Annotated in this window: 186 protein-coding genes and 1 tRNA gene (1 of these 187 only partly in view); 55 read left to right on the forward strand and 132 right to left on the reverse strand. The window is 51.6% G+C overall.

The genetic code is table 11. The annotated features are described in order from the left end of the window. Positions 1 to 1,278, reverse strand: partial view of a carboxypeptidase-like regulatory domain-containing protein gene (locus tag AC6I7T_RS07595; RefSeq protein WP_497792749.1) — the beginning only. Its footprint begins 2,469 nt before the window's first position; the window shows 1,278 of its 3,747 coding nt (coding positions 1-1,278); the start codon lies at positions 1,276 to 1,278; its stop codon lies beyond the left edge, outside the window. Between the two features lie 1,016 nt (positions 1,279 to 2,294). On the opposite strand from AC6I7T_RS07595, the gene AC6I7T_RS07600 reads away from it, so the two are divergent. Further along, positions 2,295 to 2,570 (forward strand): hypothetical protein, encoded by a 276-nt coding sequence (locus tag AC6I7T_RS07600; protein WP_497792750.1) that lies wholly within the window; start codon positions 2,295 to 2,297, stop codon positions 2,568 to 2,570. 119 nt (positions 2,571 to 2,689) lie between these two features. Here the strand turns inward: AC6I7T_RS07600 and pnp are convergent, their stop codons facing one another. The 16 genes from pnp to AC6I7T_RS07680 form a co-directional block, all read right to left on the reverse strand. Next, complete coding sequence (gene pnp, locus AC6I7T_RS07605; RefSeq protein ID WP_497792751.1) at positions 2,690 to 5,086, reverse strand: polyribonucleotide nucleotidyltransferase; 2,397 nt, start codon at positions 5,084 to 5,086, stop codon at positions 2,690 to 2,692. Positions 5,087 to 5,375: 289 nt separating this feature from the next. After that, positions 5,376 to 5,642, reverse strand: a complete 267-nt coding sequence (rpsO, locus tag AC6I7T_RS07610; protein ID WP_497792752.1) for a 30S ribosomal protein S15 — start codon at positions 5,640 to 5,642, stop codon at positions 5,376 to 5,378. A 116-nt stretch (positions 5,643 to 5,758) separates the two neighbouring features. Beyond that, positions 5,759 to 7,075, reverse strand: coding sequence for an MFS transporter (locus AC6I7T_RS07615; RefSeq protein ID WP_497792753.1), 1,317 nt, complete (start codon positions 7,073 to 7,075; stop codon positions 5,759 to 5,761). 18 nt (positions 7,076 to 7,093) lie between these two features. Continuing rightward, positions 7,094 to 8,704, reverse strand: coding sequence for a DHA2 family efflux MFS transporter permease subunit (locus AC6I7T_RS07620; protein WP_497792754.1), 1,611 nt, complete (start codon positions 8,702 to 8,704; stop codon positions 7,094 to 7,096). Positions 8,705 to 9,297: 593 nt separating this feature from the next. Beyond that, positions 9,298 to 10,197, reverse strand: coding sequence for a flagellar hook-associated protein FlgL (flgL, locus tag AC6I7T_RS07625; protein ID WP_497792755.1), 900 nt, complete (start codon positions 10,195 to 10,197; stop codon positions 9,298 to 9,300). Between the two features lie 35 nt (positions 10,198 to 10,232). Beyond that, on the reverse strand, positions 10,233 to 11,675 hold the full coding sequence (gene flgK / locus AC6I7T_RS07630) for a flagellar hook-associated protein FlgK (RefSeq protein ID WP_497792756.1): 1,443 nt from the start codon (positions 11,673 to 11,675) through the stop codon (positions 10,233 to 10,235). Positions 11,676 to 11,690: 15 nt separating this feature from the next. Further along, the gene (locus AC6I7T_RS07635) at positions 11,691 to 11,981 is read right to left on the reverse strand and encodes a hypothetical protein (RefSeq protein WP_497792757.1); all 291 of its coding nucleotides are present in this window, start codon (positions 11,979 to 11,981) and stop codon (positions 11,691 to 11,693) included. 13 nt (positions 11,982 to 11,994) lie between these two features. Next, complete coding sequence (gene flgM / locus AC6I7T_RS07640; protein ID WP_497792758.1) at positions 11,995 to 12,288, reverse strand: flagellar biosynthesis anti-sigma factor FlgM; 294 nt, start codon at positions 12,286 to 12,288, stop codon at positions 11,995 to 11,997. A 44-nt stretch (positions 12,289 to 12,332) separates the two neighbouring features. Beyond that, the gene (locus AC6I7T_RS07645; RefSeq protein ID WP_497792759.1) at positions 12,333 to 12,683 is read right to left on the reverse strand and encodes a hypothetical protein; all 351 of its coding nucleotides are present in this window, start codon (positions 12,681 to 12,683) and stop codon (positions 12,333 to 12,335) included. Continuing rightward, positions 12,683 to 13,912: a flagellar basal body P-ring protein FlgI gene (locus AC6I7T_RS07650; protein ID WP_497792760.1), complete on the reverse strand. Its 1,230-nt coding sequence runs from the start codon at positions 13,910 to 13,912 to the stop codon at positions 12,683 to 12,685. Before AC6I7T_RS07650 ends, AC6I7T_RS07645 begins: the two co-directional genes overlap by 1 nt. Positions 13,913 to 13,927: 15 nt before the next feature. Next, positions 13,928 to 14,665 carry a flagellar basal body L-ring protein FlgH gene (locus AC6I7T_RS07655; RefSeq protein ID WP_497792761.1) on the reverse strand — a complete coding sequence of 246 codons (738 nt, stop codon included), beginning with the start codon at positions 14,663 to 14,665 and terminating at the stop codon, positions 13,928 to 13,930. Then, positions 14,662 to 15,096 (reverse strand): flagella basal body P-ring formation protein FlgA, encoded by a 435-nt coding sequence (locus tag AC6I7T_RS07660; protein ID WP_497792763.1) that lies wholly within the window; start codon positions 15,094 to 15,096, stop codon positions 14,662 to 14,664. The genes AC6I7T_RS07655 and AC6I7T_RS07660 overlap by 4 nt, the downstream gene beginning before the upstream one ends. Positions 15,097 to 15,116: 20 nt before the next feature. After that, positions 15,117 to 15,911, reverse strand: a complete 795-nt coding sequence (flgG, locus tag AC6I7T_RS07665; RefSeq protein WP_497792764.1) for a flagellar basal-body rod protein FlgG — start codon at positions 15,909 to 15,911, stop codon at positions 15,117 to 15,119. A 29-nt stretch (positions 15,912 to 15,940) separates the two neighbouring features. Further along, positions 15,941 to 16,681 carry a flagellar hook-basal body protein gene (locus AC6I7T_RS07670; protein ID WP_497792765.1) on the reverse strand — a complete coding sequence of 247 codons (741 nt, stop codon included), beginning with the start codon at positions 16,679 to 16,681 and terminating at the stop codon, positions 15,941 to 15,943. Positions 16,682 to 17,058: 377 nt separating this feature from the next. Then, positions 17,059 to 17,547, reverse strand: a complete 489-nt coding sequence (locus AC6I7T_RS07675) for a chemotaxis protein CheX (protein ID WP_497792766.1) — start codon at positions 17,545 to 17,547, stop codon at positions 17,059 to 17,061. A gap of 73 nt (positions 17,548 to 17,620) precedes the next feature. After that, on the reverse strand, positions 17,621 to 18,004 hold the full coding sequence (locus tag AC6I7T_RS07680) for a response regulator (RefSeq protein ID WP_497792767.1): 384 nt from the start codon (positions 18,002 to 18,004) through the stop codon (positions 17,621 to 17,623). Between the two features lie 362 nt (positions 18,005 to 18,366). On the opposite strand from AC6I7T_RS07680, the gene AC6I7T_RS07685 reads away from it, so the two are divergent. Both AC6I7T_RS07685 and AC6I7T_RS07690 read left to right on the forward strand, forming a co-directional pair. Next, complete coding sequence (locus tag AC6I7T_RS07685) at positions 18,367 to 18,813, forward strand: helix-turn-helix domain-containing protein (protein ID WP_497794660.1); 447 nt, start codon at positions 18,367 to 18,369, stop codon at positions 18,811 to 18,813. Beyond that, on the forward strand, positions 18,702 to 19,316 hold the full coding sequence (locus tag AC6I7T_RS07690) for an IS630 family transposase (RefSeq protein ID WP_497794570.1): 615 nt from the start codon (positions 18,702 to 18,704) through the stop codon (positions 19,314 to 19,316). The genes AC6I7T_RS07685 and AC6I7T_RS07690 overlap by 112 nt, the downstream gene beginning before the upstream one ends. A 196-nt stretch (positions 19,317 to 19,512) precedes the next feature. Here AC6I7T_RS07690 and AC6I7T_RS07695 read toward each other — a convergent pair whose 3' ends face one another. The 11 genes from AC6I7T_RS07695 to AC6I7T_RS07745 are packed head-to-tail and all read right to left on the reverse strand — an operon-like array spanning position 19,513 to position 29,243. After that, complete coding sequence (locus AC6I7T_RS07695) at positions 19,513 to 20,424, reverse strand: cyclic di-GMP-binding domain-containing protein, MshE-related (protein ID WP_497792768.1); 912 nt, start codon at positions 20,422 to 20,424, stop codon at positions 19,513 to 19,515. Then, complete coding sequence (locus tag AC6I7T_RS07700; RefSeq protein ID WP_497792769.1) at positions 20,412 to 21,266, reverse strand: FliM/FliN family flagellar motor switch protein; 855 nt, start codon at positions 21,264 to 21,266, stop codon at positions 20,412 to 20,414. Before AC6I7T_RS07700 ends, AC6I7T_RS07695 begins: the two co-directional genes overlap by 13 nt. 54 nt (positions 21,267 to 21,320) lie before the next feature. Then, positions 21,321 to 22,304 (reverse strand): flagellar motor switch protein FliM, encoded by a 984-nt coding sequence (locus tag AC6I7T_RS07705; RefSeq protein ID WP_497792770.1) that lies wholly within the window; start codon positions 22,302 to 22,304, stop codon positions 21,321 to 21,323. A gap of 44 nt (positions 22,305 to 22,348) precedes the next feature. Further along, on the reverse strand, positions 22,349 to 23,317 hold the full coding sequence (locus AC6I7T_RS07710) for a FliA/WhiG family RNA polymerase sigma factor (protein WP_497792771.1): 969 nt from the start codon (positions 23,315 to 23,317) through the stop codon (positions 22,349 to 22,351). A gap of 24 nt (positions 23,318 to 23,341) precedes the next feature. Next, complete coding sequence (gene flhA, locus AC6I7T_RS07715) at positions 23,342 to 25,462, reverse strand: flagellar biosynthesis protein FlhA (RefSeq protein ID WP_497792772.1); 2,121 nt, start codon at positions 25,460 to 25,462, stop codon at positions 23,342 to 23,344. Then, positions 25,459 to 26,652: an EscU/YscU/HrcU family type III secretion system export apparatus switch protein gene (locus AC6I7T_RS07720; protein ID WP_497792773.1), complete on the reverse strand. Its 1,194-nt coding sequence runs from the start codon at positions 26,650 to 26,652 to the stop codon at positions 25,459 to 25,461. Before AC6I7T_RS07720 ends, flhA begins: the two co-directional genes overlap by 4 nt. Before the next feature lie 18 nt (positions 26,653 to 26,670). Then, a complete protein-coding gene (locus AC6I7T_RS07725) occupies positions 26,671 to 27,456 on the reverse strand; it encodes a flagellar biosynthetic protein FliR (RefSeq protein ID WP_497792774.1) in 786 nt (261 codons plus the stop codon). Between the two features lie 57 nt (positions 27,457 to 27,513). After that, entirely contained in the window at positions 27,514 to 27,783 is a 270-nt protein-coding gene (locus tag AC6I7T_RS07730; protein WP_497792775.1) for a flagellar biosynthetic protein FliQ, read from the reverse strand. 12 nt (positions 27,784 to 27,795) lie between these two features. Then, positions 27,796 to 28,497, reverse strand: coding sequence for a flagellar type III secretion system pore protein FliP (gene fliP / locus AC6I7T_RS07735; RefSeq protein WP_497792776.1), 702 nt, complete (start codon positions 28,495 to 28,497; stop codon positions 27,796 to 27,798). Then, entirely contained in the window at positions 28,491 to 28,841 is a 351-nt protein-coding gene (locus tag AC6I7T_RS07740; protein ID WP_497792777.1) for a flagellar biosynthetic protein FliO, read from the reverse strand. Before AC6I7T_RS07740 ends, fliP begins: the two co-directional genes overlap by 7 nt. Before the next feature lie 18 nt (positions 28,842 to 28,859). Next, the gene (locus AC6I7T_RS07745) at positions 28,860 to 29,243 is read right to left on the reverse strand and encodes a FliM/FliN family flagellar motor switch protein (RefSeq protein WP_497794571.1); all 384 of its coding nucleotides are present in this window, start codon (positions 29,241 to 29,243) and stop codon (positions 28,860 to 28,862) included. Between the two features lie 421 nt (positions 29,244 to 29,664). On the opposite strand from AC6I7T_RS07745, the gene AC6I7T_RS07750 reads away from it, so the two are divergent. Beyond that, the gene (locus tag AC6I7T_RS07750; RefSeq protein ID WP_497792778.1) at positions 29,665 to 30,153 is read left to right on the forward strand and encodes a flagellar protein FlhE; all 489 of its coding nucleotides are present in this window, start codon (positions 29,665 to 29,667) and stop codon (positions 30,151 to 30,153) included. A gap of 105 nt (positions 30,154 to 30,258) precedes the next feature. Here AC6I7T_RS07750 and AC6I7T_RS07755 read toward each other — a convergent pair whose 3' ends face one another. The 13 genes from AC6I7T_RS07755 to AC6I7T_RS07815 all read right to left on the reverse strand — a co-directional run bounded on the left by AC6I7T_RS07755 (position 30,259) and on the right by AC6I7T_RS07815 (position 42,826). After that, the gene (locus AC6I7T_RS07755; protein WP_497792779.1) at positions 30,259 to 31,602 is read right to left on the reverse strand and encodes a flagellar hook protein FlgE; all 1,344 of its coding nucleotides are present in this window, start codon (positions 31,600 to 31,602) and stop codon (positions 30,259 to 30,261) included. 71 nt (positions 31,603 to 31,673) lie between these two features. Then, a complete protein-coding gene (locus tag AC6I7T_RS07760; protein WP_497792780.1) occupies positions 31,674 to 32,090 on the reverse strand; it encodes a flagellar hook capping FlgD N-terminal domain-containing protein in 417 nt (138 codons plus the stop codon). A 38-nt stretch (positions 32,091 to 32,128) separates the two neighbouring features. Beyond that, positions 32,129 to 33,880: a hypothetical protein gene (locus tag AC6I7T_RS07765; RefSeq protein ID WP_497792781.1), complete on the reverse strand. Its 1,752-nt coding sequence runs from the start codon at positions 33,878 to 33,880 to the stop codon at positions 32,129 to 32,131. Between the two features lie 87 nt (positions 33,881 to 33,967). Next, on the reverse strand, positions 33,968 to 34,462 hold the full coding sequence (locus tag AC6I7T_RS07770; RefSeq protein WP_497792782.1) for a hypothetical protein: 495 nt from the start codon (positions 34,460 to 34,462) through the stop codon (positions 33,968 to 33,970). Between the two features lie 19 nt (positions 34,463 to 34,481). Continuing rightward, the gene (locus AC6I7T_RS07775; RefSeq protein WP_497792783.1) at positions 34,482 to 35,792 is read right to left on the reverse strand and encodes a FliI/YscN family ATPase; all 1,311 of its coding nucleotides are present in this window, start codon (positions 35,790 to 35,792) and stop codon (positions 34,482 to 34,484) included. Between the two features lie 11 nt (positions 35,793 to 35,803). Beyond that, positions 35,804 to 36,595 carry a FliH/SctL family protein gene (locus AC6I7T_RS07780; RefSeq protein ID WP_497792784.1) on the reverse strand — a complete coding sequence of 264 codons (792 nt, stop codon included), beginning with the start codon at positions 36,593 to 36,595 and terminating at the stop codon, positions 35,804 to 35,806. 37 nt (positions 36,596 to 36,632) lie between these two features. Continuing rightward, entirely contained in the window at positions 36,633 to 37,718 is a 1,086-nt protein-coding gene (gene fliG / locus AC6I7T_RS07785) for a flagellar motor switch protein FliG (RefSeq protein WP_497792785.1), read from the reverse strand. A 13-nt stretch (positions 37,719 to 37,731) separates the two neighbouring features. After that, positions 37,732 to 39,387, reverse strand: coding sequence for a flagellar basal-body MS-ring/collar protein FliF (fliF, locus tag AC6I7T_RS07790; RefSeq protein WP_497792786.1), 1,656 nt, complete (start codon positions 39,385 to 39,387; stop codon positions 37,732 to 37,734). Between the two features lie 60 nt (positions 39,388 to 39,447). After that, positions 39,448 to 39,783, reverse strand: a complete 336-nt coding sequence (fliE, locus tag AC6I7T_RS07795; RefSeq protein ID WP_497792787.1) for a flagellar hook-basal body complex protein FliE — start codon at positions 39,781 to 39,783, stop codon at positions 39,448 to 39,450. 13 nt (positions 39,784 to 39,796) lie between these two features. After that, entirely contained in the window at positions 39,797 to 40,264 is a 468-nt protein-coding gene (gene flgC / locus AC6I7T_RS07800) for a flagellar basal body rod protein FlgC (protein WP_497792788.1), read from the reverse strand. Positions 40,265 to 40,304: 40 nt separating this feature from the next. Next, complete coding sequence (gene flgB, locus AC6I7T_RS07805; protein WP_497792789.1) at positions 40,305 to 40,679, reverse strand: flagellar basal body rod protein FlgB; 375 nt, start codon at positions 40,677 to 40,679, stop codon at positions 40,305 to 40,307. A 122-nt stretch (positions 40,680 to 40,801) separates the two neighbouring features. After that, a complete protein-coding gene (locus tag AC6I7T_RS07810; RefSeq protein WP_497792790.1) occupies positions 40,802 to 42,067 on the reverse strand; it encodes a sigma-54-dependent transcriptional regulator in 1,266 nt (421 codons plus the stop codon). A 57-nt stretch (positions 42,068 to 42,124) separates the two neighbouring features. Continuing rightward, entirely contained in the window at positions 42,125 to 42,826 is a 702-nt protein-coding gene (locus AC6I7T_RS07815; protein WP_497792791.1) for a response regulator transcription factor, read from the reverse strand. A gap of 240 nt (positions 42,827 to 43,066) precedes the next feature. Between AC6I7T_RS07815 and lexA the strand changes: the two genes are divergently transcribed. Further along, the gene (gene lexA, locus AC6I7T_RS07820) at positions 43,067 to 43,729 is read left to right on the forward strand and encodes a transcriptional repressor LexA (protein WP_497792792.1); all 663 of its coding nucleotides are present in this window, start codon (positions 43,067 to 43,069) and stop codon (positions 43,727 to 43,729) included. Between the two features lie 260 nt (positions 43,730 to 43,989). Here lexA and trxA read toward each other — a convergent pair whose 3' ends face one another. The 3 genes from trxA to thrC all read right to left on the reverse strand — a co-directional run bounded on the left by trxA (position 43,990) and on the right by thrC (position 46,958). Further along, on the reverse strand, positions 43,990 to 44,322 hold the full coding sequence (gene trxA, locus AC6I7T_RS07825) for a thioredoxin (RefSeq protein ID WP_497792793.1): 333 nt from the start codon (positions 44,320 to 44,322) through the stop codon (positions 43,990 to 43,992). Between the two features lie 357 nt (positions 44,323 to 44,679). Next, on the reverse strand, positions 44,680 to 45,597 hold the full coding sequence (thrB, locus tag AC6I7T_RS07830) for a homoserine kinase (protein ID WP_497792794.1): 918 nt from the start codon (positions 45,595 to 45,597) through the stop codon (positions 44,680 to 44,682). Continuing rightward, entirely contained in the window at positions 45,594 to 46,958 is a 1,365-nt protein-coding gene (gene thrC / locus AC6I7T_RS07835; protein ID WP_497792795.1) for a threonine synthase, read from the reverse strand. Before thrC ends, thrB begins: the two co-directional genes overlap by 4 nt. Before the next feature lie 60 nt (positions 46,959 to 47,018). Between thrC and modA the strand changes: the two genes are divergently transcribed. Genes modA through AC6I7T_RS07850 form a run of 3 tightly spaced genes read left to right on the forward strand, consistent with a single transcriptional unit; the run spans position 47,019 to position 49,214 of the window. Next, positions 47,019 to 47,780: a molybdate ABC transporter substrate-binding protein gene (gene modA / locus AC6I7T_RS07840; RefSeq protein ID WP_497792796.1), complete on the forward strand. Its 762-nt coding sequence runs from the start codon at positions 47,019 to 47,021 to the stop codon at positions 47,778 to 47,780. Between the two features lie 47 nt (positions 47,781 to 47,827). Beyond that, positions 47,828 to 48,490 carry a molybdate ABC transporter permease subunit gene (gene modB / locus AC6I7T_RS07845; RefSeq protein ID WP_497792798.1) on the forward strand — a complete coding sequence of 221 codons (663 nt, stop codon included), beginning with the start codon at positions 47,828 to 47,830 and terminating at the stop codon, positions 48,488 to 48,490. After that, positions 48,483 to 49,214 (forward strand): ATP-binding cassette domain-containing protein, encoded by a 732-nt coding sequence (locus AC6I7T_RS07850; RefSeq protein WP_497792799.1) that lies wholly within the window; start codon positions 48,483 to 48,485, stop codon positions 49,212 to 49,214. The genes modB and AC6I7T_RS07850 overlap by 8 nt, the downstream gene beginning before the upstream one ends. Here the strand turns inward: AC6I7T_RS07850 and AC6I7T_RS07855 are convergent. Beyond that, entirely contained in the window at positions 49,180 to 50,211 is a 1,032-nt protein-coding gene (locus AC6I7T_RS07855) for a UDP-N-acetylmuramate dehydrogenase (RefSeq protein ID WP_497792800.1), read from the reverse strand. The genes AC6I7T_RS07850 and AC6I7T_RS07855 overlap by 35 nt on opposite strands. 166 nt (positions 50,212 to 50,377) lie before the next feature. Here AC6I7T_RS07855 and AC6I7T_RS07860 point away from each other — a divergent pair, with 166 nt between their 5' ends. From AC6I7T_RS07860 to AC6I7T_RS07870, 3 genes are all read left to right on the forward strand, one after another. Next, complete coding sequence (locus tag AC6I7T_RS07860; protein WP_497792801.1) at positions 50,378 to 50,803, forward strand: BrxA/BrxB family bacilliredoxin; 426 nt, start codon at positions 50,378 to 50,380, stop codon at positions 50,801 to 50,803. Between the two features lie 163 nt (positions 50,804 to 50,966). Further along, on the forward strand, positions 50,967 to 52,028 hold the full coding sequence (locus tag AC6I7T_RS07865) for an SPL family radical SAM protein (protein WP_497792802.1): 1,062 nt from the start codon (positions 50,967 to 50,969) through the stop codon (positions 52,026 to 52,028). Positions 52,029 to 52,180: 152 nt separating this feature from the next. Next, positions 52,181 to 52,651 carry a hypothetical protein gene (locus tag AC6I7T_RS07870; RefSeq protein ID WP_497792803.1) on the forward strand — a complete coding sequence of 157 codons (471 nt, stop codon included), beginning with the start codon at positions 52,181 to 52,183 and terminating at the stop codon, positions 52,649 to 52,651. Between the two features lie 97 nt (positions 52,652 to 52,748). Here AC6I7T_RS07870 and AC6I7T_RS07875 read toward each other — a convergent pair whose 3' ends face one another. Next, positions 52,749 to 53,801: an L-threonylcarbamoyladenylate synthase gene (locus tag AC6I7T_RS07875; RefSeq protein WP_497792804.1), complete on the reverse strand. Its 1,053-nt coding sequence runs from the start codon at positions 53,799 to 53,801 to the stop codon at positions 52,749 to 52,751. Positions 53,802 to 53,865: 64 nt separating this feature from the next. On the opposite strand from AC6I7T_RS07875, the gene cyaB reads away from it, so the two are divergent. The 5 genes from cyaB to metH all read left to right on the forward strand — a co-directional run bounded on the left by cyaB (position 53,866) and on the right by metH (position 61,284). Beyond that, positions 53,866 to 54,435, forward strand: coding sequence for a class IV adenylate cyclase (cyaB, locus tag AC6I7T_RS07880; RefSeq protein ID WP_497792805.1), 570 nt, complete (start codon positions 53,866 to 53,868; stop codon positions 54,433 to 54,435). A gap of 104 nt (positions 54,436 to 54,539) precedes the next feature. Then, positions 54,540 to 54,923, forward strand: coding sequence for an energy transducer TonB (locus tag AC6I7T_RS07885; RefSeq protein ID WP_497792806.1), 384 nt, complete (start codon positions 54,540 to 54,542; stop codon positions 54,921 to 54,923). Between the two features lie 33 nt (positions 54,924 to 54,956). Then, the gene (locus AC6I7T_RS07890; protein ID WP_497792807.1) at positions 54,957 to 56,702 is read left to right on the forward strand and encodes a methyl-accepting chemotaxis protein; all 1,746 of its coding nucleotides are present in this window, start codon (positions 54,957 to 54,959) and stop codon (positions 56,700 to 56,702) included. 118 nt (positions 56,703 to 56,820) lie between these two features. Then, positions 56,821 to 57,186 carry a hypothetical protein gene (locus AC6I7T_RS07895; RefSeq protein ID WP_497792808.1) on the forward strand — a complete coding sequence of 122 codons (366 nt, stop codon included), beginning with the start codon at positions 56,821 to 56,823 and terminating at the stop codon, positions 57,184 to 57,186. A 258-nt stretch (positions 57,187 to 57,444) separates the two neighbouring features. Further along, on the forward strand, positions 57,445 to 61,284 hold the full coding sequence (metH, locus tag AC6I7T_RS07900; RefSeq protein ID WP_497792809.1) for a methionine synthase: 3,840 nt from the start codon (positions 57,445 to 57,447) through the stop codon (positions 61,282 to 61,284). Positions 61,285 to 61,599: 315 nt separating this feature from the next. On the opposite strand, the gene AC6I7T_RS07905 is transcribed toward metH, so the two are convergent. Genes AC6I7T_RS07905 through AC6I7T_RS07915 form a run of 3 tightly spaced genes read right to left on the reverse strand, consistent with a single transcriptional unit; the run spans position 61,600 to position 64,895 of the window. After that, positions 61,600 to 62,967 carry a GntT/GntP/DsdX family permease gene (locus AC6I7T_RS07905; protein ID WP_497792810.1) on the reverse strand — a complete coding sequence of 456 codons (1,368 nt, stop codon included), beginning with the start codon at positions 62,965 to 62,967 and terminating at the stop codon, positions 61,600 to 61,602. A gap of 40 nt (positions 62,968 to 63,007) precedes the next feature. After that, entirely contained in the window at positions 63,008 to 63,400 is a 393-nt protein-coding gene (locus AC6I7T_RS07910) for a RidA family protein (protein WP_497792811.1), read from the reverse strand. 55 nt (positions 63,401 to 63,455) lie between these two features. Next, on the reverse strand, positions 63,456 to 64,895 hold the full coding sequence (locus AC6I7T_RS07915) for an N-acyl-D-amino-acid deacylase family protein (protein WP_497792812.1): 1,440 nt from the start codon (positions 64,893 to 64,895) through the stop codon (positions 63,456 to 63,458). Positions 64,896 to 65,193: 298 nt separating this feature from the next. Here AC6I7T_RS07915 and AC6I7T_RS07920 point away from each other — a divergent pair, with 298 nt between their 5' ends. Further along, a complete protein-coding gene (locus tag AC6I7T_RS07920; protein WP_497794572.1) occupies positions 65,194 to 66,477 on the forward strand; it encodes an amino acid deaminase in 1,284 nt (427 codons plus the stop codon). Between the two features lie 118 nt (positions 66,478 to 66,595). Here AC6I7T_RS07920 and secA read toward each other — a convergent pair whose 3' ends face one another. Continuing rightward, positions 66,596 to 69,562, reverse strand: coding sequence for a preprotein translocase subunit SecA (gene secA, locus AC6I7T_RS07925; RefSeq protein WP_497792813.1), 2,967 nt, complete (start codon positions 69,560 to 69,562; stop codon positions 66,596 to 66,598). A 569-nt stretch (positions 69,563 to 70,131) separates the two neighbouring features. On the opposite strand from secA, the gene AC6I7T_RS07930 reads away from it, so the two are divergent. Together AC6I7T_RS07930 and AC6I7T_RS07935 are read left to right on the forward strand one after the other, a co-directional pair. Continuing rightward, positions 70,132 to 70,962 (forward strand): tetratricopeptide repeat protein, encoded by an 831-nt coding sequence (locus AC6I7T_RS07930; RefSeq protein WP_497792814.1) that lies wholly within the window; start codon positions 70,132 to 70,134, stop codon positions 70,960 to 70,962. Between the two features lie 171 nt (positions 70,963 to 71,133). Beyond that, positions 71,134 to 72,363 carry a VIT1/CCC1 transporter family protein gene (locus AC6I7T_RS07935; RefSeq protein WP_497792815.1) on the forward strand — a complete coding sequence of 410 codons (1,230 nt, stop codon included), beginning with the start codon at positions 71,134 to 71,136 and terminating at the stop codon, positions 72,361 to 72,363. A gap of 124 nt (positions 72,364 to 72,487) precedes the next feature. Here AC6I7T_RS07935 and AC6I7T_RS07940 read toward each other — a convergent pair whose 3' ends face one another. From AC6I7T_RS07940 to AC6I7T_RS07955, 4 genes are all read right to left on the reverse strand, one after another. After that, the gene (locus tag AC6I7T_RS07940; protein ID WP_497792816.1) at positions 72,488 to 73,396 is read right to left on the reverse strand and encodes an alpha/beta fold hydrolase; all 909 of its coding nucleotides are present in this window, start codon (positions 73,394 to 73,396) and stop codon (positions 72,488 to 72,490) included. 185 nt (positions 73,397 to 73,581) lie between these two features. Continuing rightward, positions 73,582 to 74,121 carry a DUF2087 domain-containing protein gene (locus tag AC6I7T_RS07945; RefSeq protein WP_497792817.1) on the reverse strand — a complete coding sequence of 180 codons (540 nt, stop codon included), beginning with the start codon at positions 74,119 to 74,121 and terminating at the stop codon, positions 73,582 to 73,584. 214 nt (positions 74,122 to 74,335) lie between these two features. Next, positions 74,336 to 75,265 carry a tyrosine recombinase XerC gene (locus tag AC6I7T_RS07950; RefSeq protein WP_497792818.1) on the reverse strand — a complete coding sequence of 310 codons (930 nt, stop codon included), beginning with the start codon at positions 75,263 to 75,265 and terminating at the stop codon, positions 74,336 to 74,338. Beyond that, on the reverse strand, positions 75,262 to 76,191 hold the full coding sequence (locus tag AC6I7T_RS07955; protein ID WP_497792819.1) for a site-specific tyrosine recombinase: 930 nt from the start codon (positions 76,189 to 76,191) through the stop codon (positions 75,262 to 75,264). The genes AC6I7T_RS07950 and AC6I7T_RS07955 overlap by 4 nt, the downstream gene beginning before the upstream one ends. Before the next feature lie 187 nt (positions 76,192 to 76,378). Between AC6I7T_RS07955 and AC6I7T_RS07960 the strand changes: the two genes are divergently transcribed. Together AC6I7T_RS07960 and mutT are read left to right on the forward strand one after the other, a co-directional pair. Further along, positions 76,379 to 77,104 carry an HAD family hydrolase gene (locus tag AC6I7T_RS07960; RefSeq protein ID WP_497792820.1) on the forward strand — a complete coding sequence of 242 codons (726 nt, stop codon included), beginning with the start codon at positions 76,379 to 76,381 and terminating at the stop codon, positions 77,102 to 77,104. 108 nt (positions 77,105 to 77,212) lie between these two features. Further along, on the forward strand, positions 77,213 to 77,653 hold the full coding sequence (gene mutT, locus AC6I7T_RS07965; protein WP_497792821.1) for an 8-oxo-dGTP diphosphatase MutT: 441 nt from the start codon (positions 77,213 to 77,215) through the stop codon (positions 77,651 to 77,653). A 13-nt stretch (positions 77,654 to 77,666) separates the two neighbouring features. Here mutT and AC6I7T_RS07970 read toward each other — a convergent pair whose 3' ends face one another. Together AC6I7T_RS07970 and AC6I7T_RS07975 are read right to left on the reverse strand one after the other, a co-directional pair. Continuing rightward, complete coding sequence (locus AC6I7T_RS07970; protein WP_497792822.1) at positions 77,667 to 78,905, reverse strand: Nramp family divalent metal transporter; 1,239 nt, start codon at positions 78,903 to 78,905, stop codon at positions 77,667 to 77,669. A 149-nt stretch (positions 78,906 to 79,054) separates the two neighbouring features. After that, positions 79,055 to 80,347: a magnesium transporter MgtE N-terminal domain-containing protein gene (locus AC6I7T_RS07975; protein WP_497792823.1), complete on the reverse strand. Its 1,293-nt coding sequence runs from the start codon at positions 80,345 to 80,347 to the stop codon at positions 79,055 to 79,057. A 363-nt stretch (positions 80,348 to 80,710) separates the two neighbouring features. Between AC6I7T_RS07975 and AC6I7T_RS07980 the strand changes: the two genes are divergently transcribed. Both AC6I7T_RS07980 and AC6I7T_RS07985 read left to right on the forward strand, forming a co-directional pair. Next, positions 80,711 to 81,151, forward strand: coding sequence for an ATP-binding protein (locus AC6I7T_RS07980; RefSeq protein WP_497792824.1), 441 nt, complete (start codon positions 80,711 to 80,713; stop codon positions 81,149 to 81,151). 14 nt (positions 81,152 to 81,165) lie between these two features. After that, positions 81,166 to 81,513 carry an STAS domain-containing protein gene (locus tag AC6I7T_RS07985; RefSeq protein ID WP_497792825.1) on the forward strand — a complete coding sequence of 116 codons (348 nt, stop codon included), beginning with the start codon at positions 81,166 to 81,168 and terminating at the stop codon, positions 81,511 to 81,513. 73 nt (positions 81,514 to 81,586) lie between these two features. Here AC6I7T_RS07985 and AC6I7T_RS07990 read toward each other — a convergent pair whose 3' ends face one another. From AC6I7T_RS07990 to AC6I7T_RS08000, 3 genes are all read right to left on the reverse strand, one after another. Next, positions 81,587 to 82,165 carry a LemA family protein gene (locus tag AC6I7T_RS07990; RefSeq protein ID WP_497792826.1) on the reverse strand — a complete coding sequence of 193 codons (579 nt, stop codon included), beginning with the start codon at positions 82,163 to 82,165 and terminating at the stop codon, positions 81,587 to 81,589. 123 nt (positions 82,166 to 82,288) lie between these two features. After that, positions 82,289 to 83,041, reverse strand: coding sequence for a TPM domain-containing protein (locus AC6I7T_RS07995; RefSeq protein WP_497792827.1), 753 nt, complete (start codon positions 83,039 to 83,041; stop codon positions 82,289 to 82,291). A 139-nt stretch (positions 83,042 to 83,180) separates the two neighbouring features. After that, positions 83,181 to 83,804 (reverse strand): DUF4142 domain-containing protein, encoded by a 624-nt coding sequence (locus tag AC6I7T_RS08000; RefSeq protein ID WP_497792828.1) that lies wholly within the window; start codon positions 83,802 to 83,804, stop codon positions 83,181 to 83,183. 120 nt (positions 83,805 to 83,924) lie between these two features. On the opposite strand from AC6I7T_RS08000, the gene AC6I7T_RS08005 reads away from it, so the two are divergent. The 3 genes from AC6I7T_RS08005 to AC6I7T_RS08015 are packed head-to-tail and all read left to right on the forward strand — an operon-like array spanning position 83,925 to position 87,494. Continuing rightward, positions 83,925 to 84,617 (forward strand): ABC transporter ATP-binding protein, encoded by a 693-nt coding sequence (locus tag AC6I7T_RS08005; protein ID WP_497792830.1) that lies wholly within the window; start codon positions 83,925 to 83,927, stop codon positions 84,615 to 84,617. Next, positions 84,610 to 85,392: an ABC transporter permease gene (locus AC6I7T_RS08010; protein WP_497792831.1), complete on the forward strand. Its 783-nt coding sequence runs from the start codon at positions 84,610 to 84,612 to the stop codon at positions 85,390 to 85,392. Before AC6I7T_RS08005 ends, AC6I7T_RS08010 begins: the two co-directional genes overlap by 8 nt. A gap of 44 nt (positions 85,393 to 85,436) precedes the next feature. Next, positions 85,437 to 87,494 carry a S9 family peptidase gene (locus tag AC6I7T_RS08015; RefSeq protein ID WP_497792832.1) on the forward strand — a complete coding sequence of 686 codons (2,058 nt, stop codon included), beginning with the start codon at positions 85,437 to 85,439 and terminating at the stop codon, positions 87,492 to 87,494. 199 nt (positions 87,495 to 87,693) lie between these two features. Here AC6I7T_RS08015 and AC6I7T_RS08020 read toward each other — a convergent pair whose 3' ends face one another. From AC6I7T_RS08020 to AC6I7T_RS08055, 8 genes are all read right to left on the reverse strand, one after another. Then, positions 87,694 to 88,317: a hypothetical protein gene (locus AC6I7T_RS08020; RefSeq protein ID WP_497792833.1), complete on the reverse strand. Its 624-nt coding sequence runs from the start codon at positions 88,315 to 88,317 to the stop codon at positions 87,694 to 87,696. A 16-nt stretch (positions 88,318 to 88,333) separates the two neighbouring features. Then, a complete protein-coding gene (locus tag AC6I7T_RS08025) occupies positions 88,334 to 92,677 on the reverse strand; it encodes an Ig-like domain repeat protein (protein ID WP_497792834.1) in 4,344 nt (1,447 codons plus the stop codon). A 790-nt stretch (positions 92,678 to 93,467) separates the two neighbouring features. Further along, on the reverse strand, positions 93,468 to 97,217 hold the full coding sequence (locus AC6I7T_RS08030) for a carboxypeptidase-like regulatory domain-containing protein (protein ID WP_497792835.1): 3,750 nt from the start codon (positions 97,215 to 97,217) through the stop codon (positions 93,468 to 93,470). A gap of 569 nt (positions 97,218 to 97,786) precedes the next feature. Beyond that, positions 97,787 to 98,341: a hypothetical protein gene (locus tag AC6I7T_RS08035; RefSeq protein ID WP_497792836.1), complete on the reverse strand. Its 555-nt coding sequence runs from the start codon at positions 98,339 to 98,341 to the stop codon at positions 97,787 to 97,789. Between the two features lie 58 nt (positions 98,342 to 98,399). Further along, complete coding sequence (locus tag AC6I7T_RS08040) at positions 98,400 to 100,280, reverse strand: ABC transporter ATP-binding protein (protein ID WP_497794573.1); 1,881 nt, start codon at positions 100,278 to 100,280, stop codon at positions 98,400 to 98,402. Positions 100,281 to 100,299: 19 nt separating this feature from the next. Beyond that, the gene (locus tag AC6I7T_RS08045) at positions 100,300 to 100,674 is read right to left on the reverse strand and encodes a hypothetical protein (protein ID WP_497792837.1); all 375 of its coding nucleotides are present in this window, start codon (positions 100,672 to 100,674) and stop codon (positions 100,300 to 100,302) included. Positions 100,675 to 100,745: 71 nt separating this feature from the next. Further along, positions 100,746 to 101,231 carry a gluconokinase gene (locus tag AC6I7T_RS08050; protein WP_497792838.1) on the reverse strand — a complete coding sequence of 162 codons (486 nt, stop codon included), beginning with the start codon at positions 101,229 to 101,231 and terminating at the stop codon, positions 100,746 to 100,748. Further along, on the reverse strand, positions 101,228 to 102,205 hold the full coding sequence (locus AC6I7T_RS08055; RefSeq protein WP_497792839.1) for an SCO family protein: 978 nt from the start codon (positions 102,203 to 102,205) through the stop codon (positions 101,228 to 101,230). Before AC6I7T_RS08055 ends, AC6I7T_RS08050 begins: the two co-directional genes overlap by 4 nt. Here AC6I7T_RS08055 and AC6I7T_RS08060 point away from each other — a divergent pair. Both AC6I7T_RS08060 and AC6I7T_RS08065 read left to right on the forward strand, forming a co-directional pair. Then, positions 102,204 to 104,927: a PD-(D/E)XK nuclease family protein gene (locus AC6I7T_RS08060; RefSeq protein WP_497792840.1), complete on the forward strand. Its 2,724-nt coding sequence runs from the start codon at positions 102,204 to 102,206 to the stop codon at positions 104,925 to 104,927. The two genes, AC6I7T_RS08055 and AC6I7T_RS08060, sit on opposite strands and share 2 nt — an antisense overlap. After that, the gene (locus tag AC6I7T_RS08065) at positions 104,908 to 108,453 is read left to right on the forward strand and encodes a UvrD-helicase domain-containing protein (protein ID WP_497792841.1); all 3,546 of its coding nucleotides are present in this window, start codon (positions 104,908 to 104,910) and stop codon (positions 108,451 to 108,453) included. Before AC6I7T_RS08060 ends, AC6I7T_RS08065 begins: the two co-directional genes overlap by 20 nt. A gap of 126 nt (positions 108,454 to 108,579) precedes the next feature. Here the strand turns inward: AC6I7T_RS08065 and AC6I7T_RS08070 are convergent, their stop codons facing one another. From AC6I7T_RS08070 to AC6I7T_RS08115, 10 genes are all read right to left on the reverse strand, one after another. After that, entirely contained in the window at positions 108,580 to 108,711 is a 132-nt protein-coding gene (locus AC6I7T_RS08070) for a hypothetical protein (protein WP_497792842.1), read from the reverse strand. Positions 108,712 to 108,869: 158 nt separating this feature from the next. Beyond that, positions 108,870 to 109,565, reverse strand: coding sequence for a phosphate signaling complex protein PhoU (gene phoU, locus AC6I7T_RS08075; RefSeq protein ID WP_497792843.1), 696 nt, complete (start codon positions 109,563 to 109,565; stop codon positions 108,870 to 108,872). Next, positions 109,562 to 110,320 carry a phosphate ABC transporter ATP-binding protein PstB gene (pstB, locus tag AC6I7T_RS08080; protein ID WP_497792844.1) on the reverse strand — a complete coding sequence of 253 codons (759 nt, stop codon included), beginning with the start codon at positions 110,318 to 110,320 and terminating at the stop codon, positions 109,562 to 109,564. The genes phoU and pstB overlap by 4 nt, the downstream gene beginning before the upstream one ends. After that, entirely contained in the window at positions 110,321 to 111,199 is an 879-nt protein-coding gene (gene pstA, locus AC6I7T_RS08085) for a phosphate ABC transporter permease PstA (RefSeq protein WP_497792845.1), read from the reverse strand. Positions 111,200 to 111,228: 29 nt separating this feature from the next. Then, positions 111,229 to 112,281: a phosphate ABC transporter permease subunit PstC gene (gene pstC, locus AC6I7T_RS08090; RefSeq protein WP_497792846.1), complete on the reverse strand. Its 1,053-nt coding sequence runs from the start codon at positions 112,279 to 112,281 to the stop codon at positions 111,229 to 111,231. A 134-nt stretch (positions 112,282 to 112,415) separates the two neighbouring features. After that, a complete protein-coding gene (pstS, locus tag AC6I7T_RS08095) occupies positions 112,416 to 113,423 on the reverse strand; it encodes a phosphate ABC transporter substrate-binding protein PstS (RefSeq protein WP_497792847.1) in 1,008 nt (335 codons plus the stop codon). Positions 113,424 to 113,623: 200 nt separating this feature from the next. Further along, entirely contained in the window at positions 113,624 to 115,060 is a 1,437-nt protein-coding gene (locus tag AC6I7T_RS08100; protein WP_497792848.1) for a HAMP domain-containing sensor histidine kinase, read from the reverse strand. Positions 115,061 to 115,083: 23 nt separating this feature from the next. Further along, entirely contained in the window at positions 115,084 to 115,797 is a 714-nt protein-coding gene (locus AC6I7T_RS08105) for a winged helix-turn-helix domain-containing protein (protein WP_497792849.1), read from the reverse strand. 176 nt (positions 115,798 to 115,973) lie between these two features. Next, entirely contained in the window at positions 115,974 to 116,696 is a 723-nt protein-coding gene (gene bshB1 / locus AC6I7T_RS08110) for a bacillithiol biosynthesis deacetylase BshB1 (RefSeq protein WP_497792850.1), read from the reverse strand. Positions 116,697 to 116,713: 17 nt separating this feature from the next. Beyond that, on the reverse strand, positions 116,714 to 118,168 hold the full coding sequence (locus tag AC6I7T_RS08115) for a hypothetical protein (protein WP_497792851.1): 1,455 nt from the start codon (positions 118,166 to 118,168) through the stop codon (positions 116,714 to 116,716). Between the two features lie 111 nt (positions 118,169 to 118,279). Here AC6I7T_RS08115 and AC6I7T_RS08120 point away from each other — a divergent pair, with 111 nt between their 5' ends. Both AC6I7T_RS08120 and AC6I7T_RS08125 read left to right on the forward strand, forming a co-directional pair. Further along, on the forward strand, positions 118,280 to 118,450 hold the full coding sequence (locus AC6I7T_RS08120) for a hypothetical protein (RefSeq protein WP_497792852.1): 171 nt from the start codon (positions 118,280 to 118,282) through the stop codon (positions 118,448 to 118,450). 12 nt (positions 118,451 to 118,462) lie between these two features. Continuing rightward, positions 118,463 to 118,684, forward strand: coding sequence for an exodeoxyribonuclease VII small subunit (locus AC6I7T_RS08125; protein ID WP_497792853.1), 222 nt, complete (start codon positions 118,463 to 118,465; stop codon positions 118,682 to 118,684). A 24-nt stretch (positions 118,685 to 118,708) separates the two neighbouring features. Here the strand turns inward: AC6I7T_RS08125 and AC6I7T_RS08130 are convergent, their stop codons facing one another. The 6 genes from AC6I7T_RS08130 to dcd form a co-directional block, all read right to left on the reverse strand. Continuing rightward, positions 118,709 to 119,323, reverse strand: coding sequence for a hypothetical protein (locus tag AC6I7T_RS08130; protein WP_497792854.1), 615 nt, complete (start codon positions 119,321 to 119,323; stop codon positions 118,709 to 118,711). A gap of 110 nt (positions 119,324 to 119,433) precedes the next feature. Further along, on the reverse strand, positions 119,434 to 120,426 hold the full coding sequence (gene lpxD, locus AC6I7T_RS08135; protein ID WP_497792855.1) for a UDP-3-O-(3-hydroxymyristoyl)glucosamine N-acyltransferase: 993 nt from the start codon (positions 120,424 to 120,426) through the stop codon (positions 119,434 to 119,436). Positions 120,427 to 120,545: 119 nt separating this feature from the next. Then, entirely contained in the window at positions 120,546 to 121,445 is a 900-nt protein-coding gene (locus tag AC6I7T_RS08140; protein ID WP_497792856.1) for a lysophospholipid acyltransferase family protein, read from the reverse strand. Between the two features lie 221 nt (positions 121,446 to 121,666). Further along, positions 121,667 to 122,353: a lipid-binding SYLF domain-containing protein gene (locus AC6I7T_RS08145; protein ID WP_497792857.1), complete on the reverse strand. Its 687-nt coding sequence runs from the start codon at positions 122,351 to 122,353 to the stop codon at positions 121,667 to 121,669. A 307-nt stretch (positions 122,354 to 122,660) separates the two neighbouring features. Continuing rightward, the gene (locus tag AC6I7T_RS08150) at positions 122,661 to 123,398 is read right to left on the reverse strand and encodes a LuxR C-terminal-related transcriptional regulator (RefSeq protein WP_497792858.1); all 738 of its coding nucleotides are present in this window, start codon (positions 123,396 to 123,398) and stop codon (positions 122,661 to 122,663) included. Positions 123,399 to 123,406: 8 nt separating this feature from the next. Further along, positions 123,407 to 123,961 carry a dCTP deaminase gene (gene dcd, locus AC6I7T_RS08155; RefSeq protein WP_497792860.1) on the reverse strand — a complete coding sequence of 185 codons (555 nt, stop codon included), beginning with the start codon at positions 123,959 to 123,961 and terminating at the stop codon, positions 123,407 to 123,409. 201 nt (positions 123,962 to 124,162) lie between these two features. Here dcd and AC6I7T_RS08160 point away from each other — a divergent pair, with 201 nt between their 5' ends. Continuing rightward, the gene (locus tag AC6I7T_RS08160) at positions 124,163 to 124,432 is read left to right on the forward strand and encodes an HU family DNA-binding protein (protein ID WP_497792861.1); all 270 of its coding nucleotides are present in this window, start codon (positions 124,163 to 124,165) and stop codon (positions 124,430 to 124,432) included. Positions 124,433 to 124,556: 124 nt separating this feature from the next. Here AC6I7T_RS08160 and AC6I7T_RS08165 read toward each other — a convergent pair whose 3' ends face one another. Beyond that, positions 124,557 to 125,111, reverse strand: a complete 555-nt coding sequence (locus tag AC6I7T_RS08165) for a TetR/AcrR family transcriptional regulator (protein ID WP_497792862.1) — start codon at positions 125,109 to 125,111, stop codon at positions 124,557 to 124,559. A 128-nt stretch (positions 125,112 to 125,239) separates the two neighbouring features. Between AC6I7T_RS08165 and AC6I7T_RS08170 the strand changes: the two genes are divergently transcribed. Then, positions 125,240 to 126,010 (forward strand): SDR family oxidoreductase, encoded by a 771-nt coding sequence (locus AC6I7T_RS08170; RefSeq protein ID WP_497792863.1) that lies wholly within the window; start codon positions 125,240 to 125,242, stop codon positions 126,008 to 126,010. A 17-nt stretch (positions 126,011 to 126,027) separates the two neighbouring features. Here the strand turns inward: AC6I7T_RS08170 and priA are convergent, their stop codons facing one another. From priA to AC6I7T_RS08300, 26 genes are all read right to left on the reverse strand, one after another. Further along, the gene (gene priA, locus AC6I7T_RS08175; RefSeq protein ID WP_497792864.1) at positions 126,028 to 128,514 is read right to left on the reverse strand and encodes a replication restart helicase PriA; all 2,487 of its coding nucleotides are present in this window, start codon (positions 128,512 to 128,514) and stop codon (positions 126,028 to 126,030) included. Between the two features lie 20 nt (positions 128,515 to 128,534). Beyond that, positions 128,535 to 129,425 carry a uracil-DNA glycosylase gene (locus tag AC6I7T_RS08180; RefSeq protein ID WP_497792865.1) on the reverse strand — a complete coding sequence of 297 codons (891 nt, stop codon included), beginning with the start codon at positions 129,423 to 129,425 and terminating at the stop codon, positions 128,535 to 128,537. Between the two features lie 3 nt (positions 129,426 to 129,428). Continuing rightward, complete coding sequence (gene coaBC / locus AC6I7T_RS08185) at positions 129,429 to 130,685, reverse strand: bifunctional phosphopantothenoylcysteine decarboxylase/phosphopantothenate--cysteine ligase CoaBC (RefSeq protein WP_497792866.1); 1,257 nt, start codon at positions 130,683 to 130,685, stop codon at positions 129,429 to 129,431. 274 nt (positions 130,686 to 130,959) lie between these two features. After that, entirely contained in the window at positions 130,960 to 131,190 is a 231-nt protein-coding gene (gene rpoZ, locus AC6I7T_RS08190) for a DNA-directed RNA polymerase subunit omega (RefSeq protein ID WP_497792867.1), read from the reverse strand. Between the two features lie 50 nt (positions 131,191 to 131,240). Beyond that, complete coding sequence (gene gmk / locus AC6I7T_RS08195) at positions 131,241 to 131,933, reverse strand: guanylate kinase (RefSeq protein WP_497792868.1); 693 nt, start codon at positions 131,931 to 131,933, stop codon at positions 131,241 to 131,243. A gap of 36 nt (positions 131,934 to 131,969) precedes the next feature. Next, positions 131,970 to 132,890: a YicC/YloC family endoribonuclease gene (locus AC6I7T_RS08200; RefSeq protein ID WP_497792870.1), complete on the reverse strand. Its 921-nt coding sequence runs from the start codon at positions 132,888 to 132,890 to the stop codon at positions 131,970 to 131,972. Then, the gene (locus AC6I7T_RS08205; protein ID WP_497792871.1) at positions 132,887 to 134,749 is read right to left on the reverse strand and encodes an ABC transporter ATP-binding protein; all 1,863 of its coding nucleotides are present in this window, start codon (positions 134,747 to 134,749) and stop codon (positions 132,887 to 132,889) included. The genes AC6I7T_RS08200 and AC6I7T_RS08205 overlap by 4 nt, the downstream gene beginning before the upstream one ends. 133 nt (positions 134,750 to 134,882) lie before the next feature. Beyond that, the gene (gene rapZ, locus AC6I7T_RS08210) at positions 134,883 to 135,806 is read right to left on the reverse strand and encodes an RNase adapter RapZ (RefSeq protein WP_497792872.1); all 924 of its coding nucleotides are present in this window, start codon (positions 135,804 to 135,806) and stop codon (positions 134,883 to 134,885) included. 155 nt (positions 135,807 to 135,961) lie between these two features. Continuing rightward, positions 135,962 to 138,013 (reverse strand): EAL domain-containing protein, encoded by a 2,052-nt coding sequence (locus tag AC6I7T_RS08215; RefSeq protein WP_497792873.1) that lies wholly within the window; start codon positions 138,011 to 138,013, stop codon positions 135,962 to 135,964. Between the two features lie 115 nt (positions 138,014 to 138,128). Further along, positions 138,129 to 138,797: a ribosome hibernation-promoting factor, HPF/YfiA family gene (gene hpf / locus AC6I7T_RS08220; RefSeq protein ID WP_497792874.1), complete on the reverse strand. Its 669-nt coding sequence runs from the start codon at positions 138,795 to 138,797 to the stop codon at positions 138,129 to 138,131. 50 nt (positions 138,798 to 138,847) lie between these two features. Continuing rightward, complete coding sequence (rpoN, locus tag AC6I7T_RS08225; RefSeq protein WP_497792875.1) at positions 138,848 to 140,518, reverse strand: RNA polymerase factor sigma-54; 1,671 nt, start codon at positions 140,516 to 140,518, stop codon at positions 138,848 to 138,850. A gap of 102 nt (positions 140,519 to 140,620) precedes the next feature. Further along, positions 140,621 to 141,349: an LPS export ABC transporter ATP-binding protein gene (gene lptB, locus AC6I7T_RS08230; protein ID WP_497792876.1), complete on the reverse strand. Its 729-nt coding sequence runs from the start codon at positions 141,347 to 141,349 to the stop codon at positions 140,621 to 140,623. Then, entirely contained in the window at positions 141,349 to 143,796 is a 2,448-nt protein-coding gene (locus AC6I7T_RS08235) for an LptA/OstA family protein (protein ID WP_497792877.1), read from the reverse strand. The genes lptB and AC6I7T_RS08235 overlap by 1 nt, the downstream gene beginning before the upstream one ends. Positions 143,797 to 143,971: 175 nt before the next feature. Further along, positions 143,972 to 144,583 carry a hypothetical protein gene (locus AC6I7T_RS08240; protein ID WP_497792878.1) on the reverse strand — a complete coding sequence of 204 codons (612 nt, stop codon included), beginning with the start codon at positions 144,581 to 144,583 and terminating at the stop codon, positions 143,972 to 143,974. A 166-nt stretch (positions 144,584 to 144,749) separates the two neighbouring features. Then, positions 144,750 to 146,840: a glycine--tRNA ligase subunit beta gene (gene glyS / locus AC6I7T_RS08245; protein WP_497792879.1), complete on the reverse strand. Its 2,091-nt coding sequence runs from the start codon at positions 146,838 to 146,840 to the stop codon at positions 144,750 to 144,752. A 13-nt stretch (positions 146,841 to 146,853) separates the two neighbouring features. After that, the gene (locus AC6I7T_RS08250; protein ID WP_497792880.1) at positions 146,854 to 147,810 is read right to left on the reverse strand and encodes a glycine--tRNA ligase subunit alpha; all 957 of its coding nucleotides are present in this window, start codon (positions 147,808 to 147,810) and stop codon (positions 146,854 to 146,856) included. Positions 147,811 to 148,261: 451 nt separating this feature from the next. Then, positions 148,262 to 149,005: a DNA repair protein RecO gene (recO, locus tag AC6I7T_RS08255; RefSeq protein ID WP_497792881.1), complete on the reverse strand. Its 744-nt coding sequence runs from the start codon at positions 149,003 to 149,005 to the stop codon at positions 148,262 to 148,264. A 148-nt stretch (positions 149,006 to 149,153) separates the two neighbouring features. Further along, complete coding sequence (locus tag AC6I7T_RS08260) at positions 149,154 to 150,770, reverse strand: formate--tetrahydrofolate ligase (RefSeq protein ID WP_497792882.1); 1,617 nt, start codon at positions 150,768 to 150,770, stop codon at positions 149,154 to 149,156. A 303-nt stretch (positions 150,771 to 151,073) separates the two neighbouring features. After that, positions 151,074 to 151,334 carry a 4Fe-4S dicluster domain-containing protein gene (locus AC6I7T_RS08265; RefSeq protein ID WP_497792883.1) on the reverse strand — a complete coding sequence of 87 codons (261 nt, stop codon included), beginning with the start codon at positions 151,332 to 151,334 and terminating at the stop codon, positions 151,074 to 151,076. Positions 151,335 to 151,545: 211 nt separating this feature from the next. After that, positions 151,546 to 152,451 carry an inositol monophosphatase family protein gene (locus tag AC6I7T_RS08270; RefSeq protein ID WP_497794574.1) on the reverse strand — a complete coding sequence of 302 codons (906 nt, stop codon included), beginning with the start codon at positions 152,449 to 152,451 and terminating at the stop codon, positions 151,546 to 151,548. Beyond that, a complete protein-coding gene (locus AC6I7T_RS08275) occupies positions 152,448 to 152,738 on the reverse strand; it encodes an RNA chaperone Hfq (RefSeq protein ID WP_497792884.1) in 291 nt (96 codons plus the stop codon). Before AC6I7T_RS08275 ends, AC6I7T_RS08270 begins: the two co-directional genes overlap by 4 nt. A 246-nt stretch (positions 152,739 to 152,984) precedes the next feature. Continuing rightward, positions 152,985 to 153,902 (reverse strand): VWA domain-containing protein, encoded by a 918-nt coding sequence (locus AC6I7T_RS08280; protein ID WP_497792885.1) that lies wholly within the window; start codon positions 153,900 to 153,902, stop codon positions 152,985 to 152,987. Positions 153,903 to 153,910: 8 nt separating this feature from the next. Further along, complete coding sequence (gene moaD / locus AC6I7T_RS08285) at positions 153,911 to 154,609, reverse strand: molybdopterin converting factor subunit 1 (RefSeq protein ID WP_497792886.1); 699 nt, start codon at positions 154,607 to 154,609, stop codon at positions 153,911 to 153,913. 243 nt (positions 154,610 to 154,852) lie between these two features. Beyond that, positions 154,853 to 156,061: a YXWGXW repeat-containing protein gene (locus tag AC6I7T_RS08290; protein WP_497792887.1), complete on the reverse strand. Its 1,209-nt coding sequence runs from the start codon at positions 156,059 to 156,061 to the stop codon at positions 154,853 to 154,855. A 276-nt stretch (positions 156,062 to 156,337) separates the two neighbouring features. Further along, positions 156,338 to 158,782, reverse strand: a complete 2,445-nt coding sequence (gene lon, locus AC6I7T_RS08295) for an endopeptidase La (protein ID WP_497792888.1) — start codon at positions 158,780 to 158,782, stop codon at positions 156,338 to 156,340. Between the two features lie 581 nt (positions 158,783 to 159,363). Continuing rightward, on the reverse strand, positions 159,364 to 161,838 hold the full coding sequence (locus AC6I7T_RS08300) for a protein kinase domain-containing protein (RefSeq protein ID WP_497792889.1): 2,475 nt from the start codon (positions 161,836 to 161,838) through the stop codon (positions 159,364 to 159,366). A gap of 633 nt (positions 161,839 to 162,471) precedes the next feature. Here AC6I7T_RS08300 and AC6I7T_RS08305 point away from each other — a divergent pair. Together AC6I7T_RS08305 and AC6I7T_RS08310 are read left to right on the forward strand one after the other, a co-directional pair. Beyond that, positions 162,472 to 163,668 (forward strand): trans-sulfuration enzyme family protein, encoded by a 1,197-nt coding sequence (locus AC6I7T_RS08305; protein WP_497792890.1) that lies wholly within the window; start codon positions 162,472 to 162,474, stop codon positions 163,666 to 163,668. After that, positions 163,665 to 164,834 (forward strand): trans-sulfuration enzyme family protein, encoded by a 1,170-nt coding sequence (locus tag AC6I7T_RS08310; RefSeq protein ID WP_497792891.1) that lies wholly within the window; start codon positions 163,665 to 163,667, stop codon positions 164,832 to 164,834. Before AC6I7T_RS08305 ends, AC6I7T_RS08310 begins: the two co-directional genes overlap by 4 nt. A 280-nt stretch (positions 164,835 to 165,114) precedes the next feature. Here the strand turns inward: AC6I7T_RS08310 and AC6I7T_RS08315 are convergent, their stop codons facing one another. Further along, a complete protein-coding gene (locus AC6I7T_RS08315) occupies positions 165,115 to 165,564 on the reverse strand; it encodes a MarR family winged helix-turn-helix transcriptional regulator (RefSeq protein WP_497792892.1) in 450 nt (149 codons plus the stop codon). A gap of 104 nt (positions 165,565 to 165,668) precedes the next feature. Between AC6I7T_RS08315 and AC6I7T_RS08320 the strand changes: the two genes are divergently transcribed. Both AC6I7T_RS08320 and AC6I7T_RS08325 read left to right on the forward strand, forming a co-directional pair. Beyond that, a complete protein-coding gene (locus tag AC6I7T_RS08320) occupies positions 165,669 to 167,477 on the forward strand; it encodes a TonB-dependent receptor plug domain-containing protein (RefSeq protein ID WP_497792893.1) in 1,809 nt (602 codons plus the stop codon). A gap of 254 nt (positions 167,478 to 167,731) precedes the next feature. Beyond that, the gene (locus AC6I7T_RS08325) at positions 167,732 to 168,808 is read left to right on the forward strand and encodes an acyltransferase family protein (protein WP_497792894.1); all 1,077 of its coding nucleotides are present in this window, start codon (positions 167,732 to 167,734) and stop codon (positions 168,806 to 168,808) included. A gap of 45 nt (positions 168,809 to 168,853) precedes the next feature. Here AC6I7T_RS08325 and AC6I7T_RS08330 read toward each other — a convergent pair whose 3' ends face one another. Both AC6I7T_RS08330 and AC6I7T_RS08335 read right to left on the reverse strand, forming a co-directional pair. Then, on the reverse strand, positions 168,854 to 169,561 hold the full coding sequence (locus AC6I7T_RS08330; RefSeq protein WP_497792895.1) for a metallophosphoesterase family protein: 708 nt from the start codon (positions 169,559 to 169,561) through the stop codon (positions 168,854 to 168,856). After that, a complete protein-coding gene (locus tag AC6I7T_RS08335) occupies positions 169,558 to 170,430 on the reverse strand; it encodes a nucleotidyltransferase (RefSeq protein ID WP_497792896.1) in 873 nt (290 codons plus the stop codon). Before AC6I7T_RS08335 ends, AC6I7T_RS08330 begins: the two co-directional genes overlap by 4 nt. 191 nt (positions 170,431 to 170,621) lie before the next feature. Here AC6I7T_RS08335 and AC6I7T_RS08340 point away from each other — a divergent pair, with 191 nt between their 5' ends. Beyond that, complete coding sequence (locus AC6I7T_RS08340; protein ID WP_497792897.1) at positions 170,622 to 171,707, forward strand: hypothetical protein; 1,086 nt, start codon at positions 170,622 to 170,624, stop codon at positions 171,705 to 171,707. A gap of 53 nt (positions 171,708 to 171,760) precedes the next feature. Here the strand turns inward: AC6I7T_RS08340 and AC6I7T_RS08345 are convergent, their stop codons facing one another. Beyond that, positions 171,761 to 175,462, reverse strand: a complete 3,702-nt coding sequence (locus AC6I7T_RS08345) for a carboxypeptidase-like regulatory domain-containing protein (protein ID WP_497792898.1) — start codon at positions 175,460 to 175,462, stop codon at positions 171,761 to 171,763. A gap of 513 nt (positions 175,463 to 175,975) precedes the next feature. Between AC6I7T_RS08345 and AC6I7T_RS08350 the strand changes: the two genes are divergently transcribed. Beyond that, positions 175,976 to 176,854 carry a MurR/RpiR family transcriptional regulator gene (locus tag AC6I7T_RS08350; RefSeq protein ID WP_497792899.1) on the forward strand — a complete coding sequence of 293 codons (879 nt, stop codon included), beginning with the start codon at positions 175,976 to 175,978 and terminating at the stop codon, positions 176,852 to 176,854. Between the two features lie 56 nt (positions 176,855 to 176,910). On the opposite strand, the gene AC6I7T_RS08355 is transcribed toward AC6I7T_RS08350, so the two are convergent. Both AC6I7T_RS08355 and AC6I7T_RS08360 read right to left on the reverse strand, forming a co-directional pair. Then, entirely contained in the window at positions 176,911 to 177,696 is a 786-nt protein-coding gene (locus tag AC6I7T_RS08355; protein WP_497792900.1) for an SDR family NAD(P)-dependent oxidoreductase, read from the reverse strand. A gap of 537 nt (positions 177,697 to 178,233) precedes the next feature. Then, positions 178,234 to 181,800, reverse strand: a complete 3,567-nt coding sequence (locus tag AC6I7T_RS08360; RefSeq protein ID WP_497792901.1) for an outer membrane beta-barrel protein — start codon at positions 181,798 to 181,800, stop codon at positions 178,234 to 178,236. Between the two features lie 729 nt (positions 181,801 to 182,529). Here AC6I7T_RS08360 and AC6I7T_RS08365 point away from each other — a divergent pair. The 5 genes from AC6I7T_RS08365 to AC6I7T_RS08385 all read left to right on the forward strand — a co-directional run bounded on the left by AC6I7T_RS08365 (position 182,530) and on the right by AC6I7T_RS08385 (position 189,851). Then, positions 182,530 to 183,777 (forward strand): SGNH/GDSL hydrolase family protein, encoded by a 1,248-nt coding sequence (locus AC6I7T_RS08365; RefSeq protein ID WP_497792902.1) that lies wholly within the window; start codon positions 182,530 to 182,532, stop codon positions 183,775 to 183,777. 663 nt (positions 183,778 to 184,440) lie between these two features. Continuing rightward, on the forward strand, positions 184,441 to 186,915 hold the full coding sequence (locus tag AC6I7T_RS08370) for a glycogen/starch/alpha-glucan phosphorylase (protein WP_497792903.1): 2,475 nt from the start codon (positions 184,441 to 184,443) through the stop codon (positions 186,913 to 186,915). Between the two features lie 25 nt (positions 186,916 to 186,940). Continuing rightward, on the forward strand, positions 186,941 to 188,218 hold the full coding sequence (locus AC6I7T_RS08375; protein WP_497792904.1) for a SpoIIE family protein phosphatase: 1,278 nt from the start codon (positions 186,941 to 186,943) through the stop codon (positions 188,216 to 188,218). A 20-nt stretch (positions 188,219 to 188,238) separates the two neighbouring features. Then, positions 188,239 to 188,583, forward strand: a complete 345-nt coding sequence (locus tag AC6I7T_RS08380) for an STAS domain-containing protein (RefSeq protein ID WP_497792905.1) — start codon at positions 188,239 to 188,241, stop codon at positions 188,581 to 188,583. Positions 188,584 to 188,981: 398 nt separating this feature from the next. After that, positions 188,982 to 189,851 (forward strand): sugar phosphate isomerase/epimerase family protein, encoded by an 870-nt coding sequence (locus AC6I7T_RS08385; protein WP_497792906.1) that lies wholly within the window; start codon positions 188,982 to 188,984, stop codon positions 189,849 to 189,851. A gap of 85 nt (positions 189,852 to 189,936) precedes the next feature. Here the strand turns inward: AC6I7T_RS08385 and AC6I7T_RS08390 are convergent, their stop codons facing one another. Continuing rightward, a complete protein-coding gene (locus AC6I7T_RS08390; RefSeq protein WP_497792907.1) occupies positions 189,937 to 190,791 on the reverse strand; it encodes an inositol oxygenase family protein in 855 nt (284 codons plus the stop codon). Positions 190,792 to 191,221: 430 nt separating this feature from the next. Between AC6I7T_RS08390 and AC6I7T_RS08395 the strand changes: the two genes are divergently transcribed. Both AC6I7T_RS08395 and AC6I7T_RS08400 read left to right on the forward strand, forming a co-directional pair. Further along, positions 191,222 to 192,517 (forward strand): GRP family sugar transporter, encoded by a 1,296-nt coding sequence (locus AC6I7T_RS08395; protein ID WP_497792908.1) that lies wholly within the window; start codon positions 191,222 to 191,224, stop codon positions 192,515 to 192,517. Positions 192,518 to 192,758: 241 nt separating this feature from the next. Beyond that, positions 192,759 to 193,664, forward strand: a complete 906-nt coding sequence (locus AC6I7T_RS08400) for an ROK family protein (RefSeq protein WP_497792909.1) — start codon at positions 192,759 to 192,761, stop codon at positions 193,662 to 193,664. A gap of 1,050 nt (positions 193,665 to 194,714) precedes the next feature. On the opposite strand, the gene AC6I7T_RS08405 is transcribed toward AC6I7T_RS08400, so the two are convergent. The 7 genes from AC6I7T_RS08405 to AC6I7T_RS08435 are packed head-to-tail and all read right to left on the reverse strand — an operon-like array spanning position 194,715 to position 201,983. Further along, the gene (locus tag AC6I7T_RS08405) at positions 194,715 to 195,848 is read right to left on the reverse strand and encodes an ABC transporter permease (protein WP_497792910.1); all 1,134 of its coding nucleotides are present in this window, start codon (positions 195,846 to 195,848) and stop codon (positions 194,715 to 194,717) included. Positions 195,849 to 195,858: 10 nt separating this feature from the next. Continuing rightward, a complete protein-coding gene (locus AC6I7T_RS08410; protein ID WP_497792911.1) occupies positions 195,859 to 196,992 on the reverse strand; it encodes an ABC transporter permease in 1,134 nt (377 codons plus the stop codon). Further along, a complete protein-coding gene (locus AC6I7T_RS08415; protein ID WP_497792912.1) occupies positions 196,989 to 197,930 on the reverse strand; it encodes an ABC transporter ATP-binding protein in 942 nt (313 codons plus the stop codon). The genes AC6I7T_RS08410 and AC6I7T_RS08415 overlap by 4 nt, the downstream gene beginning before the upstream one ends. Further along, positions 197,923 to 198,879: an ABC transporter ATP-binding protein gene (locus AC6I7T_RS08420; protein ID WP_497792913.1), complete on the reverse strand. Its 957-nt coding sequence runs from the start codon at positions 198,877 to 198,879 to the stop codon at positions 197,923 to 197,925. Before AC6I7T_RS08420 ends, AC6I7T_RS08415 begins: the two co-directional genes overlap by 8 nt. Further along, the gene (locus AC6I7T_RS08425; protein WP_497792914.1) at positions 198,879 to 199,913 is read right to left on the reverse strand and encodes an HlyD family secretion protein; all 1,035 of its coding nucleotides are present in this window, start codon (positions 199,911 to 199,913) and stop codon (positions 198,879 to 198,881) included. The genes AC6I7T_RS08420 and AC6I7T_RS08425 overlap by 1 nt, the downstream gene beginning before the upstream one ends. Before the next feature lie 52 nt (positions 199,914 to 199,965). Next, the gene (locus AC6I7T_RS08430; protein ID WP_497792915.1) at positions 199,966 to 201,303 is read right to left on the reverse strand and encodes a TolC family protein; all 1,338 of its coding nucleotides are present in this window, start codon (positions 201,301 to 201,303) and stop codon (positions 199,966 to 199,968) included. Positions 201,304 to 201,308: 5 nt separating this feature from the next. After that, entirely contained in the window at positions 201,309 to 201,983 is a 675-nt protein-coding gene (locus AC6I7T_RS08435) for a TetR/AcrR family transcriptional regulator (protein WP_497792916.1), read from the reverse strand. 438 nt (positions 201,984 to 202,421) lie between these two features. Here AC6I7T_RS08435 and AC6I7T_RS08440 point away from each other — a divergent pair, with 438 nt between their 5' ends. From AC6I7T_RS08440 to AC6I7T_RS08455, 4 genes are read left to right on the forward strand one after another with little or no spacing between them, the layout of a single operon-like run. Next, positions 202,422 to 203,108, forward strand: a complete 687-nt coding sequence (locus tag AC6I7T_RS08440) for a (2Fe-2S)-binding protein (protein WP_497792917.1) — start codon at positions 202,422 to 202,424, stop codon at positions 203,106 to 203,108. A gap of 11 nt (positions 203,109 to 203,119) precedes the next feature. Further along, positions 203,120 to 205,528, forward strand: coding sequence for a xanthine dehydrogenase family protein molybdopterin-binding subunit (locus AC6I7T_RS08445; protein WP_497792918.1), 2,409 nt, complete (start codon positions 203,120 to 203,122; stop codon positions 205,526 to 205,528). Continuing rightward, positions 205,525 to 206,526 carry an FAD binding domain-containing protein gene (locus tag AC6I7T_RS08450; protein WP_497792919.1) on the forward strand — a complete coding sequence of 334 codons (1,002 nt, stop codon included), beginning with the start codon at positions 205,525 to 205,527 and terminating at the stop codon, positions 206,524 to 206,526. The genes AC6I7T_RS08445 and AC6I7T_RS08450 overlap by 4 nt, the downstream gene beginning before the upstream one ends. Positions 206,527 to 206,537: 11 nt before the next feature. Next, complete coding sequence (locus AC6I7T_RS08455) at positions 206,538 to 206,759, forward strand: hypothetical protein (protein WP_497792920.1); 222 nt, start codon at positions 206,538 to 206,540, stop codon at positions 206,757 to 206,759. 62 nt (positions 206,760 to 206,821) lie between these two features. Here AC6I7T_RS08455 and AC6I7T_RS08460 read toward each other — a convergent pair whose 3' ends face one another. Both AC6I7T_RS08460 and AC6I7T_RS08465 read right to left on the reverse strand, forming a co-directional pair. Continuing rightward, positions 206,822 to 207,679, reverse strand: a complete 858-nt coding sequence (locus AC6I7T_RS08460; protein WP_497792921.1) for an ROK family protein — start codon at positions 207,677 to 207,679, stop codon at positions 206,822 to 206,824. A 159-nt stretch (positions 207,680 to 207,838) separates the two neighbouring features. Next, positions 207,839 to 210,433: a beta-glucosidase gene (locus AC6I7T_RS08465; RefSeq protein ID WP_497792922.1), complete on the reverse strand. Its 2,595-nt coding sequence runs from the start codon at positions 210,431 to 210,433 to the stop codon at positions 207,839 to 207,841. Between the two features lie 316 nt (positions 210,434 to 210,749). Here AC6I7T_RS08465 and AC6I7T_RS08470 point away from each other — a divergent pair, with 316 nt between their 5' ends. From AC6I7T_RS08470 to AC6I7T_RS08495, 6 genes are all read left to right on the forward strand, one after another. Continuing rightward, the gene (locus AC6I7T_RS08470) at positions 210,750 to 212,870 is read left to right on the forward strand and encodes a beta-N-acetylhexosaminidase (RefSeq protein WP_497792923.1); all 2,121 of its coding nucleotides are present in this window, start codon (positions 210,750 to 210,752) and stop codon (positions 212,868 to 212,870) included. 222 nt (positions 212,871 to 213,092) lie between these two features. Continuing rightward, a complete protein-coding gene (locus tag AC6I7T_RS08475; RefSeq protein ID WP_497792925.1) occupies positions 213,093 to 213,572 on the forward strand; it encodes a helix-turn-helix domain-containing protein in 480 nt (159 codons plus the stop codon). A gap of 16 nt (positions 213,573 to 213,588) precedes the next feature. Next, entirely contained in the window at positions 213,589 to 214,224 is a 636-nt protein-coding gene (locus AC6I7T_RS08480; protein WP_497792926.1) for an IS630 family transposase, read from the forward strand. Positions 214,225 to 215,049: 825 nt separating this feature from the next. Continuing rightward, positions 215,050 to 215,367 carry a hypothetical protein gene (locus AC6I7T_RS08485; RefSeq protein ID WP_497792927.1) on the forward strand — a complete coding sequence of 106 codons (318 nt, stop codon included), beginning with the start codon at positions 215,050 to 215,052 and terminating at the stop codon, positions 215,365 to 215,367. A gap of 649 nt (positions 215,368 to 216,016) precedes the next feature. Further along, positions 216,017 to 218,053, forward strand: coding sequence for a beta-L-arabinofuranosidase domain-containing protein (locus AC6I7T_RS08490; protein WP_497792928.1), 2,037 nt, complete (start codon positions 216,017 to 216,019; stop codon positions 218,051 to 218,053). 314 nt (positions 218,054 to 218,367) lie between these two features. Then, positions 218,368 to 219,201, forward strand: a complete 834-nt coding sequence (locus AC6I7T_RS08495) for a TIGR03435 family protein (protein ID WP_497794575.1) — start codon at positions 218,368 to 218,370, stop codon at positions 219,199 to 219,201. Between the two features lie 82 nt (positions 219,202 to 219,283). Here AC6I7T_RS08495 and AC6I7T_RS08500 read toward each other — a convergent pair whose 3' ends face one another. The 6 genes from AC6I7T_RS08500 to AC6I7T_RS08525 form a co-directional block, all read right to left on the reverse strand. Further along, complete coding sequence (locus AC6I7T_RS08500; protein WP_497792930.1) at positions 219,284 to 220,378, reverse strand: threonine aldolase family protein; 1,095 nt, start codon at positions 220,376 to 220,378, stop codon at positions 219,284 to 219,286. Positions 220,379 to 220,421: 43 nt separating this feature from the next. Next, positions 220,422 to 222,842: a GH92 family glycosyl hydrolase gene (locus tag AC6I7T_RS08505; protein ID WP_497792931.1), complete on the reverse strand. Its 2,421-nt coding sequence runs from the start codon at positions 222,840 to 222,842 to the stop codon at positions 220,422 to 220,424. Between the two features lie 78 nt (positions 222,843 to 222,920). Next, positions 222,921 to 225,191 carry a GH92 family glycosyl hydrolase gene (locus tag AC6I7T_RS08510; protein ID WP_497792932.1) on the reverse strand — a complete coding sequence of 757 codons (2,271 nt, stop codon included), beginning with the start codon at positions 225,189 to 225,191 and terminating at the stop codon, positions 222,921 to 222,923. Between the two features lie 357 nt (positions 225,192 to 225,548). Beyond that, a complete protein-coding gene (locus AC6I7T_RS08515) occupies positions 225,549 to 229,190 on the reverse strand; it encodes a carboxypeptidase-like regulatory domain-containing protein (protein WP_497792933.1) in 3,642 nt (1,213 codons plus the stop codon). 412 nt (positions 229,191 to 229,602) lie between these two features. After that, a tRNA-Leu gene (locus AC6I7T_RS08520) sits at positions 229,603 to 229,689 on the reverse strand. Between the two features lie 225 nt (positions 229,690 to 229,914). Beyond that, positions 229,915 to 230,181, reverse strand: coding sequence for a hypothetical protein (locus tag AC6I7T_RS08525; protein ID WP_497792934.1), 267 nt, complete (start codon positions 230,179 to 230,181; stop codon positions 229,915 to 229,917). Positions 230,182 to 230,686: the final 505 nt, after the last annotated feature.

Here is a 230,686-nt window from a genome sequence, read left to right on the forward strand (position 1 = left end):
TCCGGAAGCATTTTGCGAAAGATAGTTATTGGCTAGTTGTGTATTTGTAAGCGCTGGAAGCCACTGCTGCATCCTAAGCGCAACAGGCGATAACAATCCCTTAGGGATCACATTGCCTGTGAACTGAGTACGACACGCAGTCTTGCTCCCGCAGTTCGCTACTTGAGTTGTGGGGTCGTAGATCGTAACACCACTTGTATTAAAGTTACCTCCCTGCTGATCGACAGTCGGGAAAGTAATGTACGTAGGCGATATACGAGAATACCGATAGCCGTTATAGTTACCGAAAAAGAAAAGTCTATCTTTCAGCGTGGGCCAGAGAGGACCACTAAGATTGATACCATACTCATTCTGGTGCTCGACCGGCTTGGTAAGTTTTCCGGTAAGCGGATTCTTGGCCTTAAAGAAGCCCCAAGTATCTAGGGCTGTGTTTCGAAAATATTCGTATGCAGCTCCGTGGTATTTATTCCCACCCTGTTTGATAGCGTAGTTCTGAACGCCCATGCCCTCGTAAGCGGCGGGATAGCCATTCGTCTGAACTTGAAATTGACTTACAGCATCTACAGAAATCGCAGTCCATACAAAACGCGGATCGCCTTCACCAGATGCCATCGTGAAGGGCAAACCTTCAATATAGACGCCGCTGGCCGCACCACGGGGTCCGGAACCATTGACGGCACCGGTATTGGTCGTAAGATTGCCATTCGTCAGAACTGTAGAGACACCAGGCATTAGTGCCGCAAAGTCAGTGGCTCGACGTTGGTCGGGTTGACCGCCAGCGCCCATCTGCAACGGAAGAGCCGAGTACATCTCGTTCTCCATCGTTGAGCCAAGAATAGCGTTGCTTGTTTCAAGAACCGGAGGTGCCGAGGTAACCACGATGCTCTCTGCCGAGGAACCTACCGTCATCTTCGGATTGAAGGTCTGACTTTCAAGAGCATTTACTGTTACATTTTCCTGCGTTAACTTCTGAAAGCCCTGGGCAATCACAGTAATGGTATAGGTGCCAGGGTTGAGAGCCGAAAAGTTATATTCACCTGTCGAGGTGCTGGTTGTCGCCGTGGAAACACCGTTTTCGGTGTTCACGATAGTAATTTCTGCATTGGGAATAACGGCACCACTCTGATCCGTAACTGTTCCCCGGACCTCACCTTTTCCCATAAGTTGTGCCGAAGCGCTGCCGCACAGTGTCAGAATCAGGACAGCTAGCGAAAGCACTACCTTAAATATATGCGGGCTTTTCTGAGAATTACCCATAACTCTCGATGAGTTTTTCATTCTGCTACCGTGCCTCCTCCCCAGATCTATTGCAGACGTATTCTGTTTTTATCTCGATCGCCGGATACCTGTTATCTGCTGCAGCGGTATTCGACGCCCCACACGTAGCAGCAAAGCCAACTTTGCTGATTCCTACTCGGGCTGCTATTTGATCAGCCCTTCTCTTTAACTGCATCTCTGCCTCCCTACCCAAGTCAGAAAACTAAACTGCAAGTTCTTTCCTTTCTTTGGGCGGCTCCATCTGGTCTCCCCTTCTACAACTTTTGTGTGAAAGAGGTCGTACCATGTCCTGGACGAGCGTCAGTGTGCTCGACCGCAGAGACGATTGTCAAGGCGATTACGCCATAAGCTCCAAATTGTGAAACGATTCCGGGAAATATAAAGGAGATAGAAAAGAAATTTCGAGAGTATTAGTGATAATTACATCGATAATAGACAATTAATGCGAAAAATATATGCTATTTTGGAAATTATTTAAAACTTGCAGTTACGATAAAACGTCTTAAGTTATCGATAACTTTCTTCCAAAAGCTGCATTTCGCGGGATACTTTACGACCACTTTCTAAAATCTTCCTGAAAAGGCTGAAGAGTCGTCCTACCAATCGCACAGGATAGATAAATTTTTGATGGAGAGGCGAAACTCGTCGGACCTCTAAGGGAAACTAGGGACTCTCCCGGATCGTGGTAGCGCATCCATTGACCTAAAGCACTTGAGGCGATTTCGGTTTATGGCAGGACTCAGAACAAAGGGAGTAACTAAGTAAACTGGGATTTAACTTATTTGGAGATGCACTGCCCTCTGGTATCCCTCTTCCTAAAAAATGCGACTTGAGACTTACCCTACTCCTTACACATGTTGAAAGCTTTGCATGATTCCAAGCCATCGGTTTTCCGCATTGTCCTAGATTTCACATCGATGCCGAGAGTGGGAGAAGCATTCAGACATGCTCAATTAATACGATTCAAGCCATAACTTTAAATTGGAGAGGGAGTTATGATGGCTAAATCCGCATAAATGGAATTGTATTGGTTACTAAAATTATTCCAAGATGTCAGGTATCACAGAGAATCCCCAGAGCAGTGGAAGAACCTGCTCATCAGTGAGTACCGCTTTTCTTCGGAGAAAAGCGGTTTCGGCCTTGATGCTGCTCGTGGCCACAGTTACCCCGGTAGAAGTAAACCTTTAGCGTTGGGGGAAAAGCGCACAGCAGTTGAATTGGCTAACCCTGGTAGAAAAGAGAAGAAAGAATGGCAAAACAATGACTTTGATCAGCAGAAAACAACAAGATGATGCAATTGGAATCAGTATGACGTGATGATGGCTAATTAAACAGCCATAAACAGATTGACGTGGCCGCCCAAACAGAACGGCCACGCCCTTTATAGAACTACATTATCAATACTGCGAATCTAGCGACTTCCGCCGCCGCTGCCAGGACCACGGCCGCGATTGTTACGTCCACGGCTGCGACGACGACGAGGCCCCCCGGGGCCACGTTCCTGAGTTGCTTGTGGAGCGCCCTCGGCACGATTAAAGTTGGGCTCACTGTCTTCGTCGAAGCTTTCCTCATCGTCAAAATCCTCTCCGCCTTCGATCATGATCGTGCTGGCGTTAGAAGATGGCTGACGCTCGGACTCATCCTTACGCGCCGGACGTTCTGCAGCTTCAGGAGCATCTTCGGCAACGGGAGCCGGAGTTGCATCCTGGCCAAGCTTTGCGCGTTGCTCCTTCAGCAGAGCCTTGCGGGAAAGCTTAATACGATTGCCTTCAATGCCCAGGACCTTAACTAGAACCTGATCGCCTTCACGAAGTTCGTCTTTGACATCCTTGACGCGGTGCTCTGCAATCTCGGAAATGTGCAAGAGACCATCCGTTCCGGGGAACAGCTCAACAAAAGCTCCAAACTCAGCCAAGCGGACAACTTTACCAAGGTAAGTCTTCCCTACTTCTGGCACCGCTGTCAGGTCATTGATCATGGCCAGAGCCTTGCTCAAGCCTGCTTCGTCGTTCGAGGCCACATTAACTCGCCCGGTATCATCTACGTCAATCTTTACAGCGGTAGCTTCGATGATGCCGCGGATGGTTTTGCCTCCGGGTCCAATCAGATCGCGAATCTTGTCGGTCGGAATCTGCAGTGTGTGGATACGCGGAGCAAACTTCGAACGCTCCTTGCGCGGACCACTCACAACAGCATCCATGGTGTCCAAGAGGAACATACGGCCACGTCGTGCCTGCTCCATGGCTTCCCGCATGATCTGTCCGGTTACGCCACTGATCTTGATATCCATCTGCAGGGCGGTAATTCCCTTGCGAGTTCCAGCAACCTTAAAGTCCATATCGCCGTAGTGATCTTCGGCACCGGCAATGTCGGTCAAGATAGCGTAATCATCGCCTTCCTTTACCAATCCCATCGCTACACCGGCAACAGCAGCCTTAAGATCAACACCTGCATCCATCAATGCCAAGCTGGCGCCGCAAACGGTTGCCATCGAAGAAGAACCGTTTGACTCCAGGATGTCCGATACGACGCGCATCGTATAAGGGCTGTCCTCAGGGCTGGGCAGGACTGCAGAAATTGCCCTCTCCGCCAGAGCACCATGTCCGATCTCACGACGTCCGGTACCGGTCATACGACCGACTTCACCCACCGAGAACGGGGGGAAGTTGTAGTGCAACATGAAGCTCTTCTTCTGTTCACCTTCGAAGCTCTCCAACCGCTGTGCATCGTCACTGGTGCCCAGAGTCGCAGTAACTAAGGCCTGTGTTTCGCCACGAGTGAACAGTGCAGAACCGTGAGTCCTAGGCAGAACTCCAGCCTCGATGGTGATCGGGCGGATCTGATCAAAGGCACGACGGTCGGGACGAGTTCTTTCCTTCGTGACCTGCTCGCGGAAAATGCGCTCGCGCAGCAACTCGTAGTAGCTGGCCAACTTCTTCTTGGCGTCATCTTCATCCGCGGGCAATTCGGCGGCCAGTTCGTCCTTAATCTGTTTTACAAGTGCATAGCTCTCTGTCTTCGGATGAGCCTCTGTATTGAGGGCATCCTTGAGGCGCTCCCCGACTTTTGCCTTAAGAGCTTCGTAGTACTCGCTATCGAAAACAGGAGCTTCAAACAGACGCTTGACCTTACCAGCCTTGGCTACAAGCTCGTTGATGGCTGCGCAGATCTTCTTGATCTCACCATGAGCAAACTCGATGGCGTCAACAATAACGTCCTCGGTCTCTTCTTTGGCGCCACTCTCGATCATCACGATGCCGTCCTTAGTACCGACAACCATGATGTTCAATGTGCTCTCTCGCATTTCTACATACGAGGGGTTAATGACGAATTCACCATTTACGCGACCAACACGAACAGCGCCAACCGGTCCGCCGAAAGGAATATCCGACAAAGACAGAGCAGCACTTGCTGCATTAATAGCTACTACATCTGGATCGTTTTCTTTGTCTGCGGAGAATACAAGAGCAATGACTTGAGTCTCATTGCGAAACCCCTCAGGGAAGAGAGGGCGGATAGGACGATCGATCTGGCGGCTGATAAGAATTTCACGCTCGCTCGGACGACCTTCTCTCTTAATAAAGCCCCCGGGAATCCGACCGCCGGCATAGGCGTATTCACGGTAATCCACGGTAAGAGGAAAGAAATCAATTCCCTCTTTTTTCTCGGGTGCGGCCACAGCGGTCGCCAAAATTACGTTGTCCCCTTGGGACACAAGAGCAGCGCCAGAGGCCTGCTTGGCCATGCGGCCGGTCTCAAAATTCAGCCGCTTTCCACCGGCTAGTTCGACGGACACGTCGTGCTTCATAGTTTCCTCATTTCTCGATTGAAACTGTCAGGAATGCGCGCGAGGCAGGAGAAGTGCGGCGCTTAGCAGGAGGGGTGCAGCCCTGCACAAAAACGGCAGGGCTACCTTTCAAATCAGTGAGAGACCACAATCTGCCCCTCTCTAGGCCGTCACCAGAGGCACAAAAATCCTGTAGGCGGCACCAACTGCCACTTACACGCCGGCCCCTGGCTTTTTGTCCTGCGGGGGCCAGGCATACCACCCGGTCTCTTCGCGTCAGGTTAAGGAACAAAGTGTATCGCTTAGGTTTTTACTTGCGGATACCCAGCTTACCGATCACGTCACGGTAGCGATCTGAATCGTTTGTCTTTAGGTAATCCAGCAAACGGCGGCGTTTGCTAACCAGCATCAACAGTCCACGACGGGAAGCGTGATCCTTTTTATGCGTCTTAAAATGCTCTGTCAGCTCGCCAATGCGCTCGCTCAGAATAGCAATCTGAACCTCAGGACTCCCTGTATCGGAATCGTGAGTACGGAAGCGGGCGATGATATCGTTCTTTTTCGCAGGTGCTAGCACGGAAGTGCGTTACTCCTCTTTGTTTTCTCTAGTCCACTCTCTAAGTGTCTGTACAAGGGTAACATAAAAGGTACATGCGAGACACGTTGAGGGCTTCGATTTATTCCCCTTTAGAATCAGCGGGTCACGCTATTGACAACCTCTTCCGGCTGCACAATTCCAAGTTCAACATAAATCGGCCGCATAGCTCGGCGTACCTCCTGACTCTTCAGCCAAAACCACAGGCCTCCGAGCAGGACAAATGTCCCGGTGAGGATAACGGTGCGAGGCGCCCCCAGAACATGGGCTAGAGAGCCCGCCAGGAGACTACCGAAAGGAGCCATTCCCACGAAGGCAATCGTGTAGTAGCTCATCACTCTTCCACGTTTGTCCTCTGCAGTAATGGTCTGAATGATGGTATTGCTGACGGCCATACCCTGCATCATTCCAAACCCCGTCACCAGCATAAGAAGCAGAGAGAGCCACAAAGAATGCGACAATCCGAAGCCAATCAGGCCCGCGCCGAAAAGAAATGCTGAGAGAGGAATCATTTTCAGCAGGCCTCTCACCGTCTTACGCAGTGCCAAGGAGACCGCAGAGATTACCGCTCCCACCCCCATAGTCCCCATCAGAAAGCCCAGTGTATGTGGACCTCCATGCAAGACTTGAGAAGCAAATATCGGCATCAGTACGGTGTAGGGCATGCCCATCAAACTGACCAGGGCAAACAACAGCAGAATCGCTCGAAGGGGTTTCGAACCAGAGACATACTCCCACCCTTCCCGCAACTGGTCGAAAGTTGAAGAACTAGAACGTCCCTCAATCACGGGCCCTGCCACACTCATCATCAATAAAGAGATCAAAACTGCGATATAGCTAACGCCATCGACCAGGAAACATAAGCCTTCGTTCGTGGCTGCAATAACCATTCCTGCCAATGAAGGGCCGACGAGTCGAGCCACATTCACCATGGAGGAATTCAAGGCAATGGCATTGCTCAGGTCCGCTCGATCCTCCACCATTTTGACCAGAAAAGACTGTCTGCCCGGCATATCAAAGGCATTGATCGCCCCTTGAAGTGCGCTCAGCCAGAGAATTTCGTGAATAGTGATCCGATGTGTGAGCGTTAACAGAGCAAGGGCCAACGACTGCAACATCGCCAGCGCTTGCGTCCAAAGGAGCACATTCCGGCGATTTAACCGGTCAATCCAAACACCCGCAAAAGGAGCTAACAAAAAGGTAGGAATCTGTCCCGCGAAACCGACAGTCCCAAGAAGGACGGCGGAATGGGTTAGCCGATACACCAACCATCCAGTAGCTACCCGGGTCATCCATGTTCCGATGACCGAGATCCCCTGCCCGGCGAAATACAACCGAAAATTCCGATGCCGAAGAGCCCGCCATGCATGAGAGATTCCACTATTCGATTTTGTTTCCGATGGCCTCCGTGACATAGCTGTAGCGAAATCTCCCTAATGAACAGAGATCTCGCCACCACCTCCTCCAGGCTGGTTTTTCCGTAGCAGGAAGGCTAGTGGGATCATGCACAAAGTGGCATAAGCCAAGATAAAGTACACGTCAACGTATGCCTGTGTCTGGGTTTGCTGTGCCAATTGACGGTAGATCTGGCCCTGGGCCAAAGCTGCTGCATTTCCCGGTCCGGCGACATCGGTGAAACGTCCCGTCAAAGCCTGTACGCGCTGTTGAAAGATCGGATCTGCAGGATTGAGAGTTCTGATTGCATGGGCAGCATGGAATTGTCCCATTTCTGTAACGCCGGCATTTGTAAGCGCAATCAGAATACTTCCGCCAATATTCCGGACAAAATTAATCAACCCGGCGATCTGGTTACTCTTTTCACGAGGCAGTCCGAAATAGGCCGCTGTCGTCACAGATATAAAGATGAATGGAATGGGAGCGATTTGAATAATACGCAGCCACGAGGCAAACCCAAAGCTGATATCCAAGCTCAAATGCGTGGCCACATAAAAATAGGCGATCGAAAAGCAGGTAAATCCGAAAGCAATAAGGTTGCGTGCTGGGAAGACGCCGACCGCCTTCCCAGCAAAAGGCATCACTAAAATCAACACCAGACCGCCACCGGAGAGGGCCATTCCGGCAATCGTCGCCGTGTATCCAAGATTAGCTTGCATGAACTGCGGCTGAAGAACCGTACCAGCATTCAAAACCCCGCCAACGAGAAGCATCAGGAAACAACACGTTGCGAAATTCGTGTGCTTAAACAGACGAAGTTCGATGAGAGGAGCTTTCTGCTTCCACTCCCACCATATCAATCCGACAAAGGAAACCACGCATATGACAGCAAAGGTGGTAATGAAGCTGGAACCGAACCAATCCTTCTCCTCTCCTTTATCCAACATGATCTGCAAGGTCCCCATGGAAATAACAAGGAGACTCAAGCCCACATAATCCAGCTTGAAGAGATTCTTGCGATCGGACTTCACAAAAGGAGGATCTTCGACCAGACGCTGGGTAAGGATAAACGTCAGAATTCCGACAGGAATATTGATATAGAAGATCCAGTGCCAGCTGTAGTTGTCAGTAATCCAGCCACCCAATGTCGGGCCGATGGAAGGCGCCAACACCGCCACCAATCCATAAAGCGAAAAAGCTAGACCGCGTTTTGAAGGTTCAAAAGAATCGGCCATGATGGCCTGAGCCATGGGCTGTAGCCCACCACCTCCTAATCCCTGGAAGACACGAAAGAGCAAAAGGAAGGGCAGCGTCGGAGCCAACCCACACAACAGTGAACTGACGGTAAAAATGACAATACAAAGGAGAAAGAAATTTTTGCGCCCCACTACGCTCGCGGCCCAGCCGCCCATGGGCAGCACAATGGCATTCGCCACCAAATAAGCTGTCAGAACCCAGGTGCTCTCATCTGTGCTGGCACCAAGATTTCCCGCAATGTGAGGTAAAGCCACATTGGCAATTGAGGTATCGAGGACCTCCATAAACGCAGCCAAGGCCACAGTTGCAGCAATAAGCCAGGGATTCACCCGTGGCTTCCAGGCTACTTTCGCGTTCAGTTCGTCATTGGTGTTAGCTGCGGATGCCGCCATCCTCTCGGTCGTCTCCCCTGCGGCTCCGCTTCTCCGGTACCGCCTACATAATGCAATAGATGCACGAGCAGCAGCTCCGGACGCGCGAAGAACGAAACAAGTGCAGCTTAGTTTTTATAGATTGATCAATAGATGGTACGAGCCCAGCTTTCAGAGAAGCTTTATGCCTGCGAAGCTGTGGCCACTACACGTAACAATTGATTCTGGTCGAAGGATCTATCTTGATGAGTGCTTAAGACCCCGCGTCTCGCGGAAAAGTCGATCCACCCAGAAGAGGTAGTGAATCATCTCCCATTTCTGTTGCCACAGAAATCTGAAAATGTCCGGTGCACGAAGAGTTTCAGCTTTCAACCCCGAATAGGTTTCTACTCGCCACTTCAGGTAGTCACTACGCCAAGGTGTTAAGCGATTCCCTCGTGTCGAATTCCACAGAAACCTTATTCCCGCCAGCATTCGTACCCTTTCCTGGTTTCCAGTATAACCGGATGGAGATTGCACACTGGAATCCATCCAAGAAATTGGTCACGAACCGATCACTAAAGAAAAGGCTTCTGCTGGTTGGCAGAAGCCCAAATGCGTTAGTTTGTTTTGGTTTATTTGAGATAATCGAACAGATTATGCTGCGACAGCGTGGAGAACACGTTTGACTCGGCCGATTGTTGGGATTCAACAAGCTTCAGTTCTGAGGCAAGACTGCCAAAATCGGCCTGCATCAGATCAGTTTGTGCCGAGGTAAGCTGCGTTGACTCTGTGCTCGCATAGGATGCCGCAGCCTGGATTCGGGTAATGGAGTTGTCCAGCGTTACACGTTGGGCCGACACATTATTGAGGCCCGTCGTTAAAGCAGTAATATTAGACCCGATTGTAGCTGTACTCGCTGTACCACTATTGAATTCGCTGATCAACGTATTGAGCGTATACAGAACACCCGATGTGGTATTGCCGAATATCTGATCCCCGGGGATGTTAATGTCGATACTCTGCCCGGTGGGAGTCTGAACCGCAGTCTTATTTTCATTGCCTGTATAAGTAACAGTGTCCGGAGTTCCAGAGGTCAGAGTGAACGGTTGACTTGATGTCTTGGTCCCGCCGAAGATATATTGACCGGAATAATTGGTATTCGCTATAGAGAGTATTTCATCCCGTATACCAGTCAGTTCTTCTGCAACTGCTTGCTTGTTAGTGCCATTTAGAGTACCGTTATTTCCCTCAGTAGCGATACTGATAGCTCTTGTCAGCTGACTAACAACGCTGCTCAAAGCAGAATCGCCGACCTGCAACATCCCTTGTGTCAAGCTGGATGTCTGAGAAAAGGTAACATCTTTGCTCAGCTGTGCAAGAATCTGTTCATTCTGTGCTGCAGCCGAAGGATCATCCGACAGCGAATTCACCCGCACACCGGAAGATAATTGATTTGTTATACTCTGCAACCGGGTATCGGTATTGCTCAGTGCAGTAGTTAGCCCCGACAGGTAATAAGGATTTGCCCGCATTTTCGTTCTCCTACAATGATCCGATCAAAGTTCTACTACACCGAAGTATTGTTACCCAGATTGATCGCTGAAGACATAACGGTATTTAGAATCGAAAAGAGCCTTGAAGCTGACTGATAGGCCTTTTCGTAGTTCGATAAATTAGCCGCCTCTTCGTTCAGACTTACTGCTGAGAGCTCATCCCTCTGACTCTGAAGTTGCGTCAAAGAGGCCTGCTGAGCAGTATCGTTAATATTTACTTCTTTTACCAAGCTCCCCAAGTTCGACACAAATGCCGAATAGTAGTTGGTTGCGGTATCGCTACCCACGGCTGATTTCGAGGACAACATTGCAAGCTGGTTTTGCAGATTTGATGTATCGCCACCAGCTGTTGCAGTGGGCGCCACCGACGACAAGGCCAGATCAGAACCAGTAATTGTCGACGAAACAGTTATCGCTGATGCATAACCAGCATGACTCGCCAGGGTATTAGTGCCCACATTAAAGATATTAGGACCATGCGTAGCAGTAGCAGTATTGTCTGTATAACCAGTATTGTTAGCCTTATTAGCCATATCAGCAACGCCAAAAGCTAAGTCGTCTAGTTTAGTCTGATATGTTGGAATATCCACATCACGCGCTGTAAGAAGGCCACCCATCTCACCGCCACCAGCGGTTAAATGAGAGGTAACATTCTGTCCACCGAGATAGAACTGGGTCACTCCACCCGATAACGACGTGCTCATCGTCGCGGAATCTCCGTCATTTACCAGGACATCTCCAGACGTTGTCGTTACCGTAATTGTATTGTGATTCCCCTTAATCTCCTGAATACCCACTAACTGCGAGAGCTGATTCAAATCACTCTGGCGTTCATCCTGAAGGGCGTTTGTATCCGAACCGCCTGAATTTGCGATCTGCGTATTTAGTTTCGCAATCGCAGAGCTCAAAGCATTAACTTGATCCACAAGAGAGGAAGCCTGACCATCTACTGAAGACTTCTCCTGTGCAAGACTACTTGAAAGGCTTTGGAACTCCTGAGCCAGCGACTTTGCAGACGATATTACATCTCCGCGTAATGAAGTACTGCTGGTAGAACTCTCCAACTTCGTAAATGTATTAAAGAAGTTTGAGATGGATGTGCTTAAATCACCTGTCGACGAAGTCGAAGTAGAGGTACTAGTTGCTACATTGAAAATAGACTGGACATTCTGAAGAGCCGATAGACGCGAGCTCGTGGCGTATGCGTTCGAAGCCTGTTGATTCAGCCTCTTTTCCAGAACGCTGTCGCGCTGGGCCGCAATTCCAGTTACAGAAGCCCCCGTTCCGTAAACGATACCATTCGCTTCATAAGTGCTGTTCTGCTGCCAGGTGGGCACTTGGCGAGTGTATGTCTTATTGTCGGCATTCGAAACATTGTTTGATACGACATTAAGTGCAGCCTGATCTGACTGCAACGTGCTGGTTGCAATATTCCAAGCTGTGGTAAGCGTAGCCATCGGCCTTCTCCTGGTTTAACGTGATGCTGGAATCCCCGCGTAACCTTGCGCGTCTTCCTGTTGGTACTTACGGGCTTCCAGTAACTTGAAGACATGCAGATTCCTGCGAGTTTCTTCAAGTAACTGCCCTAAAACGTTGATATTTGTAACAGTATCAGTTACGTTTTCGACCGGAGGATTTCCCGGTAGAACCGCTGCCGATCGCTCTATCGCCTCTAGACGATCGGCATCCCAATGGGTTAATGCATCTATTGCCTCGGTCACAAGACTTTGCACCGAGCAGGAAGACGCCTGCTCCTGGCTCATGTCAGCTCCTGTTCTACGCTGACTTGCCGAGCATGTGGTCAATCACTTTGGTGGCAACAGCAGCCGGATCGATATTGTATGTACCAGCATCCAAAGCATTTTTGATACTCTGAACCTTGTCCATGCGCACGTCGGACGCCGAAGCAGCCAAAGTAATCATATTGGCGGCGGAACTGACCTGAGCCTCATCACCTTCCAGGTTGGAGGAAGACGGTTTTGCTCCTGTACGACCGGAGGTTGTTGTTCCAGCGGTACTTTGGGTTCCAATAATCTGCTTCAGGTTGTCGTAGCTGTTGCGAATATCCATTTGTGTTGCTCCCACCAACATTATCGGCAAGCCCCGTTATAACTTTAGTAATTTGCACCCGTCAACGACGAAGTATTTCCGTTAGAAGTTGTTGATTTTACAGCTTCTTTGCTCTCGAAGTGATCCAGAATACGCTTCGCGATCCCAAAGCCGCCATGTTCGGAAAGAGCCCGACCTAAAGACTCGGCAGAAAAGCCCGAAAGAGCATTTCCACTGCCAGAACTGCTGTCGCTGTCGTCTTCGCTGAAGAGAGGGTCGTTCTGAAGAGGTTTCATCAGTTCGCTCATCATCGAAGCTTCAAAATCATGGGTTGCACGAACCAGTCGCGGCTGCAAATTGCTGTAAGCTGCAGGTTTGACGGTATTTGCGACCGAGTTCGATATAGAAGAATCCACTAGAGAACCTCCAATTCCGCGTCTAACGATCCTGCTTCCTTCATCGCCTGGAGGATAGAAATTACATCGCGAGCAGAAGCCCCGATCTGTTGCAAGTTCTGCACCAGGTCATCCACTGTCGCGCCCTCCTTCAATTCGATGCGGTTCACAGGCCGATCTTGTGCCTGAACTGTTGTCTGTTGAACAACTTCCGTTGTTCCCTGCCCGAAGGCATTCGGCTGGGAAACCTGATATTGGCTGACTACGTTAACAGCCAATCCACCATGAAGGATCGAAACCGGCTGCAGGCGGACATCGCCTCCGATGACGACCGTTCCGGTACGCTCGTTTACAACCACCTTTGCCCTTGGAAAGACTGACATTTGAACAGCTTCTACCCGAGCCAGCAAATTGGGGATATCCTCACCTTGCTGCAGAACAAGGTCAACCCGACGACTGTCGATCGCATGAGCGATTGGGCGACGGAGCTCGTTGTTGATCGCATTTGCCATTCCTTCAGCCGTACGAAAATCTGCCTGATTCAGCAAAACCGTCAAAGAATGCATTTGCTTCCAATCAAAGGGAACTGCACGCTCTACCATTCCCCCAGAAGGAATTCTTGCTGTTGTAGGGTGGTTCAGTTGCTTGAGATTTCCATTAGTGCCTACCGAATAGCCACCCAAAACTAGCGGGCCCTGTGCCTGCGCATAGATCTGACCGTCTGGGCCATAAAGCGGAGACATTAGGAGCAGTCCACCCTCCAGGCTCTTTGCATCACCGGCAGACGAAACAGTTACATCGACTTTCGTTCCAGGCTGACTGAACGGAGGCAAAGTGGCAGCAAGAAAAACAGCTGCCATATTTTGTGTACGCAAGGTCGAGGCATCAGCTTGTGGTAGAGTTACCCCCATCTTCTGCAACGTAGAGATCAAGGTCTGCATTGGAAAGATGGTTTGTGTGCTATCGCCCGTTCTGTTCAATCCAACGACAATTCCGTACCCAATGAGTTGGTTATCCCGAATGCCTTCAATCGTTGCGACATCCTTCACCCGGGTCAGCTTTGTCATCTCTACCTTAGCGGCTGCATGACAAACTGGAGACAGGACCAAACTCGTCAGAGCCACGAAAGCCGCTCCGCGAACCCCTGCAAATAGCGTCGAAACGCGGCTCTGCCGCACGGAAAGACCGCATTTGACTAGAAGCTTCGAAAAGTTCCCGAAGGAGAATTGCCCCAAAACTAACGCTCTCATGAGAATCGTCTGCTCCTAGAAGATCAGTAACCGCTGTAGCCAACGTACAAGTGGATTCTGGCGGTAGGTGTAGTCGTTGATAATACCTTTTCCGACAACTTCCAATTCCATATCAGTGATCGCAGTGGAAGGCACTTGATTTTCTGCGTTTACGTCCTCAGGACGGATCATGCCGCGCATGCGAATCAGCTGAGTCTGCTGACTAAAGGTCAATTGCCGGGTGGCTTGGATAATCATCATGCCGTTGGGAAGAACATCAACCACTTCCCCACCCAAGATTGTCGATAAGCTGGAATTGGTTACACTCTGCCCCTGCGCATTTAGCGCAGAAGAGGATGATTGACCGACCAGGTTATTCATACTGTTAGCTGTACTTAACTTGCCGAACAGAGAGGAGACTGACGAATTCGCGCTGCTGGAGCGGGAATTTTTCACCGATCCATCGGTCGAAGCAGCCAAGCTCTCAGAGACTACGATTGAAACAACATCGTGCAAATGAACAGCCTTCACATCGGCACCCAGACGGGTCAAACTTCCCGTGGGGCTCCAGAGAGAACCTGTAGATTTAACCTCTGATGCACTCTGCGCACGAACTCTCTCGACATACGCCTGCAAAGCAGAAGCCGGTGGTGTCGGCTTTGGATTGGAAGACTTTTTGCCGACGCCCAACAATCCAGCTGCATACAGACTAGAGGAGAAGCAGATCGGCAGAAGGGCTATCAGGCATATGGTTCTTATAATTTGCCGTCTCATGGCTCTCTCCTTGCAAAGAAGTGTGGAACTAAATCAACGCGTCCGGGAGCGGTTGCCACCGCGTCTACCACGGCTCCGGTCTTCAAGCGAATGCGCAATCTTTCACCCTTTGTAGCGGTTCCCAAAGCTTTTGCTTCCAATTGCAGCCTTGAGGTCTCTGTTTCGTGCAAAACGGTAACAGCATCTCCGGAGTGAATCAGAACTTCGGGCTTTACGGGCTCCTTGGCTTTTGCCTGCTCTTTTACAGCAGGTGCTGGAGGCACCGCCCCAGAAGGCACCCAATGAGCTGGACCAGCGGGGTGCTCCAGATTTGGAATCAATACCCAACGAATATTGAGGGCCGTGTCGTCGATAATCCGCGACTGTTGCGCCTCTGCGCCAACACCCAACATTGCCGAGATAAGAGCACCCGCTAAAAACCACCGGTTCATCTTCATCACCAGAACTTAACTTAGCTATTCCGCGGCAGGTTATTTGCCTGGCTGTACATGTCGTCAGCAGCCTTAATTACCTTGGAGTTGCTCTCGTAAGCGCGCTGAGCAAGAACCATCTGCACAAACTCGGTAACAACATCTACGTTTGAGTTCTCCAGATATCCTTGTTGCAGAGTGCCAAGGCCCTGAGTATCGCCCGGATTCGCCAGAATCGGATCACCGGAGGACAGTGTCGAAGTGAGCATGTTACCGCCAATACTGTTCAACCCTCCGGGATTTGGGAAAGTTGCCAATTGGATCTGTCCCAACTGTGTTGGATTTTGCTGTCCAGGAATAGTGGCATTTACATTGCCATACTTCGTGATGGTGACCGAAGTCGCATTATTCGGGACGGTGATATTAGGAAGAAGCGGATCGCCATCGGCCGTTACAATCTGACCCTGATTATTTAAATGGAAGCTGCCCGACCGAGTATAGCCAATCGTTCCATCTGTACGCTGGATCTGGAAAAATCCCGATCCCTGGATCATAATGTCGTACTGATTCCCAGTCTGATTTGGATCACCCTGGGTCTGAATAACTTCGCTGGCCACCGATTTCGTTCCAAGTCCAATTTGCAGACCGGCCGAAACGGTCGACTGGCTCTGTCCTGCGCCAGGGGTGACCACATTTTGGTAAATCATGTCCTGGAACTGAATACGACGTTCACGGAAGCCCGCGGTCGACGAGTTAGCCAGGTTATTGGCAATCGTATCCAGATTCGCTTGCTGTGCGCTCATGCCACTGGCTGCTGTATATAGCGCTCGTATCATTGATTTTTTGCTCCTTTAGATTTTGAGCGCTAGACCTTGGCCAAATCCTGGCTAGCGATCTTATTAAACTCAGAATGAAAAATAGAGAGAGCTTTCTGCATCATCTCTGCCTGACGCTGAACAAGGACCAACTGCAGGGTCCCCTGAACAATGTCCTGATTGGAAGATTCCAATGCTCCCTGGTGCACACTTGCATCCCGCGCCTGCTGCGGCTTCACGCCTTTGGGTGGGACCAAACGATTCACACCCTCAGGAATCATTTCCGTTCCCTTTGGAAAGGTGAAAACCCCAAGAGTTGCGACAACGCCACCCGCAACGGAGATCGAACCGTCTTTGCCAATCGTGACCGTTCCTGGAGGCACGGAGATCGGCTTCCCCTGCGCATTGAGCACAAGTTCACCAGTCGAAGTAATCAGCTTGCCATCGACCGCGCGCCGGAAAGAACCATCTCTCGTATAGCGAATGGCATTGTTGGCTGACTGAACGGCAAAAAAGCCTGAGCCTTCGATGGCAACGTCGAGAGGATTGCCAGTTTGCGATAACGCTCCCTGGCCAAGATCGATAGAGTTGCCACCCAAAACCCCGAAATCATTCACAGTACGATTCAACTGAGACTCAAGAGCATGAGGCCCAAAGACCGCATTCCGGAAATAATCGCGCTCAGCGCGAAAACCGGTAGTACTGGAATTGGAGAGGTTGCTGGCCGCTGTATCAAGCGCCTGTGAGCGTGCTACCAGACCTGAAAAGGCCGCATAATACCCGCTATCCACTTCGCTCCTCCTTGCGAGGAGAAAGCTTGCAGGTAAAGTACCAAAGGACAAAAAACGAGATTAGAGCAACCTAAGAGACAACCGACCCAAGTTAGAGACAGGAATCCTGTGAAGTTTCTAATAATCCAAGAGCTGAAGCAGCAACCAGGAAAGGCCGCTTGAAGGATGCAATAAGAAGAGATGGCTCACACCGTAAGAAAAAATTGCCGAAAAATGTGAGAACTCAATGGAATTGGGGGAGGAGACAGTACTCTACAGCAAACCAATTCGCTTTAGAGCCAAGTGAAACTTTGGAGGAAACGGAGTCCCAGCGCATAAGCCTTTATACGCTGGGCTAAGCCATACCTCACCTATCTGGGTTTGCTGGAAATTCCGCTTTACTTGAGCCCGTCACAGATAATCGTGACTTCAAATGCCTGCTTCTGTTCGAAACGATAGATGTGATCCAAACGAAACTCTGGACTCTGTACGTGGATGTTGTAATCGCGCCCTGTCACAACCGCAGGAACAGACAGCATACAATTTGCTGAAAGATCCGGCATTCTGCCCTTCCAGGCACCGGCTAGCATATTGCATATCTCTCCGATTGCGTCCTTGACAGTATCATCGAGGGTAGATTGCTCAACTCCTGTTAGGAGTGTGGCCATTCTGCGAGCTACAGACTCTCCAGCACGAAAGACGCAAGCTCCACTTAGGACGCCACCAAACCCGACTACGGCAGTGATGGTATCCAATTCCTTCTCGATGGGACCTTTAATATGTTCACAGTTAACTCCCAGCATCAGCCGGAAGACCTCTTCGACACTCGCGTCGAGATGACCCGGGTCGGTAACGACGTGTAGCGAATCACGAAACGATAGGGGCATGGTTAATCTCCGTGTTTTACCTTGACTGTAATAAGCCAAGGGCCGGAGATTTCCGACTCCGGCATCGTACGTCCTAGGCTGGCACGAGCAACGGCAGGACGCGATCTTTAACCTGCTCCGGGGTAAATGGCTTGCGAATATAACCCTGGGCACCTGCGACGATTGCTTGTTTTACGTGCTCTTCGCTGCTTTCCGTCGTAATCATGACTACAGGTACATCTGGGGCTAAATTCTGTTCTCTAAGCTGGCGCAGAAACTCCAGCCCATCCATCGATGGCATGTTGATATCGGACAAGATCAAATCGACGGTATTTGCTCGCAGAACTTCGAGGGCTTCAGTGCCACTCGAAGCCTCATGAACTGCGCTCAGCTCGAGCCCGGCCTGACGCAGGGCCCGTTCAACAATCTTACGCATCACCGACGAGTCGTCGACGATTAAGGTGCGAACTTCGCTCATTCCTCACTCCTTGCGGTAATGACTTTATCGGCAGGTCGTCCAAGAACTAGAGGGGGGTCTTCACTTTGCGACACAGACAGAGTAGGAGGAATCCTCTTGTTTCCTACAACTTATGTGTCATGCGACAACGGGCGAAAGCGTTAATCACACGCTTTCGCCCGTAAATTCAAGACTTTAGAATATCGAAAGAAACAGTCACTGAAGCATTTCCAGCCAGAGCATTTCCTGCAAAGACGTACAGCAACGCACAGAAGCTTACGCGTCTTTTCGCCAAAGCCCAAGCGTCCCAACCTGTATTTTTAGAGCATTTCCCTTTTAGGTGTACACTGATTTTAGGCGATACTCTGCGTAGCAAATATTTGATGGCGAAGGCATATTCCGATGACCTGCGGCGGAGGTTTTTGTCCGCTTATGAGCAGGATGAGGGAACGCTGGAGGAATTAGCCGAGCGTTTCATGGTCAGTGTGGACTATGGAAAGAAGCTGCGACGTCAGTTTCTTCGCACGGGTCAGATGGAGCGTGTAGAGCAGCAGCGCGGCATCCCACGCAAGCTATTCGATGGGCCACGAGAGCAGCTGCGTGCTTGGCTGAAGAAAGAGCCGGATTTGACGCTGGAGCAATTGCAAGACAAGTTGCGCACCGATTGCGGCGTAACAATCGGCCACTCCCAAGTAGCCCGTGCGCTGCAGCAGATGGGATTGAAGTTGAAAAAAAGTCACTCCACGCCAGCGAGCGAGATAGCGAAGAAAATCGTCGGCGACGAAAGGAATTCGTCGAACGTCTCGGTACGATCGCGCCAGAAAAGCTGATCTTCCTGGACGAAAGCGGTGTGACCACACGTATGACCCGTTTGTACGGACGTGCGCCAAGTGGGCAACGAATCCACGAGAGCACTCCGGAAGGCAATTGGCAGATCCTCACCATTCTGGGCGCCATGAGCACCCGCGGCATCCTTGCTGCCATGAGCATCGAAGCGGCTACGGATCGGGAAATATTCCTCGCCTTTCTCGACAAAGTCCTCTGCCCAGCCTTGCAAGCCGGCGATGTAGTGGTCATGGATAATCTCAGCTCGCATAAGGTCGATGGAGTCCGTCAGCGCATTGAGGCATGCCAGGCCGAGTTGCTTTACCTGCCGCCCTACTCCCCCGACTTGAATCCCATTGAAAAAGCTTGGGCCAAGCTCAAGCAGATCCTTCGTCAACTCAAGGCTCGAACCACCGATGCTCTGGATCAGGCGATCTCTCAAGCCCTTGGCGAAATCTCACCGGCCAACGCTCAGGCATGGTTTCGTCTTTGTTTTCACGGTGTATAGCTGAAGGGGAAATGCTCTAGTTTGCTGGAATGGAAAGAAAGCCGCTCTTCGCTCTCTTCAGCGTGTCTATACCTATGGGGGAAATGCTTCCAGGCATAGACTCCCCGACAATACACAAATGCAGCTTTCTCCAACAGAAAGCTGCATGAGCTTTTAGTAGCTTTGTCTACAACGTTGCGGACATTGTTCTTAATACCTAATTTGCTCTGCCAAATGAGCAAACCACATCTTCGACGCCATCGCGGCGAGGAATCGGTCCCATACCGTTTCTCTTCCACATGCGGAGCCAGACACAGTCATGGATACGAACAATGCGCGATTGTACAGGCTTCTCGGATTCAATAATCCGGCTCAGAACACCGGTCAATGCTGCGTTATTCGCAACTTCAATGAGCCGGACCTTCGGATAAGCAGCATTCAGCATGCGATGGTAGATCCTTTGGAAATCCGATCCCTGCAAGAGACCCGGCTCTACACGAAGCTTCGTCATACGCTCCAATGCCAGAGTCACACAGGCATCGATACGATCCTCGAACGCTACGTACAGGATTTGCCCTGCAGCTACACGCAGAGGAAGCACACCGAAAGCTTCAACCAGCAAACGAGGCATTAAGGGAGCAATCAATTCTGCCTGATGGCCTTCTACCGAAAAGACAGGGCAGCCCCATTGAATTCCAAGTGCACGAGTAATGTGCTTCTCCTGGACACCATGCTGACGCATCAACCAGGTTCCCAGCTTTCCGCTTCCAGCAGCCTTCTGTGCATCGAGAGAGGCCTTGAGCTGCTCCTGCGTAATCACGCCTTGAGAGAGCAATAGGAGTCCTAACGGCAGACGATGGCGATGCTGCTCCGGCGCAGGCTGGCCGCCATCGAATTCGCGTACCAGAGCGGAAGTCATCATGGAGATCATGCAGTCTTCAGAGCAAGCCCAGCGCCCTTCAAATACCGGTACGGCACGATTCCGCCACAAATGCAGTCTGCCACTTTCGCAGAGCGGATTCCCGCATTCCGGGAATAGAGACGTGCTAATCTTCTTCGTCCTTACGGCACGTAAGGGCTGCCGTAAAACTAATTCAGTGCCGATCATGTCGGTATTTAGAAGAGGCATCGAATACTCTCCAGTCGCTTCTGCGGTTCAGCAACTTCTGTTACCCGCAAACCAAAATTTCCGTTTACCAAAACAACTTCGCCACGAGCGACAATCTTGTCGCCGATCAGCAGATCGACCGGATCTGCGATATGACGATCCAGATGGACAACGTCGCCAGGTCCAAGCTCGAGAATTTCACTGAGCGGCAATTCACGTGAACCAAAGCGAAGAGATGCCTCCAACTCAACATCCAGCAAGAGCTCCATACCACGATTGGTAAGGGCCGTATCTGCTACGGGATTCGAAGGAGAGGAGCTTTGTGCCGGAGCGGAAGCTGCAACTGCCGGCTGAGCAGCAGGAGCTGCGGGTGCAGCAGCTGATGCCGATACTGCAGGTGCAGGAGCCGCGGGCTTAGCCTGTGCGGCGTCCGCAGCAGGCGCTTCTGCCACTTGATCGCGAACGAGGATAGTCCAAGCCTTCGATCCAAGTCGAAGTTCATAGGCCCCGTTTGCAGAAGACTGAGCATCGATGATCTGGAAGCTCTTAACCTGCGCTGTCTTCTTCGTACGCTGATAGAGCTCTCCGGAGGCAGCATCACAGATCTCTTTCAGCAGCTCTTTCCAACCGGCCTCCTGATCGGAACCTTCGCCAAATAACGGCTCGGAAAGGACGTTCCGATCGAGCATGATCGTGAACTTACCTGTAAAATCCTGACCAAACTCGGCAACAAAGACCAAGGCTCCGCCAAGCAGCGGCTTTGGCAGCCCTTCGGACAATTTGGGTTCCCCAGCTAACGCCTGCCCAAACAGGGTTGAAGCAATCGGATACCAATATTCGAGGAATGAAATTTTCGAGCCCATCTTAGTTGTCACCCTCCACCATATGCACCTCAGTCAACTCTTTTGCGTATGCCGTCACTGTCCGGTCCCTTCGAAAGTCTCGGTACTCGCTACGTATTTCATTGTTTCTTTTAAATGAGCCGCGCGATGTTCTCCATGCTTTACAGGGAGAGCATGGAATACCGGAACTCCGGATACCCTCAGCTCAGATGTTTCTCCAGCAGATAAGTTCAACCGCAAAATCTTTCCTGGCTTCAGACCCTCGAGATCACGTCCCTGCACTTTGATAGGAGGCAACTGCAAGGAAGAACCAAACCGCAGATCCGCAACGCGCTGCCACATGCGCTGACGCGTCTCCGGTGGATGGCGACGGCGTCCGCGGTCACCAACCAGCCTGCGCAAAATGGTATTGGATACAACCGCAGGAAATGCCAGATTCAACAAACCGCTGGAACCGGGCATTCTTATTTCAAAGCTCAGACAAAGTGTCTTTTCTGTTACAGGCATCAGACGGGCAATCTGTGTCTGCATCTGGCGGCGTTCAAAGTTGAAGTTCAATCCAACAGACTGCCACGCAGAACTAAGTTCACGGCAGATCACTTCAACAACACTGGCCAGGATGGATTCTTCAATATCTGTTACTTCACGCAAGGCTCCAGGCTTGCCTTCTCCACCCAGGAGAAGATCGACCATCGGCGGAGCCAAGGCCAGATCCAGCTGAAGAACAGATAGTGCGCCAAGAGGCTCCAGGCGAACAGATCCGACATACGAGAGCTCAGGAATGCGCAGCATGAACTCGTTAAAAGGCATCTGTTCAGCGGAAACCAGATTGACCTGAAACTTACACCGCAACCATGCACCGAGATTATGGGTCAAGTTACGAGCGAACAAATCGTTCAACAAGCTGATGGCACGCATCTGTTCGTTGTTGATCTGCCCAGAGGCGTTGAAATTGTATGGATAAACCTTGATCTTGTTGTCGACCTGCGTCTGCGTCGTACGCGAACGAGCCGCCTGGAAGAGAGCGTCTATTTCGTCTTGCTTGAGTACCTTCTCCATAATCCTCATCCTTCCGACGCTTGCTCAGCGTACGGATGCGACAATTAACGACTCGCTTTAGAACCTTTCGCCGATTTCCCCTTCGTCTTCTGCAGGGTTCCAGCCGAAGCCAGATCTGCCAGCATGGCACGAAGATGTAAAACCGCCGAAGCATGAATCTGCGAAACCCGGGACTCAACAACTCCGAGAGTCAAACCAATCTCTTTCATGGTCATTTCTTCGTAGTAGTAAAGCGTCATCACCAGGCGTTCACGTTCGGGGAGATTGGCAATGCCTTCCGTTAACCGATCCTGCAGTTCTCCACGAAGACAACGAAAGAGAGGGTCGTCTTCAGGCCGGTTTGGAATATATGCCAACTCTTCTTCACCGGAATCTTCGGAATGTTCCGTGTGAAGCGTTCCGATCTCAAGCCCCTTGATCTCGCCGAGCAATTGCTGGTAATCGCCCAGATCCATCTGCATCTCGGTAGCGATTTCTGCCTCGACAGGAGGCCGTCCCAGGCGAGCAGTAAGAGTGCGAATAGCCTCTTCAATAGCGCGGCCCTTACGACGAAGGTCTCGAGGACTCCAGTCCAGGGTTCTCAAGCTATCAAGGATGGCTCCACGAATTCGAAATTGAGCATAGCTGCGAAACTGCACTTTCTTAGCCGGATCGAATTTAGAAAACGCATCCATCAGACCTAAAACGCCCGCGGATACAAGATCTTCCATATCGACATGCTGCGGCAGTCTTTCATGTACCCGTCTCGCGAGGAATCGTACGATCGGCAGGTGCTCCAACAAGACCCGCTCCTGCTCGGGGGTCAACTCCGCGGGTGTGGATCCTCCAGCGGAACGATAGCTTTCCACTTGGGGCAATGCCACATGCTCCCCGTCTAGCCCTGAATCAAAGCCCAGGGAAACTGCTGGGTGGGGTGTACTAGGGGAACCACCCATCCCAGATTTGGCCGATACTGATTCTCTGCCCATATTCTGCATTTTTTCCTGCCCAACCTCCGGACGCTGTCTGCTCATCTTTGCCGCCTGCTTCTCGACCCCTTACTTGATCGTACCTACTGGCCGTAGCTTAGTCTCCGCCGGCACTTCGGAGGGCGACAATACCGTAATCCTCGGAAGCAGCGGTTCGAGCCAACGCCTCAGGTGATATCGTGCCGGACTTGGACATAGGAGCACGGGAAGGGCCGCAGAAGATTGACCGCCGATTAAGTGTTTCAAAGAATCGATGACCCTCTTTAAAACCGGCGTTGTGCGGATTTGTCCATCGGAAAGCATACGAATAGTTTGCTCACTTGAGAAACTACTCATCAATTCCTCTTCGAGAGACGGATCGAAGAGAAGCACAGGCAATACACCCTCGTTATCCAGCAACGGGCGTACTAGTCTACGAGACAAGGCCTGACGAACAGACTCAACCAGAAATGGAAGGCTACGATTGACTGGAGCGGCTTCTACCATAGCTTCAAGAATAGTCCCAAGATCGCGTATGGAAACACGTTCCCGCAAGAGCTGCTGTAATACCTTTTGAACTTCGCCTAGAGACAGAAGCTTGGGAACCAGCTCCTCGACAAGCTTTGGATGAGTGTCGTTAATACTGTCGAGCAGACGTTTTGTCTCAGCTCTGCTCAGCAATTCGTGAGCATTCTGACGAATCATCTCACCAAGGTGGGTACTAAGAACTGTAACAGGATCGACTACAGAGTATCCGGCAGCCATGGCTTGATCCTCCAGATTCGACTGAATCCAGATTGCAGGCACACCAAAGGCAGGTTCTCGGGTCTCCTTGCCAGGCAACGGACGACGATTAGGATCGGCAGAAACAGCCAGCATGTGATTGGCTTCTGTCTGCCAACGGCCGATCTCAATCCCGCGCAAGGAGCAGACATACTCACGAGGACGCAGGCGCAAATTATCAGAGATGTGTACCGGCGGAACCAGAAATCCAAGATCGGAGGCAAGGTGACGGCGCAAAGTGCGGACACGGTTCAACAGCTGTCCGCCCTGCTTTTCGTCAACCAAAGGTATCAGCTGATACCCAATCTCCAACGTCAGATCGTCAAGATGCAAGAGCCCGGCAAGATTCTCAGGTTGGGTCTTGTCTGCCTTGGCTTTCTTGTCAGCCGCCGTTTCAGAACCGGTTGCCGCTTGTTCTTTGCCCAAGGTCCGACCCGCATAGGCCAAGGAGCCTGCAACCAGGAGAAATGGGATCTTGGGCAAACCAGGAATCAGGCACATTCCAGCGATCACGCCGCTGGCAATGTAAAGCGTGGATGGACGCTTGAAGATTTGAGAGCCTAATTCTCCGCCCAATGTTCCGGAAGTAGAAGTACGTGTTAACACGATGCCACCGGCTACCGAGACAAACAAGGACGGAATCAAAGTTACCAGTCCATCGCCCACGGTTAGAATCGTGTAAGTTTTGAGGGCTTCAGTCACATCAATGCCCTGCTGCAGAGTTCCGATTAATAATCCAGCGATGATGTTAATCGCAGTAATCAGGATTGTTGCCAGAGCATCACGCTGATTGAATCGAGAGGCACCGTCCATGGCGCCATAAAACTCAGCTTCCTTAGCGATTGACTCGCGCCGTTTTCTTGCTCCAGCCTCATCGATCATGCCGGCATTCAAATCGGCGTCAATCGCCATCTGCTTACCTGGCAGAGCATCCAAGGTAAAACGTGCAGTAACTTCTGCCGTACGTACAGCGCCATGGCTAACCACCAAGAACTGGATCGCAGTCAAGGCCAGGAAGATTACGAAACCTACAACATAATTACCGCCTACGACGAATTGCCCAAAGGCCTCAATGACATTTCCGGCGGCCGCTGTACCTTCGTGTCCGTGCAGCAAAATCCTTCGACTGGAGGCAATATTCAGTGAAAGGCGGAAGAGCGTGAGCAACAGTAACAAGGTCGGAAAGACCGACATGTCAACAGCCTTGCGGACCTGAACTGCCGTCAAAAAGACCATGACGGACGCAGCCATCGACAGCGCCAGAAGCAAATCCAACATGACCGCAGGTAGCGGCACCAGCATGACAAAAACCACGCTGATGGCCCCGATCGGCAGCATGAATTCTCTGGCGATTTTCGAAATCTTTCCCAATAGCCCTTGCGATCCTGGCTGAACGGCTCCCGAAGGAGCAATTGCTGTCGTGCTCATAATCCGGTCCTTGTCGTCATGTCAGGCTGCGAGGTTCCCATAAGGAGCGAGGTAGCGAGACTAGACGTCTTCTGGTTATTTGCTTTTGACTGTGCTTGTGCCTGTGCTCGCGCAGCTTGTTGAGCCTTGTCTCGCCGCATCTTCTCTTCCACCTGCTGACGGAAGAGATATGCCAAAATTGCCGCTACAGCAGCGTACAGGTCTGCAGGAATCGGCTGACCAGGCTCTACCGTGCGATAAAGGGAGCGGGCCAAAGGCGGGTTCTCTACAATCGGAACTCCTGCCCACCGTGCTTCCTCTTTAATCTTCTGTGCGAGAAGATTGCGGCCCTTCGTCAGCACCTTAGGGGCTTCCATGGTCTCGAAATCGAAGCTTAGTGCTACGGCAAAGTGTGTCGGATTCGTGATGACGACGGTCGCACGGGCAACATCCGCTTTCAGCTGACGCATGCGCATTTGCCGCTGCAGACCACGAATTCGACCCTTGATCTCGGGGCTTCCTTCGGACTCCTTCATTTCATCACGCATGTCCTGCTTCGACATCTTCATCTTCTTTTCCCAGCTAAACCATTCGGTCGCATAATCAATTGCAGACCAACCAAAGATGATCCATGCCGTACTCTTCAACAGGAAGTAGCCATCCTCGGCCAATTCCGTCAGATGAGAGATACTCATTGGCGCCAGTTGCGCCTGGTGTTCAATTCTCTTGACCGCCAGCATCAGCAGGATCGCCGCGGGAATCATGACCTTAGCAAGCTTGGTAATCGACCGTATCGAAAATAGCTGCTGAAGATTGCTAACCGGATTCAACCTGTCAAATTTCGGCTGAAGGCTCTCAGCATAGAATCCCAATCCCCGATTTTGAGCAACACCAATCAGCAGTGCCGCACCCACGCTGGCAACGAGGACCCAGGCCAAAGGCGATAACGCGGTCAGCGCAATATTGCGCATCTTGAAAATGGTCGCCAATTGTTGGCTTCCATCAAAGCTTCCAGTAACACCGATATGGAGAAAGTCACTATATGCAGCTGCCCATCCGCTCACAAACCGTGGAGCCACATACCCCAAAGTCATAACACCGGCCAGCATGGACGCACCGGAAAGCAGTTCCCGGCTTCGGACAAAATCGCCTTTTTCCCGAGCTTTCTGCCTTTTTCGTGATGACGCTTTTTCTGTGCGCTCGCCTGCCATGCTTTCTTTCTCGAACCCTTAGCTCTTCACAACACACTGCTGAAGAAGCATCGTCGCTTGATTCAGAAGGCCATTGAAGTGGGTCTCGATATACCGGGGCCACAAGGCCAGAGATCCAATCAACAGCACGTATCCGATGATGGCCTTTGCCGGCACCGTGAATGAGAGCACCGGAATCTGAGGAGACATTCTTCCCAGAAGGCCAATAGCCAATTCCACCAACACAGTTGCGGCAATTACAGGAGCCGCAAGCTGTAGGGCACAGAGGAAGACACCGCCGAACATCGCAGCTATTGCTGCCCCCGTCTTGGCACTCATTGCAACAGCTCCAACCGGAGCAATTACAAAACTGCGCATGATTGCCGCCAACATCGTCCGATGAAGTCCAGCTGCCACCATCATGAAGACCCCGTAGGTGGAAAAGAGCTCGCCCAATATGGCTGTCTGCACCTGCGTTGTAGGGTCCATCAAATTGACCAGTGAAAAGCTGAACTGGACTCCCATCACTTGCCCTGCAAAAATCATGACCTCATTCAGCATCATCAGCACGAGCCCGTAGATTAATCCGACAGACAATTCTCCCAATATGGCACTGAAACTAATTTCGGAATGGGCCATCGGCAAACCGGTAACTATGGGGCATAGCGCCCAGGCTATTGTGATAGCCAGCATGGCTTTAACTCTGCGAGGAAAAACCTGAGATGAAAAGAAAGGGGCAAATACCATCAGGCCGCTTACGCGCAAAAGCACCAAGACCATGGCACTTGCCATTGCAGGCCAATTCACTGACGATGCCGATGTCACCGGATCCCCCCCTAAACCTTTTGAATTCGCATTGGGACTGGCAGTTCGAACATCCCGTTATCCGAGAAAACGATGGAAATCGGAATACAGCCTTATCGTGTATTCGAGAAGCCGACGGAGATACCAGGGCATGCCCACCATCATCACCACGGCGACGAGCAGTAGCTTGGGAACCACCGTAAAAGTCTGCTCCTGAAGCGAGGTCAGGGTCTGAAACAAACTCAGAAGGAAACCCGCCCCCATTGAGGTGATGAGGATAGGAATGGAAAGAATCAGGCACTCCAAGAGGAGGTGCCGCATCAATTCTGCAACTTGATCTGGACCCATCTCATCACTCCTCTAAAAACTCTTCAGCAGAGAACTTGTCAAAAGATTCCAACCATCTACCATGACAAACAGCAAAATCTTCAACGGGGTGGAAACGACCACAGGTGGTAACTGGAACATACCAATTGCTGTGGTAACGGATGCTGTCACCATGTCGATAAGTAGAAAGGGTAAAAAGAGAATTGCCCCAATCTGAAAGCCAGCTTTCAACTCCGAAATCATGTAGGCAGGAACAACAACCTGCATCGGCAGGTCTTCTGGAGTATGTGGGCGGCCTACTTTAGCAGCGGAGGCAAATAAGGCCAGATCCTTTTCCCGCGCATAGTGCAACATAAACTTCTTGACTGGTTCCGATCCCTTATCAATTGCCTGCCAACCCGTAATCTGACCCTGGCGATAAGGCTCGACTGCCTGCTGATCCACAGATACAAGGACCGGCTGCATCAGGAACCAAGTCATCATTAGCCCCAATCCCATCAAGACCTGATTGCTTGGAGCCGTATTCGTCCCGAGCGCCTGGCGAAGAAAATGGAAAACCACCAGCAGACGCACTAGAGGCGTCATTGATAGCAAAATGGCTGGCAGCAAGGTGATCAGCGTCAGGGCAAAAACAATAACCCAAGGCGTTGAGTTTCCTGGGGCCATGCGAGCATCCAGGTTGGGAAGAAGAGGAGCAGCCGTTGCAGCTGCCAAAGAAAATACAGAACCTAACAACTCGTCCGTCCTTTCCGAACTGTTGGCCGCTTCTTCGGCTCTGCCTGATCGATCTGTGAAGCATCCGATATTGCCATCAAAGCAGGGGTCGAATCACCCGACATCGCAACCAAAATGGATTGACCATGAACCTCAACCAAGACCAGGCTCTTTTTAGGACCAAGAGAGACGCGCCCCGAAATGGTCAAGGCAGCCTTTTGCTCTCCCGACATAGGAGCAACCAGCTTCTTCACCCTAGAAAGAAGGTTCTTGATCTTTTCCACAATAGGGGGCATTGGAGGTTGCTGCTTAGCAATCGCCGGAGTCTGTCCGGCAGGCCCCAATACCATCTCGGCTATCTGCATGAATTCATACCTCTTTGTTTATGCCAGGCGGGTAACACGAACAGCCAATCGCTGATCTACTACTTCAAATTCGGTCCAAACCAACTGGATATCGCCGCAGGAAAGTGGGAGATCTTCGCCATTAGCCCAATCGCTGGAGAGAACACGGCCCTTTTCGATCGTGACCAGATCTCGAACCCGGAAGGCAGGAATAGGAATAGCCACTTTTAATTCAACAGGAAGTGCGCCCAACGCGGACTCAGCCGCAAGAATCTCTCCAAGACGAATCTTGGCTTTCTCTTCAGCCGGGAGATCAGTCATAACTAGCGCATTTTCAGTGGATTCCTGTGCTTCCTCAGGCGCATCAGGGACGGCCTCGGACTTTATAACCGGATTCTCATTTTCATTGGGACTAGGGGTCATCACCTACACCTCAACCTTTCGCGAAAGGGATGTGCAGTCGATGGACCGGAATGAAGGCAGGAAAATTAGAGAACTCTAATCAAGAAATTGATGTGCTTGAGCACCACACGGCACAACGCCACGGATGCCTCTGGGAATAGTTACCAGACTCCTTAAAACAATTGCCATAGCCACTAAACCACAACTACGACACACTAACGGTATCCCCTGCGCACTCCATCTGGCAGCACTATTCCGAGGCAAAACGTGGAATTGATATAGTCAGGTCTATAGCACAAGCACTAGTTAATAACTAGACTAAAGTAACCTACTCAGATTCGGCCTGCAGGTCTAACATTGCTGCCAGTCTATATAACATAGATTGTTTCGTTTTATGCTTCCTCGCGTTATTTCTATGTTACGACTTGAGGAGATCTAAATAATGATGCGCTTCTTCAACAAAGCTTTTATCACTCTGATCGGAATATTGTCCTTCTCACCAGCCCTTTTCGCTGATCAAGCTGGCACAGTGACAGCAAATTGGGTCAAAAATGAGCAATGGCCTACAGTGAGTCAAAAAGGTGTTGAATATAGAGTACCAGCCTACGGGAATTTATTATTCCCCAACAAAAATAACCTCCCGAGCTCTGCACTGATCACAGTTGTAGCTTGGACCTGGGGCTTTGATCCAGCCCACAGTGCCTACGCGAAACTATGCGGTGTCGACAGCAGCGTCACGCCTTCGAGGGAATTTTGCGATGACATAAGTAATACACCTCACGGAACATCCGATACGTGGAGAGGAATACCTGTCGCAAATATCGAGTTTTACTTAAAATTTAAAGTTCCCGGAACAGGTCGACTCTCTCCTGAATACAGGTGGAACACCGACTCCCAAGTTATCCTGAACTGGTATGCAAAAATCCCCTAAAAGCGACATCAAAAACTAAGTATGCATACACCCTACTTGACCGCTAAGGCGATTAGCCCCTAGCGGCCAAGTAAGTCCTATGCATTGATGAAGTCAACAACCTCACTACGAACGGATCAAATTAATAGTATCCTGGCTGATAGTGTCGAAGGTTGTGACGGATTTGGCATTTGCCTCATACGCACGTTCTGCAACGATCAGATTTGCGAACTCTGTCGAAATATCGACGTTAGAGTTCTCAAGATAAGTATCCTTAACCTTGCCACGTCCGCCAGTACCGGCTACACCAATGGCGGCATCGCCGGATGAACTTGTTGTAGCGTAGAGGTTGTTTCCCATCGCTTTCAGACCCTGCTCATTCGTTACAGAGCCAATAGCTACTTGCCCCAAAACGGACGTATCGCCATTTTCATATTTAGCCCTTACAGTACCGTCGGAATCGACAGTAAATCCACTGTACTTCGAACTTGTATTGCCATCTGTTAGTGCGTTCTTAATGGAAGAATTGTTTCCTGAAGTCCCATTACCAGAACTTGCAACCTGATTCATTTCTCCCACGCCATTGGCATCAAATAGCGTCCAGGTAAAGGACGAGAGACTTGCTCCATCAGCAAAGGAATGGGTTGCAGTTGAAATGGTCAGCCCAGGCGTGGCAGCATTCGCTGTTCCAGTTGGAGAATTACCTCCGGCAGTGTTAGTAGCATTAACACCTGTCATATTACCATTGGCGTCAAACGTCATTGTTCCCGAAGAAAGCGTCACAGCTCCGGCGCCGCCTGATGTGAAATCTGAGCCCGGCATTGTGACACTGTAATCCCAAACACCCGCAGTACCGCTAGGGTCCTTCTTGAAAGTAACTGTAGCTGTATGAGCTACACCCAAGGAATCATAAATGATAAGCGAAGCCGGAGAAACAGTACTTGCTGTTGTCGCATTGGGATCAAGGGTTCCCTGAACAACTGCATTTTTGGTCGCGTGCGGGGTCTCAACCGAATTGACAGGCAGAGTAATCGCAGTCAAGGCAGCGCTGGTATCCACCACTCCAGAGGAGTTAACGGGATATCCCATGACATATTCACCGTTCTGAGTGGTTAATTGCCCGGTGTCGCTGGTCCTAAAATTACCGTTACGGGTATAGTACTTGGCACCGCTGCTATCTGTTACGACAAAGAAGCCATCCCCATCGATTGCCATGTCGGTGGCAAGAGAGGTCCCTGTGGAAGATGTGCTCGAAAAATTCGTGGAGATTGCGCTGATCTTTACACCTGAACCGACACTCTGAGGATCGCCTGCACCATTTGATCCCATGGATTGGTAAAGCATATCGCTGAATTGAGTCTTCTGGGACTTGTAGGCGCTCGTATTCAGGTTCGACAAGTTATTGGAAATGGTATTCAGCGCTGTTGAGGTAGCCGACAGGCCGCTCAGCGGAATGGAAAATGATGGCATTTAGATATTCCTCCGTTAGTTACTCGTGTTATTTCGGCCATTATGGCCATGCTGGCTACAAAACCTATGCATTACTTCGTCAAGGCATTTGCAACTGCAGCTGCCTTGTCCGTGGAATTCGAGGAGGCATTTGCGTACGGGTTATTCGTTGCCGCCTGCGCACCACCTGAAATCGCTGAAGATTGGCTTGACGCGGTGACATGGAGAGCGTTGTCAAGCTTAGTAACCCCACTATTGATACCAATCAATTGTTGCAGTGAATTGATCTGCACTAGCTGGTTCACATACTGATTGGGATCGGTGGTGTTTGTTGGATCCTGATTTTTCAACTCCGTGACCAACAAAGTTAGGAAGTCGTTAGCCGTAATACTGATGCCACCCGTTGAGCTGCTGCTTGAGGTCGAGCTGCTGGTAGACGCAGCCGCCTTCGCATTAACACCTAGAGCCGATGCGCCCTGAGTTGCACCTTGTAAAGCGGAAACATTCATGCCCACTCCTTCATTCACTCTCTATGAGTTACAAATTCTTAAGCCAGTACAGAGATCCGTGATGCGGTTTCCGGCATCCAAGCGGTTTCTGTAGTTGTTGTCGCGGGAATTGAGGAGGAAGCCGATCCTCGCCACACTTCCCCTACTGAAGCTTGACTGAAAGACTGATTCTGGTCTCCAGCTCCTTGCCCAGATTGCTGATTAAACGTGCCTGAACCGTTATCGGTTCCCGTGGATACCGATATGTTCGACAGATCCAGATCTCGGGATGCTACGAAGTGCTGCATCGCCGGTAACTCCTGTTGGAGTGCATGTTGCGCTTCTACCGAACCAACCGATAAAGAAGCTGACACCTGACCGGCATTCATCTGAGTCTTAACTTCGACCCATCCATATCTCGAATCCTGCACACCAACTTCCACTTCCTTATGCGTTGCACGCAAAATCTGAGCGGATTGGTTGTGCGCCGGAGCACTGTCAAGAGCACTAAAGGGATTCGTTCCGTTTTGCGCTCCCAGGTCTTGAGCTATGGCCTTTTCACTCGACCCGATAGTTGAAGTATGTGCTTCGGATCTTGCCACCGACGCCAAGCCTGCTAAGTCAGTTTCCGAAGTATCTTTACTCTGAGTTCCGGACTTCTTGGTACTCACTGCTCTTATAGCTGAAAGCTCCTCGGCCGTTAGCGACTCCCCGCGATCCGTACTTGTAGAATTTAAAACCTCACTAATCTTGGCCTCTGCCCCCTGCAGAACTTGCGCACCAGGAATAAACTTTTCCTCCTCTGCCTTTTGCACGTCAGTTGCCGTATCAGGAGAAGAAACTTTTAGATTTTTCTCGGCAGACGTAGTTACATCAGCTGAAGTAACTTGCTTTTTTGTCGACTCAGAGGAAATAGACGAAAGATTACTCGACTGTTCCTGTAGTTGAGAAGAGAAGGTTTGTTTTGCCGGCATGGAATCCGCCAGCTCTTGTGTTTCCTTGCCCCTAACTCCTGCTGCCTTGTCAGTTCCTTTTACCGCTATTCCGGCTGTCTTCTCAGTTCCCCCTATTTGCAGGAGAGACTCAGTTGCAGTCTTTTGCCCAGGCTGTGTGTTCTGAATAATTCCTAAAGATTCTGTAGCGGACTGAGAATTATCAATCCCTGGAATTACCGCAGAAGTATTCTGAGCAGTCGTGAAAGCCCCCGAAGCGAGCTGATCACCGGAACTCTGAATAACTTTATTCTTATCATCTGCAGATGTGGCACTTTGCGCTTGCAGAGCTTCTGCTGCCGCAGCTGCAATTGCCGCAAGGTCCAGCCCGGATTGTTCGCCATCCTTCTGCTGTTGCGATGCTTGACCAATCTGCTCCGTCGCATCCTTGGACGTGGACGAATCGGACGTCTTCGGCGAAGCCACCTTACCGAGCTCTTCTGTTACAGCCGTAAGCAATGCTGTAGGATCCGAAGCGCCCATAAGAGAACTTCCATTAGGAAGTTTTGAGAATTGCCCCGCTACTTGCTTAGAATTCTTTGAGGTTTGCTGTAGATTAGCAGCATCTTCCGTCTGAGCGAGAAGTGTCGACTGAGCGGGCAATGCTTCATTACCGAGGACAGTTGATTGTCCTGGAGTTGCCACGGTATTGCCCGATAACCCCTGCGCCTCAGCGGCCAAAGCTGCCATCTGCTCAAAAATGCCTTCAAATGCACCAAGAACAGAGTTTGCCTGCTGTGCACCCGCGGAAGAGGCCGTACCACCGGCTCCTCCTATACCTACCGAGCTATTCGAAGATACTGAACTAATATTCTGCACGCTTGAGTTACATGCAGGAGAGATGCCATTTACTGGAGAGGTGCCGTTAGAGGAATCTAGGAATAAACCCTATATCCTTATACAGGACTAAGCAGATGTTGCCGATGAAGGATCAGAAGTGTTTTCTTTTTGCGAACGGCGTTCCTCGTCCGCCTGAATACGAAGCCGTTCCGTCTGATACCACTCATCCAGGGCTTGCTGAGCCTTTTTGAGACGTTCAGCCTCAGCTTCCGCCTCAATCTTGCCTAATAGACTTGAGGTTTGCATCGTCAACTTACGATGCTCAAAGAAAGCTTCCCGGCACTCTATTACTCTTTCCAGCCGGGTTTCACGAATAGGCTTGAGGTGTTCCACCCGCCACTTCGACAATTCTTGTTCTACTTCAGCAGCTAAGCGGTTTTCGATATCTTGATTGATTATTGCTGCACGCGCAAGCTCGCGGCTGGCTCCGCCGCGACGTTCCCAACAGTCGATCCCCTGCTCAACCTCGGCCAGATCACGCACCGCTACCTCCAGTTGCGCTCTGCTCTGGTCCTCGACCAATTGCCGGACTTTGAGAATGCGTTTGAGGGATCGAGACATAAATCCAGCTTAATCAGGCCTAGATATTTTCAACAAGGTTTTCTAGTTGCTCGGTTGCCATTTCGAAATTGACTGATTCAGAAGAATCCTGCTCCAGAAAAGTACGAATCGATGCCCGGGCACGAAGCGCACGATCCAGCTCAGGATCCGTGCCTGGCTTATAGGCTCCGATTCTGACCAAATCTTCAGATTTGGCATAAACAGACATTAATTTACGAACCAACGAAGCTTGCTTCTTATGCTCAGGACTAATAACCGCTGGCATAAGACGACTAATTGAATCAAGCAAATTGATCGGAGGATACCAACCCTCAGAAGCCATCGCACGGGACAGAACCACGTGTCCATCCAGAAGAGAACGCACCGCGTCCACGATAGGATCCTGCTGGTCGTCTCCCTCCATTAACACAGTGTAAAAAGCGGTGATGCTACCCGTTTGAAACTGACCTGTACGCTCAACTAACTTTGCAAGGCGGCTGAAAACAGATGGTGTATAGCCTTTGGCCGTAGGGGGTTCTCCGGCAGCCAAGCCTATCTCACGAGCAGCCATGGCAAAACGAGTTAGAGAATCCAGAACTAAAAGAACATGCTTGCCCTGTGCTGCAAAGGATTCTGCAATAGTCGTTGCAGCCAGAGCTGCACGCATACGCAAGAGCGGCGATTCATCGGAAGTCGAAACAACGACTACAGATCGTTTCCGTCCTTCCACTCCCAAGCTGTCTTCGAGAAACTCTCCGACCTCACGGCCACGCTCGCCGACCAGCCCGACTACAGTCACGTCCGCAGCAGTATTTCGGGTCATCATACCGATGAGGGTGCTTTTGCCAACACCAGACCCGCCAAAGATACCTACACGCTGGCCCCGACCAACAGTTAACAGTCCATCGAGTGCCCTGATACCTGTTCCCAGTGCAGTTTTGATGGGAACACGGTCCAACGGCTTGCGCACGTCAGCATCCAGAGGCATTAAGTCTTCAGCTACGGGTTGGCGCCCACCATCGATCGGGTTACCAAGAGCATTCAGCACTCGGCCTTGAAGTGCCGAACCAACTTCCAGCTGTGGCAACACGCCTAATGCAGATACGGAATCGCCAAAGCGAATTCCTTCCGATGTCTGAACAGGCATGGAGAGAACATTAGAACCACGGAATCCGATCACCTCCGCCAAGTGCCGGCGGCCGAATTGATCAAGAATCTCGCAGCACTCGCCAACAGAGCAGAGGGGGCCCACAGACTCGATGGTCTGGCCAACAGCCTCTAGGACCTGGCCGCGCCAGAACCATGACTGGCGATGCTTAAGACGGGTAAAATAGCGTTCCAAAAGCGCCATTCGTACTCCCGTCAATTCCGTGATGTTGGGATTACTGTATCGGAAGAAGATGCTCCCGGCCGCTGCTCGAGTAAATCAAAAAACCCTCGTTCAATTTCGGCCAACTGGGCACGAACGCCTAAATCCACGGTTCCGACTTCAGTCTCGATGACACAGTCCCCATCGATAAAATTCTCTTCGCCGATGACCTTAGGCCGCAAAGGCAGATTGGGCATCAGATGGAACATCTCTTCCCAAAGCGAGAGCTCGTTTGAAGGCACGCGGAGACGCACTTGAGTCGTCTCGGAAAGCTGTCCGAGTGCAACTCGAACCGCACCGGAAAGAAGTAGCGGATCCATCTGAGCTTCGCGATGGAGAATTTTCGCCGCGATGGCAAGAGACAGTTGTACCACCTGTTGCTCTACATCGTGGAAATACTTGTCCCTCTCCTCGCCAAAATGCTGTAGAGCTTCGTTGACAGCTTTCCGAGCCCCATTCAGCTTCGACTCAGCTACCACCTCGGCATCCATTTTCCCACGATTGTAGGCCTCGGCAACGCGAGCTTCCGTCTCTGCGCGGGCCTGGCTCAACCGGGTATGCAACTCTGTTTCGAGTGCAGCAATGCGGGGGTCCTCAAGAACAACTTCCTTCTCAGGCGCAGGGGTAGAGGCAGACTCTTCAGCCTTTTTCTCTTCCGGTTTGACGAATCCCGAGAAGATCGAATTTACCCGCACGCTGTTTATGCTGCCTTCGTAAGGCGCGTATTCCATCGGCTTGATCTGCAATTCGCCGTCTCCGACTATCTCCCAGCCTTGTGTACCCATTTCGTCACCACACTCTTCTTCCATGATAAGAGAACAACTAGACCATCAGGTCGTCGCCCTGCTCCAGTTTCAGAATGACCTTGCCATCTGCTTCCAGTTTGCGAGCCAGATTGAGGATTTCCTGCTGAGCGGCAGCAACCTCGCGGCTGCGGACAGGTCCGAGAACTTCCATATCTTCCTGCAACATTTCGACTGCACGAGAAGACATAGCTTTGAAGATGTGAGCCCGCAGATCTTCTCTGGCTCCACGTAAAGCCAAAGCCAGCTGCCTCTTGTCCACACCAGCGATAATCTCGCGGACACTTGCCGTCGGAACAGTAACCAGATCTTCGAAGGTGAACATCAGATTGCGAATGCTGATGGCCATCTCCGGCTCGGTCTCTTCCACGTGTTCCAAAATCTTCTTCGCTGCTTCTGCATTCAAGCGGTTCAACAGATCGGCAACAGCCTTAAATCCAGAGTAGGCCTTGCGTCCGGTATCTGCCACCGATTCCAGCTTGCGATGCAGAATGGTTGCAACCTTCTGAGCCATTTCCGGCGAGAACTGACGCATTTGCGCCAAACGAAATACCGCAGCAACCTTCTGCTCTTCACTCAGGCTATCGAGCACCTGAGAGGCACGCTTGGGATCCAAGTGAGCCAGCACGAGCGCGATCGTCTGCGGATGTTCCCCATCCAGGAACTTGCCCAGCTGTTGAGGATCCACCTTCTGCAGCATGGAGAGGTTGCCATGGCTCGCCTCTTGTGCACGGCGAACCAACATCAGCAAATCTTCTGCACGCTGTTTCCCGAAGGCATCGACCAGCAGTCTCGTGGCGTAGTCCAAACCGCCATGGATCATGAACTGCTGGGTCTCGATCATCTCATAGAATTCTTCGAGAACCTGGAGGCTGAGGTCTGGCGAGATCGTACGCAGATCCGCCAGTTCCTCCGTCAATCTTTGAACATCATTCTCCGGCAGGTTCTGGAGGATCTTCTTGGCGATTTCGTCGCCAACCGCCACCAACAAGATTGCGGCCTTGCGAAGTCCCGGCATCTGCTTCCACTGCACTCTACGCGCCGGTGGAATTCCCGTTGGGGAGACGCCGTCGGTCACCCCTGCTGCTTGAGGTAATGCTTCCATCTTTCAGTTCCCCTCACTCACTATGGATCCAGCTCTGCAATAGACGCGAGGTTTGTGCCGGTTCGCGTTTCAGCTGCTCGGTAACCTGATCAAAGACAGTCTGTGCGTGAATCTTCTGCTGTTCAACAATCGGATCAATCGGCTCGGGCAAAGGCTCGGGTGCTGCAGCTGCAGCGGCAACCTGCTCCTGCGCCTTCGCAGGTGACTTCGGTAATGCAGGTGTCTTGGGCTGATACGAAGGCGACATCCGCTTTATAGCTGGCCGTGCGACAAAGATGATGACCAGCAGAATACCGATAAGAATCGTTGCGTATTTCATCAATTCCTGGGGCGATCCAATCTGCTTGCTCAGTCGGTCAATCAGGCTCGGAGGACCGATCTGATTGTTCTCCTGGAACGAGATATTTTCAACCGATACCTGATCTCCACGCTGGAGGTCATAGCCAACTGCGGCCTGTGCCAGCTCAGTCAGATTCTTGACTTCTTCCGGTGAGCGAGACTGCCACACTGGACCCTTATTTCTGGTCGGTCCGGCAACCATCTTGTCGTTCACCAGGACAGCCACGGTTATGCGACGAATTTTTCCAGGAACCTCGATGCTATGACGAACTTTCTTGGAGGCACCATAGGTTCCACTTTCCTGCTTCAAACTCTGAGGAGGAGTGGTTTGTCCGGGATACAAGGGTAGCGAAGAAGTCTGCGCATTGGGGGCGTTACTTACCGTTCCCGGGACTCCACCCTGTACAGCTTGCGGCCCTGAGACCTGTTCGCTCCGTTGCATCGAGAGAGTAACAGAAGCGTTGGGATCATAGGTTTCTGCAACCTCATCGGCGCTATCAGGGTTATATTCCACATTCACCGAGGCACGAACATTTCCGGGACCGGTTACCGGCTCCAGAGTCTCAACAAGCTTTTCAGTTAAAGCTTGCTCTCTTGCCAGGGTCTGAGCTTGTTCGGTCTTGGGTCCAAGAGGAAGATGTCCGTCAGAGTCCACCATCACCACATTCTCAGGACGAAGGCCATCGACGGCTGCAGAAACAAGATTGCGAATCGAGTCTGCCTGCTCCGAACTCAAATTCCGGTGTTTCAGCTTCAGCACCACTGAGGCCTTAGCAGCACGTTGCTGTTCAGAGAATAAGGAATCGTGCGGCAAGACAAGATGAACACGAGCAGTCTGCACGTCACCTAACGTGGCGATGGTATGCTCCAGCTCACCCTCAAGTGCACGCTGATAATTTACTTTTTCGTCGAACTCCGATCCCATCCAATTGGGCTTGTCGAAGAGCTCGAAACCCATGCGGCCACTCTTTGGGCCGCCTTTGGCCGTAGTGGCCAATCTGGCCTTGTCCAAACTCCCAGCGGCAACACGTAATGTAGTGCCGTCGGGAGAGACATCGTAAGGAATTTGTGCTGCTGTTAGTTGAGCCGCCATTTGGCGGGCATCTTCCGGATCCAGTCCGGCATAAAGAGTGCGCCAATCCGTGCGTGTCGCATACCAAAGGAGCCCTATCAACAAGGCCACAGTGGTGGCTGCGGCAACCATGCCCCAGCTCCGCTGTTTCGGATTCAGTCGCCCATAAGCTGCCGTCGCATTGCCCAGCAACGTCTTCGCTCGTGCTCCCAGCGGGACTGCTGCCGGTGATTTATCTAGCTGCTGTGTTTCTGCCATTGCTTATCGATCCGCCGCCTATACTTTCGTCCACTCGAACCTACGCTGAAACTTATGCAGCTAGAACTGCATATTCATCATTTGCTGGTAAGCCGCTACTGCTTTGTTGCGCACAGAGAGTGCCAGCTCAAAAGCGATATCGGCTTTTTGCGTTGCAATCATGGCCTGATGCACATCGACCCCAGTCCCCTGCATCAAACCTTCCACCGTCTCATGAGCTTCTGTCTGTAACTTCTGAACGTTACTAACAGCCTCACGAATCAAATTTGAGAAAGGTACAGCGTTCTCAGAGGAAGAGATATCGCCCGTCGAAATGGCAGGAGAAACGATATTCGAAAGCGTCTGCCCTGCTCCCGCCACCTGAGCCGCGTTTATCGCGCTAGCTGCAATCACCATCACCAATCTCCCTTTACGCCTTCAAGATATCCAGCGAAGTAGTCAACATGCCCTTTGTCGCCTGTACCGCGGAATCGTTGAGCTCATAAGCCCGCGTGGCGCTCATCAAGTCCACCATCTCGGTAAGTGGATTGATATCCGGATATGTGACATATCCGTCCTTATCAGCATCCGGATGATTTGGATCGAAGCGCTTCAACCCAGGAGCCTGATCGCGAATGACTGCTGAAACCTGAACACCACCAGGTACCGCCTGGGCATCACTTAAGCTGCTGCCCATTCCAGCTGCCATCGAAAACTGTGCACCGAAGGTCTGAGGCTGATCGACCGATTGGAAGACGACATGTTGCCGCTGGTAAGGGCCGCCGGTTGTCGTCCGAGTAGTTTCCGCATTCGCCATATTGGCGGCTACAACTTCAGCCCGAACTCTCTCAGCCTTTAGCGCCGAACCACTGACTTCCAATAATCCGAATAGGTTCATCTCTTTCTACCTTTTCTCCGTATTACCAATTGCTTGCAGGTTAGCTGCCGCTGCTTTCTTTAATGGCACTCATCAGATTTTTAAACTGATCTTTTAGCAGCGCCTCTCCAACCTTGAACTCCAACTGGGCTTCCGCCAACGTGAGACCTTCGTGATCCATCGAGACGTTATTACCATCTGGCCGCTCTAGCAGCCCGCCAACTTGTACCACATCAACGGAATGATCATCTCCCGAACCTCCCTGCTTAATTTCGTTCAGAGAGCGCTGCATCTCCGCGTAGAAGTTAATCCCCTTGGCGTGATATCCAGGCGTATCAACGTTAGCCATATTGCTGGCCGACAGCTTCAGCTGCGTGCTGGCTACATCCAGATAACGACCGAGTTCTTCACTTAGCTGCGTTGTTATATGCATCATCAACTCCGCTCAAAAACCTAGAACACTCTGATTGCTGGTTGCTATCTCCTGGAATAAGCACGAGATATGCCCACTTCTACGGTCCTTTCTAAGAATTCCCTAAGCAGAAAGGGCCCGTAAAATCAGAGAGTTACAACATCTCCAAATTCGATTTCAGATGCAGTAATCACAGGGTCTTCCCCAGCTAAAATCGTTGCCCGCTCTAGAACGTGTTCTAGTTCGCGTACATTTCCCGGCCACTTATGCATCATGAGTTTTTCCGAAGCAGTCGGATCCAGCCGCTTTGACGGAGCTTCCTTACCTAGCTGCGCCAGCAGATGATCGACTAACTGAGGCAGATCCTCCGCGTGATCACGAAGTGCAGGAGTCCGAATTAAGAAAACTGCCAGACGATAGTAGAGATCGGGACGGAAGCTTCCCTCCGAGGAACGCTTCGCCAAAGGCTGGTGTGTTGCAGCGATTACGCGAACATCCACCCGCACCGGCTCGTTCTCACCGACTCTCTGCAATTCACCACTCTCGACAAAGCGCAACAACTTCGCCTGCAATCCAAGCGGCATTTCGCCAATTTCATCAAGGAAGAGGGTTCCGCCATTTGCGGCTTCGATTCTTCCGACACGACCTTGCACCGCACCCGTAAAAGCGCCGCGGGTATGACCAAACAGCTCAGCCTCAAGCAACGATTCAGGAATGGCTGCGCAATTCAGCGCAACAAACGGACGATTTGCTCGCGGGCTTAAACGATGCAGAGCACGAGCGACGAGCTCTTTGCCTGAACCAGTCGGACCTTCGACCAGAACCGGAGTTGAGCGAGGAGCCACCAAACGGATACGGCGGCTAACTTCGAGCATCGAAGTACTGGTGCCGATAAATTCAGGCAGACGAAGCTGCGCATTGCTCACCGGCTGAGGTACGGGACGAATAACTGGCATCGCTTTGCAGGAAGACTCTGAGACCAAATTTTCTACCGTGCGTCGCACGACGGCTGGAGCAGAAGGCTTCTCCATCACCGGCGCGCTATTCCAAATTGCCCCATCAGAGTCCTGCCCGCGCCGCAATGCATAAAGCAATTCATTGCGCCTTGGACTGCGAGAATCTCCCTCTATCTCACCATCCACAGTAATCAGGTCCACATCGGGATATCTCTGACGAAATTCATTGACGAATTCCAATACTTCAAGATCCGGCAGCCATGTATCGACAATCATGGCCTCGATGGGTCCCTCTTCCAACTTGGCAAATGCGTCCGCGCCACCTTCGGCCTCTCTGACCTGCCAACGCAAACCAGATAAAGTTTCACGGACCCGTTGCCGAAAAGAACGATCAGAACTGGCGAGAATCGCCGTCTTTGAAGATCGAGCTTGTTGTATTTGAACTGCTGTGGACATAATTCAAGATCTCCTCAAGGCTCAATGTCAGAAATCGAACAAAAATAGCTGATCAGGTTACTCAGCTGAATCAGAAACTCTAGGACTCTTCTCCGGATCGACAATCATGTATCCTTGCCCACGAACTGTACGGATCAAACCACCCGAAGACTCATCATGTAATTTCCGGCGCAAATAGTTGATATAGACGTCGACTACGTTGGTCGCTTGTGCGCCTTCCATCTTCCAAACCTCTTCCAACAGGGCGGTCCGGCTCACACACTGTCCACGCTGTAACATCAGGCGCTCCAACAGGCCGAATTCCTTGTTAGTTAGAGAGATCACTTCTCCGGCACGCTTTACCGTGTGATCGACACGATCAAGCTCAACGTCCGCGCAGCGAAGGATCAAGCGGACTTCTCTACGCCTGCGCAACAAGGCGCGGCAACGGGCTCGGAGTTCCTGAAGAGAAAATGGCTTAATCATGCAATCGTCTGCACCGCGATCGAGACAACGAACGCGTGTATCGACTTCTTGCCGTGCTGTCAGGATCAGCACCGGGAGTTCGGAGTTTGCCGCTCTCAACTCTTGAAGAACCTGCTCGCCGTCCATACGGGGCAGATTAAGATCCAAGATCGTGAGATCGGGAAGGTCCTCAAGAAAAGCATCCAGTGCGGCTTGCCCATCTCCCGCCCAACGAACATGATGCCCTTCCGCTTCCAAACCTCGGCTTAGGAAGTGTCCTAATGCCTTATCGTCCTCTGCAATTAGTAACCTCATGCTTCACTTTCCCCCTGGCTCCCTCAGGGTTAACAAGTCCTTAGACATCTTGCTGCATCACCAAGATCTCCTGTCTGGTTGCCTGACTCAAGGAAAAGAGAATCAAAATCATCCCCCTCATTCCCGTGGTGGAGATCGGGAAGAACCAGATCGGAAATGGGAATTCCCAGGCAACCAACAAGGAATCGTCTTGACCCCTGTTCGAAGGAACAAGGGAACAAAGTAAGGAAACAGGCGTTTTTGCAACTATTTGAGAACAAAAAGCTATTCGATTCGCTTTTTGTTCTCTATAATTCGCACATGGCCGTCACGCGTAGGCAAAAAGAAGTCCTGGATTTCATCGGAAATTTCGTCGAGCGCAATGGGTACTCACCATCGTTCGAGGAAATTGCCCGCGGTATGAATCTGAAGTCTTTAGCCACTGTGCATAAGCACATTACAAATTTGCAAAACAAGGGCTTGCTAGAACGGGCTCATAATCGCAGTCGCTCGATCGATTTGCTCCCACAGAGGCCGAAAGGGCGCGGAACAGAGCGCCTGCCGCTGATGGGCAGAATTGCTGCAGGGCGGCCTGTTGAATCCGCAGAAACAAATGAAAGCATCTCTCTTAACGATATCTTAGGAAACCGCGAGGTCTTCGCTCTCCAGGTACGTGGAGACTCAATGCGCGATGAACATATCGTGGATGGGGATTACGTGCTGGTAGAACACGTTAGAACCGCGCGCCAGGGGGAAATCATAGTAGCACTTGTCCGCGGAGCAGAGACGACCCTCAAACGCTATTATCTGGAGGGGTCTGTCGTACGCTTACAACCTTCCAATATCGAAATGGAGCCTATCTATGTTCCGGCTGCGCAGGTAAGCATCCAAGGCCGCGTGCTAGGCGTACTGAGAAAGTATTAAGACTACGGTTGTAACCGAATCGAAAGGGCACGGCTTCGGCCGTGCCTTTCTCTATTACAACTGGAGAGTTAAAGCAATTTAAGTCTTTTGAATGGTCCAACAGAAAACCGATATTTATATGGTCATTTCCTAGCGGAATAGACATATAAATATCAGTTCTTGTCCAAAGCTTTTATGCTTCAACTTCCAGCTGAACAAAAGCTCTTAATGAAAAGCCCGGTCAAATGGCCGGGCTTTTCATTGAAATCATTGCATCGCAGCTACTCAATCAGCTTATTGATGCTGCGTTCGATATTCTCACGCGGAACATATCCGACGATCTGGTCAGCTACCTTACCGTTCTTGAAGAACAGAAGTGCTGGAATTCCACGGATTCCGTAACGCATTGGGGTTGATCCATTACGGTCTACATCCATTTTCGCTACTTTCAGCTTTCCTGCATACGAGGAAGCTACCTCATCAACGATAGGAGCCAGGGCTTTACAAGGTCCGCACCAACCAGCCCAAAAATCCACCAGGACAGGCTGCTCCGATTGCAGCACCTCCTGCTCAAATGTTGCATCATTCACTTCAAAGACTGCCTGTCCAGCCATCTATTCCTCCAATTCCAGAGTTCCAGCTTAGTCTACCGGATCTCCAGCATTCCTTTAGCATGGGATGCCAGAAAAGACATTTCGTCGCAAAACGGTATCCGCCGGCAAATGGAAAGGATTAACAAATCCTTTGACTCAAATATTAAAGCGCCCGGACTCGAATCGAGTCACGGGCGCTAGAGCAGCCCTCCCCCAGAACTGCCCACATTGCGAAAATAGGGGGAAGAAGGAGAAAAGTAAATCGAACTTAGGTAACACATTTTAGGTAGCGAGAGTGTAAGTTACTGGTTTGGGCAGCAATAGAGCACATCTCGCTTAACTCTTTAATAAACAAGAAATTGCGGCAAGAATCCGCCGTCAGTAGGCGGCTATTCTCTGATGTCTGGCACCATTTCCCGTAAAAGTACTCAGAATAAATTGCACACACATACTCCCGTGTACCGCCTGTTGAACCGCAGCTTGCGCTTCAGGAAGATGTTCTTCCGATTCCACTACGAGTAAAACAGCAGGTCCCGCACCACTCAAGGCAACCCCGAGGATACCTTTCGTACCAGATAATGGCAGCAAGATCGGCAGCAGCGGACAGATCTCCGCCCGGTACGGCTGGTGAATATGGTCGCGCATGGCCACACGAAGCAGACCGCCTTCTCCCGTGCTCCAGGCCAAGCCCAGCAGAGATGCAGACTGCAGATTGGCAACAACATCCTTCCTGCTATATTGCTGAGGTAAAACCGAACGCGCCTTAACAGTTGGTAAAGGAGAGTCGGGCAGAACCAGCATTGCTCGCCAAGCACTGGGAGACTGCACGCGAAGAGTACGAATCGAACCGTCCTCGTCCGCAGCAGCAATCGTCAATCCACCAAGCCAACAAGCAGCAACGTTATCCGGATGGCCCTCAATCTGGCATGCTTCATCGAGGATTCGATCGTCATCCCAACCCAATTCCCCAAAGTGAGACGCAAAGGAAACCGCCGCCAATAAAACAGCAGCCGAAGAGCCACACCCCATTCCGAGAGGAATCTCATTCCGCATGGTAATGGCGAGTGGAATTAGGGGTTTGCCGTACTTGCCAAGAACCTGTTGGTACGTTTTGATCAGCAGATTATCTTCGACTACCGCACAGATATCGGCATTCCGACCCGTTGCCGTAATGGAGAAGGCAGAGGCCGGAACGGCCTCCACCTCAAGAAATTGCGCGATAGCAACCGCCGCGGTATCAAAGCATGGCCCTAGATTGGCGGACGTAGCCGGCAATCGCAGCGATAAGCGCTTCATGGCCGTCCCCATTGATCAAGGGCCTTGAGAACTGCATCGGCGGAGGCATCCAGTTGAACCGGCGCATGCTGCATTTTCTGGATTTCCGCTTCATGGCCGGTTTTCTCTTCAGGTCTCAACAATTCACCACGGAAGAAGTCGATGGTGAAGTTGGCGTCCTTCAGGGTATGTCCAGTAAGGAGCAGAACCACTGTCTCTGAAGGAGCTACCTTGCCCTGCGCAACCAACTTTTTCAAGCCGGCAAGCGTAACAGCAGAGGCAGGCTCACAACCAATGCCCTCACGGCCGATTTCAGCCTTGGCAATGGCAATCTCAGCCTCATTAACCTGCTCACAACATCCGCCTGTCTCCAGGATGATCCGTGCTGCCTTTCTCCAAGAGGCGGGATTACCAATGCGAATAGCGGTTGCGCGTGTCTCCGCCTTTACCGGGGTGATACTTTGGCCACCGTTATTGGTCATGCTGAGATAGAGAGGATTCGCGCCTTCGGCCTGTATGACCGAAATACGAGGTAGCCTGTCGATCAGCCCTAGACGCAGCATCTCCTTGAAGCCCTTTCCCAGAGCTGAGCTGTTGGCCAGATTGCCTCCCGGTACGATGACGTGATCCGGAACCTGCCAGTCCAAAGCTTCGACCATTTCCAGCGCCGGAGTTTTCTGACCTTCGAGGCGATAGGGATTGACGGAGTTCAGCAAATAGATCGGGGCCTTTTGAATGACTTCGGCAAGAACCTTCACGCAGCCATCGAAATCGGTCTTTACCTGGCAGGTCAGGGCTCCGTAATCCAACGATTGAGCGAGCTTACCCCACGCGATCTTTCCTTCCGGAATCAGGACAAGGCTCTTCATTCCAGCTACAGCGGCATAAGCGGCCATCGCAGCAGAGGTATTTCCGGTCGAGGCACAGGCTACCCAATCATAGCCTCTCTCTTTCGCGACGGAAAGAGCCGCGGTCATCCCTGTGTCCTTAAAAGAACCGGTAGGATTCATTCCCTGATGCTTAGCTAAAAGTCGATGCAATCCGAGGCTCTTAGCACAGCGCGGTAAGGAATACAGAGGAGTATTTCCCTCACGCAATGTCACCGCATTCGAAGGCTGGTCCAAAATAGGCAGCAATTCGCGGAAACGCCAGACACCACTCTGATCCAGGGGCTCAGAGGAGTGCCGTCTTTCGCGCCATAGCCATTTCAGCGCCGAAGGATTGGGCTTCCATTCGCCGGGCTCGCCATGGTGACTCCACTGTGGGTACTGCACTTCAAAAAGTTCGCCACAGTTCTCGCACCGGAAGTTTTTGGGTGCCTGCTCGCCGTTGAGCACGCGACCGCAGCCGATGCAGTGCAACTGATGAAGACTTTCTCTCATGGATAGGTTTAGCCTAGCAGTTTCCGGGTACAAATGTGCTCGTAAAAAAGGAGATCGTGCATGCGGCGTGTTTTCTCACTGATTCTTCTTGCCATCACCACAGCCAGTGCACTACTTGCACAGCAAGCCCCATTGCGGCTGGCAGCAGCGGCAGATTTACAGCCGGTACTTCCAGGTATCCTTACCGCATTCCGGCAACAGTACGGAAGAGAGGTCGTGGCCTCCTACCAATCCTCCGCGACCTTGACGGCACAAATCGAGAATGGAGCGCCATTCGATCTCTTTCTCTCGGCTGACATGTCATTCCCGCAAAGACTGGTTAGCGAAGGACTGACAGACGGAGCAGCACCCGTCCTCTACGCTCGGGGCACTCTCGTTCTGTGGGCCCGAAAAAATTCTCGTTTCTCCGTACCATCACTCGACACCCTAAAAGATCCACAGCTGAAAACTCTGGCCATTGCAAATCCGGCGCATGCCCCCTACGGACGAGCAGCACTGGCCTTGCTTACGAGACTCGGCTTGGCAGACACGCTTCGCCCCAAAATGGTTACGGCAGAGAATATCTCCCAAACTGCACAATTCGTTGATTCCGGGAATGCAGATATAGGACTCATTTCGTTGACCTCGGCCCTTACTCCGCGTTTGCGCGAAAACGGAAACTATTTTTCCATTCCCCGGAATCTCTATCCCCCTATTGAACAAGGGGCAGTGATATTGAAACGAAGCACTGATCAGCGCGCCGCCCGCCAATTTCTGAGTTATCTCCTGAGTGGGGTAGTCCAGGAGCACTTCTCGGCGGGAGGATTAACGCCTGCAAAGTAATGTATTCGTGACATTGGAATGTTTACGTGGCAATCTAGAGCAAAAGTATGGACAGCACAGCCCTCATACTGACGCTAAAGCTCGCCACGATTACGTCGGCGATACTCCTCGCAATCACCATCCCGGTTGCTGCTTGGATTGCTCTCAGCAAGAGTCGCTTGCGCTCCATTGTTGAGTCGCTCGTAAACCTGCCACTTCTGCTCCCTCCAACGGTTCTGGGCTTTTATTTACTGGTGTTACTAGGACCTCGAACAGCTTTTGGGCGGATGTGGATAGGCATTCTAGGACACCCGTTAGCCTTCTCGTTTGCCGGACTGGTGTTCGGCTCTGTGCTTTACAGTCTTCCCTTCGCAATCCAGCCGCTGGTATCGGGTTTTCTCGCCATCGATCCCGAGATCCTGAATGCGGCCCGCCTCCTGGGAAGTGGAAATATAACTATTCTGAGAAAGATTCTTTTGCCTCTTTCCGGCCCTTCCTTGCTTGCAGCTACGGTTCTGTCCTTTGCACACACAGTAGGCGAATTCGGAGTCGTTCTGATGATCGGTGGAGATATCCCAGGTGCCACAAGGACGCTCTCAATCTCCATCTTCGATCAGGTGCAGGAGGCCCGCTATGCAGAGGCCAACCAAACAGCAGCTCTGTTACTAGGAATATCCTTTATCGCTCTCCTCCTGGTTTACGGAAGAAGGCAATGGTCGCGTCATGCTTGAAGTCCAGGTGAAATACCGTCGCGAAAGTTTCCAGTTGGATATGGCCTTTCAGCTGGATTCCCCTTGGACTGTCATCTTTGGGCCCTCCGGAAGCGGAAAAACAACTTTACTAAGAATTCTTGCAGGGCTACTCGAGTTGGATTCCGGCTATATTCGCCTAAACGGTCATCTCCTCGCCGACGCTGCTACAGGAGTGCACATTCGAGCTGGGCACAGAAATATCGGCTTGGTCACGCAACAGCCAGCACTCTTCCCGCACATGAGCGTTCAAGAGAATGTGGCCTTCGGACTGAGAGCTCTAGACCGAGGAGAGAGAGAAGCACAAGTGGCACTGATGCTGGAATTAGTCGAAGCGGGAAATCTTGCCCAGAGGTCGGTCAAACAACTTTCGGGTGGCGAGGCGCAACGCGTGGCCCTCGCTCGGGCTCTCGCACCAAAACCACATTTGGTGTTATTGGATGAGCCCTTTTCGGCACTCGATGGAAAACTCCGGCAGACGATTATCTCTAACCTGACTGCATGGCTGATGGAACACAGCATTCCGGCTATTTCTGTAACTCATGCAATTGCAGAAGCCTTTCAGACGAGGGCTGAAGTCCTCGTCTGCCAGGAAGGGCAGATTGTTGCCCAAGGGCCATCGGATCAGGTTCTCGCCGCTGAACGGGAGCGGTTACTGACAATTCTCTTGTCTAGCCAACAACGACTGGCTCTGGCTCCAGAATGATACCGAAGCGAGAACGAACTTCAGCTATGACGCGATCGCGCAACGCAAAGATATCGGCAGCGGTTGCTCCTCCACGGTTGATCAACGCTAGCGTGTGGCGGCTCGAAACTCCCGCATTTCCCATTGCATATCCTTTGATAAAGCCAGCATGCTCCATCAACCAGGCTGCAGGAACCTTTACTTTTCCCGGTCCGGCAGAATAGTGAGGCACCTTCACGCCCTCCTTCGCTTGGAGCTCAGCAAAGTGCGTATCGGGAATTACAGGATTCTTGAAAAAGCTGCCTGCACTGCGACAATCAGCTTCTCCCTCGACAAACAGCATGCCCTTTCCTCTTCGAATCTCACGAACAACTTCCGCTACTTCGTTAAGAGAGGGTGCACTTCCTGATACGAAGCGTTTCTGAAGATCCGCATAAGCAATACGCGCCGGAGATCCCGGCTGAAGTGTGTAATCAACCCGGCTGACGATATAGCGGTTTCGAGCCGTGGTGTTGAACATGCTACGACGGTAGGAAAAGGAACAATCCTCTTTGGAAAGCTCTACAAACCGCTCCGTTGTTCTGTCGTAGGCACGGACGCCAACAATCGTATCCGCAACTTCCTGTCCATAAGCCCCAACATTCTGAATGGGGGTACCACCAACCGTGCCGGGAATTCCAGCCAAACACTCTACTCCCGCACAGTCTTGCTTTACAGCCAGACTCACGAAGGTATCCCAATCCTCCCCTGCTCCTACATGAAAAACCGTCTTTTGTCCCAAATTCTCGATTTCGATACCCTTCCGCAAAATATGCAGGACTAATCCGGGAAATCCGGCATCGGAAACAAGAAGATTGCTACCGCCCCCCAAAATAAACAGCGGTAAATGATGTTCAGCCGCAAAGCTAATAGCTTCAACGATATCGCTCTCTTCGGTGGCTTGTGCAAACCATCGGGCTGGCCCCCCGATACCGAATGTCGTTAACGGCGCAAGCGCAACATGCTCTTGAAATTGCATTTTGCCTAGCTTATATGAGGGAAAAGTGGAAGAAAGGTGATTTAGCTCACTAGAATAGAGAAGCAGAACCCTATGACGTTTCTCTCGTGATCAATGTCAACTTGGTCGATCAGGAGAAAGATGTTGTAAAGAAGCGAGTTGAAAGTTAGAAAGCCGGAGGAATGAAATGTACCCAGAGATCATGGTGATTCCCATGCGCGAAGAGCTCACACGCGCAGGGGTCAAAGAAACAAAAACCGCCGCCGAAGTCGATGCAGCCCTAGCCAAGCCGGGAACGACGTTGGTAATCGTAAATTCAATCTGTGGTTGCGCGGCCGGAAAGATGCGGCCAGGAGTACGCATGGCATTGCAACACAGCAACTTGCCAGACCAGGCAATCACCGTCTTCGCGGGTCAGGACCGGGAAGCAACCGAACAAGCGCGCTCGTACTTTGAGGGAAATCTTCCCTCATCCCCTGCTATCGCCATTCTCCGCGACGGAAAGCTTGTATACCTGATGCAACGGTCGCTCATCGAGGTCAATACAGCTCAGGCTATTGCTGCGGAGCTGACTCGTGCCTTCGATGAATTCTGCGCAAAGGCCACTGTTTAAGGCTATATCGCGAAACGAAGCCGGACTTTCCCCTCCGGCTTCGCTGCTTCCCTTCAACACTTCTCCAGCCGCAACCAAAAGCCTACATATCCCCGAAACCTACTCGCCTTCCACATTGACTCTTCTCTCAAACCTCGCTACGCTTTCTGCTAGAGGCGAACAAATGGCGAAACAAGGTCTACTGCTTCAGGACAACTTGTTCCCTATTCTGACCGATTCTCGGAATTTGCAAGGGAAAGGCATTGCTCAACTGGCAGCTCAGGGTTCGGTTCTCGACAACGGTCACTTTGTGGAATATCGAAGCCTGGAGATCCGCTCTATTTTGAGTGATTGTTCCTCGAAGCGGGTGATGTTTGCCAAAGGCCTCAATCCTTATCGGGGCTGCGAGTTCGGCTGCCGGTATTGCTATGCTCGCTATACCCACGAGTTCATGGAATTCCGAAATCCGGAAGACTTCGAAAAGCTTATCTTCATCAAGCAAAACGCAGCCTGGATACTGCAGCAAGATCTGCGCAAGATACGGCCTGGCGAAGAAATAGCCATCGGAACAGCAACCGATCCCTACCAGCCCATAGAGAGACGAGCCGGAATCACACGCAGCCTGCTGGAAGTTCTTTCAGAAAGATCTGGATTGTATATCGGAATTGTCACCAAATCAACCTTGATCGAAAGAGATATCGATCTACTAACTCGGATTGCAGGCAAGAATAAGCTCACACTGCATCTCACAATCACCACAGCGGACCAGCAACTCGCCAGGATTCTGGAACCAAGGGCTCCGAGACCAGACCTACGCTTCAGAACAGTGCAACGTTTACGAAGTAAGGGTTTGCGTACCGGCATTCTCTGCTCTCCGATCTTCCCTGGAATAACTGATAACTTCACGGCATTCGACACTATGGCATACAAATCACGCCAAGCTGATGCATCCTTTTTCTATGCCCAGCCACTATTTCTAAAATCCTGCTCCCGCGGAATCTTTCTTGATTTTCTTCGTCAGCACTTTCCAAAGCTGGTTCCGAGCTATGAGCAACGCTTCCAGGAAAGGGCCTTCGTTTCCAAGGCATATAGCCAACGAATCCAGTCCCTAGTTCAAGCTATTTGTAAAGCGCACGGACTAAACCGGCATCGCTGGGAAGCAGTAGCGAACCAAAATCGGGAGGAGGCTTCTTCGTCCCAACAACCTAGCCAACCCTGGCTATGGCCGGAATTACAAGAAGGATAAAAGGAGTTATTGGAGTAATCAGAAACTAGGATTAGGATACGCATTAAGCTAACCGTTTGCCGAAACAAAGAATAAAAGACCACTAGCGCGGGATCTTTTTCCGGCGTGGAACGGCGAGCTGTGAAACAGCATCTTAATCATTACTGAAATTTATGCCTAATCCTGCAGCAATTCCCCAAGGCGCTCCGAAACCGGTGGCAGCCAAGCCAGTTCCGGAGCAGCGCAGCTTAAGCTTTCAGCCAGCCTCTTCCTCGACGAAGGGATCTGAAAATCCGGTGGTCCCACCTGTAATCGGGCCAAGGAAACTTATTCGCCCCTCTTTACCAGGTATCACAGGCACACGTAATGTACGGAGGCGAGAGCCTTCACCCATGCTCGTCCACCAAATCGCACTCGAAAATAGTTCTGCACATACGGAAAGCAGTCATGCAGAGGCTTTCTATTTCCAGAAGCAGATGCAGATGCAGACCCCGCTCGTCTTCGTTCTGGAAGGCGACGAGAGAATTGAAGGTCAAATCGAGTGGTATGACCGGAATGCGATTAAGGTAAGAAACAGCCGCCGTGTTCTTATTTACAAATCCAGCATTAAGTATCTGTACAAAGCCAACGATCCCGAAAGTTAAGCTTCTATAAGAATCGTCTTCACTGAAATAAAACGGAATACTTAGTAAAGTTATGAGTCTCTCTCGCTCTGAAGAAAGACTCACCGGATAGTCTGTTCTATTTTTCGCGGGCTGCCTTGCGTAACCTGTCTCGAAGCGCGAGGCCAATCCCTTGCTCAGAGGGCAAAGGACACAAAATTACTTTCACGCCTGCAGAGTCCAGCTCGCGCAAGCCGGCAAAAAGCCTTTGAGCGAGTTCTTCCTGACTAGACCAACGGCCCCACTGAAACACTGTGGCAGAGGTCTCCGCAAGAGGGGTGAATCCTTCGGGAAGCATCAACCCCAGACGTTCATCCTTCCATTCTTCCTGCAAAGCCGAAAACTGCTCTCGCTGCTGATCGATATTGCCCTCGATCAAAATCAGACGAGCTCGTGGTGCATAGTGGCGGATACCCACTCCGGGAGACGGGAGAGCTTCAGGGGCAGAAGCTGAGGCCTGGGAGTGCTCCACAAACATACAAACTGCGCCGCAAACTGAGCGCAACTGTTCCAAAGTGACTATCCCCGGACGATACACCACGGGTGGGCTCAGTGTGGGATCCATCACCGTGGATTCCAGGCCGTGGGTAGTCTCTCCCGAATCCAGAACAGCATCGATGCGTCCGTCCAGATCCTCCAAGACATGCTCGGCACGTGTCGGACTGGTCCGACCAAATGAATTTGCACTGGGCGCCGCAATTGGTATACCGGCATGCCGGATCAGTGCCCGGGCAACGGGATGGGAGGGCATACGAACCCCCACTTTTTCTCGTCCGGCGGTTACGATCGGAGGAACCGTCTCCGAACGCGGCAACAGCAACGTTAGGGGGCCGGGCCAAAAGGAACGCATCAACAATCTTGCTGTTTCCGGTATCTCTGTCGTAATTGGTTGAACCGATTCCTCATCGGCAACATGTACGATGAGCGGATCCCAAGACGGGCGGCGCTTGGCGGCAAAAATCTTTTCTACAGCCTTTGAATCAAGGGCGTTTGCCCCCAAGCCGTATACCGTTTCGGTTGGCAAGGCCACCAAACCGCCGCTAAGCAGAATGCGGGAGGCAGTCTCCAACGCCCGCAAAGATTCGGGAGCGTCCAAATGGGCGGCGTCAATCTTGAGACGCAGAGTCTTCATAGTATTAAGAACATTATCGCCCCTGATCCTGTATGGAACCCGAAAGTGTCTTATACTCCGGCCTATGACTGTGATTGAAACTGAGATCAAATTCCGCGTAAACGATGCTGTTGACCTTGAAAGACGATTGCAGAATGCGGGATTTCATCAAGTCACACCTCGTACCTTCGAGAGCAACACGCTTTTCGATACTCCCGACAGAAAACTTCGCAAGGAACAACAGATTCTGCGTATTCGCCAGTATGGCGAGAGCTGGGTGCTTACTTATAAGCGTTTACCCAAAGATCCCGGAGCGACGGAACACCATAAACATCGCGAAGAAACAGAGACTCGCCTCGAAGACGGCGACGCATTAGCCCATATCTTCAAACAACTCGGATACCAGGCTTGCTTCCGGTATGAAAAATGGCGTACCGAATGGGCGGACTCCACCGGCCACTGTGTCCTGGACGAAACCCCAATCGGCCTCTTCGCGGAACTCGAAGGTCCCCCTGAGTGGATAGACCACATTGCAGAAAAATTGGGTATCGGTCGTCAGGAATTTATGACGGAAAGCTACGGAAGGCTCTTCGAAACCTGGAGAAACGAGACGGGAAGTACCGCCGAACATCTGACCTTCGATTTAATTCGTTAATTCAGTCTAAAGTTTGTCCTATTTCGATACACGCACCTTCAAGTAACCAAAACTTATGACGATAAGTTGTATGAGCGAACTCTCGCTTCGTGAGGTGCGAAACCATGTCTTTTTTGAATCAATTTCTGCCTAAACTCAAAACCCGAACCCAGCTATCCCGTCATTTGAGCCTCGTTGCCGCAGTAGCAATGGTTTTCTCGATGGGCGCAGCTGTGGTCATTCCTGCCTCGGCGCTTGCAGAAGATCGCAAGGTTGAGCATCGTGTTCCCCCTGTTTACCCCGAACTCGCAAAGCGCATGAAGATCTCTGGAGTCGTAAAAGTCTCCGTTACAGTATCAGCCGATGGCAGCGTTGTGAAGGCCCAGGCTCTGGGTGGTAACCGGATGCTTGCTCCAGCTGCGGAAGATGCCGTGCGCCGCTGGAAGTTTGCTTCAGGATCGGGACAGTCCACTGTAGAAGTCGATGTGAATTTCCAGATGGCAGACTAGCCCAAACTGAAAGCGGGGTAAGGATCAAGGATCATGGCACAGAGTCTGAATCAGACCAAACTACAGACCAAATTCAGTATCAGCACAGGAGTGCTGATCGCTTCAATGCTACTGAGTTCTTTAGTGGCATTTGTAATCATGCAAAGGGTTAGTCGTCTTTCGACAAGCGTCGCTGAAGAGCGGGTGCCGTTGTTAAGCGGCATCCGCGATTTACGCGCCGAAGTCGATCTTTCCACTTCGTCCCTGAAGTCATATCTGTTATTCGGCATTGATCCATCTCTCGCTGGTCGATACAAAGACGAGCGCGCAAAGAACTGGGCGAAGGTTGAACAGGAAGCCAAGCATCTGGAAGAGATGAATGCAAAGTACGACCTCGGCCCGGATAAAGCCCGTATTGAAGCCATCGTAAAAGAGACCCGAACCTTAGGAGAGTCCGAAGGAAAGGTCGAACAGATGGCAATCGGAGCGGGAAGCGATGCTGCAGGACAAGCTTACGACCTGCTTCGCGTCGATGTCGCCGATCATGAATCGAAACTGAACAATCTCCTTAACGAAACAATCCAATCCCAGACAGCTGAAACTGCAAACACTACGCAAGCAGTGGCGTCCTCTGCCCGTGCAGTCATCCTTGTCATGTGGATCGTAACTATCCTGGGCGCAATAATCGGCGGCTTCATCTCCAGCAAGCTGGCACGGCGCATTGTCAAATCCATTCAGTTGGTTGCAGAGCGCGCAGAAGCTATTGCCGACGGTGATATCACCGGTGAATCTCTGCAGATCGAATCCAACGATGAAGTCACGGCTTTGGCAACTTCGGTCAACCGTATGCAGCAAAATCTGCGCGAGATGATCCGCACCATGAATGAGATCTCCGGAACCATCCACACTGAGGCTGAAGCACTTTCAACCTCGATGTCGGACAGCTTCCAGAGAACCGAAGAGCAAAGTCAGCAGACCCATCAGGCGGCAGCTACGATGCAAGAGATGTCCATCAGCATCGCAGAAGTTAGCCGTCACTCTCAAACCGCTGCAGTCGCAGCTAAGGATGCCTCCAAGACCGCCCGTGAAGGTGGCGCCATCGTTGAGCAGATGCTTAACAGCATGCAGGGCATCTCCACTTCAGTACGTGGTACCGCTGAGACCGTTCAACGTCTGGGCAAGGAATCCGACCAGATTATCCGCATTGTCAACGTAATCGAAGAGATTGCACAAAAGACCAACCTTCTTGCCTTGAACGCTGCAATTGAAGCAGCTCGTGCCGGAGAACAGGGACGCGGCTTCGCAGTTGTGGCTGGTGAAGTACGGCGCCTGGCAGAAAGCACCCGCGATGCTACAAGCGAAATCGCCCAGATGATTGGCACGATTCGTACGCACACGCTGGAAGCTGTCGGAGCCATGGAAACCGGAACCCAAACGGTGGAAGAAGGCATGGTCACCACAACCCGTGCAGGCGAGTCGCTGCAGCGCATCATCGGCATGGCCGATCAGGTCGATCAAATGATTGCTCAGATTGCCACCGCCTCTTCGCAGCAGACTTCCGCAGCACAGCAGTCCAGCGAAAACCTGGATGTTATCAGCAAACTTGGAACCGACGGCGCAGCAGCCATTCCGGAAACGCAGCGCATGATCGAATCCCTTGAAACCGGCGCCCGGCGCCTTCGCGAGTACATCAGCCAGTTCCGCGTGGACGACTCCACTTACTCGTCTCACCAACGTCCTGGCCTTACACCTTCAGTACCACGCCTTCAAACGAGCATGGTGCACAGCTACGGAGACTAACTATTAAGCACCAGAAAGCGAACTAACTCGCACTCACGAAAGAGGCAGAGAACATTTATCTGCCTCTTCTTTTTTTGTCACTGCAAGCCCCTGCCCCCAGATCTACATTATTCATGTCATGATCGACTCCCATTTCTGGCACCAACTCAGAGGCTTTCTTGAATCCCATGAAATTGTGATTGACCGCCCAAAGGGGACTACTCACCCAAGATTCCCGGATTTTTACTACCCCTTCGACTACGGATACCTCAAGGGAACATGCGGCGGAGACGGTCAAGAAATCGACGTCTGGGTTGGCAGCGGAGACCGCTTCTCCCTTACCGGCATTGTCTGTACAGTCGACGGGTATAAGCAGGACACCGAAATAAAACTTCTGGCCGGATGTACAGCTTGTGAAGCAAAGAAAATCCTGGCAGTGCACAACTCAGGACCTCAATCCGCCATTCTCATCATGAACCCAGGTTTTCAAACTCTTGAAGGATAGGGCTCAGAATTACCCGGGGAAAACATCTCGATATCAAAATGCCTGAAAAGTAAAAGGATGTCCTTCAGTACGAACTAAATACCGGGCTATACACCGGCAACCAAGATCAAAAATCGAATGAGATAATCAAATAGGCATGGTCTGATGTCATTTGAGTAAATAGTGAGTATCTATTTCTTCAATGCCGCCATTGAGTGTGCCTGTCGGGACATCTCTCGATATCAACAACTTAGCCGCAAGCAAGGCCTTTAGGGAGTCATGACTACAATCAGCAAACATCCTCTTCAGAAGATCCTCGAAAACCGAATTGCCATTATCGACGGTGCGATGGGCACAACAATCCGCACCTATGGCATGAAGGAAGCCGATATGCGGGGAGAGCGTTTCAAGGACTCAAAGAAAGACTTGCTCAACAACGGCGACCTCTTCTCGCTCACGCAGCCGAAGATGATCTGTGATATCCACCGGCGCTTTCTTGAAGCAGGTGCCGACATCATTGAGACCAATACCTTCGGGGCTACCAGCATCTCCCAGAGCGAGTTCTTCGTAGACGATCCCCGCGAGCAGGGTGGACGTAAGGACCCCGACTTTTACCAGAACATCATCGAGGATCAATTCCTCAACAATCTGGCTTGGGAGATCAACGAAAAGTCGGCTCAGCAGTGCCGGGAATGGGCTGACCGGGTCGCCAATGCGACCTCGCGCCAGAGGTTTGTCGCCGGCTCGATTGGGCCTTTGACTGTTTCCCTCTCGAACTCTCCGGATGCCGATGATCCAGGCTTCCGTGTCGTCACCTTCGATCAGGTCAGAAACGCCTACAAACACCAGATCCGGGCTTTGATTTCCGGAGGAGTGGACCTGCTCCTGGTTGAAACCATCTTCGACTCGCTGAATGCCAAGGCCGCATTAGTCGCTCTTCGCGAAGTCTTTGATGAAGACGGTAAAGAGCTACCCATCATGATCTCGGCCGCAGTTGGACGGGGTGGCGAGACCATGATCTCCGCCCAGACAATCGAAGCATTCTGGAACGCGGTAAAGCATGTGAAGCCACTTTCGATTGGGCTCAACTGCTCCCTTGGACCGGACTTGATGTATCCCTTTCTTGCAGAGCTCTCACAGAAAGCGGATGCAGCAATCTCCTGCTATCCAAATGCAGGACTGCCAAATCCTCTATCTCCGACAGGTTTTGACCTGCAACCTCAGGATATGGGCCGGTTCCTGGGTGATTTCGCTCAAAGGGGTGCGATCAACATTGCCGGAGGCTGCTGCGGCAACACACCGGAGCATATCGCGGCAATTGCAAAGGCTCTCGAAAGCATTCCGCCGCGCGAACAAAAAGCCATGTCGATCGGAAGCGCCGGCAAGAATGCCGAACCGGCTGAGATTAAGCCGCTTCGCTTATCCGGTTCACAGCCATTCACCCAGCAACAGGGCGCCTTCATCATGATCGGAGAGCGAACCAACGTAGCCGGTTCGCCCAAGTTCGCCAAACTGATCAAGGAAGGCAAATATGAGGAAGCGGTCAGCGTAGCTCGGCAGCAGATCGAAAATGGAGCAAACGTCATCGACATCTGCATGGATGAAGGAATGATTGATGGGGTCCCGGCCATGACTCGATTCCTGCAACTTTTAGCCGGTGAGCCTGAGGTTGCAAAGGTCCCCTTCATGGTGGACTCCTCGAAATGGGAGGTCATCGAAGCTGGTCTTAAGTGCCTGCAGGGCAAAGGCATTGTGAACTCAATCTCTTTGAAGGAAGGCGAAGAAAAGTTCCGCGAGCATGCCGCCAAAATCCTGAAGTACGGTGCAGCCGTCGTAGTGATGGCCTTCGATGAACGAGGTCAGGCCGCAACTTATGAGGACAAGATTCGCATTTGCGAACGCGCCTACCGGATTCTGGTCGATGAAGTCGGCTTCCAGCCCGAGGACATCATCTTCGACCCGAATATCCTCACCGTCGCCACAGGCATCGAGGAGCACAACAACTACGCTGTAGATTTCATCAACGCTACGCGATGGATCAAGGCAAACCTTCCGCACGCGAAAGTTAGCGGTGGTGTATCCAATATCTCGTTCAGCTTCCGCGGGAACAATAAGGTCCGCGAAGCGATGCATGCCGTCTTTCTCTATCACGCCATCGCCGCAGGTATGGACATGGGCATCGTGAACCCGGGCATGCTTGAGGTTTACGAGGAGATCGATCCAAAGCTGAAGGAGCTGGTTGAAGATGTTTTGCTGAATCGCCGTCCCGATGCGACCGAGCATCTGGTGGACTTAGGCGAAGCGCTAAAGTCTGCAGGTACTGATACTGTTACGACGGAGAAGAAGACGGAAGAGTGGCGTAAGGGCACAGTCGAAGAGCGACTTACTCACGCACTCGTCAAAGGCATCGACGAATATATCGAGGCCGATACCGAAGAAGCTCGCGCCAAGTTAGGACGTCCTCTTGCCGTTATCGAAGGCCCCTTGATGGACGGAATGGGTGTCGTTGGCGATCTATTTGGTGCTGGCAAGATGTTTCTTCCTCAGGTGGTCAAATCTGCTCGCGTCATGAAGAAATCAGTAGCCTATCTGACTCCCTTCATGGAAGAGGAAAAAGCATCGATGGTTGCTGCAGGCCAGGAAGTCAAGACACAAGGAAAGATTGTTCTGGCCACAGTAAAGGGCGACGTTCACGATATCGGTAAAAATATCGTGGGTGTAGTTCTTGCCTGCAACAACTACGAAGTAATCGACATGGGAGTCATGGTGCCATCCGAAAAAATTCTCGAACGTGCAAAGGCCGAGAAGGCTGATGTAATCGGACTCAGCGGTCTGATCACACCATCGCTCGACGAGATGGTGCATGTGGCGCGAGAGATGGAACGCCAAGGATTCAATCTTCCACTGCTAATTGGTGGAGCAACCACAAGCCGTGCACACACTGCTGTCAAGATTGCTCCAAACTATAGCGGACCCGTGGTTCATGTTCTAGATGCCAGCCGCGCCGTTCCCGTGACAACCAGCTTGCTGAGCGATGACGAGAGCAAAGAGGCATTCATTACTCAAAATCGTGCCGAGTACGATGCGCTTCGCAGGGCACATGCAGCTCCACGGCAATCAATCATCCCGATTGCAACAGCTCGAGCGCGGCGCACTTCTATTCAGTGGAGAATTGAAGATCTTGCTGTACCTGAATTCAACGGCGTTCGAGTGCTGGAAAGCTTCCCTCTCGCAACACTGCGTAGATTTATCGACTGGAGCCCTTTCTTCCATACCTGGGAACTAAAGGGGGTTTATCCACGCATCCTGGATCATGAGGTTCATGGAGCACAGGCACGGCAAATCTTTGAAGAAGCCAATGCCTTATTGGACACAATTATTGAGAAGAATCTGCTTACCGCTCGCGCAGTCTATGGATTCTTCCCCGCAAATGCGATAGGCGATGATATTGAACTGTACACAGATAATACGCGTACGGCAGTACTCGATCGCTTCCACTTCCTACGTCAGCAAGCAAACAGAGAAGGCAGCGAACCATGCCGGGCACTCTCTGACTTTGTTGCACCGAAGGAAACCGGGCTTCCCGACTATATTGGAGCTTTTGCAGTAACCAGTGGAATAGGCCTAAAGGAACTCTGTGATCGCTTCAGAGCAGACCATGACGACTACAACGCAATCATGGCAGAAGCAATTGCAGATCGTTTGGCCGAAGCCTTCGCTGAATGTCTACACAAGCGAGTCCGAGAGGAATGGGGCTACGGACGGGAAGAAAATCTGAGCAGCGAAGAGCTTATTAAAGAAAAATATCGTGGCATCAGACCTGCTCCCGGATACCCCGCCTTCCCTGATCACACGGAGAAAGGAACAATCTGGCAGCTACTCGACGTACAGGCAAAAATCGGCATGCAGCTGACTGAATCCTTTGCGATGTGGCCAGGATCAAGCGTAAGTGGTCTCTACTTTGGACATCCGGAGTCGCGCTACTTTAGCCTTGGCAAGATTGACCGTGATCAAGTCGAAGACTATCAAAAACGCAAAGGAATAAGCCTGGAAGAGATAGAAAGATGGCTAGGCCCAAATTTGAACTATGACCCGGTGGAGACGCTTGTAGCTAAATAACATCCAGCCGGAGTGAGGCCATCAAGTCTCAAATAAATGCCCAGCAGACCAACATGGTTGCTGGGCGTTTGTTTTCAACGATATTAATGCTCTAGCTTTTGGCTTCTTGCAACGTGGCATCCGGAGCGGCAAACAACATGGATATAACAGATCAGCTGGTAAAAGACTTTGATGAGAAAAATCGCACCTCGGCACCAAAGCCCTGAACTGGAGCATTTCAGGCTTGTTCCGCCCAGAAAGGAATGCTTGCGGTAGTCACTCCTCCGGCACAATCGTCGCTTGTGTTAATCCATATCGAGCACAAAGACGAACGGCCTAGAGTACAGCGGAGATCCCCAAAGCCAACACCAAAGACGTAATCGAAATAATCGTCTCGCAGATGGACCATGTCTTGATCGTTTGCTCCACGCTCATATGAAAGTATTCCTTCACAAGCCAGAAGCCTCCATCATTTACGTGAGAAAAGATCAGGGAACCTCCGCCTGTAGCAATGGCTAACAATTCCGGATGAACACCAGGTGTATGTTGAGCCAGGGGAGCAATGATGCCTGCAGCCGTACTTAGTGCGACGGTGGCTGACCCAGTAGCCAGACGGATCAATGCCGCTATCAGCCATCCTAAAAGCAGAATCGAGATGTGGATATGCATCGCGGCTTGAATCATTGCCTGCGATACGCCGCTGTCCTGCAGTATCCGTCCAAAGCCACCGCCTGCCCCCACCAGTAATGTCACCACTGCCGTAGGAGCCAGACATTCATTCGTAAACTTCAGAACCGTTTCTCGGGTGAACCCACGCAGTTTTCCAAGAGTCCAAAAGCTCACCATGACGCCCAGGAACAGTGCCATATCAGGATCACCCAAGAAGTGCAATCCGCGATTTGCAAAGGCCCCACGTACGGCGATTTTGTCGGCCCAGCTACCGACGAGCATCAATACGACAGGAAGCAGTATGGTTGCTATCGTTAAGCCAAAGCTGGGCAGATTCTGTTTATCGCCATGATCGGTAAACTGCTCGGCAATCGGATTACGGTCCTCAAGAGGAACACGCTTCGAAATAAACTTTGCGTAAACCGGTCCTGCGAGAGCAGCGGTAGGGATGCCTACCAATAAGGCGTAGAAAACAGTTCGGCCAATATCGGCATTGTAGATAGTTACGGCTAACAGTGCCGCAGGATGCGGAGGAACCAATCCGTGAACCACGGAAATTCCTGCCAGCATAGGTAATCCAACAAGCACTAGAGACTTGCCCGTTCGACGGACCACGGTAAAAACAATTGGAATCAGGAGAACAAAGGCCACTTCAAAGAAGACCGGCAGTCCGACAACCAGTCCAATCACCATCATGGCCCAATGCACATTCTTCTCTCCAAAAACATCGATGAGAGTGTGCGCAATACGATCTGCGCCACCAGACTCGGCCATCATCTTGCCGAGCATTGTGCCGAGTGCCACAACTACAGCGATATGACCAAGGGTATTGCCCAGGCCCGTTTCGAACGATTTGACAATCGTCTGGAACGGCATCCCGGCGGCAACACCCAAGCCAAGCGAGGTAACCAGAATAGAGAGGAAAGGATTGAGTTTGCCGAGCACGATCAGAAGAATCAGTGCCAGAATCGCGCTCAGTGCCATGCTGAGCAGGAAGATGCTATGACCGTCGATCACAGGAGCATGCACATCCATTCACTCTCCGGGAGAATAGAAACGATTGAAGCAATAATACTCAACGAGCAGGTGCCTTATAGGCAACACAATCGATTTCCACCTTGCAATCGACCACCATGCTTGAAACTACACACGAACGCGCCGGTGGATTTTCGCCAAAGTACTGTCTAAAGACACCATTGAAGGATTGGAAATCCCTCGGGTCGTCCAACCACACGCCGCATCGCACCACATGCTCTGGCCCGTATCCCGCTTCCTGCAGAATGGCTAGGAGATTCTTGATTGCCTGGTGCGATTGGGCAATGATATTCCCCGATACCAGCTCACCATTCACCATCGGGACCTGCCCCGATACAAATAGCCAGCCATCTGCTTCAACCGCGCGAGCAAAGGGTAGATGCTGCCCCCCTGTTCCCTTTCCGCCCTCTACGCCGTAACGCTTAATGCTCATGCAACACTCCTTTCTCGTCTGGAATCATGCTAAAACCCAACATACTCCAGCTATGTCACTGATGTGCCAAAAACCGGCCGGCACGTTTTCCTCTGGTCATGCGATCCGAGTAGGCTAACGAACCATTTACCCAAACAGCTTTGATACCGTCTGCAGGCTGAGCAGGATGGGTAAATGTAGCTGTATCACGCACTTTTTCAGGATCAAAAAGCACGAGATCCGCCATATAATCCTCACTCACCAGACCGCGCTTCAGCAAACCAAATCGTTTAGCAGGCATTCCTGTCATCTTGTGAACGGCGATCGAGAGAGGAAAGAGCTTGAGCTCGCGGCTATAGTGACCCAATACTCGAGGGAAAGTTCCCCACAATCGCGGATGAGGCATCGGATCATTCGGCAAACCATCCGAGCCGATCATCGTCTTGGGATGAGCTAATACCCGATTCACATCTTCTTCCGACATGCAATGATAGATGGCCCCGGCAGGCTGCAACTGCTTCGCGGCTTCGCGCTGATCCACCGCCCAACTACCCGCAATTTGCGCCAAGGTCTTCCCTGCCATCTCCGGATGCGGTTCCGACCACGTGATCATGATCTCTACGCGCTCATCGACCTGACGTATATCCAAGGTGCTGGCACTAGCGGTGTACGGATAACAATCCCACCACACAGGGGGCTCGCCGCCGATCCCGTCCAGCATTCCCAAAACCTCGCCAGTACGGCCCCAGTTGTCAATCCCGGCACACTTCAGATGAGAGATGACGACAGGAACTTTGCTTTGCTGCCCAATCTCCAAAGCCTCATCAATCGCCTTCAGAATTGCTTCCGTCTCGCTCCGCAGATGCGTCGTGTAGATTCCATGGCGATCGGCCAAGACCTTTACGAGCGAGAGGACCTCCTCAGTCGAAGATGAATATGCGGAAAGATACGCGAGTCCGGAGCTCAACCCTAAGGCACCGTTATCCATTGCTTCACGCAATTGTTCCTGCATGCCCTCAAGCTCGGCAGGATTAGCTGCCCGATCAAGCCGGTCCATATGGTTGTTACGCAAGGAAGTATGCCCAATCAGAGCCGCGACATTGATTGAGGGTTGAGCTTTACGAACAGCCTCTACATAAGAAGCAAAGGTCGGATAGCAAAACACATCTGCGTTTCCCAACAAATGCATAGGATCCGGGAGATCTCCATGCAGACGGACCGGCGAAGCACTGATGCCGCAGTTGCCCACAATAACCGTCGTAACACCTTGAGAGAGTTTGGGAAGCATCTCCGGCATACGAATCACATTTGTATCGTCATGAGTGTGAACATCGATAAAACCAGGAGCCAGAACATGCCCAAGGCCATCGACCTCTTGTTCCGCACGGCTGCCCTTCAGGTTTCCGATTGCAGAGATACGATCTCCTTCAATCGCCACATCTGCGAAATACGGCTCAGAACCGCTTCCATCGATGACACTAGCGTTTCGAATCAAAACATCGCAATGAGGAACCATAAGCCTGTTTTACAACAAACATCCCGCTGCAACCTACGGCATTTGAACTATGCAGCCTATCCGCCAGCCGCAGGGCATCTTAAGCAGAGCACAACTGGCTACCTGGCATTCACTCGAAAAGCCAACCATACCTGCGATTTATCAGGGTATTTCCCGCAAAGGTGTAAACGAAATCACAGAGGCATACGCAGCCTTCCGTCAAAGAAGAGCCACTCCGGGGCTCTCGTTTGTCCGGACACGGTATTTATCAAAACGGTATAGCATGCGGAAATAACCCAGGAGGTCTTCGTTGGCAGACATGACAGCTTCTCTATTGCACAACCCCGATGTCGATTCATTCATAGATCCCTTCAACAAGGGATTGGGATCTATGGAGCGGCCAATGAGGGCCGCCGAGATCGCTCAACTGAACTGGAACCTGCTCCATGAGGACTTGAGCCTGCCAACAGCCGTTCTCTATGAAGAGAAACTGATGCACAACTTGCGGTGGATGCAGAAGTTCATCTCTACCTATGGAATGAAATTGGCTCCGCATGGAAAAACCACGATGTCCCCAAAGCTCTTTTCCCTCCAACTGCAGACGGGAGCATGGGGCATTACGCTGGCAACCGCTCATCAGACTCAAGTCGCCTATCGGCATGGAGTCCGCCGCGTTCTCATGGCGAACCAACTGATCGGCCTCCAGAACCTCCGTGTTATTGCACAACTATTGCACGATCCAGATTTTGAGTATTTTTGTCTGGTGGACTCCGCTCAACAGGTTGGACAGCTCGGAGAGTTTTTTCGAAAGGAGGGAAAACGGATATCGGTCCTGCTCGAAGTTGGGGTAGAAGGAGGACGTACCGGCATCCGCAATCCTCAGCAGTTACAGGACCTGCTCGCGGCGCTGAAGAACTATCGTGAACACATCGCTCTCTGCGGAGTTGAAATCTATGAAGGCATCCTGGACAACGAAGATGCAGTTAGTAGCCTCGTCCACCAGATGGTCGGGACGACGCGTCTCCTGGCTGAAGGCAAGTGGTTCGACCGAAGTCCAATCATCCTGTCCGGAGCAGGCTCCGCCTGGTATGACGTAGTGGCAGAAGAGCTGGCGAAAGCAAAATTGAAAGAGTCTGTCGAGCTGATTCTCCGTCCGGGCTGCTATCTGACGCACGATGTCGGAGTCTATCGCACGATGCAGGAGAGAATTCTGGAGCGAAACCCCATAGCCCAGAGCATGCCTCCCGGATTGCTCCCAGCCATGCACGTGTGGGCCTCTGTCCTGTCAATTCCTGAAAAGTGCAAAGCTATTATCGGCCTCGGAAAGCGAGACGCAGCCTTCGATGCGGGATTGCCCTCTCCAGCTCTACACCATCGCCCTGACAGCAGCGCAAAGCCCTCTGCAGCCCCCAGGCACTGGAAGTTGACCAAGATGATGGATCAGCATGCTTTTATGGAAATTACGGAAAGCGACGATCTCAGGGTAGGAGACATGATTGCCTTCGACATCTCGCATCCATGTCTTACGTTTGACAAGTGGCGCACCATCCCAATCGTGGATAGTGAATACCGTGTGGTGGATGTAGTGCAGACGTTCTTCTAGATCAAAACAGGTGTTGCTCAAAACCCAGATGCCCCATTCTTCCGATCAAAAAGACCGAAAGAACGGGGCATCTGGGTTTCCTGGCGTAATCAGCCGCTAAAAGGCCAATCGAGCGGAGTTACGACTCTACACCGTGACACTTCTTGTACTTCTTGCCTGAGCCGCAAGGACAAGGATCATTGCGGCCGACCTTATCCCCGCTACGGCGCTGAGCCACCGGAGAAGCGGAAGAGGCACCGGCCATACGTGCAGCCTCAAGGTCCTTCTGCTTCTTGCGATGGAACTCCTGCTCTAGCTCGTCAATCGTTGTGGAAGGCTGACGAACAGGAATCGCAATTTCTTGCGAAGCCGATGTCCCGTTCCCTTCAGGTCCAGACTCGAGAACCGGCGTTGGAGAAGGTCTCTGGATCTGCGGAATCTCGTTAATCGGCTGACCGTCGGGTCCTACGATCTGCATAAGGAAGAGATACCGAACGGTATCCTCCTGGAAGCGCTCCATCATGCCTTCAAACATGTCGAACGACTCACGCTTGTAGGCAACCAGGGGATCCTGCTGGCCGTAACCACGAAGGCCAATTCCTTCCTTGAGGTGATCCATGTTCAGGAGGTGATCTTTCCAAAGACCATCCATAACGCTCAACATGATCATCCGCTCGTGAAAACGCATGGCTTGGGAGCCGATAATCTGCTCCTTTACCTCGTATTTCTTCTTCAAACTTTCGAAGATCTGTTCCCCTAGCTCGTGACGGCTAAGCTCAGCAGGATTGACTCCAGCGGCGGCCATATCAAGACCAAACTGCTCGATCAACTTCTTTTTCAGGCCATCAACATTCCACTGATCAGGATGAACATTCTCCCCGGCAAATTGATCCAAAGTCCCGCTCAGGATTCCTGCTGCGTAATCTTCGAGGATCAGTTCCTTCTGATCGATATTCTCCAGGAGCTGGCGGCGCAGACCATAGACGGCCTCACGCTGCTTGTTCATCACGTCGTCGTATTCGAGCAAATGCTTACGGGATTCGAAGTTCTGAGCTTCGACCGCCTTCTGCGCAGCCTCGATTCGACGACTAATAAGGCCGGATTCAATGGGAACTCCCTCTTCCATGCCCAACCGCTGCAGAAGAGTTGAAACCCATTCCTTCGCGAAGATGCGCATCAGATCGTCTTCGAGCGAAAGATAGAAACGCGAAGCACCTGGATCGCCTTGACGTCCGGCACGACCACGCAGCTGATTGTCGATACGACGGGACTCATGCCGCTCGGTTCCGATAATGTGCAAACCGCCAGCTTGGACAACCGCCTCATGCTCGTGAACTGCAGCTTCGGCATGGACCGAATAAACTTGGTTCCAAACCTCTTGAGAGGCTTCGAATTCCTGTCCCTGGTAGTAGAAGCGCAGCATTCCGGGAGCAGCAATCGGATTAATCGCTCCCTCGGAAGCACTGATGGCCCGAGCCTGATTCTTCCGAATCAGTTCCTGCTTCGCCACGAAGTCAGGATTACCGCCAAGCAGAATATCGGTACCACGGCCAGCCATGTTCGTGGCGATGGTGACCATTCCCAAACGGCCCGCCTGTGCCACAATCTCGGCTTCGCGCTCGTGATACTTCGCATTCAGCACAACGTGCTTAATGCCCTTACGCTGCAAAATCTGCGACAGGACCTCGGACTTCTCAATCGACGTCGTACCGACAAGAACCGGCTGTTGCTTCTTATGCAACTCCGCGATGTCGTCGGCAACGGCAAAGTACTTTTCCTTAGCAGTGCGATAGACGACGTCAGGTTTCTCGATACGCTGCATCGGACGATTTGTCGGAATGACGACGATTTCGAGCTTGTAGATCTTGTCGAATTCGGCTGCTTCCGTCTCTGCGGTACCGGTCATACCAGAGAGCTTCTGGTAAAGGCGGAAGTAGTTCTGGAAGGTAATCGTCGCCAAGGTCTGGTCTTCGCGGCGGATATTTACACCTTCCTTTGCCTCGATGGCCTGATGCAGACCGTCGGACCAGCGGCGTCCCGGCATTAAGCGGCCGGTAAACTCGTCGACGATAATGACCTCGCCGTCCTTCACGACATATTGGACATCCTTCTTATAGAGGGAATGCGCCTTGATAGCCGTCTCGACGTGATGCTTGAGCTCCCAGTTTTCAACGTCGGCAATATTGCCGATCCCCAGGAGACCTTCGATCTTTACCCAGCCCTCGTCGGTTACTCCGATGGTCTTGTGCTTTTCATCAACAACGAAGTCACCGGTAAGGATTTTGGGTTCTCCCGGCCCCTGCTCGATCTCCTCACCCTTTTCCAGAGATGGAATGATGCGATTTACCCGGACGTATTTATCCGTAGTCTGGTCAGTCGGGCCACTGATAATGAGCGGAGTTCTAGCTTCATCGATCAGGATCGAGTCGACTTCGTCGACGATCGAGTAGTAGTGACCACGCTGCACGCATTCTGACAATTCAAACTTCATGTTGTCGCGCAGGTAGTCAAAACCAAACTCGTTATTAGTTCCGTAGGTAATGTCGGCACCGTAGGCTTCGCGACGCTGGCTGTCGTCCAGGTCATGCACAATCACGCCCACCGTTAAGCCCAGGAACTGGTAAATCTTGCCCATCCACTCAGCATCGCGCTTGGCCAAATAATCGTTAACCGTAACGACGTGAACGCCGTGGCCGGCCAGAGCATTCAGATAGCAAGGAAGAGTGGCAACCAGCGTTTTACCTTCGCCGGTCTTCATTTCAGAGATTTTGCCCTGGTGAAGCACTATGCCACCGATTAACTGGACATCGAAATGACGCATGTTCAGTACACGTCGGCCAGCTTCGCGAACCACAGCGAAGGCCTCGGGCAAAATCTCATCTAAAATCTGTTTTTCCGCCGCTTTACGGCTCTCCGCGTCTTCAATACCGGCCAAACGCTCGGCAATCCGGGCGCGAAATTCTGCGGTCTTGGCGCATAGCTGATCATCGGACAACTGCTGCGTAGCAGGTTCCAGTTCCCCGACTGCCTGAACAGTCGGCATCAGCCGCTTTACGACACGTTCGTTGCTGGTGCCAAAAATTTTTGTAAGAGCACTACCGATCAAGGCCTAGTTTCCTCATATAACAGTGTAACCGCTTGTAAGGAACCCCGCTTCCGCATCTCCCAGAAGTTCCTGCCACGTATCAGAAAGTACAAAATTTTGTAGATTATCCAGCCAAACAGAGGATAAATCTTCAAATATCTTTAAAATCTGTCTCTACTCCAAAGTAACAGCCCGGACGAAGAAGTGCCCCGCCAAGAGATTTCCCGCCGCGCCCCTAATCGTGATCTAAATCACTAACTCTAGGTAAGCACATCACAGGAAAAAATCGAGATATCGAAGTACCTTTCCAAAAGCAATTCCGAGTTCTCACAATGTTTTGGGTTATACGCGTTTTTTCCACTGTAGGAATGAGGGAAGAGATCCCACATTTTCGCTATTTCTTGTGTCCTGGAAACAGGAGTAAGATTCAGCCTTAATTTAGGGATTGATCCTGATATCCCTTTCCAGCGGAGCCTGCTTCCTACGAAGCAGGCAGAATCGTCCGAGGGAATGGGCGTCTCAAGACATTCCTTAGGTTGATTCAATTGAACCGACGCGTTACCTGACTGCATTCAGGTCAGGAGGCGATTATGATTAGGCTCCGCCACGTGCTGACTACCACATTATGTAGTTGGCTCTCGCTCATCGGCCCCCTCTGCCCGCTTGTTTCTACAAGAGTTCTCGGACAGACCGCGGGGCAGCTCATCAGCAGTGTCAGATCCACTGATGAAACTACTGTTCCCAAAGCGCAGCCTTCGCTCACACCCCAGATCACACAAGAGATGCAAGGCGACATCTTCATGGCCAACAGAAAGTACGTTGAAGCCATAAACGCCTACATGCTTGGCCCCTCCGACTCAGCAGTGATCTGGAATAAGTTGGGGGTAGCTTACCATCACCTCTTCGCCTTTCAAGAGGCCAAGAAGCATTACGAGCGTGCACTCAAGATGAATCCTAGATACCCGGAGGCCTTGAACAATCTAGGCTCCGTCTTCTACGAGGAAAAGAACTATCACCGCGCGGAAAAGCTCTATCGCAAGGCCCTGAAGTATGCCCCGGATTCAGCTGTAACCTACAGCAATCTGGGCACCGCATATTTTGCAGACAAGAGATTCACTGATGGTTCTGAAGCGTATCAACGGGCGCTGACTCTCGATCCGGAAATCTTCGAGAGGAATTCCTTAGGCAAAATCGAGCATCAAGGACCTCCAGGACAGCGCGCAACAGTGAGTTATTACCTCGCCAAAACGTATGCCCAGGCTGGAAATACCGACAAGGCAATCGAATATTTACGTAAGGCGTTTAACTTCGGGTTTAAGGATCGCAAGAAATTGATGGAAGATCAGGAATTCGCAGAACTGCGGAAGACGCCCCAGTTCCAAAAGCTCCTGAATGACGAAAATATTCACTGGCAATCGTAAGAACGGTTTATTCCTAATCATGCTCGGGGAAGGAGTGAGTCATACTCCTTCCCCTTTTTCTTGACCCAATGGAGATCGCCCTGATCTTGTTCTCTTTCCATAGAATCTATTTCCGTCTTCGAGGAAACTTGCATTATTCTGAACCTTCCCACAAAAGAGAAGGAGAAGGCATTGGCTAGCGATTCCACGCAACAATCCAGTGGTGTGCAGCTTGGCACAGCCAAAGCTCGAAAGGTTCTTTTCGCTCTAGAACAGAACTGGCAAGCCGAGATGCGCGGTTATCACACTTACCTGGCGCTCTCGGAACGTGACCATGATCCGGTGCGCAAGCAAATTCTCAAGGAACTTGCGCAGGAGGAAGAATCCCACGCAGCGCTTTGGGAGAAGAGAATTCTTGAACTCGGTGCTTCAAAACCTGTCTATAGCGGCCCTGCTCATGGAGATGCCGACTCTCTCGCAAATCGCGTAGGTGGGCCACAACTCGCTCTTCGTCGGTTGGAGATCGATGAAAGCAGAGATATCGCTCGCTATGGACAACAGCTGCGCGAGCTTGAGGATGAGCCCAGCATTGAGATTCTGAAGCAAGTCATCGCAGACGAGGAGATTCATTATCGCGAACTCAGTAGCCTGATTCGCGACCGCTATCCTCAGCGCAAAGAAAAGCCGCACATCGATCCGAAGTCACTGCTGGAAGAACTCCTGGCCAAGCGCAATGCCGGACGCTCCCAAGCAGGAGGATGGATTGGAGACGCAATCTACGGGGTAAACGACGGGCTGGGAGCGATCTTTGGCATCGTCTCAGGTGTATCTGGAGCAACCCTCGGAGATAGCAAATTTGTGCTGCTGGCAGGCATTGCAGGTATGGTAGCCAGTGCCCTTTCCATGGGGTCGGGAGCCTATCTCGCGGCCAAGAGTGAAAGAGAAATCTACGAAGCCGAGCTACAGAGGGAACGTGAAGCCATCGAGATGAACGGAGCAGAGGCTCGGGAGCTGCTCTCCCTCTACTATCAGGTAAAGGGGCTTCCGCAAGAAGATGCCGATCAAGTCGTTGAACATATCGCCAAGCGGCCCGATCAGATGCTCCGTGCACTTGCCGCTGAACGGCTGAATTCGACAGAAGACGCGCTGAGCAATCCCATCACCTCGGCAACTTCCGGCGCCATTTCAACCGCCGTTGGAGCGTTCATTCCGATCATTCCTTTCTTCTTCATCAGCGGATATCCTGCGGTCATTGCTGCTGCCATCATCTCGCTGATAGCGCACTTCGCTGTCGGCGCGGCAAAGTCGTTGATCACGGTGCGCTCCTGGTGGGCAAGCGGCATGGAGATGACGCTGGTAGGAGCCCTGGAAGGCATCGTCACCTATGTCATTGGACTTGGCTTAGGACACCTCGGCGCTTAAGTAGCAAGAGACGCAACTTGGTGTGCGTCTCTCACAATCATTGCTAACCGCTGCAACGCGTTTACCGGCTTGGACGCGTTGCAGCGACTGCCTTCTCCCAACCCCCTCATACTTCACGAAGGGATCACGAACGGACCTTTAAATGATCCTGAAGGAACCGCTCGACACGTTTCTGGATCTCGTCCCTATGGGAAAAGATACAGGCATGTTCACCGCCCTCAATTGCGAGAGATTCGATTCTAGGAACACGCTTCTGAAAGCCCTTCCCATGCGGCACAAAAGGTACAACAGGATCTGCGGTACCATGCACGCTCAAAACAGGCATTGAGATCTGCTCAAGAGGATAATCGACGCTCTTACGCGTTACAGCAATGTCGTTTTCCGTCCCCGGCAAACGAAGCCGGACTCGGTCAGAGGTAATGGCCATAACGGACATGAACAATGGACCGGCTTCCGGATCCTTTAACGTTCGCTCCAACAACACTGGATCGGTGATTGATCGTCGAGCCGCCGTCTCAGGATTCCTTCTTGCGCTTTTGCCAATCAACTTGATCAGAAAAGGATAGCGAGCCGTCCATTTTAGGAGGTGAAAGGCAAAAGGAATTGGGGTGTCCATTTTGCGGCTGCAAGTTGAAAACAATAGCAGGCACCGGCATCTCTCAGGATGGCGTAAAGCAAATTGAATTGCGGCGGGGCCACCTCCGGAGATCGCCATTACCGCAGCATCGTGAATTTGTAACTGATTCAGTAGCTCAGCACAAAGATCGGCTTGATCCTCAGCGCTACGTCCCGAGCTTAGCGGAGTGCCAAGATAGCCAGGCCGAGAAACGGCGATATATCGATAACCGGAAGCTCCCACAGTTCGAGCGAGAATGAGACTCTGGTCATAACCGCCCATGGCACCGTGCAAAGCTAATATCGCCGGGCCCTCTCCAAATGAGGCATATTCCACCGGACCACGTGAAGTATTGATGATTACGGGGCACACGCTATCCGTTAGCGTCCCCGGCAGCTTTCCCTGCAAAGATTCCATAACCTGTCCTTTTTCGAGTGTTCATTGAGGAGGGGAGCCTAAGGCATTTCTCGCAAAGGTGTAGAACAGAGGCACGGAAGTTAAGCACCTCGTCAAAAGTTCACAGTATTGCGAAAGACGCGTTAGGTATGGGCGGAAATCTCCGCTCATTACCTCGCTCCTGGGTGTCCCTGCGCAGAATTGCGCTAGGACCGTTTGCTCATCAGTCGAATAAGTTCGCGTGCTTCCAGCGGCGGTTGCTGCTCGATTCGCCGATACTCACGGCAATCGGGAGTTCTTGCCACCATGCGCCGGTCAATCAGCTCGCGCCGCAACAATGCGGAATCGCCAAACAGATGACTGGACTGGAGCAGGCTGCTTATCTCGTACTCCGTATAGACCTGCTTGGGAGCAAGTCTGGACCAAAAGACCCAGAGACATAGCTCCTGATCGCTGAATTTCGACGGCCAGCTCACCAATCGTGAACTCTCATCGAAATAACGGGATATACGGCGTAGATGGATATAGTCGACAGGCGCAACCGGAGGCTGTGGGCTATTCAGCCGTTCACAAGCCACTACTTGCGAACGAAAATGCTGAAAATTGCGATGCCCGGTAGCGCGAGCAAGCATATTCAACAGCTCGACGTGGCTAGGAGAATGATCACAACTGGCAAGCTGATGATTCAGCGAGCGGACTAAAGCAGAAATATCTTCTGCATAAAAAGGCAGTATCGATCGTGACATCCGAATCCTCTCACTCGTGCCGATCCAGATTAGATTGTCGGTGGTCGCCATCTTCCGACTTGGCACGGGGATAGGGTGTCAGTCGATATACGGGGTTTGGCAGGTTTAGCTCCCTTGCGGGGTTGGCGACGCCTAGGTGAACTGCCGACCAGGAGCAATTATACGATCGGAGTGCGGGATCGCAAAATACTCCTGCGGTCAATACAGGCTTCCCTTATTTGGCTCTAGGGTGGGTACGATCATAGACCTGAGTAATCTGGCTGGAGGTCAATTGCGTATAGCGTTGTGTCGTACTCAATCTTTCATGTCCGAGTAGTTCCTGAATAGCCCGCAGATCGGCTCCCTCCTCCAACATATGAGTGCCGAAGGCATGCCGCAGTGTATGCGGATGCACATCGGCAGAGAGTCCTCGGCTGACAGCAACACGCTTCACAATACGTCCAACGCTGCGAGTGGTAAGGCGGCCATCTCCACGTAATTTCAGATTCAATAAAAGCGCCTGGCTCTCCCGTTGCGCGGCAGAAAGCCGTGCTTCTCTCTCTTTCAAGTAAGTGCGTAAAGCCTCGGCAGCGGCATCTCCAAGAGGCACATAGCGCTGCTTCTTTCCCTTGCCTCGAATTAATATGGCTTCATTCGCCCACTGAATATCTTCCAGGTTGAGCCCAACCAATTCGGCATTTCGAATACCGCAGCCATAGAGCAACTCAAAAATAACGCTATCTCGTGCAGGCCAGGCGGCAACCTCTCCATTGATTTGGTCCGCCAGGCGATTGACTTGCTCGATCGATGGAACTCTAGGCAGATGCTTAGGCAATTTGGGGGTAGACACCAGGGCTGCTACATTTTGCTCAACGCGGCCAATACGAGCCAGCCATCGATACCAGGATCGAATTGCTGCCAGAGCTCTTGCTACCGATGCCTTTGACAATCCTCGATCGTAGAGAACACCCAGATAGGCGCGAATCCGGGGATGCTCTACCTGCGCAATTCTCACCTCTGCGCTCATCTGATCGACCAGATAATCGGCGAAATCGTTCAGCTCCCGTTCATAGGCACGCAGAGTATGTTGCGAAGAGGCACGTTCATTTGCCAGAACCTGGAGATATTCAAAGACCAGTTGCTTTACTTCGGGCTGAGAGCTCATTGCGCGTCATCCTTCTCCCGGCGAGCCCGGGGATGATGCTGCCGATGGATTGTTTTGAGCCTTCCAAGTGCCAGATGTGTATAGACCTGGGTGGTGGAGATATCGGCATGACCAAGGATCGTCTGCACGGTGCGCAAATCGGCGCCATGCTCAACCATATGCGTAGCACAACTATGGCGCAGCATGTGAGGACTGGCGTGATGGTCCATTGACTTCACCAGCTGCCAAACCCATTGGCGAGTCAATGGCCTTCCCCGCACCGAGAGAAATAACCTGGAACGATCGGAATTGCGAGCGCGGCTCAATTGCGGACGAGCCTTTTCCAAATAGGTTTCCAGAGCCGTAACCGCAGCACGCCCCAAGGGGACGATGCGTTCTTTATCACCCTTGCCACGAACCATTACCCGCCCTTCATCCAAGGCCAGATCTTCAGTGCGAAGACCGGTTACCTCGGAGACACGCAGCCCTCCGGCATAAAGCAACTCCAGAATGGCGCAATCACGTAAAGCAGTGGCGTCGTTTTGCTCATGCTCGACCTGAAGCTCTGCCCGGTCCAGCATGTCCTCCACCTCGGATTCTGCCAATGCCTTGGGCAATACCTTCCAGGCCGAAGGGGATTCGATGTTTACCGTCGGGTCATATCCAATTCGCTTGTCCAACAGAAGCCATTTGTAGAAACCGCGCAAACACGAGAGTTTGCGGGCTGCAGATCTGGACTCTACGCCATGCGCCTTGAGATGTTCGAGAAAGCCGGAAATCTGTTCCTGGCGGGCTGTAAGGAGTAGCCCATTTCCCTTTTCCAGGTACTCGCAAAAAATGATGAGGTCGCTCTGATAGGCCTCGCAAGTGAGGGGACGCAACCCTTTTTCGACACGAAGGTATGTGACAAAAGAGCGAATCAGTTCCGAATTAGGAGCAAAGCTCACAGGACTAGCTTATTGCTATTCATGAATTCCTCTTGAAAAGGCCAATGCGACTGTACCAACTTGATTATCTCCTCATCCAAATAGGAAAAGGGGCTTGACCGCCCCTCTGTAACGGCCTCCAAATTTCGTGCAAATTCCCCTGGGATCACGGAGAATGGGAGAAAGCCTACGACAAGGACAAAACTGTTTGCCTAGTACCAAGCCCCTCGCCCCCGTAAAATGGACGACCGAAGAGTTTCAAAACGCTGTTCTGAGCCTCCAGCCTCGCAAGGTGGTATTTGATTGCGATGGAACGCTCTGGAAAGGCGACGCAGGCTCCGGTTTCATGGATTGGTCCATTGAGCAAGGACTAATCTCCCGCAGCGCCATCGACTGGATGGACTCCCGATATCGCGGTTATCAAAGCGGCACAGTAAGCGAACTGACCATCTGCGGAGAGATGGTTCAGCTATACAACGGTCTTCAGGAACAGGAGATCCGGGCAGCTTCAGCAGAATACTTCCGCAAGCGTATCGAACCGAGTATCTTCCTGGAAATGAAAGAGTTAATCGCAAAATTGCAGCGCACCGATGCCGAAATCTGGGCTGTCAGCTCCACAAATAACTGGGTTATTGAAGAAGGAGTTAAGCAATTCGGAATTCCGGCAGAGAGAGTTCTGGCGGCATGCGTCAAAATCCGGAATGGTGTGATTACCAGTGACCTGATCGATGTTCCGACAGACGAAGGAAAGGCTGCTTCTCTTCAAAGAGTCGGACTTCCTCATCCTGATGCTGTTTTTGGAAACTCCATCCACGACGCTGCCATGCTGGAAATTGCGCAACATGCTTTCCCGGTCAATCCGACTCCGGCTCTCCAGGATTTGGCGGCCGAAAGAGGTTGGTCGGTCTATTTCCCGGCTACCTGCGCCTCCTAAGGGGCAATTGCAGAGCTAGATTGCAGGGGGCACCTTTATGGTTCCCCCCGATGACAGCATTGCAACTTTGCGTCTTATCCGCCACAATGCCATCTAAACTACATAGACATGGCGGAAGCAACGACTCAATCCGGTTCTCACGACGGTGTGCGTCAAGTGCGTGCCGTATCGGCAGCACTTATTCTCCGTGGAGACGAAATCCTCATTTGCCAACGGCGGGAAGACCAGCCCATGGCATTGCAATGGGAATTCCCCGGGGGAAAAGTAGAACCGGGAGAAACCCCGGAAGAGGCACTACGCCGCGAATTGGATGAAGAGCTGGGTATTGACGCCGTCGTCGGCTCTCTTGTCACCCGCATTCGGCACACTTACCGCAATGGGAGTGCTGTGGACCTGCAGTTTTTTGCTGTCTCAGAGTTCCATGGGGAGTTGACCAACCGCATCTTCCACGAGATTCGATGGGTCAATCTTAGAGATCTTCCTCAGTACGATTTCCTCGCAGCAGATCGAACTCTCATTAAAGAGCTTGCTACAGGAAAGCTGCTGTAGAGCGCTCTTTTCTTTATTTCTTCGGAAAGAGCATCAGCAAAGAAAGTGCGATCACGATAATCGCAGTCATCCAGGCTACGATGTTGAACCAGCGAGAATTCACATATTCACCCATCAGATCGCGCCGGTTAATGAGCAGCAACATCAGAATGATGACAATCGGCAAGAGAATGCCGTTCAGAACCTGGGAAAGAATTGTCACTTTCACCAGGGGGAAATTAGGAATCAAAACAACGGCTGCACCACCGACAATAAGCAGCGTATAGAGCCAGTAGAAGAATGGTGCCTCTTTGAACCCTTTGTCGACACCGGATTCAAAGCCGAGTCCTTCGCAAACGGTATATGCGGTTGAGAGAGGCAGAATGCTGGCCGCAAAGAGCGAAGCATTAAACAAACCGAAGGCGAATAACAGAAACGCATAAGGACCGGCCAGCGGTTTCATTGCCTCCGCAGCATCTGCGGGAACGCTGATGGCGCCCATCCCGTGAACAAAGAGCGTTGCGGCACAGGCTACAACAATGAACCAGGCGACCAAATCCGTAAAGAAGCTGCCCACAATTACATCCAGTCGCGAAGCAGCATAATTCCGGACATTGATGCCCTTCTCCACAATCGACGACTGAAGATAAAACTGCATCCACGGTGCAATCGTGGTCCCGATCATACCTACAGTCATGTAGGCATAGTCAGCGCTGCGCCATACGGAGCGTGGTGGCAGTTTGACTGTGGCTACCAAGGCATCGTGCCAATCCGGCTGGGAGAGCACGCCAGCGAAGATGTACGCGATATAGACCACAGAAGCAATCAGGAAGACTTTCTCCGTGCTCTTGTAGTCACCTTTCACAACCAAGGACCACACAAGCAAGGCGCAGACCGGCACAGAAATGTACTTGGATACATGAAAGAGTTGCAGACTGCCTGCAATTCCGGAAAACTCGGCGACCACATTGCCAAAGTTCACCACGATGAGCAGCATCATCATGATGAAAGTGATCCGTAATCCAAACTCTTCGCGAATCAGATCGCTCAAGCCCTTACCAGTCACGACACCCATGCGAGCACACATTTCTTGCACGACAATGAGTGCCAAGGTCATGGGCAACATGGTCCATAACAGCGAATACCCGAACTGTGCTCCGGCTTGCGAATAGGTGAGGATGCCACCCGCATCGTTATCGACATTGGCAGTAATAAAGCCTGGGCCAAGTACGGCCAAGAAAAGCAGCAGGCGAATTTTCCAACGTCTGAGCATGGGTAGGCATCGATTCCGGGATGTTAAGTCTACATGGGTTTCCCTCGTAGAACATAACAGGTGCTGAGCACCTCGGCACACCTCAAGAGACAAAAAATGAGGTCTGCACAAATATTTGTTCTTATGCGCGAGGAAGAGTCGTGGAAAAGCTAACGCTCTTCGCGAAGAAACGTAATCACCTGCTCGGCCTGCACCACTCCTACAAGACGCCCTTCGGAGTCAACAACAGGTAAGGCTCTCAGGTTGTACTTATCGAAGAGTTCCGCCACTTCATTTTGATGCGTGTCCGCGTGGCAGGAAATGAAGCGTGGCTCACTAAGGACTCTGACGTGTGTTTCCGGCAGTGCCATAATCAGGCGTGGCAAGGAGACTACGCCCTTCAGCACATCACCCTGATCGACCACGAAGACTTCAGTAACAGACTCAGGATCACCTTCGAATTGACGCAGGGTCTGTACAGCATCAGCCACAGTAGCATTGAACGGCACCTGCACATACTCGGTCGTCATGCGACCGGCAGCCGAGTCTTCCCGGAATTCCAGGAGCTCTTCGACTTCCTGGCGTTCCTCCGGCTCCATCTCTTCCAGAATGGCTTCCGATTTGTACTCCGGAAGTTCAGCCAGGAAATCCGCCGCAGCGCCCGGATCCATCTCTTCGACGATGTCGGCCAATCGCTCGTGATCCAGCGACTCGACAAGAGATTTCTGCAGCTTGGGATCAGCCTCTTCGAGAGCCTCGGCAGCTACCTCTTCATCCAAAGTGGTGAAAATAGCGTCGCGCTCTGCGGGTGCCAGATCTTCCAGGATTTCCGCGATATCGGAAGGATGTAGCTGAGCCAGTCGCTCATGCTCAATCTTGAGCTTGACCCGTCGTGCCGGATCTACCTCGATCACGTCGACAAATTCCCAGGGAATCACCCTGGCTGTAAAGTGCCGGGAAAAGGACTCCAGATTCTTCCGTGGCACCATGCCCTTCAACAGACGGCGCACGGCTCCCCGCAAACCGACCTCTACCTCTACGACACGAAGATCGGCTTTTGTCCCGTGAGAAAACCACTGCAGATCGACATCGTTCACACGAACAACTTTTCGGCCATGGATGTCGATGATCTGACGGTCGACGAGATCTTGCTGCAACAGGAGGTAATTTTCTTCCGCTCGTAATGGAGAAGGAGTAGCCGTATTCGTCAATTCGAGCGTTCCGCTTGGCGTCTGGATGACGTCTGAAGCGGAAACAAGCTGCTTCCCCTCTCGAGCCTTCAGGACCAACCCCGCCACGCGACCAGCGTCCGCGCCTGTGGCCACAGCGATATCCTGCAAACGCCCACGCACATGCCCCTCCCGATCGGTAACCGGAAGTCCGAGCAAAGACGTGAGGCTTACAAGATGTGTCAGGCGTTCGCGCATCGTCTTGAGTGTATCTGGAAGAAGAAGATGGCGCACAAGAAAGTCGCCCAGCGTACAAATCCGATTACAAAATACGAGAAAGAACCCGGTGTACCAACCGGCTCCAGAGCATCTCAATGAATGGAATTCGTATGCTCCAGCTAAAACGATCCTTCCGGATTCTGAGACCAGAGATGGAACAGGTTTGGTACATTCGAGACTAATTTCGGAACTAAATTTAGGCATCTTCTGGCAAAAGAACGGCGTCTTGCGAAAAATTTCTTGTCATAATCGTTCAATTTCTGCAGCCAATGCTTGACACAGAAAAAACCAGCAAGCAAACTGCGTAAAAGTAGGCATCCAAACATAGTCAAGTTGAAGCGCCCAGGAAGCACATTGAGAATACGCGAGGAAGGCCAAGTGACCGAACGACAGGCAAGTCCGATGACGTACACGCTGACTTCCTCTCTGGAAAGTGTCGCCCAGGTGGAACAGACCGCCGAACAACTGGCGAAAGACGCAGGCCTGGACGAAGACGAAACCTTTCGCGTCACCATGGCCGTGCGCGAAGCCGCCATCAATGCGGTTCTGCACGGTAACTCTTATGACCCGGAAAAGAGAATTTCGGCTTCGTTTGAAAATACAGGCCAGGCACTCGTGATTAAAATTGCAGATCAGGGCAAAGGTTTGGACCCGGATACACTTCCCGATCCCTTGGCGCCCGAAAATTTGCTGCGTGGAACAGGACGCGGTATCTTTCTGATTCGGACATTCATGGATGAAGTACACTTCAGGCCATTGCACCCGGGTACAGAATTGACATTGGTAAAACGTTTGGCAGCCGCTGGAGCTGAAAACTAAGGAGGAAAGACTACGTGGCGATGAAAGCGACGACCCGTCAGGTTGACGGCGTAACGATTTTGGATTTGAGTGGTCGGATCACACTCGGAGAAGGCAGTGTTCAGCTCAGAGACGGGATCCGCGATCTGCTGGCCAAAGGTTCCAAGTACATCCTGCTCAATCTGGCTGACGTGAACTATATCGACAGCTCGGGCATCGGTGAATTGGTCAGCGCCTATACCACTGTTCGCAATCAGGGTGGCGAATTGAAGCTGCTGAACCTTACCAAGAAGGTTCATGATCTACTGCAAATCACCAAACTCTATACCGTCTTTGAGATCAAAGAAGACGAAGCTAGCGCTATCGCATCTTTCGGCAAGTAAGCCGAAAATCTCACAACAAGCAAAGGGGCTGCGATTTTCGCAGCCCCTTTGAGTTTATGACTGGATTCCAGTCCTAGAACTTTACGGTAGGAGCGTTCCGAGAACCTTCCGAGGCCTGGAAATACGCGTTATTGGGCTGGAAGCCTGCCATCCCAGCCCAGATGCTGTTCGGGAACTGGCGAATGTAGACGTTGTAATCGCGCAAAGACTCGTTGTAGCGTCTGCGAGCTACGGCAATCCGATTCTCGCTTCCGGCCAATTCGTCCTGCAAAGCACGGAAATTTTGATCGGCCTTGAGGTTGGGATAGTTCTCTGACAACGCCAGCAACCGCCCAAAGGCCGAGTCCAGTCGTCCATTGGCCTGAATCTTACTTTCCGGATCCCGGGCATTCAGGAGACCAGCCCGAGCATTAGCGATGTCGCCAAAGACCGTCTCTTCGTGTTTGGCATAGCCTTTCACCGTTTCCACAAAGTTCGGAATCAGATCAGCCCGTCGCTGTAGAACCACATCTACCTCAGACCAGGCGTTCTTGACTGTCTCATCTTTGGCGACCATTTGATTCTTTGCGCTGACGTAGCTGCCGAAAATCAGCAGTACAACCAGGAAGACCACACCGACTGCCGCTAGAGCAATCCAAAGACCTCGACGCATTTGCTTTTTCTTCTCCTTCGGCTGGCATTCTCCGTTGCCAGCGACTTGCCTGCTTCACAAAAGCCTTAGCTAACAGAACCTCAACGCAGTGCTGTAGAACCAGGAATAAAAGCTTCCACTAGATTACCAGTCTCCGCTAGCTCCGCCACCGCCGGAGCTTCCTCCGCCAAAACCACCGAAGCCGGAATCGCCGCCACCACCTCCACCGCCGCCCCAGTCGTCGTCTCTACCTCCGCGGCGTCCGGATGACATACTCCCTAGAAACATTCCCATAAGGAATCCAAGCATTCCCCCGCCACCGGCTCGGGATAGCAGCAGAAAGACGATGAAGAAGAAAACAATGACAAAGATCAGTTTCCCAATGCCGCCGCCATGCGAGGCTCGGTGTCGAGGAACATTGTTTGGCTCTTCCAAGGTAACCTTGGCATCCGCCGCAATCACCTCGGCTACTTGGCTCACTCCCAGCGAAATTGCCTGGTCGTAGTTTCCTTCTCGAAGATACGGAACCATGCTGCGGCCAATATCACCGACTCTCCCGTCGGGAAGAATGCCTTCCAGTCCGTAACCGACCTCAATCCTTCGCTTTCGGTCCTGGACAGCAAAAAGCAGGACAACTCCTCGATCAGAGCCTTTTTTGCCCACCTTCCACTTCTCTTCCAAACGGTTGGTGAAGTCGTCGATGTCGTCACCATCCAGGGTATTGATCGTGACAACAGCAATTTGAGCATTTGCACGACGATCCACCTGACCACAAAAGACATCCAGCTTCTGTTCGGCCTCGGGGGAGAGCACGTGGGCAAAGTCGCTTACATAGCCTTGAGGTTTTGGAAGATCCTCAATCCGCTCGGCCCATAACGAGAGGGGTAGGGCAAACACAACTCCAACCAGGAGCACTAGACAGAACGAACGCAGAGACAAACGGGGCATTGGCTGTTATTGTACCGGGCGAACGAAAAGAGGGCGCCTACAAAGACGCCCTCTTTTGAAGTTATACATTCAGGCATTTTGTACGAAGCTATTCCCCTCCTTTTCCCGTCACGCCTTGGGATTTGGCGATTTGTTTTATCAACTGCAGGTGGGTAGAAATTACTTGCTCACCCTGTGCTGCAGCCTGTTTCACTTCCGGATCTCCTCCCATTTGGGCTTCGTGCTGGAAGGCCATGTGATCGTGCTGGTGATCCTTCACCATAGCTTGCACATACGCTTTGTCGAAGGCATCGCCGTTTAGATTCTGCAGTTTAGAGATTGTTTCTTTTTGCTTCTTCGAGGGTCCGGTAGGTTCCTTGACTCCCAATTGCTGGGCGACAGGCTTCATCTGCTCTCCCAGTTTTGTGTGGTCGTCAATCATCTTCTGGGCAAACTGCTTGACCTGGTCATTGTTGCTCTTTTGAAGAGCAAGTTGCCCCAACTGAACCTCAACCATGCCGCCTTGGAGAGCTTCCTTTACGAAGTCACGATCGGCCATGGCGTTCGTATTCTGATTGGGCATTCCAGCAGCGGTGGTTGCTGTTGGATCTGTGCTCCCCGGCGTTGGAGCCGACGGCTGCTGTGATGGGTTATTGGGCTGCTGCATCTGTGCAAAAGCCATCGTGCCGGATACCAGCAAGATTCCGCCGGCCTTTGCAATCAACTTTGACATTCGACTACGGCTCACAGGAGTACACCTCCAAAAAACATTTGGGCAGTGCGCCAAAGCATCCTCAGTGGTCCAGAAAGGCTTTAGCCCACCGCAGCATCGTTCCATGTAAACTCAGCCCCAATGGAACGCAACCGACGTATTGTTGAGGGCCACGCATTAAGCCGGAAGTTGCCCGGCCCGGCCCCCAAAACGATTCTGGAAGATGTGAGTTTTTATGTGGAGCAAGGAGAAGTTCTTGCAGTTGTGGGAGCTAGTGGTGCTGGAAAAAGTAGCCTGCTGCGTCTCCTAAATCGACTCGACGAGCCGACAGAAGGCTCTGTTCTCCTTGACGGGCGGGACACCAAGGCAATTGCTCCCCAAGTCTTGCGACAACGGATGGGAATGGTGATGCAACGCCCCTATCTCTTTCCTGGCACCGTAGCCGAAAACATTGGATTCGGTCCCGCACAACTGGCAAAGCAGCTCTCCACAACAGAAATTACCTCCCTACTGCAACAAGTTGGCCTGCTTGGCTATGAATCTCGCAACGCTCTCACGCTCTCAGGAGGAGAAGCGCAACGAATAGCCATTACTCGTGCCCTGGCAAATCAACCGGAGGTTTTGTTGCTGGATGAGCCCACATCGGCCTTGGATGAGGTGGCCAAGACCGATGTCGAGATACTGTTGGAAACACTGATTCGTAGCCGACACCTTACCTGCATTTGGGTGACTCACGATATGGCCCAGGCAAGACGAATGGCGGACAGAGTTCTGGTTCTGGAAGCTGGAAAAACCAAGAGTTTTGGACTCGTACAGGAGATCTTTCGTGATTGAACACCTCTTTGCAAATCAGCTTTCACGAGGCATCGCCGAATGCGTCGTTTCGGCCACCCTTGCCCTGTTCATCATGTTTCTGGCTCTGAGGAGAGGCGTCGATCTTCGCAAAGAACTCCCGCTGGCTCAAGTACGAGGCATCGCCCAGATTGTGCTGGTTGGGCTGATTTTGGCAGCCATGCTGCATGGCTCGCGCTGGTTTTCTGTGCCGGTTCTCGCAGCAATGATTGTGGCAGCAGCCAGCATCGTACGTAAACGAGCACAACGGATTCCACGTAGCTTCACGCTTGCGTTGATCTCCATTGCCGCCGGAGCGGGTTGTGTGCTGGCGGTTATGGTGACCACAGGCGTAATTCCACTGCAAATCACTCTGCTGATTCCAGTGGGCAGCATGATTATCGCCAATACTATGAACATGCAGTCCCTCTTTCTTGATCGCCTCCGCGGCGAAGTGACTGCACATACAGGGGAAATCGAAGCAGCTCTTTCTCTGGGGGCCTCAGGAGATGTCGCGCTGAAACCATATCTGTTGGCGGCATATCGGGCGAGTATGATCCCTTCCATCGACAACATCCGTTCCCTGGGGATCGTCTGGATTCCCGGAATCATGGCCGGGATGGTGCTCTCAGGAGCCTCCCCGATCTACGCAGCCCTTTATCAATTTGTCATTCTTGCAACCATCTTTTCCGCCTCGGCACTGAGCTGTCTGATCTCCAGCTATTTGGTAAAGTCCCGTATTTTTTCGACTCATGAACAGCTGCTGCTACGTCCATGAAAGCGATTCCGGCAATCTCTCTGACCGAGTTATGCTGTTGATTGATGAGCACAATGGAAATCACCAATCCCCCTGTGGCCCGCAAAGAGCGGAAAGAGATAACCATTCACGGTCATAAGCTGGTCGACGACTACGGCTGGCTCCGCGAAAAGTCCAGCCCTGAGGTCATCCAATACTTGGAAGCCGAAAACGCCTACACGGCTTCCGTGATGAAACCTCTGGAAGATCTGCAGAAGAAGCTCTATGACGAGATGCTCAGCCATATCAAGGAAACCGATGTTTCGGTTCCCTTCAAAGATGGGGGCTTCTTTTACTACACCAGAACCGAACAGGGCCGGCAGTACGCAATCTATTGCCGCAAACGGGGCTCCCTTGAGGCTGAAGAAGAAATCATTCTCGATGTCAACGCATTAGCTGCAAGTGAGAACTTCATGGCTATCGGAGCTTTTTCCGTATCCGATGACGGCAACCTTCTAGCCTACTCAACCGACACCACAGGATTCCGGCAATACACTTTGCAGATAAAAGACCTGCGGACTGGCACGTTGCTTCAGGAGAAAGTGGAACGTGTTGGCTCGCTCGTTTGGGCAAACGACAATCGCACACTCTTCTACACCATCGAGGACGAAGAGCAAAAACGCCAATACCGTCTCTATCGTCATACCCTGGGTCAGCCTAACGCTCAGGATGTCCTGGTCTGGGAAGAAGAGGATGAGCGCTTCAACATCGGAGCCGGAAAAACGCGCGATGGGAAATACATCATCGTCGAATCCTCCAGCCACACCACCAGCGAAGGAAGATTTATCTCAGCCGATAGCCCGGAGAGCGAATGGAAAGTGATTGCAGCCCGGAGGGACAATCACGAGTATTATGCCGAGCATCGGAATGGGCTGTTTTATATCCGCACCAATGACAAGGGACGTAACTTCCGTCTTGTCACAACACCAGTGCACGCGACCGAAGAATCCAACTGGGCTGAAGTCATTCCTCATCGCGAAGACATCATGCTGGAGGACGTAGACCTCTTCCAGGGCTTCTACGTTGCCTCTCAGAGAGAAAACGGCTTACCGCATCTTCATGTCGTCCAATTCGACTCTGGAGATAGCCGCGAGATTCGCTTCCCCGAACCCGCATATACCGCCTATCCGCATGTCAACCGGGAGTTTGAAACCGATAAGTTCCGTTACAGTTACCAATCTCTTGTAACTCCCAGCTCGATTTACGAATACGACATTAAGAGCACCGAATCTACTCTGCTTAAACAGCTGGAGGTTCCGGGAGGATTCGATCGCACGCTCTACCAATCAGACCGAATCTTTGCCAAGGCCTCCGATGGTGTAGAGATACCGGTCTCAATCGTCTACCGCAAAGACATGAAGCAGCAGAGCAAGAATCCGCTTTATGTCTACGGCTATGGCTCCTATGGTTATGCCTTGCCCATCAGCTTCAATTCCAATCGCTTGAGTCTTCTCGACCGGGGCTTTGTTCTGGCCTATGCCCACATTCGCGGCGGTGGCGATATGGGAAAGCCCTGGCATGATGCGGGCCGATTGATGAACAAGAAGAACACCTTCACGGATTTCATCTGCATTGTTGAAAAGCTGATAGCCGACGGCTATGGCGATCCCAAACGCGTAGCAGCCGAAGGAGGAAGCGCTGGCGGATTGCTGATGGGCGCTGTAGTGAATATGCGTCCCGATCTCTTCCGCGCCATAGGATCCCATGTTCCCTTCGTGGACGTGATGAACACAATGCTCGATGCCTCCTTGCCTCTGACGGTTCCGGAATACGAAGAATGGGGGAATCCGAACGAAAAAGAGGCCTTCGAGTACATGCTGAGCTATTCCCCTTACGACAACCTGGAGAAGAAGAGCTATCCGGCAATACTGGTAAGAACATCTCTCAATGATAGTCAGGTGATGTATTGGGAACCGGCTAAGTATGTCGCTAAGCTACGCACGCTGAAGACCGACAATAACGTTCTACTGCTCGAAACTAATATGAGCGCAGGACACGGCGGTGCCTCAGGCCGTTACGACTATCTCAAGGAAATAGCCTTCGATTATGCATTCCTCATGAAGGAATTAGGCGTTGAGCCTTAGGGCAACAGAACGGGCGGAAATATATTCGTGCTCCGATATCGATGATATTGGAGCACGAAAGATAGTGTTAGAGCATTTTCCCGCATACGGTGCTGTGCAGGGTTTCCTTTTACGGAAACCCTGCACAAGGATTTGTGGCTCCAGCTACATCTACGCTGGTTTTGCTCTAGCTGCCGTAACGAAAGGACAGTCGCCTGTTTCAGTAATTAAAGTGAAAGGAAACACCACCGGCAAGACGAAGGTCATGCTGAGTGTTATCACTGTTATTCGGAAGCGTAGAGTGAACATAGTCCGCTTCCACCACACGTACTCCTATATTTTTCTTCACCGTCCAGTCCAAACCGCCTCCTACCTGGAAGGTAAAAGAACTAGCAGCACCCGCTGCTCCCGAAGTAGAAGGAATGACGGTATTGAATGCGTGAACACCGCCAATAAGACCTTCTCCGAAAACACCGATACCATGGTTTCCACTAAATAATCGATTTTTCCAGTGCCCCGGCCGATACGTATACCGTGGCCCCATCATGAAGGAAACTTTATCCAGATCTACACCTGGATTTACGTCGGTAGCATGCACTCCGGTTAGATTGGCTGCGACACCGAGGCCGTGATAGAAAGTGATCGCGCCACTAAAACTTCCACCTTGCAACCAAAAGCATCCGCAATCCACAGCAGCAATCTTGGCACGTTCTGCCGTGTACGTGATGGCAATATCGGCTGACGTCTTTCCCTCCGATTGCGTCGGTTGTCTCTGTCCCTGTGCGACCAAACCCATAGTCAACGCTCCGAGAAGGAGCACACTGCTGCAAAACGTTCGAGACATTATTTAGCTCCTTCTTCTACTGAACCGTAAGTGTGACGTAAGTATTGCGCGAAACTGTACCGGCAGTCGCCGTGATGGTTAAGGTATAGGTCTTCTGTTGCTGAGCAAAATAACCGCTTGTCTTAGAACCACAAGCCGATAGCCCAAGAACACAGCCTAAGCAAGCCAAAGCAACCAGCAGTGCGCAGGCAATATTTCTCAATCTAGCGGCGGACCGCCTCATTCTCCAGGCAAACGGAAGGAGGAGCATCCCTAGAAGCATGGGAACAAACCTCCTACTCAAAGGATCTTCCTGACGAAGGGACGCTGTCGTTGTCGGCAACACTACCGAGAGCGTTACAGGCGTGAATGGAGTACCAGCGGGGAAACTTTGCGGCGTTAATGTCGCAGTGGCTCCCGGGGGTGCTCCAGTTACGGTTAGGACAACCGGTACAGGTAAGGTCGTGCCAGTCGTGAGCCCTAGAGCCACGGGATACGTTGCAGTTTCACCGGGAAGCACCGTTTGTGTGGGCGTGTTGCTGCTGCCACCACCGCCGCTTCCTCCGCTACCGCCACCGCTGCCGCCACTTCCTCCACCCGAGGTCACGCTGAAATCTTGCACTACCTGAGCAATAGCAGCGCTGGTGGTTGTAGCGAAATTGCTATCTCCTGAATAGATCGCCGTTATCGAGTGAGGTCCGACAGTCAGACTCGATGTTGTGAAAGCAGCAACTTTTTGCGACAACGTCACCGCCCCTAAAAGCGTCGCTCCATCGTAAAAGCTCACTGAACCGGTAGGCGTTCCTGCTGCCACAGATACGGTAGCAGTAAAGGTAACTGGACTTGTAGTCAATACCGGATTGATCGAAGAAATCAGCCCCGTGGTTGGACTCTGCTTGCCAACCACCAGCACTAAAGTACTGGACACAGATTTATATGTTGTTGCATCGGAGGGCGTAAATGTTGCTGTTAAAGTATAGCTTCCCGCCCCCAATACTGTTGCACTAGTAACAGTACTCGCACTTCCCCCTGAGAGGGATGCGGTATAGACGAAGCTTCCAGGAACACTCGAAGTTCCATTCAGGGCTGAGGCATTCAAGATTCCACTCAGCGTAGCTCCATAGCTAATTGTGGTGGCGGCAGGGCTCCAACTGATCGTGGGGGTCAGCTGGCTTATTTGAACTTGAATTGTAGTTGCCGTAGAAGTAAGCAGATAGTTGCTATCGCCACTATAAGTGATACTGATGGTGTAGCTGCCAGCTGCCAGCGTACTTGGTATCGGCACAGTAGCTGTCGAACTTCCGGTGCCTGCAGTAAGTGCTAGGGTACCCGAAGCTACGCTTGTACTCGATGAATTCAAGATACTGTAGCTGATAGTCCCTGACGGCGCGGCAATGGTCGTATAGGGTGCAGTAACAGTTACAACAGCTGAAGCCGTCTGCCCTACTGTTACCGCTACCGGCTGTGTCGTCGGCCCCGTCACGGTAACCGAAGCCTTACTTAGAGTTGCCATTGCGGGACTAGTGCTACTGCTCGCCAAATAGATTCCACTCACACCGGCATAGTTGACGTTGATGGTATGTGTACCGATTCCGCTTAGCACCACCCCAGTTAATGTTGCTCTTCCTCCGCTCAGGCTTACGGAGGAACCGTTATTCAAAGTTGTAATTGTCGATCCTACCATATCAGTGAAAGTCACTGAACCTGTCGGTATGGTAGTGGTATGCCCGGATGTTGTATCCGCTACAGTTGCAGTAAGCGTCGCAGGCTGCCCTCGAACCAGGGACGTTGGCGTCATCGCCACCGTTGTAGAAGTCGTGTCGCCTTGGCTGAACGATGTCCCGCTGACGGAAACCTGCTGGGTGCTGCCGGCAACATTGAGTGTATTGTTCGTCACCGTGATCCCGGCACTCAGACTGGCAACCGTTTGCGGAGTAAACACTACGGAAACATCGCACAGCATACCGGATGACAGGGATGTAGAAGAAGTGCATGGATTTGTATCGCCGGAATTATTGCTAAAGTCGGCTGTATACGTTGGATTGGTTGAGAAAATCAACGGCTGGTTACCCAGGTTAGTTACCGTTGCTGTCTTTGCCGCGCTGGTCGCGCCCTTCGCCGTGCTTGGGAATGAGAGGGCAGCACCAGAAACGTTCACGAACACGACACGATTGTTACCCGAGTCCGGAAGATATAGATTCCCGGACGGATCCACCGTGACACCAAAAGGTGAACCCAATGCCGCCGGAGTTGGCAGACCGCTAACGGCCAACACCGAGGCAATCCCTGCCGTGGTGATTTTAACAATGCGGTTGTTACCGCCATCCGCAACGTAGATATTCCCCATGCCATCTACGCTGACGCCCCGAGGCCGACTGAAGGTGATTCCGGTGGGAGTCAGCAGCGAAACCACTCCGGCTGACGTCACCTTAATGATGCGACTGGGATCGGTGCCATTGTACCCGTCTGGAATATAAATGTTTCCCATCCAGTCGACTGCGACACCAGTAACCGCATCTGAGCCGATGGTATAACTGCCTGTACCGATCACCGTTCCAATGCCTGAGGATGTCAGTCCAAGCACTTTGAGGGACGAAACTTCGACAACACGGCCATTGGTCCAGTCGGAGATGTACAAATTGCCTGCGCCATCGAAAGCAAGCGCCGTAGGATGATTCAATCCCGTGGCACCCAGACCGCTGATGGCCAGCACAGATGCGCTTCCGCCCGGCGTCAGCACTATGATGCGGCTATTCGTATGGTCGCTGATGAACAGATTGCCGGCCCCATCGAGGACTGCGCCTGTGACTTCGTTGCCGAAGGTCAGACTGCCGGGGGTCACCACCGAGGCGCTGCCACCAGCAGTAATCTTGACCAGATTCCCGCCATCATTTGCGTCATAGATGTTTCCTGCACCATCCACAGCCAATTGGAATGGAAAACTCAGGACCACACCTCCTGTGCCAATCACGGTTCCGATATTAGGAGCCAGCGCTGCCACCGGAGCATCGCTGAAGCCATACAGCGGAAGGGTAAGGATTGGAACCTGCGGAGTGGAATTGTCATAAAGTACTACAGCTCCCGTTCGCAAGCCTGGTGCTGTAGGCAGAAAATGGATCTCCACGGTGCAGGAGTTATTCGTCGTTGTCGCGACGCATGTTGTACCAGTTCCCAAGGTAAAATCAAGATTCTCTGTGCCGGAGGTAAACACCTTAACCGCAGTAGCACCTAGTGTTTTTTGAGTTCCTCCCGGTCCAAGTCCTATGAAAAAAGGAAGTGATAACGTAACGGTACCCGAAGAATCTGCACCTAGCTGGACGTGACCAAATCCGACAGCTGATCTGTTCAACGAAGATGAATAGCCGTTCGTATCTGAACTATTCATGTCGAGCGGCGGATCCACAATCAAACTGCGACTGTTGCCGGTATCCGCAATATAAACCGTACCAAAAACATCCAGAGCAACCCCTGCAGCCCCGTTGCTAAGCGTAAACGGACTAATAGGCAATACAAAACCATTTCCGGACGTATCCACTTCCGCGATACGGGAACCACCGTCCGAATTATCGGTGATAAAGAGGTTTCCAACCCCATCCACGGCCACGTCACTTGGGGAGGTCAGAGTTATACCGCTGATACTTACCACCACGCCCGTCGTACTTCCTGCAGCGACTTTTACGATACGACTATGAACAGAGTCGGCGATATAGAGATTCCCTGATACATCCACAGCCAAGCCTTTTGGAGTACTTAGACCGGAGGAAACGGTGATGCTGAGAGCAGCGGCGGAACCTCCAGAGGCCACTTCCACAATTTGGCTGCTGGTGCTTGTGCCGTCTGAAATAAAAATATCCCCAGCCTGATCTAGAGCCACACCTTGTGGGGAAGTCAAGATTACGCTCCCAGTGCTGATCACGGAGCCCGCTCCCGACGAGGTGATTTTCACTACACGGGTGTTCCCTGTATCCACGACATAGAGGTTACCCGCTCCATCGATAGCGATACCTGCCAGAGAACCCAGAGCCGGGCTTAAACCACTGACCGTAAGCACTGAAGCAGTCCCTTGCGCATTCACTTCTACGATTCGTCCGCTACCGCTGACCGTATCTGCAATGAATATATCGCCTGCCGGATCCACAACAATACCGGAAGGAGAGCCGAGAGTAATACTTCCACCTGTGTTGATTGTCCGAGCTAGCCCGGCAAATCCCAAATTAGGTATTGCGTTCGCATATGACGGACAGGCCGCCAATAGCAGCAACAGGCAAACTAACCCCTTCATATACAAGGAAAAGCGTGCGGTGAATACCCGAAGCATCGGCGGGTAGCAGGAAATCTTCAAAGTACCGTAGCGAGAACGCGATTCGAAAATCATGGCCATATAAAGTCGCTCTTCCTTCAATGCGTCACACCGGACCAGCTCTGCTTACAAGCGAAAACCTCCGTGCCATAAGAACTGTGGATACCGGAGGCTAACTGTACATGCTGGGAAAAGGACTATGACATTTTTCTTTTCCGTATGTCAACACCTGCAAGGGTTGTTGTCCCTAGGGATAACGCTATCTTCACTATAGCCAACTTCAATACAAGGCAAATTCTATTCAAATAAAAGAATTCATTACGGTTACATATAAGGAGAGAGCAAGTTCCATTTTGGTCCGATAAAAGAGAGATTAATAAATTCTCACGGTGTTCGTTCTGGAGCTACTCTAAACACGATCTCTCCCAATAAATCCGACACTTAAGCTGCCCAACTGCGTCCAGAATGTAGATAGTGAAGAAAGATCCCTACGCTGTTATCCCGTCTATCTCGTAGTTATTACTAACCTCTTTCGCATCAGCTAACCGAAGCGAAATCTGTTGAGATAAAACCACGGGGAGAGGGGCGTATTGAAGGGACTGGAATCTATGAGAGGCCAGCAAACCACGGCCACTCTCTCATGTTGAAAAGAATGGCCTTATGCATCTATTTCACCAGAACACTAAGCAAATCGCAGGAATCCTGGCGCGACCATTGTAATCGAGATCAGCCCTCGTGCTCAGGAGGTAAGGCTGTAGCTAAGTTCATTTCCATGTTAGGGCAGGCTAACAACGAATACCAAAGTACAAAATAAAACGAGGCCCCATAGTTCATGGAAGCCTCGTTCTACTACATCTCTTTATTTTTGGCTCTAGAAGTTGAACTTTCCAGAGAACTGCCAATCACGTGGAGAGTTTGCCTGAGACGAAACGCGTCCCCAAGCAGCTGACTTGGGATCAAGAGTACAAGCTGGTCCACTCACTCCGAAATCACTTCCGGAAGTGCATGGGAAGCTCGTTCCAATACCCTTGAACTCAGTGTGGTTAGTCAGGTTGAAAACTTCAGCTCTAAAAATGAACTTTACATTACCGGGCCGCCACACGTCGAAGCTTCTCATAAGTGCGAGATCAATGTCTGAAGACTTTGGATAACGCAGGTTATAAGGAGCCGTGCGAGCTACGTTGCCGATCTGGTATCCAGCAGGAGCCATGAATGCATTTGAATCGATGTACCGTGGGGAATTCGACATATTGGCGTAATACCCCTTGCCCCATCTTCCATTTATGCGCACATTGCCCTTGAAGCTTGGGTTATAGCTTGGGAAGCAAGAACCCTGGCCGGAGGTAACGCAAGTACCGGAAGCACCCGTTACAGAAAGAGGACGCCCGGATGCTAGAGAGTAGATCCAGGAGACCTGCCATCCATCACCAATACGACGTGCATACGTATTGTTGCTGCCAAGCTTTCCCCTACCAAAAGGAAGCTTATATGTTCCGTAGAACTTCAGAACGGAAGGCTGATCATAGAGACTGATTGAGCGCTCTAGTTTTGCGGGAGTGGTGGTCTGTCCACCGGTGATTACGTTTCCAGGGATAATGAAGCCCCCGGTACGATAAGCGCCGGTATTATCCATCGTCTTGCTCCAGCTGTAATTGACCGTATAGGACAGATCGTGCCAAGTACGCTGAGATAACGAAATTTGAAGACCATGATAATTAGCATTGGCATCCGCTCCCCAGGTATCTGAAACACTCCCATATTGAGGATAGGCTCTCAACATCTGAGTGATCGTTCCCTTGTTTCCACCAAAACTGCTATACGGACTAGCAATACCAGGATAGCGAGCCTGTGCAGCCTGAAGTGCTGTCTGCGTTCCCGCAGCAGCGCCAGGCAGTTGACCTAGATATTTACCAATTACGAGATATTTAGGATCAAGATTGTTAACATAGCCCGATTTACTGCTGGTAAGGAAATGCGATTCAGTTCCTGCATACGTTACCGTCACAGTGAGATCACGGCTAATGGCACGTTGAACGCCAAAATTCCAGTTATAGACTGTTGGCGCTCTGCCGCCACTGTAAGGAGTAGCCATAGATACATCGCCCGCAGTCGGATACGAATTGGATGAAGAATCCAAGTAGTTTCCGGCATTTTCAGCTGCAGACTTCGTGAAAGTTGAAGACCAAGCTGGAAGAGCAGAATTAGCGAGACTGGTTCCCAGGCTTGGATTCAGATAAAATGCAGCCTGCTCGTCGTTGACGCTGCTTGCAAAGGTGGTCTTTTTGGTTAACCCAGTGGTTCCAGTTGTGGTATTCAGCTGAGCATTGCGGCTGTAGTTAATCGAGAATGAACCTCTCACTACAGTTTTTTCATTTGCGGACCAGGCAAAACCAACTCGAGGTCCAAGGTTGGCAAAGTATGTATGAGCTGGCGTATGGCAATTGCAGCTTCCTATGCCATTGCCAAGATACATCATTGCACCGTAGGTTCCCGTTGCAGGATTAATGATGTTCGGGTTCATAAAGGAACCGCGATTCGACACCTCCGACAATGGACGGAAGAGCTCATAGCGAAGCCCCAGATTAACCGTCAATGTGGGAGAAATCTTCCAGTCGTCCTGAATATACGGAGAAAACGGATGTGTCCGGGTACCGAGAATTGAGTAGTTCTGGACCGTAGTGCTGGTTGAATTGACTGCTCCAAGCAGGAAGCTTGCATAAGGATCACCCGATTTAGTGATCAAAGAATTTCCCGAAATAGCAGTTCCAATGAAGCCCGAGGTTGCTGCCTGAGTGTACTTCAAGCTAAGCGGGGCAGAGATTGTATTCCAGTTAGAGGCATTCTTTTCAATCCACTGCAAGTCAAATCCAGCAGCAATCAGATGCTTTCCATGAACCCAGGAAATATCATCATGCAAGATAAAGGAGTTGTTTGTGCTCTTGTATCCTGTCGGACTATACCAGGAAGAAGGTGTAACATTGCCGCCACTGAACGTAACAGCAGGAAAGGTATCGGAAGACTGACCAACGGGCAAATTCCCGATTCCCATAGCAGTCGCCTTATACTTGTCAATCCCATAGGTAGGATTACCCACAGGCGCATCCATACGAACATAACCAAACTTGAATTCGTTTACCAAGTTTGGAGTAGCAATGAATGTGTGCTCAAGAATGCCCGAATCAAAGAACTGCGAATTGTTCACAGCATTCATATACGGGACAGGCAGAACTGCATCATCGCTATAGTTGTAGCCGATAAAGCCTCTTTTGCCTACATTGCCCAAAACAGAGATTCTCTGCCGGGGAGTAATCGACCAGTCAAACCTCTCCGTCATCTGGTAGTTAGAATTTCCCGTTGGCCGCACTGCAAGATAGTTGCCCGTCAGATCGCTATTCGTTGGTGCAGGAAGAAACGACACCATCTTCTTGGAGATATCGGAGATTCTCGACTGAGGAATAGCGTTACCGGCAAACTGGTCAACGTGATAAGTGCTGCCTGTTACTTTGAGTGTCGTTGGATCATAGATATTCCAACCAACTGCACTGAAATCACCATTCCGCATATCCTTAGTAGGGACGGTCATCATGGTCGGGCTCTGGTAGGAGGTATAGCGATAGATCTCACCCGAAAGGAAGAGGAACATCTTGTTCTTCTGAATCGGACCGCCAAAAGTCATGCCGAGCTCCATCTGATGCTCAGGTGGTTTCCGTGCTTTTCTAGTTCCACCATCTGCCGTTGGCTCGGTCTGAGCCTTAGCATAGAAGCCCCAACTATCGAAGGCCGTATTGCGGATGTAGTCGTACAGACTGCCATGGAAGGCATTCGTACCGTGCTTGACGTTATAGTTCTGCGATCCCATACCACTCTGGCTGGCGTTCGCACCGCTGCTAGTTACTTGGAATTGGTCGATTGCATCGACAGATACAACGAGAGAGACCTGACGATTATCGCCCTGCGAAATAACAAGACCATCGAGATACGTTACGGCGCCAGAGCTAGAACTTCCGTTGCTCGAACCGCCGGCACCGTTATAGGTTCCAGAACGGCCACCACCGGCATATCCTGGAGTCAAAGATGCAAAGTTTGTTGGGTCACGCTGCGATCCGCCCATATTCAGCGGTAGTGCCGTGTAGGTTTCATTTTCCATCGTGGTGGTCATCGAGGCGTTCTCGGTCTGTAGCGGCGGAGGAGCAGTAGTAACTGTAACTGACTCGCTTGCGCTACCAACAACCATCTTGATGTTGATACCAACAACTTGCAGTGCGTTTACCTGGATGTTTTCCTGGGTGAAGATCTGGAATCCATCTTTCTCCGCAGAAACCGTATACTGGCCCGGAATCAAGGCCGGTACAACATAATAGCCTGCAGACGTCGAAATGGTCTCAGAGACAACACCAGTACTAACGTTGGTTGCAGTCACCTTCACACCTGCAATAACTGCATTTGTGGGATCGGTAATGGTACCTTGTACCGTACCACCGCTTCCCGTTTGTGCAACAATGCCGGTAACCCCAAAAAGTGACAAAAGGATCACCCCTAGGATTCTCATCCCGGAGTGTCTATAAAGCGTGATCCAACATGAGCGTTTACTCTTTGCCAGATCCTGTTGCTTTAAAAGCATCGCAAACAGCCTCCCCAAAGTTTTCCAATATCAATAGATAAACTTTGTAATGTAGGAAACCTTGTAAATAACCGGAAATATGACTGTCAAGGATGCAAAGCACTAAACCCTACCAACCGTACCGTGATGTGGCAAGAGGTTTCAAGAAATTGTTTTCACAGTGAAAATCGTTTCAGTTTGCGTTTACTTTGAACTGTTTTGTGAAGTTTGGCTTTTCTCAAGCGACACTTAAACTAGTGAGGTACGTCACAATCGGACACCAACGATTTCCGGGCCGGGAAGGGGCACGAAAACAGGCGATACAGTACCGCAGTCTAGTATTACGTTTCATAATGTCGACAAAATAGCCGTGAATATCATGGCTCGACAGCAGAACTGCCCACTCCAATGGTTTCATCGGTTATTAATCAGATTGATATCTTCATAGAACGCCGAGCAGGAGAAGCAGAGGTACAGGCACATCGAAGCCAAGCAAATTGGCACTGACTGATAAGTCCGCACTACGCAGGAATAGCAGAGACTAGGAGTCATCCATTGAATTTTGATCCAGCCACGTGTGTATATGAGCCTTAGTTTTCCGGAGCGGAATGCGCTAACTTGCGAAAGAGAGGGGCACCCCATGTTCCGATGGCAAGCAAGGAACCGAATAGCGCCACAGCATCGATACTCTCTCTACCCTGCTTGGACCAATAAGCCATTGCGTCCAAGTTTAGCCACAATGCAAATTCGTCCAGAGTCAGTGCAGCTCCTATTCCATAGCTCAAAGCCAATAAGCGGTTTAGCAGGACAGACTTGGAGCTATCGCTCCTTCCAACCTCGGCGAGCTCGGCATAACCACAGATCAAGAGAAGCAGAATGCCCCAGACCAGATGATGAATATGGCGTCCACCTATCTGAACATATCCAAACGGACCGATGTGGTGAGTAATCGAAGCGACGAGTAACCTCACGGCCAAAAATGTAATAAAGAAGCTGACGGATGCCAAAAATAGACGCCGGCGCGGACGGTCAGGAATGTTCTGGTGAACCAACCCGCCTAGCCTGGTCAGGTGCAGGACAAGAAGAAGCAGCGAAATCGTAAAACCAATAAAGATGAGCAGGATCCAGGAGACGTGAATATGCATAGGCATCCATCATTATGTATTGGACTTATGCGAGAAATGCTCTAGATTCTCTTAGCAATCAGAAGGCTTCTTCTTCGACGACTTTATCGCCCTCTCCCGGAGCGAGGAAGAGGTTGGCCTCCAATCCCTGTTGACGCGTATAGAGATCGTAGTAACGGCCATGTAGTTCGTAGAGAGATTCATGAGTACCGCGCTCCACGATACGGCCCTGTTCCACGACCAAAATCTGATCGGCACGACGGATTGTTGAGAGCCGGTGTGCAATTACGAATGTCGTACGCCCCTGCATTAAGAAGCTCAGTCCCTGCTGGATCATCGCCTCCGATTCGGAGTCGAGAGAGGAGGTAGCCTCATCCAAGATCAGAATTCGGGGATTTGCCAAGATAGCTCGAGCAATCGAGAGTCTTTGCCGTTGACCACCTGACAGCTTGACCCCACGCTCGCCAACGATAGTCTCGTAGCCCTCCGGAAACCGTTCGGCATACTCGTCGACGCGGGCGATACGGCAGGCGTTGAGGAACTGTTCTTCTGTTGCGTCAGGGTAGGAGAACATCACATTTTCACGAATCGACCCGTCGAAGAGGAATGAATCTTGCAGAACAACCCCAAGCTGCGAGCGATAGCTATCCAATCTGACGGTGGCAAGATCAATGTTGTCGATGATAATTCGTCCTTGGTCCAAACTATGAAAAGCACAGACCAAACTAATGATGGTCGATTTCCCCGATCCCGAAGAACCAACCAGCGCCGTAACAGTACCGGGTTTCGATTCGAAGGAAACGTCGTACAACACCGGCTTATCTTTCTCGTAAGCGAAGGAGACGTCCTCGAAACGAACATCACCGGTGATAACAGGCAGACTCACGACTCTTCGAGGATCCTGATTTTCCTCTCTCTCTGCCATGACTTCACTGGTGCGATCTAATCCGGCCAGTGCCTCGGTCAACTGCGTCCCGATATTTACAATCTGGAAGACCGGAGCCACCATGAAAGCCAAAACCATGGTGTAGGAGAAATAGTCACCCAAGGTCCATTGGTTGGAAAGGATCTTTCCAGAGCCAAAGAACATTACAACCGCGCCTACGATGCCGAGAATGGTTGTTGCCACTAAGGAGAGCAGGCTGGTTGCCGTCAAGGAACGCATAACGTTGTCTAGAAGACGGTCTGCACCTTTGGCAAATACCGCTGCCTCACGCTCTTCGGCGTGATATCCCTTGATCACCCGAACCCCGCCCAGAGATTCCGTCAAACGGCCAGTTACTTCTGCATTGATCTTTCCGCGTTCACGGAAGATTGGGCGAATGTAGCGAAAAGCAAACTGCAGCGCAAAAACAAATGCTCCAACAATACCCAAAATGACTAAGGTGACGGACACGCTTAACCGCAATAGATAGCCGAAGGCCAGAACAGCCGTTAGCATACCGCCAACAAACTCCACCAGTCCTGTGCCAATCAGATTGCGTACGCCCTCGACGTCGGTCATGATGCGCGAGACGAGCACGCCGGTACGATTCTCGTCGTAATAAGCGACGGCAAGCCGTCCAATATGGCTCTGCACTTTTTTCCGTAGATCGGCAATAAGACGCTGTGCCGCCTTCGAAAGTAGTTGTGTCAGGGAGAAAGCAGTAACGGCCTGAAGCAGAGTAGCCCCGAGTACAACACCGATAAGAAAAGAAATCTTCTTTACCTGATGCTGTCGCAGGATGACATCTATAAAGAACTTCGTTGAGATAGGCAAGACCAAACCGGCGACCCGGTTTATTGCCATTAAGAACAATCCCAAAAATAACAGCCCTTTACGGGGTCGAAGCAGCTCGCGTACCTCTGGCCAAACCTTGCGGAAGCTTGGTTTCTTTTTAGAAACCTCCCCTTTCACGGCGTGTGACGATCCACGGGCGGGTGTCCGTTCAGACTTCATCGACAGGGAAGAGGTTCTCATGTGCATACGAAAATAAAGCTCACTTCTTCGCGATGCGCGCATTGACAAAGGAGCGCACACTCAAAATCACATAAAACAACAGCATTGCCGCCATGGCTGCTTTGGCTTCTGTAGCTGGATTGCTTACCTCAGCCCCCATTGTCGACATACGGAAATAGTCAATCAAGTCCTTCACTGTTCCCAGAAAGCCAAGTAGCCCAAGCGTTACAGCAACATGCATCCACAACATGCGCTTTTTCTCTTTCGGAGAGCGCGCCAGATATCCAAAAACAATCAACAAAAGACCCAATATAGCGGGAATAAGCGCTGTAGGGTGTGCACTTCCTGTAGCCACAAAACCGAAAAGACCAAGCAGAATCAGCAGAACGCCAAAAACAATCGTGACTTTTGCCATATCCGGACCTTTCTTTCGTCTAGATCAAACACATGAAGTAGCTATTAGGATGCGCCGCAACTCTTGTCGATTCAGGCTTTCAGTCGTTCGAGGATAGAATCTACTGTCTGTTTTGGATCATCAGCTACCGAAACGTGTATTGCATTGGCTGGAACTTCCAGAGTAGCAATCTGACTTGCCAGCAGATCGGGGTTCATAAAGTGATCAGTTCGTGCGCGAAGACGCTGCTCAATCACCTCTGCAGACGCCTCCAACAGGATGAAATGCAAATCCGGCACATTGGCGGAAAGCACTTGGCGATAGCTTTCCTTCAGCGCCGAGCAAGCCAGAATACCACTCTTCCCTTCCCGCACCCAGTCAAGCAAAAGTTCGTGCAAACGAGAGAGCCAGGGAGCCCGATCCTCATCCGTAAGGGGAATCCCAGCATGCATTTTCCGTTTATTTGCCTCGGGATGATAGTCATCTCCATCGGCAAAGGGCCATCCCGTGGTAGCTGAGAGCAGATTACCAATCGTAGATTTTCCCGACCCGGAAACACCCATCACGACCAGGATCATGCATGTCCTGCCAGCATCTGCTTTACATCTGTGAATACCTGCTCGGGAGTCCAGTCATTACCGGGATAGAAACGATAGACCTTTCCATTCGGATCGATCAACGTGGTCGAAAGAGTATGGGTGAAAGTATTGTTTTCTCCCGGCGTTATCCCCACGTCGAAGAACTTTGCAATCTCGATCAGATCCTTCTTCGCCGGAGCAGCAAAATCCCAGTGCTCGAATTTTTCCTTGGTGTAATTCCCGGTATAGGCTCCTCCATAACTTCTAAGGACCTTAGGGGTGTCGTAATCGGGATCGAAACTGATGCTCAAGAGATGAGTCTTGCCATAAAGTGACGGATCTGAGGCCAGAGCTTTATCCACTTTGGAAAAATTACGGCTTACACGTGGACAATAATCTGCCAACGGGCATCGCGTGTAGATGAAGGTAAGCAATACTGCTTTGCCGCGAAATTGTTGAAGACGAATCTTCTGGCTATTTTGGTTCAGCAAAGAGAAGTCAGGAACCTGATCTCCCAACTGGGGCACATGATAGGAGACAGCCGGTTTGTAATCGGGGCGCGCTTGCGCTACAACCACAATATGATCCAGCAGCACATCGGCATCTGGCGAAGAGCTGACCAGGACATCGGCGGTGATGTGATCACCGGGATGCAATTCCGAAAGCACCGAGGGATTTTTGAGTTTGTAGGGCATCGTCATTGCTTCCATAAAGCCAGGAATCGCCTGATGGTTGATGGTGGCTTCACCTTTGGCAGGATCTACGGAGACGACAACACCGCGAAGAGGATAAACCTTCGCATTCTCGGTGGTAGATACTGAACCAGGGCCTGAAGAAGCCTGCTTCCCACGACATCCGGGAAGGGCAACAAGGGATAGGGCTACGATGCAGGAAAGTACAATCCGGAAGTGGCTCACGCGCCAGTCTACACCGGCAGCGGATCTTGAAACCAGCTCAAGAGTATAAGCAGACATGCGAATTGCCTCGGAAATCGTAGAGTGCCTTAAGCGAAACGGCATGGTCATTACAGCCAGCGTGCGTGCGCAACGAACACTGCTACGACAATTCAGTGAACTACAGCAGGAAATGGGCCTGAAAGCTTGGCCAGCCCCGTCCATTTTCGATTGGGATAACTGGCTTTTCCAAAGCTGGACCGAATATAGAAATCCTGAAGAATCAAAATTGCTGGTCCTCAGTAAATTGCAGGAGCAATACCACTGGAAACAGATCATTCAGCGCTCCGGCTATGGTCCACAACTGTTGCGACATGATTCCATAGCGGTGTTGGCCCAGCAAGCCTATGCATTATTGAGTGACTACGAGCAACAGCACCAGCGCCGTATTCCCTGGGGGGTAGATGATGGAGATGCCCGCGCTTTCCAGTCCTGGGCCGATGATTTCGACAAAGAATGCGAAAACCGGGATTGGCTTAGCCGCAGCACAATCGCTACGCGCCTGGCAGAACAGCTCACGACAAGATCCGTCACCGGAGAGCTACTTCTCGTCGGCTTCGACAGGCTTACCCCAGCGGCAAAACATCTGCTGGAATCCTGGTCTTCAGCCGGAGGAAGCTGGAAGCAACTCGATTACGGATTAGCGGAATCAGGTTCTTCCTTTTTCTCGGCATCCGATTTTGGGCAGGAACTGGAAGCCTGTGCGCAATGGCTGCGCAAAAGATTAACGCTAGATCCACAAGCTCGTTTGGCCGTAGTTCTTCCGGATGGACATGGAACGCGAGGAGAGATTGAGCGTGTCTTCCGGCGGATTCTTGCTCCCGAAACGCTGCTGATCACCGAAAAGCGTTCATCCTCATTGCCATTTGAATTTTCCCTCGGTGTTCCACTCACACAAGGAGAAGAGATACGTGCCGCACTCTTGATTTTGAAATGGGCTATCAGCCCGCTGGAAGATGAAGAGTTGCGCTGGCTGCTCTCCGCCGGATTCCTGGCACAACACCCTCAAGAAACAATAGAGACAGCACAGGTTTATCACGCGCTCAGACGAAGAGGATTCTGTCGAAACGAATGGCCTCTTCATGCGTTTCTTAAGGAGAAAGGGCTAAGGGCAGCTCCAGCTCTTCGAAGCCTTCTGCGGCGGCTTGATTCAATGAGTGAAGCAGCCAATGCCACTATGCATGGGAAAACACAATCCCCCTTGGAATGGTCGGCACTCGCATACACTCTTCTTGAAAAGTCGGGATGGCCTGGCACTGTTTCCAGGGACAGCTCCCATTTTCAGATCCAGAAGAAATGGGAGGAACTTCTCAACGAGGTCTCCGCTCTCGGCTTCGATGGAAACCTGATGTCCTTTCCCGAATTTCTAGGAATGCTTCAGAGGCAAGCAGCGGAGACGGTCTTTGCGGAAGAATCCCGAGGGGCTCCGGTACAGATCATGGGTCCGCTGGAGACTTCGGGACAAACCTTCGACGGAATCTGGTTCCTGGGTGCCGAAGAACAGAATTGGCCGGCAAAAGCCAACGCTCACCCTTTGATCCCTTTGTGGATCGCGCGCCCTACCGGCATGCCCCATGCTACGGCAGAAATCGATTGGGAGCTGGCAAGAACGGTCACAGAGCGAATTGCGGCCAGTGCTCCAGAGGTAATTTTCAGCTATGCGCAACGGAATAAAGATGGCGAACAAAGGCCATCGCCTCTGATTAAGCGTTTATTCCGAGCGGGGGCTCAGTCTTTAACTGCTGAACGGGTTACGGGATTGGAGAAGGCCGAACTCGAACCGATCCAAGAAGAAGGACTCATTCCATTTCCTACCGATAAGATCGCGGGAGGAGCGGATGTGTTGAAGCGACAGGCGGCCTGTCCCTTCCGCGCCTTCGCTGGAGTTCGGCTGGGAGCACAATCTTTATCTCAAACGGAGATGGGCCTCACAGCTCTACAACGCGGGACGCTCTTGCATGCTGTTCTAGAAGTGCTCTGGAAGAAGTTTCAAAATCAGGAGGGACTGCTCCAGGAGATCGCCAGCGGGAATCTGGAAACAACCGTACGAGAAACAATCCGGAATGTAATTGCTGAAAACCCTGCGGCACAGAATAAGGAAGACTGGCGCACAGCTTATCTCTTTGCCGAACAACAGCGGCTGGAGAGATTGGTCATGGAATGGCTTAAATTCGAATCGCAACGTGTTCCCTTCCATGACGTACAAGTAGAACAAGAACAGACCCAGGTAAACGTAGGAGACCTTCGATTACGAATGCGAATCGACCGTCTGGATACCGTCGCCGGAGGAAGAAAACTTCTCCTCGATTACAAAACAGGAAAGGTTACGCCGAAAAGTTGGGATGGTAGCCGTCCGGACGAGCCGCAGCTTCCGCTTTATGCTCTCTTTGGCGAGCTCGGAGATCTCTGCGGCTTAGCTTTCGCACAGATTCGTGCAGGAGAAATCGAGGTTCGGGGACGCGCAGAAGATCCACGCGCCACCATTCACCCCGCACTGGAGTCGAAGAAGGACATCGTCAAAAAGCCGCTGACCGATGAAATGCGTGCACAATGGCGTGCGGAGCTGGAGAAACTGGCGGCGGATTTCTTACGCGGAGAATGCTCCGTCGATCCGAAATTTCCGATAAAGACCTGTCAGACCTGCGACCTCCCGAGCCTGTGCCGGAAGGCAGAAACCAATGTAGCCATGCGAGAAGCCGCAGCCGAAGGAAGTGAGATATCCGATGACCAGAATGGCAACTGATCCAGTCGACCAGCAGGCAAGAGATGCAGCACTGGATACGACCTCCTCGGTGATCGTGCAAGCTCCTGCGGGTTCAGGCAAAACGGATCTACTCACCAAGCGCTTCCTCAAACTGCTTGCCGAAGTTGAAGCTCCGGAACAGATCCTGGCTATTACATTTACACGCGCAGCCACGGCGGAGATGCGTCAACGCATTCTTGAATCTCTGGAGAAAGCTCGCACCGATCACGAGACCCCGGCAGAACCGCACAGCATGTCGTTTCTTGCCTGCCGCGCGTTGGAACATGCAGAGCAATTCGGATGGAATCTCCTGGAGCAATCTCATCGACTACAAATCGAGACAGTAGATTCGTTCTGTCGTCGAATTGCTCAGAAGGCTCCGCTAATCTCCCGTCTGGGAGGGATGCTTAATCCCACGGAAGATGCGTCCAGTCTCTACAGGCAGGCTGCACGTCGGACGCTGGAAGGCATAGGAAGCAATAACCGCGAGTTGAGAGAAGCCGTCACAGCCCTCCTCGAGGCACGAGACAATAATCTTTCCGACTGCGAAGAATTGCTAATCAAGATGCTGGCCCGGCGAGATCAATGGTCTCGCGAATTTGTCCTTGCACCGGAAGGAATCTTCGACGAAGAAGAGATTCTACAAAAGCTTGAGCAGCCTATGCAGCAGGCAATCCTGCGTTCTCTCCGTCGGGTTCACGGACTGCTTGCCAATTACAGGAATTTGAATGAACTGCTATGGCTGGCTCGTTACGCCTGCTCCAATCTGGATGAGACAGCCAGGATTTGGCCATTACGGGATATCGAAGACCTTCCTCCGCTTGACTTGATGAACCAGCAAGACTGGGCGGCGCTTCCCTGCTTTCTACTCACCGCAGACGGCAATTGGAGAAAGCGGGTAAACAAAGGAGATGGATTTCCTGCCACAAAAGGCAAACCGGGCAATGAACACAACCAGAGACTTCTGGAGCTGATACAAGAGCTCCAATCTATCCCCGGCCTTCTGGAAGCACTTTGCGAATTACGCCGCCTGCCTCCGGCAAAGTTCTCTCCTGAGCAATGGTATCTTCTGAAACAACTCTTCCGCATGCTTCGTTATGCCTCAGCCGAGCTGCGGGTCGTCTTCGCAGAGCAGAATCAGGTGGACTTCGTTGAACTGGGGATGGCAGCTCGCGCTGTACTCAGCTATCAAACAGAAGACGGAGCGGTTCCAAGCGATGTTGCTCTAGCTGCAGGAGAACGCATTCGCCATCTTCTGTTCGACGAATTTCAGGACACCTCGCGCAGCCAGCATCAGCTACTCGAGCAATTGATTGCGACATGGAATGCACATGGGACGCAAGTAGACGATCAGCGCACCTGCTTCATCGTTGGCGATCCGATGCAGTCCATCTATTCCTTCCGTCAGGCTGAAGTCGAACTCTTCCGGCAGGTGCAGCGAGTTGGATTTGAGACTCAAAGCGAAAGGCTGATTCCCACACCTGTAAAACTCCATCAAAACTTCCGCTCCGGTCCTCAACTTGTGGAACAAATGAACCATGTCTTCTCGGCGGTATTTGGAGACAACTCTGCTGTTCCCTTTGTCGAAGCCACTCCAATGGATCAGAGCTTTGGCAGCGGAAACTACACGGCCCATGCGGCCTTTTACACCAAGGACAGTCTCGAAGAACGGGACAATGCTCGCGCACGACAACGCGGTGAGATTGTACAAATCGTCAGGCAGCACATCCCCAATATTGATGAGGCCCAAGCCGCAGAGAAGGAATACCGTGTAGCGATTTTGGCTCGTGCAGGGAAGCACCTTTTCGAATTGGCACAGGATCTGCGAGACGCTCAAATCCCATTCCGAGCTGTCGAAATGGAGCAGCTAGGCGAACGGCAAGAGATTCTCGACCTGAAGTCTCTGGTTCGAGCGCTCGTCGATCCCATGGATCGAATCGCGTGGCTCTCCGTGTTTCGTGCACCATGGTGCGGACTGACATTGAAGGATCTGCATTTACTCTGCGGAGCAGACGATGAGGCGTACAAGAACAAGCCCTTCGAAGAGCTGATTGCTAAAAGACTGTCGAATCTCAGCGAAGAAGGACAGGCACGTCTCACTCGTGTATGGACGATCATAAGGCGCGCTCAAGAGAGGCGCTTCTCTGCTTCATCGCTCTCACTCGGTTCCTTTATTGAGCAGATATGGCATAGCCTCGGAGGCAATGTCTGTGTCGATCGTCCGGGCTACGAAAATGCTCAGATCTTCTTTGCCATGCTCGATCAACTGCCCAACAGAGAGTTGGCTGTGATGAGCACCGAAATGGAAAGGCGTTTGAATAATCTGTGCGCACAGCCTGATCCGCAGGTAAGCGAGCGTTGCGGCATTCAGCTGATGACGATTCACAAGTCGAAGGGCTTAGGATTCGATGTCGTGCTCGTTCCATCGCTTGAACGTCCAACAGCAGGCAATAAGCAGGAGCTGCTCCTATGGCTGGAGCGTGCCACACCGGATACAGCAAAGTCGGAGGAGCCAACAGAAATTCTAATTGCGCCCATCCAGCCCAAAGGAGCGGAAGACGATGCTCTTCTGCAATGGGTGAAAAGACAAATTGCGGCCCGCGATGCCGAGGAACGCAAGCGGTTACTCTATGTTGCCTGTACTCGTGCACGAAGAGAACTACATCTATTTGGCACGGTTGCCGCCGAAGAAGAAAAGGGCATCCTCTCGCCCAAGGCCGGAACGCTGTTAGCAACCGCGTGGCCGGCACTCGAAGCTGAATTTCAGACGCAATACGAAAGGATGCACCAGGGAGAGGAAGATACCCCTGAAGTATTGGAAGTCCCCGAAAAAGACCAGGAGAATTACGGCCCCCGGCGTCTCCCTCTTGACTACACAGTTCGCCCCACAGACAAAAATGTATCAGCTTCTGTAGCAAGTGAACTTGACGAAGAGCAGCGTACCTCCTTTGAACGCCCTGAAGCAGGCATTCGCTATAGAGCTTTCGGAACCATTGTCCATGGCCTCATGGAACGTGCTGCGCTGTACCTCAGTATGAATCCGATCAACGAAATCTGCTCGGAGCTGGAAACCTGGCAGGCAGAAGCAATTACGTTACTACGCCGGTCGGGATTCAGCCTCCGAGACGCTGAATATTCGGCACAGCAAGCAATCTCGGCCCTACGCCTTGCGCTGGAAACAGAGGAGGCTCGCTGGATTCTCTCACCGCATCAGGAATCCCATTCCGAAGTAAAGTGGATGGGCGTTTTGGATAATCGGGTGCAAACGGTGCAGATGGACAGGGTCTTCCGCGCAGGAGCTGAACTAGGGAGTGATGATGGCGACGTCTGGTGGATTGTCGATTACAAAACGACTGAACCAGTCTCTGAGACAGTGGATGAATTTCTGCATACACAGCAACAGACATATCAGGAGCAGTTGGCAACCTACGCCAGAGTTCTGCGATTGATGTACGGAGAAGAAGTGCAGATTCACGCGGCGCTCTACTACCCACTGTTGCGCCGACTCTCCTGGTGGCAGGCATAATTCGAGCAAAGGCTACGGCAGCTCCGGCGTAGCTATATTATGAGCCACAAAGCCAAGTGCCGCTTTCGGACAAAGAAAGCGGCACCCAACTGATCTTTGATCAAACATAGTGACGCTGGAATTGCGCTAAACTCCGGCCGTTAATTGCATCGCTTCCGCAATCACCTCAACGGCATCACGATCATTGTGCAGAGTCTTCCCGTCTGCATTCCATAGGAAAACACGCCGCCCATGCGCGGTATAAATAGTTGCAGACACGCATTACCCCGAATCGCTCAATACCCTGAAACGAAGTGCTAGAGCAAAACCAGCGTTACTATGTCCTATGCAAAGTCGGCGATGTGCAGGTTTTCTTGACGAAAAACCTGCGTAGGGAGTTGTGGTTCGGGATACACCTACGCTGGTTTTGCTCTAGCCTAACTCGCCTGCGGTTCTTTGGGCTTGTTATCGGCAACGCTGAGATGATGCCTGACATCGGCACCACGTACCCAGAAGATCACGTCTTCCGCGATATTTGTAGCATGATCGGCGACGCGCTCCAGGCTACGAGCAATCATTAGCCCGTTGAGAGCCTGCGGTGCATGAACGGGATCGTCGCGCATCAAGTTCGAGAGAGCGTAGTAAGCCGTGTCATTCAGCTTATCCACGGCATCGTCCATCGAAAGTACGGAGCGAGCCATTTCCGCATCGCCCTCAATAAAGGACTGCAGGGCCTTCCGCACCATTCCCGAAGCCAAAGAAGCCATACGCGGGATGTCCACCGGAAGATCGACTACAGGAAAGGCTTCCAGGTCACGAACCCGCTCCGTCATTGTGACAGCCGCATCGCCAACCCGCTCCAGATCGGCATTGATCTTGATCACCGAAAGGATGAAGCGCAGGTCAATCGCCATCGGCTGCTCCATGGCCAAAAGGTCCAGGGCCATCTGATCGATCTCGCGTTCAAGCCGATTGATCGCAACTTCACTACGAACCACAAGATCGCAGATAGAAAGATCGCGAACACGATAAGCCTCAATGGAGCGCTGGATAGCCTGCTCGGCCATGCCTGCCATAACCAGCAACTTCTCTTTGAGATCGTCGAGGCTGCGTTGAAAACGAATCCGCGTCATCCGAACCTGCCTGTAATGTAATCTTCCGTGCGCTTGTCGGTCGGATTGGTAAAGATCTTATGCGTAGAATCGAACTCAACCAACCGCCCCATAAGAAAGAACCCGGTATGCTCGGCCACACGCGCAGCTTGCTGCATATTATGCGTGACGATAACAATGGTGTATTGGCTCTTTAATTGAAAGATAAGATCTTCGATCTTCGATGTCGAGACCGGGTCAAGAGCCGAAGCAGGTTCATCCATCAGCAAGACCTCTGGATCTACAGCGAGCGCACGTGCAATGCAAAGCCTCTGCTGCTGACCGCCGGAGAGGCTGGCGCCTGACTTCTTCTTCAGATCGTCCTTGACCTCCTCCCACAAAGCAGCATGCTTCAACGAGCGTTCGACGATTTCATCCAATACACGGCGATTCCGAAACCCATTCAACTTCAAACCAGAGGCCACATTGTCATAAATCGACATGGTGGGGAAAGGATTGGGCCGCTGAAAGACCATACCCACACGACGCCGAATCTCCACAGGAGAAGCATCGCTATAAATATCCATGTCCCCAATACGCACAGAACCAGTCACACGAGCAATGGGATTTGTCTCATGCATACGATTCAGGCAACGAACAAAAGTCGACTTGCCGCAACCGGATGGTCCGATCAATGCAGTGGCATGATTCGCGGGGATAGTCAGATTGATTTCCTGCAGCGTATGGTTCGTTCCATACCATGCGTTCAGGTCTTTTACCTCAATGCCTACGCCCACTTAATTCGCCCCTTTCAAGACACCCCTCGATGCGACATAGCGCACCAGGGAAACTGCAATCACAATCAGAAGAATTAGAACAAGAGCTCCAGCCCATGCTAGTCTATGCCACTCGTCGTACGGAGAGATGGCATAAACAAAGATCTGTAACGGCAACGCCGCAATCGGCTCGGAAAGGCTGGTGCTCCAGAACTGGTTTCCAAAGGCCGTAAAGAGCAGCGGCGCGGTTTCACCAGCAACGCGGGCAAAAGCCAGCATACAACCAGTGATTACGCCGGGCGAGGCGGTCTTGAGCGTAATCGACAAAGTGGAACGCCAATTGGGAACGCCCAATCCAAGAGCTGCTTCACGGATAGCATGCGGCACCATCAGCAGCATTTCTTCCGTAGTACGGGTAACCGTAGGAATCATCATGATGCCCAGAGCTACACCGCCCGCAAAAGCGGAGAAGCCCTTCTGCGGCAACACGATTAAGGAATATGCCGCAATACCGGTCACAATTGAGGGAACACCATTGAGCACATCGGCTGTAAACCGAACGGTATTGGCGAGCTTTGTACCTCGGCCGAATTCGGCAAGATATATACCGGCTGCAACTCCGATTGGAACTCCGATCAAACTGGCGATGCCCAGCAAAATCCCGGAACCGACAATAGCATTCGCCATGCCCCCGCCTTCTTCTCCAACGGGAACCGGAAGTTTCGTAAAGAAGTTCAGGTTCAGAGAGCTGGCACCTTTGTACAAAAGGTAGACGAAGATAGCTACGAGCGGAGCAATCACCAACAAGGTGCTCAAGATGGCCAGCGAGGTCGCCAGCTGATCCTTGATCATCCGGACAAAGCTGTTTCCGCCGCGCACTCTATTCTTTACTTGTGTCATACGATCTTTTCTCTCTTTTTCCAGGACACCTAGGACACTCGAGCCGGTGCGCCACGGGTGACCGCCCAGACCAACAGGCGGGCAATGGCGTTCACGATGATGGTGACCAGAAAGAGGGCTAAACCAATCTCAATCAAAGCACTCCGGTATAAATCGTCAGAGGCTTCGCTGAATTCGCTGGCAATTACTGCCGCCATGGAGTAGCCGGGGCCAAGCAGGGACTTGGAGATAATCGGCGTATTACCGATCACCATCGTCACCGCCATCGTTTCTCCAAGGGCACGGCCTAAGCCGAGAATGATGGAACCAACGATGCCGATCCGGGCATTCCGCAAAACACCCATACGGATCATCTCCCACCGGGTCGCCCCTAAAGCCAAAACAGCTTCACGCTGGGAGTGTGGTACCGCCGACATAACTTCGCGCGTGAGTGAGGAGATGATTGGCAGAATCATAATCGCCAGAATCACACCCGCCGTAAACAGGCCTAAGCCAAAGTTGGGTTCCTGAAAGAGCCCTGTCCAGCCAAGAACTTTGATCAAACCTGGATTCACATATTGCCGAAGCAGCGGAACCAGAACAAATACTGCCCAGAGGCCATAGACCACGCTCGGAATCGCGGCCAAAAGCTCGGTCAGGAATCCCAGTGGTCCACGAAAGACTTGCGGACACATTTCCGTAAGGAAAATGGCTACACCGATAGCCAAAGGTACCGCCATCAATAGGGCAAGGAACGACGAAACCAGTGTTCCGTAAACGAAGGGCAGGGCCCCATAGTTGCCGTTTACCGGATCCCAGGCTGATCGGAAGAAAAAAGGCAGACCGAATTTATGAATCGACATCTGCGAATGCACAATCAGCTCGGAGGCAATAAGGGCAACAATGCCGAAGATCGATAATGCACAAAGCAACATTAGGCAGGTAAAGGTACGATCGGCTATCGCAGAACTGCCTCGGCTGAGGAGAAAAGCTCGAACCACCGAGGGTTGAGCTGGCGCCTTTGGCAAGGGGGATGTCTCCTGCGGTCGTGAGGTCTGGGCTGGTTGACTGACCACTCTTGATTCCTGGACGTTGATTTTCACCGTCATCTACGGTAATAGGCTTCGATAAATAGAAGGTTAATCGCCAGGAAAAATAAAGAGGAAAAACAGTTTAGGTGCCACAAAATGGCACGTGACACCCATGTGTCACGTGCCCATGTTTGGGGAGGATGGATTTACTTCAAGGTACCGATGGTCGCACGAACCTTGTCGGCAACCGTTTTAGGCAGTGGAGCATAGTAGAGAGCCGAAGTTTCGTTCTGTCCATGATCCAGCATCCAGTACAGGAACTCCTTGATTACCTTACCCTTAGAAGCGTCCTGGGACTGCGATGGGATCAGAAGCCAAGTGAAGCTGGAGATCGGATAGGCATTCTTTCCAGGAGCATTGGTAATAGAAACACGGTAATCCGCAGGCATCTGCTTTACCGAAGCCGCAGCTTCAGTCACGCCGCTGATAGAAGCTTTAACCCAGCTACCAGACGCATTCTTGACATAGCCGAAAGGAATCTTGTTCTGCATGGCGTAGATCAGCTCTACGTAACCAATCGATCCATTCAATTGGCGGACCATTCCTGCTACACCTTCGTTGCCCTTAGCGCCGATACCCTTCGGCCAGCTGACGGAAGCGTTCTTTCCGGGGCCGGAAGCCCAGTCTTTGCTGACCTTGGACAAATAGTCGGTGAAGATGAAGGTGGTTCCGCTACCGTCGGCACGGTGAACGACATTGATATTTTCATTGGGCAACTTGACACCCGGATTGTCCTTAGCGATTCGTCCATCGCTCCAGTTGCCGATTTTGCCCAGGTAGATGTCGGCCAAGACGTCAGGAGAAAACTTCAGCTCGGCATTCACTCCATCGATGTGATAGATGGGCACAACTGCACCCAAGACAGTTGGAATGTGCAAAAGCTTGATCTTCGATTGAGCCAACTGCTCGTTGGTCATTGTGGCATCGCTGGCACCGAAATCAACGGTACCGGCTTGTACCTGGCGAATACCACCACCAGAACCAATTGGCTGGTAGTTGATCTGTACGCCGGGATGTTGCGCACTGTACTCGGTAAACCACTTCGAATAAATCGGATATGGGAAGGTTGCGCCCGCTGCATTTAACTTCTGAGCGAAACTGGCAGATGCTGAGCAAACAAACAAAATTGCTGCAAGTGCAAGACTTTTCTTCACTGATTCCCCCCTCTGGGAAATTCCTAAGTCATTCTTTGTCTCCACTGTTACAAATGGTTTACATCTCCGTGAAAACAAGAAGAAAACCATTCATCTTGTTGAACAAAAAACGAAAAATTAACGTCACGCACATGATTTGAGGCATGTGCGTGACGTCGCGTGATCGAATTTCAAAAATAGAAGAAGTAGAGAAGAAGAATCTATACAGCCGCCGTCGTCTGAGGTACGGCTGGTTTTACCGACGGAGCCAGTGGCAAGGTAAAGAAGAATGTAGCCCCGGAACCCAATTCACTTTCAGCCCAGATAATTCCGCCATGAGCCATAACAATATGGCGCACAATGGCAAGGCCGAGTCCGGTTCCGCCAGACTCCCGGGAACGGGCTTTATCGATGCGGTAAAAGCGTTCGAAAATGCGATCCAAATGCTCACTCGCAATCCCTGCCCCAAAATCGCGGACAAAGAACTCGACGGCATTGTCCCGGAGATTTGCTCCCAGCAAGATACGGCCACCAGACTTTCCGTACTTCAGAGCATTCTCGATCAGATTTCCAAAGACCTGGTTGAGAGCATCCGTGTCAGCCAGAACCAAGGCATCCGTAGTAGAACCGACCTCCAGAAGGACGCCTGTATCCATCACCAGCCCGCCCAGAGACTCATAAGCATCGGAGACCAATGCCGAGGCCTTCACCGGCTGAGGACGTACGCGATAGTCATCGCTTTCCACGCTGGCCAGGGCAAGTAGATCTTCTGTCAGACGGTTCATACGTGTCGCGTTCTTCAAGATGATAGAGAGAAACTCGCGTGCGCTCTCCTCTTGAATATGCGGCTCTTCCAATAGAGTCTCTACATAGCCGGAGATAGACGTAAGCGGGGTACGCAGCTCATGAGAGACATTGGCAACAAAATCGCGACGCGTCTTCTCCGCAAGCTCCACCTCGGTTACGTCGTGCAGCACAACGACGGCACCTCCGGAAGAAAGCGGAGTAACGCCGACTTCGAAGACCTTTCCCGGAGCCGTTGAAGTAGCCCGCCCAACGCGGACTTCCTTATCCCGCAAAGCGCCTTCAACGCAAGAAAGAATCTCAGGATCGCGCAGGGTGTGAACAAGCGGTCGTCCTTCACGGACGAGCGTTCCCAGAATTCGCTGCATCACGGCGTTCGACCAGCTGACATTGCCCTCGCCTGTGACAGCGACAACTCCCTCCTGCATGCTGTCCAAAAGAGTCGCCAGCTCACGCCGGTTACTCTCCAGTTCACGAAAACTGTTTTCCAAACGGACAGCTGTCGCATCCAGGGCATGCACTACCTCGGAAAGCTCGTCGAGATTTGCCTCTTCCACGCGTGCAGACAGATCGCCGGCTGCAATGCGATTCGCAAAAGTAACGATACGGCCAAGACGGTGGGAGATCCTTCCGCTCAGCCAAGCCGCGAGAAGAATTGCCAACCCCAAAGAGCCCAGCGAAGCAAAAAGAAAATCTCGCTCCAGCGCGTGGAAGATGTCTGATGCACCACCCACAGGATTGGCCTGAATCGTATGCTCCACCACCAGATGCAGGGCCACATCGGATATGGCCGTACCTAAGCTCAGAACAAGAACGAATAGGAAAAATAATTTATTAAAGACTCTGCCTGCCACCGGAGGATTCCCTCGCCCAAAGCTTACGCCCGGACGACCTCCTCGACCTTGGGAATCTCGAAGCGATATCCGGCGCCGCGAACAGTCTTGAGATATCTCGGATTTTCCGGATCGCTCTCGATCTTCTCGCGGATACGGCGAACATACACGTCAACCGACCGGGGAGTAACGAAACGTGCATCACCCCAAACAGCGTCCAGCAGATGATCGCGACTAAAGACGCGTCCAGGATGCCGAGCCAAATAGTCGAGGAGCCGGAATTCGGTCGCCGTAGTCGTCGTCAATTCCCCATGGACCTTCAGCTGCATAGCACTGGCGTCGATCAGGACCTCTTCAAAACTGATGATCGAAGGTGTACTTGGGCGCTCAAATCGGCGCAGAACAGCACGAACCCGGGCCACCAGCTCGCGAGTCGCAAAGGGCTTGGTAATGTAATCGTCCGCACCCAGCTCCAGGCCGAGCACACGGTCATTCTCTCCGGCACGAGCCGTCAGGAAAATAATCGGAATCGAGGCCAATCCCGGATGATTGCGTAGACGACGGCACACATCCAGGCCATCGCCTCCCGGCACCATGATGTCTAGCAAAAACAAAGCCGGTGGCTGGCGTTCCGCATCCGGAAGCAAATTCACCGGCGTACTGTAAAGCTTGGTCGAGAAGCCCGCCGCTTCTAGATGGTGTTGCACAAGACGGGAAATGTCCGTATCGTCTTCTAGCACGAATACTGTCTGGCTCAACCTATCGTCCCCACTCTATACGGTTTCTGCCTAAGCAGACCGAAGATGCCATTAGGCTAACCCACCTTGGGCAAACAAATTGCAAAAGAATGATGAATCTTACAAATTCCCCGAAATGTAAGACACATCCGGCAACTGCAAGGACCTTCAGTCAAGGTAGAGCGGGATTGAATACGTCACAGGCTCTGGACCGGCAGGAGAGTCAGATCTTCTACCAGACCGACTTCTTTCTGCACAAAGGGTTCTCCATAGCGAACACCAGCCAGCATCCCGTAGTGGCGAGCCTCGGCATAAGTCCGTTCTCGTATTTCTTCCTCAGGAACAAACAAACCGCTGCCTGCACTCTGATTGGAATACTGCGACCGATAGGCCATCAAAGCTGCGTGACGCTGATCGATAAATGGAGTGATATCGACGATGAAGCTCGGGCGCACATCTGCATAGAGACTGGCATAGACAATTTTGAAGGGTCTATGAGGAGGCAAATCCGGCTCCACTTTGACGAGTCCAGAGAGGAAGCAAGCCTCATACCCTAAGGTTCCTGTGGTGTAGTGATCGGGATGACGTCCTTGTGGAATGGGCAGAATAACCACACGCGGTCGCAACCATCGTAAAACACGAACGATTTTCAGGCGATTCTCATAAGTATTTTCAACTCGCCCGTCGGGAAGATCCAGTGCTTCTCGCCAGCCTACCTGAAGCAATTTTGCTGCAGCGGTTGCCTCAGCGGCACGTTCGGCGGCAGAGCCCCGAGTACCGGCTTCGCCCTGGGTCAGGTCCAAAATAGCAGTGCGGAGGCCTAGAGAAGCCATCCGCAGAAGTGTGCCGCCACAAGTTTGCTCGACATCGTCACGATGTGCTGCAATCGCGACGATGTCGGCTTTAAATCCTTCGCTCATAGAGGAATGGACTCTGATTAATAGGTAGTGTTGTTCGTGTCGGAGGTTCCGTCCATGTAGGCCACGTCCCAAGCCGTGCCGGTGACAGCTACCTGGGAATTGTCCATCTCCACAAACGCCCCATTGGAAGTGGTCGTCTTGTAGATATGGATCTGACCACCTTCAGCGACGTAGACCTTGTGCAAGCCTGTAACGGCAGCAATGCCGGTCAAGTCGCCTCTGTAGGTACCAACGGTGACGGCATTCGTTGAGGTATTGAACATCGTCAAGCAACCATACACAGTCCCGGTCTTGGCCCTTTCACCGGTATTACAGCCGGTAGCACCGATCCACAGGGTGTTGTCGTCAGCCAAAATCATTTTGCCATGAGTACCATCGCTAATTGGATATTGGCCTGAGACCGTACCAGTGGAGGTATTGAGCACAGACAAATACCCCGCCCAGTAATTATCGGATTGCTTCACCTGTCCCGTCAGGTAGAGAGTATTGCTGCTAAGCAATCCATTGCTGGCTCCGCCAGGAACGGAGTATGACGTGGTTGAAGGCGTAGCAGTGGGATTGGAAGTGATGGTATTAGCGGTCTGCTGACCACTTTGTATGATGAACGAACCCGTCGGCAGAGGCTGCACGCTGGCAGTCTTCCCTGAAATAGAACCGCATTCCGGCCCGCAATTCAATACATAGGCGGTAGACCCATCAGCCGAAAACAGCGCCTTTGACGGATAGTCAAAATTAATTACGTTATTGTTCTTGTCTTTTACAGGTAAGACACAAAAGATTGGGTTGTTCTGCGGCTCGCAATCCCCATCCGTAGCAGACGGGTTGCTGGGATCGATAGTAATTGGGGCCGCCTCTCCGGTCTGCAAGCGGCGTACGTAATACGCCTCGTTGCTATTCCGCTTGAACGCCAGAGCCACAGTACCACCCGCATTCACCGATACCCGGTAAACCCCGGGTAAATTCAGGAAATACGATCTGCCCCCGGTACGATCCAAGACCGTGAGATAGTGTGCCGCCTCATTGGCAGCGAAAAGATACGACTGATTCCGCGTAATAAAAATGCTGGAAGAGAGGCCAGCCAACGTAGCGGAGGAACCCGATGCCGTAATCGTCGCAGCCGATTTCTCCGAAGCATAGTCGATCAGAGAGAAGCTGCCGTCACCACTGTTGTAAACGGCTCCCAACTGCTCTTCCGGCATATTTTGGATGCTATAGGGCTTGCCGCTATAACCGGAGATGCTGAAGCTCCCAACCGAGCTGTTGTAGTTATGGCGGACATCATAATAGGCGTCCACAAACTCCAGGGTACCCGTCGTCAAAGCCGAAGGATTCTGGACCCCGATCAGAACACGATTCGTCAAACCGCTTGGAGGAAGACTGCGGCCAGCATAATAAAAGTTCTTTCCGCATCCGGACAAAACGGCTGCCATCGCCGTCACGAGCACACAAATCAACAGACTTCGTTTCTTCAAAACCGGTAACCTCTGCACGACCACACGGGAAAACCCAAGTATAACAACAAAGTGGGCATCGAATCCGGTATCCCTCTATGCCCATCTCAGGACGATATTAGGATTAGACTGATGTCTTGTCTGAAAGCGATCTTTTATGACCGCAAGTTCCTTCCCAGCGGTCCCACAAAACCGCTCTTAATCGCTCCATCGAGCATCTTCCAATTCAGTATTGACAATGCCTACGCACACCTGAGGGTCATTCCAGCTCAGGATGGAATAAAACCTGAAATACTAGTTTAGAGGGGATTGATTTTGGCTACATTTGAAGATTCCTTGAAGCAATTGGAAAAAATCGTCGAGCAATTGGAAAAAGGAGATCTTCCGCTGGAGGATTCCATCAAGCTCTTTGAAGAGGGAGTCCGCCTCTCAACCGCATGCAAGCAGGAACTCGATGATGCCGAGGGGAAGATCCAGATTCTCCTTAAGCAGCGCGACGGTTCCATGAAGGCAGAACCCTTTCCTCCACAGAAGTAGTTTCTTTCCAGCCAGGGAAATGCCTCAGGCGGCTACTGTAATCCGCCGCCTGACAAAATCGACTACATCCCCCGAGATGTAGGTGGGGGGATCCACGGTGAAACGTGGTTTCGCCGCAAGGCGCTCCGGAGAGATTCCACGCCACAGGGGGTGGAGTTCCGGGTCTGAAGTGCGCATCAGTACCGCATCTGCCCTGTCGAGGAAGAAGCGGGCGGAATCCTTGAAATCCTCTTTGGACGGATCAAGCACCAGCAGATACAGATCGGGCCGAAGGAAACCCATTATGCTGTTGGATTCGACAATAACGTACGGGGTGGAGGCAATTTCCTTGCGTAGACGCGCCATTGCCCGAGCTAATTCCCCCTGCCGGCTACGCACCCATAGAGACCGGACAGCACCCGCAGCCAGATAGCGGGAAGTATCGCTTCCACTGGAAGCATCGTGCTCCTCAGTAAATAAAACGCTGTGCACGCCAGTCTGGCAGGAACAGGCCTCACCACTTGAGCTGCAGATATCGTGCCCGAACTGCGTAACCTTAATCGCAGTCCAGGAAAACTCCGGAAGCTGAGAAATCAGGGAAGCTACAACCGACGTTTTGCCTACACTTCGAGAATGCCCACCGACAACAATGACCCCCATCGTAAGCTGCTCCTCTTTTGTGGCGTTGCATGCACAATTCTCCTCGGCCGCCAGGACTTCCCCTTCAAACATCTCTGTAAGGAAGTGGAGCCGCCAGAATCGCTTTTAGCTCATTTAGATGCCAGACGAGTGAGTGTAGCCAGATCTCGCAAGTAATCCTTCAGGGGACGCGCTGGAGTACCCCAAAAGATTACCCCTGGTCCCCGCAACTTCTTATGCGGGAGAATTCCACACTGAGATCCCAGGATGACCCGTTCGCCGACACTGGCATGGTCTCCGATACCTACCTGCCCTCCAACAATCGCATCGTCGCCAATCGTCGTAGAACCAGAGATGCCAGTTTGTGCAGCAATCACAACGTTCTTTCCAACCCGCACATTGTGTCCCAGATGGACAAGATTGTCCAATTTGACTCCGCGCTCGATGCGAGTCTCCTCCAGAGCACCCCTATCGATAGTTGTGTTTGCGCCAATCTCAACATCGTCCTCTATGACCAGGACTCCCTGTTGTGGGAATTGCAGGTATTCGCCGGTGACTTTGTCACGCACATAACCAAAGCCATCTCCACCAAGAACGGCCCCGGCATGAACGATGACCCGATTCCCCAGAATCGTCCCTGGGTAGAGAACCACTCGCGGATAGATCCGGCAGTCATCGCCTAGAATCGCACCGGAACCAATCACCGCTCCGGCACCGATGCGCGCACGCTCCCCAATAACCGCACCCGATTCGATAACAGCGTAGGGCTCGATAGAAGCGCCCTCCCCTAACTTCGCATCCGGAGCAATTACCGCCGTGGGGTGAACTCCCGAAGCAACTGCTGTTTGAGCAAGCAAACGCGCTGCACGAGCAAAGAATAGACGCGGCTGAGCCGTCACGGCTAAAGGCCGCTTGTCTTCAACCTGCTCGGCAAGTGCCGGAGTAAGCGCAATAGCTCCCGCCGAAGAGGAGAGCGCTGCGTGCAGAGCATTTGCATCTTCGGCAAAAACCAAAGAGTCGGAATTGGCCTTCGTGCTACAGGAAACCTCACGGATGGATAGAGGCGATGAAGCATTACGAAGCTCGGCACCGAATTGCTGAGCGAGTTCCTGAAGAGTGGTCATAGCTTAAGCATTTTAGGTTCTGGGTTTTAATGCGGTCCAGCCGATGCGGACGAAATGAGCCAATCTTTGCCTGGACGCATCGCCACAGCTAGGCTCAAGCCGGGAGGATCCCGATGGATTCAGTAAATAGAGGGTTCGCCCTGGGGACGGGTCTTCCATCTCCGATGCACCCAGAGCCACTGATCGGGATACCGGCGAATCCATGTCTCGATTTCGGTCGTAAGCCGTTGCGTCAGCCGGAGGATGTCGTCATGATCGTCATCCGTGGAGACTACGGGGATTTCTTCTCCGAAATGGAGAACGTACTTACGCTCAGACTCCTCCCAGAACATAAATCCCGGCAAAACGGCCGCTCCCGTTTTGAGTGCAACTCGTGCCAATCCCGCAGCCGTACACGCCTGGACTCCGAAGAAATCCACAAAGACCCCCTGAGGCGGAGTCATATTGGTGTCCATCAAAATGCCAACGCTCTCGCCTCTTCTCATTGCAGAAAGCAAGGCCCGGGCAAAGTCGTCCTTGTGCAGCACCTGATTGCCATGCTGGCAGCGAATGCCATTTACCAGGCAATCCACCCTTGGGTTGTCCAAACGACGAATCACCATGCTCATCGGATGCCCCATCAAAGAGTGATAGAAGCTGGAAAGCTCCCACGCACCAAGATGCCCGGTCAGGATCAGAACTCCCTTTCCTTTTTCCTTTGCGGCCAGGTATCGATCAAGGCCTTCATACCGCATCTTGTCTTCAGTGCCCGCTCTTGTGTAGCCGGACATCTTACAAAACTCAGCCAGCTGCCATCCCAGATTACGGTAAAGAGTGCGGAGGATATGAAGTCTTTCGGCTGGTGTAGAGGCTGGAAAGGCAAGTTCCAGATTTCTCATCCCAACGCAGCGAAGCCTGGGAATAGCGCGAAAAGCAAAGGCACCAATTGCCGCACCCAACCGACGCCCGAGGGCTCGAGGCGACAGGGCAAAGAGTTTGACAAGAAGCCAAACAAATACAAATTCAAAGACTTTCCGCATTCAACGCCGAATTTAAAGATGGAATGACAAAAGCTAGTTTAAATGCGGTCGCAGGTGTGAGGTATTGCTTGATGCACTTCCCTCTGCAAAAAACCCCTTCAAAAAATACCGCCCATCATGCCTCAACATCCGCACACACGGGTTCATGGTTCGAATATCTGCAAAACAGAAGGCGGAATTCCCTGGAGAGAATCCCGCCTTCTGTACGATTTATGGACAGTTTACTTGCTTTGAGCCTCGACGAAATACTTCGCCACCGTGCGCACAAAGGGCTTGGCCTCAGCCGGAACACCGACATTGCCCTTAAGAATGGTGTCGTAGGGATAGGGCTGACCGTAGAGGGTCTTCGTATCCTCGTCGACATGGCTGACTGAAGTACCATCGAGATCGATACCTGCAAAGAGCCCCTTGCTGCGGGAATACGTCAGCAATTCGGCATTCAGCTTCCAATCCGTAGCGGCTTGTGAATTGCGGCCTACCGGTCCGGCAGAGGCAGCCGCATCCCCACCGATCTTGAAGTTGCTCTTGAGAAGGTCCTGAAAACCCTTATCATTCACAGCTACGATGATGAGGTCTGTCGCCTGCCCACCGATCTGGAAGCCGAAAGAACCACCAGCCAGACGGATGAACACAGGAGCACTCCATCCGTGCCCGGTACGGCAAGTCACTACACCTTGTCCGTATTGAGCGCCAAAAACGAATGCGCCTTTCTTCATACTCGGAATAACGGCAACGCAAGTAGCTTGCTGGAGGATGCTGTTCGGTATTGACTTGTCGGGTGTCATCATGACCTGATCAAGAACCGTCTTGGCATTGCTCAGGCGTTGATCTAGGGTTGCTTTATCAGCCGCTGCATTTGCGGCAAGCGGCATAGCTGCCGCACAGAGTAGTGCGAGAAGTTTCTTCATTTTTTCCATCTTCTCCTGGCGTCATGTGCCGGACATATGGTCATTGTCTCAAAAACACAATTCCACCAACTGGATAGCGAAGCTTCCTGCTCAAGTTTTGCAGGTTGACCACTATTCCCGTCAAGAGTAGATGCGGCGTATGTTCGGAGGGTTTAAGCGGGGAGAGTGCGAAAAGATGAACCTGATAAAAAAGTGGGGCGTCTCCTTAACGATTGACCCGTTTCAGCGACAGCCCCTTCCCCAGATCTGCGTTGTTTCTTGTGATTACTTTCAGGCATCCCGCGGTAACCGACAACATCACTTAAGGTCAATGTCCTTTGGTAACCTGTCTCCGCGACTTCGCTTTTCGAGCCATTTCCACTTTTCGGGCCATTTCTCGCACGGCATCTTCGGTTTTTTGTGCAACCAGCACCTGAGCAAGAGAATGCATGGAGAGTGCAATGCGGTTTTCCGCACCCGTCTTTTTCATCAGACCAGCTACATAGGACTTGACGGTCCGCTCTTCGATCCCGAGCGAAGCGGCTATCTCTCGATTGGATCGAGCAGCCATAATCTGGAGCAGTACCTGCCGTTCACGCTCTGTGAGCTTTGCAGAGGCATTTTTGATCGGCGCCGAGGCACGGTCCAGCAAACGGTCGATCAAGCGCGCAAGCAGCCGCCTGGGCGCCCAGATTGAGCCTTGAGAAACGACTTGGACAGCTTCAAGAACCTGTTTGGAGGAAAGGGATTCTTCGAGGTAGGCTTTGGCTCCTCCGGCAATGAAAGCCGTCACACGGCTATCGTCTGCCGGGGGTCCAATCAGGATGGTACGAATATCCGGTCTGCTGTTACGCAAGCGCGACAGGATAGCCGAAACTTCTGCTACACCATGAATGTCAAACAGCAGTAAATCGATTGATGTATCCGCCAGGAAAACGTCGAGCTCCGCGAAAAATGGCTTGAGCTCTGATGCCCCCTCAAGAATCGCAGCGAATCCTACAACTCTAAGGGGGTCTGTCGGAAGCACACCAATTCGAAGAGTTCTACTCTTCTGAATGGGGCCCATGTAATACCTCAGAGTTTTGGAAGAACAATCCCCTGCTGCTTTTGGTACTTGCCCTTTCGATCCGCATAGCTGACTTCGCACGGCTCGTCCGAGCGGAAAAACAGGATCTGACAGAGACCTTCGTTCGCATAGACTCTGGCAGGCAGCGGGGTCGTATTGGAAATCTCCAGGGTGACAAAACCTTCCCACTCCGGTTCAAAAGGTGTCACGTTTACGATGATTCCACAACGCGCATAGGTCGACTTGCCCACACAAATAGTCAGTACATCGCGAGGAATCTTGAAATACTCGATAGAACGCGCCAGAGCGAACGAATTGGGCGGAATGATGACCGAGTCCGCCTCGACCGTCACAAAGGAACGCTCGTCGAACGCTTTGGGATCGATGATGGCGCTATTAACGTTGGTGAAAATTTTGAATTCGTTGGATACGCGGAGATCATAACCGTAGGAAGATAGGCCATAGGAAATGACTCCTTCCCGTACCTGTTTTTCGCTAAACGGGCTGATCATTCCGTGGTTGAGGGCCTGTTCGCGAATCCAGCGATCGCTCTTGATGGACATCTTGCTCCTGGTCTGTACTCAAAAAATATTGCCGTTCCGGCAGATTATTCGTTTTATGATTGGAACTCAAATTTTGGTTTGTGGTCAAAGCTGCATCTCATAAAACAGTGCATACATTGACAATAACCCGAAACCCCACTAGCATCTCCCCAGGCTTTGCGCTTGGCAACGGTCTAAACGTTTTAGATTGAGGCAAATACAGTGATCAAACAAGACATCATACATCACGTGATCGAAAAGACTGGCCTGCCGCGGAACAAAGCGGAGTCGGCCGTAGACACAGTCTTTGAGAGCCTGAAGAAAGCTTTAGCGTCAGGAGACCGCATTGAGCTGCGCGGCTTCGGCGTTTTCAATATTCGGCCTCGCAAGACTGGTATTGGACGTAACCCGCGAACCGGCGCGGAGGTCAATATCACCCCGGGCAAGGCTGTGCGCTTTAAACCAGGCAAAGAACTGCATGCCATCGACTAATTGATCTAGCGGGCCTCCTCCACCCGCAGGACTGTAGCCTCCGCTTGAATAGGGCTTCGAAGGGCGAATCATTGAGCTTCTTACAATGATTCGCCTTTGTACTTTTGCCCAATCGCCTGTCATGTCAAAGCAACGCCTCTCGCACCTCGCGAAGAATTTCCTCCGACAACGCGGGATCTTCGACAGCCCTTGCAAGTACCATTGCGCCCACCATCGCAGAAATCGCATGGATACACTCACGTCTTGACGGATGCTTCTCTTTCCAGCGAAAGCAGACCATCATCTTTTCGAGCAGCTGTTTGAAGGACCGAGTAAAAGACGCCTGCAAGGGCCGATCACGCCCTACTTCCACGGCCATTGCAGCTAGAGGACACCCAGTACCGGGATTTCTCCTGTGCTCCTTCGAAAGGTAAGCAGCTACATACTTCTTCCATCCGTCCGGCTTTCCGCAATGCTGCTCCAGCCCCGAGAGTGATTGCGCCATCGCAAACTCCAGGGCCTCCGCCATCAGTGCTTCCTTTGAGGAAAAGTGATTGTAGAAGGGGCCGTGCGTCAATCCCGCACTCTTCATCAATTCCGCTACACTGACCCCGGAAAATCCTTTCTCCCGGAAGAGCTTTGCAGCTTCACTCACAATGCTCTTGTGTTTCTCTGCCGTTTCTTCAGCTGGATATCTCATGTTCCGTCCTCCTGGAATTTTGAATCCCAATCTCAAGCATGATAATCATAATGCTTGTCAAACGAAACATGACACCCATCATGCTTCCGGAGACACCTAAATCTCTCAGGAGGTCAAAAGAACCTGATATGAAACTGGCAGGCAAGAAAGCACTGATTACTGGCGGAAACAGTGGCATTGGATTCGCCACAGCTAAGCTCTTCGTGGAAGAAGGTGCAGAGGTTGCAATCACCGGGCGCAATCAGAAAACTCTCGATGAGGCGCTCCAAATCCTCGGACCAAAGGCTAAGGCCTATCGCGCAGACGTGACAGAAAGCAGCGATCGCAAGACTCTCTTTGAGCAACTTGCAAAGGATTTCGGAAGGCTGGATATCGTATTTGCAAATGCGGGAATTGCCGGACAGACAGTTGTCGGCAAGACAACGGAAGAAACCTTTGAAAATATCATCCGCACCAATCTGATCGGAGTATTCTTCACCGTGAACAATGCCGTACCGCTGCTAAACGATGGGGGCTCTGTTATCTTGAACGGCTCCGTTATTGGCACGCTGGGGCACCCGGGCTACTCTGCCTACGCTGCCACCAAGGCCGGTGTTCGAGCCCTGGCCAGAACACTTGCAGCGGACCTGGCGCCGCGCAAAATCCGTGTGAATGTAGTCGCGCCGGGAGCAACGAATACGCCAATCTGGGGGAAGACCAGATCTGAAAATATCGATGCGCTTACAGCCAGGATTGCCAGCACGATCCCGCTGGGCCGACTGGGTGAACCGGAGGAGATAGCGAAAACAGTGCTGTTCCTCGCCTCAGAGGATGCTTCGTACGTAAATGCAGTTGAACTATTCGCCGATGGAGGCGCTACCGGAACACCATTTGCAGGACCTGCGTTTCGAGGAGAGTGACCGGAGGCAATTCGGCGCTACATCAGGTTCATAGCATCGACATCGACAATCAAACCCCGGCGTGGAATGCCTATGCTGTCGGCATACTGCAGGGCAGCCCGCAGGGTCTTCTGCATCGAAGCGCGGCTCTCGGCTTTGAGAACCAGGTGAAAACGGTAGATACGTTTCACACGAGAGATGGGAGCCGCCGCTGGGCCCAAAACCCGGATCTTATCCAGATGCGTCTGTTGGAACCAACGTCCCAGCGCCGCCGACCATCCGGTTGCCTCCTCCAGGCGAGGGCTTTGAATGAGAAGGTTTGCGAGAACCCCGAATGGGGGATAGTGCATCCAGCGGCGGAACTTCAGTTCCTTTTCCACGAAGCAGTTGAAATCGTGCTGCGATGCACATTGAACTGCATAGTGATCCGGATGGTAGGTCTGGACAATCACCCGGCCTGGCAATTCTCCCCTGCCAGCTCTTCCCGATACCTGTGTCAGAAGCTGAAAGACTCGTTCGGAAGCACGAAAATCCGGTAACGACAGCGCGTGATCGGCTCCGACAACCCCAACCAGAGTGACACCATGGATATCGTGCCCTTTGGCTATCATCTGGGTACCCACCAGAAGATTGATCTCTCCGGAGTGTAGTTTCTCCAGCAGCCGTTCCAAGTCATGGCGACCGCGTACGGTGTCACGATCCATTCGTCCGATCCGGGCATGTGGAAAAATCTCCTGAAGGCGCTCCTCTCCTTGCTGAGATCCAACTCCGAGGAAATAGAGGTGCTCGCTCTCGCACTTGGGACACTTCTTGGGAACACTTCTTTTGTAACCACAATAGTGGCATTCCAGCCGTTGCCCGACATGGGCATGCTCATCGGAGTTGGGAACCGGTTTGTGATAGGTCAGCGAAATTGCGCAGTTCTCGCATTCCAGCTTCTCGCCACAGCTCCGGCACATTACGACAAAAGAATAACCTCGGCGATTGAGCAAGATAATCGCCTGCTCTCCACGACCGAGAGTTGCTTCTGTTTGTTCCACCAACAAGCGGGAGAATAGCTGCTCCTGCCCTGTCTCCTGAAACTCCTGCCGCATATCGACCAGAGTCACTTCCGGCAAAGGCCGATGATTTACACGCTCACGCATCTCAATGCGGTGATATTTTCCGTTAACCGAGTTCTGCCAGGACTCCAGAGAGGGAGTAGCCGAACCTAAAACGACAGTCGCACCCACCAGCTTGCCGCGAACGATAGCCACATCTCGTGCGTTATAGCGAGGGGTCTCTTCCTGCTTATAGCTGGAATCGTGCTCCTCATCGACCATGATCAGACCCAAGCGAGGCAAGGGTGCAAAAATAGCCGAACGTGTTCCTACAACCACTGGAGCTTCGCCCCGCCGAATACGATGCCATTGCTCGGCACGCTCTTCGGGCGTAAGCGCCGAATGCAACAATGCCACATCCGATCCAAAGGTCAGATAAAGCTGAGCAGCAACGGCGGGCGTCAGGCCAATCTCAGGCACGAGCAGAAGAGCCGTCATCCCCGCACTGAGAGCCTTTTTCATCGCCGCCATATAGACAGCGGTCTTGCCCGAGCCTGTTACTCCGTGTAGCAAGCAAGTACGAAAACTCCCCAAGGTGGAGGTGATCGCCTCCAAAGCCTCTTCCTGAGCACTATTCAGAACATGTTCAGGCTGAGCATGATGCAGCAGACCACTCATATGAAACTCAGCAGGCCGCTCTTCTATCCTGACCAGTCCGCGACGAACCAGCGTATCCAGAGTGGAATTGGGAACAGGAAGTTCGCGTAGAGCCGAAACCGGCAGCTCATTTCCAGCCCCCGCCAATTCGGCAAGAATGGCCTGTTGATTTGCATTCAGCTTCGGAAGCCGTGCATCCGAAACCAGGCACGCAAAACGCACAAGTCTTCTGGCGTCTCGCTGATTGGCCATCGTTTCGCGCTGGATCCACTTCTTCCGCAGCATGCCGGTCAACAAGTCACGAGAGGCTCCTGTAGCCGAACGTAGAGTATTCGCTCGAACGGCATCGCCTGGCTCGAGATAATTGAGGACGTTATATTCGGCATCCTGCTGCTCGGGAGCAAGACGAGACCGGCGCGAACTGCCAAGAAGCGACCCTTGATAAAGAATCTCTCTCCCCGCATCGGTGATCCGGTAAAGGACGTGTTTACGAACCTCCGCCATCAGCGGCAGCATGGTACGCAAGACTTCGCCGATAGGTGCCAGATAGTACTGTGCTATCCATCCGGCCAGTTCCATCAGCTGCGGCGAGAGTAGTGGCTCGCTATCGAGAATGCTCTCCAGCGGACGCGCATCCACGGGAGGTGCCTCATCATGCAGGCGCATGACGACACCGATCATCTTTTCATTGCGGAAAGGAACAACGACACGGCATCCGACCTGCGGAGGTTCTCCCCCTTCCTCTCCGGAAGGGTTTGAAACCGAAAGGGAGTAAGTAAATACCCGATCCAGCGGAACAGGAAGAGCCACATCGCAGAAGGAAGGCATGAAAAGCTAACATGCCTCCATCAAGATTCAGAGCGCTTCGGTAAAGGAAGTCCCAGTTCGGCCATTGCCATCTGAAGATCCTTCCACGCTTCTTTCTTCTGACGAGGATCGCGAAGCAGAAAGGCCGGGTGGTAGGTGACGATTAACTTCGCTCCACGGACATGATGAATGCGCCCACGAAGAGAAGAGAGCGAGCTCTTTGCACCCAGCAAGTAAGTAGCGGCAGTAGAACCCAAAGCTACGAGGATCTCGGGTTTTACGATATCGATCTGCCGAAAGAGGAAAGGCGAACAGGTATGGGCTTCGACCGGTTCAGGGACCCGATTCTGTGGAGGACGGCACTTCACAATATTCGCGATATAAACCTGCTCACGATTCAGGCCCATGGCATGGATCATATTGTTCAGCAACTGACCGGCGCGGCCGACAAACGGAAGACCTTGAGCGTCTTCGTCGGCTCCAGGACCTTCTCCGACAAAGAAAAGGCGGGCATTCGGATCGCCATCACCAAAGACGAGTTTGTTTCTTCCCGCAGCCAAAGCACAACGGGAACAATCACCAATTTCCTCTCGAACCACTTGCAGAGCAGAGGCTTTATCCGCCGGCAATACAGCCGGGGCTACGGGAGGTGCAGACGGAAAAGGCTTACGGGGCGGAATTTCAGACTCCTCAACAGTTGATATCGACGGGAAAAGAGCGGGTGGAGGCGGCACTTCCTGCACAACGGGTGCCACGGCTGGGGCCACCGGTTGCGGCTCCGGAGCTGCAGGCTCCGCTTCGGCAGACAATACGATCTCCTCGGCGGACAGCGGTTCTCCCCTGCGATAGAGATCATAAATGCCAAGATCGCGGTAATACTCCAGGCGAGCAGCCAGAGCTTCGCGAAATTGTGAATCGAGCTTTACCGGCATCCTCTACTCAATCATCAGGCTACCTGAGCCTGTTTCGGCAACAACGGACTGCGGACGGCGCAAGGCCAGAACCTCCTCAAGAATGCGATCGGCTAACTTACGCTTCGTCATCTCAGGAAGATCGATTGCTTTCGTGGCAGTCAGGAATGTCGCAGCATTATGGTCGGAATCGAAGCCGACTCCTTCGCGAGACACATCGTTCATCACGATTGCGTCCACACCCTTACGCAGTAATTTGTCTCGCCCGTATTGAACCCCGTTCTCCGTTTCGGCCGCAAACCCAATCACCAGCTGGCCAGAACGACGGCGTTGCACCACTTCGGCAAGAATATCCTCGGTTGGAACCAGATCCAATGTCAGGGGCCCGGCAGACCGCTTGAGCTTTTGTTCCGCTCGAACCACGGGCCGGTAGTCGGCGACGGCGGCAGCCTTGATCACGATAGTCGCTTGTTCCAAATGACTCATCACTGCCTGGCGCATCTCGTCAGCGGTGGTGACATGAATGACTTCGGTGTGAGCCGGAGGATGGAGCGCGCTTGGTCCGGTTACAAGAATCACCCGGGCACCACGACTCATTGCAGCCTCTGCCAGCGCATATCCCATTTTTCCGCTGGAGCGATTTCCCAGGAAGCGGACAGGATCCAGTGCCTCCCGCGTTCCGCCAGCCGTGACCAGCACAACCTCTTCGGCAAGATCATGACGATGCTGGAGAAGATCCATAGCGGCTGCAGCAATCACCGCAGGATCCGCCATACGTCCGGCCCCGGTCATACCGCAGGCCAGATATCCAGTCTCGGGATCTACAATCTTTACGCTCCGGCTGCGCAGAATATCCAGGTTCTGCTGCGTAGCAGGGTGATTCCACATATTCACGTTCATCGCCGGAGCCACTACGACGGGAGCTGTTGTGGCCAAATAAAGTGTGCTCAAAAAATCGTCGGCAATTCCGTGTGCGAACTTGGCAAGAACATTGGCTGTGGCGGGAGCTACCACCAGTGCATCGGTCCATTCGGCAACAGAGATGTGCTCGATGCTGGAATCGAGAGTGGACTGATCTGCGTTTTCATCCCAATCTTCGTTCCACAGGCTGGTAACGACCTTATGACCTGTCAACGAAGCAAATGTAAGAGGCTGGATAAACTTCTGCGCAGCAGCCGTCATAACGACGCGAACATCCAACGCCTGACGTTGCAGAGCGCGCACTAATTCAGCGGATTTATACGCAGCGATTCCTCCGCTGACGCCAACCGTGACATTCATAGAAAGATTGTAGACCGTTTTCCCGGCCCTCGTATCCGGGAGAAATTAGGCGAAAACGCAACCTTTCCTGAGGAAAAACCGGTACGAAATGCAGCCGTTCAAACGAGAACGGCTGCATTCGTATTTGAAAAAATCGAGGAATGCGGGGGAACTGACGAATCAGAGCATTTTAGGTCTTAGCACGGTCTGTCAAAAATCCATCAAGTGCGGCCATTCTTCGACGGAATGGCCACGCAGAGATCAATTCCCGGTATATACCGAAACCTGAATTACGCTAGCTGGCGAGAATCGGAATATCTGGAGCATCTACGTCCGGTTTGTGAACAGGCGCATCCTGCTTCACATATGCAACCTTACCGGCCTTAATCTCTTCCTGAGCAACACGGCAGGCCTTTCGAGATCTCGATTCCACCAACGGTTGAGAACCGTTTTGCAGTTGACGTGCTCGCCGGGCTGCTACGAGCACATAACGGTAATTGCTATCGAACTCTTTCTCAATCGTCATGTCTGTCCTCCAGAAGTAAGCCTGAGCAATGCTCAAGCGTGGGCTGCGGGTTAAATCGCAATGCCGAAGGAGGCCAACACCGGGCGAAGACGCTCTGCAGAACGGGCCAGAGAACAGCTTTCAGCAATCTGAGTTAATCGGGCCGTTTCTGCATTGAGTGGAGCCCCGCCGCGTCTAGCGCGCTCCGAGAGCACGATAGCGGCCAGTTCTTCGACGGCACGGTCTAGCATGTCGTTGACGAGAATATAACCGTAATCGGCATAATTCTCAATTTCTATACGAGCTTTTGCCAAACGCCGCTCGATAACCGCGTCGTCGACCGACCCTTCGGCCCGGCTGCGATTGCGTAAACGCGTAGCCAAAACCTCTGGATTCGGCGGCATAACGAAGATACTTACTGAATCGGGAGCTTTTTCGCGAACTTGAGTAGCTCCCTGGACATCGATGTCCAACAGCAAATCTTTGCCCTCTGCCTTAGCAGCGGCCAGAGCACTCCTGGGCGTCCCATAGTAGTTGCCGAACACCTCGGCGTACTCCAGGAACTCACCCTTGGAGATGAGCTGTTCAAACTCTTCGCGAGAGGTGAAGTGGTATTCCCGTCCATCCTGTTCTGATCCACGAGGTAGACGCGTCGTCCAAGAAACTGAAAACTCCAGGCCTTGTACTAGTGAACGTAACTGATTGACAAGCGTAGACTTGCCAGAGCCCGAAGGCGCCGAAATGATAAAGAGAATTCCCGCCAAGTGACTTTCTCGTTCTAAATTTTGGGGAGCGAAGCGCTATTCAATATTTTGCACTTGCTCACGTGCCTTTTCTATCTCCGATTTCATAGCCAGGCCCAGTTCGGTAATCCTGGTCCCCTTCCCCGCCACCCCGGTGGTCTTGGAGAGCAGAGTATTGGCTTCCCGGTTCATCTCCTGGAGCAGGAAATCGAGCTTCTTACCAATTTCCCCGCCGGTATCGAGTAACGAGCGGAAGTGATCGATATGCGTCCGAAGGCGCGCGATCTCCTCTTCCACATCGCTTCTTTCCGCAACCAGAGCAGCTTCCTGTAGGACCCGATCCTTCTCGTAATTGCCGTTCAGCAAATCCGAAATCCTCTGGTTCAGACGTTCCAGATAGGCTCGCTCAACCTCGGGACGGAGCTCGGAGACGCTGGAAACGGCTTCGCTGAGCCTGTCCAGGGTTCCATGAAGCTCGCGAACAAGTCCCTGCCCCTCCTGGGCTCGCATTTCGTTCAAGGCAACCAGAGCACTCTCCAGTTGCTTTACAACCTCGGGTTCCAGAGCCGCCATATCCTGCTCGGAAGAGGATTGATCGGCTGACAGTGCCCCAGGAAGGCGGAGAATGGTATTCAGATCCGGTTCCCCGGAAAGACCGTGCTCCTGCTGTGCAGATCGAAAGGCCGCAATGTAGGAAGCGACGAATTCATGATTGTATTGGGCACTGGTCTGCACACTGCGCTCCAGGGAAAGAGTGACTTCCACATGTCCGCGAACCAGCTTTTCTTTCAGCAATCGGCGGATCTGCATCTCGACCGATTCCAGCCCTGAGGGCAATCTAAGGTGAGGATCGAGAAATCGATGATTCACACTCTTGATCGTGAGCGAGAATCCCAAAGCATCTGTAACTCGCCCAGCTACGCGGGCGAAACCCGTCATGGAATACACCCGGGCATTCGGGGATTGAGGAGAGGTCATTCTTCCGCCTTTGTGGAAAGTTCAGGCTCTAAGCTGAGGAGATCGGTAGCATCCATAAACTGCAGCTGGTAGAGACGCTGGTAAGTGGGGGATTTCTGCAGCAATTCTTCATGCGGACCAACCGCTGTGATCCGTCCATCCTCCAGGACCACAATCCGATTCGCCCGACGTACAGTCGAGAGGCGATGAGCAATTACCACCACGGTACGCCCCGTCATCAGGTTTCCGAGTGCAGCCTGCACCAGAGATTCACTCTCGGCATCGAGGGCAGAGGTCGCCTCATCCAGAATCAGGACCGGCGTGTCCTTGAGCAAGGCACGAGCAATTGCCAGACGCTGACGTTCTCCACCTGAGAGCCGGAATCCCTTCTCGCCGATAACCGTGTCGTAACCTTCCGGCATCTTCAGGATGAAGTCGTGAGCCAATGCTGCATGAGCGACTTCAATCACCCGGTCACGCGAAATATCCGGTTGCCCATAGGCAATATTGTTGTGAACGGTATCGTTAAACAGGATCGTCTCCTGCGTAACCTTGGCTATCTGTGCACGTAGCGAATGCAGCGTCAAATCGCGAACATCGTGGCCATCTACAAGAATTCGGCCTTCGGTGACATCGAAGAACCGGGGAATCAGGTTAACGAGTGTCGTCTTTCCGGCACCGCTCGGTCCGACCAGAGCCAGAACTTCTCCGTGCTCTACGTCCAGATTGACGTCGTGAAGAACCTGCTTTTCGCCTTCTTCGTCTTTGTAGTTGAAACCTACATTCTCAAAACGAATGCTCTTGTGAAAACGGGAGATCGCAAGCGCGCGAGGCTTCTCCCTCACCTCGTCCTGCACATCCATGTATTCGAAAATGTTAGAGGACGCACCAAGCGCCTGCTGGAAATTGTTGTAGAACAAGGCAAACTTGCGGACCGGATCGTAGAGCTTGAAAAGAGCAACGAGGAAAACTAAGAAATTTCCGGAGGTAAACGTTCCGTTCCCAATCAGGTTACGGCCAAAGAAGAGAAGCAGAGCGATACCAATCGAACCGATCGTATCCATCAGCGGAGAACTGATGGCCTGGGCACGCACAGATTTCAAATTTGCTCGAAAGAGTCTGTGTGCAGCGGTCCGAAAACGCAGGAGTTCCCAAAGCTCGGTATTGAACGCTTTGACAATCCGGTTACCTGTGATCGTTTCATGCAGGATGTTCTGAATCTCGGCCAGCTTATCCTGGCCCCCTCGGGTGGTCTTGCGAACCTGGCGCCCGATCTTGCGGGCCGAGGTAATAACCACGGGGATAAACAGCAGCAGCAGCCATGCCAGTTTCCCTCCGATTGCGACCACCGCTATCGTCGTAAAGATGAAGGTAAAAGCCTGCTGCAAGAATTCCGACAACACCGACGACATGGCATACTGCACACGCTCAATGTCATTGATCAGCGTGGAAAGAATCGTACCGGTGGGATGCTTCTGAAAGAAGGAAACAGAACGGCGCAGGATCGCTTCATAGAGCTGATCTCTGAGATCCGTCATCATGCCGAAGCCGGCATAGTTGACCAGATAGGTACCGGTGTAATCGCAGATACCCTTCAGCACGGTCGAGCCGACAAAGGCCACCGCAACAATCATCCAGGGATCATGCAAATGGAGAAATTGCGGAAATATCTTCTCAAGATCGAAATGGAGATAGCTTCCGGCGCCAATCGGAATCTGACGGTCTGCGGCCCCTGGGTTCAAAACCCGGTCGAAGATAGGCCCAATTAGCAGCAGACGAAAGGCATCCAGCAGTCCAACTACCGCCATGAGGAGAACAGAAATCAGGGATTGTAGCCAATACGGAAGGACGTAACGCAGAAGTCGGAGCAGATTCTTCATTGTTGCTGGTCAGCTCCGGAGCGACGCCACAGAATCCGAATTGAACCTGGGATCATTTCCCTATTGTATCCGTCGGGTCGCTCTGGAAAACCGGACCGTTTTAGCTTTTGACGAGAAACACCCGGCGCCCCTCCTAACGAGGCATATCCCGGTGTGCAGATTTGACACTGTACCCCTCCTTACGGAGGCGTTTCCGGATCTCCTCGGCAATCATTACCGAGCGGTGTTGCCCACCGGTACACCCAAAAGCCACAGTCAGATAGCTTTTCCCCTCCTGGATGTAATGGGGAAGCAGAAAAAGCAGCAGATCCGTGGTCTTGTCCAGGAATTCTCCGGTCTGCGGAAACTGGCGAATGTAATCGGCCACTTTCCGGTGTTTTCCCGTCAGGGGGCGAAATTCGGGAACAAAATGCGGGTTCGGGAGAAAACGAACGTCAAAGACCAGATCGGCCTCCATAGGAAGCCCGTTCTTGTATCCAAAGCTGATACACGAAACCAGCAGGTTTTTGCTGTCCGTCCCGCCACGGGTGAACTGGGTTTGGATATAGCTCCGCAGCTCATGAACGTTGAAATTGGAGGTGTCGATGATGATGTCCGCAACATTTCGGATCGGGTCCATCAACTTGCGCTCTGCCTTGATAGAACGCAACACCATCTCCTCACGGCCTAAAGGGTGAGGGCGGCGGGTCTCAGAAAATCGACGGATGAGAATGGGATCTTTGGCGTCGAAGAAAATAACCTTGGTCGCCAGAGTCTTGCGTACTTCCCGTAGCAAGGAGGGGAAACGATCCAGACTTTGCCCCTCACGAACATCAATTACGATTGCTCCGCGATTGATCTCTGGAGACTGGCCCACTAAATCCGCAAAGCGCGGCAGCAACTCCAGAGGCATATTGTCGACGGAATAGAATCCCAGGTCCTCAAAGGCTTTCAGAGCCGAGGCCTTCCCCGATCCGGAGAGGCCAGTCAAGATCACCAATTCTCCCGCGTTTTCGGGAGGTCCAGCTTCCCTACGCACCGGAGCGCGCATTGGTCTGCGTGTTTTTCCCTTATTCATGGATCGCCGTAGTTGAAGAGGCTTCGCTGAATTGGACTTGCGAGGCATGGTTCATCGTAGCATTGCAGTCCCGGGGAATGTGTAAACTTGGCGCCCAAGGTACTCCAAAGAACAAAGGGCACTTGAAGATCTATGGAAGCTTAGTTTGCTATCCCCTACGCAGTGAAGACGGAGGGCCAGCGCCCTTGCTGCAACAATACGGTGGCATTCTCCGCATTTACGGGTTCGGCGAAGAGGTGTCCTTGGGCTAATTCACAACCATGATCGCGCAAGACTTCGAATTGGTCCATGGTCTCAACACCTTCGGCAACCATTCTCAATTTCAGGGCACGCCCAAGGTCGAACAACCCTTCAAGAAATGCTTGATGCCTGCCACAGGAAGGCAAGCGGGAGATAAGGCGGCGATCAATCTTGACCATGCTGATAGGCAGCTCAAGCAAATGATTTAAAGCTGCGAGGTCCGAACCGAAATTATCCAGCACGACCTGTACTCCGAGATTTATCAGCCTCTGCATGACCGTTGCCGCCGCATCGAGATTCTGATTGAGTGCTGTCTCCGGAATCTCAAGACGAAGCCGCTCTGCCGGAACCTTTGTATGCTCCAAGATCAGTAAGATTTTGTCGCAAAGATCCGGCTGCATAAACTGGCGGGCCGAAACATTCACGCTCATCGTGATGGGCTGCCCCTGCATCTCCATCCAGCCGCGCAATTGCAGGCAAGCCCTCTCAATGACTTCTCTGCCAATCGGAATCATCAATCCGGTTTCGTCGGCAATTGGTAACAACTCTAGAAACGATACGCACGAGCCATCCGGACGCCGCCATCGTAGCAAGGCCTCGAAGCCTTCCAAGCTGCCGCTGCTCAACAGATATACGGGCTGATACCAGACTTCGAATTCTTTCTTCTCGATTGCCCGCCGCAGATCCGCTTCCTTCTGCTGCTGAGTAGAAGCATGCACCTGCATGAAGTTGTCAAAGATCTCATAGCGGCTGCCTCCAAGAGACTTTGCCCGATACATCGCATAGTCGGCATCCTTGAGGATCTGCTCGGGCAAATTGTGAGCCGAGGGACCAAAAACAATTCCGATACTAGCCGAGAGATCGAAAGTATCACCGGAGAAATGCATGGGCTGTGCGATCTCGCGTTCGAGACGTCCGGCAATTCTACGCACATCCAAAGGATTGTTTACCTTCTCAAGCAGAATGGCGAACTCGTCCCCACCAAAACGCGCAATCGTATCTTGAGGCCGAAAGCAGGATCGCAAGCGTTGAGCAACAATCTTCAGTACCTCGTCGCCAACTGCGTGCCCCAGGGTATCGTTTACTTCCTTAAACTTGTCCAGATCGAGAAACATTACCGCAAAACCTGCGTCCTCTCGATGAGTCCGAGAAGTCATCACAGTCTTGAGCCGATCAAGGAACAGCGTGCGATTGGCCAGTCCGGTGAGGCCATCGTGCAATGCATCGTGACGTAACTTTGCCTCTCGTTGCTTACGATCACGAATGTCCCGGTAGCTGGCGTAATAGCCTACCCGTTGCCCCTGAACCGTCACAGGCGACACTAGCAGGGCCACATCGATCAAATCCCCGGAACGCGTTTGTCGGACCGTCTCAACCGATGCTCGCCCCTGCACATCGGCCGACGCATACAGTTCTTCTTTCTCCTGGCGGCAATGTTCCGGAAGGATCAGCGCATCGATATCCTTGCCGATGGCTTCCTCCGGTGAATATCCGAAGAGCCGGGTAAATTCCGGGTTGATATGCAGGATCAAAGATCCACGGGTAATCGCAACCGCTTCAGGAGCACTGCTGAGTAGTTCTTCGAGATAATTTGCCGGAGAGGTGTTCTGGGGCGGCAATGGCACCGCAATAATAATGGCTTCACTGTTTATGGGATCTGCGAGATTGCAAATTCCATGTACAGGAATCACGCGATCTTCGGCCCCACGAATTCGGGATTCGAAACCTTGAGTCTGATCGGGAAGATTTGTCAGTCCGGATAGAGAGACTCGGCTGGGGATGAGTTCCCAGAAGATCTCACCTGTGGGACGATCAAAGGCCTCTTCCGGCTCTGCGCCCAATGCCTCGCGCGCCGCCAGATTGGCGTATACGATCCTCCCCTGCCGTTCGACAAACACATAGGCGGGCAGAGTATCGAAGCTATTGCCGGTGAGTCTCTGCCCGCTACTATCTACGTTCTGAATCATCGTCTTCCGTGTTGCGATGAACTACTCAAATGGCAGTATCAGCCAGGAAATCGAGTAGAGCTATAGCGCAAAATGAACGCTCGCAATACAGAGTTCGATTTGGGAAACCGAAACATTATGGGACTTCGATCAGTTCCATTTTGCCGTCGCGTTTCCGGTGAAGGATATTGACATTTCCCTCCATGTCACGAAAGACAAATACATCCCGATCCCGGAATTCAGCTTCCTTCACAGCTTCTTCGAGGGTCATGGGGCGGATAGCCACGGAATCGGGGGAACGCACCACGTGCGGTTCCGGAATTGGAACCCTCGCAGGGAACGAGTGCACGGTAACCGGGGCTGCGACCTTTGCCCCCTTTCCAGACTTGGCTGCCTTCGACGTTCCGTTCATCGGCTTATCCTCAGCGTCCATTTCCTCGGGGTTAGGAACTGCGCCTCCACGACGGGGTCTGGCCAGTTCAGGCTCTTCCGGATGTTTTCCATTTTTCGGCTGACGCTTACTTTCCCGCAAACGCTCTTTGAAACGCACGGCCTGAGATTCCACCTTCTCGAGTGCTTCGCGCAGGGCTGTTTCCAAATTCGTGGACTCGGAAGCTCCGACCAGTGTTTGCAGCCGGGTCTTAACCGTGACCTCTGCCATCTGACGATACTTCTCCTTTGTCAGAATGACGTGAATATCAATTGTTTTGCCCAGGATTGTCACGATACGTTCAGCGGATTCCTCCGCTAGCGCACGAAGGGATTTGGTGATGGTGACCTGTCGGCCGGTATAGTCAACCTGCATGGTTTCCTCCAGGCTTTGTACTTCTTGTAAGGAAGGCGATTCTACATCAATCAGTCCCGCTTTCGCCGCTGGTGTGTACTAGGAATGTTCATATCTTCCCGGTACTTTGCCACAGTGCGGCGGGTCACGCTGATTCCTAGGGAGTGTAGGAGAGCAGCAATTTGATCATCGGTAAGAGGTTTGCGGGGATCTTCCTCTTCGATCAATTTTTTGACCTTACGTTTGAGCAACAGCAAAGGAGTTCCAGCTCCTTCGGGCCCATTGACACCTTCAGAGAAGAAAAACCGTAGCTCGAAGACTCCTTGCGGAGTGTGGACGTACTTATTGCTAACGGCTCGGCTGACAGTGGAGGGATGTACACCAATCTCCTCAGCAACTTCTTTGATCATCATCGGTTTCAGCGCGTCCATGCCAAGTTCAAGGAACTCTTGCTGGCGGCGCACAATCGATTCACAGGTTCGCAGAATCGTATTTTTGCGCTGCTCAATATTTCGCATCAACTGCAATGCAGAGCGATACCGTTCTTTGACGTAATCTTTCACGTCTTTCGTTGCATCGCCTTGAGTCAGCAACCTACGATACCTTTGGTTCAATCGAAGAGTGGGCAAATCCTCCTCGTTCATGACAACGACGTACACGTTATCACGTTTTACAAAGGCAACATCGGGTTCGATCAGTCTTGCTTCGGTACGGTTATAGCGCTGACCCGGACGCGGATCGAGGGTACGTATGAAGTCCAGAGCCTGCTGAACCTCATCGTGAGAACAACCGGCAGCCTTGCCGATTTCCCGAATATCCTTGCGCTGCAAGAGAGCCAGATGGCAGTCAACAATCCGATGTGCTACAGCAAGCAGCTTCCGGCGTACCGCTACTTCCTGAATCTCCTCGTCGGCCGGAATAGGAACATTCAGATCCTCTTCTTCGATTGCATGCCGCTGGCGCTCTGAAAGTGCCTCAATTTCCCGTTGCTGAGCAGCAATCTGCACCAGGAGGCATTCCCGGAGGTCTTTCGTAGCAATCCCAATTGGGTCAAGATTTTGGACAATGTGTAGTACCGCACGGAAAACCTGATGAACGTGCCCATTGAGAGGGGTTGTCGCAGTAAAGCTGCCATTCTGCGCAACCGGTACCTGGTCGGATAGAGGAATCTCGGGAACTACACCATTGTGAGACGGCTCTGCCAACAGAGCTGCATTCTCCTCGAAGGCACCCTGAATCAGGTCCTCTTCCGAAGCCGATAAATAACCATCCTCATTGAGGTTACCGATGATAAATTCGGCAACTCCCCGGATAGCATCGGGAAGATTCAGAGCTCCTAACTGCCAGAGTAAATGGTCGGTTAGAGTGCTCGGCTGAGCTAGAAAGTTCTCAAAGGAGGGTTTATCCAACTCCTCGTAATTACTTTGAGTACGATAACCGGGATCAAGATAGTCCTGGAAATAACTTCCGAAGTCGATTTCATCAAAGGGATCTTTTTCCTTTTCTGCGGAAGCTTCTTCAGGCGTGCGATCACGTTCTGCTTCTTTCCCTTCAACATCGTCTAGAAGCGGTACACTCTCGTCCAGTTCTTCAAGAACCGGATTCTCCACTATCTCTGCATTGATCATTTCCTTGAGTTCCAGCTTATTCAGAGCCAGGACACTGACCATCTGCATCAGTCCAGGTGTCAAAACCTGTCGCTGAGCAACCTTCAAACTCAATTTGGGCTGAAGCAAGGCCATAAGGAACTACAGCAGAATAATAGAATTATTTGGAAATTGCTCTCAGTGTACAATTCCTCCCGCTCGTTGCAAACCCAATTAAGGACAGCTGCGGGAGCTAAGTTAATTTAGGGAAAAACCTTCACCCAGATAAACCCGGCGGACTTCCGGATCTCGCCCAAGCTCATGGGGCGTTCCAGTTCGGAAAATCTTGCCCTCGTTAATGATATAAGCTCTATCCGTCACAGACAGAGTTTCCCTAACATTATGATCCGTAATCAGTATCCCGATGCCACTGGATTTGAGATTGGAAATAATCTCCTGCAAATCCAATACAGCAATAGGATCGATGCCGGAAAAGGGCTCATCCAGAAGGATGAAAGAAGGCTGGATACAAAGACAGCGCGCAATTTCAACACGCCGGCGCTCTCCACCCGAGAGCGCATATCCTCTGGTCTTACGAATATGACCCAGGGATAATTGATCAATTAACTTTTCCATCCGGGAACGCCGCATCTCCCAGGAAAGGGATTGGGCTTCCAGAACAGCGAGGATATTTTCCTCCACCGTCAATTTACGGAAAACTGAGGGCTCCTGCGGAAGGTAGCTGATTCCATATTGCCGGGCGCGAAGGTACATCGGCACTCGGGTAATATCCTGGCCATCTACCAGGATTCTGCCCGTCTCAGGAGGAACGAGGCCGACAATCATGTAAAAACTGGTGGTCTTGCCAGCACCATTGGGTCCAAGAAGACCGACAACTTCCCCCTGGGAAATCTCAATGCTGACTCCTCGAACAACTTGGCGCCCCTTGTAGGACTTACCGATTTCTTCCGTTGAAAGCTTTTGCATTATCTGGGCGCACGCGTTTGTGTAATCGACTTCTGCCCCTGACCTTCCACGTTGACGCTATCATCCCGACTACTGAAAATCAAAGCCTCACCGGTAACATTGCCATGGGTTTCATCATAGAGATGCGGCAGAACGGAATCCGTTCCAGTCAAAATGAATTTCCCGTCGGAAGCGGTATAAATTAGCTTCTCACCGATGGCCTTTCGCCCCGGTTGGGTCAAAACCGTATTCCCGGTTGCCACCAGGCGATCTACCTGGGAACGGGTATTTTTAGCCGCGTTTTTGCTTGAGGCATCCAGAAGGAAGACCTCGGCCTGAGCGGACCGGATAGTGACAGTCCCACTTTGAGCGACCACAGCGCCACGGAAGAGTCCCTTACGCTCGGCATCAGAATAGACCAGATCCCGGCTGGTCACACGCACAACGGACGGCCCCTGCTTGTTGTCTCCAGCAGAGAGGAAGGTCGCATTCACCAACTGACGGGAAGCATCCACATGTGCCTTCAAAGTCTGGCGGGTCCTCGACAGCTCGATAAAAGGACCGGAAATGGAATTGCTATCCTGCCAGAGACGAGCCTGTCCGGTAAAAGTAGCATCGCCGGTACCATGATCCAGATGTGCCTTTTCGGAGATGATGTGCACCGGCCCCTGCCCCCCGAAGACTCCTGGCTGACCAGACTTCCCTGCTCCTTTGCCTTTCGTTGAACCGGATTGCAGATAGGTCGCCTTGACATCTCCACTTGCAGAGGAATCACCGGTGACCCGGGAGTACTCGACAATTTGTGCCGTCAAGTCCAACGTTCCGTCATGAACACGAGGACTCCCCGTAAGCTTCAATACCTGCTGGGTGGCCTGGTAATCGGCCTTCTCTGCAGTGGCAATCAGCGGGGTTACCGGAGAACCATCCGCAGCAGTCTTCCCCTTAGGAGGCTGCTGGAGCAGGGTTACGTGACCACTCTGCACCGCCGAATGGATCTGTACCGTCTCCGAATTCAACGACGACAAAGCAGTCGTCTCCGATTTCGACACATGCTTGATTCTCTGCTTCCGGCCCTCCGGCTCGAACTGGACTACAAGAGAGTCTCCGGTGGAAACCTGAGTTGTCCCATCGGCAGCTAGATCCGTCAGCTTGGTGTGTCCATTGCCGAGCAATTCGGAGATAGCCATTTCATTATTGAAGTTGGCTAACAGGCTATCCGCTTCTACCGTTGTCAATTGCTGAGGAGCCTTTGTCCGAACAGTATGAAGTACGGCTGTAGCCCCACCCTGGGCCAGAGCCTTTTGGACCCGGGCGCGCTGCTGTGCGTCGCTTGCGAAATCGATATCCAGCTGTGCGCCGCGCATCTCCCTGGTGAGAGAACCGTGAGCATCATTAGGAAGCCCGGATTGCTGATCCACAAAGGAAACGGCATGAAGAAAACGAGCATGCTTGGGGGCAGCTTTCGAAGCGAAATCCACGAAAGCCTCTCCTGCCGTACCATGCATGTGGTGAAGAGTATCTTCGGAGTTGAACAGTACTCCGTGACTAAAGTGCGCCGATCTCGGCTGGCTGCGCTGATCCAGCTGCATCTCCCCTAATTGTGAGGTCAGCTCCTGACCGGAATCACTGCGCAAATGGACGTTTCCTTTTGCCTCGATAGATTCTGCCGTTCCATCTTTACGGAAATGTACGATTGCCGAATCTGCAGTGCTCCGCTCATTCTGGAAATCGGTGCTTACGTTGAGCAGGTAGCACTGCTGAGTTTCACGCGCAATTTGCGCATGAGACGCATGCACCTGTACCGGATCGCCATTCGCGCTGGAATTTAAGGCAACAGCATTTTGCAGGGTCAAAACGCCACTTTGCGAATCGTAATTGGCACCTTTTGCAGATCCGGCAGCCTTTGGGAAATGAAACTCCACTACCTGGTCGGTCACAGCATTCCCGGTTTCCCTATAGAAAACCAGATTGCTGGTTTTTATATGCACGGTACTCTTTTCGTCCGGAGCTTCCCGTTGTGTCTCGGACGGAGCTTTAGGCGCAGCACCCGCTGGCATAGGGGTTTGCGATGCGGCTACCCCGAGATCGATCTGCACTTCTCCCTGAGCACGGAAGATGCCGTCGTCTTGATCGTACTCAAAGTTGTTACCAAAGATCCGGTCGTTACGATCTCCATTGGGACCGTAGAGAATGATGTTGACCCCTTGCAGTATCTGGCGATTCTTTTCCTTGTATTGCACGACCTTCTCGGCACTCAGAAAGAACAGCGGATGTCCTTTCTTGCCCGAAGGAGAATACGTTATGCCTCGCCCGGAAGACTTGATATGAGCTCCGAGCTTGGCAGGCAAATCCTGGGTCAAGAAGCGACGCTGGTAGTGGGAGTAGCCGAGAAATCCAATAATTCCGACAATCAGCAGTAAGGCGAAACCAACTATCGCCGTGCGCAATTGTTCAATCGTAATGCGCATGAAAACTTTCTCTTTTCAGCAAAACCTCAAGCCAGATGACCCGGAGTATCCCTTATAGACGATACCAGGAGAAGAATTGTCTAGAGCATTCCAGGTCATGGGTACTGTCCAGCCAGAATCGGAAGTGCGTAGCCATCCTTTGACGAATCACACCAAACCACAAATGCTCTAAGGCCTAGTTCACACGCTGCAAGCGCTCTATCAACTTTTGCGCTAAATTCTCACCTGACTCCGACCATAGCAAACGACTTGAGATGCCACAGTTCTGCTGGATCAGATTCGTCAGGTCTACCAACTGCTGCACATTCTGTTTAACCCGGTCGGCAGCAACCTCGTCTAGATCTAGATCCTCCAGGAGAAATGTCGTATCGGTACCGAAGTCTATCCGAATATGGCCTTCCTGGTCATAAACACCTTCATCGAACTGCGGGCCAAAAGCCGTTACACGTACCGTTCGAGCTTCCTTCTTCCAGATCGGGTCCAATCCTCCGCCGACTTCAGGAACCCACATCTCCCACTTAATCTGGAATTCATAGGCAAAATCGTCGTGGAGAAGCTCCAGAGCTTCGGTAATAGCCTGCTGCAGTGTTGCGCCATCCTCTCCGTCTCCGTAAACGTTCTGAAATACCGGTGCCTCACTCCAGGAGAGAGGGTATACCGTGGCGGCGAAGACGCGGGAGGATCCTCCTATCGCTGAGAACTGGGAAAGAACAGATTCAAGAGCGGGAGCCAGCCCTTCCAAACGCAAATTAGGGAACCACAAGCTGAGATATAGCTGGTCTGCCATGTGGGAATTTTAGAGCAATTCCGTCTCTGGTGCTTTGGGAACTGTCGATGGCCACTTGCAGGGATACCGCATTCTTCCATCCGCGCAATAAAAAGGAGATGAAAGAAGCTTGCTGATACCCCATTCTTTTCACCCTCCAGGGACGAAAAGAATGGGGCAATCGAAGCTAGCTTGTCACTATTTCGCTGAAATCGGCAATCCTGGTAAAGCTCTGCAAGACTGCGGTGATCAGCTTCAACCGTACGCGACGAAGTTCCGGCTCCGGAGCCATCACCATGACCTTGTCGAAAAAGGCATCGATGACGGGTCTGAGCGTCGCAATCATCTCCAGCGATTCCTTGTACTCACGATTTGCACGAAGCGCATCTGCTGTAGGAGCCAAGAACTGCATCTTGGCCAGCAACTTCTCCTCCGCCGGATCGCTATTGGGAAGAAGTTCGACGTAACGGACATCATCCACTTTCTCACCAGCCTGAGCAGCCTGACGAAGAATATTTTTGATCCGCTTAAAGGCGGTCGAGATAGCGGCAAAATCCTCCGAGCCGCGAACCGCGGTCAACGCCTCGCAACGACCGATGGCATCCGGAATGTCGTCTCCTCCGGCGGCCAGAACTGCATTGACCACATCGTAGGAGAAGCCCTTCACATCCTTGAGGTAGAAGTGCACCCGCTCACGCAGAAACGCGAGAATACCATTGTCAGGACGTCCAGTTACGCTAAGAGCTTCCACAACTAAGCTATCCAGACGAAGCGGCAAGCTCGATTCCGCGAGAATCTTCACAATGGCATTGGCCGCACGACGAAGAGCGAAGGGGTCCTTCGAGCCGGTTGGCGCCAGGCCGATGGCAAACATCTCCACAATCGTCTGGATGCGATCCGCGAGTCCTAGAACCTGTCCTTCTACATTTGCAGGAATTGATGCTTCAGACGAAGCCGGAGAGTACTGCCAGTAAATGGCCTGAGCCACGGTCTCTCCCAAACCTTGCGCACGTGCGTAAAGGCCACCAACCACACCCTGCAATTCTGTAAATTCCTTGACTAGCTCAGTCGTAAGGTCAGTTTTGGACAAGAGGACGGCTTGCTTCAATGCCGCTTCGTCCAGCTGAATTTTCTCCAACTTCAGCTTGGAGGCCAAAGCTTCGGCAACACGAAGCGTCGTCTGCGTCTTCTCCCAGTAACTTCCAAGGTCCTTCTGGAAAGTAACGGATTTCAACATCTCGACGCGATCGGTCAACTTGATCTTCTGATCGTAATTCCAGAAGAATCGCGCATCGTTGAACCGAGCGCGCAGGACTCGCTCATTCCCATGCTGAATGAGCCCCTGAGGGTCACCCTCGGTATTCAAAACAGCCAGAAAATTCGCTGCCAATTTGCCGGACGCATCCTCAACAGCAAAGTACTTCTGGTGGTCACGCATAACTGTAACCAGGACTTCTTCCGGAAGCGAGAGATATTCCTTTTCAAATCCGCCGAGCAACGCCGCCGGATACTCGGTCAAGTGAACCACCGTATCCAGCAGTCCGGCGTCTTCACGCCAGCGTGCACCGGAAACCTTCTTTACCTGGGCGTCAAGAGCCTTGCGGATAATCTGCTTACGCTGCTCCGAATCGACGATGACCTTCGCCGACTCAAGCGTTGCGGCATATTTCTTCGGGGCCGGAATTGCCAGAGGCGCATCGCCGTGCAAGATGCGATGTCCGCGACTGGTATTCGAAGCCGTAATTCCGCCGAACTCGAAGGGAATCACTTCCTCGTCGAGCAAGGCCACCAGCCAGCGGACTGGACGAACAAACCGCTCAGGCTTGCCCAGACGCCAGTACATATTCTTTGGCCAGTAGATGCTTCCAACTTCCTTGGCAAGATGCTCGGAAAGCACAGCAGCAGCCGTACGCCCCACACGCTTCACCGTCGCACTAACATACTCGCCCTTCGGATTCGTCACCTTCTTAAGATCGGCAACCGTGACACCTGCTTTCTTTGCAAAAGCCTCAGCCGCAGCTGTCGGTGCCGCATCCTTGAAAGCAACTTTGCAAGACGGCCCTAGCAGAACCTCTTCCGTGTCTTCCTGCTTTGACAAAACATCATGTACAAGAACGGCAAGCCGCCGCGGCGTCGAATAGCTTGAGCCCTTTGGCTCAACCAGCAATTTCTCGCGCACCAACAATTGAGTCACGCGCTGGTATAACTCTGCCTGCGCAGTTTCAATCATGCGGGCAGGAATTTCTTCTAAACCAATTTCAAGTAGAAAGTCAGCCATGATCCCCAATCCTTTAAGCCGAGACCGTCTCGACTTGTTGCGCGACATACGCTTTAGCAACACCAACTGCAAGGGTCCGGATACGGGCGATCACGCCAACACGTTCCGTCACAGAAATAGCCCCACGAGCATCGAGCAGATTGAAGAGATGCGAGCACTTCAGACACAGGTCGAAAGCTCCCAGCACGGGGAAGCGCTTCCGGATGTCTTCGGCAGCATCGGCAGGAATCGCATTTGCCTGATCAATAAGCGACTGGCATTCCGATTCGTACAAGCGCAGGTGCTCCCATAACTTTTCTACGTCGGCATATTCAAAGTTGTAGACCGAGAACTGCAGTTCCTCCGCAAGCCGTACTTCTCCATAGGTCACAGGCTTGCCGGTCACCGGATCCTTCGCCCAGACAATGTCGTAGATCGAATCGACATCCTGCAGGAACGCCGCAATACGCTCCAGACCATAGGTCAGCTCCGCAGAGATGGGATCCAGATCGATTCCACCGCACTGCTGGAAATAGGTGAACTGGGTAATTTCCAGCCCATCGAGCATGACTTGCCAACCGATGCCCCAGGCACCAAGCGTTGGAGACTCCCAGTTATCCTCTTCGAACTTCAGATCGTGTACTCGAAGGTCGATTCCAATAGCCGCAAGTGATTCCAGGTACAAATCCTGGATGTTCTCCGGTGGTGGCTTAAGGATGACCTGAAACTGCGTGTGCTTGAAGAGGCGGTTCGGGTTTTCACCATATCGGCCATCGGCAGGACGGCGGGAAGGCTGAGCATAGCCAACGCTATAGGGTTTTGGACCGAGTACGCGCAGAAAGGTCTCTGGCGACATGGTTCCGGCTCCTACCTCTACGTCATAGGGCTGCTGCAAAACGCAACCGCGCTCTGCCCAGAAGCTCTGCAAGCGGAACAATAGTTCCTGAAACGTGAGTGGCGTAGGCTTACCGTCTTTGCCCGAAGCGGGCATTTGTGTATTCCTGGAAGGCACTTTACGACTCTCTTCAGCTAACAATATTTTGAGGTCCATGGTTTTCACACCGCTGAGGCCTATCTGGCATCGTAACAAGATGGCGTTGAGGAGGGAAACGCCAGTTGAAGCTAACAGCCCGCACGAATGTGAAAGGTTTTATCCAAAAGCAGATTCTACGGCGTTTTCACCCTTTCTGTAATCTTTAATTGGCGTCACTGCGGCTTTAAATATTCATTCGAAATGAATATTTAATGAATACAAGCGCATTTCAGATTTCGAGGTAGACCGGGGACCGCTATCCAAACGGCATCCTTACCGAAACCTAAAATGCTCTAAAACCACCACGCTCCAGGTCACAGGGCAAAAGCACTATAGAGTGTTTTCTTTCTTATCGTCCGGCAGGTTGGATACAACAGGGATCTTTCCGGATAGTGGGAAATGCAATCCTTCACCCACCTAATCGCACCAGGACATCCGCAGTCCTCAACTTGTGCTCCAGGTGCCGCTCCAGCGACTGGACCAGGAAACGTCTCAGGTCGGCGGCTCGCTTGCGTGGCCAGGACTCCTGAACAAAAGCCGATACAGGAGCCCGGAGAATCCTTAGAGCCAGACTGTGAGAGTCGGCGGAAAGCTGTCCGGAATTGCCTTTGCGATGCAGCGAACAAAACAGGCCATCACTGGAAAAATGGAAATAGATATTCTGTCCGGCAAGTACGGTTCCGCAAACCATACAACGGCCGATATCCGGAAGCCAACCCATCAGGCGGGTTATCCAGAGAGAAAAGTAGGTCAGTGGCATCCATGCCTGTTCTACACGGGTGTACTCAAGAACCGCGACCAAGAGGCGGTAAACGGTCTCTTGCGGATCCTGATCAGGCAGCATCTCTTCCAGAACCTCGCTGAAGAAAGACAGAACGGAAACGCGAAGATAATCGACCGGGGCGGAGAGTGGAGATTGAATAATCTCACAGGAATCCAAGCGAACCAGTTCCTGGCGAGGCTTGAATACGTATGTTGCACGGACAGCTGTCATCGGCTCCAAGGCCCCTCCAAACCGGCGACGAGACTTCATCGCCGATTTGGCTACACCCTTGATCTTGCCGTGCTCTCTCGTAAACAGAGAGACAATCAGGTCGGCCTCATGAATAGGCCACGTCCGTAAAATAACCGCTTCCGATTGACTAGCAGCCACAGAAAAACAGAATACAGCCACGAGAGCGAAACCAGCACAGGAGAAGCGGCACGATCGAAATCGGCCCCTTCCTGTTGCTGTTCGAAAGTTTGCTGCCTTGTAGAAACGGTTCTAGAACAACCAGAGATTAACGGTTGCCAGTTGCCGCCTACATGCCGATAATCTGCCCCTCGGCATCGACATCTACATCGAGTGCACGGGGAGACTTCGGTAATCCAGGCATCAGCATCATGTTGCCCGCAATTGCCACCACGAATCCCGCACCGGCAGAGAGCGAAACGTCCGTTACCTGCAAGCACCAATCCTTGGGAGCGCCTAGCAGCTTTGGATTGTCCGAGAGCGAATACTGAGTCTTGGCAATGCAGATTGGAAGATTTCCATAGCCCCACCCTGCGATTTGTGCAAGCTTCGCCTTCGCATTCTCGCTCAGCACAACATCCGATGCGCCATAAATCTTGCGTGCAACCGACCTGATCTTCTCCTCGAAACAGGCAGACAGTTCGTAGGAGGGCTTCACATCCGGCTTGGGATTCTTGTCAATCGCAGCGACAACCTTCCGGGCCAAATCGGCAGCACCGGCACCACCTTTAACAAAGGCCTCTACAGGCGAGGTCTCGATTCCCTGCTGAGCACAATGGGCAGCGATGCAAGCCAGATCCTCTTCGGAATCCGCCGGGAAGCGATTGATGGCAACGACAATCGGAACGCCAAAACCGCGCAGGATTCCGATGTGATGATCAAGATTGGCAAACCCTTTTTCAAGGCTGCCTTCACCCTGCTCCACCAGGCTTTTGACTGTACTCACCAGGACGGCTGCAGAAGGAGCGATACCGGAATAACGCATCACGATATCGAAATACTTCTCCGCTCCAAGATCGGCACCGAAGCCAGCCTCATTGACAATGTAGTCCGCCAGGCGAAGCCCCATGTTGTGGGAGATGATACTGCTGGTCCCGTGCGCAATGTTTCCAAAGGGCCCAGCATGAACCATGGCAGGAGTTCCATCGGTCGTCTGCACCAGGTTCGGCAGAATTGCCTCGGAGAGCAGAGCCATCATGGCTCCCGTAGCCCCCAGATCCTCCGCGCAAACGGGCTTGCCTTCCCGATTTGTACCCACCACGATACGTCCCAGACGTTCGCGGAGATTCTCCAGGCTGGAAGCCAGAGCTACAATCGCCATTACTTCGGAAGCTGCCGTAATCACAAAACGGCTGGAGCGATTCGCTCCCTCTCGCTTGCCATCGACCTGAACAACGATATTCCGCAGTGCCCGGTCATTCATGTCCATAGTGCGAGGCCAGGTGACCTTCTCAGGCACCAGGCCCAAGGTGTTTCCATGGAAGATATGTGCATCCACCATCGCTGCCAGCAAATTGTGCGCAGCAGCAATAGCGTGAAAATCGCCATGAAAATGAAGATTGATCTTCTGGCTGGGCTCAACCTGGGATAGTCCGCCACCGGCAGCTCCACCCTTCAGACCAAAGACAGGACCAAGAGAAGGCTCGCGGGAGGTAACAATCGCTTTCTTGCCAATGTGTGTCAGCCCCTGGGCCAAGCCAATCGAAATAACGGTCTTGCCCTCGCCGGATACTGTCGGCGTAGTGGCAGTTACAAGAACCAGCTTGCCTTTGGATGGGAAATTCTGATCATTCAGAAGCTCGAGTTTAATCTTGGCGCCGTAGTTTCCAATAGGTTCATACAAAGCGTCCGGTAACGCGAGTTTGCGCGCTACCTCCTGAATGGGCAGAATCGATGGTTTAGACATAGCAACCGTTTTTAACAGGTTACAGCGTTTTCACATAGTGCGTCGACCATTCGATTGCATGTTTCTGAAGGAAGATCCTGCCCACGACTATTTTGAGAATGCTCTCCGGAATAAAACCCGGAGACAAGTCTGGCATAAATAAGAAGCGCGCAGCTTTTATGAGCTGCGCGCTTCCGGATACTACGGTAAAGAAGGATTTAGGTTTGAGTACGGCCTAACTACGATAAGCAAAGTGTAGCCATGCTTCGACGGAAGCGGCTACGCATGCATCCGTTCCGGGCCAACATCGAAACCTCAGAAGCCTTAGCGCCCGAAGAATGCTGCGTTCGTTTGGGCGAAGCTCTGCCATTTTTCTGGCAGATCATCGGCAGCAAAAATTGCCGAAACAGGGCACGCCGGGACACAGGCGCCGCAATCGATGCACTCTACGGGATCAATGTAGAGTTGCACCTCTTCGGCGTGTTTCGCTTCATCCTTCTTGGGGTGAATGCAATCAACAGGACACGCGTCAACGCAGGCCGTATCCTTAGTACCAATGCAAGGTTCTGCAATTACGTAGGCCATGTAGTTCGTCTCTCCGGTAGACGTCACAAAAATTACGTTTCAGATTGTAGCAGCAGCTTGAGCGTTTTCCCTTCCCGTTTGCCAGAACCACCGGTTGCTTCAAGGCTTTCACCACACCTGTCTTCAGAGATGATCTGAAAGAAGCCACACTTGTTGGTAGCCTCACAGCAAACCGAAAAGGAAAACGCTCTAAACTGCCAGTAACACCAGCTTACAACTTCGTTTCCATACGAGCCATACGCCGGGCTGCAAATTCTTGCGGTGTCGGTATAGGGGACAAACCTCTACCGGCAAACATCTCTCTGAACAATGTAATCATTTCGTCGTGCAATAGGCCATTCGTTGCCAGGATTTCTTTGCTTTCCAGCCTGAAGGCCGATCCATCAAAGCCGGTCACCGAACCTCCTGCCTCCAGAACCAGCAAGATTCCGGCCGCAGTATCCCAGGGATTCAAGTTGAACTCCCAATAGGCATCGAAACGCCCGCAGGCCGTGTAGGAAAGATCCAGTGCAGCAGAACCGGCCCGTCGAACGCCGTGGGAACGAAGCGTGAACTCCTGATAGAAGTGAATATTCGGACTGTCATGACGCTTCCGGCTCGGGAAACCTGTCGCGACCAGTGCTTCGGCCAGCTCAGGAGTCTTCGAAGCATGAATACGCTTGCCGTTCAGATATGCCCCTTTGCCCTTCTCCGCCACAAATAATTCGTCGCGCATGGGATCGTAGATCACAGCCGCCGTCAATTCCCCATCCTGATCGGAGGAAAGGCCTTTAGGTCGGCGCTCCAGCCCAAGGGAAACGCAAAAATGTGGAAACCGGTGTGCGAAGTTGGTTGTGCCGTCCAGAGGATCGACATACCACCGGTACTCTCGATCCAGACCATCCCGGGTTCCTTCTTCCCCGAAGATTCCATGATCGGGGAAGACAGACTGCAACCGTGCCCGAATAAGCTTTTCCGAAGAGCGGTCAGCTTCGGTAACCAGATCGACATCGCCCTTATATTCGGTCTCAACTCCACGGTTATAGAAATCACGAACTAGAGTTCCTGCTTCTTTGGCAATATGTGCGGCAGGTCCGGCGAACTGCAGATTTACCTCTGCAGGCAAAAAACTCACTATTCCATCTCCTCTTGTGGAGCTACAGCCCGCTTGGGACGGCGAGCGCTCTCGGTAATGGTTCGAATCTGCTGTTTATAGATAAACAGATTGGGTTTGCCCTCGCGAGTCAGGCGGATCATGCGGTCATCAAAGTATTCGATCCAGCCCTGAACCGTCTCTCCATCCCGAAGTTTGACGATCACGGGTACCTGCTTCTCGCTCAAGAACCGAAGATAAAGCGCTTCCTGGCCAGTCTCACCAGGAGGCGGAGTCTTCTGACGACGTCGCTGGAGATTCGCTGATGGCATAACTATGATTGTAGCGAAGGATAGCCGAGTTTTCTTTAGAGCATTTTCGCTTTCACTGTAGACCATGAACAAATGACCGCGGAATCCTGCTGGACCATACTAAAAGCGAAATTCCTCTAATCCCCGCCACAGCCTCCTAATCTTTGGATGATAGATGTGGGTTGGATTCAACCTGCAATTATGACGTTCCTATTACCAGCCAGAAACTACGTCTAAAGATTCATTCTTCTGTTCAAGACAAAGACTCTACGGTTCGTCCAAAGAGTAATATCCCGTCCGGTGACGCACCGAGTAATTTGTCATTCCCGGGGAACGAAGTTTGACCTCAATGCGGCGGAACTCCGAATTAGAAGCACGACGCGAAGGATAATAGGCCAATAAATACTGTGTATGCAGATCGTCGGCCACCTTCTGAAAAGCTTCATTCAGCTGTGCTGCGGCCGCGTAGTAATATTTCCCGCCGGTCTGCTCGGAAAGAGTGATCATTGCGTGCTCACCGCCGGTATCTCGTCCTGCACTGGCAGCAATCGGAACATCGATCAGACTATAGACCATTACCTCATTGCGCAAGGCTGCTTCCAGCGCACTCGCGTAGTCCACACCTTTTACGGTATTCCCCCCATCGGAAACAATAACCAGAACCTTGCGTCCTGGCCTTCCTTCGAGGTTCTGAGCTGCCAGATATACGGCATCGTAGAGCGCGGTAGCCGGGCCATTCCGAAGCGAGTCAAGCCCACGGTCCAGGCGTCCAAGATCATTCGTAAAAGGCACAACCTCCCGGACATTGGTCGAAAACTCGAGAAGGTTCATGCGATCGCTACGCCGCATTAGGGCATGAACAAAGCGATGTGCTGCATTCTGCTCAATCGCCAGATCTTTATGAACGCTTCCACTGGTATCGATAGCGAGTACGACATTCAGAGGCATCTCCGACTGCCGTTCAAAGACCGAAATTTTCTGGGGATGTCCATCTTCCGTAAGCAGAAAATCGTCTTTATTCAAGCCTCCGACCAAGGCTCCATTCTCATCTGTCGCATTAACGAATACATTTACCAGGCGAACATCGACGCGAATAGGAGGAATGTCCTGAGGCACTGCCTGACGAAACAGAAATGCCGCTACCAGCAAGACAATCGTTGAGGTCGGCACAAAACGAATTCGCATCAGAGCACCTAGGATTCCGGATTCAGCCGAATGGATTCAGGGAAAGGCTCCCCATCGGCCCACACCGCTCCATCTTCAAAATGCTCCTTCTTCCAAATGGGCACCGATTTCTTCAGAGTATCGATGATCCAGCGGCAGGCATCGAAGGCCTGCCCACGATGGGCAGAAGCAACTACGATCAGAACACTGGTCTCTCCGACCTCTAGCTTTCCCAGGCGATGAACCAAGGTAACGGCACGAACGCCATACTTCTTAATTGCTTCCGAGGCAAGTTCGTTCATCAGCCGAAGGGCCATCTCTTCGTAGGCTTCATAGTCGAGGAAAAGAGTCTTGCGGCCTCGAGTGTTGTTACGAACAATCCCATCGAAGACAACAACCGCCCCATCTTCCCCTTGCTTAATCTCAGCGATCAGCTTATCTGCAGGAATTGGCTCCCGGAACAGTTGAACAACAGTATCCGGAGCACCGCCCGAGACAGGAGGAAGCAGGGCAACCTCGTCTCCCTCATGCAATAAGTGCTGCGGATAGGCATATTCCTGATTTACAGCAACCGCCAGAACATTCCATAAACTACCCCTCTCCGGATGAAGCTGGCGGAAGTGATCCAACAGAGAGGAGACGGTCGTATTCTCCGGAAGATCAAGATTGGCTTGGTCTGTCAGGAAAATATCCTTGAGTGTGCCGAAATAGAGAACTCGAACCTGCATAGCTCTGTAGCAGAATACTGCCCCCAAACATTGAATGGGCGCAAATTCTTTTCATCCCGCAATTCTCACCCCTCCAAAAGAAAAAATCCCGCCGGGCAGATCGTGACCCGGCGGGTAGTCGTTCAGCGCCAAACTTTTATTCGAGAAACTCTCCCAAACCAACAAACACGGGATATGGAGTAGTGCAATTTGTTGGAGTCAAAGCTGCACCACCCCAATCCGAACTACCCCGCCCCAAGCCACTTAACGTTGAGGCCGGTGCTCGCCTTCCGGCCGGCCGCCACCTGACGGCCGCTCCATATGCTGAGGAGATGGAGCCGACTGGCGCATTTCAGGCTGAGGCCTGGACTGCTGTACCGGCGCCTGTTGCGGATGGTACTGGGGCGTCTGTTGAGGCCTGCTCTGTGGCATAGCCTGTTGATGGAACTGAGGCTCAACCGACTGAGGCCGTTGCTGCTGCGGCATCTGCTGCACCCGATACTGTGGTGCCGGCGCAGACTGGCGTTCCTGCATCTGAGGCCCTCGATTGTACTGAGGCTGAGAGGACGGAGCTATCTGATGAGAAGGCATTTGCGGTTGACGAACCTGCGGAGTAGGCGTGGACTGATGGTCTACCCGAGAGTTATCGAAAACCGGACGCGAGTCTCCACCCCTCACAGGAGCCATAGTCGAACGGCCATTGATTGCAGAATGCGCTGCATTTTCTCCAGGATTGGCATTACGTCCGGGAGCATTATTCGGCTGCGCGAAGTTTTCATGTGCCGGACTGGTTAATGGCCGGGGAGCCGCTGCAAGCACCGGACGTCCATGATTCACGTTTGCCCACTGATTACGATCCACACGAGCCGACTGCTCATGCTGCATCTGCATTGCCACCGGAGCCATGTGGTGATCCTGTGCGGCTCTCACCTCCACCGGGGTAGGAGCTGCGTGAACGCCTCCAGGACCGCCATTGAAGCTGACCCGATTCACGTTGTTGTTTACGATTACCGTTTTGTCGACATATACATTGTGAATATTGGTGACGTTGATATTGTTAACCACACGATTATAAGAAAAGTGATTACCTTCCCAACGTCCACCCCAGTAACCGGAACCGGTGTAGCCGTATCCATAATTCACGCCTCCATAGAAGCCTACGTGCGGCCCCCAGTAGCCCGGATGCCAAACATAAACGTTACTTACCCATCCCCAATATCCGGGAGTCCACAGTAACCCAGGAGAAGGAGCAACTACCCAGGTACCGGGAACCCAAAAATATCCATCCGGGCCCCAAGCCCAATATCCCGGCGTCCAGATGTAGCCATCTCCCGGGCACAGCGGCTGCTCATAAACGGGTAATGCGGGCGGTCCAATGTTTACAGAGATCGAAATCTCGGCAAAGGAAGCTGCCGGAATCGCACTTACAACTGCCGCAAGAAACAATGCACGAAAAATACGGGAGAAACTCATCGCCGTTCATCCTTCGCATCTCAGCCTTCGCTTGACCGGTGTTGCCTTGCTTCTCCGGGTTGCGAGTTGAGAGTTGCGGGAGTCCTATACAAACTCCCTGCAGCTAATGAACCTGCTCTAGAAAAGATGTTGCTGTGTTTCAGGGAAAAGTAGTGGATAAATCCTGGGCGGGTAAAAAGTAACTATTGGATTGTAAAAAAGATATGCCCGCCCTGTAATCTTTTCCTACAGCCAGATTACAGAGCGGGCAGCTACTGAAAGCTATTTAAGATTTAGTTATGCCTGTGCATGTGCAACCACATCCTGGCGTACAGCCTCGTCGGCTTTACGCTCGGCAGTCGATTCCGGTAAAGCAATTGCCAGAGCCTCTTCGATTCGGCTGACGTAATCGATCGTGACACCCTCAATCTGATCGAGAGTCAGATCTTCTTCCACATTCTGGCGATTCTCCGCCGGCAACAGTACGTGCTTTACGCCCGCACGTTTTGCCGCGAGGAATTTCTCTTTAATGCCGCCTACTGGAAGCACATTACCGCTCAGCGTAATCTCTCCCGTCATGGCGGTCAGCGGGCGAACCGGCCTATCCGTCATTAAGGAAACCAGAGCAGTTGCCATCGTGACACCGGCAGAAGGACCATCCTTAGGAATTGCCCCAGCCGGAACGTGAATGTGGAGATCGATCTCACGAGTGAAGTCTTCATCCAATCCAAGACTCTTCGCATTGGAACGGACCCAGGTAAGTGCAGCCTGCATGGATTCCTGCATGACTTCACCTATCTGCCCAGTCATCGTGAAGGAACCTTTCCCCTTCATCCGATTCGCTTCGATGAAGAGTACATCTCCGCCGACCGGAGTCCAGGCCAACCCAACCGCAACACCGGCACGACGAGTCCGCTCTGCAATCTCCGTATCTACGCGGACCTTGATGCCACCGAGGAATTCCTGATCCTGAATCAATTGCGGAGTCACATACAGCTTCTCCGTCGATCCCTCAGCAACACGACGCGCCTGTTTACGGCACACCGTTCCGATTAACTGCTCCAGACGGCGCACACCGGATTCTCTCGTATAGTGGCGGACAATGAAGCGTACCGCCTCTTCGGGAAAGTCGATTTGCTCCTCTGTAATACCGTTCTCCTTGATCTGACGCGGAATTAGATAACGGAAGGCAATATGCACCTTCTCTTCTTCCGTGTAGCCAGGCAGCTCAATGATCTCCATACGGTCGCGCAACGGTTCCGGAATCGGATCGAGCACGTTCGCCGTGCAGATAAAGAGCACCTTCGAGAGATCGAACGGTACATCCAGATAGTTGTCGCGGAAGGTATTGTTCTGCTCCGGATCTAGCGTCTCAAGAAGCGCAGAGGCCGGATCGCCACGGAAATCCCTTCCTAACTTGTCGATCTCGTCCAGCATGAAAACCGGATCGTTCGCCTCGGCACGACGGAGTGCCTGAATGACCTGTCCAGGCATGGCACCGATGTATGTCCGACGATGTCCGCGGATCTCGGCCTCGTCGTGCATACCGCCAAGCGAAATGCGCTGGAACTTACGATCCAAAGCACGAGCAATCGAACGCCCTAGAGAGGTTTTACCCACGCCCGGAGGCCCGACGAAGCAAAGAATCGGCCCCTTCATATCAGGCTTCAGACGACGCACGGCCAGATAATCGAGGATACGGTCCTTTACCTTCTTTAGATCGTAGTGATCCTCATCCAGGATCTGCTTCGCCTTGGTAATATCGACTTCCGAACCGGAACTCTTGGCCCAAGGCAATACCGCCAGCCACTCGATGTAGTTCCTGGTCAGCGAATAGTCGGCTGCCATCGGAGACATACGCGAGAGGCGGCCAAGCTCCTTAAGAGCTTCTTTTTTGATCTCCTCCGGCATTCCAGCAGCTTCGATCTTCTGACGAAGCTCTTCTGTATCCTTCTGGCCTTCGTCCAGTTCGCCAAGTTCCTTCTGGATAGCTTTCAGCTGCTCGCGCAGATAGTAGTCTCGCTGAGATTGCTGGACCTGGTCCTGAACTTCAGACTGGATCTTGTTCCTTAGCTGCTGCACCTCAATTTCTTTTGCGAGGTGCTTATTAATACGCTCCAAGCGAGCGGCAATGCCGGCCGTTTCCAGCAGCTCCTGCTTATCGGAGGTGGTCAGGAATGGCAGAGAAGCTGCAATAAAGTCCACCAGACGACCCGGCTCTTCAATATTCAGAGCAATCGTCTGCAGTTCATCCGACAGAGTCGGAGAAGCCGAAACAATCTGCTGGAACTGTGACAGCACATTCCGCTGTAGAGCTTCCAATTCCGGACCAGGCTCAGCAAGAATCTGCTCAACCGGATCGACAACTGCCGTCATGAATGGCTCGATCTGCTCGAAGGTACCCAGATGGACCCGCTCCGTGCCTTCCGTAAAGACAAAAAGGCTCTGGTTCGGCATCTTGACGACCTTGTGAATCGTTGCGAGTGTACCGATCGAATGCAAATCAGCGGGCTGCGGAGTGTCCATTCGAGCATCCCGCTGCGCAACCACGACTATGGTCTTCTCTTCTCCGAGAGATTGGATTAATTGAACAGAACTTTCACGCCCTACCGTCAACGGCAGAACCGCGTGCGGGAATAGAACCGTGTCGCGTACCGGAAGGATAGGGAGGACACGAGCAGTCGGCCTCTCTTGAGGGTTGGAGCTGCTGGGCTTGATGATGCTTAAAAAGTCGCTAGCCATTGAGTATCCTTCTATCAGATTTCTGGCTATTAGATTCAGCAAATTTCAGAAACGTCGCAATCTGCACCACAGAAAACTTTTAACTTTCCTTTATTCAATAACTTAAGAGATTTACAATAACCGGCCGCTTTCAAAGTACGAACCACTCTACGCCAAATTCCGCCTCTTTTGCTCGGATCTTCCCCTTGCTCGAGGAGAATCCATGGATTTCCGGGTTGGATGCGAGTCGGCCTAAAAGGTCATATCGGCCGTAAGTATAGGAGAGTGAGCGGGAAGCAGGCGGAGTCCTGGCAGGTGGAACCAAGGATCGGACGCCTCTCCATAATAGGAATGCTCAGCTCCCCTGCTCCACCACGAGAACGGCAAAAGTCGGATCTGCGATTACTCGTTTTTCACTCTGTCTTGCTGCACGGAGATTGCACAAACTAAACGATCTGATGCTGCTTCAGGTCCAATCAGAAACAGGGTGGGGCCAGAACACCCCAGAAAGGATGCAGGACAAAAAAGCAAAGAGCCCCGGGTCTGCCTTTGGCAGAAAGTCCCAGAGCTCTTTTTAGCTGATAAGTCTTTTCGGAAGAAACCTAGTTGGCTGCATCCTCCGGCAGGCGCTCCATCAAACGTCTCCAGGTCTTCTGATTACGGCGGAAGGTCTTCTTAAGGTCTTCCAGAATTCGCTCGAAGTCGCTGTGCCCCTTGAGTCTGCTCCAGGATGGATTCACGCTAAACCAGGGGTAATTCTCATTGCCCAGGTAAATCGCTCTTCTGAGCCAGTGCAGCGCTTCGCTTTCGTCCCCTTCTACAGCAAAGTAGGTCGCCAGACGGTAGGCCATTTCGCTGTCTGCTTCGGCAGCAGACAAAGACTCTTCGGCGATCAACGAAGATGCCTTTTCCCGGTCTCCAACCTGGACATAGCAAAGGGCCAGAGTCGGTACAGCAATACGCATCGAATCGTCATCCCGGATGACCTCTTCGAGAATATCGATAGCAGCTCGCATATTTCCCTGCCGCATCTGCTGATAGCCCAAAGACGTACGAAGAAGCGGATGCCGGGGTTCAAGGGCCAGGCCCTTGCGCAATTCCTCATCGGCCAACTCCAACTGATTCTGATAGTGGTAAACGCGGGCTCGATGGTTGTAAAGAACAGGGGCATTTGCGGGGTTAAGCTTTAGCGCACGATTGAACTGCTTAAGAGCCTCCTCGTACATCCCGTCGAAACGGAGCGTCATCCCCGCGACCATGTGAACATTCCAGTCATTCGCAGCCGTTTGCAGCAAATGCTCAATTCCATGGCGTGCGCTCTCCTTCTCGCCACGAGAGAGCAGCATGTAAACGCGATATAGATTCGCTTCCACACTGCCCGGATCGAGAGCCAGAGCCTTGTCAAAAGCGCGGCGTGCCGTCATCACGTGCATCTGACCACCGAATCCGTGGCGTATATATTGCAGATGCGCAATGCCCAAACCGCTCCAGGCAGGAGCAAACTCGGGATCTCGTGCGGTCACACTCTCGAACAACTCACGCGCACGATGCAAATCGCTACGCAGGCCGGTGCGCGCCATAAACGAGGACAATAGAGCTCGAGCCTGCAGGTATTCCTCGGAAACCTGCTCAGGAAGAGAGGCATCTCTCGGTGGGCGGTTATTCTCTGCCGTCTGCAGCTGGCGGGAACCCTGTAAAGTGGCAAAGACCTCGTTCGAAATCTCCGTTTGTACGGCAATGAGATCGAAGCTCGGGACGCTAATCGTCCCGCCGGAACGGACACTCTGGCTCTGTACATCCAGCAGCTGCCAGTTCAAATCGAATCCCTGCTCAGAACGCATGAAATTGCCGGTAAGCACGTAGCCCACGACTAATTTTTGCCCGACAGCCAAGGGGTCCATCTGACTCACATTCAGAGTCATCAAGGAACTGGAAGGACGCACCACCAGAGAGGGAATGCGCGCCAGACGGGCAGCAATCGCATCGGCTAAAGCGAATCCATAGAGCGGAGCTACCTGCGTAGGCCCGTAATTATTGAACGGCAGAACCAGCAAAGTATTTTGACGGGTGCTGTTGTCCGAAGACTCACGGAAGCGCTCGGCCAGCATCGACAGGAAGCCCGTAGATTGCTTTTCCTGCTCGGCCGCGCTGCGTGGCAGATTGGCGGCAGCCTCGCCGGGAATGATTCCCGTCTCGATCTGCTGCGCCTTCATAATCGTCTTCAGCGCCTCGCGTACATCGGCCGAAGAGGAATACCGCGATCCCGGATTCTTCTCCAGGCAACGGAAGATGACGCTCTCCAACTCCGGTGGAGTATTCGGATAGGCAGGCACCAGCGGTCGAGGATCGGCAAATTGGATAGCACGAATCGCCTGAAACTCGTCGCCGTCCTGGCGGGCAAAGGGATGGCTCCCGCTTATCAATTCGTACAGGATCACGCCTAGGGCCCAAAGATCGCTCTGAACACTGCTCTGCCCGGTAACGAACTGCTCCGGAGCCATGTAGTTGATGGTGCCGCCTCGTGCGGTGTAGGTCGCCGCCATCGTCCGATTCTTATCGACAGAGGGCTTGGCGGGATCGAAATCGGCATCTTCCGGGCTCAGCCGGCGGGCCAGACCGAAATCCAGGATCTTTACCAAACCGCCATCGGTCAGCATGACATTCTGAGGCTTCAAATCGCGATGGAAGATGCCGAGCGAGTGAGCGGCATTCAGACCGTCCGCAATTTGAATGCCTACGGAAAGCACCAGATGAAGATTGGCAGGGCCTTTGGAGATCAATTTATCCAGCGACTGTCCGGGAACATACTGCATGACGATGAAGGCTTCATCGCCGGTTTCGCCGACTTCGTAGATGGCGCAGACGTTGGGGTGTTCAATGGCTGAGGCCATGCGTGCTTCGCGCAAAACGGTCGTACGCATCTGGTCAAGCGTGAGAGCGCCACGCTTCAGGATTTTCAGCACCACGGGACGCATCAGGAGGGTATCGTTAGCCAGATACACAACACCGCTGCCACCAGCCCCTAGCCGTTTCGTAATTTCATAGTGCTCAATTACCCGACGCTTTATGCTTGCCATCTCACCTCGTTAGCCATTCACGGATATTCGGTGCCGGACTTGCGTCTATCTCCGTCATAGAACGCATGCATGATCTGTTCAACTGACTCTGGCGAAGGCAGAGCCCTTGGCTTGAACAATTCTCGTCGTAACCGGCATCTCAACACCTTAAGAAACCTGTATGGTTGCACCTTGAGTCTTTGCAGGAAAATTCACATTTCAACTGCCTATTGCTACCGAGAAACATGAAATTGCTCTAATAAGATTCTTTCATAGTCCGGCAGAGTCCCCAAGAGTACTACCGTGCTTTCTTTCATGCTGGTATAGAGCTCCTCTGCCTTACCGCAGTGCGAGGAAACGCCTGTAAATTTCGTCTAATGAAACCTCCCGCGGCAGAACTCCCGGAAATCTTTCTCAATCTTGCACGACTTCAGGCAAGCATTCGTTCTGCTACAATCGACGCATTAGACTGATCCCCATGAGCCCCAGAGTCCAAAACCGAATGCCTATGGCCATGCCATCCCCAGGTGGTGACAGGCCAGCGTCGGATATGTAGTCGTAGTATTCTCTTCCTTCTCTGAGCGGCCACCTGGGGATATTCGCCATCCGGTGATTCTTCCCAAAACTTCTTCATCGCTTACTGAGGAGACCCAGGTGTCAAATACAGATCGTTGGGATGCAGAGACCGTAGCCGTTCACGGCAATCGCAGGCATGACGGCCATGCAAATTCCATGCTCTTCCCCCTTTATCAATCGGCTACCTTCCTGCACGAAACGGTTGGAGCAACGCAAGACCACAGCTACAGTCGCGTCTCCAACCCTACGGTTGAAGCGCTGGAACTAGCCATCGCTTCCCTGGAAAGAACCAAAGGCGCGGTCTGCTTCCGTACCGGCATGGCGGCAATCACCACTATGATGTTTTCGCTGGTCAAAACCGGCGATCACGTAATCGTCTCTGAAGTCGTTTATGGCGGAACGGTTCGCCTCTTTGACGAGGTATTGCATGGACTGGGTGTTGAATCCTCGTTCATTGACACCGGAGACATCGAAGCCGTGAAAGCTGCAGTCCGGCCGAATACAAAGCTCATTCTGATTGAGACTCCCGGCAATCCAATGCTCCGTTTGACGGATATCGCCGCGGTTGCAGAAATCGCACGCAATTGCGGAGCCCTCCTGGCGGTCGATAACACTTTCCTGACCCCACTCGCACAGGATGTATTTCAACTGGGCGCCGATATAAGTGTTCTCTCAACGACAAAGTACATCGACGGACACAACGCAACGGTAGGCGGGTCGCTGGCAACAAATGATGAAAAGCTCCTCGAACGTTTTCGCCTGATCCGCAAGACGCTGGGAACAATCCAAGCTCCCTTCGATGCGTGGCTAACTTTGCAGGGGCTGCGTACTCTGCCCGCCAGAATCAGAATTCAATTTGAGAATGCTCTTCAAATTGCCCACTGGCTGGAAAAACACCCTCTTGTCGAGAAGGTATATTATCCCGGTCTGGACGACTTCCCACAGAAGGCACTGGCAGACAAGCAACAGAAGGGCTATGGCGCAATGATCTCTTTCGAGCTCAAAGCCACTGCAGAGGAATCCTTGGCCTTCATGAATGCGCTGCAACTATGTTGCCGGGCCGAGAGCCTCGGTAGCGTCGAAACGCTGATGACACATCCGGCCACAGCCACTCACGCCGATGTCCCGGTAGAGATAAGGCAGAAGCTCGGTGTTACGGATAAACTCATTCGGGCGTCGGTGGGTATCGAATCTGTACGGGATATTCTGGCAGATATCGAACAGGCTCTATCGTCGATTAAATCCAGCCAGATCATTTCCGGAGGTAACCGTTGAAATTCGCGACTCGATTGGTCGACTTTGATGTAAGCCCCGAAGATCCCAATCACCCGATGGTCACGCCAATCTATCAGACGGCTACCTTCGAGCAGGAGCATGCGGACTCCTTCGGCAAATATGATTACTCGCGCAGTGGGAATCCCACTCGTGCTGTTCTGGAGAAGCACCTTGCCGAACTCCAGGGCGGCACTCATGCCTATTGCTTCTCCAGCGGAATGGCAGCAATCACATCCGTCTGCAGAATGCTAAAAAGCGGCGACGAGATTCTGGCCGATATCGATCTTTACGGAGGTACCTGCCGGCTCTTTACTAAGGTATTGAGCCGTTCCGGCATAACTGTTCGTTATGCGGATGCAGCCAATCCCGATCAATTCGCCAAAGACATAACTCCCGCAACAAAGCTGGTCTATGTCGAATCTCCGACGAATCCTCTTCTTCATGTTCTTGATCTAACGAAGCTCGCGGAAGTTGCACATACACACAACGCGCTGTTCTGTGTAGACAACAGCACCATGTCACCCTATCTGCAAAATCCGTTTGATCTCGGAGCCGACATCGTACTCCACTCCGGCACGAAGTACCTTTCCGGACATAGTGACGTTACCGCTGGAGTCGTGATTCTGCGTGACGAAAAACTGGCAGAGGAGATACATTTCCTGCAAAATGCCGAAGGCAATGCGTTAGGGCCCTTCGACTCGTTTCTTCTGTTACGTGGACTAAAGACTCTGAAGCTTCGTCTCGATCAGCAACAAAAAAACGCACAAAAGATTGCGGAACATCTCAGCAGGCATCCAAAGGTACAAAAAGTCTATTATCCCGGATTGCAAAACGCATCGGGCTTTGCGCTGCAACAGAAACAGGCCCAAGGGAGTGGAGCAGTTCTAAGTCTGACCACCGGCGATGCTGAAAGCTCCCGTATCTTTGCAGAAAGCCTGCAACTCTTCCGAATAGCTGTCAGCTTTGGAAGTATCAGTTCGACAATCTGCCTGCCAGCTAGGATGTCCCACGCCAGCGTTCCAGCGGAACTGTTGGGCTCAAGAGCCTTACCTCAAGACTTGGTGCGCTTGTCAATCGGAATCGAAGACGCAGACGATCTTATTGCCGATATAGATAACGCATTGGCTCAAACAGACCTGTACCGCCGGTTTCCAGACCGGCAGTAGTGGAGGGTCTCCAGGCCCTCCACCTGAAGTTTGTACGTTTCGCGATGGCTGCGAAAAGTAAACGAGCCCTGCCTCAAAAGATCAGGCGGTCTTGGAATATGTAGAAACTCTCGCTGGAATATGAATGTGAAGTTCCCTATTCCAGCGCTGTTTCGCCTGTGTGGGCGAGGACGCCCACACGACAGCCGGCCTGGAGACCGGCGGTACCTAAGGCAAGCTGGAGATGGCACCCCAGTTTCTCATGTACCCTCAGTCACCGCTCCCGCATAGGTAAATAGCCCTACCCACGCATACGAGCGAAAACATCTTCTACTTTACGGATTGCTTCAAGAGACATCTTCATCTGTGTTGCCCCAACAGCCTTTTCGAAAGAATTCTGCAAGTGGTCCAGTGTACGAATCACCTGCATAGCCATCTTTCTACCCTGAGGTTTCAAAACCAGGTGAAAGGCCCTTGCATCATCTGGGTTGATCTTTCGTGCAATCATTCCTTTTGCCTCAAGGGAGGAGAGGCAGTGGCTGATATTTCCTCTGGTAGTAGAAAACGTCTCGGATAATTTCGAAGGATTTACCCGCTTTGGCTCTTCCAGCAAAATAGAAACAAGCACAAGCGCTTCAAGAAAATTTACCTTTTCATCTTTAAAGAGCTGAGCCAACTGGGCATCGAACTTTCTTGCCGCCCGGCTCACAGCAAACAAGGGACTTTGATCTAGAAAAGCTTCGATCTTCATAAGCAATAGTTGAATGATTCAACTATTTATATCACTCTTAAACTAGAGTTCCAGAAGTGGGCAGATGAGGCATGATGGCTTTGGTCTTGTTACAAGGAAATAGAATGTTCAGATTAAGCCTCACACTCCTTCTCGCTTCTGCCTCGGTATACGCCCAACAAAATCCCGCAAATACAGCGGACCAGAACCAGCCCCCCAAGCGGATGGAGCAGGTTGTCGTTACCGGGACATATATGCCTGTACCTCTCAATGAGGTAGATAGAAGCGTTACCAGCATTAGCATTGGCCAGTCGACAACGCTATTCCGCAATTCGATGGACGTCCTAAACTCAGACTCTTCCATCGACCTGCGTCAGCGCGCCCCGGGCATCCAGGGTAATCTTTCCATCCGTGGCTCTTCTGCCGGGCAAACACTAATCCTGGTTGACGGCCTGCGCTTGAACGATGCCCAAACCTCCAACAACAATCTGGATATTCCTTTTCCTTTTTCCTCGTTGCAGCGGATAGAGATCCTAAAAGGAAGCGGCTCCACCCTCTATGGCTCAGATGCTGTAGGTGGCGCGGTCAATTTTCTGACTGGGGCTCCTCTCAGGAGTGAATTCAAATTCAGTGCAGCCGGCGGAAATTTTGGAACGAATCAGCAGAATGGATCGCTCGCCTTCGTCTCACAAAAGGGGAGTCAGCAGCTGACTTTCACACGAGAGCTCTCTTCCGGCTTTCTTCCTGATCGCGACTACAGAAACCTCGCCTTCGGTTCCGAGAGTTTCCTTCAAACTTCAATTGGCGAAACACACATCTTGTTGGGACTGAGCGACCGTCCCTTCGGGGCCGACCAGTTTTACGGCAACTATCCCTCCTGGGAAAGATTGAAGGGATGGTTTGCAGGTTTGACTCAGGAACTCGGAAGCAACATGCAAGCGGCCTTCGGCTATCGCCGCCATAGCGATTTGTATGACCTCTTCAAGAGCAATCCATCCATTTACCAGAACAATCACGTAACACAAAGCTGGCAAGCGGCTCTACGTCGTCACGATGCAATCGCCACGAATACGGGACTCTACTATGGGGTGGAAGGCTACCGGGACAGCATTGATAGTAGTAATCTTGGCAAGCATCAGCGTGACCGCGGTGCTATATACACGAATCTGGATGCACGCGCACTTCGCCGGTTCTCTCTTTCAGCGGGTGCACGTGAAGAACTTTTCACAGCAGGAGATTCAAGTTTCAGCCCAGCCGTCTCTGGAGGATATTGGTTAAGCGATCATATCAAGTTACGAGCTTCTATTAGTAATGCATTCCGCCTACCCACCTATACCGATCTCTATTACTCTGATCCGGCCAACAAAGGTAATCCAAATCTCAAACCGGAAAAGGCATGGAGTTACGAAGGAGGAACGCAAGTCAATTTTGGGAATCAGGTCGTCGACCTCACTATCTTCCACCGAAGAGAAAAAGACGATATCGATTTTGTCCGATCAGGCTCAAATGCTCCCTGGCAAGCGGAGAATATTGACAGCCTCAATTTCACAGGAATAGAAGCCAACCTGCTGCTACACTTTGGGCGGTCGCAACAAGTTGCTCTGGCATATACAGTGCTGCATGGAGCCCACAACGACGCTAGCGACGTCCAGTCAAGATATACCTTCTCGCACCCGACCCATTCCGCTGTAGCCTCATGGCAAGGACAATTACCTGACAGGATTGTTTCAAGATTGCGCCTAAATGTAATCAACCGTTATCAGAGCGCCCCTTACGCCGTACTAGAGCTGGCAATAGAACGCTCTTTCGGATTCATTAAACCTTTTTGCCAAGTCACGAATGCTACCAACACGGGATACCAAGAGATTCAGGGAGTGCGCATGCAAGGTAGGGCCGTTCTTGCTGGAATTCAATTAAATCTAACGAAGAAATGATCTGGCAACCACCCAAAGGCTGAGCAGCATCGAACTGACAACTTGTTTTCTCGCTTCGCGGTGAACAGCGGTTATTGTCAACTAAGCATTTTCACAAAGGTATAGGCCGAAACCACAGAAGCTTACGCAGCCTCCGATACAGAAAGCTGTACCTAACCGGTCGTCAAAAATCCACAGTATTGTGAAAAATGCTCTAGTTCCCCTCGAATCCCCCGCGGACATACTTGATCATTTGAGGTGCCGAACAGGTGGGAATGCCGTTATCGTTTGAGGATCTTCGTGTTCGCCGGTTTACGCCTGCTCAAAGCCACGAGCGCGTCGACTGGATCGATGTAGCTCGCGGTATTGGCATCCTCCTGGTCGTATTCCAGCATGTTCTACGTGGAGTAGTTCATGCCGGTCTCTTTCCGTTCACCCCACAATGGCAAATGGAAGACTTCTTCGTCCACACGTTCCATATGCCGCTCTTCTTCTTCCTTGCAGGACTACATGTAGAATCCAGCCTCGCAAAAGGAAAAAAGAGATTCTTAGGAACCAAGCTTTGGACCATTCTTTATCCATATTTTTTATGGTCTCTGCTCCAGGGTGGACTGCAGATTGCACTTTCGAAATACATCAACAACGCACCGGCAGCCAAAGAACTGGCAAGTATTCCATGGCGACCGCTAGATCAATTCTGGTTTCTCTATGTGCTGATGCTTTGTCATCTGTTAGCCACACTTATTGTTCCCAGATTGAGACCGATGCTTCTCCCCATCGCGGCTGCAGGATGTGCGATAAGTATCCTGGCACCTGTATCCAGCTCTTTGGTGGAGCAGTGTCTTTTCATGTTCCTGTTCTACGCCTTCGGCATTTTGCTAGCTGACTGGGTAAAACAACCAATATCTCTTGACTTCACTCCGAGGCTCATTTTCTTTTGTGCTTTGACCTTGGCGTTCTGTACCGCGGCCTACCTGGCTTTCAAAGGCGGTAACAGCTACTGGGATTCATGGCAGAGCCTCCCGGCTAACCTGCTGGGCATAACCGTTGCCATATGGGTCGCGAAACAGCTGCGTGGAACAATAGCCTCGGTCCTGATTGTTCTGGGCAAATATTCGATGGCCATATATCTCATGCATGTCATGGCAGCCGCCGGTACACGGGTAGGGCTGAAACTGTTACATCTGCATCAACCAGCAGCCTACCTCGTAATAGCCACTACGGCAGGACTCGTACTTCCACTTCTCGCTGAGGGAATTCTGCGAAAGCTTCATCTTCAGGTTGCTCTTGGACTCAAACCTCTGCCCAATGCAAGCCGGACTCAGAAGATGAAGACGCCAGCTGCGGCCTAAGGATTAATTTCAAAGGAAGTGGCGCACCCGCAACTATGAGAGAAACTAGACTTCAAAGATGAAATAAGGTTCCTCAATCCCCTGTTTGCGCAAGATGGCAAGAGCAATATTGCACACCCTGACGCCAGCCGATGTGTACCCCTCGAAAGTTCCCTTATGAGCGTGACCGTGCAATGCCAGGGATGGGAGTGTTTCATTGAGAATCATCTCAAGATGGGAGCTTCCAAGAAATGGATGAATCGCTTCCGGTTCTCCTTCAACGGTCTTTCGGATCGGAGCATAGTGCATCACAGCGATACGCTTCTCACTCTTGAGCTGCATAAGCGCCTTACGTAATTTCTCGGCCTCTTTTTCGGACTGGTGGACAACGCTCTTGATGCAGCTTTCTCCAAATTCCGCCAGTTGGTAGCGGCCAAATCCCCCGCCGAAACCTTTCACACCAGCGAACCCTACGCCGTCAATCTCAAAAGTTGTTCCGTCGAGAAGATGAATCCCCTGTGCAGTTGCCATCTCGGCCATCAGTGCCTCACTGCCATATTCAAAATCGTGATTTCCCAATACTGCAACAATGGGAATCTTGACCTCAGACAACACTTCCAGGCAGCATTCCATCTCCTCTCTGGTCCCATGATTGGTGAGATCACCGGCGATCACCAGGACATCGGCCCGTGAATTAACACTCGAAAGAGCTCCCTTTCTCACACTGCACATTAGATTTGCAATATGTATGTCCCCGACCGCAGCAATCTTCATTTGCGTAGTTCCCGCTCCCTTGATTCAGAATTCTGCCCATCTTGAAGAAGAGCTGCCCGTGAAGAATACTCCCGAAAAAGGTCCTGCTCGCCCCACTCGTTCACATCGATTGCAAACATATTCGGATCGATCAAGGTACCACGAAATGGCTTACCTCCACTATGCGGCGACTGTAATTCCAATTCGAATTTTCGGATAAGCCTCTGCCAGACTGCAGACTCGATATTGTCGGTATGCGCAGGATACACATAGGCAAAGAAGACCAAGGCCCAAAGCACCAGCTCCCAATGTCCATCAAGGAGCTCTTCTATACGCCCCCAATCCAGATTGCCTGCCTTGGCGTGAATAAGATGAGCGATGTCAGCCCCATCGAATCGCTCTCTCCGGGAAACAAAAAGTTTTGAAGCAATCACCTCTTCCGCAGCTAATACGTGGCAGGGGACACCGAAGATGGTAACCGGAGTTGCACGTTCAATCCACGAACTATCAACGCGGAGAACAGCATTGCCAAGTGCTGTGATAAGGTCGACGAAAAATTCTCCTTTAAATGCCTTAGCCAGCCAAACAGGATCATGAATAAAGGTTGTAAATCCCAGCTTATCTAGTTCTCGACGAGCCGCCGGAACATGTTCTGCATCCAGAACTACGTCCAGATCCTTGGTATCTCTCCAGATTCCCGAGTGCTCGTGAAGCGCAAAGGCTCCAGCGACAGCGTAGGGGATACCTGCCTTATTCAGAGCTTCCAAGGCACCCCGGTAGCAGGCCTCTTGCGCCAGAGAGAAGCGAGGCGGAGTCGAGGAACTGATCGGTAAGGCCTTTCTATCCATAACCTCTAATTGCAACTGACTGCCAATGGAATGTCGTCTCACGCTCTCAAATCCTCCCGCATCCTCAGACCCTTGTCTTTTGCCCGCTAACGCTATCAGGAGATTAAGATGCACACAAAGCAGCCCTCATAAGCCGCCTTGTCTATCTTTTGGAAGGCTCACTCAGGCTGCTACCAACCATCTCGCAACTAGAAGCATCCTTGCTCTTTCAGACCAGGAGACTCAATCGATTGATGGCAGCCTTACAGCACACAGAACCGGAAGCATTGTTAGAAGCGCAATGCCTGCTTGCAAACCGTGAGATTGGTTCTGCTCTCAAAAGGTTTGAAGAAGCCGAAGTACTCGGAGCAAGCCCCATCGCCGTTGCCGCCGGTCGGTGGGACTGCTGGATGCTAATTGGAGATTTCGAGCGGGCCTGGCAGGAAAGTGACCGCATACGAAAGACCCAGCATCACGATCCTCATCGGTTCTGGGATGGGAAGCCACTCGATGAGCGTCACGTAATACTTCGGTGTTTGCATGGATTTGGAGATAGCATTCAGTTCCTCCGCTATCTTCCTCTCATAAAGAGAATCGCAAAATCCTTGACGATACAGGTACCACCACGACTCTTGCCGCTCTTGCAGAACACCTCGTGGACATCTTTAGTGGACTCCGTGATTACATGGGAGCAGCCGGAACCCTTCTGGAACGCACAAATTGAATGTATCGAACTGCCTTATATCTTCCGAACAACATTGGAAGACATCCCACCTCCGCTTCCCCCTCTTGTGTTTCCCTCCTCTCCTAACTCAGACGTGCGCGATGGCAGAAATTGCCTTCACGTGGGACTCGTCTGGAGCGCAGGAGATTGGAACCCTTCTCGAGCAATTGCGATTACTGAATTCAGGCTCCTTGTAGAGATGCGAGACATAGCTTTTCACAATCTACAGGGAGGTCCGGCGACACGAGATTGGCCTTTACTGAAAAAGCATTGCGCTATCGTCACGGGAGCAATCGCTGAAGGCACGCTAAATCTCGTTCATGCAATCTCTCATATGGACTTGATCATCACTGTCGATACATTTGCTGCGCATCTTGGAGGGGCACTCGCAAAACCAACGTGGCTCCTCCTGCAACCGACAGCCGACTGGAGGTGGATGATCGATCGTTCCGATTCTCCATGGTATCCCTCCATCACCATCTTTCGCCGCTCCCGGAATGAAGATTGGCGGTCAGTAATTTCCCGCATTCAAGGGGAACTGGATAAGCTTGCTCGTGCCGGAAGAAATACCACAATAAATAAGCCCGATATACAGACTGCATGTATATCGGGCTGAGGAGAATATATGAAGGCTAGTTTCAGGCTAGCAGTTTAAGCTCGAATCATTCTTTAGAAAATATACTTCGCTGCAAGCTGGAAACGACGCGGTGAAGTATTCACAACCCCATCCGTACCGGCATTCAATCTTGCAAAAACCGAAGAGGTATAGGTTTGAGAACCCATCGTGTCATAGCTGACAGTGTTGAATATGTTCTGCCCTTCAAACCGGAGCTGAAGCGATTGTTCTCTAAACGTACGGAAAGATTTCGAGAGATTCGCATCGGTGTTCCAGGTGGCATTTTGCCGGAGCCAGTTACGACCAATGTTGGAAAACTCTCCAGGACCTGGAGCATAGAACTGTGCACGTTGTGCGGCTGTCAGGTAATAAAGCTGGCCGTTAGCCTCCTTGTGCACGCGTCCCATATGGCTGCTGCAGTTGCCGGAACAGGAAGCCGGCGTTTGTACTGTGCCGGCATAGGTATTGGCTCCAGAAAAGAGGGTCAAAGGACGGCCCGATTGCCAGTTGCCCGCCGCAGAGAGCTCCCAACCGCCAAGCAGGGCATCGACAGCTCGATTCCAATTGGCGCCAAATTGGCGACCGCGTCCCAACGGTAACGAATAATCGAAATATCCCGTCACTACATGGGTGTTATCAAAGTCTGCAGCTGCATAGTTCAGGCGTGGAGTGTGATAGTCGAAGGGCGTTCCAGCTGCCGACTGACTAGATCCTGTAGCTACAGTGGTAAACGTCGGGTCGAAAGACCGAACGTCCAGGGTCTTGGAGTAGGTATAGTTTACCGTCGCCAAAAATCCTGACGAGATGCGCTTTTCAAGTTGTAGCTGCAAACCGTTGTAGTTGGAGTAATCCCTGGTCTGCAGTACGTACAATCCTCCAAGATACTGCGAATAGGGTTTGAAAAAGGTCGCAGGAAGACCGGACGAAACAACTAATGGAACACCATTCGGATTCGTTGCAGTGGCATTTTGCAGACGAGCAGCCAACTGATTCGCTAATCCGGCAACATTATTCGTACTCAGATACGACGCGTAATTACGCTTAATAAATGCAGTACCGGTTTCACCGCTCTTCCGTCGCGAATCACTCGAGATGATCTGCGTCATCAGAGCACTGTCCTGATTAACCTGCACCTGCTTGAAGGCATCAAGAAAGCCATTGCTGCGGATCTCGGATTGATTCGAGTCGTAGCCACCGTACAAATGTGTCCCATGGTTTCCGATGTAGGAAATGGTAAAAACAGTATTCCTGAACAATTCCCGCTGAATACTTAGTCCCCACATTGTGACCGTTGGAGTCTGCATATTCGGATCGGAAACCGTCATTGAGTTAGAGCTGTAGGTTGGCGGCGTCAGCAGGGCTGTTGGAGTTGTCGTTGGAGTCGGTGGAGCCCAATGCTGAGCGCGCAATCCCATCGTAGTCGCGGTATCGAGTCCCGCCGTGGAATTCGATATTTGATAAAGCAGCCCTGGCATTCCCTGGAAGACAGTAGAAGAGAATGAGAAGGAGTTGACACGATCATAAGCAACGCGGAAATTTCCTCGAATGGATGTCTTCCCATCTCCAAAGGGATTGTAGGCAAAACCGATAGAAGGCCCAAAGTTTGTCCAGCGGCTGTCCATGTATTTTCCATGGACGAACTGCAAAGTAGAGCTGAAGGGCGTTCCGTAGCGAGGAATCTGATTGGGGACCAACCCGGGAATGGTATGAAAATCGGGAGCGGAACGCTCATCCAGACGAAGGCCGAGATCCAGAACCAAGCGGGGAGTCACATGCCAGGTATCCTGAATATAAAAGTCATACTCAGGCCAGCGATGGTCCATGTAATTGATAGTCCCGGCGGGCTTAAACGCTGAGAGATCACGTTGCGCGACATAGCCTGCCTGAAGCTGACCAACTCGACCCAGGAGATTATTAATCGCGTAGTACAAGTCGGGAAGGTCGTAAGTGGTGTTGATTTTGTTGGCGGCAGTAGGCGTGTTGTAAAGGGATGTGTCTACCTGATTAAGAAGCGCTCCGTTCGAATTTGCATCAAGAATCACCTGGGGTACAGCGTTCAAACTACCGATGGAACCGCGCTCATCGATCTCACGCCCATAGCGGAAATTGATTCCAGCCTTGAAGATATGTGCTCCACGTACATAGGTAGCATTATCAACCACCTGAAATGTCGTTAGGAAACGGTTGTTTCCAACATAAGCATTACGCGGAGTAGTGACCTGATAGAAGTTGTATGGCGTTGCTCTGTTTTGCTCTAGCGCCGGATTCTCAAAACGATATCCAAAGCGGTTCATACCAACTACAACCTCATTCGTAAAGAGCGAGGTCGGGCTCCAGCGATAATCAATAGCGATGTTCCGCGGCTGCCGGAAGGTATTCACAACAGCCGGAGAGCCGGGAAAAGTCTGAAGGCCGGAATTCGTGGAATCCGCATAGGTATTCTGATGTCCAGACATCCATCGCACGAAAATAGCGTTTTTCTCACTGAATCGATAGTCGATCTTTGTGGTGATATCGACCTGCTTGTCCGTAGCAGGAGCAACAAAGGAATACCCCGCAAAGTTGAGTCCGTCCCCAACAGCATAGTTGTTTGGCAGTGGAGCTAGAGCCAGAAATGCCTTTGTCGTAGGATCAAGCCCTACATGGAAGGGATCACTCGCCGCCACATCGTAAGTGGAATATGGAACAGCAGGATTACCACTAGCATCCACCGATGCACCCGTTACACCGGTAGGTTGATTACGTCCTGCAGTCGAGTAACGGAAAAGTCCCTGGCGTGCAGCTGACGTATATACAGTGCGAGTAACGGTTGACGAAGAGAGTGCGTGCAAAAGCTCAATATTGAAAAAGAAAAAGGCTTTATCTTTCCAGATTGGTCCACCGACAGAGCCACCGGGAACATTCTGCACAAATTGAGAGCGGCCCTGGCCTATGGCTTTATTTTGCGGAGTATTGGCGCGCAGAAAAGGCGACTGATAGAACCAAAAGAGATTTCCGTGGAACCGATTTGTTCCGGACTTGGTGACCATGACAACTTGTGCACCGGAGTTGCGACCAAACTCGGCAGTAGGAGCGGAAGTAATCACGCGAAATTCTGCCAGCATGTCGGGATTCTGGTGCGGAGGAGAAGTGCCGCCACCACCGGAAGAGGACTCATTGGCATCAATGCCGTCCAACATATAGTTCCACGCACGATCGCGGGAGCCATTGACGGAGATACCGCCGCCTGTCGCGTTTGCACCATTAGAAACTACGCCAGGCATATATTGAACAAGGCCAAGCGGATTACGACCGCGCGTTCCTACGATTGGTAGTTGAGTGACCGTGATGTTATCAATCACTCCACCAAAATTTCCGGAAGATTCGGTTTGTATCAGATCGAAGCCGCCCTGCACTTCAACGGTTTCCGATCCTCCACCAATCTGCAGTTTCGGATTAATGCTGGAAGGAACGCCAATAGATAGGACATTCCCGCTGGAAACATATGTTTTAAAACCGGTTTTCTCTACGCGGACTGTGTAGTGACCTACCTGAAGGGAATCAAATGCATAGGTTCCCGACTCAGAACTTTTGATTGTGAATTTGGCTCCGGTGTCATCGTTCGTAATCGTCACCAGAGCATCTGGAACCACAGCTCCTGACATATCCGTAACAACACCAGAGATCCGGCTGGTAGTACCTTGAGCCAACGACGTCACAGCGGCCAAAAGAAACAATAGAGAGAAACAACAACAGAAGATCCGTCGAATAAGCATTTGCTCCTCAGATCAACAGCTTTTTTATTTGGGCCTTCAGAAATGCTGGAAGTTCAGTTGAAAATAGTGTGCGACCTGCTCCTGGAAGGAGCAGAGCCGATGTTCATCGTATGCGAAGTCTGCACGAGTGTTGGACGAGCTACAACTGTGCGCTCCGAGAGCTATGGCGTTTTCACACCTGATGGATCAGAACAAATGGCAGGAAAGCATCTCTTTCAGTAACAGCCATCCTGCAAAGTGCCCGATGGAGTCGCTAAAATCCAAACCTCATAGAGGTCAATGCCTTTTCAGGCTTCCTGAGTAGCACTGCGAACAAACGATTCAACTGGCACAAATGTTCCACTGGATAGCGTTTAACGTAACGTGATGATTTTTTGATGTCAAGGAAAATTCTAGACGAGCTCAACAAAGCACACAGAAAGACACCAGCAGTACCAATGTCTGGGATACCAGCTATTCAAAATGCGTTTTATTTGGATTGACAGATAACAGGACTGCCATCACTGTGGTCCTATGCCCCTTACTCAGGGAAACAAGAAACGACCATTTCAAACCGATATTTCCTCAAGACTGGACAACTTAAACGCAAAGAGACAGGAAACCATTCGTCCGGTATTGGAGAACCCTCGCGAATTCGTGCTCCTGAATGTGCGAGATATGGCTAGCCGGCTGGGAATGGGAACAACCACCATTCTTCGCCTGATTCAAGCCTTGGGATTCGATTCTTACAAGAGCTTCCAGCACTATCTGCACGAACTCTCGGTAGCGAGTGCCACGATTCTCGATCCAATGCGAGCCGAGCGCTATGCGACGCCCACACCAGCATTCATCAAGAACTCGGCAGACCAGATCCTGAAAAACCTTCATGCCCTGCAAGACAATCTCGATGTCGCTCAAATTCTGCATCTGGCGAATCGGCTTCACCGAGCTCGACGCATTCTGCTGCTGGGAGGCGATACAGCTGCTTCTCTGGTGAATTATCTGGAGTATCGTCTTGCGATGATTGGTCTTCCCGTCTTCATGGCAACGTCTCCAGGCAGAACTTCGCATCTTGCCCGCTCAATGAGTAAGCAAGATCTGGTTATCGGCATCAGTTTCCGGCGTGGACTCCGTATGACGATAGAGGGGATGGAAAGAGCAAAGAATAACGAAGCATACTGTGTCGGAATCACCGACTCTCATCTGTCGCCAATCGTACGCTTTTCCGACAGCTACTTTATTGTGCCCGTTACCAGCCTATCCTTTGCGGCCAGCTACGTTGCTCCTATCGCATTGATGGATCTGATCGCTGCTGCGGCAGGCAATCTCAAGAGGGATCAAATCATGGTTCGACTAAAAGAAGCGGACGAGGAGCAGAGACATGGATTCCGCTGGTACCAGAAGGAGTCGTAATAGGGCTGTTAGCCTAACAGCCCTATTACCGTATAGCTTGCTTTATCGGAAAGGATTTACTGATTAACGCCACTTGCCATAAATCCGCCATCTACAGTCAGAATTTCTCCATTCACAAAGGAGGCCGCCTCCGAGCAGAGGAAGATACACGGCCCGACAAGCTCTTTCACATCCCCAAAGCGGTGAAGAGGAGAACGTATCAGTAGCTCTTTCCCTCGGGCGGTATTATCCAGCAAATCCGCATTGAGGTCGGTACGGAATAGTCCCGGAGCAATCGCGTTAACATTGACTCCGAACGGTCCCCACTCGATTGCCAGAGACTTAGTCAAAGATGCGACTCCGGCTTTAGAAGCACCATAAGCTGCGACTTCAAGAAAAGCCGAAAAGCTGGCGAGTGAAGCGATATTGACGATTCGTCCGTACCCATTCGCGATCATGTGACGGCCAAAGACCTGGGCAGCGCGCAAAGTGCCGGTCAAATTCGTCTCTAATATCGCGCTCCATTCTTCTTCGGCCACCTCCAGTGTGGGCCGTCGTTTGGTCCTGCCGGCGCAATTTACCAGGATGTCAATCTTCCCGAAGGTCTCCACTGCCTTGGCCAAAAGGTTCTCAAGGCTATCCCGATCGCAGACATCAGCTGTGACACGAAGAGTCTTTGCTCCTTTCGTCTCCAGTTCGTCCGCAACCTGCTTCACTGCCTCTTCCCGTCGGGAGGAGGCAATAACATTCGCTCCAGCATCTGCAAGACCAAGACTCAAGGCATGGCCAATTCCAGTTGTCCCCCCCAAGACGACCGCAGTTCTTCCATTCAGCGACAAAGATGCAAAATTCAAGATCAACATTCCCTCTACTGTCTTCCCAGCTAGACAGTCACACTCGTGTCCCTTCGCACCTTCCAGCAACGAAGAGTCTTTTCCTGCAAAAGCATAGCTGCGTATTAGAGCATTTTCCGCATAGGTATAGGCTCACCGAGGACAGCGAGGAGCAGCCTTTCCTTGGCGGAAAGCTGCGTATACCTCCGTGTCTTGGGCTACACTCTGCGGGAAATGCTCCAGAGACATGGTTCGGAACTGCTCCTCACCATTGATATCCCCGTAACGCTCCCCAAATCATCGGTTTGTCTCTCCGACAAGTGTAAATTTGTTCGACCCTAAATGTATATCGCCAAATTTACGCCTCGGGCATCGCAGGCATGCTAAAGCCAATATTAATCAGCGATTTTCCCGCTATATATTTTTCTCCCGCCCAGATTCTCCACCCCTTCCCAAAAGAATGAGTCTGGTTCCCGAGCCAATCACGGTAAATTTGTTTGTATCAAATACAAAATATAAACGAGGAAGACAGATCAATTTATCCTGTCTTCCTCGTCCTAACCGGCGTCAGAAAATAATCTTTCCGCCGAACCACCACTGCCGCTCACCACCGCTGCCCCCCAGACCCGCATTAACAGTTTGAAGAGAGCCAGTGATTTTTCCAAAATTTGAGTTGTTGATATCTGAGGTTGGATTTCCAAAGTGAGGCGTGTTGGTAATACCGAAACCATCAGCCTCAAACTGGAAGGTAACCAGCTCGGTGATTTTGAAATTTCTAAAGATGTTGGTGTCGAGATCGAAGTATTTGGGCCCTCTGATGATATTGCGGCCGGAGTTCCCGAAGACCCCTGGTGTAGTTACGTGAGCAAATCCCGAAGGATCCAGATAGTGGCAGGACAGATCGGCGGCCGCACAACTGGCTGGAGTTCCTTTAGGCTTGGCATGCAGAACGCGAACAGGACCTGTCAGATCGGCTGTTTGCGTATTTCCTGGAGCATTGAGAGTACTTCCATTGCCATCGGTAATGGTAAAGGGAGTGCCACTCAAGGCGCTCATAACCCATCCCACTTGCCAGCCACCGGCAATCAGACTCATGATGCCTTTTGTCGCCCACCGCTCTCCCTTGCCGAAGGGCAAGTTGTACATACCGTAAAGTTCGAAGTTGTGAGTACGGCCATAACCAGCTACTGCCCGGTTCCTTTGCAGGTAACCAGGATAGGCAAACGTGAGCCCATTAAGCTCCTCGTTGTCCTCGAAATTGGTTGCCTTTGACCACGTGTAGACAACACCGATTTGTGAGGCACGGCCAATTCGACGAGTCAGTTGCGTCTGCATTGAATCATAATGAGTCGTAACCAATGGCGTCAGCTGACTAATGTCAGACCAATTCCCTCCAAATTTAGCGTTTAATGCACGTCCGGTCTGGCGTCCTCCTGCGGGTGCCGCATTGAGATTCCAGTTTGTCAGGGTACGAATAGAGCGAGTTCCAACATATGCAATATTCCACACGAATCCAGCTAACTCCTGTTGCACAGTCAGATTGAAACCGTGGATATATCCACGCCGGAAATCAAGTGGAATGGTTGTAGTTCCAATACTGTTTGGCAACGGAAGCTTTCCACTTGCCGTGCTGGTGATCGGTATCAGAGTAATACCTGTGGGCAGGTAGTTCAGCGGACCAGTCGCACTTTGTCCTGTTAACGACGCAGCAGGAGCAAAGCCAGAACCTTGTGCCTGAGTATATGAATTCCCAACGAAATCGGAAATCGTAACTGCGGGATAGGAATTGCGCAGGAATCTCCAGTTGTTCGAATCTGCTCCGATGCCATATCCCAAGCGGATTACGGTGGTTTCTCGCGGCCGATAAGCAATTCCTATACGGGGCAGGAATTTCCCAGGTCCGACCTTCACATTGTCGTTAGTAGGCACGCCTCCGTTTCCACCCACTAATACGGTCATCGTGGAGGTATCCAGTACGCGTGCGCCGCCATGATCGCTATATGCCATGGGATAGAATTCCCAGCGAAGGCCGTAATCAATACTCAACTTGGGCGTAATCTGCCATTGATCGCGTCCATACCCGGCCAGCTGCGTCCATCTCAGTGCAATAGGATTTGTATTCTGGACAGCTTTGCCAACCTCCGAAGGCAGACCTAATAGAAAGTCGGCATATGAGTTGTACTGCAAACCCTGTGTGGGAGCTGTCCCAGTACAGGTCGTTACACCATTGGAAGTCGTACACGCAACACTTTCGGTAGCCGCTCCAGTAAACTTAAAACTTCCACGAGCAGTCTGGAAGGAGCCACCCTGAGGCTGAAAGTGATTTAGCTGCGTGTGGTCATATTCGAGACCAAAGCGAAGCTGATGGCGGCCACGCACCCAGGTCAGATTGGCATTGACTACATATTGATTATCGCGAAAGACGAAGGGATTTCCGGTGCTGGGATTTCCCAGATTCGAATAATTGACAAACTGAAAAGCAGGAATTCCCCAATAAAGACGATTACTCGGATCATTCGTTCCGGGAATCTTAAGGTTATTCAGACCAAAGGCCTTGTTCTGATCGATATCTGTATTTTCGGCGGTCAAATGCTGCCTGGTGAAACCGGCATTCACATCCAGCAAAACATTAGGAGTAAAAGTATGAGTGCCGCCCAAACCTATAATGTAAATCTTGGTAAAGGCATTCCCCTGCTGCCCTCCTAACGTAGCGTTCCCTCCAGCAGCACCAAGAGCAGGCGGATCAAAGATGTCTCCGTTGGAATATGTAAATCTCCCGAAATACATTGTTCTATCACTGGGAACATAGTTGACCTTGGCATCGAAGTTATCGCGATGGAAATATCCCTTCTGCGAAACGTAGTAGTTATTTGTGGCGCCCGTCTGATTCGGAGCAGGAAGTAATGATGCCATTAGTTTGGCTGCAGGATCGACTGCCGACAGACAAATCGTGTCGACGATTCCATTACAGGAGATGGGTGTTCGGCCCGATCCATTCGGAGATCCGGTTCTGGGATCGTAGATATGCATCGGATTCCCATTTTTGTCCGTCATCAGACCACGGAAATCAAAGTATCCATTTTGAGATGCTGTTTGATACTGCAGGCCGCCCGTAGGTACGGTCTGAGGATTTCCTCCGGCTGGAGCCTGAACCTGCCTGGTCGACTCCCAGTCGCCAAAGAAAAACAACTTATCCTTGCGAATTGGCCCACCAACAGCAGCACCGAACTGGTTAAAGATGTTGTGCGGATTCTTATATCCCACCGGGGTGAAGTAGTTTCGCGCCCTCAGATTGTTGTTAGTGTGAAACTCATGGACATCTCCGTGAAATTTATTGGTGCCGGTCTTGATCTGTACATTCACGGCTGCACCGTTCACCATGCCCTGCTCCGCATCAAAGGAGTTCGTGGCGATATTTACGGTCTCGATAGCATTGGACGGCGGTACATATGCGATATTATTCGGCAACCAAGGATAAGCGTCGGTCACGCCGTCGATACGGGTGCTGTTGCCCTGGGAAGATTGCCCATTCACATTTGCCGTCATGGCCCGAGCAGGATTGCCCGCCGCGGAATTATTCTCTGTCGGCAAGCCGGCTCCGGGAACGATACGATAGAGAGCTTGAAAATTCTTTCCTTCAGAAGAAATTGCAGGCAAGGCCTGAAGTTGTGCGGTTGAAATATCCGTGTGTACATCGGCCCGGTCTGTCTGCAAAGACGGAGGCGCGGTAGTAACTGTAACCATCTCCTTCACGGTCGCGACATCTAGCTTTGCATCCACACGTTGAACAGTATTTGCATTTACCGTAATGTTTTCCGCAGTCATCGAGGTAAAGTTCTGCGCGGAAACAGTCACTTTATACACGCCCGGCAGTAATGCGCTAAACCGATAAGAGCCGGAGCTGTCTGTGATTGTTTGTTGTGTAATGCCTTTATTAATTTCAACAACATTGACCTTTGCTCCCGGTACCGATGCCTCGCTCTTGTCCGTGACCGTTCCGGTTAACGATCCATAGAGTATCTGTGCTCTAGCTGACGAAGTACCAAGCAACACGGAAATAATGGCGAACAACAGCACCCATAATGGATGCTGACATACATATGTTTCCCTTTTTCTAATACGTTTTCTAGTCATTGAAGCCTCCTACAGTCCACGACTGCTGCTGTTTAGTTTCCAAGCACCGGAGTACTAAGCGTCTGGCCGTAGAAAAGCAGACTTTCATCTGGTTATCCGCGCCTCTGCGAGACGCCATACCCACAGCTTTTTAGCCAAGCCTCCCGTCCTATTACTTTTATCGATAACTCAAGGACAAAAGACTCTTTGTACGCGTCGCGAACTATACGAAGTTGAATTGAGAAGTGTCAAGAGAAAACAAGAAAAAATGGCACAACCTTATAGATATCAATATGATCTTGGCTTAATAACTAGGAGCAAAATCATTCATTTTTCAACTAAATAATATGAATGGCGAACGAATGTTGCGCCAATTATTGCGAATACCGGATATCGGCAAAAGCAGGCATTCTGCTATCCCAGCACAAACAAGAGGCTCTGTGCCCGCCGATCAGAGAAAATGGCACTATTTAAAGGTATTTATGCAAACACAACTTGCAGAAGTTGCACACTGAGAAAATCGATACTATTTGTTGTTGTTCCGAAGGAACTCCGGCTAGAGTGGCCGGTTTGTGGTCTGGGACATTTTGAATTCGGCGTAGCACTGAAATCGATATGTACCCTGCCATTCTGTTTCATAATTCTTTGACGGACCACACTAAAAATCTAAAATACTTTAGAAGGCAGTTAGCGACAGGCATAATGCTCTCTGATCAAAGCGGTTGTAGAGTTTTACAGCAAAGGAAAGACATGAAATTGGCCCTAAGCAGGATCGCATTTCTGCTAGCTCTTTTTGCTTTAACGGAAGGAAGTTACGGTCAAAACGCCGCGAACCAGCACTACTGGATAGGAAGCTGGGCTGCGTCTCAGCAGCTTCCCGAACCACATAACAGCCTTGCGCCCGAACAACTGAAGGGCTCTACGCTCAGGCAGATCGTTCACCTTTCCGTTGGCGGAACAGCGCTTCGAATTCATTTGTCCAATGCTTTTGGGACGGAGCCGCTTCGCTTTGTGAGTGTACATATAGCCAGACCGCTCTCAGCCGTGGGCCCTCAAATTGACGTCTCCACAGACAAAGCGCTTAGCTTTTCAGGCCGACAGGAAGTCATTGTTCCGGCAGGAGCTGAATATATCTCCGATCCCATCGACTTCCCGGTCAAGGCTCTCTCGAATCTGGCAATTTCCTTCTATATGGATGACCCGCCCGCAAGGCAAACCGGGCACCCGGGGTCGCGAGCTACCTCATACCTGGTGCGCGAGAACCGCGTCTCTTCAGCAGATCTTCCTGACGCACTAAAAGTCGATCACTGGTATCAGATCGCCGGTGTCGATGTAACAGCTCCGGTAAATTCGTACTCCATAGTTGTATTGGGCGACTCAATTACAGACGGCCACGGAGCAACGACGAATGGCAACGATCGCTGGACCGACATACTGGCCCAGAGACTTCAAGCTTCGAAAGAGACAGCGGCCATTGGTGTTCTGAATCACGGTATCGGAGGGAATCACCTCCTCACCGATGGGCTTGGACCGAATGCCCTTGCTCGTTTCGATCGTGATGTTCTGGCTCAGTCCGGAATTCGTTACTTGATCGTTCTTGAAGGGGTAAACGATTTAGGAGGACTGGCCCGAACCGGCGAGGTACCTCAGGCGGAACACGACAGGCTGGTCCAACGTGTTCTAAGCTCCTATGAGCAGATCGTAAGCCGCGCTCATGCTCACGGCATTAAGGTCATCGGGGCAACGATACTGCCTTATGTCGGATCCGGCTATTACCATCCCGGACCAAGCAGCGAAGCCGATCGCCAAGCGGTGAACCAATGGATCCGAGCAGCCGGCCACTTCGACGCAATCATTGACTTCGATAAGGTCACAAGAGATCCCGAACACCCTGATCGCTTGCTGCCTGCATACGACGGTGGGGACCATCTGCATCCCGCCCCGGCAGGTTATCGTGCAATGGGGGAGGCCGTCCCTCTTTCTTTGTTAGCGCACTAGCGCATTTCAGGTTTGGGCATGGTCCTTCAAAGAATCGTCAACAGCACCCTTCTTTGAAGGACCGGCCAGGTGCCTATCACCTTCCCGATCCACATCGAAATCTAAAGGGCTCTAAACCAGGAACAGCCAGAGCTACCGAAGCTCATCGTGCCAAGCTATCCTTTCGGTGATAAGACCCGGGGAGTAGTTGCTCTAGAGATTTCCGGCAGAACACAAGCGGCTGACTCATGTCCTCTAATCAAAACTTCCCATCACAGAACTCCAATTATTTTGTCAACTAAACGAGGACTGTCAGCAGACGCCTGGGGCTCCTGAGAATTCTTTAATCTACTTTGGGGTGTTTTCCAGAGCGCCGGTCTCACGAGAAGCCTTCAATCGCCGATAAACCTTCAAAACTTGGACTGTTATTCCGGCCCGAAAAATTGTATCCTCATCGCTCCAGAAGAGATGATAGAAGAAATTTGGATGTGAAAAAGGTTACTCAGCGAGCGGGAGAAGACATCCAATGCTGTAAGTGTTTCACTCTGGAGGAATTGAAGCGGGGTAGAACACCTCGAAGCCGGAACACGTATCCGACTACGGGGAATTGCTTTTGATAACGCGAAAATTATTAAAAGTCGCCTTCTACTCCAGACGCGTTGAATTCAAATTGAGGGCCCGAATATGTTACAGGCGACTCACATCGATGATCCGGCTGTTTGGAAGACTGAGATCGAGCGTCAGGTACGGCGCAGATTCGCAAAAACCATCGATAAGCTCACCCCGGACGAACTCTTTCGGGTAGCGGCAGAGGCACTGCGAGAGAGGATCGCCAATGGCTTGGTCTCAACCATGGAGCGTTTCAAAGAGGCCCAGGCTAAATCAGTTCACTACCTCTCCATGGAATTTCTGGTAGGCCGCTCTCTCAGGAACAATTTGGAGAACCTTGGTCTCTACACTGTGCTGGAAGAAGCTTTCAGCATGCTCGATCTATCCCTGGGAGACATCCTTGAGGCCGAACCTGACGCGGCACTGGGCAATGGCGGGTTAGGGAGATTAGCTGCCTGCTTCCTGGACTCGCTGGCGAGCCTGGATATGCCCGGCTACGGCTATGGAATCCATTACGAATACGGCCTCTTCCGCCAGGAAATCGATAATGGATACCAGAAGGAACGGCCCGACTTCTGGGCAAGCGAGAACTCTCCCTGGCTCTTTGAACGTCTCGACCACTCCTGCCTGATCCCCTTGTATGGCAACATCGAGCACGGAATCGACCGGCACGGGGACTACAACCCAATGTGGCTAAATTGGCAGGTGATCGTAGGAGTTCCGCACGACCTTCCAATCGTCGGCGATGGGGGACGGACAATTAACTTCCTCCGGCTTTTCTCCGCCTGTGCCTCCGATGATTTCGACATCCAGATCTTCAATACTGGAGATTACCTGCGCGCAGTCGAATTAAAGATGCGCTCGGAGAGCATCAGTAAAATCCTCTATCCCTCTGACGCGATAGCCGAAGGGCGCGAGCTGCGGCTGATCCAGGAATATTTCCTGGTTGCCTGCTCGATTCGTGACATCTTCAGGAAGTTCTTTTCCGAACACGCCGATATCCGGCAGATCACTCAATATATCGCCATTCAGATGAACGACACTCATCCGGCGCTCACTATTGCCGAGATGATGCGCATGCTGGTGGACGAGCACGATGTCTCCTGGGATATAGCATGGGAAATTACCAGAGCAACCTGCAGCTATACCAATCACACACTTATGCCGGAAGCGCTGGAGCAGTGGTCGGCAGAGCTGCTGGGAAGAGTCCTGCCTCGGCATCTTCAGATCATCTATGAAATTAATCGCCGGTTCATGAAGGAAATCGCTTCTCTCTGGCCTGGGGATACGCAGCGGATGCAGCGAATGTCGCTGGTAGAGGAGGGGCCCAATAGTGTGGTCCGCATGGCTAATCTCGCCATCCTGGGAAGCCATGCGGTAAATGGCGTTGCTGCACTTCACACGGAACTGGTCAAAACGCAGCTGGTTCCGGAATTCTACGAATATGCTCCGGAGAAATTCAGTAACAAGACAAACGGGATTACTCCGCGACGCTGGCTCATGCATGCCAATCCTTCCCTTTGCCACTGGATTACTGAGCGAATAGGCGAAGGCTGGCGTCAGGATCTAGAGCAACTTCGTTTTCTGGAACGCTATGCGACCGATAATGCTGCGCAAACGGAATTCCATTCGATTAAGTTTGCAAACAAGCGATACCTTGCGCGCTTTATATGCGAACACACCGGCGTTCGGGTCGATCCCACCTGGCTCTTCGATGTACAGGCAAAGAGAATTCATGAGTACAAAAGGCAATTGCTGAATGTGCTCAGTATTATTGCTGACTACATCCGTATTACGAGAGAGGGATACCAGCCAAGGACACCAACCGTCCACATATTTGCGGGGAAAGCAGCCCCCGGATATTTCATGGCCAAGCTCATCATCAAGCTGATTAACGATGTGGCAAGAATGGTCAATCGCGATCCACGCTGCAAGAACAGCCTCCGGGTCGTCTTTCTGCCGGACTATAAGGTCTCTCAGGCTGAATTAATCATCCCGGCTGCGGATTTGAGTGAACAGATTTCGACCGCAGGCATGGAAGCATCGGGAACCGGCAATATGAAATTCGCCCTCAATGGGGCCTTAACAATCGGGACCTGGGACGGTGCCAATATCGAGATCGCGGAAGAAGTTGGACGCGAAAACATCTTCATTTTTGGTTATACAAGCCAGGAAATCCAGCAGATGCGGGAGTATGGCTATCATCCACGCCTGCTCTACGAACAGGATTCCCTGATCCGTCAGGTAGTCGATCTGCTGGAAACCGACGAATTGTCTTCCGGCCCGACCAGCTTATTCCGCCCGATTCGAGAGGCACTGCTCGACCGAGGTGATTACTATCTGCATCTGGCGGATTTCCGGTCTTACATGGATACTCGTGATCAAGCATCGTCCACCTATCAAACATTCGAGGAGTGGAATAAAAAAGCCATTTTGAATGTCTCGCGCATGGCAAAGTTCTCCAGCGACAGAACCATCCGGGAATACGCAAAAGACATATGGGACATTACTTCGGTCCCCATCTCGGAATGGACACAGGTTCCGCTTTAGGACTGCACATGCTCGGAGGACTGGAATGAAGATACTTCTCGTGGATGATGAGCCAGCTATATTATCCATCCAGTCCAGAATTTTGAAGAACTGGGGCTATAACGTCGAAGTGGCGAGCAATGGCCAAGCTGCCTGGGAGTTGATGAGCGACTCTTCCATCAATTTTGTTATCAGCGACTGGATGATGCCGGAACTCAGCGGCCCCGATCTCTGCAGGAAGATTCGAGCAGCCAAGCTGGACCGATATGTCTACCTCCTTCTATGCACCGGGAAAAACAGTAGAGAAGATATTGTGGCTGGACTCGACGCCGGCGCCGACGACTTTCTGGTAAAACCGATTGATCTGGCTGAATTGCGGGTCCGAGTCAGATCGGGAGAGCGTGTACTCAATCTTGAGCACACTAAAGATGATCAAAACCAAAGGCTCAAAGTAGCCAACCTGGAACTAAAAGCAGTCAATGAACAGCTAGAAGAAAAAAGCGACCTCCTCGAAAAAAGTAACTCCAAACTCAAAGAGGATCTCGACGCAGCAGCGAAGATGCAAATCTCGCTGCTACCACCGCAATCCCCCAGAGTGCCGGGATTACGTGCAGAGTGGCTGTTCCATCCATGTCATTACGTAGCTGGCGATACTTTTAATCTTTGCGAAATCGACAATGCTCACTCAGGCTTTTACATTCTCGATGTCGCCGGACATGGAGTTCCAGCGGCAATGCTCTCAGTCCAGCTCAGTGTATTGCTGCAACCGAAAACCGGAGAGAGCCTGCTAAAGCGGTGGAACCAGAAGATTGCCAGACGCGAAGCCCGAGCTCCAAACGAGGTCGTCTCCGCCCTCAATAAACACTTCGAAAACGAAGACGATCGCTACTTCACCATGATTTATGGGCTGTATGACAGAGTTGCGTCCCGACTGCAATTTTCCTTAGCGGGGCAACCGCAGCCGATTCTGATTTCGAATTGCAGAGAGGCACGGTTCCTTGGTGAAGGAGGATTTCCAATTGGCATTTGGCCAGAAAGTGAATACGAATGCCTCGAAGTATCTGTACAGCCGGGCGACCGACTCATCCTATACTCGGACGGGATCACCGAATGTAGGAATGCAGATGGAGAACAATACGGATACGACAGAATATTGACGTACTTCCAGCAACACGCCTCAGCATCCTCTCTTCTGGATTTGCTCCATGGTTTTGAGCTGGAGATAAAAAAGTGGAACGCTAAGAAGATGATTTTCGATGATGATGTCTCAATGCTTGCACTCGAATTCTGCAAGGATAGCGAAACAGAACAACAATCTTATTAAACGCAGGAGAGCCAAATTCCATGCGATTTGAAGAAACGAATGTCGAAAATGTGCTCATTACAAAAGTCCTCGACAACCGCATCACGGCAGATGAATCGGCCCAACTTAAAGAGGAGGTGCTCAAATGTGTAAATAATGGGCACAAACTCGTTGTTGTCGACCTTAGCGAAGTTACATTTATCGACTCCAGTGGTTTAGGCGCACTAATCTCCAGCTTGAAGATGGTGGGGCAAGACGGAGCGCTCGCGTTAAGTGGAGCACGCTCGTCTGTCATGACGACATTCCGTCTCACGCGAATGGATCGCGTCTTCCGTATGTACAACAACACGGAGGAAGCCGTCGGAGCTCTCGCATCGGGAAGTTGAAGAAGGGTTCTTCTTATAGCTCTAGATTAAACTAATCGCTACGCTGCAAAAGGATGCTCAAGACAGTTTCGGCGAGCGCTCTATCGTTTTCGCTAAGAATTTTAACGGCACACTTTCTGCACCATAGTCCGTTACGATCCTGAAAGAGTGCAGGCGTTTCTCTGCAAGCTTGGCAAGTGGCTAACCTGAAGGAACGATATGCCTTCATCCCTGAGTCGCCGTAGTCCTCGCGATCAAAATTAGCTTTCAGATTTTCGATTACGCAGCTTCATGCCAGATCTTCGGCAGCACTCCTATCATCTACGATATGCGCCAATTCCTCCAATTCGTTGCATGTTTGAATTAAAAGAGCAAAACGCCCTTAAAATACTGCACAGTCCAGGGTGGCATGCAATAGAATGGCGGGCATGATTTTTACCAGCAATCGCCGAAGCTTTCTGCGCGGGGGCGCAATTGCGGCCGCCGCTGCCTGCCTTCCATTGCACTCCATTCTCACCACAAAATCTGCCCTTGCTTCGGATACGAAATCTTCGCCGATCCGACTCGGAGTTGCCAGCTATTCATTTCGAAAATTCAACCGCAAACAGGTCATCGAGTTCATGAAACAGTTGGAAACGCCCTTCCTGAACGTGAAGGACTTCCACCTTCCCATGGGCTCTCCCGATGAGATTAAGGCAGCCAGTGCCGAATATCTCGCAGCTGGAATCAAATTAACTGCTGCGGGCACCATTTACTTTCTCAAAGATGAAGATGAGGACGTAAGATCCAAATTCGAGTACTGTAAACTCGCAGGCATTCCAATCATTGTTGCAGGGCCAACAATGCAGACGCTGCCAAGAGTTGAGAAATTCGCGAAGGAATACAACATCAAGATCGCTATCCACAATCATGGTCCCGAAGACAAGCACTTCCCTTCGCCTCTCGATGTGCTCAATGCGGTCAAGAACATGGACCCGCGGATGGGCCTATGTATCGACGTCGGCCACACGGAACGCGCTGGAGTAAATGCTGTTGAAGCCATTCACAAGGCAGGCCCCCGGCTATTTGACGTCCATATTAAAGATCTGGCAGACCTTCATGTTAAAGAAAGCCAGGTAGAGGTTGGCGATGGCAAAATGCCGATCCGCGGAATCTTCGAGGCACTGGAGAAGATCAACTATCCCGGATATGTAGACCTCGAATATGAAATCCATGAAGGGGACCCCATGCCGGGCATGATCAAAAGCTTTGCTTATATGCGTGGAGTAATCGCTGGAATGAATGCCTAGAAATCAAAATTCAAACAGATGGGACAACGATGATCCGACTCACTCCAGGAAAGAATCATCGCTGCCCATCTGAGATCCGTGAAAGTTACCAATCGATCTTCTCAGGAAAGTATTCGTTGATCAGATCGTCATAGTACGGCTTTACTTCAGAAAGATTTGGTCGCTCCGCGCCTTTGGAATAAAGATCGTAAGGATTGAACTTTCGCACCCACTCAAACATCTCCTCATCATGCCGATTCATCAGGTGGCGATAAGCAGAGTGCTTGTGCGCCGGATAGAAAGAGTGATATCGCAACATGTAGAGCGCAGGTTCAGGAAGATAATTCTTCACGACATGATAGATATATTCGTCGTGCCCCCAGGACAGGTGCACCTTATTCAATCCGCAATTTGGTTCGTAAATTCCGTATAGCGTCTGATATTCGGGTACTCTCGAATCGGGATTCTCAGCAAAATATCCGGAATAGACAATCTCAGGAGACCAGGCACACCCGACCGGAAAGGTATCGCCCACCACAGCCCACTGTGGTTCTCCGTACAAGCAAAGCACCTTTCCCAAATCGTGAATAAACCCGGCCAGTACCATCCACCGGGGATGTCCATCTTTTCGAATTGCTTCCGAAGTCTGTAACAGATGTTCAATCTGCGAAAGATCTGTATCGGGATCGCTCTCATCCACTAAAGTATTCAGATATTCCGCTGCCTCCCAGATACTCTTCTTCCCTTTCCCTAGAGAGAGATACTCTCTCTCCTTCTGCAGGACAAAATCCAGTGTCTGATGGATATGATTCTGACGATAGAATTCGGCAACGCCGGGATTAGCGCCGGGATCATATTTGCGGAACTCCGACTCGTCCTTGCCCTGTCGGTATCGGCTGGCAACAAAATCGTCCCATTGTTCCAGGCTCTGTAATGGATTTTCGGGGCTGAGTGTACGCATTGAGACCTCGCTCTTGGGGATGCGCGCATTGTACCGGAGCCTTAATGCACTTGACTTGCAGAAAATGGGTCGAATTCGCGAGCTCTAGATCTCCGTCTTTTGACAATAGGGCTTCGATCTTAGTAGTTTGAGACGGAATCATCCTGCGCGGGTTGCGCCGCAAGGGGAAAAGTTCATTCAATGACTTTAAGCGACAGAACCAGGCCAATTTCTCGAACTCGCGCCGTTTTAACCGACAGCCACTTCTGGATTCCGGTTATTGTGCTGGCGTTAGGAATTGGGCTGCTGCTCTACTTGCGTTAGAAGATCCCGCTACCGGGCTCTGTCGAATCCCAAGAGCGAAGCCTGTTTTTGTGCTGCAATACTAAAGGACCGCCTTAGGCAGAGCCTTAAGCACCGCAGCACAGAATGCCTCATGAAGGAGTACTCATTGGCAACCGTCCCGGAAACTACAACACGTCCAGCAACCAGGTCGATGCATTCGGTTGGTGTTATTTGTGGACTGGCAGCCGGTGTATGGCTGGGCGGGGCGGAAGCTCCTACCAAGCTGGTTACCGCTGGTTTTTCGCCCTTTGCCGTCTCCTTCTGTATGGTGCTGGGTGTCTTCACCGCTCGTTGGACACTGCCAACCCTCCTTAAAGGGACGAACTACGTCTTCGCGGACCTGGTCACCAAGCCGCATCTAGCCATCTGGGCGGTTCTTGCCGGAGCGCTCTGGTCAGTTGCCAATACCCTGACGGTCTTTGCTATTCGCGATGTCGGTCTGGCCATCGCCTTCCCCCTCTGGAATGCCAACTGTCTGGTAGGAATGTTTTGGGGCTGGCGGCTGTTTAACGAGATGCGAGGTGCAGATCCAAAGGATTGGGCAAAGGTCGTCGGAGGGGCGATTGCAATTGTCATCGCAGCAATCATCCTGGCAATGGTGACAGTTCATCACGGAACTTTAGCCAACCCGCGCGCTGTTCCAGGTATCCTGGCGGCTTTGGGAGCCAGCCTCCTCTGGGGAACGATGTATGTTCCCTATCGCAAGGCATATCTAAGCGGCATGAATCCCCTGTCCTTTGTCACGGTCTTCACTCTAGGGGAACTCGCCACAATGGCACTGCTGGCAACTACCTTAGAGAGTGGAATCTCCTCGTTTAAAGCAGAGCTGCAGCTCATGCGTCCGGCCATCTTCTGGCTCTTCCTGGGAGGGTTTTTCTGGGTAATCGGAGATCTTTTCCAGCAATACGCCACAAAGTACATCGGCATCGGACGCGGAATTCCCCTTTCCAATACAAACCAGCTTTGGGGCCTGGCCTGGGGAGCATTGGTCTTTGGAGAACTTAACGGTCTTGGACATCAGAAGCAGATTCTCATCCTGGCAGCTTCCTTCATCATGATTCTGGGGGCACTGTTCATCAGCAGTTCGGTGGCACCGGCACGAGAACAGCAATCCTGCCACGAGGCGATTGAACGTGAGTGCCGCAGATATGGGCTGAATCTTGAAGAGTGTATTGCGGCACAAACTGGAGAGGCACATGGAGGTCCGTCCAATAGCCGCCGTCCCTGGTGGGATTTCTTTATTGTTCTAGGAGCCCTAGCCATCTTCATCCGGCTTGCCTTGGGCACAGTCCGGCCGCCGTTGCCGATGAACCTATCCTGGGTGGCAATACTCGGCATTGTGCTGATCGCCGTACTTGCGGGCTGCGGATGGATGCTGTGGAAGAGAACCCGGTTTTCCTAAAGCCTGCACAGGGATAGGCCGGAAACAATCGCTATGGTCGCTCATATTTAGGGTGATTCCTCCTCCACCCCTTTCCGGCGATTTAGAATATGGGACAAATCCTTCATGGAATAGAATTCCGTTTTTGAAGTTCTGCCTACGAGCGCGTTTTAAGTAAATCCGCCAGTGGTAGTTGAAGATGAACCCGACGCTTTGGTAACGTTCCCTACAGGGCGTCCTTGTACCCTCAGGAGAAGATTGCATGTGTCCAGATAGCGAAAAAAAGTGGCTCTTGGTTTATGACGTAGGAGGCAGCCATGCCACGGCTGCATTGCTCAAAGAGCCCTCCCTTGTACCCGAATTTATCGAATCAAGCCCAATCGACTCCAATGGGGACGCAGCAGTCATCCTGGATAGCTTTGAAAAACTAGGTAAATCTGTAATCACCAAGGCGGGCAAACCAAAGTCCGAAGTCGTCGGAATATCCTTCGCCATTCCAGGCCCTTTCGATTACGAAAACGGAATCAGCCACCTTCAGCACAAATATCAGAGCCTTTATCTCAAGAATGTGCGTGCCGAGTTTGGTAAGCGTTTTGAGATAGTTCCGGAGAACATTCACTTTATCAACGATGCACATGCTTTTCTTCTGGGAGAGATCCACAGTGGAGGAGGAGAAGGCTCGAACCGGACGCTCGGTATCACGCTGGGAACCGGCATCGGCTCAGGATTCGCTGTAGCCGGCAAAATAGTCGAGACAGGAAAGGGAGTTCCTCCAAACGGAGAAATCTATAACCTTCCTTGGCAAGGTGCGACGATTGAAGATACGATTTCGACTCGATCTATTCAGAAACGATATCAAGAGCTGGGTGGTCAGCCTCTCTCTGTCAAGGAGATCTGCTCGCATGTCGGCGATGACCCGATTGCCGCAAAAGTGATGGATGAATTCGGTCGGAATCTCGGCAACGTCCTCGCCCACATTAGCTCCAGCTTTGAGCCGGATCGCATCGTCCTTGGAGGAGCTATCTCTCTAAGTCACAAGATCTTCCTCGATACGGCAAAGAAGGTCTTGAATAACGATGCCTGTTCCATCGTTACTTCAAAGCTTCTGGACAAGGCAGCCTTAATCGGAGCTGGTGCCCGCTGGCTTCAGCGTCTTGGCATAGCTTAAGGTAAGAGGGTAAAACTCCGCGCGGCTCCTTTCTGTAAGGAGCCGCGTGTCTCGAGTTTCTACATCCAAGGAGCGAAGCATCGGAAGTGAAAGCTCAAATGCCAGTGGTCTAGCCCACTGATGCGGCATTGTGTCAGGGATGGCCTTCAGGCCATCCCTAGAGTTTCTACATTTTCTTAGTCGATGACAGCCGAAAATCGTGTACAAAATCAGAATCTTAGAGGCGAATTGGCTTTTGCTGTGTGTCAGGGCCTTTAGGCCTGCCGAAAACAGTCTTCTTTGAAAAAGGAGACATTTTCGGTAACACATGTGACGGGAAAAACAAAAGCATTGAACCTATACCAGTGTGCGCGTTTGGGTCACTGCTTCCAAGTCGAGGATACTCTCAAACTGAACCTTGCAACTATTCGGCCTTCTCAATTCCACGCTGCATCTGTTACCGAGAATGTCTGTCAAACTCCTCAAAAATTGCGGCGGATGGACTGAAGTCCATCCCTGACACAATGCCACGACTCAAGTTGGGCCACACGTCTTACCCTCTCACTTCTCTTAATTTTCTTTCTCTAAATGTAGAAACTCTAGGGATGGCCTTCAGGCCATCCGAAAACAGTCTTCGTTGAGATAGAAAAAACATTTTCGGTAACATATGCAACGGGAAGGACAAAGGCATTAGACATATACCCCGTTTGAGCGTTTGGTCATTGCTTCCACAAGCGAAGATACTCTCAAACGATATCTTGCAACTATTTGGCCTGCTCAATTTCCCGCTGCATTCGTTACCGAGAATGTCTATCCATTATTAAGAGAATTGGCGCGGCTGGACTGAAGTCCCAGCCCTGACACACGACCAACGCCATTTCGCTTTTGGCGATTCTGGTTATGTTCAAAGATTCCCTGCAATTCCAGCTCGGAAAATGTAGAAACTCCAGGGGCGGGACTCCAGTCCTGACGCAAGCAAGTCTCTTAAGAGTGGCTTGACATTCTCGGTAACAGATGCAGCGGGAGGCAGAAGCGGCTCTAACAGTTTCTGCCCGGTCCGGACACCTTTAATCAATCGAGTGCTTTGCGGAATCTAAATACCGCGATCCCAAGCAAAACCGTTCCCAGTATGCCCATTGCCAACATCTGTGGCCAGAGTATATCCAGCCCAACTCCCTTCAAATAGGTGCCTCGTAATACGACCAGGAAGTAACGCAGTGGAATCAGATAAGTAAGTGTCTGCATCCATTGCGGCATCGTATTAATCGGGAAACCGAAGCCGGAAAAGGCAATCGACGGCATCATAAAAAAGAACGCTGTTACCAGCGCTTGTTGCTGTGTCGAAGATACCGTAGAAATCAGCAACCCAACACCCAGCATCGCCAACAGGAATAGCACGGCACCTAGCAGGAGGACCGTGAACTGCCCACGAAAAGGGACCTGGAACCAAAGCGTTCCCACTGAAGCAATAAGAGAGACATCAAAGAGGCCCAGCAAAAAGAATGGCACCGTCTTGCCCAGAATAAATTCGATAGGACGAATCGGCGTAACCATCAGCTGCTCTAGAGTGCCTATCTCGCGCTCACGAACGACTGCGAAAGCGGTCAGGCTCACAACCAGCACAAGCGTAAGACTGCCGACAATGCCAGGGACAAAGAACCATCGACTACGAAAATCTGGGTTGTACCAAGGACGCTGCTCAAGTTGAACAGATGGAATTCTCTCAATGATTTGAGGCGAAATCCGGCTCATGCGCTCCCGTTGATAATCGAGTGCAAAGCCGCGTGCAATCTGATTCACGTAGCCCGAAGCGATCATGGCAGTATTGGAGTTCGTGGCATCCACAATCACTTGCAATGGCGCAGCCTGGCCTTTGCGGAGGTTCTGAGCAAATCCCGCATTAATCTGCAATGCGATAGTAGCTTCACCACGATCGACCAGATCGCTAATCTGGCGATAATCCGTAAGTTGTCGCTGAACATCGAAATAAGGGCTGGAAGAAAATCTCGATACCAGGTCGCGGCTTTCCATACTATGGTCGAGATCGAGTACCACCGTAGGCACATGTCTGATCTCGAAGGTCGCGGCATATCCAAAGACAAGCATTTGAATAATCGGCGGCCCAATGAGTATCAGCCTTGTGCGCTTGTCCCGGAAAACCTGAATGAATTCCTTAATCAGCATCTGTTTGAGGCGTGCGAACATACGATATCTCCTAAACCAGCCTCTTGTGAAAAGCCGTAGTAGCCAACAGAGCCAGCACGAGAGTAAAAACCGCGAGAGGAATCAAATCGCCATACAGCAAATCCACTGGAGTTCCCTTCAGGAATACCTTTTTCAAGATCGATACGTAATACCTGGCGGGAACAACGTGCGTGATCCATTGCAGTACTACGGGCATTTGCTCTATTGCATAGAGAAATCCCGACAATAAAAAGGCTGGCAAAAAGGTCGTCAACAAGGCTAACTGACTGGCAACCAGCTGGGTCTTTGCCACCACAGACAAAAGATACCCTAGCGACAGCACAACGATCAGGAACATCGCCGAACTAATCAGCAGAGTCAAGAATGAGCCACGGAAGGGAACGTGAAACCAGAAAATGGCAAGCAGAACGCAAACCACTGCATCGATCATTCCGATCACAAAATAAGGCACCAGTTTGCCCAGCATGATCTCGAACGCAGTAACGGGAGTGGAAATCAGCTGCTCCATCGTGCCCCGCTCCCACTCTCGCGCAATCGTCAACGAAGTGAGGAACGCGCCGATGACTGACATCACTAGCGCCAGTACGCCAGGAACAATGAACGCACTACTTTCAAGATCTTCGTTATACCAGGTGCGCGTTTGAACATTTACCGGAGTGGATTGAGCGGCCTGCCCATGTGTCTGCATCCACTTCACCTGGATGTCGGAAGAGTACCCTTGAACCAGAGCCTGTGCATAGCCAATTACAACATTCGCGGTGTTGTCGTCGGTGGCATCTACTAAAGCTTGAATCTGAACGGGCCGCCCGTCATTCAGCCGTTGTCCAAAATCCCAAGGAATTACAATCCCCATCTTTGCATGATCGCTGTCAATCGCATGGGAAAGTTCGGGATAGCTATTCACCGCTTTGACAACTTCAAAGTACTGACTAGCTTGAAAGCGCTTGAGCAGATCCTGACTCTGCTGGCTGCCGTCGCGGTCGTAGACGTAGATCGGCAGATGCTTCAAATCGAGATTGACTCCATATCCAAAGAGCAAGACCAGGACTACAGGCATAAGGAAGACAATCATTAAGCTGCGGGAATCCCGCATGATCTGAATGATCTCTTTTTTTGCCACGGCAAGAAAACGAGTAAGACTCATGACGGTTTACGCTCCGTGGTAAGAGAAACAAAAACATCTTCCAGGCTGGGCCTGATCGTTTCAATCCGCTGTACGGTAACACCATGGCCGCCGAGATACTCTTTCAACTGCGGAATTATGTTCGCAGCCGCTTTTACTACGAGGTGCAATGCATTCCCAAAGACGGCAGCATCGATTACGTCGGGAGACGATTGCAGTACTTCCACCGCTTGGCTCAAGGGCTCACACTCCAGGAGTAGGAGTTCCCCTTTCACCGACGTCTGCTTGAGTTCCGAAGGCGTGCCGAGTGCAACCATCTTTCCGCGAAAGATCAAGGCTAGCCGATTGCAGTATTCAGCCTCCTCCATATAGTGGGTAGTGACAAAAACCGTTACACCGTCGATAGCCATATGGTGAATCTGATCCCAAAACTGTCTGCGAGTGATGGGATCGACCCCGGAGGTAGGTTCATCCAGAAAGAGTATGGGTGGCCTATGCAACACGGCGCAGCCCAAAGCAAGACGCTGCTTCCATCCTCCCGGAAGCGTTCCAACGATCAGGTTTTCTTGCCCCTTCAGACTCGCCATTTCAAGCGCCCAATCAATGCGCTCCTTCAGGTCACGGGAGCGAACGCTATAGAGCCCCGCGAAGAGACGTATGTTCTCAATAACCTTCAAGTCGTTATAGAGAGAAAACTTCTGTGACATGTAGCCGATATTCTGACGAACCCGCTCCGGCTCCCGGCTGACATCATAACCGGCAACAACGGCCTTGCCTGAAGTCGGTCTCAATAACCCGCAGAGCATGCGAATGGTGGTCGACTTTCCTGCACCATTCGGGCCAAGGAAACCGAAGATCTCCCCTTTACGGGTTTCAAGATTAATATCGTTGACGGCTACAAAATCACCGAAGCGCTTAACGAGATGTTCGACTATCACGGAGCGGGTATCCTCAGCCATGCTGTTCTTCTCCGGTTCCGTGTGTCACCGCGTCGACAAAAAGATCTTCTATCGTCGGCGTTACTAGGCGAATATCGTCGAAAGGGATATTCGCCTGTGCCAAACGTGCTTTGAATTCCGGAATGCGGCGATCTGCACGATCAACCACCACATGCACACCATCTCCAGTTAAAACAAGGCTGGAAATTCCTTCTGCGTTTTCCAACTCCGACCGCATGCGTCTTGCATCGGAAGAAACCACCGACAATACGTCTTTCCCGAGCCTAGATTTTAGATTTGCCGGCGTATCGCAAAAGAGCAACCTGCCCTCGTGAAGAAGAGCCACACGATGGCAGCGTTCGGCTTCGTCGAGATAAGCCGTTGAAGCCAGAATCGCAACACCCTCCGAGATCAATTCATAGAGGATCCGCCAGAAGTCTCTGCGGGAAACCGGATCGACTCCATTGGTCGGCTCGTCGAGCAGAACAACCTTAGGACGATGGATCAGCGCACCGACAAGTCCGAGCTTCTGCTTCATCCCTCCGGAAAGTTTCCCTGCAAGACGCTTGCGGAATTCACTCATACCAGCAGCCTTGAGTAACTGCGTGGAGCGTTCTTCACGTTCCGACTTCTTTACTCCAAAGAGGTCTGCGTAAAAGCGGATATTCTCATCCACGGTAAGATCTTCATACAGCCCAAACCTCTGTGGCATATAGCTGAGATGGTGTTTGGCACCTTCCGGCGTTTTGACAACATCGATGCCAGCTACGGACGCGTTTCCCTGGTCTGGAGCCATCACACCGGCAAGCATACGCAAGGTGGTCGTCTTACCTGCACCGTCAGGCCCGACAAGTCCAAAGATCTCTCCCGCATGCACGTCAAAGGAAAGATGATCAACGGCACAAACGCCGGGAAAGCTTTTGGTCAGGCCCTGCACTAGGATCGCGGGTTGAGATTGTTCCCCTGACATTACTTCTCCGTCGCGTTTCCTTGCTTAGGGGCAGGAGCCGCATTCGCTACCAAACTGATATGGGCATCGGCAGGCATACCCGGTTTTAGCTCATGACCGGCATTATTGATGTCGATCTTGATGCGATAGACAAGAGTTACCCGCTCCTTATATGTCTGTACGCTTTTGGGCGTGAACTCAGCCGTGGAGGAGATAAAGGAAATTTTGCCATGGTACTGTTTGCCAGGATAGGTGTCAGTTGTAACGACAACATCCTGTCCCCAACGAATTCGACCAAGATCGTTTTCAGCAATATAAGCACGTAACCAGATATGATCCAGATCTGCGAGTGTCACAATCGGGGTTCCGGGTGTGACAACCTCTCCCAGCTCTGCCTGACGAACCGTAATTACACCAGCAGAAGGAGCGAACAGCGATGTGTAACTGAGATTGACCCGCGACAGCCCGAGTGTAGCGTGAGCTTGATTGAGGTTGGCGCGCGCAATAGCAATATCTTCCTTGCGGCTGCCTTCCAGGGCTTCGTTATAGCGTTGCTCAGATGATTGAAAAGATGCTTGGGCCCGCTTCAGTGCGGTCTCGGCCAGATCGCGATCCTGCGCTGAAACGGCATCTTCACTGTAAAGTCGCTCAGCACGTTGGGCATCAAGCTTCTTTTGGTGAAGCTCGGCTTGAGCATCAAGCATAGCCTGCTGTGCAGCTTTGACCTCTTGAACGCGAGTCCCGGCCTGAGTTAGAGCTAAATTAGTTTCACGTACATGAACTCCAGCTTCATCGATGCTGACCTTTTGCCGATAATCGGCATCATCCATGCGAGCCAAGAGAGCTCCGGCCTGAACCCACTGCCCCTCTTCAATAGGCAACTCAACGATTCGGCCTTGTATTTTGAAACTAACCAGACTCTCATGAGCTTCGATGTTGCCGGAGAGAATGAGTTGATCCATAGGCTTCGGCTTTTTTGCAAACCGCGGATATACATAGACGCCTACAGCAACCAGAACTACTAATACGACCAGAATTGGTATGCGACGCTTCATAACTCTAAGACCTCGCCAACTGCATATCACACAAGCAGTCTGCTTTCTTGACCTACAAATTCCCTAGATATTGGCTGATGTTCTGTTCCGTACCACCCGCTGCCCGAGCTAAGGAGAACTTCGCATCTGCATAGCTTGAAACAGCAAGGATATAGTTTTCCTGCGCACGAGCTAACTCGTCCTGTGCGGTAGTTACTTCGACGTTATTTGTAATCCCGGACTGAAAGCGATCCTGTGCCAGTTTGAGTTCCCGCTGTGCAAGTTCCTGCCCATTCTTGGCAACATCCACTTGTGCGGATGCGGATTCCAGATTTAATAACGCCTCTTGAATGTCTTGCTCGATACCGAGGCGAAGGTCCGAGATTTGATCGTCAATACTCTTCAAGCGGGCGGTAAGCTCCTGCTCTTCGCCCTTCCGATCTCGATCGAAGAGAGTCATATCGATCTGTCCCTGAATCGTCCCTGTCCCCTGCACACTGCCGATGCTGCGGCCTAGTCCGCCATAGTTTCCGCTGATACTGAACTTGGGAAGATAGCGCGCATGGTTAGCGCGTTGTTGCTCCACAATCTGACTACGTTGACTGGCAAGCGACAGGTAATCGGGCCGGGAAAGCAGGGCTGTAGAGAGAAGTCCTTCCGCCTGCGAATGATTGAATGGTTGATAACGAAGAGGTTCGGAGAGCTCCAGCGGGGTTCCAGGACGCATTCCCAGATTTCGCGCTAATACAAGCAACGCCTGTTTGTATTGATTTTGTGCTATCAGGAGAGCCTGCTTGTCATTCGCCAGCTGCACCTGTGCGCGCAGCAAATCGACACCGGTGGCTGTCCCGCTATCGTGCTTGCTCCGGGCAAGCTGATGTAGAGCTTCAGAATCGTTGACTCGCGATTGTGCGGCATCTACACGTGCCATTGCCGATTGTGCATTCAGATACATGCTGGCAATAGCCCGAATGATAAGATCGCGGGCATCCTGATAATCGAGCTTGCTGCTTTTGATGGCTTCTTCACTTGCCTTCCAGTTACGGTAGCTCTGTAAATCGATGACATTCTGTGAGGCCGAAAGCCGAAAATCGTAATTCGAAAACGGACCTACAACCGAGGGTATCGACGGAGAAGAAATGCCAAATGCCCTCAGATTACGATTCTGCAGACTGGCATAACTCTGAGCCTGCACGCGAGGAAGCAGCGCCGCCGAGTAACGCCGTAAGCGAGTGGCTTCGGCACTCTCAATCTTGCTGCTTGCAAGCAATACAGAAAGATTCGCCTGCAGCCCTTTATCGATGGCTTCGCGCAATGTAAGGCGATGTACCGTTGTCTCTTGCGAAAGACCGATTACACAGCTAAAGCACGAAAGCAAACAGACGACTAATTTCGCGAAGGTTCTTTTCATCGCTTTTACCTACGGCGGGGAGCAGCTATCGCTCTCCAAACATGTTGAAAACTCTCGTTGAGTAAACTCTGTAACGAGGGTTCGCCACGAAGAGACCAGATCAGCATGGTTCCAATAACAAGCTGTTGAAACATCAATCCAATATGGTCCTTCTTCACACTCGGATCGATCTCTCCGCGCTGTTGCCCAATCTCGACAATCTTCGCCATCATCCGTTGTCCATCGGACATGTTGCGACTCATCTGCTGACGAACAACCTCGCTGGCAAGAAAAGACGATATAAAGGCCCGGGCCAGCTCCGGATTACGCCCGGGCTCTTCCGCAATGCGTCCGACCAGATGACTAATGACGGATTGAATGGAAACTCCCTCTTGAGAGGCCTGCTCTACGGCTTCCCTCACTTTGCCTAGCTGGATTTCAGCCATTACGCCAAGCACATGATCCTTGCTGTCGAAATAATTAAAGAAAGTTCCTTTACCTACATCAGCAGCCTCGGTTATGGCCTCCACCGTTACATTCGGAAACCCACGTTCCGCAATCAACTTCAGAGCGCTGCGAAACAAGCGCAACCGTGTTTCTGCGGCACGACGCTCACGCCTGCCCATACCTTGCAGATGAGGAAGATTCTCTGTAGCCAAAGAATCAGCTAAACTATCGACCTTTTTACGACCGTTACTCATAGTTGACCAACAGTCATAATTTTGAGAACACAAGATCCGAATGTCAAGAAAATAAATCTGCAAATTCACTCGACCGGAAAATCGCTCGAAGGAAGATGAGGAATCTGTGCCTGGAGCATGACAGCAATAGTTGCCATATACGATGTCGCGTTTTGTCGCATTTGGCACATAGAAATCACTCGCAATTATGCAAAAAGAGACAACTTAGTCGCCTTTTGGCGCGTTGGGCATGAGAGTTGCTAAATTGTGCAATTGGAGCTTATATTTTGACATCGGCACTTGTGCACTGCAGGTTTTTCGCCGAAATTAGGATCCAACTAAAAACTAGATTGTTACTCCTGTAAGGCCATCGAAAGTTTTGCAATGACCACGCCTGCCATTCCCCGACAGCACGCGGATGATAGGCCCAACGCATTCATCAATGCTTAGGAGCAAGCAATGTCCGACCAGAAACCACATCATCCCCGTTCGAATGAAACGCAGCCTGAAAAACAAACCCCGGAAGATGTCAGTCGAAGCGGCATTACCCGCCGTGGATTTCTCAAGGGGGCGGGTTTAGGTGCTGCTGGAACAGCCTTGCTCGATGGTGTTCAGGCCTTTAGCCGTGAAACGACTGCGGCTGCACGGCAAGGAGTGAAAGAGTTTGGGCCGGGGCCTGCCTCCATCAGGTTAATGGTCAACGGGAAAGAGCATGCAATCGAAATCGAGCCACGCACCACACTGGCCGATGCACTCCGAATTCATTTGGGCATGACTGGAACCAAAGTGATCTGTGACCGGGGTTCTTGTTCCGGCTGCACGGTCTGGCTCGACAAAATGCCAGTAAATAGCTGCACGACGCTGGCGGTCGACGCTATTGGTCATCATGTGACAACTATTGAAGGGCTCTCTCCCGAAGGGACTCTTCATCCTCTTCAAACAGCATTCGTAAAACACGACGCATTGCAATGTGGCTTCTGTACGCCGGGCATGGTGATGAGTTGTGCCGCCCTCCTGGAGAAGAATCCCAACCCGACAGAAAAGGATGTGCGCCATGCAGTATCGGGCAATCTCTGCCGTTGTGGCACATATCCCAAAGTCTTCGCCGCGACACTGGAAGCGGCTGGCACTGTTCGTAAAGCGTGATGGAGAAGATTATGGCAACTCATATCGATGACGAATCGCTGCAGGAAGCGGAAAATACGCCAGCTAGCACCACCCAGAAGAAAACCGTATCCATGCCGGTTGGAGTTCCGGGTTACACGCTCCAAGAAGAGCAGAGAGAAGTCCCTGAGTCCGAGCCTCCTGTGTGGCCTGTCAATAAGGATTTGAAATTCGTCGGAAAGCCTACGGAGCGATGGGACGGAGCTGCCAAGGTATCCGGACGAGCCAAATACACAGCAGATATCCAACTTCCCGGAATGCTGTATGCCAAATTCGTAAATGCTTCTGTTCCACATGGGAAGGTTATTTCCGTCGATACCTCCGCTGCCGAAAAGTATCCCGGAGTTAAGGGAGTCCATGTTATCCAGCACGTTTTTGGTAACGCCGTACTGCGTGACGCCAGCCTTGAGCAAGTGAAATACCCTGTCGTACGTTATGCAGGACAGCCAATTGCGGCAGTTGCGGCAACCACCCCGTATGCCGCCGAAGAAGCCGCAAAGCTGGTTAAAGTCCAATATGAAAACATGCCTTTTGTCGTCGATCTGGACAAGGCTCGTGCAACCGACTCCCCACTTGTCTTCCCAGGAGCAGCCGATCAGGCAGCATCCGCTGGCGGAGGTGGAGGTCCACACAACGTACCGCAAACAGGCAATGTTCACGGCCCTTCCGTAAAAAAGGTCGGCGACATCGATCAAGGACTTAAGGAAGCGCATGTCGTTGCAGAGGGTCGTTACACAACACAGGTGCAAACCCATTCGGCTCTCGAAACACATGGTGTGGTAGCCGACTGGAAACCGGAGATGTTAACCGTTTGGGCTTCCACTCAAGGCACAGCAAGCGTACGGGATGAATTAGCGGGCTTTTTCGAGATACCGAAATCGAAGGTCCGCGTCATCACGGAATTCATGGGAGGCGGCTTCGGTGCGAAATTCGGCGCAGGCAATCCCGGGGTTGTAGCCGCAGCTCTTTCAAAGAAAACCGGTGCACCGATCCGGCTAATGCTTGATCGCAAAGAAGAACACCTCTCTGTCGGAAACCGGCCCAGTTCCGATCAGATGCTACGTATCGGAGCAAAGAATGACGGCACCATTACCGGCATCCATCTAGTAAGTTATGGCACGGCGGGATGCGGCACAGGCGCAGGATGCGGCGGCCCTGCCCAAAATCTCTATAAATACGCTGCCTTGCATGTTGAAGAGAACGATGTCTTCATCAATGCAGGTCCGGCTGCAGCCATGCGTGCTCCAGGACATCCGCAAGGAGCATTTGCTCTGGAGCAAACAATCGATGATCTCGCTGTCAAACTGAACATGGATCCGCTTGAGCTTCGCGAGCAGACGGACCCTCATCCTGTGCGCAAAGTTGAACGGCAAGTCGTCAGAGAGAGCGAACTATGGAAGTCACGCAATCCTCGCAATGGTGAAGGTCGAGGTCCTATCAAGCGAGGTGTAGGTCTGGCCCAGTCTGTATGGTATCGCTTCGTCAGCATGGACTCTTCAGCAGAGGTTCGAGTCCATAAAGATGGTTCTCTCGAAGTTCTCTCTTCCGTGCAGGACATAGGCTCGGGAATCAAGACCGTGATGGCACAGATTCTTGCGGAGCAATTCGGAGTTCCCCCTGCACAGATCTCCGTCAAAGCTGGAGATACTAGCTATCCCTTGGGACCAAACTCTGGAGGAAGCGTCACTACTCTCTCCCTAACTCCTGCAGTCCGCGATGCCGCATGGCAGGCTTCTCAAAAGTTTTTGGCCAACATCGCACCGGCCTACGGAACAGCTCCAGACGATCTCGTTCTGGTAGATGGCGAAGTCCGTAGCAAGTCCGGCAAGATGCAACCCGTCAGCTTCCGCCGTGCCGCTGCCAAGATGAACACGGATCAGATTGCAGTTCAGGCAAAGCGGATCCCCGACTACGACCGTAGCAAGTACCTGAGCTACGGAGGTATCGACGTGGCCGAGGTAGAAGTAGATATAGAGTTAGGACGCATCCACGTGAAGCGCGTTCTCTCTGTCCATGACTGCGGACGTCCTATGAATCCCACTGGAGTCATCAGCCAGATCAATGGCGGAATCATTCAGGGAATCTCCTATACCTTGCTCGAGCACAGGCTGCTTGATCCCGTCTATGGTCTGATGGTGAATCCCGACCTGGAAACATACAAAATCGCCGGAGCTAAAGAGATTCCGGAAATCCAGGTACATCTCGTTGAAGCCTATATCGGGCAAAGCTCTACGGATGCCTCCGGAATTGGTGAAGCAGCGGGCATCGTCTCAATCGGAGCAGCAATTGCTAACGCTGTCTATAACGCAACCGGAGTACGTATTCGGCAGACACCTATGACACCTCAGGTGGTGCTAGCGGCCCTTAAGAAGGCCTCCGAGCAGAAGGAGTCTTTAACATGAATAACTTCGCACTTGCAGATTGCACAACCGTCGATGGCGCGCTCTCGCAATTGAAGGACGGCGCAGTTGTAAAAGCTGGCGGAGTAGATCTTCTCAATCGCCTGAAGAATGGACTTGAGGAGCCACCGAAACTCGTCAACATCCGTAACATCGCTGGACTGCGCGGAATACAGGAGACGGAGAAGGGATTGACTATTGGACCGCTCGCGACTCTGACCGAGATCAGCGAGCACCCAATCATCCGGTCGAAATACCAGATCCTCGCAGATGCCTGCGGTCATGCGGCAACGCCGCACATCCGCAACATGGCAACGGTCGGAGGTAATCTTCTGCAGCGACCGCAATGCTGGTATTACCGTTCTGCAGAATTTCAGTGCATCAGAAACGGCAAAGACCTCTGCTTTGCCTTCGAGGGCCTCAACCAATACCACGCCATCATGGACTATGGCGGCTGCCCTTCCGTCGCACCTTCTTCGGCAGCGGTCGCATTGCTGGGTCTCAATGCCAGCGTAGAACTGACTTCAGCAAAGAATGGAAAACGAGTCATTGCCATTAAGGATTTTTACGTCCAGCCAGATGCAAATCCGACAAAGTTCACCGTCATCGCACCCGATGAATTGATTACCGCAATACTGGTTCCTAAGCTTCCCCCTGGAGCCCGTTCTGCATATCAGAAATACGGAGAGAAGGAGAGCTTCGATTGGGCGATAGCCGATGCCGGTGTTGTCCTCGAAATGGAGGGCAACATCTGCCGTCGCGCGGTAGTCACAATGGGAGCCGCTTCTCCGGTTGTGCGTCGTGCTGCAGAGGCCGAAGCAATTTTGACAGGCAAGCCCATCACGGAAGAAACAGCCCGTGCAGCAGGCAAGGCGGCTATGAAGGAAGCACAGCCGCTCTCGATGAATGCCTATAAAGTGGATCTCTTTCCGGTCGCCATCTATCGAACCGTTCTGCTGGCTGCAGGTCAGATGGATCGCGATCCGAGCGCAGCAGGATAGGAGGTACAACTATGAATACTACCAATGCAATGACGCAACCTTGCCAGTGCCTCCGAACGAAAAACCCGTATGGCACTACACCACAGGATGCTGAATCATGGCTTCCCGGTGTTCACACCACCTCAAGCTACTGGTGCATCCGCACAATGGGGCCGGCTGGTCCCGACGACAACTACGTTCACCTCTCGCGCTGTACCCCGGGAAGAGCCTGTTACCGGGCAAACGAAGACTAAAAGGAAAAGGGAACTCAGCGGAGCTGTCGCCGGGTTCCCTTTTCCACTCGATACAGATTCAGCTACAACTCAAGCTCTGCCAGCTTAAGGGCACCCCAGAGGATAGTATGACCGGCAAGCTCGGCGGGAACGACATCGACTCGGGCTTTTGACCACCCAGGCATTTGCTTGCCCAACTCATCGAGCAGTGGATCAAAGAGCTTATCCCCTGCACGGGAAATTCCTCCGCCAATTACGATACGTGCCGGATTGAAAAACATGATACAATTCCGCAGTCCACGAGCAAGAGGAACAACATACTTCCTGACAAACTCGGGATTCTGAAGCAACTCCTTCGCAGGTTTCCCGAAATCGCGCTCAAGCCACAAGCCACAACACATTCTCTCCAAGCATCCATTCGAACCGCAGAGACACTCCGGTCCATCCGGCACAACCACATGATGCCCCAATTCGCAGGCGAAGGAATCGGCACCACGAAGCAGACCGTTCTCCATAAGAAAGCCGCCTCCGATGCCGGTAGACAAGGTCATATAGAAGAGCGGCCTGAGGCCCTGGCCGGCGCCAAAGAATCCCTCCCCGAGAGCACCCACCATCGTGTCTCGATCCATGACAGCTGGAACATGAAACCTGCGATTCACTTCACCAATCAGGTCAAAATCATTCCATCCCTTTACATGTGTCGAATAGATGACCCGTTGTTTGGCAAAATTGACAGGACCACCAAATCCAATGCCGCAGCGCTCAGGAGCCCCATACTCGCCCCACCCCGCAATAATGGACCCCATCTTGTCCAGCATCCATTCCGGACCGGCGTCACGCAAGGTCGGCTGAGTCTCCCAGACCACCAACTTCTGGTCTGAGAACAATCCGACACTAAAGTTGGTTCCGCCTATATCAATCGCAAGCGTTTTTGTGGCCACCCAATATCTCCAGTTATCTGAATCATCTTTTGATGAGGTCAATTATAAAGAGAATCTTGCGTGACGAATTCCAGCTCGCTTCTCCTCACGCGGTAAAAAAACAGCAGCCATTAAAAGTAATGGCTGCTGCAAGAGTGTATTGGAACTATAGCAATTTCTCTAGAAAGCCTCCGACGCTGCCTTGGCGGAGATCTCAATTGACTGCTGCAAAGCTATCGATTCCGACGAACTGCCCGCGAGAATGCGAAATGCACCGGGAGCTATGGTCCACTTCTTTTGAGCAACGTCGTAATAAGCAAAGCTGCGAGCATCGAGAGATATGGAAACCCGTTTTGTCTCGCCCGGCTTCAGCTGTACCTTCTCAAACCCTTTCAGCTCTTTCGGCGGACGCGGCACCGAGGCGTGTTCGTCGGCAACATAGATCTGTGCAACCTCGCAGCCATCGCGCTTGCCAGTATTTGTCACATCAAGTGAGACCTTATAGCTCAACCCATGCCCTTCTGCTACCGGTTCAACTGAAAGATTCGAAAGACGGAAAGAGGTATACGTCAGACCATATCCAAAGGGAAACTGAGGCTTGATGTGATTACGTTCATAGCCTCGATAGCCGACGAAGATCCCTTCCTTATATGTAACCTTCTTCGAACCCGGAGCGGGATAGTAGCTGCCAAAGCTTGGATTATCTTCAGCTTTCCGTTCAAAGGTTACGGGCAGACGACCGGAAGGGTTTACCTCTCCAAAGAGTACTTCAGCTTGGGCTTTACCACCTTCCTGCCCACCATACCATGCCTCCAGATAGGCAGGAACCTTATCGAGCCAATCGGAGGAAGCAACATTTCCACCCGAGGTCACAACAACTACTGTCTTCTTATTGATCGCTGCCAGTTCACGAATCAGCTCTTCCTGACCGAACGGTAGTTCAAAGGTACGATCCGCACCTTCCCCTTCGCTGCCCGGATCGAAACCAGCAGCAACGACAACAGCATCGGTTTTCGCTGCAATTTCTTTGGCACGATTATTCACGACATTTCTTTGGCTCACAATTCCGAACTGCAGCCGCCCACCTACAGGTGCTCCCTGCCAGGATTCAACAACTACTTTGTGCGCTCCAGCTGTTAGTGGCATAACGACGTACGGCTGAAAGGCCTTAGCCAGGGTCCAATTGTCGATAACCACTTTGCCATCCACATAGACCCGATTTCCATTATTCTCGCCATCGCCTTCCAGAACGAAGATGTACTTTTCCGCTTGAGGCGCAATGTAATAACCGCTCCAGCGACGGGAATAGTGATGAGCCGCGCCCTCTGCAAAAAGAGCGGTGATGTCAGGCGTATCGCGTAGGGCCTCTTCCCATGTCGTGCCATGATTATCGATGCGCCTCGAGGTCACAGTCTTAATCGGCTTTCCCGTAAGATCGGAATTCGCAAAGAATTCCACCTTCACTCCCGGCTTGCCTGCGGTTGATTCTGTTACAAATTCCGTTGCCGATCCAACCTCACCTGCGGTGGGCAGACCACGGTCATAGAAGACATTGCTCGTATCTCCTGCAACGGCTTTGATACCCTCCAACAGGCTTACGGTATGGAATGGCCTTACTCCCGCACTGCCGCCACCAACCGGCACTCCGGGATAAGCATCCGGACCAACAACGAGAATAGATTTTGTAGAGGCTTTGTCGAGAGGAAGAAGCTCGCCTTCATTCTTCAACAGCACGATGCTTTCTCGAGCGGACTGAAGCGCGATATCCGAAGCCTCACGATCGATCAAAGAAATGTCTTGCCGATGCTGATCCCGATCAAACCAATGAAAGCGTTCCGCGGTAGAGAGAATTCGCTTCACCTTCTCATCAAGAGTCGCCATGCTAAGTTGACCATTGTTCAGCGCAGGTAGCAGGGTCTTGCGGTTCATAAACTTTCCGAAGGGCATCTCAAGATCCAGCCCGCCATTTGCCGCTGCAACTCCGTCATATGTGGCGTCCCAATCGGACATCATTACGCCCTGGAAGCCCCATTCCTTACGTGCGATCTCCGTGTTGAAATAGCCATTTTGCGTCATGTGAAGACCGTTAGTCAGATTGTAGGAATCCATAATGGCGCCAACATGAGCCTGCCTGACGGATGCTTCGAAGGCTGGCAGATAAATCTCTCGCAGTGTCCGTTCATCGATCAACGAATCGGAATCATGCCTTAAAAACTCCGAATTGTTTCCCAGGAAGTGCTTAACAGTGGCACTTACTCCTTCTGCCTGCATTCCGTTGATATAGGACACAGCTATTGCAGAGGCGAGAAACGGATCTTCACCAAAATATTCAAAGTTGCGCCCGTTACGAGGAGACCTATAGATGTTTACTCCCGGGCCAAGCATAAAATGGACACCACGAGCCCGAGCGTCCCGTCCGATTCCATGACCTACGCGCGCTGCTAGCTCCCGATTCCAACTGGCTGCCAAACCGATACCTGCGGAATACGTCGTAGAGGGAAGGCCTGCATTGCTACGAGCACCATAGGGACCATCCGACATTTCCCAGGCTGGCAGCCCAAGACCGGGTACCGCCCGGACAGCAAAACCGGTACCACCGATATAGTCCACCTTCTCCTCGGCTGTCATCCGCTTCACAATCGCATCGATTCGTGCTGAGTTGATTGAGGTACCTGAATCCTGAGCTCTGGCCACGCCAGATCCAAGACAACCAGCCATCCCCATAAGAACCAAACCAGCTTTCAACCATCTGCACAGAGTCTTCTCTGGAGCCATTCGGTAATCCCTTTCCATTCGAGGTGGACAGAGAATTCAGGTATCTCTGTCTCTCTCCCAGTAGTCGCTCTGAACTATATCCAATATCAACAATTTCCGCACATAGAAGGGCTGGACAGGCGTTAACTTTGACGCATGTGGCCCCCCTCGTAGACGAGGAAACTAAGTTTGATTCCTTACCCCGGCGCTGTCCTGACGACCAGGACACAACAGATAGAGAAATTTTCTAATTCTCCAAGAGGTGGGCCTTTCAAAGGTGGTCTACAATGATCAGCATCGAATGAAACGCTCAAGATTCTGAACAGAAGGGAGAAACATGTTCAGATTGTACCCCCGCTGTATCTCCATGACCTTGGTGCGTATCAGCACTGTCGCCGTTTTCTTTGGATTTTCAGTATCTGCCATTGCGCAGGCACATCTGCTTCCCCAACCCCGTGAGGTAAAGCTGCAGGGATCGGCTGCTATCGGATCCGGCATTCAAATATCTGTACCAGGGCACGATGCGGAAGACGAATTCGCCGCACAGGATCTGGCCTCCTTCGCACATGAGGCAGGAATTCAGGTTAAGTCCGATGCTCCGGAAGGATACTCTGTCACGCTGTTACGCAACAGTGAATCGAAAGCGAAAGATCTTCTTAAGAGCACGGGACTAACATTCACACCCGAGCAAGCTGCCGAGGGATACATTCTCCTGCTGCAACCAAAGGCAGCATTCATCATCGGAGAATCGAGCAGTGGGGTCTTCTATGGAGTTCAGACTCTGAAACAACTATTTCCCGCTGCGGGAGCGAAGCAGGAGATTTCACTTGGAACCATCCGTGACTGGCCCGCTATGAAATACCGCGGAATTGACGACGATCTATCCCGCGGACCGGTCCCAACTCTGGAGTTTCAAAAACACCAGATTCGTGTCTTTGCCAGCGCTAAAATCAACATCTATTCGCCTTATTTTGAACACACCTTGGCATATGCAAACGAACCTCTGGCGGGGCCACGTGGCGCAGCTCTAACAAAAGAAGAGATTGCAGAACTAGTGCGCTATGCCCAGCAATATCACATTACTGTTATTCCCGAACAGGAAGCCTTTGGGCATCTGCACCATGTACTCAAATACGAGATTTACCAGGATGTAGCCGAAACACCTTATGGCAATGTTCTTTCTCCTGAGCAGCCAGGCTCTGTGCCGCTCATCAAAAGTTGGTTTACCGAAATTGCGTCGGAATTCCCCTCCCCGTTTCTCCATATCGGCGCAGATGAAACCGACGACTTAGGTTTGGGCAGGACTCATGATCGCGTCCAGAAGAAGGGCTTAGCCGAAGCCTATGCTCAGTTCCTAACACAAATTCATGACCAGCTTGCTCCGCTCCACCGCAAACTCCTTTATTGGGGCGATATAGCAATGAAGAGCCCCGCGATTGTGGCAGGACTCCCTAAAGATATGATCGCTGTCCCGTGGGGCTATGCTCCGGAAGTCAATTACAACAATTACATTCAGCCATTTACAAGCGCAGGGGTAGAAACATGGGTTGCTCCTGGTGTCAGCAATTGGTCACTCGTCTACCCAGATAACAATATTGCCCTCGCAAATATTCAAGGCTTCATACGCGACGGACAGAAGCTAGGCAGCACAGGCGCTCTCACAACTGTCTGGAATGATGACGGTGAAGGACTCTTCCAGATGAACTGGTACGGCGTACTCTTTGGAGCAGCTGCAAGCTGGCAATCCGGCGAAAGCAGCATACCGAATTATCAAGCCGACTACGGTTCTGTATTCCACGGCGACATAACCGGAAAAATCGACCAAGCACAAAAAGAACTCATGGAAGCCAACAAAGTCTTGGCGAAGGCTCAAACTGATGTCTCCAGTGATGATCTCTTCTGGATTGATCCGTGGAGCACTGAAGGCCGACCGATAGCGGCAAAGATGCAGCCCCTTAACAAGGAACTGCGGCTGCATGCAGAGAAAGCAATCGTGTTACTTGCACAAGCAAAGGCTCAGAATCCTAATTTGCGGGAGAAGACGGCTATTGAGGCAATGGATCTGGGCGCACGACGTCTAGACCTGATTGGAATGAAGTTCCAATTCAGCCAGTTAATCGCAGACAACTACAAAGCAGCAATTAAGCAACAGCATGACAAGAGCCGTAACAACGACACCATTCGCCTGCTCAGAACCTCCAGCGATACAAACGGACTCTGTCAAGACTTGCGCGATGCTTATTCCGCAACCAAGAATCAATACCGTGAAGTCTGGCTGAGTGAGAATCGACCTTACTGGCTGGATAACGTGCTGGTCCGCTACGATCTCGAAATTCAGAAGTGGCAGAAGCGCGGAGCTCAGATCTGGAACAGCAGCAATCAATTCATTATGGAAACAAAAACCTTGCCTCCAGCAGAATCCTTGGGAATACCTGCCGAGGACACATCAACGCACTAACATCTAACTGATAGATGTGAAGATATGGCCATATTTAGAGCATTTCTTGCATAGACATACAGGAGCCAAAGGTAATGGAAACACAGCTTTCTTTGATGGGAAGTTGCAAAACCTTGCACTTTGGTCTGCATCTGCGCGAGAAATGTTCTAGGTCTCTGACCGCGAAGAGAGGTATAGAGAAAGGTACTTGGAAAATAATGGAGCGAGATTCAAATTGGAGGTATGAGGAAGACAGAGAAGACGCAAGTTGAGTTGGAGAAAAAGGATCGGCAAAAGATAAGGGAGCTTCTCAGCAAGGGACGAGAGTCGGCGCGAGTGTTGCGCCGGGGGCTAATTTTGCAGCAACTGGACCAGGGACAGAGAGTGATGCAGGTAGCTGGTAATTTGAGCGTGGCAGCAAAGACAGTAAGAGCCATTGCTATGCGGTACAAGAGGGAAGGATTGGAGTCAGCCTTGCATGAAAAGCCGCGACCAGGCAAGCAGCCCTTGCTGACTACAGCGCAAAGCCAGCGGATTATCGCAATGGTATGTGGTGCGGCACCGGAAGGCCAGGCGCGGTGGAGTGTGCGCTTGATCGCCGCAGAAGCAATCAAGCGAAAGCTGGTAACAACAGTAGGTCGAGAAACAATTCGCATACTGCTACAAAGCCACGAACTGAAGCCGTGGCGAGAAAAAAAGCTGGTGTATCGCAGAGCTGAATGAGGAGTATGTCTGCCGAATGGAAGAGGTGCTGGAGGTGTATGAGAAGCCACTTTCGGCGACCGAACCGGTAGTCTGCGTGGATGAAAAGCCGGTGGTCTTGCACGCCGAGGTTCGCCCGCCGCATCCCATGCAACCCGGACGAGTCACCCGGCGAGATTGCGAATATGAGCGCCGTGGCACCGTCAACGCATTTTGCGGGGTGGAACCCAAAGCAGGACGACACTTTACCAAAATCACGCCAAACCGTTGTTCGCAGGAGTTTGCCGATTACCTGGTAGAGATCATAGCCAGCTATCCAGAGGCTGACACGATCCATTTGGTAATGGACAATCTAAGTACGCATCATCGCAAAGCCCTGGTGGATCGTTACGGAGAGAAGATCGGAAGTCTGCTGTGGGATTGTTTCACCGTGCATTACACCCCGAAACATGGCAGTTGGCTGAATCAGGCAGAGATTGAGATCAGCCTGTTCAGTCGCCAATGTCTGGGGATCCGCAGAATCCCCTCCTTGGAAGACCTACAGCGAGAAACTGCCGCATGGAACCGCAAGATGAATCGTGAACGCACCACTATCGGCTGGAAATTTACTCGCACTAAGGCACGCCGAAAATTCGGCTATTCAAAGAACAACATCTCACGGTCAGAGACCTAGGCCATGTCTGATTTCAAAAGCCTTTCTCTCCGCTGCCTCTGAATGACCGATTTCCACCTGATCAATCCTAACTGGAAGCCATTCTTTCCAACACCATTCAGCCCACAGTAGACAGAACGGGATACCACTCTCTTGTCAAAATAGCGATGCAGATACACTCTGGGCTACATCGAAACCTAGAATACGTAGGAACAATCTATCTCCTCTGTCTTGAATAACAAATCAAATACTCCGGTGGATATTTGGCATTTCGAAGGGATCGTCATGAACACTAGAAGCGAGAAAGACCCTGTGATTATTACGCTCGATATTCATAAGAACTGTTACCTCGAATCGAGAGAAATGGAAATGGCTGTATCTCTCTCCAGGGAAATCCATTCCCGATCTCCGGCGCCGAAGAACGATGTACAACTTCTGTCAATTTAGTACTTACTTCCGTTTCGAATACTAAAACGTTTTTGCTATAACATTCCGGGATCCGAGAAAACCTTTCACTCAGAAACAATTCAGCGTAGTACCTGAACTAGTGAAAGCAGAGGATGAAGTTTACGAGATGAAAACTATAATGCAAATTGCTAAAAATGTTTTGCACCTGTTATGCATTCGTGATAGGCTCCCTCCTGTTCATAGAACAACAATTTTGGAACACTGAGTTGTTGTATTTCGCATCGATCTGTTTAGTTTCATTGATATAAGGCCAGATAGGTATGACCGAAAGAGCGAAGTGATCTTGAAGTTGACAGTTAGCCTGTAAGTGCTTGTTGTGTATCTCCCCCTTCCGTTTAGGTAAATGATTTTCAGCGTATATCCATAAGGGGTCCATCCATGAATAAGCTCCGTAGACGTCTCATAAACTTTAGAGTAACGGATCAGGAATTTGAAAAGATTAAGGCCGCTTCCGATCGACAAGGAGCGCGATGCATCTCTGAGTTTGCACGTTCTCTCATGCTGGGAAACCTCCCGACTGATTGCTCCGCAGAGACTTCAGACGCCTATCAAACCAAACTTGTTTCTTTCGATCAACGGTTAGCCATGCTCGAACATCATGTAGCACAACTGATGGAAACTCTCTTTGAGCCGAACGCATCGATTCCCATTCCATTTCCCAAAACAGTGAACGCCATGCCTGAAAAGACACGGTAATATGCACCTTTGAGCCGAGGAGTGCTCTCCAAACAGGAGTCTAGCCATCCCCCAGGCAACTCCTGCGTTTTGGTGCTATCAAGTTACTCGATCACTCGTATTAGCAGCGAGGGATCTGTTCGACTCCCGACAACCTGAGCAACATAGCTAAGGAGAGTACCGCCGGACTCCAGGCCGGCTGTACCGAGGACGTCCTCGTCCTCGCCCCACAATATGTCAGCTACAGATTCAGACAGCCTTTAGCAGCGGAACTCATCAGCTCTCGACTGACTTCCCAGATCGTGGGCCTGGAGACCCACAGGACAGCAGGCCTGGAGTCCGGCGGTACAAAACCAAACCTGCCACGTCCGAATAATACTGATCTCAAAGAGCAGGATCCTTAAGGGCATTGCGTCCCAAATCAATTCTTGACAATGAGATAAGGGCAATCAGATAATTTTCCTCTTAATGGGATCGTTATCAAGGCATGCAGCTATTTTGCATTTTTTGATTTGAGGTATTGCGAGGTAAACATGATAGATGGCGCCGCGCAATCCATAAAGATAACGTCGCCCAGATAGATCAGGCACACGAAGAAGATCTGGAAACCGCAGATCACCAACTTTTCGGACAATTGTACTTCGCGCATGGAAACAGAAGGAGTAATGGGATGAAAAGCAGACTCCACGCCTCTGAGATTGATAGGCGGGAATTTATACGGCTAACAATGATGAGTTCGGCAGCATTGCTGGCCACACGAGGATCGCAGCAAGCCATAGCGGAAGCAGCATCCCCGAATCCTCCTTCCTTTGCAGCATTTCGCGCGATGGCTCCTGGAGTCGTGCGTCCTGAAGGATGGTTGCGACTGTATCTTGAAAAACAGGCGACGCAACTGGGATCGCAGCTACCACAGGTTTCCTGGCCCTTTTCTGCCGCGTATTGGTCGGGGGAAGAGAAGGGCGAATCATGGTGGCCATGGGAGCAAAAGGCCTATTGGGTTGACGGAGCAACCCGCCTTGCTCTGGTCTTAGGCGATCAGAAATTGCTGGAGCAGGCAGAAATCTCCATTCGATACACGCTTGAGCACGCCGGAAGCGATGGATACCTCGGCCCCAACTTTTTTAAGGACCCCAAGGGCGATTACCATCGCTGGCCACAGAATGTCTTCTTTCGAGGAGTAGCAGCCGCTGCGGAAGGTGGACAGAATCTCGATGCAATCGAGGCGTTGCGCAAGCACTATTTGAACGATCAAGCGAGCTATGCAAAACCCATTCGCAATGTCACGAACGTTGAAAACATTCTATGGACATACGAACGGACGGGCGACAAAGACTTACTTGAGCTGGCGGAAAAATCGTGGCTGGAATTTGCCAAGCTCACTGATGCCAAATTCGATAAAGGGGATCTTTCAGCAATGCGAGTAGCTGCGGCTACTCCAATCGATCAGCACGGAGTAACCTATGCTGAATCCGTTAAGCTTCCGGCGATCCTCTATTTATATACGGGCAAGAGGGAGTATCTCACCTTTGCTCTTGCAGCACAGCGGCGCATCTTCGATCATCACATGCTGATCGACGGAATTCCGTCGACAACGGAACTATTCCGGACCACAACCTCTCTAGACTCCCACGAAACATGCGACATCGCAGATCACACATGGACGTGGGGATATATGCTCATGGCCACTGGAGATGGTATCTGGGCTGACAGAATTGAGCGTGCCTGTTTCAACGCAGGAATGGGAGCAATCAAGAAAGATTGGAAGGCGCTGCAATACTTTTCTTGTCCCAACCAGTTTCTGGCAACTCTCAACTCCGACCACAATGTCATGGCACATGGCGGATTCATGATGGCATACCAGCCGAATCCCGGGAAAAACACGGCATGCTGTGGTGGAGATGTACATCGCCTTTTCCCGAACTATGTTATTCGAATGTGGATGAAAGATCCGCAGGGAGGTTTAGCCGCTACTTTATATGGATCCTCACGAATAAAAACCACCGCAGGGTTGAAGAAACAGACCGTCGAAATTACAGAAGAAACCAACTATCCTTTCGACGAGCGCATTGAATTTGCAATTCATTGCAGCGAGCCGGTGGAGTTCCCACTGTCACTCAGAATTCCAGGCTGGTGCAATGGACATCATATCGAAGTTAACGGCAAACGAATTGACGCTCCAGTACAAAAGGGCTTCGTTACGCTGCACAGAAAATTTCATTCAGGCGACAAAATAACTCTCACCCTTCCGATGAAGGCTGCTATATCCAGATGGCCACAAAACGGCATCGGCGTAGAACATGGACCCTTAGTGTATTCGTTGGCTATCAAAGAGAACTGGTCTCCTGTTGTTGAGCCTAAATACACCACCGCCGAATTCCCAAGCTGGAATGCAATGCCGGCAAGTGACTGGAACTACGGATTGGCACTGAACGAAGAACATGCAACGGATCAACTTAAATTCCATCGCAAACCTATGAGCTCCAATCAGGATCCGTGGATTGATCCGCCGGTTACAATGAACGTTCCAGCTAAAAGCATTGCAGATTGGAAGCTGTTGGCAAATCCGGATAACCCAGCTCAACTCTTTACGCCTCCACTACCGGAAGGCACGGAGGTAAAGACCGGAGAAACACAACAGCTCACACTGGCACCCTATGGCTCAACGCATTTAAGAGTAACTATCTTCCCCCATGTGGGAGATAAATAATTTGGCATGCAGCACAGGCAGTGACGACGAGAGCATTTCCTGCAAAGATGTAGCCCTGCACTATTGGGGAAACCCATACTTTGCAAAAATGCTCCGGAGGATCTTAGGGTTGCCGTACTGAAACCTGAAGACTCCAGCCATGATCGTCACACTTCCTCCTCCTTTTGGCCCTCTACTTCTTGAGGGCCACTTTCTTGACCTGATGTTAGGGAAAAGGACAGCATGGAGTCCCGGTTATGGTTATCGGAAGATACAATTACACGATGTCGAGGAAGGCAGGACGGATGAGGCCTAAAGGTAATGGATGTCGAGAAATGGGCGGGAAAATCCTCGCAGTTATTTTTCTATTTGCAATCGTGGCACTAAGTCCCTTGAGTCATTCCTGTTCGGCGCAGGAATCGAATCTTGCTGCTACGGAGGAATCTAGAGCAAGACTCCTGAGGTTTGAAGTGGCTTCTGTCAAACCATCCACTTCGCCATTCATGAATACTCTTCTCAACTATCCCGGAGGGAGAATAGTTGCTCAAGGTTGCACACTCCACTACTTGATTATGGAGGCATTCCATATGCAGCGCTTTCAAATCAAAGGAATTTCCCATTCAATCGCGGAGGAGCGCTTCGACATCGAAGCGAAACCTCCTGCCACTTCGTCAACTATCAAATCCAATCCAGCTATATCCAAACTGCCTCCGAGTGGCGAACAACGACAGATGTTGCAAGCACTATTGATCGATCGATTTCAGCTGAAATTTCATAGGGAGACCAAACAAGGTAAGATCTACATTCTAACTGCGAATGACAAGGGAACAAAGCTACATGCGACAAAGGACCCGACCGGCTACCCCTGGGCGGGAGGCATAGCAGGTGGATTGCCAAGCGGCGATGGCTTGCGGGGTACCAATATAACGATGTCTCAGTTTGCAGAGCGAATCGGCAATTGGATAGAACATCCGGTCATAGATCGAACAGGGTTGAATGAACCTTTTGATTTTGAATATCAGAATGGCGAAACCGATGCAGAAACCAGCGCCGATCTACAAGCATCTATTTTTAGCTCACTCCGAGGTATCGGCCTCGACCTTAAGGCTACAGACGGCCCCGTAGAGTCTCTGGTCATAGACAGAATCGGCAGGCCCACGACTGACTAGCCGATTTGCAAATCTAATTGATATACAAAGTGTAAGGGCTATCGGTCGGTTCAGGTGAAGCCAGAACAATAGCCCAAGGCTTCTAAGCCATAACTTCCCGGATGTCCTTGATTAGCTGATCTACACGAGCCAGATCCGTGTCCCAGGCAAACATGAAGCGTGCAGCACCGCCGATAAAGCTATAAAAGCGCCAGCCACGATCGTGAAGTGCATTCAATTTATCCTCCGACATTTCCAGGAAGACAGAATTGGCCTCCACAGGATATGTCATCTGAATTCCCTGGATTCCTGCCAAACCATCCTTCAACCGTTTTGCGCAGGCATTCGCGTGAGTAGCGTTACGCAGCCATGCACCACTCTTAAGCATACCCACCCAGGGAGAAGACAGGAACCTCATCTTTGAGGCTAATTGACCGGCTTGCTTGCATCGGTAATCAAAGTCTTTTGCCAGCTCTTTATCGAAGAACAGAATAGCCTCTCCTACCGCCATTCCGTTCTTTGTTCCGCCAAAGGAAAGCACATCGACACCGGCCTTCCATGCTAGCTCTGCTGGAGTGCAACCAAGATTGGCAACTGCATTCGCAAATCTCGCTCCATCCATATAAAGTGACAGCCCGTATTGATGGCACACTTTTGAGATCGCACAGATCTCTTCGACGGTATAGACGCGACCTGTTTCGGTTGCCTGTGTAATGGTCACGACACGAGGCTTGGGATAATGAATGTCCTGACGTGCCGTAACAACAGAATGAATCGAATCGGGAAGAAGCTTTCCATCATTGGACGGCACCGTTAGCAACTTCGAACCATTGGAGAAGAACTCCGGAGCACCGCACTCGTCCGTCTCCACATGTGCCTTTTGCGTACAGATCACCGAGTGGTAGCTTTGGCAGAGAGAGGCCAGAGCCAGCGAATTTGCAGCCGTTCCATTGAAAGCAAAGAAGACCTCGCAATCCGTTTCAAACAGCTCCCTAAAGCTGTCAGAGGCCAACTGGGTCCAAGGATCCTCTCCATAAGGAGTTGCGTGCCCATGATTGGCAGAAGCCATTGCCTCCCACGCCTCAGGGCATATTCCGGCATAATTATCACTGGCAAACTGCTGCAGATCGTTCTGTGCTACATGGCGCAAGTCCGTCACTATCTCAACCTCAGTTTCTCTGGTATCTACAGACATCATAGCCCTTTCAGAATGGACTGAGCACCCTCAAGCATACACATTCCTATTTGGTATCAAAGGAAGGCGGGGCATCTTGATCATCGGTCCCCCACTTCGTGGTTGGCGTATTTGCCAGATCGAAATCCAGGGTCCCTCCACCCATTGCAAAGGATTCCGGGAGCCAGGTTCGAGTGGAGTCCTGGCCATTGATCTTTAGACTATGAATATAAGGAGAATCAGTTGCAGCCTTGGGCGCACGGATTACCACATCACCGCCAATCCGGTGAATCACGGTACGGGAGAACAGCGGGCTCCCCAGAACGAACTCTGCCCTGCCCGGAATTGCTGGATAGAACCCTAAGGAAGCAAATACAGCCCAGGAAGACATTTCACCTAAATCGTCATTCCCAGGTATGCCGTTCGGCGCATTTCGCCAAATCGTCTTGAGCACTTGCCGGACCAGTTGCTGCGTCTTCCATGGCTGGCCTGCATAAGCATATAGCCACGGAGTCCCAATCGATGGTTCGTTGTTCAGCTCTGCATGCAACGGTCCTGCATTTGTAACAGCAGGATTTCCTTTTTCGTCATAGAAGAAACGGTCCAACCGGGCCACAGCTTTCTCCTGTCCTCCCATCGCATCGAAAAGCCCTTTTACATTGAAGGGGATCATCCACACATATTGTGCGGCAGTGCCTTCAACAAAACCGTCTTCAGTATCCGGAGTAAAGGTGCGTGGAGGCTTCTTGTCATCGTCCTGTACTAGTGCCCACGTCCCATCGGCATTCCGATTTTGGAAGTAGCCACCGTCAGGTGCGGCCTTAGGATTCCATAAGTTTCTCCAGTATTGGGCTCGCTCCAAAAACCGTTTGTGCGTGCTCCGATCCTCCAGCCTTTCTGCAAGCGCTGAAATCGAAAACTCGGCCGTAACATCTTCAAGGGTATCGGCTGCGGGTCCCCAACTGGGTGCGCCGACGGGAATATAGTGAAGCTTCAACCATTGGTCGAGCCCCGGCCGCTGGCCTGCACATTCCACTGCGCAACCGACATTACTCTTATCCGCAGCTGTCGGATAATCTGCTGCATGTACAAGAGAAGCCAGTGAAGCCTTGGCATCGAAATTGTGCCCGCCAAAGGCCCATATACCGGCAACGGCCGGCGCCGCCGGATCTCCATTCATTACGTGAGTGGCACCACTGTTGTGAGTCCAGCGGTCCCAAACGCCACCGTTTTGTACTGATTGATTATAGAGGCTCTGTGCTATATCGCTTCCTACCTGAGGATCCAGCCAGGTAACCAATTGGAGTTGAGAACGATAAACATCCCACCCCGAAAAATTTGCGTACTGAGCCTGTTGTGAAGCAGTAACACGGTGAGTATTTCCATCCATCCCGCGGTACTCCCCGTTCACATCGCTGAAGATATTCGGGGTCATAAGTGAGTGATACAAAGCAGTAGTAAAGACAGTGCGCTCATCCCCAGTCCCACCCTCAATTTCGATCTGGCCCAGTCTACGGCTCCATGCCTCCTCAGCCTTTCGCCGAATAACCTCAAAGCTCGTACCTGTGGGATTCTCTGCATTCAGATTTGCACGGGCATTGGCTTCACTCACATACGAAATTCCAACACGAAGGTGAACCTGCCTATTGGTCGACGGATCAAAGCTGACCCAGACACCCGATCCATGCCCCTTTTCCGGAAAACCCTTCTCCCCGTACCCGGTCCCGCCATCAGCAGAAGTTTTTCCCGGAGTCACATCCGAATCATGCCATGATCCTGCCTGAACAATTGGCTGGTCGAACTCTGCAACAAAATACAGAGTGTAGTAGCTTCGTCTATCTTCCCTATCGATATATCCACAAAAATTTCCACTAGTGACCGATCCAGTTACCGTACGATGCTTCATGTCGATAACGGTATGGGCATCTGCAGAGCCTACCTCTGAATCGGAACTGCGAACCAGAATCGTTGCAGGACTTCCTTTAGGAAATTCGAAAACTGCCGAGCCGGTATGAGTTGAAGCGGTCAGCTCAACCTCGACACCATTCTTTAAAGTTACTTGATAATGACCTGGAGTAGCTCTTTCTTCATCATGAGAAAAGCCAGAAGCATATGCTCGACGAAAATCCAGAGAGGGAGAGGACTGAACTGCCTCCGTTATGGGCATGAAAGGAATATCCCCGGAAGCTCCGGCACAGCCCCATCCCTCCACGTTAGTAAGGCTAAAACCACGAATCATTGTCGCTCGGTATTCATAGCCGCCAGGAGATGCAATCGGGGACTTATCCTTCAAAGGACTCGCCTCTGGGCTAAACTGCACCATTCCGAAAGGAACAACAGCTCCAGGGAAAACATCTCCGCCATTCGTAGTTCCAATGAACGGATTTACCCATGAAAGCGGTGAGCGCTTTGGAACATCGCTACCATGTGCAAATGATAGGAGAGTGAATGGAGCAATGAAAAATACAAGAGCTCTTAAAGATCGCATGATGTCAGCCTAGTATTCGTAATTATCAATACCGTTTGTGAAAAGAATAAATCGCAAGACACAGCTGATTCTCTGTGCTCAAATTTGGCGACGAGCCGTAAACCGTAAGCTTCCACCCTTCATCAGAGACGAATGATCAAGGATAAAGTTGTCGATCGGCTTTCCATTCAACGACGCACTAGGGATAGAATTCTTCGCTGTTTTGGAATCGGTTGTCGATTCGATAGTGAGGCGCTTCCCTTCCGGAAGATTCAAGGTGAGACGAGAGAAGTGAGGAGCTCCAAGTGTATATTCAGCCTTTCCTGGGCAGAGAGGATAGAATCCCATGGCGCTGAATATATACCAGGCAGCCATCGAGCCTGTATCTTCGTCTCCGGAGAAACTACTACTCGAATACAACTCCCGCATTACCTTGTTTGCCCAATAAGCTGTCCGATCCGGTCTTCCGGCTGCTGTAAAGATATATAAGACATGGTGTACGGGTTGGTTGCTATGTGCGTATTGTCCAAATGGAACTGCCGCCATTTCGGACATCTCGTGAATCTCCTGGCCATAGACTCCAACGTTAAACGTCGGGGCCATCGTCAACATTTCCTCCAAGGCCGCCACTGCTTTTTCCTTGCCACCCATCGCCTCGATCAACCCCGAAATGTTGTGTGGCACATCCCACCGATGCTGCCATGCAGCCCCTTCCACATATGGACTACCCCAGGTAACAGGATCGAAGGGTTCCACCCATGAACCATCTATATTTTTGCCGCGGAGATAACCCGTCTTTGCATCGAAGAGATTGCGCCAGTTCTCGGAACGCCGCATAAACATCGCATAGTCATCTTGTTTATCCAAAGATTTGGCAACTTGAGCGATACAGAAATCACCGTAAGCAGCATCGGAGGTTTCCGCAGCTGCCTGCCCAACCTGATCGGCAGGAACATATCCAAACTTCAGATAGGACTCGATACCACGACGCCCATACCCTTTCTCAGGATCTCCGGGCTCCGTGGCATGCCTCTTCAGTGCCGTATAGGCCGTAGCACGATCGTATCCGCGAATGCCTTTAGCGGCAGCATCGCCGAAGATAGAATCGATCAGGCTACCTGTCATGCAGGCTCTGTATCCAGGACACGGAAATTGTGGAAGCCAGCCACCCTCTTGATAAGCATTAACCCAGGATTGGAGGATTTCGCCCAAGCGTTCAGGAAAGAGAACCGTCATGAGCGGATACCATGCCCGATACACATCCCAATAGCCGTGATCCGCATACATAACCCCTGGCACAATCTTTCCGTTATAAGGACTGAAGTGGCGCATGGAACCGCGCTCATCCGGCTCATACCAAACGCGAGGGAAAAGCAGAGTCCGATACAAACAGGAATAGAAGGTCCGATGCTCCTCCTCTGTACCACTTTCTATCTCAATCCGATGTAGATGCTCATTCCAGATACGAGCACCTTCGCGACGAAGCTCTTCCGGCGTGCGCTCTCCTAGTTCCAATTGCAGATTACGTGTTGCCTGATCAAAGGAGATGAAGGAAGTGCCTACACGTACCTCCAGATCACGGTCTGAGGCACCGTAGTGAACAATGCCAATGTAATGCCGCTCCAGCTTCTTAAGCTCAAAGCTCTGCCAGGCTTTAGCAAACCTCAAAACATAGTAGGTTGCGAAGTTATCCGGAACTCCACCCTGATTCGTTCTGGAAGCAAAAGTAATCGTACGAGTGGCAGGGTCTGCATGCACTTCATCGACGTTCTCTCCAGGCACATCGAAGAGGAAACCCGACGGCTCGGTTTTTGTAAACTTAGCTGTAATAACAGAACACCGCTCGGATGGTATTAACTCAACATCCACGTTATAACGAAGTAGCCTTAACTGAAGGGAATGAGGCGAGAGCTTCGCGTCTTCCGGTCTATAAGAAGACGAACGTCCCGAGGCATCAGGATCGATCTTTCCACTAAAGGGTAGAAATGTTGCAAATCCGTAGTCATAGAGCCAGGGGCTCAACTGGTGGGTAGATCGCAGACCTTGTATCCGACGAACGCCAGGCTCAAACATCCAGGGAGTATTGGCTCGGGATTGAAGTGTCCAATGAGCCATGCCAAATGGACGTGCAGCTATAGGAAGCGTATTTCCCCGCGAGAAGTAGGGAGTAGAATCCGTACCTTGAAGAATGTTCACCAACTCAAGAAGGTCCTTGGAGGTCCCGCTCTTTTTCTTTAGAGCTTCAGAGGAAATCGAGCTCTCAGCTTCGACGGCTCCTGAATTGAGCACTACACTTGTCGCAACAAGTCCCGAGGCTTTCAAGAAAGAACGCCGATCCAGTCCTGTAGAGGTACCTTTTGATTTGAGCATGATATTCCCTTTTATGGATTGTTGACCCCAGGTCAAAACGTAGTGATGAACCCGCAAATCCCGTCACTGCAAAAGAATAATTCGAAGAGGCAAAGCACACACGAGACGGCTTTGTTTCCACAATAAAGCCTATTTAAGTAGTATGCCGCACAATCAGCGATAACACTCAGAGAGATGTTTAGCTATAAATTCCCGAACCATATTAGCTTCATGCTACGACAGCCGCTATTTTCAGCAGGCAAATAAACCAAGACTTACGCATAAATCAAAATGGCGACCTCTTCGTAGAACGGAAGAGTTCGCCAGAAGCTGCGAGTGCTTGTTTGGCAAGCACCCGCAGGATAAGCAATATTGAAATTAGAACTGAACTTTCAACGTGAACTGCATCATACGTGGGAAGTTGTATTGTGAAGAACCAATCGTTCCATATCCCTTCCATGCTCCAGGCTGTTTAGGATCTGAAACGCTGGTTACACGGGTAATTGGATTTTGCGGATTCCCCATATCTGGACCACCAAAGAGTGCGCTGTTCGTGGCATTGAACATCTCCGCCTTGAACATCAGATTCAACTGCTCTTTCAGAAGGAACTTCTTCTCCAGTCCGAGGTCTGTTTTCTGAACCCACGGCTGCGTTATCTTCGTGGTTGCGCCATCGGACGTTTTCACGAAGTACTCAGGCTTGTCACGCCAGCAGTCGTTTTGTGAATTGTTCACCCAACTAGACCATGATTTATGCGTGGGAACAACATTGTAGTTTCCGCAGGTGAAAGGCCGGTCATTGGGAATACGAACCGCAGTCCCAGCCCGGTTCTGGAAGATCCAGTCGAGTTGCCAGTCATTTACGATCTGTCCCAGCAAACCGTGAGCGTTGGAGAGAACCAGGCCACCTTTTCCGACGGGAATGCCATAGAGGCCGCTAAATGAAAGTTGCCACCTCGGAGCATTACCATCCCGATCTTCATGCGGGGTCGGATGACGGTCAACCTTCCACATGCCATCATCTGCACCATTGTTAAGGTAGTCACTGTCCTTCATGAGCTTCGCCCAGGTAAACGAACTAAGGAAACTCAAGCCTCGACTGAGCATGCCACCATTGGTCATGCGCTTTTCAGCCTTCGCGACCATCGAATTATAATCGCTTGTGCCGTCAGCATGTGTCCAGATAAATACCTGTCCATTGAATTGAGGATAAGGGATCATAAGATGCTTCGCCGCAACGGTTGGATTTCTTCCCATATCAACCGTATTGGGTAGAACACCATAAAACGGATTTGCAACCTGTTTATCTAGATAGCTTGGATCTTCAAGTCCCTTTGCTACATCTGCATCACTGAGACCATCGAACTGACGGGAAGACCGAAGATTGCTTCCATAAGTACCTACGTACTCCAAGTCACCGATGATACCCGCTGGCAGCTGAGCTTGAATGCCCAAAGAAAACTGCTGGGTATGGATAAGTTTGCGATTGCGCTGGTCAATCCAAACGCCGTTTCCAACAAGAGCCTGGTCGCCCAAGGATGTACCAACAACTGGTGTGAGGCCATTGGGGAAAGGAGTCCCACTTTTGAAGGATTGGCTAGGCTCCCAGGTCTCACTGTTGATCTGTGCGTTGTAGTTCGTTTTCTGATTCCAAGCGGAAGCACCACCTAACTCGATACCTTCTCCAGCCTGCAGGCCCCAGCCACCACGGAGAACCATCTTGTCGCTAATGGCATAGCTGAAACCAAATTTAGGCTGTAGTGCACCCCAGGTATTCTCGTAAGGTGTTAGCTTACTGCTTGAATACTGAGCTACGCCAAGAATCTGGCTAACTGTGTGCGCTCCATTGGGCAGCACTCCGGGCATTGTAACCCGATTACTAAGAGAGTTGACGCAGGTGAGGCAGAGACCAGCCATGAGCCGATTATGACGGTCAATCGGAGAGGTCTCCGTATCCCAGCGCAAACCGATATTTAGCGAAAGCTTACGAGCAATCTTCCAGTCATCCTGAATAAAGGCAGCGTAGTACTTATATGCTTTGTAGGTATCGTATTTGATCTCTGCACTACCTTCATCGGGATAGCCTAGCAGTAGATCCGCAATCGAAGACCCAGTGGAATTTCCGTGATTAGGATTTTCCCAGGTATACCCGGTCCCAAATTTAAATTTTCCATTCGGTTGGCCAATACCACTGTTAGCGATATGGAAGAACTCAAACTCTACACCGTAATGCAGATTGTGATGCCCAATGACATGAGTAAGGGATGGACTCAGATCATACTGTTCCATCATTGATGGATCATTCGTGTTACCAACAAGTTGGTTGTAACCCTCGGTCTCGATCTGTGGAGCCCAAGTGCGATTCGTGGTTGGCACTGAAGGCATATTGAGTCCGAGATCTTGTGCGCTCAGCTTGTCAATCCCCGCAGAGACTGTTCCATTGGGAGACCTATCATATGTACGATTGAAAGCAATACGTAAATCGCCAAAGAGATTTGGGTTAAAGGTGTGCGTGATATCAACAACCGGAGCGATATCGGAGCGATACCAATTAATGTTGCCGTTGGCTGCCGGTCCGGGATATCCACTGCCATTGCGATACTCCAGTCCTGACCACCAGGCGACAGTGGCATTCATCTTCGTGTCGTTGCTGAAGTTATAGTCGACACGAATGATGGGCTGATGATAGTTGTGAGTGCTGCGACCTGCAAAACTATAGTTGTTCTCATAGCCAGGCAGATTCGGCTTGGGGAAAAGTGCCAGGATTTTACCTGCAACCGGAGTAATTTCGCTTGCAGGGATCACGTTATTTACATAAGGTTGGCGTTCCCATTTATTACAGGCAGTCGGAGTACCATCGATGCAGGTCAAAGGCTTGTTGGGGCTATAGATACCAATCGTCTTTTGCCCAGGGCTGTCCGGCCCAATTATCTTCTTGTACAACAGATAATTTGTTAGATCGACACCGCCATTGGGCCCGGAACCGGGGAGCATATCTGCCGTCGGAACACTGGCGAGCACACCAGCCGGTTGTACCTGCCGATATCCTTCAAAACTGAAGAAGAAGAACAGACGGTCACGATGCGGAATTACCGGTCCGCCAAAGGTGATGTCATATTGATGTTCGTTATGGAATAGTCTCTTCTGATGCGTCTGGTTGCGATCGTATGTATTCGCATCGAAGATGGAGTTGCGCCAGTTGTCTGAAGCGCTGCCATGATATTGACGGGTACCGCTCTTGAGTACCGTGTTCACGGTACCGCCCGCATAGCGGCCGTATTGCGCATCGTAGGTGTTTGTCATCACCTTGAATTCTTCAATAGCGTCAATACTGGGCGAAATATTCCAGGTACCGTTTCCACCACCGTTAGGAGTCGAAACCGGAGCGCCATTCAACGAGAAATTATTTGCATTTCCGGCCACACCGTTGAAGGAATACGCGTTGTTTTCATCCCATTCGCGCGTACCGGAAAAACCGTTGGCACCAAATTGTGTTTGGGTAAACTGGGTTCCAGGAGAGAGCCCAAGGAGGTTGTACACCATACGCCCGCTGTTGGGCAGACTCTGAATCTTCTGCGGATCCATGACCGTTCCGCCGGATGCCGATTCGGTGTCGAGCATGATTCCGCCACTCGCCTGAACGACAACCTCTTCACTGGAAGCGCCAACTTCCATAGCCAGATCCAGACCGATACGAGAGTTAATGTCAACCACAACCTGGTTACGAATCTGTTTTTTGAAGCCTTTCTGTTCGACAGAAACCGTATAGGTAGCAGGCTGAACAAAAGGAATGATGAAGTCACCGGTGTGATTTGTTGTCACATTATAGGTTTGCTGTGGTCCGGTAGCGGTAACCTTAGCTCCCGGAATAGCAGCCCCGGTGGGATCCGTCACATGGCCAGTAATGGTTCCACGAAATTCTTGGGCATTAAGATAAGACCCAATCGCGAGTAGCAAAACGACCAACGAGGCAGTTTTGCCCCAGGCTCTCCAGAAAGAGCCCTTGTCGTAATGTCTCATTTGAAGCCTCCAAAACTACGTGCTTGTAAAGGTTTTCGTTAGCACTCCCACGTTCTTTGCTTTCAGCAGCTCTATGGGGTGCGTCGGATCATCATGACATCGTTGTCAGGCATTACGCCAGACACGAGTCACAATATGAATGGGAACGTTACTATGAAAAGGAGACAAACCTTTGCGTAGGACGTCCTCTGATATGTTTCCAAACCTCCTAATTGATTGTGGCTGGAAGCTTAAGCGCTGCATGACAGCGTTGTCAACACCAAGTTTTACACATCACATCAGGCATGGGAGCGTTATCACAATTGCCCTATATCAGAAGTCGACAGCCTGTTTCGTATTAAGAATTTGCTCAATAATGAAAAATTGCGTCTGGGGTTCGTGTATAGATCGTTGCAAAGGGAATCTGGACTATTGGTGCCCGGAGGGGGACTTGAACCCCCATGACCTTGCGGTCTGCGGATTTTAAGTCCGCTGCGTCTGCCGATTTCGCCATCCGGGCTTTGGGTGGGTCTGGGATGGGTTGGACGACCGGCTGCCTTTTCTATCCTAAAGCATTTCTTGGATTCTCACCTCCCCGATTGAACTCCGATGTTTCGGGTTTCCTTTCACCCGGATGAAACCTTGAACAGGTTGCGACGGTCTTGTCCAAACGACAAAGGGCCGAAATGCAGCTGCTTTTATAAGCAAGCGGCATTCGGCCCTTCCCTTATTTTTTAATTCTCGTTTAGTGTGGTTTCCGGTACTCGATACCGTCTTCTCTCAGGTAATACTCAGCCGAGCATGTGTCTCCGCCGCAGATCATTGACTCCAGTCCTGCATATTGATGTCTCGTAATCAGACCTAGTGCGCCACAACTCGGGCAGGCCAGCACCGCAACGTAGGGATTCTGCGCCTCACCCATCGATTCAGGATTGTCCAGCAAGAACAGGGTTCCAGGCTCCATTTGCTCCGGAATCCATTCCTTCAAAAGTTCCAGTTCTGGGGTCATCATAGGGTTCTCCTTGTACTTCTGGAGTAAAGAGTTTTGACGTTGCTCCTAACGAAATATCACCGAAAGTCTTTTGGTTCGTATGGGAAGTTCCACACCCTCCTTTACCTAAGGAAAAATCTCTCCACACTAAAGTGAAGCGACATTTGTTGGAAGATACAGTAGCGTTATCGGCACCTGGAACGCTATTCAGCATCCACGCGCGATAAGAATCATTTGCAAAAATGGAACGAATTGGGAATTGGGAAAGCTGGAAAGGCGTCAAGATAGCTGTCTCCGGTAGAGCTACCGGATGCTGTGCCGCCATGAGCACACAGCCCGTCGATAGTACAACGGTCTGCAAGGACGGCTTCCCTGCCTCTCGCTTGCTGAAGCGGTGTTCCACCACTCGACCAGCCTGCTTTCCGTTTGGAGGAAGTCCCTTGTACCAACAACACCCTGGTCCAACGACCAAAACCGGGTGTTGTCGCTCTCAGTGTCCGACGACCTTGGTGTCTCGTCAAGGACG

Source organism: Humiphilus diazotrophicus, from assembly GCF_059726315.1.

Excerpts from the sequence above, each read along its gene's own strand:
- AC6I7T_RS07600 (WP_497792750.1), top strand. The coding sequence starts at position 2,295 with ATGGAATTGTATTGGTTACTAAAATTATTCCAAGATGTCAGGTATCAC.
- pnp (WP_497792751.1), bottom strand. The coding sequence starts at position 5,086 with ATGAAGCACGACGTGTCCGTCGAACTAGCCGGTGGAAAGCGGCTGAAT.
- AC6I7T_RS07615 (WP_497792753.1), bottom strand. The coding sequence starts at position 7,075 with ATGTCACGGAGGCCATCGGAAACAAAATCGAATAGTGGAATCTCTCAT.
- AC6I7T_RS07620 (WP_497792754.1), bottom strand. The coding sequence starts at position 8,704 with ATGGCGGCATCCGCAGCTAACACCAATGACGAACTGAACGCGAAAGTA.
- flgL (WP_497792755.1), bottom strand. The coding sequence starts at position 10,197 with ATGCGGGCAAATCCTTATTACCTGTCGGGGCTAACTACTGCACTGAGC.
- flgK (WP_497792756.1), bottom strand. The coding sequence starts at position 11,675 with ATGGCTACGCTTACCACAGCTTGGAATATTGCAACCAGCACGTTGCAG.
- AC6I7T_RS07635 (WP_497792757.1), bottom strand. The coding sequence starts at position 11,981 with ATGAGCCAGGAGCAGGCGTCTTCCTGCTCGGTGCAAAGTCTTGTGACC.
- flgM (WP_497792758.1), bottom strand. The coding sequence starts at position 12,288 with ATGGATATTCGCAACAGCTACGACAACCTGAAGCAGATTATTGGAACC.
- AC6I7T_RS07650 (WP_497792760.1), bottom strand. The coding sequence starts at position 13,912 with ATGAGAGCGTTAGTTTTGGGGCAATTCTCCTTCGGGAACTTTTCGAAG.
- AC6I7T_RS07655 (WP_497792761.1), bottom strand. The coding sequence starts at position 14,665 with ATGAGACGGCAAATTATAAGAACCATATGCCTGATAGCCCTTCTGCCG.
- AC6I7T_RS07660 (WP_497792763.1), bottom strand. The coding sequence starts at position 15,096 with ATGAACCGGTGGTTTTTAGCGGGTGCTCTTATCTCGGCAATGTTGGGT.
- flgG (WP_497792764.1), bottom strand. The coding sequence starts at position 15,911 with ATGATACGAGCGCTATATACAGCAGCCAGTGGCATGAGCGCACAGCAA.
- AC6I7T_RS07675 (WP_497792766.1), bottom strand. The coding sequence starts at position 17,547 with ATGCCCCTATCGTTTCGTGATTCGCTACACGTCGTTACCGACCCGGGT.
- AC6I7T_RS07680 (WP_497792767.1), bottom strand. The coding sequence starts at position 18,004 with ATGAGCGAAGTTCGCACCTTAATCGTCGACGACTCGTCGGTGATGCGT.
- AC6I7T_RS07685 (WP_497794660.1), top strand. The coding sequence starts at position 18,367 with ATGGCGAAGGCATATTCCGATGACCTGCGGCGGAGGTTTTTGTCCGCT.
- AC6I7T_RS07695 (WP_497792768.1), bottom strand. The coding sequence starts at position 20,424 with ATGCCTCTTCTAAATACCGACATGATCGGCACTGAATTAGTTTTACGG.
- AC6I7T_RS07700 (WP_497792769.1), bottom strand. The coding sequence starts at position 21,266 with ATGGGCTCGAAAATTTCATTCCTCGAATATTGGTATCCGATTGCTTCA.
- AC6I7T_RS07705 (WP_497792770.1), bottom strand. The coding sequence starts at position 22,304 with ATGGAGAAGGTACTCAAGCAAGACGAAATAGACGCTCTCTTCCAGGCG.
- AC6I7T_RS07710 (WP_497792771.1), bottom strand. The coding sequence starts at position 23,317 with ATGAGCAGACAGCGTCCGGAGGTTGGGCAGGAAAAAATGCAGAATATG.
- flhA (WP_497792772.1), bottom strand. The coding sequence starts at position 25,462 with ATGAGCACGACAGCAATTGCTCCTTCGGGAGCCGTTCAGCCAGGATCG.
- AC6I7T_RS07720 (WP_497792773.1), bottom strand. The coding sequence starts at position 26,652 with ATGGCAGGCGAGCGCACAGAAAAAGCGTCATCACGAAAAAGGCAGAAA.
- AC6I7T_RS07730 (WP_497792775.1), bottom strand. The coding sequence starts at position 27,783 with ATGGGTCCAGATCAAGTTGCAGAATTGATGCGGCACCTCCTCTTGGAG.
- AC6I7T_RS07740 (WP_497792777.1), bottom strand. The coding sequence starts at position 28,841 with ATGCAGATAGCCGAGATGGTATTGGGGCCTGCCGGACAGACTCCGGCG.
- AC6I7T_RS07745 (WP_497794571.1), bottom strand. The coding sequence starts at position 29,243 with ATGACCCCTAGTCCCAATGAAAATGAGAATCCGGTTATAAAGTCCGAG.
- AC6I7T_RS07750 (WP_497792778.1), top strand. The coding sequence starts at position 29,665 with ATGATGCGCTTCTTCAACAAAGCTTTTATCACTCTGATCGGAATATTG.
- AC6I7T_RS07755 (WP_497792779.1), bottom strand. The coding sequence starts at position 31,602 with ATGCCATCATTTTCCATTCCGCTGAGCGGCCTGTCGGCTACCTCAACA.
- AC6I7T_RS07760 (WP_497792780.1), bottom strand. The coding sequence starts at position 32,090 with ATGAATGTTTCCGCTTTACAAGGTGCAACTCAGGGCGCATCGGCTCTA.
- AC6I7T_RS07770 (WP_497792782.1), bottom strand. The coding sequence starts at position 34,462 with ATGTCTCGATCCCTCAAACGCATTCTCAAAGTCCGGCAATTGGTCGAG.
- AC6I7T_RS07775 (WP_497792783.1), bottom strand. The coding sequence starts at position 35,792 with ATGGCGCTTTTGGAACGCTATTTTACCCGTCTTAAGCATCGCCAGTCA.
- AC6I7T_RS07780 (WP_497792784.1), bottom strand. The coding sequence starts at position 36,595 with ATGGGTACACAAGGCTGGGAGATAGTCGGAGACGGCGAATTGCAGATC.
- fliG (WP_497792785.1), bottom strand. The coding sequence starts at position 37,718 with ATGGAAGCATTACCTCAAGCAGCAGGGGTGACCGACGGCGTCTCCCCA.
- fliF (WP_497792786.1), bottom strand. The coding sequence starts at position 39,387 with ATGGCAGAAACACAGCAGCTAGATAAATCACCGGCAGCAGTCCCGCTG.
- fliE (WP_497792787.1), bottom strand. The coding sequence starts at position 39,783 with ATGGTGATTGCAGCTAGCGCGATAAACGCGGCTCAGGTGGCGGGAGCA.
- flgC (WP_497792788.1), bottom strand. The coding sequence starts at position 40,264 with ATGAACCTATTCGGATTATTGGAAGTCAGTGGTTCGGCGCTAAAGGCT.
- flgB (WP_497792789.1), bottom strand. The coding sequence starts at position 40,679 with ATGATGCATATAACAACGCAGCTAAGTGAAGAACTCGGTCGTTATCTG.
- AC6I7T_RS07810 (WP_497792790.1), bottom strand. The coding sequence starts at position 42,067 with ATGTCCACAGCAGTTCAAATACAACAAGCTCGATCTTCAAAGACGGCG.
- AC6I7T_RS07815 (WP_497792791.1), bottom strand. The coding sequence starts at position 42,826 with ATGAGGTTACTAATTGCAGAGGACGATAAGGCATTAGGACACTTCCTA.
- trxA (WP_497792793.1), bottom strand. The coding sequence starts at position 44,322 with ATGGCTGGACAGGCAGTCTTTGAAGTGAATGATGCAACATTTGAGCAG.
- thrB (WP_497792794.1), bottom strand. The coding sequence starts at position 45,597 with ATGAAGCGCTTATCGCTGCGATTGCCGGCTACGTCCGCCAATCTAGGG.
- thrC (WP_497792795.1), bottom strand. The coding sequence starts at position 46,958 with ATGAGAGAAAGTCTTCATCAGTTGCACTGCATCGGCTGCGGTCGCGTG.
- modA (WP_497792796.1), top strand. The coding sequence starts at position 47,019 with ATGCGGCGTGTTTTCTCACTGATTCTTCTTGCCATCACCACAGCCAGT.
- modB (WP_497792798.1), top strand. The coding sequence starts at position 47,828 with ATGGACAGCACAGCCCTCATACTGACGCTAAAGCTCGCCACGATTACG.
- AC6I7T_RS07850 (WP_497792799.1), top strand. The coding sequence starts at position 48,483 with ATGCTTGAAGTCCAGGTGAAATACCGTCGCGAAAGTTTCCAGTTGGAT.
- AC6I7T_RS07855 (WP_497792800.1), bottom strand. The coding sequence starts at position 50,211 with ATGCAATTTCAAGAGCATGTTGCGCTTGCGCCGTTAACGACATTCGGT.
- AC6I7T_RS07860 (WP_497792801.1), top strand. The coding sequence starts at position 50,378 with ATGTACCCAGAGATCATGGTGATTCCCATGCGCGAAGAGCTCACACGC.
- AC6I7T_RS07865 (WP_497792802.1), top strand. The coding sequence starts at position 50,967 with ATGGCGAAACAAGGTCTACTGCTTCAGGACAACTTGTTCCCTATTCTG.
- AC6I7T_RS07870 (WP_497792803.1), top strand. The coding sequence starts at position 52,181 with ATGCCTAATCCTGCAGCAATTCCCCAAGGCGCTCCGAAACCGGTGGCA.
- AC6I7T_RS07875 (WP_497792804.1), bottom strand. The coding sequence starts at position 53,801 with ATGAAGACTCTGCGTCTCAAGATTGACGCCGCCCATTTGGACGCTCCC.
- cyaB (WP_497792805.1), top strand. The coding sequence starts at position 53,866 with ATGACTGTGATTGAAACTGAGATCAAATTCCGCGTAAACGATGCTGTT.
- AC6I7T_RS07885 (WP_497792806.1), top strand. The coding sequence starts at position 54,540 with ATGTCTTTTTTGAATCAATTTCTGCCTAAACTCAAAACCCGAACCCAG.
- AC6I7T_RS07890 (WP_497792807.1), top strand. The coding sequence starts at position 54,957 with ATGGCACAGAGTCTGAATCAGACCAAACTACAGACCAAATTCAGTATC.
- AC6I7T_RS07895 (WP_497792808.1), top strand. The coding sequence starts at position 56,821 with ATGATCGACTCCCATTTCTGGCACCAACTCAGAGGCTTTCTTGAATCC.
- metH (WP_497792809.1), top strand. The coding sequence starts at position 57,445 with ATGACTACAATCAGCAAACATCCTCTTCAGAAGATCCTCGAAAACCGA.
- AC6I7T_RS07905 (WP_497792810.1), bottom strand. The coding sequence starts at position 62,967 with ATGGATGTGCATGCTCCTGTGATCGACGGTCATAGCATCTTCCTGCTC.
- AC6I7T_RS07910 (WP_497792811.1), bottom strand. The coding sequence starts at position 63,400 with ATGAGCATTAAGCGTTACGGCGTAGAGGGCGGAAAGGGAACAGGGGGG.
- AC6I7T_RS07915 (WP_497792812.1), bottom strand. The coding sequence starts at position 64,895 with ATGGTTCCTCATTGCGATGTTTTGATTCGAAACGCTAGTGTCATCGAT.
- AC6I7T_RS07920 (WP_497794572.1), top strand. The coding sequence starts at position 65,194 with ATGACAGCTTCTCTATTGCACAACCCCGATGTCGATTCATTCATAGAT.
- AC6I7T_RS07930 (WP_497792814.1), top strand. The coding sequence starts at position 70,132 with ATGATTAGGCTCCGCCACGTGCTGACTACCACATTATGTAGTTGGCTC.
- AC6I7T_RS07940 (WP_497792816.1), bottom strand. The coding sequence starts at position 73,396 with ATGGAATCTTTGCAGGGAAAGCTGCCGGGGACGCTAACGGATAGCGTG.
- AC6I7T_RS07945 (WP_497792817.1), bottom strand. The coding sequence starts at position 74,121 with ATGTCACGATCGATACTGCCTTTTTATGCAGAAGATATTTCTGCTTTA.
- AC6I7T_RS07950 (WP_497792818.1), bottom strand. The coding sequence starts at position 75,265 with ATGAGCTCTCAGCCCGAAGTAAAGCAACTGGTCTTTGAATATCTCCAG.
- mutT (WP_497792821.1), top strand. The coding sequence starts at position 77,213 with ATGGCGGAAGCAACGACTCAATCCGGTTCTCACGACGGTGTGCGTCAA.
- AC6I7T_RS07970 (WP_497792822.1), bottom strand. The coding sequence starts at position 78,905 with ATGCTCAGACGTTGGAAAATTCGCCTGCTGCTTTTCTTGGCCGTACTT.
- AC6I7T_RS07990 (WP_497792826.1), bottom strand. The coding sequence starts at position 82,165 with ATGCGTCGAGGTCTTTGGATTGCTCTAGCGGCAGTCGGTGTGGTCTTC.
- AC6I7T_RS08000 (WP_497792828.1), bottom strand. The coding sequence starts at position 83,804 with ATGTCAAAGTTGATTGCAAAGGCCGGCGGAATCTTGCTGGTATCCGGC.
- AC6I7T_RS08005 (WP_497792830.1), top strand. The coding sequence starts at position 83,925 with ATGGAACGCAACCGACGTATTGTTGAGGGCCACGCATTAAGCCGGAAG.
- AC6I7T_RS08015 (WP_497792832.1), top strand. The coding sequence starts at position 85,437 with ATGAGCACAATGGAAATCACCAATCCCCCTGTGGCCCGCAAAGAGCGG.
- AC6I7T_RS08020 (WP_497792833.1), bottom strand. The coding sequence starts at position 88,317 with ATGTCTCGAACGTTTTGCAGCAGTGTGCTCCTTCTCGGAGCGTTGACT.
- AC6I7T_RS08025 (WP_497792834.1), bottom strand. The coding sequence starts at position 92,677 with ATGGCCATGATTTTCGAATCGCGTTCTCGCTACGGTACTTTGAAGATT.
- AC6I7T_RS08030 (WP_497792835.1), bottom strand. The coding sequence starts at position 97,217 with ATGCTTTTAAAGCAACAGGATCTGGCAAAGAGTAAACGCTCATGTTGG.
- AC6I7T_RS08035 (WP_497792836.1), bottom strand. The coding sequence starts at position 98,341 with ATGCATATTCACGTCTCCTGGATCCTGCTCATCTTTATTGGTTTTACG.
- AC6I7T_RS08040 (WP_497794573.1), bottom strand. The coding sequence starts at position 100,280 with ATGAGAACCTCTTCCCTGTCGATGAAGTCTGAACGGACACCCGCCCGT.
- AC6I7T_RS08045 (WP_497792837.1), bottom strand. The coding sequence starts at position 100,674 with ATGGCAAAAGTCACGATTGTTTTTGGCGTTCTGCTGATTCTGCTTGGT.
- AC6I7T_RS08050 (WP_497792838.1), bottom strand. The coding sequence starts at position 101,231 with ATGATCCTGGTCGTGATGGGTGTTTCCGGGTCGGGAAAATCTACGATT.
- AC6I7T_RS08060 (WP_497792840.1), top strand. The coding sequence starts at position 102,204 with ATGCGAATTGCCTCGGAAATCGTAGAGTGCCTTAAGCGAAACGGCATG.
- AC6I7T_RS08055 (WP_497792839.1), bottom strand. The coding sequence starts at position 102,205 with ATGTCTGCTTATACTCTTGAGCTGGTTTCAAGATCCGCTGCCGGTGTA.
- AC6I7T_RS08065 (WP_497792841.1), top strand. The coding sequence starts at position 104,908 with ATGACCAGAATGGCAACTGATCCAGTCGACCAGCAGGCAAGAGATGCA.
- phoU (WP_497792843.1), bottom strand. The coding sequence starts at position 109,565 with ATGACGCGGATTCGTTTTCAACGCAGCCTCGACGATCTCAAAGAGAAG.
- pstA (WP_497792845.1), bottom strand. The coding sequence starts at position 111,199 with ATGACACAAGTAAAGAATAGAGTGCGCGGCGGAAACAGCTTTGTCCGG.
- bshB1 (WP_497792850.1), bottom strand. The coding sequence starts at position 116,696 with ATGAGCGAAGGATTTAAAGCCGACATCGTCGCGATTGCAGCACATCGT.
- AC6I7T_RS08120 (WP_497792852.1), top strand. The coding sequence starts at position 118,280 with ATGTCTTGTCTGAAAGCGATCTTTTATGACCGCAAGTTCCTTCCCAGC.
- AC6I7T_RS08130 (WP_497792854.1), bottom strand. The coding sequence starts at position 119,323 with ATGGGGGTCATTGTTGTCGGTGGGCATTCTCGAAGTGTAGGCAAAACG.
- lpxD (WP_497792855.1), bottom strand. The coding sequence starts at position 120,426 with ATGACCACTCTTCAGGAACTCGCTCAGCAATTCGGTGCCGAGCTTCGT.
- AC6I7T_RS08140 (WP_497792856.1), bottom strand. The coding sequence starts at position 121,445 with ATGCGGAAAGTCTTTGAATTTGTATTTGTTTGGCTTCTTGTCAAACTC.
- AC6I7T_RS08145 (WP_497792857.1), bottom strand. The coding sequence starts at position 122,353 with ATGAAGAAACTTCTCGCACTACTCTGTGCGGCAGCTATGCCGCTTGCC.
- AC6I7T_RS08150 (WP_497792858.1), bottom strand. The coding sequence starts at position 123,398 with ATGGGCCCCATTCAGAAGAGTAGAACTCTTCGAATTGGTGTGCTTCCG.
- dcd (WP_497792860.1), bottom strand. The coding sequence starts at position 123,961 with ATGTCCATCAAGAGCGATCGCTGGATTCGCGAACAGGCCCTCAACCAC.
- AC6I7T_RS08165 (WP_497792862.1), bottom strand. The coding sequence starts at position 125,111 with ATGAGATATCCAGCTGAAGAAACGGCAGAGAAACACAAGAGCATTGTG.
- AC6I7T_RS08170 (WP_497792863.1), top strand. The coding sequence starts at position 125,240 with ATGAAACTGGCAGGCAAGAAAGCACTGATTACTGGCGGAAACAGTGGC.
- priA (WP_497792864.1), bottom strand. The coding sequence starts at position 128,514 with ATGCCTTCCTTCTGCGATGTGGCTCTTCCTGTTCCGCTGGATCGGGTA.
- AC6I7T_RS08180 (WP_497792865.1), bottom strand. The coding sequence starts at position 129,425 with ATGCCGGTAAAGCTCGATTCACAATTTCGCGAAGCTCTGGCTGCTCGC.
- coaBC (WP_497792866.1), bottom strand. The coding sequence starts at position 130,685 with ATGAATGTCACGGTTGGCGTCAGCGGAGGAATCGCTGCGTATAAATCC.
- rpoZ (WP_497792867.1), bottom strand. The coding sequence starts at position 131,190 with ATGACGATTGAGAAAGAGTTCGATAGCAATTACCGTTATGTGCTCGTA.
- AC6I7T_RS08200 (WP_497792870.1), bottom strand. The coding sequence starts at position 132,890 with ATGACCTCTCCTCAATCCCCGAATGCCCGGGTGTATTCCATGACGGGT.
- AC6I7T_RS08205 (WP_497792871.1), bottom strand. The coding sequence starts at position 134,749 with ATGAAGAATCTGCTCCGACTTCTGCGTTACGTCCTTCCGTATTGGCTA.
- rapZ (WP_497792872.1), bottom strand. The coding sequence starts at position 135,806 with ATGAATAAGGGAAAAACACGCAGACCAATGCGCGCTCCGGTGCGTAGG.
- AC6I7T_RS08215 (WP_497792873.1), bottom strand. The coding sequence starts at position 138,013 with ATGATTCAGAACGTAGATAGTAGCGGGCAGAGACTCACCGGCAATAGC.
- hpf (WP_497792874.1), bottom strand. The coding sequence starts at position 138,797 with ATGCAGGTTGACTATACCGGCCGACAGGTCACCATCACCAAATCCCTT.
- rpoN (WP_497792875.1), bottom strand. The coding sequence starts at position 140,518 with ATGGCCTTGCTTCAGCCCAAATTGAGTTTGAAGGTTGCTCAGCGACAG.
- lptB (WP_497792876.1), bottom strand. The coding sequence starts at position 141,349 with ATGCAAAAGCTTTCAACGGAAGAAATCGGTAAGTCCTACAAGGGGCGC.
- AC6I7T_RS08235 (WP_497792877.1), bottom strand. The coding sequence starts at position 143,796 with ATGCGCATTACGATTGAACAATTGCGCACGGCGATAGTTGGTTTCGCC.
- AC6I7T_RS08240 (WP_497792878.1), bottom strand. The coding sequence starts at position 144,583 with ATGGCAGACCAGCTATATCTCAGCTTGTGGTTCCCTAATTTGCGTTTG.
- glyS (WP_497792879.1), bottom strand. The coding sequence starts at position 146,840 with ATGGCTGACTTTCTACTTGAAATTGGTTTAGAAGAAATTCCTGCCCGC.
- AC6I7T_RS08250 (WP_497792880.1), bottom strand. The coding sequence starts at position 147,810 with ATGCCCGCTTCGGGCAAAGACGGTAAGCCTACGCCACTCACGTTTCAG.
- AC6I7T_RS08260 (WP_497792882.1), bottom strand. The coding sequence starts at position 150,770 with ATGTCTAAACCATCGATTCTGCCCATTCAGGAGGTAGCGCGCAAACTC.
- AC6I7T_RS08265 (WP_497792883.1), bottom strand. The coding sequence starts at position 151,334 with ATGGCCTACGTAATTGCAGAACCTTGCATTGGTACTAAGGATACGGCC.
- AC6I7T_RS08275 (WP_497792884.1), bottom strand. The coding sequence starts at position 152,738 with ATGCCATCAGCGAATCTCCAGCGACGTCGTCAGAAGACTCCGCCTCCT.
- AC6I7T_RS08280 (WP_497792885.1), bottom strand. The coding sequence starts at position 153,902 with ATGCGAATTCGTTTTGTGCCGACCTCAACGATTGTCTTGCTGGTAGCG.
- moaD (WP_497792886.1), bottom strand. The coding sequence starts at position 154,609 with ATGCAGGTTCGAGTTCTCTATTTCGGCACACTCAAGGATATTTTCCTG.
- AC6I7T_RS08290 (WP_497792887.1), bottom strand. The coding sequence starts at position 156,061 with ATGAGTTTCTCCCGTATTTTTCGTGCATTGTTTCTTGCGGCAGTTGTA.
- lon (WP_497792888.1), bottom strand. The coding sequence starts at position 158,782 with ATGGCTAGCGACTTTTTAAGCATCATCAAGCCCAGCAGCTCCAACCCT.
- AC6I7T_RS08300 (WP_497792889.1), bottom strand. The coding sequence starts at position 161,838 with ATGGCAAGCATAAAGCGTCGGGTAATTGAGCACTATGAAATTACGAAA.
- AC6I7T_RS08315 (WP_497792892.1), bottom strand. The coding sequence starts at position 165,564 with ATGAAGATCGAAGCTTTTCTAGATCAAAGTCCCTTGTTTGCTGTGAGC.
- AC6I7T_RS08320 (WP_497792893.1), top strand. The coding sequence starts at position 165,669 with ATGTTCAGATTAAGCCTCACACTCCTTCTCGCTTCTGCCTCGGTATAC.
- AC6I7T_RS08325 (WP_497792894.1), top strand. The coding sequence starts at position 167,732 with ATGCCGTTATCGTTTGAGGATCTTCGTGTTCGCCGGTTTACGCCTGCT.
- AC6I7T_RS08330 (WP_497792895.1), bottom strand. The coding sequence starts at position 169,561 with ATGAAGATTGCTGCGGTCGGGGACATACATATTGCAAATCTAATGTGC.
- AC6I7T_RS08340 (WP_497792897.1), top strand. The coding sequence starts at position 170,622 with ATGGCAGCCTTACAGCACACAGAACCGGAAGCATTGTTAGAAGCGCAA.
- AC6I7T_RS08345 (WP_497792898.1), bottom strand. The coding sequence starts at position 175,462 with ATGCTTATTCGACGGATCTTCTGTTGTTGTTTCTCTCTATTGTTTCTT.
- AC6I7T_RS08350 (WP_497792899.1), top strand. The coding sequence starts at position 175,976 with ATGCCCCTTACTCAGGGAAACAAGAAACGACCATTTCAAACCGATATT.
- AC6I7T_RS08355 (WP_497792900.1), bottom strand. The coding sequence starts at position 177,696 with ATGTTGATCTTGAATTTTGCATCTTTGTCGCTGAATGGAAGAACTGCG.
- AC6I7T_RS08360 (WP_497792901.1), bottom strand. The coding sequence starts at position 181,800 with ATGACTAGAAAACGTATTAGAAAAAGGGAAACATATGTATGTCAGCAT.
- AC6I7T_RS08365 (WP_497792902.1), top strand. The coding sequence starts at position 182,530 with ATGAAATTGGCCCTAAGCAGGATCGCATTTCTGCTAGCTCTTTTTGCT.
- AC6I7T_RS08370 (WP_497792903.1), top strand. The coding sequence starts at position 184,441 with ATGTTACAGGCGACTCACATCGATGATCCGGCTGTTTGGAAGACTGAG.
- AC6I7T_RS08375 (WP_497792904.1), top strand. The coding sequence starts at position 186,941 with ATGAAGATACTTCTCGTGGATGATGAGCCAGCTATATTATCCATCCAG.
- AC6I7T_RS08380 (WP_497792905.1), top strand. The coding sequence starts at position 188,239 with ATGCGATTTGAAGAAACGAATGTCGAAAATGTGCTCATTACAAAAGTC.
- AC6I7T_RS08385 (WP_497792906.1), top strand. The coding sequence starts at position 188,982 with ATGGCGGGCATGATTTTTACCAGCAATCGCCGAAGCTTTCTGCGCGGG.
- AC6I7T_RS08390 (WP_497792907.1), bottom strand. The coding sequence starts at position 190,791 with ATGCGTACACTCAGCCCCGAAAATCCATTACAGAGCCTGGAACAATGG.
- AC6I7T_RS08400 (WP_497792909.1), top strand. The coding sequence starts at position 192,759 with ATGTGTCCAGATAGCGAAAAAAAGTGGCTCTTGGTTTATGACGTAGGA.
- AC6I7T_RS08405 (WP_497792910.1), bottom strand. The coding sequence starts at position 195,848 with ATGTTCGCACGCCTCAAACAGATGCTGATTAAGGAATTCATTCAGGTT.
- AC6I7T_RS08410 (WP_497792911.1), bottom strand. The coding sequence starts at position 196,992 with ATGAGTCTTACTCGTTTTCTTGCCGTGGCAAAAAAAGAGATCATTCAG.
- AC6I7T_RS08415 (WP_497792912.1), bottom strand. The coding sequence starts at position 197,930 with ATGGCTGAGGATACCCGCTCCGTGATAGTCGAACATCTCGTTAAGCGC.
- AC6I7T_RS08420 (WP_497792913.1), bottom strand. The coding sequence starts at position 198,879 with ATGTCAGGGGAACAATCTCAACCCGCGATCCTAGTGCAGGGCCTGACC.
- AC6I7T_RS08425 (WP_497792914.1), bottom strand. The coding sequence starts at position 199,913 with ATGAAGCGTCGCATACCAATTCTGGTCGTATTAGTAGTTCTGGTTGCT.
- AC6I7T_RS08430 (WP_497792915.1), bottom strand. The coding sequence starts at position 201,303 with ATGAAAAGAACCTTCGCGAAATTAGTCGTCTGTTTGCTTTCGTGCTTT.
- AC6I7T_RS08435 (WP_497792916.1), bottom strand. The coding sequence starts at position 201,983 with ATGAGTAACGGTCGTAAAAAGGTCGATAGTTTAGCTGATTCTTTGGCT.
- AC6I7T_RS08440 (WP_497792917.1), top strand. The coding sequence starts at position 202,422 with ATGTCCGACCAGAAACCACATCATCCCCGTTCGAATGAAACGCAGCCT.
- AC6I7T_RS08445 (WP_497792918.1), top strand. The coding sequence starts at position 203,120 with ATGGCAACTCATATCGATGACGAATCGCTGCAGGAAGCGGAAAATACG.
- AC6I7T_RS08450 (WP_497792919.1), top strand. The coding sequence starts at position 205,525 with ATGAATAACTTCGCACTTGCAGATTGCACAACCGTCGATGGCGCGCTC.
- AC6I7T_RS08455 (WP_497792920.1), top strand. The coding sequence starts at position 206,538 with ATGAATACTACCAATGCAATGACGCAACCTTGCCAGTGCCTCCGAACG.
- AC6I7T_RS08465 (WP_497792922.1), bottom strand. The coding sequence starts at position 210,433 with ATGGCTCCAGAGAAGACTCTGTGCAGATGGTTGAAAGCTGGTTTGGTT.
- AC6I7T_RS08470 (WP_497792923.1), top strand. The coding sequence starts at position 210,750 with ATGTTCAGATTGTACCCCCGCTGTATCTCCATGACCTTGGTGCGTATC.
- AC6I7T_RS08475 (WP_497792925.1), top strand. The coding sequence starts at position 213,093 with ATGAGGAAGACAGAGAAGACGCAAGTTGAGTTGGAGAAAAAGGATCGG.
- AC6I7T_RS08480 (WP_497792926.1), top strand. The coding sequence starts at position 213,589 with ATGGAAGAGGTGCTGGAGGTGTATGAGAAGCCACTTTCGGCGACCGAA.
- AC6I7T_RS08485 (WP_497792927.1), top strand. The coding sequence starts at position 215,050 with ATGAATAAGCTCCGTAGACGTCTCATAAACTTTAGAGTAACGGATCAG.
- AC6I7T_RS08490 (WP_497792928.1), top strand. The coding sequence starts at position 216,017 with ATGAAAAGCAGACTCCACGCCTCTGAGATTGATAGGCGGGAATTTATA.
- AC6I7T_RS08495 (WP_497794575.1), top strand. The coding sequence starts at position 218,368 with ATGGGCGGGAAAATCCTCGCAGTTATTTTTCTATTTGCAATCGTGGCA.
- AC6I7T_RS08500 (WP_497792930.1), bottom strand. The coding sequence starts at position 220,378 with ATGATGTCTGTAGATACCAGAGAAACTGAGGTTGAGATAGTGACGGAC.
- AC6I7T_RS08505 (WP_497792931.1), bottom strand. The coding sequence starts at position 222,842 with ATGCGATCTTTAAGAGCTCTTGTATTTTTCATTGCTCCATTCACTCTC.
- AC6I7T_RS08510 (WP_497792932.1), bottom strand. The coding sequence starts at position 225,191 with ATGCTCAAATCAAAAGGTACCTCTACAGGACTGGATCGGCGTTCTTTC.
- AC6I7T_RS08515 (WP_497792933.1), bottom strand. The coding sequence starts at position 229,190 with ATGAGACATTACGACAAGGGCTCTTTCTGGAGAGCCTGGGGCAAAACT.
- AC6I7T_RS08525 (WP_497792934.1), bottom strand. The coding sequence starts at position 230,181 with ATGATGACCCCAGAACTGGAACTTTTGAAGGAATGGATTCCGGAGCAA.